Source organism: Micromonospora sp. NPDC048986 (genome assembly GCF_040649335.1).
Taxonomy (GTDB): Bacteria; Actinomycetota; Actinomycetes; order Mycobacteriales; family Micromonosporaceae; genus Micromonospora; species Micromonospora alfalfae.
On record NZ_JBEZFJ010000010.1, the window covers coordinates 56,515 to 284,464 of the forward strand.

Annotated in this window: 218 protein-coding genes, 2 pseudogenes and 1 riboswitch (2 of these 221 running past the window's edge); of the genes and pseudogenes, 113 read left to right on the plus strand and 107 right to left on the minus strand. The window is 71.7% G+C overall.

From position 1 onward, the window contains the following. The 8 genes and pseudogenes from AB0B94_RS20860 to AB0B94_RS20895 form a co-directional block, all read left to right on the plus strand. Positions 1–106 carry the 3' portion of a hypothetical protein gene (locus AB0B94_RS20860; RefSeq protein ID WP_357282390.1) on the plus strand. It extends 50 nt beyond the left edge of the window, so 106 of the gene's 156 nt are visible here — the last part of the coding sequence; its start codon lies beyond the left edge, outside the window; the stop codon is at positions 104–106. A gap of 164 nt (positions 107–270) precedes the next feature. Further along, complete coding sequence (locus AB0B94_RS20865; protein ID WP_357282393.1) at positions 271–804, plus strand: hypothetical protein; 534 nt, start codon at positions 271–273, stop codon at positions 802–804. Continuing rightward, positions 801–3,701: a tetratricopeptide repeat protein gene (locus AB0B94_RS20870; protein WP_357282396.1), complete on the plus strand. Its 2,901-nt coding sequence runs from the start codon at positions 801–803 to the stop codon at positions 3,699–3,701. Before AB0B94_RS20865 ends, AB0B94_RS20870 begins: the two co-directional genes overlap by 4 nt. Positions 3,702–4,074: 373 nt before the next feature. Further along, complete coding sequence (locus AB0B94_RS20875) at positions 4,075–4,413, plus strand: transposase family protein (RefSeq protein ID WP_357282397.1); 339 nt, start codon at positions 4,075–4,077, stop codon at positions 4,411–4,413. Continuing rightward, positions 4,398–5,516, plus strand: coding sequence for an ISAs1 family transposase (locus AB0B94_RS20880; protein WP_357282946.1), 1,119 nt, complete (start codon positions 4,398–4,400; stop codon positions 5,514–5,516). Before AB0B94_RS20875 ends, AB0B94_RS20880 begins: the two co-directional genes overlap by 16 nt. Next, positions 5,513–7,540: a hypothetical protein gene (locus AB0B94_RS20885; RefSeq protein WP_357282399.1), complete on the plus strand. Its 2,028-nt coding sequence runs from the start codon at positions 5,513–5,515 to the stop codon at positions 7,538–7,540. Before AB0B94_RS20880 ends, AB0B94_RS20885 begins: the two co-directional genes overlap by 4 nt. Positions 7,541–8,232: 692 nt before the next feature. Then, positions 8,233–8,854: pseudogene (lexA, locus tag AB0B94_RS20890) on the plus strand (transcriptional repressor LexA). A gap of 64 nt (positions 8,855–8,918) precedes the next feature. Then, a complete protein-coding gene (locus AB0B94_RS20895; RefSeq protein ID WP_357282401.1) occupies positions 8,919–9,491 on the plus strand; it encodes a hypothetical protein in 573 nt (190 codons plus the stop codon). 1,265 nt (positions 9,492–10,756) lie between these two features. Here AB0B94_RS20895 and AB0B94_RS20900 read toward each other — a convergent pair. Continuing rightward, complete coding sequence (locus tag AB0B94_RS20900) at positions 10,757–11,365, minus strand: hypothetical protein (protein ID WP_357282403.1); 609 nt, start codon at positions 11,363–11,365, stop codon at positions 10,757–10,759. Positions 11,366–11,385: 20 nt separating this feature from the next. Here AB0B94_RS20900 and AB0B94_RS20905 point away from each other — a divergent pair, with 20 nt between their 5' ends. From AB0B94_RS20905 to AB0B94_RS20935, 7 genes are all read left to right on the plus strand, one after another. Then, a complete protein-coding gene (locus AB0B94_RS20905; RefSeq protein ID WP_357282406.1) occupies positions 11,386–12,180 on the plus strand; it encodes a hypothetical protein in 795 nt (264 codons plus the stop codon). Next, entirely contained in the window at positions 12,180–12,755 is a 576-nt protein-coding gene (locus AB0B94_RS20910; RefSeq protein WP_357282408.1) for a hypothetical protein, read from the plus strand. Before AB0B94_RS20905 ends, AB0B94_RS20910 begins: the two co-directional genes overlap by 1 nt. Next, a complete protein-coding gene (locus tag AB0B94_RS20915; protein ID WP_357282410.1) occupies positions 12,752–14,680 on the plus strand; it encodes a hypothetical protein in 1,929 nt (642 codons plus the stop codon). Before AB0B94_RS20910 ends, AB0B94_RS20915 begins: the two co-directional genes overlap by 4 nt. A 228-nt stretch (positions 14,681–14,908) precedes the next feature. After that, a complete protein-coding gene (locus tag AB0B94_RS20920; RefSeq protein ID WP_357282412.1) occupies positions 14,909–15,664 on the plus strand; it encodes a TnsA-like heteromeric transposase endonuclease subunit in 756 nt (251 codons plus the stop codon). A gap of 80 nt (positions 15,665–15,744) precedes the next feature. After that, on the plus strand, positions 15,745–17,757 hold the full coding sequence (locus tag AB0B94_RS20925; RefSeq protein ID WP_357282415.1) for a Mu transposase C-terminal domain-containing protein: 2,013 nt from the start codon (positions 15,745–15,747) through the stop codon (positions 17,755–17,757). Next, a complete protein-coding gene (locus tag AB0B94_RS20930) occupies positions 17,745–18,767 on the plus strand; it encodes a TniB family NTP-binding protein (RefSeq protein ID WP_099853615.1) in 1,023 nt (340 codons plus the stop codon). The genes AB0B94_RS20925 and AB0B94_RS20930 overlap by 13 nt, the downstream gene beginning before the upstream one ends. Then, positions 18,764–19,756: a TniQ family protein gene (locus AB0B94_RS20935; protein WP_357282419.1), complete on the plus strand. Its 993-nt coding sequence runs from the start codon at positions 18,764–18,766 to the stop codon at positions 19,754–19,756. The genes AB0B94_RS20930 and AB0B94_RS20935 overlap by 4 nt, the downstream gene beginning before the upstream one ends. Positions 19,757–20,746: 990 nt before the next feature. On the opposite strand, the gene AB0B94_RS20940 is transcribed toward AB0B94_RS20935, so the two are convergent. Further along, complete coding sequence (locus AB0B94_RS20940) at positions 20,747–21,529, minus strand: alpha/beta hydrolase (RefSeq protein WP_357282422.1); 783 nt, start codon at positions 21,527–21,529, stop codon at positions 20,747–20,749. A gap of 180 nt (positions 21,530–21,709) precedes the next feature. Between AB0B94_RS20940 and AB0B94_RS20945 the strand changes: the two genes are divergently transcribed. Beyond that, on the plus strand, positions 21,710–22,174 hold the full coding sequence (locus tag AB0B94_RS20945) for a hypothetical protein (protein ID WP_357282425.1): 465 nt from the start codon (positions 21,710–21,712) through the stop codon (positions 22,172–22,174). A 61-nt stretch (positions 22,175–22,235) separates the two neighbouring features. Here the strand turns inward: AB0B94_RS20945 and AB0B94_RS20950 are convergent, their stop codons facing one another. Next, positions 22,236–23,831 carry a beta-N-acetylhexosaminidase gene (locus AB0B94_RS20950; protein WP_357282427.1) on the minus strand — a complete coding sequence of 532 codons (1,596 nt, stop codon included), beginning with the start codon at positions 23,829–23,831 and terminating at the stop codon, positions 22,236–22,238. A gap of 213 nt (positions 23,832–24,044) precedes the next feature. On the opposite strand from AB0B94_RS20950, the gene zwf reads away from it, so the two are divergent. The 3 genes from zwf to AB0B94_RS20965 all read left to right on the plus strand — a co-directional run bounded on the left by zwf (position 24,045) and on the right by AB0B94_RS20965 (position 27,220). Further along, a complete protein-coding gene (zwf, locus tag AB0B94_RS20955; RefSeq protein ID WP_357282430.1) occupies positions 24,045–25,424 on the plus strand; it encodes a glucose-6-phosphate dehydrogenase in 1,380 nt (459 codons plus the stop codon). 237 nt (positions 25,425–25,661) lie between these two features. Beyond that, positions 25,662–27,098 (plus strand): OFA family MFS transporter, encoded by a 1,437-nt coding sequence (locus AB0B94_RS20960; RefSeq protein WP_357282434.1) that lies wholly within the window; start codon positions 25,662–25,664, stop codon positions 27,096–27,098. After that, entirely contained in the window at positions 27,095–27,220 is a 126-nt protein-coding gene (locus AB0B94_RS20965; protein WP_256442137.1) for a hypothetical protein, read from the plus strand. Before AB0B94_RS20960 ends, AB0B94_RS20965 begins: the two co-directional genes overlap by 4 nt. Before the next feature lie 37 nt (positions 27,221–27,257). Here the strand turns inward: AB0B94_RS20965 and AB0B94_RS20970 are convergent, their stop codons facing one another. Then, positions 27,258–27,986 (minus strand): SDR family oxidoreductase, encoded by a 729-nt coding sequence (locus tag AB0B94_RS20970; protein WP_357282437.1) that lies wholly within the window; start codon positions 27,984–27,986, stop codon positions 27,258–27,260. A gap of 89 nt (positions 27,987–28,075) precedes the next feature. Between AB0B94_RS20970 and AB0B94_RS20975 the strand changes: the two genes are divergently transcribed. From AB0B94_RS20975 to AB0B94_RS20985, 3 genes are all read left to right on the plus strand, one after another. Beyond that, a complete protein-coding gene (locus AB0B94_RS20975) occupies positions 28,076–28,900 on the plus strand; it encodes a patatin-like phospholipase family protein (RefSeq protein WP_357282439.1) in 825 nt (274 codons plus the stop codon). A 45-nt stretch (positions 28,901–28,945) separates the two neighbouring features. Then, entirely contained in the window at positions 28,946–29,407 is a 462-nt protein-coding gene (locus tag AB0B94_RS20980; protein WP_357282442.1) for a peroxiredoxin, read from the plus strand. A gap of 83 nt (positions 29,408–29,490) precedes the next feature. Continuing rightward, the gene (locus AB0B94_RS20985; RefSeq protein ID WP_357282444.1) at positions 29,491–30,174 is read left to right on the plus strand and encodes a hypothetical protein; all 684 of its coding nucleotides are present in this window, start codon (positions 29,491–29,493) and stop codon (positions 30,172–30,174) included. Positions 30,175–30,180: 6 nt separating this feature from the next. On the opposite strand, the gene AB0B94_RS20990 is transcribed toward AB0B94_RS20985, so the two are convergent. Continuing rightward, positions 30,181–30,633, minus strand: coding sequence for a MarR family transcriptional regulator (locus AB0B94_RS20990; RefSeq protein ID WP_357282447.1), 453 nt, complete (start codon positions 30,631–30,633; stop codon positions 30,181–30,183). A gap of 97 nt (positions 30,634–30,730) precedes the next feature. On the opposite strand from AB0B94_RS20990, the gene AB0B94_RS20995 reads away from it, so the two are divergent. Beyond that, complete coding sequence (locus AB0B94_RS20995) at positions 30,731–31,177, plus strand: hypothetical protein (RefSeq protein ID WP_357282450.1); 447 nt, start codon at positions 30,731–30,733, stop codon at positions 31,175–31,177. Positions 31,178–31,295: 118 nt separating this feature from the next. Here the strand turns inward: AB0B94_RS20995 and AB0B94_RS21000 are convergent, their stop codons facing one another. From AB0B94_RS21000 to AB0B94_RS21010, 3 genes are all read right to left on the minus strand, one after another. Next, the gene (locus AB0B94_RS21000; protein ID WP_357282453.1) at positions 31,296–32,489 is read right to left on the minus strand and encodes a GNAT family N-acetyltransferase; all 1,194 of its coding nucleotides are present in this window, start codon (positions 32,487–32,489) and stop codon (positions 31,296–31,298) included. Between the two features lie 253 nt (positions 32,490–32,742). Beyond that, entirely contained in the window at positions 32,743–33,741 is a 999-nt protein-coding gene (gene cydB / locus AB0B94_RS21005; RefSeq protein WP_357282456.1) for a cytochrome d ubiquinol oxidase subunit II, read from the minus strand. 15 nt (positions 33,742–33,756) lie between these two features. Further along, positions 33,757–35,169, minus strand: a complete 1,413-nt coding sequence (locus AB0B94_RS21010) for a cytochrome ubiquinol oxidase subunit I (RefSeq protein ID WP_357282458.1) — start codon at positions 35,167–35,169, stop codon at positions 33,757–33,759. Between the two features lie 162 nt (positions 35,170–35,331). On the opposite strand from AB0B94_RS21010, the gene AB0B94_RS21015 reads away from it, so the two are divergent. The 6 genes and pseudogenes from AB0B94_RS21015 (at position 35,332) to AB0B94_RS21040 (ending at position 40,159) form a co-directional block, all read left to right on the plus strand. Then, on the plus strand, positions 35,332–36,105 hold the full coding sequence (locus AB0B94_RS21015) for a lysophospholipid acyltransferase family protein (RefSeq protein WP_357282460.1): 774 nt from the start codon (positions 35,332–35,334) through the stop codon (positions 36,103–36,105). 54 nt (positions 36,106–36,159) lie between these two features. Continuing rightward, positions 36,160–36,363, plus strand: a pseudogene (locus tag AB0B94_RS21020) (SDR family NAD(P)-dependent oxidoreductase); the annotation flags it as partial. Positions 36,364–36,461: 98 nt separating this feature from the next. Further along, positions 36,462–37,037 (plus strand): hypothetical protein, encoded by a 576-nt coding sequence (locus AB0B94_RS21025; protein ID WP_357282462.1) that lies wholly within the window; start codon positions 36,462–36,464, stop codon positions 37,035–37,037. Positions 37,038–37,206: 169 nt separating this feature from the next. Then, positions 37,207–37,974: a glycerophosphodiester phosphodiesterase gene (locus AB0B94_RS21030; protein ID WP_357282464.1), complete on the plus strand. Its 768-nt coding sequence runs from the start codon at positions 37,207–37,209 to the stop codon at positions 37,972–37,974. A gap of 17 nt (positions 37,975–37,991) precedes the next feature. Beyond that, positions 37,992–39,386, plus strand: a complete 1,395-nt coding sequence (locus AB0B94_RS21035; protein WP_357282467.1) for an MFS transporter — start codon at positions 37,992–37,994, stop codon at positions 39,384–39,386. Positions 39,387–39,550: 164 nt separating this feature from the next. Further along, positions 39,551–40,159, plus strand: a complete 609-nt coding sequence (locus tag AB0B94_RS21040) for a thymidine kinase (protein ID WP_238660175.1) — start codon at positions 39,551–39,553, stop codon at positions 40,157–40,159. Here the strand turns inward: AB0B94_RS21040 and AB0B94_RS21045 are convergent. The 3 genes from AB0B94_RS21045 to AB0B94_RS21055 are packed head-to-tail and all read right to left on the minus strand — an operon-like array spanning position 40,126 to position 42,927. Next, entirely contained in the window at positions 40,126–41,277 is a 1,152-nt protein-coding gene (locus tag AB0B94_RS21045) for a low temperature requirement protein A (RefSeq protein ID WP_357282469.1), read from the minus strand. The genes AB0B94_RS21040 and AB0B94_RS21045 overlap by 34 nt on opposite strands. A gap of 59 nt (positions 41,278–41,336) precedes the next feature. Beyond that, positions 41,337–42,530, minus strand: coding sequence for a low temperature requirement protein A (locus AB0B94_RS21050; RefSeq protein WP_357282472.1), 1,194 nt, complete (start codon positions 42,528–42,530; stop codon positions 41,337–41,339). Then, complete coding sequence (locus AB0B94_RS21055; RefSeq protein ID WP_238669873.1) at positions 42,517–42,927, minus strand: hypothetical protein; 411 nt, start codon at positions 42,925–42,927, stop codon at positions 42,517–42,519. The genes AB0B94_RS21050 and AB0B94_RS21055 overlap by 14 nt, the downstream gene beginning before the upstream one ends. 194 nt (positions 42,928–43,121) lie before the next feature. Between AB0B94_RS21055 and AB0B94_RS21060 the strand changes: the two genes are divergently transcribed. The 3 genes from AB0B94_RS21060 to AB0B94_RS21070 are packed head-to-tail and all read left to right on the plus strand — an operon-like array spanning position 43,122 to position 46,411. Beyond that, positions 43,122–44,825, plus strand: a complete 1,704-nt coding sequence (locus tag AB0B94_RS21060) for an acyl-CoA dehydrogenase family protein (RefSeq protein ID WP_357282477.1) — start codon at positions 43,122–43,124, stop codon at positions 44,823–44,825. Between the two features lie 31 nt (positions 44,826–44,856). Continuing rightward, positions 44,857–46,020, plus strand: a complete 1,164-nt coding sequence (locus AB0B94_RS21065) for a PQQ-binding-like beta-propeller repeat protein (protein WP_357282479.1) — start codon at positions 44,857–44,859, stop codon at positions 46,018–46,020. 52 nt (positions 46,021–46,072) lie between these two features. Further along, positions 46,073–46,411 (plus strand): VOC family protein, encoded by a 339-nt coding sequence (locus AB0B94_RS21070; RefSeq protein WP_357282483.1) that lies wholly within the window; start codon positions 46,073–46,075, stop codon positions 46,409–46,411. Between the two features lie 70 nt (positions 46,412–46,481). On the opposite strand, the gene AB0B94_RS21075 is transcribed toward AB0B94_RS21070, so the two are convergent. The 7 genes from AB0B94_RS21075 to AB0B94_RS21105 form a co-directional block, all read right to left on the minus strand. Continuing rightward, positions 46,482–47,480, minus strand: a complete 999-nt coding sequence (locus tag AB0B94_RS21075; protein WP_238669823.1) for a tyrosine-type recombinase/integrase — start codon at positions 47,478–47,480, stop codon at positions 46,482–46,484. Positions 47,481–47,551: 71 nt separating this feature from the next. Further along, positions 47,552–47,977, minus strand: coding sequence for an Hsp20/alpha crystallin family protein (locus AB0B94_RS21080; RefSeq protein WP_238669874.1), 426 nt, complete (start codon positions 47,975–47,977; stop codon positions 47,552–47,554). A 102-nt stretch (positions 47,978–48,079) separates the two neighbouring features. Then, complete coding sequence (locus tag AB0B94_RS21085; protein ID WP_357282487.1) at positions 48,080–48,574, minus strand: GNAT family N-acetyltransferase; 495 nt, start codon at positions 48,572–48,574, stop codon at positions 48,080–48,082. Positions 48,575–48,682: 108 nt separating this feature from the next. Beyond that, positions 48,683–49,096 (minus strand): DUF6069 family protein, encoded by a 414-nt coding sequence (locus AB0B94_RS21090; protein ID WP_357282491.1) that lies wholly within the window; start codon positions 49,094–49,096, stop codon positions 48,683–48,685. Between the two features lie 76 nt (positions 49,097–49,172). After that, on the minus strand, positions 49,173–49,649 hold the full coding sequence (locus tag AB0B94_RS21095; RefSeq protein WP_357282493.1) for a MarR family transcriptional regulator: 477 nt from the start codon (positions 49,647–49,649) through the stop codon (positions 49,173–49,175). Positions 49,650–49,700: 51 nt separating this feature from the next. Further along, a complete protein-coding gene (locus AB0B94_RS21100; protein WP_357282496.1) occupies positions 49,701–50,216 on the minus strand; it encodes a DUF2087 domain-containing protein in 516 nt (171 codons plus the stop codon). Positions 50,217–50,271: 55 nt separating this feature from the next. After that, positions 50,272–50,787, minus strand: coding sequence for a MarR family transcriptional regulator (locus AB0B94_RS21105; RefSeq protein WP_357282498.1), 516 nt, complete (start codon positions 50,785–50,787; stop codon positions 50,272–50,274). 68 nt (positions 50,788–50,855) lie between these two features. On the opposite strand from AB0B94_RS21105, the gene AB0B94_RS21110 reads away from it, so the two are divergent. Further along, on the plus strand, positions 50,856–52,088 hold the full coding sequence (locus AB0B94_RS21110) for an MFS transporter (protein WP_357282502.1): 1,233 nt from the start codon (positions 50,856–50,858) through the stop codon (positions 52,086–52,088). Positions 52,089–52,182: 94 nt separating this feature from the next. On the opposite strand, the gene AB0B94_RS21115 is transcribed toward AB0B94_RS21110, so the two are convergent. After that, positions 52,183–52,374 (minus strand): DUF397 domain-containing protein, encoded by a 192-nt coding sequence (locus AB0B94_RS21115; protein WP_357282505.1) that lies wholly within the window; start codon positions 52,372–52,374, stop codon positions 52,183–52,185. Then, the gene (locus tag AB0B94_RS21120) at positions 52,365–53,132 is read right to left on the minus strand and encodes a DUF5753 domain-containing protein (RefSeq protein WP_357282507.1); all 768 of its coding nucleotides are present in this window, start codon (positions 53,130–53,132) and stop codon (positions 52,365–52,367) included. Before AB0B94_RS21120 ends, AB0B94_RS21115 begins: the two co-directional genes overlap by 10 nt. Before the next feature lie 118 nt (positions 53,133–53,250). Here AB0B94_RS21120 and AB0B94_RS21125 point away from each other — a divergent pair, with 118 nt between their 5' ends. From AB0B94_RS21125 to AB0B94_RS21140, 4 genes are all read left to right on the plus strand, one after another. Then, complete coding sequence (locus AB0B94_RS21125) at positions 53,251–53,529, plus strand: hypothetical protein (RefSeq protein ID WP_357282510.1); 279 nt, start codon at positions 53,251–53,253, stop codon at positions 53,527–53,529. Beyond that, positions 53,529–53,774, plus strand: a complete 246-nt coding sequence (locus AB0B94_RS21130) for a flavin reductase (protein WP_357282513.1) — start codon at positions 53,529–53,531, stop codon at positions 53,772–53,774. The genes AB0B94_RS21125 and AB0B94_RS21130 overlap by 1 nt, the downstream gene beginning before the upstream one ends. 105 nt (positions 53,775–53,879) lie before the next feature. Continuing rightward, positions 53,880–55,178, plus strand: coding sequence for a hypothetical protein (locus tag AB0B94_RS21135; RefSeq protein ID WP_357282515.1), 1,299 nt, complete (start codon positions 53,880–53,882; stop codon positions 55,176–55,178). Beyond that, entirely contained in the window at positions 55,165–56,055 is an 891-nt protein-coding gene (locus AB0B94_RS21140; RefSeq protein ID WP_357282518.1) for a hypothetical protein, read from the plus strand. Before AB0B94_RS21135 ends, AB0B94_RS21140 begins: the two co-directional genes overlap by 14 nt. Here the strand turns inward: AB0B94_RS21140 and AB0B94_RS21145 are convergent. The 4 genes from AB0B94_RS21145 to AB0B94_RS21160 all read right to left on the minus strand — a co-directional run bounded on the left by AB0B94_RS21145 (position 56,049) and on the right by AB0B94_RS21160 (position 59,261). Continuing rightward, positions 56,049–56,645 (minus strand): GNAT family N-acetyltransferase, encoded by a 597-nt coding sequence (locus AB0B94_RS21145; RefSeq protein ID WP_357282521.1) that lies wholly within the window; start codon positions 56,643–56,645, stop codon positions 56,049–56,051. The genes AB0B94_RS21140 and AB0B94_RS21145 overlap by 7 nt on opposite strands. A 69-nt stretch (positions 56,646–56,714) precedes the next feature. Next, a complete protein-coding gene (locus AB0B94_RS21150) occupies positions 56,715–57,401 on the minus strand; it encodes a Type 1 glutamine amidotransferase-like domain-containing protein (protein ID WP_357282524.1) in 687 nt (228 codons plus the stop codon). A 325-nt stretch (positions 57,402–57,726) separates the two neighbouring features. Further along, the gene (locus tag AB0B94_RS21155) at positions 57,727–58,233 is read right to left on the minus strand and encodes a DinB family protein (protein WP_357282526.1); all 507 of its coding nucleotides are present in this window, start codon (positions 58,231–58,233) and stop codon (positions 57,727–57,729) included. Then, positions 58,230–59,261 (minus strand): aldo/keto reductase, encoded by a 1,032-nt coding sequence (locus AB0B94_RS21160; RefSeq protein WP_357282530.1) that lies wholly within the window; start codon positions 59,259–59,261, stop codon positions 58,230–58,232. The genes AB0B94_RS21155 and AB0B94_RS21160 overlap by 4 nt, the downstream gene beginning before the upstream one ends. 123 nt (positions 59,262–59,384) lie before the next feature. On the opposite strand from AB0B94_RS21160, the gene AB0B94_RS21165 reads away from it, so the two are divergent. Continuing rightward, positions 59,385–60,938, plus strand: coding sequence for a glycosyltransferase family 39 protein (locus tag AB0B94_RS21165; protein WP_357282532.1), 1,554 nt, complete (start codon positions 59,385–59,387; stop codon positions 60,936–60,938). 33 nt (positions 60,939–60,971) lie between these two features. Here AB0B94_RS21165 and AB0B94_RS21170 read toward each other — a convergent pair whose 3' ends face one another. Continuing rightward, a complete protein-coding gene (locus tag AB0B94_RS21170; protein ID WP_238669841.1) occupies positions 60,972–61,454 on the minus strand; it encodes an Rrf2 family transcriptional regulator in 483 nt (160 codons plus the stop codon). A gap of 126 nt (positions 61,455–61,580) precedes the next feature. Here AB0B94_RS21170 and AB0B94_RS21175 point away from each other — a divergent pair, with 126 nt between their 5' ends. Then, positions 61,581–62,321, plus strand: coding sequence for an SDR family oxidoreductase (locus AB0B94_RS21175; RefSeq protein ID WP_357282536.1), 741 nt, complete (start codon positions 61,581–61,583; stop codon positions 62,319–62,321). Positions 62,322–62,393: 72 nt separating this feature from the next. Here the strand turns inward: AB0B94_RS21175 and AB0B94_RS21180 are convergent, their stop codons facing one another. Together AB0B94_RS21180 and AB0B94_RS21185 are read right to left on the minus strand one after the other, a co-directional pair. Beyond that, a complete protein-coding gene (locus AB0B94_RS21180) occupies positions 62,394–62,978 on the minus strand; it encodes a GNAT family N-acetyltransferase (protein WP_357282538.1) in 585 nt (194 codons plus the stop codon). Beyond that, on the minus strand, positions 62,978–64,231 hold the full coding sequence (locus AB0B94_RS21185) for an MFS transporter (protein WP_357282541.1): 1,254 nt from the start codon (positions 64,229–64,231) through the stop codon (positions 62,978–62,980). Before AB0B94_RS21185 ends, AB0B94_RS21180 begins: the two co-directional genes overlap by 1 nt. Positions 64,232–64,359: 128 nt before the next feature. On the opposite strand from AB0B94_RS21185, the gene AB0B94_RS21190 reads away from it, so the two are divergent. The 4 genes from AB0B94_RS21190 to AB0B94_RS21205 all read left to right on the plus strand — a co-directional run bounded on the left by AB0B94_RS21190 (position 64,360) and on the right by AB0B94_RS21205 (position 66,978). Further along, entirely contained in the window at positions 64,360–65,289 is a 930-nt protein-coding gene (locus AB0B94_RS21190; RefSeq protein WP_357282543.1) for a LysR family transcriptional regulator, read from the plus strand. Between the two features lie 225 nt (positions 65,290–65,514). Continuing rightward, positions 65,515–65,925 carry a metalloregulator ArsR/SmtB family transcription factor gene (locus AB0B94_RS21195; RefSeq protein WP_357282546.1) on the plus strand — a complete coding sequence of 137 codons (411 nt, stop codon included), beginning with the start codon at positions 65,515–65,517 and terminating at the stop codon, positions 65,923–65,925. Then, entirely contained in the window at positions 65,925–66,413 is a 489-nt protein-coding gene (locus AB0B94_RS21200) for an SRPBCC domain-containing protein (protein ID WP_357282549.1), read from the plus strand. Before AB0B94_RS21195 ends, AB0B94_RS21200 begins: the two co-directional genes overlap by 1 nt. A gap of 4 nt (positions 66,414–66,417) precedes the next feature. Next, the gene (locus AB0B94_RS21205) at positions 66,418–66,978 is read left to right on the plus strand and encodes a dihydrofolate reductase family protein (RefSeq protein WP_357282551.1); all 561 of its coding nucleotides are present in this window, start codon (positions 66,418–66,420) and stop codon (positions 66,976–66,978) included. Positions 66,979–67,076: 98 nt separating this feature from the next. Here AB0B94_RS21205 and AB0B94_RS21210 read toward each other — a convergent pair whose 3' ends face one another. Next, positions 67,077–67,454 carry a hypothetical protein gene (locus AB0B94_RS21210; protein ID WP_357282554.1) on the minus strand — a complete coding sequence of 126 codons (378 nt, stop codon included), beginning with the start codon at positions 67,452–67,454 and terminating at the stop codon, positions 67,077–67,079. 125 nt (positions 67,455–67,579) lie between these two features. On the opposite strand from AB0B94_RS21210, the gene AB0B94_RS21215 reads away from it, so the two are divergent. From AB0B94_RS21215 to AB0B94_RS21225, 3 genes are all read left to right on the plus strand, one after another. Then, a complete protein-coding gene (locus AB0B94_RS21215) occupies positions 67,580–68,041 on the plus strand; it encodes an HNH endonuclease (protein ID WP_357282556.1) in 462 nt (153 codons plus the stop codon). Between the two features lie 13 nt (positions 68,042–68,054). Then, positions 68,055–68,579 (plus strand): hypothetical protein, encoded by a 525-nt coding sequence (locus tag AB0B94_RS21220; protein WP_357282559.1) that lies wholly within the window; start codon positions 68,055–68,057, stop codon positions 68,577–68,579. Between the two features lie 308 nt (positions 68,580–68,887). Continuing rightward, the gene (locus AB0B94_RS21225) at positions 68,888–69,673 is read left to right on the plus strand and encodes an aminoglycoside phosphotransferase family protein (protein ID WP_357282563.1); all 786 of its coding nucleotides are present in this window, start codon (positions 68,888–68,890) and stop codon (positions 69,671–69,673) included. 131 nt (positions 69,674–69,804) lie between these two features. Here the strand turns inward: AB0B94_RS21225 and AB0B94_RS21230 are convergent, their stop codons facing one another. From AB0B94_RS21230 to AB0B94_RS21240, 3 genes are all read right to left on the minus strand, one after another. Further along, positions 69,805–70,299, minus strand: coding sequence for a GNAT family N-acetyltransferase (locus AB0B94_RS21230; protein WP_357282565.1), 495 nt, complete (start codon positions 70,297–70,299; stop codon positions 69,805–69,807). Positions 70,300–70,524: 225 nt separating this feature from the next. Then, positions 70,525–70,857, minus strand: a complete 333-nt coding sequence (locus tag AB0B94_RS21235) for a VOC family protein (protein WP_357282567.1) — start codon at positions 70,855–70,857, stop codon at positions 70,525–70,527. 68 nt (positions 70,858–70,925) lie between these two features. Beyond that, complete coding sequence (locus AB0B94_RS21240) at positions 70,926–72,827, minus strand: prolyl oligopeptidase family serine peptidase (protein ID WP_357282570.1); 1,902 nt, start codon at positions 72,825–72,827, stop codon at positions 70,926–70,928. A gap of 188 nt (positions 72,828–73,015) precedes the next feature. On the opposite strand from AB0B94_RS21240, the gene AB0B94_RS21245 reads away from it, so the two are divergent. Next, a complete protein-coding gene (locus AB0B94_RS21245; protein WP_357282573.1) occupies positions 73,016–73,867 on the plus strand; it encodes a nucleotidyltransferase domain-containing protein in 852 nt (283 codons plus the stop codon). A gap of 131 nt (positions 73,868–73,998) precedes the next feature. On the opposite strand, the gene rox is transcribed toward AB0B94_RS21245, so the two are convergent. After that, on the minus strand, positions 73,999–75,540 hold the full coding sequence (gene rox, locus AB0B94_RS21250; RefSeq protein WP_357282576.1) for a rifampin monooxygenase: 1,542 nt from the start codon (positions 75,538–75,540) through the stop codon (positions 73,999–74,001). A 196-nt stretch (positions 75,541–75,736) separates the two neighbouring features. Beyond that, positions 75,737–76,450, minus strand: coding sequence for a TetR/AcrR family transcriptional regulator (locus AB0B94_RS21255; protein ID WP_357282578.1), 714 nt, complete (start codon positions 76,448–76,450; stop codon positions 75,737–75,739). Positions 76,451–76,536: 86 nt separating this feature from the next. Between AB0B94_RS21255 and AB0B94_RS21260 the strand changes: the two genes are divergently transcribed. Next, positions 76,537–77,400 (plus strand): NmrA family NAD(P)-binding protein, encoded by an 864-nt coding sequence (locus AB0B94_RS21260; RefSeq protein WP_357282581.1) that lies wholly within the window; start codon positions 76,537–76,539, stop codon positions 77,398–77,400. Between the two features lie 33 nt (positions 77,401–77,433). Here AB0B94_RS21260 and AB0B94_RS21265 read toward each other — a convergent pair whose 3' ends face one another. From AB0B94_RS21265 to AB0B94_RS21275, 3 genes are read right to left on the minus strand one after another with little or no spacing between them, the layout of a single operon-like run. Then, positions 77,434–78,216 (minus strand): ABC transporter permease, encoded by a 783-nt coding sequence (locus AB0B94_RS21265; protein WP_357282584.1) that lies wholly within the window; start codon positions 78,214–78,216, stop codon positions 77,434–77,436. 31 nt (positions 78,217–78,247) lie between these two features. Beyond that, positions 78,248–79,006 carry an ABC transporter permease gene (locus AB0B94_RS21270; protein ID WP_357282589.1) on the minus strand — a complete coding sequence of 253 codons (759 nt, stop codon included), beginning with the start codon at positions 79,004–79,006 and terminating at the stop codon, positions 78,248–78,250. Positions 79,007–79,021: 15 nt separating this feature from the next. After that, positions 79,022–79,981 (minus strand): ABC transporter ATP-binding protein, encoded by a 960-nt coding sequence (locus AB0B94_RS21275; RefSeq protein ID WP_357282951.1) that lies wholly within the window; start codon positions 79,979–79,981, stop codon positions 79,022–79,024. Between the two features lie 130 nt (positions 79,982–80,111). On the opposite strand from AB0B94_RS21275, the gene AB0B94_RS21280 reads away from it, so the two are divergent. Further along, a complete protein-coding gene (locus AB0B94_RS21280; RefSeq protein ID WP_357282591.1) occupies positions 80,112–80,588 on the plus strand; it encodes a hypothetical protein in 477 nt (158 codons plus the stop codon). Between the two features lie 12 nt (positions 80,589–80,600). Here the strand turns inward: AB0B94_RS21280 and AB0B94_RS21285 are convergent, their stop codons facing one another. Further along, on the minus strand, positions 80,601–81,584 hold the full coding sequence (locus tag AB0B94_RS21285; RefSeq protein WP_357282595.1) for a helix-turn-helix domain-containing protein: 984 nt from the start codon (positions 81,582–81,584) through the stop codon (positions 80,601–80,603). A 103-nt stretch (positions 81,585–81,687) separates the two neighbouring features. Between AB0B94_RS21285 and AB0B94_RS21290 the strand changes: the two genes are divergently transcribed. Further along, positions 81,688–82,263: a maleylpyruvate isomerase N-terminal domain-containing protein gene (locus AB0B94_RS21290; protein ID WP_357282598.1), complete on the plus strand. Its 576-nt coding sequence runs from the start codon at positions 81,688–81,690 to the stop codon at positions 82,261–82,263. 165 nt (positions 82,264–82,428) lie between these two features. Here AB0B94_RS21290 and AB0B94_RS21295 read toward each other — a convergent pair whose 3' ends face one another. Continuing rightward, on the minus strand, positions 82,429–82,971 hold the full coding sequence (locus AB0B94_RS21295) for a GNAT family N-acetyltransferase (RefSeq protein WP_357282603.1): 543 nt from the start codon (positions 82,969–82,971) through the stop codon (positions 82,429–82,431). A gap of 32 nt (positions 82,972–83,003) precedes the next feature. After that, complete coding sequence (locus AB0B94_RS21300; protein ID WP_357282607.1) at positions 83,004–83,492, minus strand: DUF1992 domain-containing protein; 489 nt, start codon at positions 83,490–83,492, stop codon at positions 83,004–83,006. 228 nt (positions 83,493–83,720) lie between these two features. Here AB0B94_RS21300 and AB0B94_RS21305 point away from each other — a divergent pair, with 228 nt between their 5' ends. Next, on the plus strand, positions 83,721–84,371 hold the full coding sequence (locus AB0B94_RS21305) for a LysE family translocator (protein ID WP_357282610.1): 651 nt from the start codon (positions 83,721–83,723) through the stop codon (positions 84,369–84,371). A 9-nt stretch (positions 84,372–84,380) separates the two neighbouring features. On the opposite strand, the gene AB0B94_RS21310 is transcribed toward AB0B94_RS21305, so the two are convergent. The 3 genes from AB0B94_RS21310 to AB0B94_RS21320 are packed head-to-tail and all read right to left on the minus strand — an operon-like array spanning position 84,381 to position 87,245. Next, entirely contained in the window at positions 84,381–85,205 is an 825-nt protein-coding gene (locus tag AB0B94_RS21310; protein WP_357282614.1) for an SDR family NAD(P)-dependent oxidoreductase, read from the minus strand. Continuing rightward, positions 85,202–86,542: an NAD(P)-binding domain-containing protein gene (locus tag AB0B94_RS21315; protein WP_357282616.1), complete on the minus strand. Its 1,341-nt coding sequence runs from the start codon at positions 86,540–86,542 to the stop codon at positions 85,202–85,204. Before AB0B94_RS21315 ends, AB0B94_RS21310 begins: the two co-directional genes overlap by 4 nt. A gap of 55 nt (positions 86,543–86,597) precedes the next feature. Then, positions 86,598–87,245: a TetR/AcrR family transcriptional regulator gene (locus AB0B94_RS21320; RefSeq protein ID WP_357282620.1), complete on the minus strand. Its 648-nt coding sequence runs from the start codon at positions 87,243–87,245 to the stop codon at positions 86,598–86,600. A gap of 57 nt (positions 87,246–87,302) precedes the next feature. On the opposite strand from AB0B94_RS21320, the gene AB0B94_RS21325 reads away from it, so the two are divergent. From AB0B94_RS21325 to AB0B94_RS21335, 3 genes are all read left to right on the plus strand, one after another. Beyond that, positions 87,303–88,661 carry an MFS transporter gene (locus AB0B94_RS21325; RefSeq protein WP_357282624.1) on the plus strand — a complete coding sequence of 453 codons (1,359 nt, stop codon included), beginning with the start codon at positions 87,303–87,305 and terminating at the stop codon, positions 88,659–88,661. A gap of 26 nt (positions 88,662–88,687) precedes the next feature. Next, complete coding sequence (locus AB0B94_RS21330) at positions 88,688–89,842, plus strand: hypothetical protein (RefSeq protein WP_357282628.1); 1,155 nt, start codon at positions 88,688–88,690, stop codon at positions 89,840–89,842. A gap of 229 nt (positions 89,843–90,071) precedes the next feature. After that, positions 90,072–90,413, plus strand: a complete 342-nt coding sequence (locus tag AB0B94_RS21335; protein WP_091398247.1) for an RNA polymerase-binding protein RbpA — start codon at positions 90,072–90,074, stop codon at positions 90,411–90,413. Positions 90,414–90,486: 73 nt separating this feature from the next. Here the strand turns inward: AB0B94_RS21335 and AB0B94_RS21340 are convergent, their stop codons facing one another. The 9 genes from AB0B94_RS21340 to AB0B94_RS21380 all read right to left on the minus strand — a co-directional run bounded on the left by AB0B94_RS21340 (position 90,487) and on the right by AB0B94_RS21380 (position 100,936). Beyond that, positions 90,487–91,005, minus strand: coding sequence for an FxsA family protein (locus AB0B94_RS21340; RefSeq protein ID WP_357282631.1), 519 nt, complete (start codon positions 91,003–91,005; stop codon positions 90,487–90,489). A 68-nt stretch (positions 91,006–91,073) separates the two neighbouring features. Then, positions 91,074–91,883, minus strand: coding sequence for a polyprenol monophosphomannose synthase (locus tag AB0B94_RS21345; protein WP_357282634.1), 810 nt, complete (start codon positions 91,881–91,883; stop codon positions 91,074–91,076). Between the two features lie 34 nt (positions 91,884–91,917). Then, positions 91,918–93,684 carry an apolipoprotein N-acyltransferase gene (gene lnt / locus AB0B94_RS21350; RefSeq protein ID WP_357282954.1) on the minus strand — a complete coding sequence of 589 codons (1,767 nt, stop codon included), beginning with the start codon at positions 93,682–93,684 and terminating at the stop codon, positions 91,918–91,920. Between the two features lie 601 nt (positions 93,685–94,285). Beyond that, positions 94,286–95,623, minus strand: coding sequence for a glutamate mutase L (locus AB0B94_RS21355; protein ID WP_357282637.1), 1,338 nt, complete (start codon positions 95,621–95,623; stop codon positions 94,286–94,288). Further along, positions 95,620–96,012 carry a hotdog domain-containing protein gene (locus AB0B94_RS21360; protein ID WP_357282639.1) on the minus strand — a complete coding sequence of 131 codons (393 nt, stop codon included), beginning with the start codon at positions 96,010–96,012 and terminating at the stop codon, positions 95,620–95,622. The genes AB0B94_RS21355 and AB0B94_RS21360 overlap by 4 nt, the downstream gene beginning before the upstream one ends. Further along, positions 96,009–96,764, minus strand: a complete 756-nt coding sequence (locus tag AB0B94_RS21365) for an OAM dimerization domain-containing protein (RefSeq protein WP_357282641.1) — start codon at positions 96,762–96,764, stop codon at positions 96,009–96,011. The genes AB0B94_RS21360 and AB0B94_RS21365 overlap by 4 nt, the downstream gene beginning before the upstream one ends. Continuing rightward, complete coding sequence (locus tag AB0B94_RS21370) at positions 96,761–98,320, minus strand: lysine 5,6-aminomutase subunit alpha (protein ID WP_357282643.1); 1,560 nt, start codon at positions 98,318–98,320, stop codon at positions 96,761–96,763. The genes AB0B94_RS21365 and AB0B94_RS21370 overlap by 4 nt, the downstream gene beginning before the upstream one ends. Then, complete coding sequence (locus tag AB0B94_RS21375) at positions 98,317–99,882, minus strand: amidohydrolase (RefSeq protein ID WP_357282646.1); 1,566 nt, start codon at positions 99,880–99,882, stop codon at positions 98,317–98,319. The genes AB0B94_RS21370 and AB0B94_RS21375 overlap by 4 nt, the downstream gene beginning before the upstream one ends. Positions 99,883–99,886: 4 nt before the next feature. Beyond that, positions 99,887–100,936, minus strand: a complete 1,050-nt coding sequence (locus AB0B94_RS21380; protein WP_357282956.1) for a zinc-binding alcohol dehydrogenase — start codon at positions 100,934–100,936, stop codon at positions 99,887–99,889. A gap of 153 nt (positions 100,937–101,089) precedes the next feature. Here AB0B94_RS21380 and AB0B94_RS21385 point away from each other — a divergent pair, with 153 nt between their 5' ends. After that, positions 101,090–102,496, plus strand: coding sequence for a lysine 2,3-aminomutase (locus AB0B94_RS21385; protein WP_357282648.1), 1,407 nt, complete (start codon positions 101,090–101,092; stop codon positions 102,494–102,496). A gap of 52 nt (positions 102,497–102,548) precedes the next feature. Here AB0B94_RS21385 and AB0B94_RS21390 read toward each other — a convergent pair whose 3' ends face one another. From AB0B94_RS21390 to AB0B94_RS21405, 4 genes are all read right to left on the minus strand, one after another. Further along, positions 102,549–103,622, minus strand: coding sequence for a hypothetical protein (locus AB0B94_RS21390; protein WP_357282650.1), 1,074 nt, complete (start codon positions 103,620–103,622; stop codon positions 102,549–102,551). Then, positions 103,619–104,188: an RNA polymerase sigma factor gene (locus AB0B94_RS21395; RefSeq protein WP_357282653.1), complete on the minus strand. Its 570-nt coding sequence runs from the start codon at positions 104,186–104,188 to the stop codon at positions 103,619–103,621. The genes AB0B94_RS21390 and AB0B94_RS21395 overlap by 4 nt, the downstream gene beginning before the upstream one ends. 69 nt (positions 104,189–104,257) lie before the next feature. Then, complete coding sequence (locus AB0B94_RS21400; protein ID WP_357282655.1) at positions 104,258–104,917, minus strand: polysaccharide deacetylase family protein; 660 nt, start codon at positions 104,915–104,917, stop codon at positions 104,258–104,260. Between the two features lie 470 nt (positions 104,918–105,387). Next, positions 105,388–105,582 carry a CsbD family protein gene (locus tag AB0B94_RS21405; RefSeq protein ID WP_238670709.1) on the minus strand — a complete coding sequence of 65 codons (195 nt, stop codon included), beginning with the start codon at positions 105,580–105,582 and terminating at the stop codon, positions 105,388–105,390. Positions 105,583–105,739: 157 nt separating this feature from the next. Between AB0B94_RS21405 and AB0B94_RS21410 the strand changes: the two genes are divergently transcribed. Further along, positions 105,740–106,351: a histidine phosphatase family protein gene (locus AB0B94_RS21410; RefSeq protein ID WP_091398285.1), complete on the plus strand. Its 612-nt coding sequence runs from the start codon at positions 105,740–105,742 to the stop codon at positions 106,349–106,351. Here AB0B94_RS21410 and AB0B94_RS21415 read toward each other — a convergent pair. From AB0B94_RS21415 to AB0B94_RS21425, 3 genes are all read right to left on the minus strand, one after another. Beyond that, complete coding sequence (locus AB0B94_RS21415) at positions 106,281–106,787, minus strand: Lrp/AsnC family transcriptional regulator (protein ID WP_091398289.1); 507 nt, start codon at positions 106,785–106,787, stop codon at positions 106,281–106,283. The two genes, AB0B94_RS21410 and AB0B94_RS21415, sit on opposite strands and share 71 nt — an antisense overlap. 107 nt (positions 106,788–106,894) lie before the next feature. Continuing rightward, positions 106,895–108,037, minus strand: coding sequence for an acyl-CoA dehydrogenase family protein (locus tag AB0B94_RS21420; RefSeq protein WP_357282661.1), 1,143 nt, complete (start codon positions 108,035–108,037; stop codon positions 106,895–106,897). Further along, entirely contained in the window at positions 108,034–109,149 is a 1,116-nt protein-coding gene (locus AB0B94_RS21425) for a Xaa-Pro peptidase family protein (protein ID WP_357282663.1), read from the minus strand. The genes AB0B94_RS21420 and AB0B94_RS21425 overlap by 4 nt, the downstream gene beginning before the upstream one ends. Positions 109,150–109,351: 202 nt before the next feature. Here AB0B94_RS21425 and AB0B94_RS21430 point away from each other — a divergent pair, with 202 nt between their 5' ends. Next, positions 109,352–110,719 carry a glycosyl hydrolase family 18 protein gene (locus AB0B94_RS21430; protein ID WP_357282666.1) on the plus strand — a complete coding sequence of 456 codons (1,368 nt, stop codon included), beginning with the start codon at positions 109,352–109,354 and terminating at the stop codon, positions 110,717–110,719. Positions 110,720–110,781: 62 nt separating this feature from the next. Here the strand turns inward: AB0B94_RS21430 and AB0B94_RS21435 are convergent, their stop codons facing one another. Further along, positions 110,782–111,669: a winged helix-turn-helix transcriptional regulator gene (locus tag AB0B94_RS21435; protein ID WP_357282669.1), complete on the minus strand. Its 888-nt coding sequence runs from the start codon at positions 111,667–111,669 to the stop codon at positions 110,782–110,784. Positions 111,670–111,993: 324 nt separating this feature from the next. Here AB0B94_RS21435 and AB0B94_RS21440 point away from each other — a divergent pair, with 324 nt between their 5' ends. The 3 genes from AB0B94_RS21440 (at position 111,994) to AB0B94_RS21450 (ending at position 114,549) form a co-directional block, all read left to right on the plus strand. Continuing rightward, the gene (locus tag AB0B94_RS21440) at positions 111,994–112,197 is read left to right on the plus strand and encodes a hypothetical protein (protein ID WP_357282671.1); all 204 of its coding nucleotides are present in this window, start codon (positions 111,994–111,996) and stop codon (positions 112,195–112,197) included. Positions 112,198–112,257: 60 nt separating this feature from the next. Then, positions 112,258–113,214 (plus strand): 5'-3' exonuclease, encoded by a 957-nt coding sequence (locus tag AB0B94_RS21445; RefSeq protein ID WP_357282673.1) that lies wholly within the window; start codon positions 112,258–112,260, stop codon positions 113,212–113,214. Positions 113,215–113,340: 126 nt separating this feature from the next. Beyond that, positions 113,341–114,549, plus strand: coding sequence for a low temperature requirement protein A (locus tag AB0B94_RS21450; RefSeq protein WP_357282676.1), 1,209 nt, complete (start codon positions 113,341–113,343; stop codon positions 114,547–114,549). Between the two features lie 13 nt (positions 114,550–114,562). Here AB0B94_RS21450 and AB0B94_RS21455 read toward each other — a convergent pair whose 3' ends face one another. Both AB0B94_RS21455 and AB0B94_RS21460 read right to left on the minus strand, forming a co-directional pair. Further along, the gene (locus tag AB0B94_RS21455; protein WP_357282678.1) at positions 114,563–114,694 is read right to left on the minus strand and encodes a hypothetical protein; all 132 of its coding nucleotides are present in this window, start codon (positions 114,692–114,694) and stop codon (positions 114,563–114,565) included. Positions 114,695–114,859: 165 nt separating this feature from the next. After that, the gene (locus AB0B94_RS21460) at positions 114,860–115,687 is read right to left on the minus strand and encodes a hypothetical protein (protein ID WP_238670699.1); all 828 of its coding nucleotides are present in this window, start codon (positions 115,685–115,687) and stop codon (positions 114,860–114,862) included. 252 nt (positions 115,688–115,939) lie between these two features. Between AB0B94_RS21460 and AB0B94_RS21465 the strand changes: the two genes are divergently transcribed. The 3 genes from AB0B94_RS21465 to AB0B94_RS21475 all read left to right on the plus strand — a co-directional run bounded on the left by AB0B94_RS21465 (position 115,940) and on the right by AB0B94_RS21475 (position 117,484). Further along, the gene (locus AB0B94_RS21465) at positions 115,940–116,146 is read left to right on the plus strand and encodes a hypothetical protein (protein WP_007460667.1); all 207 of its coding nucleotides are present in this window, start codon (positions 115,940–115,942) and stop codon (positions 116,144–116,146) included. A 113-nt stretch (positions 116,147–116,259) separates the two neighbouring features. Beyond that, positions 116,260–116,433: a hypothetical protein gene (locus AB0B94_RS21470; protein ID WP_357282681.1), complete on the plus strand. Its 174-nt coding sequence runs from the start codon at positions 116,260–116,262 to the stop codon at positions 116,431–116,433. A 91-nt stretch (positions 116,434–116,524) separates the two neighbouring features. Beyond that, entirely contained in the window at positions 116,525–117,484 is a 960-nt protein-coding gene (locus AB0B94_RS21475; RefSeq protein ID WP_357282683.1) for a TIGR03557 family F420-dependent LLM class oxidoreductase, read from the plus strand. A 198-nt stretch (positions 117,485–117,682) separates the two neighbouring features. On the opposite strand, the gene AB0B94_RS21480 is transcribed toward AB0B94_RS21475, so the two are convergent. The 5 genes from AB0B94_RS21480 to AB0B94_RS21500 form a co-directional block, all read right to left on the minus strand. Then, positions 117,683–119,185 carry a hypothetical protein gene (locus AB0B94_RS21480; RefSeq protein WP_357282686.1) on the minus strand — a complete coding sequence of 501 codons (1,503 nt, stop codon included), beginning with the start codon at positions 119,183–119,185 and terminating at the stop codon, positions 117,683–117,685. Between the two features lie 174 nt (positions 119,186–119,359). Further along, positions 119,360–121,456, minus strand: coding sequence for an amino acid transporter (locus tag AB0B94_RS21485; RefSeq protein ID WP_357282688.1), 2,097 nt, complete (start codon positions 121,454–121,456; stop codon positions 119,360–119,362). Between the two features lie 87 nt (positions 121,457–121,543). Further along, positions 121,544–121,945 carry a hypothetical protein gene (locus AB0B94_RS21490; RefSeq protein WP_357282691.1) on the minus strand — a complete coding sequence of 134 codons (402 nt, stop codon included), beginning with the start codon at positions 121,943–121,945 and terminating at the stop codon, positions 121,544–121,546. Between the two features lie 375 nt (positions 121,946–122,320). After that, a complete protein-coding gene (locus AB0B94_RS21495) occupies positions 122,321–123,091 on the minus strand; it encodes a DUF5995 family protein (protein WP_357282693.1) in 771 nt (256 codons plus the stop codon). 145 nt (positions 123,092–123,236) lie between these two features. After that, positions 123,237–126,134, minus strand: a complete 2,898-nt coding sequence (locus AB0B94_RS21500) for an AAA family ATPase (RefSeq protein WP_357282695.1) — start codon at positions 126,132–126,134, stop codon at positions 123,237–123,239. A gap of 194 nt (positions 126,135–126,328) precedes the next feature. Here AB0B94_RS21500 and AB0B94_RS21505 point away from each other — a divergent pair, with 194 nt between their 5' ends. Next, positions 126,329–128,563 carry an adenylate/guanylate cyclase domain-containing protein gene (locus tag AB0B94_RS21505; protein ID WP_357282698.1) on the plus strand — a complete coding sequence of 745 codons (2,235 nt, stop codon included), beginning with the start codon at positions 126,329–126,331 and terminating at the stop codon, positions 128,561–128,563. 207 nt (positions 128,564–128,770) lie between these two features. Here the strand turns inward: AB0B94_RS21505 and AB0B94_RS21510 are convergent, their stop codons facing one another. Continuing rightward, a complete protein-coding gene (locus AB0B94_RS21510) occupies positions 128,771–129,646 on the minus strand; it encodes a methyltransferase domain-containing protein (RefSeq protein WP_357282700.1) in 876 nt (291 codons plus the stop codon). A 120-nt stretch (positions 129,647–129,766) separates the two neighbouring features. On the opposite strand from AB0B94_RS21510, the gene AB0B94_RS21515 reads away from it, so the two are divergent. Next, the gene (locus AB0B94_RS21515; RefSeq protein WP_357282704.1) at positions 129,767–133,051 is read left to right on the plus strand and encodes a BTAD domain-containing putative transcriptional regulator; all 3,285 of its coding nucleotides are present in this window, start codon (positions 129,767–129,769) and stop codon (positions 133,049–133,051) included. Positions 133,052–133,141: 90 nt separating this feature from the next. Then, on the plus strand, positions 133,142–133,834 hold the full coding sequence (locus AB0B94_RS21520) for a hemerythrin domain-containing protein (protein WP_357282706.1): 693 nt from the start codon (positions 133,142–133,144) through the stop codon (positions 133,832–133,834). A gap of 119 nt (positions 133,835–133,953) precedes the next feature. Here the strand turns inward: AB0B94_RS21520 and AB0B94_RS21525 are convergent, their stop codons facing one another. Next, a complete protein-coding gene (locus AB0B94_RS21525) occupies positions 133,954–134,595 on the minus strand; it encodes a helix-turn-helix domain-containing protein (protein WP_357282710.1) in 642 nt (213 codons plus the stop codon). Positions 134,596–134,645: 50 nt separating this feature from the next. Between AB0B94_RS21525 and AB0B94_RS21530 the strand changes: the two genes are divergently transcribed. Then, the gene (locus tag AB0B94_RS21530) at positions 134,646–135,575 is read left to right on the plus strand and encodes an NADP-dependent oxidoreductase (protein ID WP_357282713.1); all 930 of its coding nucleotides are present in this window, start codon (positions 134,646–134,648) and stop codon (positions 135,573–135,575) included. 160 nt (positions 135,576–135,735) lie between these two features. Here the strand turns inward: AB0B94_RS21530 and AB0B94_RS21535 are convergent, their stop codons facing one another. The 4 genes from AB0B94_RS21535 to AB0B94_RS21550 form a co-directional block, all read right to left on the minus strand. Next, positions 135,736–136,302, minus strand: coding sequence for a dienelactone hydrolase family protein (locus AB0B94_RS21535; protein WP_357282716.1), 567 nt, complete (start codon positions 136,300–136,302; stop codon positions 135,736–135,738). Positions 136,303–136,356: 54 nt separating this feature from the next. Beyond that, complete coding sequence (locus AB0B94_RS21540; protein WP_357282718.1) at positions 136,357–137,463, minus strand: nucleotide disphospho-sugar-binding domain-containing protein; 1,107 nt, start codon at positions 137,461–137,463, stop codon at positions 136,357–136,359. A gap of 10 nt (positions 137,464–137,473) precedes the next feature. Then, a complete protein-coding gene (gene paaK, locus AB0B94_RS21545; RefSeq protein ID WP_357282722.1) occupies positions 137,474–138,796 on the minus strand; it encodes a phenylacetate--CoA ligase PaaK in 1,323 nt (440 codons plus the stop codon). 78 nt (positions 138,797–138,874) lie between these two features. Then, a complete protein-coding gene (locus tag AB0B94_RS21550; RefSeq protein WP_357282725.1) occupies positions 138,875–139,324 on the minus strand; it encodes a MarR family transcriptional regulator in 450 nt (149 codons plus the stop codon). 135 nt (positions 139,325–139,459) lie between these two features. Between AB0B94_RS21550 and AB0B94_RS21555 the strand changes: the two genes are divergently transcribed. The 7 genes from AB0B94_RS21555 (at position 139,460) to AB0B94_RS21585 (ending at position 145,914) form a co-directional block, all read left to right on the plus strand. Then, on the plus strand, positions 139,460–140,680 hold the full coding sequence (locus AB0B94_RS21555; protein WP_357282729.1) for an MFS transporter: 1,221 nt from the start codon (positions 139,460–139,462) through the stop codon (positions 140,678–140,680). 142 nt (positions 140,681–140,822) lie between these two features. Further along, positions 140,823–141,581: a class I SAM-dependent methyltransferase gene (locus AB0B94_RS21560; RefSeq protein ID WP_357282733.1), complete on the plus strand. Its 759-nt coding sequence runs from the start codon at positions 140,823–140,825 to the stop codon at positions 141,579–141,581. Positions 141,582–141,613: 32 nt separating this feature from the next. After that, entirely contained in the window at positions 141,614–142,087 is a 474-nt protein-coding gene (locus AB0B94_RS21565) for a CrcB family protein (RefSeq protein ID WP_357282735.1), read from the plus strand. Then, positions 142,084–142,446, plus strand: a complete 363-nt coding sequence (crcB, locus tag AB0B94_RS21570) for a fluoride efflux transporter CrcB (protein ID WP_357282737.1) — start codon at positions 142,084–142,086, stop codon at positions 142,444–142,446. The genes AB0B94_RS21565 and crcB overlap by 4 nt, the downstream gene beginning before the upstream one ends. Positions 142,447–142,562: 116 nt before the next feature. After that, the gene (locus AB0B94_RS21575) at positions 142,563–143,087 is read left to right on the plus strand and encodes a PadR family transcriptional regulator (RefSeq protein ID WP_091398392.1); all 525 of its coding nucleotides are present in this window, start codon (positions 142,563–142,565) and stop codon (positions 143,085–143,087) included. Beyond that, positions 143,084–143,764 carry an ABC transporter ATP-binding protein gene (locus tag AB0B94_RS21580; RefSeq protein ID WP_357282740.1) on the plus strand — a complete coding sequence of 227 codons (681 nt, stop codon included), beginning with the start codon at positions 143,084–143,086 and terminating at the stop codon, positions 143,762–143,764. The genes AB0B94_RS21575 and AB0B94_RS21580 overlap by 4 nt, the downstream gene beginning before the upstream one ends. Further along, entirely contained in the window at positions 143,761–145,914 is a 2,154-nt protein-coding gene (locus tag AB0B94_RS21585; protein ID WP_357282743.1) for an FtsX-like permease family protein, read from the plus strand. Before AB0B94_RS21580 ends, AB0B94_RS21585 begins: the two co-directional genes overlap by 4 nt. On the opposite strand, the gene cobA is transcribed toward AB0B94_RS21585, so the two are convergent. From cobA to AB0B94_RS21650, 13 genes are all read right to left on the minus strand, one after another. Continuing rightward, on the minus strand, positions 145,915–147,561 hold the full coding sequence (gene cobA / locus AB0B94_RS21590) for a uroporphyrinogen-III C-methyltransferase (protein WP_357282745.1): 1,647 nt from the start codon (positions 147,559–147,561) through the stop codon (positions 145,915–145,917). Then, positions 147,558–148,154: a precorrin-8X methylmutase gene (locus AB0B94_RS21595; protein ID WP_357282747.1), complete on the minus strand. Its 597-nt coding sequence runs from the start codon at positions 148,152–148,154 to the stop codon at positions 147,558–147,560. Before AB0B94_RS21595 ends, cobA begins: the two co-directional genes overlap by 4 nt. Beyond that, complete coding sequence (locus AB0B94_RS21600) at positions 148,151–148,348, minus strand: 4Fe-4S binding protein (RefSeq protein ID WP_238670670.1); 198 nt, start codon at positions 148,346–148,348, stop codon at positions 148,151–148,153. The genes AB0B94_RS21595 and AB0B94_RS21600 overlap by 4 nt, the downstream gene beginning before the upstream one ends. After that, positions 148,336–150,063 (minus strand): precorrin-3B C(17)-methyltransferase, encoded by a 1,728-nt coding sequence (gene cobJ, locus AB0B94_RS21605; RefSeq protein ID WP_357282751.1) that lies wholly within the window; start codon positions 150,061–150,063, stop codon positions 148,336–148,338. Before cobJ ends, AB0B94_RS21600 begins: the two co-directional genes overlap by 13 nt. Next, positions 150,060–151,352 carry a precorrin-6y C5,15-methyltransferase (decarboxylating) subunit CbiE gene (cbiE, locus tag AB0B94_RS21610; protein WP_357282753.1) on the minus strand — a complete coding sequence of 431 codons (1,293 nt, stop codon included), beginning with the start codon at positions 151,350–151,352 and terminating at the stop codon, positions 150,060–150,062. Before cbiE ends, cobJ begins: the two co-directional genes overlap by 4 nt. Then, entirely contained in the window at positions 151,349–152,500 is a 1,152-nt protein-coding gene (locus tag AB0B94_RS21615; protein WP_357282756.1) for a cobalt-precorrin-5B (C(1))-methyltransferase, read from the minus strand. The genes cbiE and AB0B94_RS21615 overlap by 4 nt, the downstream gene beginning before the upstream one ends. Next, positions 152,497–153,342: a precorrin-4 C(11)-methyltransferase gene (cobM, locus tag AB0B94_RS21620; RefSeq protein ID WP_357282758.1), complete on the minus strand. Its 846-nt coding sequence runs from the start codon at positions 153,340–153,342 to the stop codon at positions 152,497–152,499. The genes AB0B94_RS21615 and cobM overlap by 4 nt, the downstream gene beginning before the upstream one ends. After that, a complete protein-coding gene (gene cobI / locus AB0B94_RS21625; RefSeq protein ID WP_357282760.1) occupies positions 153,339–154,118 on the minus strand; it encodes a precorrin-2 C(20)-methyltransferase in 780 nt (259 codons plus the stop codon). The genes cobM and cobI overlap by 4 nt, the downstream gene beginning before the upstream one ends. Then, positions 154,115–155,476 carry a cobyrinate a,c-diamide synthase gene (locus AB0B94_RS21630; protein WP_357282763.1) on the minus strand — a complete coding sequence of 454 codons (1,362 nt, stop codon included), beginning with the start codon at positions 155,474–155,476 and terminating at the stop codon, positions 154,115–154,117. Before AB0B94_RS21630 ends, cobI begins: the two co-directional genes overlap by 4 nt. Continuing rightward, entirely contained in the window at positions 155,473–156,084 is a 612-nt protein-coding gene (gene cobO, locus AB0B94_RS21635; protein WP_238670664.1) for a cob(I)yrinic acid a,c-diamide adenosyltransferase, read from the minus strand. The genes AB0B94_RS21630 and cobO overlap by 4 nt, the downstream gene beginning before the upstream one ends. 87 nt (positions 156,085–156,171) lie before the next feature. Next, the gene (locus AB0B94_RS21640; protein ID WP_357282766.1) at positions 156,172–158,361 is read right to left on the minus strand and encodes a magnesium chelatase subunit D family protein; all 2,190 of its coding nucleotides are present in this window, start codon (positions 158,359–158,361) and stop codon (positions 156,172–156,174) included. Beyond that, the gene (gene cobN / locus AB0B94_RS21645) at positions 158,358–162,026 is read right to left on the minus strand and encodes a cobaltochelatase subunit CobN (protein WP_357282769.1); all 3,669 of its coding nucleotides are present in this window, start codon (positions 162,024–162,026) and stop codon (positions 158,358–158,360) included. Before cobN ends, AB0B94_RS21640 begins: the two co-directional genes overlap by 4 nt. 279 nt (positions 162,027–162,305) lie before the next feature. Further along, positions 162,306–162,435, minus strand: a riboswitch (cobalamin riboswitch). Between the two features lie 379 nt (positions 162,436–162,814). Continuing rightward, complete coding sequence (locus tag AB0B94_RS21650) at positions 162,815–163,150, minus strand: hypothetical protein (RefSeq protein ID WP_112588084.1); 336 nt, start codon at positions 163,148–163,150, stop codon at positions 162,815–162,817. Between the two features lie 128 nt (positions 163,151–163,278). Here AB0B94_RS21650 and AB0B94_RS21655 point away from each other — a divergent pair, with 128 nt between their 5' ends. Beyond that, positions 163,279–163,860: an RNA polymerase sigma factor gene (locus AB0B94_RS21655; RefSeq protein ID WP_357282773.1), complete on the plus strand. Its 582-nt coding sequence runs from the start codon at positions 163,279–163,281 to the stop codon at positions 163,858–163,860. Next, positions 163,853–164,578: a hypothetical protein gene (locus tag AB0B94_RS21660; RefSeq protein ID WP_357282776.1), complete on the plus strand. Its 726-nt coding sequence runs from the start codon at positions 163,853–163,855 to the stop codon at positions 164,576–164,578. Before AB0B94_RS21655 ends, AB0B94_RS21660 begins: the two co-directional genes overlap by 8 nt. Here AB0B94_RS21660 and AB0B94_RS21665 read toward each other — a convergent pair. Next, positions 164,575–165,342 carry a maleylpyruvate isomerase N-terminal domain-containing protein gene (locus AB0B94_RS21665; RefSeq protein ID WP_357282778.1) on the minus strand — a complete coding sequence of 256 codons (768 nt, stop codon included), beginning with the start codon at positions 165,340–165,342 and terminating at the stop codon, positions 164,575–164,577. The genes AB0B94_RS21660 and AB0B94_RS21665 overlap by 4 nt on opposite strands. A gap of 281 nt (positions 165,343–165,623) precedes the next feature. On the opposite strand from AB0B94_RS21665, the gene AB0B94_RS21670 reads away from it, so the two are divergent. The 3 genes from AB0B94_RS21670 (at position 165,624) to ileS (ending at position 170,229) form a co-directional block, all read left to right on the plus strand. Continuing rightward, positions 165,624–166,109: a hypothetical protein gene (locus tag AB0B94_RS21670; protein ID WP_357282781.1), complete on the plus strand. Its 486-nt coding sequence runs from the start codon at positions 165,624–165,626 to the stop codon at positions 166,107–166,109. A gap of 31 nt (positions 166,110–166,140) precedes the next feature. Next, entirely contained in the window at positions 166,141–166,803 is a 663-nt protein-coding gene (locus AB0B94_RS21675; protein ID WP_357282783.1) for a hypothetical protein, read from the plus strand. Positions 166,804–167,082: 279 nt separating this feature from the next. After that, entirely contained in the window at positions 167,083–170,229 is a 3,147-nt protein-coding gene (gene ileS, locus AB0B94_RS21680) for an isoleucine--tRNA ligase (RefSeq protein ID WP_357282785.1), read from the plus strand. A gap of 266 nt (positions 170,230–170,495) precedes the next feature. Here ileS and AB0B94_RS21685 read toward each other — a convergent pair whose 3' ends face one another. Continuing rightward, positions 170,496–171,758 (minus strand): MFS transporter, encoded by a 1,263-nt coding sequence (locus AB0B94_RS21685; RefSeq protein WP_357282788.1) that lies wholly within the window; start codon positions 171,756–171,758, stop codon positions 170,496–170,498. Positions 171,759–171,918: 160 nt separating this feature from the next. On the opposite strand from AB0B94_RS21685, the gene AB0B94_RS21690 reads away from it, so the two are divergent. After that, positions 171,919–172,911: a LacI family DNA-binding transcriptional regulator gene (locus AB0B94_RS21690; protein WP_357282789.1), complete on the plus strand. Its 993-nt coding sequence runs from the start codon at positions 171,919–171,921 to the stop codon at positions 172,909–172,911. Between the two features lie 78 nt (positions 172,912–172,989). Next, a complete protein-coding gene (locus tag AB0B94_RS21695; RefSeq protein WP_357282792.1) occupies positions 172,990–173,691 on the plus strand; it encodes a phospholipase in 702 nt (233 codons plus the stop codon). 160 nt (positions 173,692–173,851) lie between these two features. On the opposite strand, the gene AB0B94_RS21700 is transcribed toward AB0B94_RS21695, so the two are convergent. Then, positions 173,852–174,976 (minus strand): FUSC family protein, encoded by a 1,125-nt coding sequence (locus tag AB0B94_RS21700; protein WP_357282794.1) that lies wholly within the window; start codon positions 174,974–174,976, stop codon positions 173,852–173,854. 731 nt (positions 174,977–175,707) lie between these two features. After that, the gene (locus AB0B94_RS21705; protein WP_357282797.1) at positions 175,708–176,337 is read right to left on the minus strand and encodes a TetR/AcrR family transcriptional regulator; all 630 of its coding nucleotides are present in this window, start codon (positions 176,335–176,337) and stop codon (positions 175,708–175,710) included. 67 nt (positions 176,338–176,404) lie between these two features. Here AB0B94_RS21705 and AB0B94_RS21710 point away from each other — a divergent pair, with 67 nt between their 5' ends. Then, positions 176,405–177,568, plus strand: a complete 1,164-nt coding sequence (locus tag AB0B94_RS21710) for an FAD-dependent oxidoreductase (protein WP_357282800.1) — start codon at positions 176,405–176,407, stop codon at positions 177,566–177,568. On the opposite strand, the gene AB0B94_RS21715 is transcribed toward AB0B94_RS21710, so the two are convergent. Next, the gene (locus AB0B94_RS21715) at positions 177,538–178,002 is read right to left on the minus strand and encodes an NUDIX domain-containing protein (protein WP_357282803.1); all 465 of its coding nucleotides are present in this window, start codon (positions 178,000–178,002) and stop codon (positions 177,538–177,540) included. The two genes, AB0B94_RS21710 and AB0B94_RS21715, sit on opposite strands and share 31 nt — an antisense overlap. A 170-nt stretch (positions 178,003–178,172) precedes the next feature. Here AB0B94_RS21715 and AB0B94_RS21720 point away from each other — a divergent pair, with 170 nt between their 5' ends. The 17 genes from AB0B94_RS21720 (at position 178,173) to AB0B94_RS21800 (ending at position 194,862) form a co-directional block, all read left to right on the plus strand. Then, entirely contained in the window at positions 178,173–178,955 is a 783-nt protein-coding gene (locus AB0B94_RS21720; protein WP_357282805.1) for a DUF3153 domain-containing protein, read from the plus strand. Between the two features lie 140 nt (positions 178,956–179,095). Then, positions 179,096–179,440 (plus strand): hypothetical protein, encoded by a 345-nt coding sequence (locus tag AB0B94_RS21725; RefSeq protein ID WP_196923244.1) that lies wholly within the window; start codon positions 179,096–179,098, stop codon positions 179,438–179,440. An 11-nt stretch (positions 179,441–179,451) separates the two neighbouring features. Then, on the plus strand, positions 179,452–180,060 hold the full coding sequence (locus AB0B94_RS21730; protein WP_091398481.1) for a glycine zipper family protein: 609 nt from the start codon (positions 179,452–179,454) through the stop codon (positions 180,058–180,060). Further along, complete coding sequence (locus AB0B94_RS21735) at positions 180,057–180,755, plus strand: carboxypeptidase-like regulatory domain-containing protein (protein WP_357282808.1); 699 nt, start codon at positions 180,057–180,059, stop codon at positions 180,753–180,755. The genes AB0B94_RS21730 and AB0B94_RS21735 overlap by 4 nt, the downstream gene beginning before the upstream one ends. 23 nt (positions 180,756–180,778) lie before the next feature. Further along, entirely contained in the window at positions 180,779–182,029 is a 1,251-nt protein-coding gene (locus AB0B94_RS21740; protein WP_357282810.1) for a phage tail sheath subtilisin-like domain-containing protein, read from the plus strand. A gap of 1 nt (position 182,030) precedes the next feature. After that, positions 182,031–182,513: a phage tail protein gene (locus tag AB0B94_RS21745; protein WP_030327509.1), complete on the plus strand. Its 483-nt coding sequence runs from the start codon at positions 182,031–182,033 to the stop codon at positions 182,511–182,513. Beyond that, complete coding sequence (locus AB0B94_RS21750) at positions 182,488–183,921, plus strand: hypothetical protein (RefSeq protein ID WP_357282814.1); 1,434 nt, start codon at positions 182,488–182,490, stop codon at positions 183,919–183,921. Before AB0B94_RS21745 ends, AB0B94_RS21750 begins: the two co-directional genes overlap by 26 nt. Beyond that, positions 183,921–184,784 carry a hypothetical protein gene (locus AB0B94_RS21755; RefSeq protein ID WP_357282816.1) on the plus strand — a complete coding sequence of 288 codons (864 nt, stop codon included), beginning with the start codon at positions 183,921–183,923 and terminating at the stop codon, positions 184,782–184,784. Before AB0B94_RS21750 ends, AB0B94_RS21755 begins: the two co-directional genes overlap by 1 nt. Beyond that, entirely contained in the window at positions 184,781–186,373 is a 1,593-nt protein-coding gene (locus AB0B94_RS21760) for a contractile injection system protein, VgrG/Pvc8 family (protein WP_357282818.1), read from the plus strand. The genes AB0B94_RS21755 and AB0B94_RS21760 overlap by 4 nt, the downstream gene beginning before the upstream one ends. After that, the gene (locus tag AB0B94_RS21765) at positions 186,373–186,711 is read left to right on the plus strand and encodes a hypothetical protein (protein ID WP_112700535.1); all 339 of its coding nucleotides are present in this window, start codon (positions 186,373–186,375) and stop codon (positions 186,709–186,711) included. Before AB0B94_RS21760 ends, AB0B94_RS21765 begins: the two co-directional genes overlap by 1 nt. Next, positions 186,708–187,142, plus strand: coding sequence for a GPW/gp25 family protein (locus tag AB0B94_RS21770; RefSeq protein WP_357282821.1), 435 nt, complete (start codon positions 186,708–186,710; stop codon positions 187,140–187,142). The genes AB0B94_RS21765 and AB0B94_RS21770 overlap by 4 nt, the downstream gene beginning before the upstream one ends. Next, positions 187,139–189,811: a putative baseplate assembly protein gene (locus AB0B94_RS21775; RefSeq protein WP_357282824.1), complete on the plus strand. Its 2,673-nt coding sequence runs from the start codon at positions 187,139–187,141 to the stop codon at positions 189,809–189,811. The genes AB0B94_RS21770 and AB0B94_RS21775 overlap by 4 nt, the downstream gene beginning before the upstream one ends. Beyond that, positions 189,792–190,307 carry a phage tail protein gene (locus AB0B94_RS21780; protein ID WP_357282827.1) on the plus strand — a complete coding sequence of 172 codons (516 nt, stop codon included), beginning with the start codon at positions 189,792–189,794 and terminating at the stop codon, positions 190,305–190,307. The genes AB0B94_RS21775 and AB0B94_RS21780 overlap by 20 nt, the downstream gene beginning before the upstream one ends. After that, positions 190,304–191,233 carry a hypothetical protein gene (locus AB0B94_RS21785; protein ID WP_357282829.1) on the plus strand — a complete coding sequence of 310 codons (930 nt, stop codon included), beginning with the start codon at positions 190,304–190,306 and terminating at the stop codon, positions 191,231–191,233. Before AB0B94_RS21780 ends, AB0B94_RS21785 begins: the two co-directional genes overlap by 4 nt. Then, positions 191,230–191,691, plus strand: coding sequence for a hypothetical protein (locus AB0B94_RS21790; RefSeq protein WP_357282831.1), 462 nt, complete (start codon positions 191,230–191,232; stop codon positions 191,689–191,691). Before AB0B94_RS21785 ends, AB0B94_RS21790 begins: the two co-directional genes overlap by 4 nt. A 30-nt stretch (positions 191,692–191,721) precedes the next feature. Continuing rightward, entirely contained in the window at positions 191,722–192,474 is a 753-nt protein-coding gene (locus tag AB0B94_RS21795) for a hypothetical protein (protein ID WP_357282833.1), read from the plus strand. Positions 192,475–192,639: 165 nt separating this feature from the next. After that, positions 192,640–194,862, plus strand: a complete 2,223-nt coding sequence (locus AB0B94_RS21800; protein ID WP_357282835.1) for a hypothetical protein — start codon at positions 192,640–192,642, stop codon at positions 194,860–194,862. Positions 194,863–194,881: 19 nt separating this feature from the next. On the opposite strand, the gene AB0B94_RS21805 is transcribed toward AB0B94_RS21800, so the two are convergent. From AB0B94_RS21805 to AB0B94_RS21830, 6 genes are all read right to left on the minus strand, one after another. Continuing rightward, positions 194,882–195,727 (minus strand): PmoA family protein, encoded by an 846-nt coding sequence (locus AB0B94_RS21805; RefSeq protein WP_357282836.1) that lies wholly within the window; start codon positions 195,725–195,727, stop codon positions 194,882–194,884. Continuing rightward, the gene (locus AB0B94_RS21810) at positions 195,724–196,404 is read right to left on the minus strand and encodes a hypothetical protein (protein ID WP_357282839.1); all 681 of its coding nucleotides are present in this window, start codon (positions 196,402–196,404) and stop codon (positions 195,724–195,726) included. The genes AB0B94_RS21805 and AB0B94_RS21810 overlap by 4 nt, the downstream gene beginning before the upstream one ends. 4 nt (positions 196,405–196,408) lie before the next feature. Beyond that, positions 196,409–197,296, minus strand: a complete 888-nt coding sequence (locus tag AB0B94_RS21815) for a carbohydrate ABC transporter permease (RefSeq protein WP_357282959.1) — start codon at positions 197,294–197,296, stop codon at positions 196,409–196,411. Beyond that, a complete protein-coding gene (locus AB0B94_RS21820) occupies positions 197,296–198,279 on the minus strand; it encodes a sugar ABC transporter permease (RefSeq protein ID WP_357282843.1) in 984 nt (327 codons plus the stop codon). The genes AB0B94_RS21815 and AB0B94_RS21820 overlap by 1 nt, the downstream gene beginning before the upstream one ends. 194 nt (positions 198,280–198,473) lie before the next feature. Beyond that, positions 198,474–199,820, minus strand: a complete 1,347-nt coding sequence (locus tag AB0B94_RS21825) for an extracellular solute-binding protein (protein WP_357282846.1) — start codon at positions 199,818–199,820, stop codon at positions 198,474–198,476. Between the two features lie 19 nt (positions 199,821–199,839). Next, a complete protein-coding gene (locus AB0B94_RS21830; protein WP_238670628.1) occupies positions 199,840–200,970 on the minus strand; it encodes a LacI family DNA-binding transcriptional regulator in 1,131 nt (376 codons plus the stop codon). A gap of 236 nt (positions 200,971–201,206) precedes the next feature. Between AB0B94_RS21830 and AB0B94_RS21835 the strand changes: the two genes are divergently transcribed. From AB0B94_RS21835 to AB0B94_RS21870, 8 genes are all read left to right on the plus strand, one after another. Beyond that, positions 201,207–202,535: a Gfo/Idh/MocA family oxidoreductase gene (locus tag AB0B94_RS21835; RefSeq protein ID WP_357282849.1), complete on the plus strand. Its 1,329-nt coding sequence runs from the start codon at positions 201,207–201,209 to the stop codon at positions 202,533–202,535. Between the two features lie 25 nt (positions 202,536–202,560). Further along, positions 202,561–203,994: a glucuronate isomerase gene (uxaC, locus tag AB0B94_RS21840; protein ID WP_357282853.1), complete on the plus strand. Its 1,434-nt coding sequence runs from the start codon at positions 202,561–202,563 to the stop codon at positions 203,992–203,994. Beyond that, complete coding sequence (locus AB0B94_RS21845) at positions 203,991–205,295, plus strand: enolase C-terminal domain-like protein (protein ID WP_357282856.1); 1,305 nt, start codon at positions 203,991–203,993, stop codon at positions 205,293–205,295. Before uxaC ends, AB0B94_RS21845 begins: the two co-directional genes overlap by 4 nt. Then, the gene (locus tag AB0B94_RS21850; protein WP_357282859.1) at positions 205,286–206,779 is read left to right on the plus strand and encodes a mannitol dehydrogenase family protein; all 1,494 of its coding nucleotides are present in this window, start codon (positions 205,286–205,288) and stop codon (positions 206,777–206,779) included. The genes AB0B94_RS21845 and AB0B94_RS21850 overlap by 10 nt, the downstream gene beginning before the upstream one ends. Further along, entirely contained in the window at positions 206,769–207,983 is a 1,215-nt protein-coding gene (locus AB0B94_RS21855; protein WP_357282861.1) for a Gfo/Idh/MocA family oxidoreductase, read from the plus strand. Before AB0B94_RS21850 ends, AB0B94_RS21855 begins: the two co-directional genes overlap by 11 nt. A 53-nt stretch (positions 207,984–208,036) precedes the next feature. Next, entirely contained in the window at positions 208,037–209,392 is a 1,356-nt protein-coding gene (locus tag AB0B94_RS21860; RefSeq protein ID WP_357282863.1) for a polysaccharide lyase family 1 protein, read from the plus strand. Positions 209,393–209,474: 82 nt separating this feature from the next. Beyond that, the gene (locus AB0B94_RS21865; protein WP_238670621.1) at positions 209,475–210,200 is read left to right on the plus strand and encodes an HD domain-containing protein; all 726 of its coding nucleotides are present in this window, start codon (positions 209,475–209,477) and stop codon (positions 210,198–210,200) included. Between the two features lie 150 nt (positions 210,201–210,350). Further along, positions 210,351–211,844: an FAD-binding oxidoreductase gene (locus AB0B94_RS21870; protein WP_357282866.1), complete on the plus strand. Its 1,494-nt coding sequence runs from the start codon at positions 210,351–210,353 to the stop codon at positions 211,842–211,844. A gap of 77 nt (positions 211,845–211,921) precedes the next feature. Here the strand turns inward: AB0B94_RS21870 and AB0B94_RS21875 are convergent, their stop codons facing one another. Beyond that, positions 211,922–212,287, minus strand: coding sequence for a barstar family protein (locus AB0B94_RS21875; protein WP_357282869.1), 366 nt, complete (start codon positions 212,285–212,287; stop codon positions 211,922–211,924). 74 nt (positions 212,288–212,361) lie between these two features. Then, the gene (locus AB0B94_RS21880) at positions 212,362–212,811 is read right to left on the minus strand and encodes a ribonuclease domain-containing protein (protein ID WP_244166133.1); all 450 of its coding nucleotides are present in this window, start codon (positions 212,809–212,811) and stop codon (positions 212,362–212,364) included. A gap of 285 nt (positions 212,812–213,096) precedes the next feature. Between AB0B94_RS21880 and AB0B94_RS21885 the strand changes: the two genes are divergently transcribed. Continuing rightward, positions 213,097–213,933 (plus strand): hypothetical protein, encoded by an 837-nt coding sequence (locus AB0B94_RS21885; RefSeq protein WP_357282871.1) that lies wholly within the window; start codon positions 213,097–213,099, stop codon positions 213,931–213,933. An 85-nt stretch (positions 213,934–214,018) separates the two neighbouring features. On the opposite strand, the gene AB0B94_RS21890 is transcribed toward AB0B94_RS21885, so the two are convergent. The 3 genes from AB0B94_RS21890 to AB0B94_RS21900 all read right to left on the minus strand — a co-directional run bounded on the left by AB0B94_RS21890 (position 214,019) and on the right by AB0B94_RS21900 (position 215,460). Beyond that, on the minus strand, positions 214,019–214,405 hold the full coding sequence (locus AB0B94_RS21890) for a DUF559 domain-containing protein (protein WP_357282874.1): 387 nt from the start codon (positions 214,403–214,405) through the stop codon (positions 214,019–214,021). Positions 214,406–214,449: 44 nt separating this feature from the next. Continuing rightward, positions 214,450–214,974, minus strand: a complete 525-nt coding sequence (locus AB0B94_RS21895) for a hypothetical protein (protein WP_357282876.1) — start codon at positions 214,972–214,974, stop codon at positions 214,450–214,452. A gap of 255 nt (positions 214,975–215,229) precedes the next feature. After that, positions 215,230–215,460 (minus strand): winged helix-turn-helix domain-containing protein, encoded by a 231-nt coding sequence (locus tag AB0B94_RS21900; RefSeq protein WP_357282879.1) that lies wholly within the window; start codon positions 215,458–215,460, stop codon positions 215,230–215,232. Here AB0B94_RS21900 and AB0B94_RS21905 point away from each other — a divergent pair. Continuing rightward, the gene (locus AB0B94_RS21905) at positions 215,452–215,664 is read left to right on the plus strand and encodes a hypothetical protein (protein ID WP_357282962.1); all 213 of its coding nucleotides are present in this window, start codon (positions 215,452–215,454) and stop codon (positions 215,662–215,664) included. The genes AB0B94_RS21900 and AB0B94_RS21905 overlap by 9 nt on opposite strands. Positions 215,665–215,705: 41 nt before the next feature. Here the strand turns inward: AB0B94_RS21905 and AB0B94_RS21910 are convergent, their stop codons facing one another. The 4 genes from AB0B94_RS21910 to AB0B94_RS21925 form a co-directional block, all read right to left on the minus strand. Next, positions 215,706–216,638, minus strand: coding sequence for an HNH endonuclease (locus AB0B94_RS21910; protein ID WP_357282882.1), 933 nt, complete (start codon positions 216,636–216,638; stop codon positions 215,706–215,708). A 165-nt stretch (positions 216,639–216,803) separates the two neighbouring features. Further along, the gene (locus tag AB0B94_RS21915) at positions 216,804–217,535 is read right to left on the minus strand and encodes a restriction endonuclease (RefSeq protein WP_357282884.1); all 732 of its coding nucleotides are present in this window, start codon (positions 217,533–217,535) and stop codon (positions 216,804–216,806) included. Between the two features lie 303 nt (positions 217,536–217,838). Further along, positions 217,839–219,464: an anibiotic ABC transporter gene (locus tag AB0B94_RS21920; RefSeq protein WP_357282886.1), complete on the minus strand. Its 1,626-nt coding sequence runs from the start codon at positions 219,462–219,464 to the stop codon at positions 217,839–217,841. Next, positions 219,461–220,471 (minus strand): ABC transporter ATP-binding protein, encoded by a 1,011-nt coding sequence (locus tag AB0B94_RS21925; RefSeq protein ID WP_357282889.1) that lies wholly within the window; start codon positions 220,469–220,471, stop codon positions 219,461–219,463. The genes AB0B94_RS21920 and AB0B94_RS21925 overlap by 4 nt, the downstream gene beginning before the upstream one ends. Positions 220,472–220,580: 109 nt before the next feature. Here AB0B94_RS21925 and AB0B94_RS21930 point away from each other — a divergent pair, with 109 nt between their 5' ends. After that, positions 220,581–221,522, plus strand: a complete 942-nt coding sequence (locus AB0B94_RS21930; protein WP_357282892.1) for a TetR family transcriptional regulator — start codon at positions 220,581–220,583, stop codon at positions 221,520–221,522. Between the two features lie 45 nt (positions 221,523–221,567). Here the strand turns inward: AB0B94_RS21930 and AB0B94_RS21935 are convergent, their stop codons facing one another. After that, positions 221,568–223,361 (minus strand): ABC transporter ATP-binding protein, encoded by a 1,794-nt coding sequence (locus AB0B94_RS21935; protein ID WP_357282894.1) that lies wholly within the window; start codon positions 223,359–223,361, stop codon positions 221,568–221,570. An 81-nt stretch (positions 223,362–223,442) separates the two neighbouring features. Between AB0B94_RS21935 and AB0B94_RS21940 the strand changes: the two genes are divergently transcribed. Continuing rightward, entirely contained in the window at positions 223,443–223,874 is a 432-nt protein-coding gene (locus tag AB0B94_RS21940) for a MarR family winged helix-turn-helix transcriptional regulator (protein ID WP_357282897.1), read from the plus strand. A gap of 146 nt (positions 223,875–224,020) precedes the next feature. Continuing rightward, positions 224,021–225,805 carry an N-acetylglutaminylglutamine amidotransferase gene (locus tag AB0B94_RS21945; RefSeq protein WP_357282900.1) on the plus strand — a complete coding sequence of 595 codons (1,785 nt, stop codon included), beginning with the start codon at positions 224,021–224,023 and terminating at the stop codon, positions 225,803–225,805. Between the two features lie 22 nt (positions 225,806–225,827). On the opposite strand, the gene AB0B94_RS21950 is transcribed toward AB0B94_RS21945, so the two are convergent. Next, positions 225,828–226,961 carry a glutamate--cysteine ligase gene (locus AB0B94_RS21950; RefSeq protein ID WP_357282903.1) on the minus strand — a complete coding sequence of 378 codons (1,134 nt, stop codon included), beginning with the start codon at positions 226,959–226,961 and terminating at the stop codon, positions 225,828–225,830. 216 nt (positions 226,962–227,177) lie between these two features. Here AB0B94_RS21950 and AB0B94_RS21955 point away from each other — a divergent pair, with 216 nt between their 5' ends. Next, a protein-coding gene (locus AB0B94_RS21955; RefSeq protein WP_357282906.1) for an FAD-dependent oxidoreductase crosses the window boundary here: on the plus strand, positions 227,178–227,950 show its 5' portion. The gene runs 550 nt beyond the window's last position; 773 of the gene's 1,323 nt are visible here — the first part of the coding sequence; it begins with the start codon at positions 227,178–227,180; its stop codon lies off the right edge, out of view.

Below are 227,950 nucleotides of genomic sequence, written 5' to 3' on the forward strand. Positions count from 1 at the left end.
TGTGCTGCGCCGGCCGGTCGCGCCGATGCTCGCCACGTCCGTCGACCAGATGCCCGAAGGCCCCGACCTCATCCACGAGCCGAAGTGGGACGGGTTCCTTAACTGAACGCCAGCGGAGGAGCCGATCGGGCCTGCGCACCTGTTGGTGGACCAGTTGCGCTGGCTGGAGTCCGAGTGCCTGCGGCCGGAGCCGGTGACCATCCGGGATCTTCAGCGGTACATGGCAGCGGTAGGTGCCGAGTACGCCGGCTCGCTCGGGGAGCCACGGCGATGAGACTGACGCAGCCTCTACGCCGGGCGCCATTCCTCGACGAGACGGTGCTCTGGCCGATGCGATGGACAGTGGTCCATGATGGTGCGATGGGGCGTGCGAGCGACAACCGGATCTGGCGGTCCATCACGGTGGTCATCACCGGCCTACTAGTTGCCGGAATCGGAGTGTTCCTCGCAGCCGAGGGGTTGGACAACGCCGACAAGTGGGCCAGCATAATGGCGTTGTTTGTCGCGATTGCGGGGCTGGGTCTCTCCGTGTGGGGCGGGTTCGTTGCGAATCGGGGCATGGCCAGACAACGGTTACACGGGTCGATAGTCGGTGGCGGAGTGGCGCAGGTGCGCGGGGCCCGGGGCAGCGTGCACATCGGCCGAACGGCCGACGACTTACCTCATCCCCTAGCCTCCGTCGCCGGGGCTGCTCCATTGGGGCCCACGATCGACGGCGGTGATCAGTCGGTTACGAATACTTGGACGGCCGGACCGGTACGGCAAGTCGACGATGTCGGCGGCGACGTGGACATCGACAGGTGAGCCCGCTTTGGCGGCCTTCGGCCGCGCAGACGGTATCCCAGAGCGTCGTTCTCGGCGACTTGATCCAGGTTTCACATGTCGAGGGCAGCGTCACGGTCGGTACTGAGCTACCTGCCTACCGGGTGGTACCGGCAAATCTTGAGCCGGTACCGCTCTCGCTTGAGCGCGCGCAGGCACAGCCCAGCCGTCTTCTGCTTGCCCGCCACCAGATAGTGCCGTTCGCCGGGCGGAGCCAAACCCTCAATGACCTGGCCATCTGGATGCGTAGCCCCGAGCCGGTAGCGATACGACTGATTCACGCGGCCGGCGGCCAAGGCAAGTCTCGCCTCGCCTCGGAATTCGCAACACAGTACGCGAGTGCGGGCTGGACCGTGTGGCAGGCGACACTCGGGCCCGCTCCGCGGCCACAGGCACGAGCCCTAAATCTCCCCGGCGGGGCAGTGCTAGCGATTGTTGACTACGCCGACCGCTGGCCCTTCTCAACGCTGCTGGCGTTGCTCGCTGCAATGCAGCAGTGCCATGCAGAGGCCGGGGTGGTGGTTCGCGCACTGCTGCTGGCCCGGTCGGCCAAGCACTGGTGGCCTGCTGTAGCCGATCGAGCTGAGGCCGACTTGCAGGCCGCCACGGACGCGTTTGCGCTGCCCTCGCTTGTTGGCGAGAACCGTAATCCCGACGCTCTTTTCATTGCTGCGGCAGACCGCTTCGCCGGCGCGCTGGGATCGCAGCATGTCGGCGGGTGGCCGGTACCGGACCTCGACGGGCCGGCGTTCACCCGCCTACTCGCGATCCACATGAGCGCCCTCGCGACGGTTGAAGCATTGCGCCACGGCGATTCCCCGCCAACATCTTCTTATGCGGTATCGGCCTACCTACTGCGGCGTGAGCAGCGCTACTGGCACGAGATGTGGACCCGCGAAACTTCGCTGTCCACCTTGCCTCAGACGATGCACAGGGCTGTCTTTATGGCGACGTTGATTGGAGCGTTGCCGAGGCTCGACGCCAGACGGGCACTAGTTGGCGCCGCCCTAGCTACTGACGTCACGGCGGCCGACAAGATCATTGACGACCACAGCGTGTGCCACCCGCCGACCGACCCGGAAATGGTGATGGAGGCGTTGCATCCGGACCGGCTGGGCGAGGACTTCATCGCACTCTCCGTACCCGGCCATTCTCACCACGATGCCGGCATCACTGACGACTGGACCCAGACGGCACCGGCCGCGTTTCTTGTCGGGCATGGAAAAGCGCCGGTGTCGACGGTGAACGCCATCAGCGTTCTGGTAGAGACAGCGCGTCGGTGGCCCCATGTCGCCACTCGCGTACTATATCCACTCGTGCGTGCTCACCCGCACCTGGCATTAGCCGCAGGAGGAGCAGCCGTCGTCCGCCTCACGGGTCTACCCAGCATCGACATAAGAGTTTTGGAAGCCCTCGAGCCACTGCTGCCTGATGGACCGCACCTTGATTTTGATGTTGCAGCCGCTGCCGTCAGCGATCGGCTTACTCACCATCGCCTCGCTCGGACAAGCGATCCTGCTGAACGCGCCCACCTGCACAACATTCACTCTCTTCATCTGGCCAAAGCCGCACGGCATCAAGAGGCGCTTCAGGAGACCGAAGAAGCCATTAACCTTTATCGTGAGGTGACCGAGAAAGACGTGGCGGCCCTGCCTCAACTGGCGGAGGCGCTTAACACCCGCGGCGTTCTTCTGTCAGCGCTAAGTCAACCACAGGAGGCGCTGGCACCCACCGAAGAAGCAGCGGGCATCATGCGACTTCTCGCCCAAGCGGACCCTGCAGCATGGGAGCCTATGCTTGCCGCGACGCTGACGAATCTCGCCGTCCGCATGTCGGAGCTTGACCGGTGGCCAGAGGCATTACCGGCGGACATTGAGGCGCTGGAAATCTACCGGCGTTTGGCCAAGTCGGACCCACATCGCTGGGAACCTCAGCTTGCCATGTCACTGACCAATACCGCCGTGCGTTGGGCAGCGTTCAACCAGTTGGGCGAAGCCCTAGCCGTGGCCCGAGAGTCTGTGGCGATCCGCCGTCGGCTGGCGACTGCCGAGCCGGACGCTCACCTAGCCGGCCTTGCGAGATCTCTGATCAACCTCGGTGCATGGCTCTTCGAGTCGAAGCAGGCAACGGAGGCCCTGAGTCCGATACGGGAGGCCGAGGGAATCTTCCGGCAGCTCGCGACAACGCATCCGGCCGTTCACCTTGCTGATCTCGCGACGTCGTTGACTGCTCTCGGCAACGTCATGGTGCAGTCGAAGCGGGCGGCGGAAGCGCTCCCCATTCTAGAGGAAGCGGTCGTATTGTGCCGCTCAGATCATGAAGCTGATGCCGAGGTGAGTTCTGCCATGCTCATTCTTGCCTTGAGCCTTCTCGGCGCAGCGCTCCTAGAGGCAGGTAAGCCGGAACGAGGGTTGGTCACACTCGAACAAGCATGCGAGGCTCGTCGGATCAGAGCTGCCTCAGGCTCTGCGACTTCACTTTCTGAATTGGCCTCTTCACTGGCCAACTTGGGACTCCGGCGGGTGCAGTCAGGTCAGCAGGACCAAGGGCTGGATGCAGTCGAAGAGGCGATAGAGGTTCGTAGGCGGTTGATCCAACTGGGATACGACGGCCACTTGCGTGAGCTGGCACTCTTACTATGGGCATATGCCGAGTTGTGCGTAGGATCGCAGCTCAGAATTCCGCAGGCGCAAGAGGCCGTGGTTGAGGCAATTTCTATTTACTTATCACCGGCGGTAGTCGATCCAGCATACCAACATCGGTTGATTGAGATGTACCGCACGAAGGCCACGATTCTGCAAGAACTTGGCCAGACTAGCGCCGCAAACGCGCTGTGGCTCATCATCGACGGCTTCTTCATGGACGAGGAGGAGGGCTAGATCCGCAGCCGCAATCTCACTGAGAGACGCTCACTGGATGCCCGGACGTACGCAATTCGACACGACCGCAGTTAAGGGCCATCGCAGGGTGATTGCGTAGTCGGTGGGCAGGCGCCCTGAGCTGGTGATGTGGATGGGTGAGTGCCTCTGTGGAGGCCGGAAGAGCGGGTGAGGTCGCGTCGGTGATCATGGAGTTTTCTACGCTTCACGACACCCCGAAGACCCCCCGCCGATGTCATCATGCCCGATCCCCGCACTGTCCGCCGTCGCCGGCGGTACCCGTGACACAACACCACCTGCGGTTGCCGAGACTGAGCGCGCGGGGTTGATGCAGGCCCTGTCGACGGTCCCGGATCGCCGCGACCCGCGTGCGGTGCGGTATCCGCTGCCGGGTCTGCTCGCGGTCGCGGTGTGCGCGGTCCTGGCCGGCGCGTCGTCGTTCGCCGACTGGCTGCACGATCTGGACGAGCAGGCCCGCGACCGGCTCGGCTTCGATCATCAGGTGCCGGTGGGCACGACGATTTGGCGGCTGCTGACTCGCCTGGATGACGGGCTGCTGTCCACCCTCCTGGCCGGTTGGCTGACCGCCCGCGCCCGGCCGGTGGCCACGTCCCGGCCACGCCGGTATCGGACGGTGATCGCCGTGGACGGGAAACACTTCGGGGTGCCCGTCGTCCCGGTGGCGGACACGTCCACCTGCTCTCCGCGCTAGACACTAGCGCCGGCATCGTCCTGGCCCAGGTCACCGTGAGCGCGAAGAGCAATGAAATCCGTGCGTTCGCGCCCCTGCTCGACGCGATCGAGACCGTGCTGAGCACCCTGACCGGCCTGCTGTTCATCGCCGACGCGCTGCACGCCCAGACCGCCCACGCCGACGAGATCGCCGTGCGCGGCGCTCACCTGATGATCCCCACAGAAGGCAACCAGCCCACCCTGGTCAAGTCGCTCAAATCCCCTACCCTGGCCCGACGTCCCCCTCGGCGACCGCCGCCGCGACACCGGGCACGGCCGCCGCGAGACCCGCACCGTCAAAACCATCACCCTGCACAACCCCGGCGGATCAGGTTTCCCCACGCGCAGCAGGCCATCCGGATCATGCGGACCCGCACCACCGGCGCAAAGACCAGCCGCGAGACCACCTACTTCACCGTGTCTCTACCCGCCGAGCAGGCCCAACCCGCCGACCTGCAGGACTGGGCTCGCCGCGAATGGCACATCGAGAACCGCGTCCACCACGTTCGGGACGTCACGTTCCGTGAAGACCTCCACCAGGCCCGTACCGGCACCGGACCTGGTGTCCTGGCCAGCCTGCGCAACACCTCGATCGGCTACCACCGCACCAACGGCGAGGCCGACATCCCCGCGCCATCGGCATCGTCAGCCGCTCTGCCGGTGGCGAGCGCGCCGGCCCCTGATCGCGAACGCTGCCATCGAGCAGCCGCTACCCGCAAAGGGCCATCTCGGCGGCCTTTCAGGAGTGACGGACCCACAAAGGACTGCTATAATCGCCGATGCCTGCGACGCGTGAAGCGATGCAGGGTCGCCGCGGGACTCACTTCCTCGGTAGGCAACGTGGAGGCTCGCTTCCTCACGCCGCAGATCCTGCCGAGTGCCACGTTGCCGCCGAAGACCACATCGGGGCTTGCTCCGACAGCGTTGGAGGGGATGCGCTCGACGGCCTCGGTCGTCCGACCTCCCGGGCACGGATTCCACACCAGATGTGGCACTCCGGGAGCGGACGAGACGACCAACGGCAGTCCTATCGTCTCGACCTCTTTCGGCGTGCCCGAGACATGCCAGGAGGCATCGAGATGACCACAACAGCCGATGAGCCAGTCGCCGTCCACGACCACGTTCCGCCCCGCCCCGTGAGCAAGCTCCCGGAACTCGCGCCGATCGCTGCACGCCGCAAGGCAGCCGAAAAGCTGATCGAGATCTTCAACCTCGATGAGGCGGCCGCGAGCACTATCGCTGACGCAGTTGTCGATCCCGCCGAACTGCGCCGCTCAATTGAAACCCCTACCCAATTGGCCATCACCGGCGGCACGCTCCTCGCCGTACGGGCGAAGGTCTGGACTCGCCGTACCCTGCCCGACATCCGCAACCCGCGAATCGGAACCGCCCGTCGCCACCCCATCGCCGTCGAGCCCGGCACCGATGAGGAGTCTCGCTTCGCGCCGGTCGGTGACCCGACCAGCGACGGCACCACCCCCCACCTCACGGTCGAGGTCGAGTCGGCCGAGCACATGCGATGGGCTTCAGGCCTGGCTGCTCGCGCCGTCATCGAGGCCAATGACTGGCGATACTCCATCCGCAACCAGGGCGTGCTCACCGAAGTGTGGCTGGTCCCCACACGGTACGAACACACCGAGGACGGCAGCCCTGCGCTGTGGGCAGTGACCACTGCTGAGGGTTCCTCCCGCACGACCGCCGCCCACGACGTTCTCGGCGTTGGCAACAGCGTCGACGCTGTCGTGACGGCCGCCTCGGACACGTACATGCGCGGCCGGATCAAGGAGTTGAACACCGCCTTCGAGCAGGGCCCCACGATCAAGCAGTCCGAGGCGCTGCGCTGTGAAACCCTGCCGGCGCTCATCCTGGTCGGCTACCAGCCCCTCAGCGGAGGACCGGACCGGTTCTCATCAGCGGTGAAATCGCTCGTGGCGCTGCGTCACGTCGATGCGCCGAAGGCGTGGGGCGACGGTCCCGAGATGGAGTCCCTCGCCGATGAGGCCCTGGCTGTCATGGAGGACCGCGGCATCCTCACGCCCCTGCGGCGCCGCTGGTTCGCCGGTTCGATCAGCCGTGCTCAGGCGAACGCAGCTCACCTGCCCACCGACCAGGCCATCCGGGCGGCTGAGATCATCGCCCAGTTCACCAGTGACGACCAGCCCGTGCGTGACGCGATCCGGGACGCCGTCACCCGCCAATCGACCCGCAAGCGGATCACGAAGAACGTTCGGGTGAATCTCGCTGTCGCCCTGATCGTCCGGGCTGTCGCCGGCGAAGGTGCCAACCCGGACCGAGTCCGCCGCTACATGCAACACGGATTCGTCGCCGTACGCGACAGGTACTTCAAGCCCACGCACCGCGACGCCGACGTGGTCCTCGCCGATGCCCTCGACGAGCTGGACCGGGACCCTGCTGGTGACCCGGGGCCGGCCCGTCTCGACCTCGCGGCCCGCTCTGCCTACCCACTTATCGCCACACTGTCGCTTTGGGCCGACCGCGGCACGCAGAACAACCCGAACGCCGACGACCGGCGGCGCCCCGGGGAAGTCATCGACACCATGCTCACGTCGAGGCTCGGCATCCAGCAACTGCACCGGGCGATCGTCGACCACCACGATGGCCGCTCAACGCTGCGTGCGGTCAACGAAGACGGAAGCATCCGCCGTACCGAGGACCGCGCCCAAGACCAGATTCTTAACGACGTCTACCTGCGCTCGACGTTCCCGAAGCCAGGCTCGCCGCAGCGGCCGACCACCACTGACACCCCCGACGACGCGCTACGGGACGCCGCCGCACAGCTCGGCGCTGCCGTGCGGTCTGTCGAAGACGCCATGGCCGCGATCCGTGCGGTCAAGGCGCTCGACGGAACCGACCATGTCGAGACGGTCGGGGCCGACCGTAACCACGTCAAGGAGTGGAAGAACGTCCTGGATGAGGCCACCTCGGACCTAGAGTTCTGGGGCCGGATCTGGGAGCGGCGCAACCGCGGAGCCCGGGCTGCCGCTCGGCGCGATGATAACTGGGAAGCCGAGTACGACGACGACACTGACCGCGCGATCGATACTTGGGAGGACGAGGACGCCGACAGCCTTGAGGCCGTAAAGTGACCCCGTCCCGCCTCGCGTCGCTTGCCGCCTACGCCGGCGACAAGCTCCATCCCGACGGGCCAGCTGGGCCAATGCCCTTCAGCCCGAATATCAGTGTCCACTCACGCAACGCGGTCTACCTCGTGTGCGGTTGGTCCGGGAAGATCCTCTACGTCGGCTCCACCACCGTCGGCGTCCGCACGCGCTTCTCTCAGCACCTCGGGAGCCTGACAAAGACACTCGACTGGGCGAGCGTTTACATCATTCCGCTCAGGGATGGGACCCCCGAGAAGGAGCTGCGCCGAGTCGAGGGACGTATTGGGCTCGCAGTTGGGCCTGAGCGGAACAAGGCGTTGCCTCGCATCGCCGTCGGGTCCTGAGCTGAACTGTGTTGCGCTGGCCCTGTGCACCAAGGGCCAGCGCAACACATGGCGATAAACCTGGGCGGATCTGAAGTCCGCCCGGCGGCCAGCCCGACCTCGAGGCATCGTTGCCTTCGTGAAGGCTGAACGATGGCCTCACGGTCGCGCTCCATGATTCTGCGACTGACTGGTCACGGAGATCTGGTCACGAGAATGCGGGCCGGCGAGGCGCTCAATGCCGTCTCAAGCGCGGAGGGCGCAACGCCCCCGTTCGGGCCTGACCCGCTCCGCATTAGCACATGTGATCTAATTCGTAGTATCGTCGCTGGATGACGTCCTTCGAACCGGCACCTGATCCGCCCGGGCCCGCGACAGCAGCACATCCTCTCCGTTATCGGTGATTGGGTCGAGCGGCACGGCTATCCACCTACAGTGCGGGAGATCGGCGCGCAGTCGGGCTGCGTTTCCCATCGCCGGTGGCGCACCCCCTGAAGGTGCTTGAACGCCGCGGCTTGTTACGCCGAGACGCCCGCTCGCCTCTGGCCGTTGACGCCCGACCATCGGCTGACTTCGCCGTGCCGACGGATCCCGGCCCGCGGCCGGGTGTTCGTGTGCCGCTGCTGGGTGCCATCGCCGCGCCGGCACCCCGATCCTGGCAACGGAGCACGTGGAGGAGATTCTCACCCTGCCCTCCGAGTTGGTCGACCGCGGCACGTTGTTCGCTCTGCACGTCCAGGGGGAGTCGATTGAAGCCGACATCGCCGATGGGGACGTCATCGTCTTGCGGCATCAGGTGGTGGCCGACAACGGCGACATCGTCGCGGCAATGATCAACGACGAGGCGACCGTCAAGGTCTACCGCACTGGCGATGGAAAGGTCGAACTCATGCCCCGCAACCCGCTCTACCCAGTGATCCCCGGAGACCAGGCGGTGATCCTCGGCAAAGTTGTCTGCGTGCTACGGCGTCGCTAAGCGTGGCCGGGTGCCTTGCTGATGCCCTCGCCAAGCACCTGGTTCCTCTAGGCATGCGCGGAGGATGGTCAGTCAGGCGCTGAGCCTGGTCATCGCCGAGGAGCTCAACGCCACCATTGGGCAACTCGTCAACTTCTGGGCAGAGACACGCAGCAAGGGCGATCCCATGCGGTCCCCCGCTGTGCCCGCTCTGGCCGACATGCTCTTCGTGGGCCGCAGTGCCAAGGTCGACGTGCTGCCATCAGGCAGATGCTCGCCGCTCGCGCGATCACCGACCCGAGGCACGCGAGACCTTCGACATCCATCCGGTGCCTCGCTCGGTACACGGCCACCAACAGAGGATCCTTGTTCCAAACGCGGCCATGCCGCACGCCTCGCGCACCCTCGGCCGATGGAAGATGTCATCGGCGGGCAGGCGAGCAAAACTCACATTGCCTACCTCACCGCGAGCGAGCTCGGCAGCTTGCATTTCCCCGGGTGCACGGGGACATCGCAGGCCATCGGCACATCAAGCCCTGCCGGGGATTTCCTGACGCTGCAGCAGGTGGTAACACCGGAGTTCTCTCCCGATCCCACGAGACGGCTTCAGCGTCGGGGGTGTGGTACCCAGGGCGCGCAGCAAGCAAGAGAACGCTGATATGCGCGTGGCAGGATCCGGAAACGCGGTGCGAGACCGCCATAGGTAAGGATTAGGCGGCGGAGTAGCCAACCGAGACCGGACCCGATAAATCTCCGTCACCCTGTCGCAGACTTCTTCGGGGTGCAGGTAGCCTGCAACTTGGTAGATGTCCAACGACACTGGACGAGCATCCAGTGTCGTTGGACGAGAGGGAAGACCCCCGCCCCTGGTTTCTCAGGCGAGAGGCGGGAGCCTCCGCAGTGGGCCTAGCTGAGCCTGTGGGTTCAGTTAGGCCCGCAGCCGTGTCCGGACAGGGTCACTGTCAGACCGGCTAGGTAGGCGAGCACCTTCAAGATCAGTGCCAGCCACTCCCCGACATCCCGCCACCGGTCGGCGCTGGTCCGTCGGTTCCTCTTCGGGCCCGAAAGCCCCTTGCGGCGCGTTGTCACTCGCCGTTCCTCCCCGAGATCATGGGCCGGGGGACCGTCCCCCGTACGTCGAGACGAGCCCGTGCCCGCCTTGATCTCGGTGACCAGTTCGGTCTGTGTTGCGCTGGAAACACCATACCGACTGGCTCCGCCCGAACCGTCGCTCCACGCACCCTCCCAACACGGCTGCCTGATCGGGTTGGTACATGCGTGCGAATCCAAGGGTTAGTCGCAACATCCGTACGGGCGACAATCCGCGATACAGGCCGCGAATCGTCCAGCCCTGCGAGACCTCGGGCCTAGGGGCTCGGGATCTCCTTATGCAGCTCCAGCAGGTTGGCGATGACTTTGCACATCTCCCCCGTCAACGTCGACGATGTCGCTCCGGCCGAGGTGCCGCCACGCATAATCCCGTCAGTGAGAGGAGGCGGGGCGGGGCAACTCACCCCGCGATGAAGATGTCGTTGTTGAATCCGCCCGCCCTCTTGGTGGTCCTGCGTCGGTCGGGCTCAACGGTCCGCCACCTTCTGCCGCCCCCAGACCAAGCCTCGCCGTTGATCCCGGACGACCTCCGCGACCCGACCGTAGGCAACGCGGCCTGACGTCCGACGCCCGCTCTGGCCGACAAGGCAGCACAGCCGTAGCAGCCGGTCAGCACCGGATGGGACTGCTCTCGCTGCTGTGCAGGGTGAGGCGGCCGCCTCAACGGCGGGAGAACATTTCGTTCGCCGATGCGGGTCTGGCCGGGGTAGAGCGGGCTTGTGGTAGCAGCGCCTCTACTCACTTGGGGCCTGTCGCCTAGGTGACAGTTCGCCCGGTAAGGGCACGTGCGTGAGGCACACTCCCCCCGAGCAGTCACGCGACCGTGAGTGCTCCGACAACTACCGATTGCGGCGCAGGTGGCAATTGCGGGCTGGTGATGTCGGCGCTTCGGCAGCCGATCTCGTTGTGGCGGCGAAGCCGCCTGATGATGCTGGAGCCCGGACGGCAGACCAGTACGAGTGGCAGGCGGTGATGGCTGCCGCTGATGGTCTGAGCCTGTACCTGACGGCTCTTGACGCGCACGGCAACCTCGACGATGGCGACGACGGCCGGCTGCTCTGCGAGTATCACGAGGACTGGGTTGCCCTGCGTAACGGGAATGCGGAACTGGTGTCCGCGAAACATCCAGGGTTGGCCTTCGGCGCCTACAGCACCCTCAATTCGTTGGCCGGTGACGGCGGTGTCGCGCACTTGTTCGACCGCTGGTTGGCGATGCAGGAGAGGCCCGCGTGTCGGCTGGTCACCACCGCCGGCATGTCCGGAGAGCCTCAGCAGCTCATCAAGTTCGCCGAGTTCGCCCGTGATCGGCGTGTCGCTGGCGGGACGTTCATCGCCGGCGGCCCTGAGATCACGCTGCTCACCAGCTTCGGCAAGAGCTTGCTCAAGCGCACTGCGACGGCCTCGCCACCCGGTGGAAACCAACCGACGGCGGTGAGCCGGAGGTGCTGCCCGAGCATCGGGAGCAGATCACCCGCTTCCTGTCGGTGTTCACGGTGCAGGACAGCGTGACCCGTAAGTACGCCCCGCACGCAGCGCCGTCGATGTACGCGCAGCCGGTGCTGGACAAACTCGGCAGCGCCGCTCCCGCCGGTGCGGTATGGGAGGCCGTTCTCGCCCTGTTCCGCGTCCGCATGCGCGCCGCGGGGCCCACGCCGAGCGGTGGCCTTCCGACGGTCCTGGCCTTCCCGATAGCCGGCGCGGCGCTCACGTCCGGTGACCGTGAGACCGAGTTGACCAGCCGCATCGTGACGCTAACGGACATCGATCTGGCCATCCAGACGGCGATAGCGCATCCAACGGGCTTTGCGCCGCTGCCGCGGTTGGTGCGCACCAGCCGGTTGGCCATCAAGATGGAGGTCGGGGGCTGCTCCGACAACACCGTGGAACGCGCGGAGCAGCTCCGGTCAGACTGGACCGAGCATTGGCGTGACTCACTGGCATTCGATCCAGAAGCGCGTGCCCGTCAACAGCGGCTGAACCGGGCGCTGCTGCGGATCAACGACGCGGCGGCCGAGCAGGTGAAACGGCCAGGCACCGCCTGGGGCCCGCACTTGTGGAGGGAACTTGAGGCCGCGCTGGACCGGCAGCAGCGCACCCTGCCGGACGACATGGACGTCGACCTGGCGCTCGGTGGGCTGTGTGAGCTGTCCAATCGGTGCCAGGTGTGGTTCAGCGAGGGCTTTGACGTCGCAAGCGAGCAGGCGCGCCGGCGTCCGGTGGGAGGAGGGGGCAGCTGATGAGCATGCACGCTGCGGATGCCGCCGACCTGGCATTGCTGCGCGAGGACCTCGCCTACCACCAGACCCGCGTGTTGCTGCTCGTGACCGCCGTCGCGGCCGAGACGGGCCACCAACGAAGGCTGGACGGCCTGACGAAGCTGGCCAAGCTCGACTTCCTGTTGCGGTACCCGGCCTTGGCCAGCACCGTGCTGGACTCCCTGGAGCCGGCAGATCCCCGGCTGCATCTGGCGAAGGAAGACAGGTATGACCCCACCGCCGTAGAAGCACCCATGACCCGGTACAAGTACGGTCCGTGGGACGACCGCTACTACATGATTATCGGCGCGCTCGTCGGTCGTGGGCTCGTGCGTTATGCCCCCGGCAGGAAAGGCAGCGTCGCGCTAGCGCCCACGCCCAAGGGCAAGAGGCACGCCGCCACGATCGCCGCCACCGCACCGTGGTCGGAGATCGCCGAACGCGGCCAGGTGATCGCGCAGGCGTCGACAGGACTGACAGGCAACGCGTTGAAGGACCTGATCTACCAGAGGCTGGCTGACCTGATGGACCGACCACACCGACAGGTGATCCGTTGACCACGACGTTCCGGCTCAACGCCGTCACCCTGGACACCATCGAGGGCCCCGTCAGGTATGCCTTCCCCGCAGACTTGACCATCCTCGCCGGGCCGACCGGCGTCGGGAAAACCACCCTGCTGGAGGCCGTGAAGTTCGGATTCGGGTGTGACGGGATGCTCGCGCCCGTGATCACCGACAACGTGCACGACATCAGCGTCGACGTGACCGTCGGCACCGAACGCTACCTGCTCGTGCGCAGCGTCGATGCGGTCAAACGCCGGGCCGTGCGGGTCACCGATGTCAAGACCCGCGCGCGGCTGCCCGATCACGGCGCAGACGCCCGTGAGTCGCCCAGCATCTCCGGTCTGTTGATGCGGGCAATGGGCTTCGCCGAGAACATGCGCGCGGCCGCCAGAACCGCCGGTAGCACCAACGCCGGCGCCCGCATCACCTTCGCCGACGTGTTCTCCTACCTGTATGTCCCCCAAGCCGACATGAACCGCGACATTGCCCGCAGCCAGGACCAGTACCTCGCCCCGAAACGCAAAGCCGTTTTCGAGCTGCTGTTCGGTCTCACCGACGAAGCCGTGCTGGCGCTGCGTTCCGACCTCACGACGCTCAACCGGCAGGTCGACGACGCGCGCCGCGAAACCGCGACGATCCGCGAGTTCCTGTCCACGACGAACACCACCAGCAAGCAGGAAGCGCTCAGCGCACAAGGCGACGCCCGCAACGCGCAAATCGCCGCCGAGGCGTCGCTGCGGGTGCTGCGCAACGAGATCAGCCCGGTCGCCGACCGCGAGACGCAAGTGATACGTGATCTGCTTTACGACGCAGAACGCCGGCTCGCCGAGGCCAAGTCGACCGTCCAGGCGTTGATCAGGCAGCGAGCCGACCTGTTCGCCGAACGGCGCCGCGTCGAAGGCGACCTCGCCCGGTTGCACCGCATGCGTGACGCCGGGGACCGCATCGCCGCCATCGAGTTCGTCACGTGCCCCCGGTGCCTGCAGTCGGTGACCGACAGAGCAGTCCCAGAGGGTGCCTGCCGGTTGTGCTTACAGCCCGATCCGGTCACGCCGGACTCCGACACCGACCAGTACGAGCAGCGCCAGCTCACCGGCCAACTGCACGAGATGAGCGACCAAGTGGCCCTGCTCGCCGAACAGCTCGCCGCCACCAGCGTCGCTGTCGCCGAGCGTGAGGGCTTGGTCAAAGATCTCACCGCCACGATCGAACAGCGCACGTCCACGCGCGTCAGTCCTCGCCTGCAGGCATTCACCGACGCCTCCACCAGCCTGGCCTACGCCCAGGCGCGCCAGCGGGAACTTGAGGGCGTGCTGCGGCAGTGGGACCGTGTCGATGACCTCACCACCGCCGAACGGCAGCGCACCGCCGAGCGGGACAGGGTCCACGCGGAGATCGCCCGTCGGGAAGCAGCCATCGATGAGCGGCGTCACGAAATCATCGACGCGCTCACTGCAGAATTCAACCGGGCGCTACGCAGCATCGGCGTGCCTAGCATCAAGACTGCGCACATCCACCCCACCAACTACCTGCCCATTCTCAACGGCCAGCCCTACACCAAGGTCAGCCGCGGCGGCGGCATCATCACCGCCGTCCAAATCGCCTACTGGACATCAATCCTGTACGTCGTGGTCAGCCGCGGCGACACCTACTACCCCTCCTTCCTGCTCGTCGACAGCCCTCGCATGGCGCTGAACTCCGCCACCGGCATCTCCGCCGCGCTCTACAGCCGGCTGCGGGACCTCGCCGCGGCCAGGCCCGGAAAGCTGCAGATGATCGTCGCGGACAACGAACTACCCGAGGCGGTAGAGCGCGACTTCGCCGAGCTGGATTTCGATTACCCGCATCCCACCGTCGCCACCATCGCCCACCCAGGACCCAACGCCGTGCAGACGCTCGGCGAACACTCGGATCAATAAGCCTGTTCGCCAGTACGGTGGCGCGCCGGTGATGACAGCAGGCCTGAGCAGCGGTTACGGTGGGCTCCTCGACGCTGGGAGGTGGGGCCGTGCACGTTCGACTGATCAACGACGATGACGTCGCCGGACCTCCAGTCGGCCCGGCCGCCGCGCTTCTCGCGGTCGTAGCAGCCTCGTCACGGACGCGCGCTGGGCGGTTTCAATGTCACGGGTCGCGGTAGGACCGGCATGTCACGCTCGCACGCTGCCGCCTTGGGGCAGGGGCGTGTGGCGGCGGGGCAGGTCGACGTCAGCTTTGTCGGCGATGACGGGCAGGACCGCAGGGAGCCGCTGGACCAGTGCTGGATGCGGCCGTTCGAGGCTGCTCGCCCGATAGACGCGACCCGGTCGAAGCGGGGCGCGAAGGGTTTCGCGGGTTTGTGGTGGTTCGCCACGACCGCGGATCACGTCGGCTATGAATCGTGGCTGCAGCGGGATCATGTCATGGCGTGGGACTTCGACCCGACGGTCATGGCGCTGGTGTCACGGCCGTTGCGCCTGACGTGGCAGCGCGACGACAAGACCGTCACCCACACACCGGACTTCTTCGCGCGGCTACGCGACGGTACGGCAGTGGTGATCGAGGTGCGGTCGCAGCGTCGCCGCGGACGCGGCGAGCAGCCGATGGTGGAACCGATCGTGTACGCGTGCCAGCAGGTCGGCTGGACGGTGTGGCGCGTCGACGTCATGGACCCGGTGCGGACAGCGAACCTGCGCTGGCTGTCGGGCTATCGGCATCCGCGCTGCCTCGACGCGCGGTGGACGGCCAGCCTGCTACGGGTGTTCGCCGAGGGTGCGGCGCTAATGGACGGCGCGCGTCAGGTCGGGGATCCCATCGCCGTGCTGCCCACGCTGTTTCATCTGCTCTGGCGACAGTTACTGCACACCGACCTGGACGCCGCACCCATCGGCGCGGAATCGCTGGTGCACGGCGGCGACATCTGATGGCAGGGGTGTCGCGACCGCGGATGCTGCGCGCTGGTGACGAGGTTCGGCTACGAGGGGCGCGGTACACGGTGGCGTCAGTGACGGGCAGCGGAGTGCGGCTAGAAGACGTCATCGGCGCGCAGACAACCCTGCCGCTGGGCGAGGTGCTCACCGGCCGCGATCTGGAATGGGTCTCCACGCCGCGCGGCGCCGCTCCCCTGCCCCCGGCTGGGATGCTCGAGGTCGTGCCCGAGCCAGTCATGGCGCGTGCGCGGTGGTGGGAGCGGCACCTGATCGAACTGCTGACCGGCGTGGCGCCGGATGCGGCACACGATTCGACGCCACAATCTGGCTACGATCCGCGCCGGCATACGCTGCGCCAGCGTGAGCTAGCCAAGCTGACCGAACTGCGGGCGGCGGGTCACTCGGTCAGCTTCACCACGATCAAACGGCTGCGGGCGGCGTACGAAAGGCAAGGCCTGTGGGGATTGGTCGACCAGCGCTATGCGCGGGTGTCTGGCCCCACCGGACGAGTTGACCAGCGGGTTGTCGACGCGACGGCGCAGGCGATCGACGAGGAGACCAACCGCTCTACGGGAACGGTGAAGAGGCTGGCGCGGCGGGTCACGCAGATCCTGGCCGCCGAGCACGGCAACACCGCTCCGGCGCTGCCGTCGACGGCGACGTTCTACCGCTTGGTAGGTCGACTGGCGCAGGGCAGACACACGTTCGGCTCGGCCAAGACCCGCCGGTCGCTGGCAAAGACCCCGAAGGGGCCGTTCGGGTCGGTGTCGGCGCTGCGCCCCGGCCAGTGGGTGCACATCGATTCCACACCGATTGATGTACGGGTGGTGTTGGACAACGGTGTGATCGACCGGGCGGAGCTGACGTGGCTGGTGGACTTGGCCACCCGCAGCATTCCGGCGGCGGTGTTGCGGCCCACAACCAAAGCCGCCGATGCGGCGGTGTTGCTGGCGCGGGCGCTGACACCGGAGCCGATGCGCCCGGGCTGGGTCGACGCGGTACGCATGTCACGGTCGGTGTTGCCGCACCGTCGCCTCACCGCTTTGGACGACCAGCTGACGCACGCCGCCGCCCGGCCGGTGATCGTTCCGGAAACCATCGTCTGCGACAACGGTAAGGCGTACGTGTCGCAGACGTTCCGCACCGCCTGTCGGGCGATGGGCATCAACCTCCAGCCCACCCACCTGGGCTCGCCGTGGGAGAACAGTGCCGTCGAGCGCAGCTTCAACTCCGTGGGCACCCTGTTTGCCCAGTACGTCGCCGGCTACGTCGGGCGAAGCGTCGAACACCGAGGCAAGAGCGCCGAGAAGAACGCGGTGTGGTCCATCGTTGAGCTGCAGGCACTGCTGGACGAATGGATCGTCACGGTCTGGCAAAACCGGCCGCATGACGGGCTGCGTAACCCGCTGGCCCCGGACACAGCCCTGACGCCCAACGAGCAGTATGCCGCTCTGGTCGAGGTCGCCGGTTACGTGCCGGTCGCATTGAACGCTGACGACTACGTTGAACTCTTGCCAGTTTCCTGGAACAGGATCGGTCGCGCCGGGATCAAGCTCAACCGACGCACCTACGACGACAACGCGCTCGACGAGTACAGCCTGCGCGGCGAAGACTCAGGGGTCATCGCGAGGGACGGGCGGTGGGAGGTCCACTTCGACCCGTACGACGTCACCCGCATTTGGGTGCGCAACCACCGAGACGGCGGCTGGATCACCGTCGGCTGGAAGCACCTGCGCACTGCCCCGATGCCGTTCGGCGACGTGGCCTGGCAGCACGCCCGCAACATCCTGCGGCGCCGCGGCGAAGACACCGCCACCGAGGCGCAGATCGCCGCGGCCGCCGCGCAACTGCTCGACCGGGCCGAACAAGGCCCCGAGCCAAAGGCCACCACGCCACGGGATCGACGCGTCGCCGGACGCACTCGCTCCACGAACACACCCTCAGGCCCGCGCCCGAACCCGCCCGAGCAACAGGACGCGGCGCACGCCGTTCCCGCCGCTCGTGAAGACGACCCTGAACCGCTGGCGGAGGTGATCCCCCTGCCGCTGTTCGACGCCCGCGAGGAGGCCCGCAGGTGGAGTTTCTGAACGACGTCAGCCAACTGGAAGACCGACCGCAACCCACCACCACCGTGGAAGGCTGGCAGCGGTTCGTCGAAGCCGATCCCGCCGACGTTGCCCTGCTACCCAAGGGCGACTGGTCGGCGCTGACTGCGCAGCAACGTCTGATCTATGACGAGGCGCGGATCGCGTATCACGCCGAACTGGTGGTGGTCACCACGTCCGCGATTCGCGAGATCACCAACCAGGGCCGGCTGCTGGCGCTGCTCAACCAACGGGAGAACGGCGCCCGCCGCGGGCTGATCGTCTCCGGTGCGGCGGCGACCGGCAAGAGCACGGCCATCAAACAGCTCGGCCGGCTCCACGAACTGCGCACTCGAGCCCGGCATCCCGACACCGAACGCATCCCCGTGGTGTACGTGACAGCACCTCCGAAAGGCTCGCCGCGGAAGCTGGCAATGGAGTTCGCGCGGTTCCTCGGCCTGCCCAGAGTCACGTCTCGTGCCAACGCCACCGACATCGCCGACGCCGTCTGTCGGATCCTGATCGACGTTCGATGCGAAATCGTCATCGTCGATGAGCTTCATAACATCAACATGGCGACCACCGCGGGCGAGGACCACTCCGACCACATGAAGTACCTCACCGAGCACCTGCCCGCGACCTTCATCTACGCCGGCATGGACATCGAACGGTCCGGGATGTTCACCGGCGTACGTGGCCGGCAACTCGCAGGACGCTGCGTCCTGGTCAACACTGGCCCGTTTCCCCACCACAACGAGTGGAAACAGCTCGTCGCTAGCATGGAAAGTGCGCTGCGACTGCACCACCACAAGCCCGGCACGCTGACCGCGTCGGCGAAGTACCTGCACCAGCGCACCAGGGGCATGATCGGCAGCTTGTCGCACCTCATCCGCGCCGCGGCGATACGTGCGATCCTCGACGGAACCGAGACCATCTCGCGGGACGCGATGGACGCGGTGCGCATCGACCACGCCGCCGAATCCTCCGCCCGCCGCGCGGGTTCGCGACAATGATCCCGGCGACCGCCGGCTGGGGGCAGCCGCAGCTGCGGCGGCTGCCCCGACGCATCCCCCCGGTACACGACGAGACGCTCGAGTCATACATCGGCCGACTCGCGGCGAGAAACTATCTGTCCCGCGCTGACCTCGCGACCCACCTCACGTCGCGGCGCCAGGGCAGCCGCCGCGGCGTCATCGCGTCGGAGTCCCTCGCGGCGGTCACCGGATTCGCCGAGCCGCGGCTGGCCTACGCCTTGCCGGAGATCCGCCAACGCGTCCCGTACCGCTACGCGCCGCCGATGATTGGACAGGTCGTCGGCAGCTACCCCAACCGGCGGCATCCGTTATGCCGACGGTGCGCGGGCACCACCGGCCCCGTGACGATCTGGGCACGATGCGACTACAACGTCTGCGTCCGTCACCAGCTATGGGTCGGCAACGGTGTCTCACAATCAGCCGACCAGGTCGACGTGGCCGACATGCCCGAGATTGTCCAGGCGCAGGTGCGGCTGCAGCGGCTCAACCGCCGCCGCGGTTACCCCCGCGTGCGCTACTACTTCTCCGACGCCTGCGCGATCGAACACTGGGGCTCGCGCAACCCGTTTGCCTTGACCCCACGCAACGAGCGCATGCGGCGCCTGCACGCCCGCGAGCACGCGGAATTCCTACCCTTGTCCTACGGCTACGCGGCACAGTACCCCGAGGTCGTCCCGATCTTGTCCGTGATCTCCTCACCGTATTGGCGTCGCATGGCCACGTCGATCGAGATCGCGGACCGCTTCCGCTTCTACGACGAAATCCTCAGGGAACGTCCAGCGCACCCCTCCAGCTACAGCCACGGTGGACTCGCCTCATGGATCAACCACGAGCGAAACCCAACCGGGCCCGCTGACCCCGACGGCGAGCGAACTCTGCGCCGGCTGTATCTGGGCACCGCCGGAGTGCTGCAATTGTATGACCCCGCAGCCGATGCACCTCACCATCCCCTGGGAGCGCAAGCATAATTATCAGAACCAGCATCGCTCCCGCACCCGGACCGAACCCTGGACTCTAGAGCTAAGACCAAACTGACCTCTCCCTACGAGCGGCTCCCTTCGTCATCGAGTGGCTGCTGCTGGTGACGACTTCGCGCGTGAGGTAAAGCCCACTGATAAAGTGGTCTCGCAGGACGCCTACGGGCTCCCGCGCCCGCCGAGAGACCCGCTCCCGCGGGTCTCTCGTGCTCTGACGCAATCTTGCGCGGACGGGCGTGGACGTCGTCGCGTAGTCGTCAGCACCGAAGGCGGTAGGCCTCGTAGCCGGCGAGGGTGACGTTGCGGCTGCCGGCCGCCGTGCGGGCGTAGGCGGGTGGAGGCAGCCGAACCCCCGGTGGCGTAGTGCGTGATGCGATCGACCGCCACTGCGAAGCGACTCTCACCGACCTTTCAAACTCATCCCGTCAGAAGCCACAACCATTGCAATTCACCACCTTGCTCCGGCCGCACAGGCAGCCCTGCTCCCCAGAGCCCGAACCTGTTCGATCCGAAGCCCTGGGACTCGAAGTCCGCGCTTGGCCCGATATAACGAGAAAGCTTGCACCTGGCCCGAGATAATGAGAGCCATAACTCTTCAGGGATTCTCACTAACTTGGGCCACTGCAGATCAAGGGCCGCCCGCGTGGCCTAGGTCAACTGAGAAGTGACAGGCGGTATCGGGCCCACCTGGCCCAGGCGTCACGCCAGCGCCGGTCGACAGCCTCGCGCTCGCTGACGGGCGCGCCCTGCCCAGGGCATCAGGTGTTGCCGTTCGCGTCAGGCGCGTTGAGCCGGATGGCTGGACACACCTTCACCCAGCCCGGTGCCGTACAGCAGGATCTCGTTGCTGACGCGCTCACGCAGCGTCAGGTGCCTGGCGGTGGCGAGGTCGACCCAGGAGGTGCCGTCTTGATCGGCGCCGCACCGGACATTGACCAGTGTCAGTTCGTGCGGACAAGGTCCGCTCCCCCAGCTCGGTTGTCAGATGCGTGTGCGGCGCAGCCAGTCCTGGGTGAGTGATCGCAGCAGGGCGGGTTGTTCGTACGGCAGGTAGTGTCCGGCCGCGTCGATCACGGTGTAGGTGCCGCGCGGGTAGTGGCGCATGGCGCGGAACTGGTCGGCGTACCCGACGATTCGGTCCTGCCGGCCGGTGATCACGCTGACCGGGCCGTCGAAAACGACCTTGGCGGTCTCGTCGGGTAGCGCGTAGTTGGAGGCGCTCTGCAACTCCTGTTGGAATGTCGGGTCACCGGGGCCGCCGGAGTTCAGTGCGGCGAGCACCGTCGCGACGACGGCTGGGGTGCGGTGGCCCAGGGCGGCGTCGAGGTGGGCGTGCAGGGCGGCGGGAGCGGCGTCGAGCCAGCCGGTGGGTGCTTCGAGTGGTGGTTCGGCGGGCAGGTCCCGGCTGTCGCGGGCGATGGTGACGCCGGGGCAGACGAGGAGCAGGCCGCGGACGAGGTCGGGTCGTTGACGGGCGATGCCGGCGGCAAGGTACGCGCCGTAGGAGCCGCCGGCGAGCAGGACCGGCGCGTCGACGTGGTGGTCAAGCCAGGCGCAGACGGTTTCCAGCACTGCCTGGGAGGTGGGTGGGCAGTTCGCGGGGGTGTCTCCGTGCCCGGGCAGGTCCAGGTAGATCTCTCGCAGGCCGGTGCCCGCGAGGGCGGGGCTGAGGGCGGCGGCTGTGGCGGCGCGGCTCATGCGGAACATGGGTAGGCACACCACTGCTGCTCCGGTGTCCGCTGACTGGTCGTATGCCAGGTGCATGGAGGAGTCCTCGCTGGAGATTGCTGGGTGCTCCAACGTCTCATGCCCGGCGAGGTCGGGCTGGGACACCGGAGGTGAAAGCGGTGTGCGGTGTCGGCGGGTGATGTCTACAGTGGTGCGTTCTGGCCGCCGCTCGTTCACCGCGAACGGTGGGGCCGCACATCACCACGGGGGAACACTTTGACGAGTAAGTCTGTCCGTATTGTCGTTGGCCTGGTCGCGACCGTCGGTCTCGTTGTGGGCTGCCAGCCTGCGGAGAAGGAGAGCGCCGGGAGCGCCGCGCCGACGCCGACCGTGGTGCCCAGCCCGACCGTCGACGTGGCGGCGAACAGCAAGCAGGTCTGCGACGCCAGTCTCGTTTTTGTCAAGAAGCACTACGTCGCGATGGCCGACGATGCGATCGCCGCCATCGACAAGCCGGTCAGCGCCAAGGAGGCGGGCACGAAGGTTCGTGGTCACTACACCGCGCTGTTGCAGGACCTCCGGACGGCGGCGCCGACCGCTGCCGATCCGCAGGTGCGTACGGCGTTGGAGACCCTGGCTTTGGGCGTCGAGAAGCACCTGGCCGGTCCGAAGGCCACCGAGGTGGAGGCGCCGGATCTCGACCCGCCGCTGAAGGCGTTGGACACCGTCTGCGGTCGCTGATCGTCGTGGGCACCGGCCGGGTCGGCCGGTGCCCACGAACAGCGTGCGCCGGGGGTGCGGGTCAGAGCCAGGGCACCTGTGGGGACGGGTAGAAGTTGACCTGTTGCAGTCGCCAGCGGGGTGCCTGCTCCCCCAGCCGGGTCCGGAACGATTCCCAGTCGTGGCTGGCGGGGGTGGACCAGCCGAGTTCGGCGATCGCGGGTAGGCGGGGGAAGGCCATGTATTCGATGTCGTCGAGGGTGCGTAGCGTTTCGGACCAGAGTGGGGCCTCGACGCCGAGGATGGCGTTCTCGCCGACGCCGGTGACCCGGGTGACCGGGTCCCAGCCGTAGGCGTCGGACACCTCGATCAGGCCGGCCCAGCGCAGGCCGAGGCGGGTGTTGGCGTCGTACTTCATGTCCAGGTAGGCCTTGTTCGCCGGCGACATGATGATCTTGTTTCCGCGTGCGGCGGCTGCGGCGAGGCTGGCGTTTGTGGTGCCGGTGCCCCAGAACTGGGCGACGGCGTCGGTGGGCAGGTCGGCCTGGGTGATCTCGTTCCATCCGGAGGCGCGCTTGCCGTACTTCGCGACCAGGGGCAGGACCCGGTTCATGAAGGTGCGGTAGTCCTCGTCGGTGGTGGCGTGGGCTTCGTCGCCGCCGATGTGCAGGAATGGTCCGGGGGTGATGGCGGCGAGTTCGCGGATGACGTCCTCGACGAAGCGGTAGGTGAGTTCGTCGTTGATGCAGAGGGAGCTGTAGCCGACCGCGATGTCGGTGCGCGGGGGCGGTGCGACGCCGTCGCAGTTGAGTTCGGGGTATGTCGACTGGGCGGCGTTGGTGTGCCCGGGCATGTCGATCTCGGGGATGATCGTGATGTGTCGTGCGGCGGCGTAGGCGACGACGGCCTTGTAGTCGGCCTTGGTGAGGTATCCGGGGCCGACGCCGTCGACTCCGGTGCCGGGTCCGCCGCCGACGGTGGTGAGGCGGGGCCAGGAGTCGATCTGGATGCGCCAGCCCTGGTCGTCGGTCAGGTGCAGGTGCAGGTAGTTGATTTTGTACTGGCTGAGCAGGTCCACGTACGCGGTGATGTCGTCGACGGTGTGGAAGTGGCGTGCGAGGTCGAGCATCGCGCCCCGGTAGGCGAAGCGTGGGTAGTCGATGATTCGTCCGCCGGGGACTGTCCAGGTGGTTCGCTGCCGGTTGGGTGCCTCGATCTCGGCGGGGAGCAGTTGGCGCAGGGTCTGGGTGCCGGCGAACAGTCCGGCGGGGGTGTTGGCGCGGATCGTGATGCTGCGGCGGGTGACGTCGAGTTGGTAGCCCTGTTGGCCGATGCGGGTGTCGGCGCCGCCGATGAGCAGGGCGATCTCGGGTAGCGGGGTGGAGCGTACGGGCAGGACGGGCAGGGCGTGGCCGGTGGCGGGGCGCAGTGTGGTGGCGAGTTGGTGCCCGACGCGCCAGGCGGCGGCTGAGCCGGGGCTGGTGCGGATGACGGTCAGGGGGGTGATCCGGAACGTGTCGTGCGCGTCGGGGTGGGTTTCGACCGGTGCGGGGATGACGTCGCTGAGGTGTCGGGATGGTGCGGTGGGTGCTGCGGCGGCGGGCGTGGCGGGCAGGATCACTGGTAGCGCGAGTGCGGCTATGGCCAGCAGCCGTGTGGTGGTGTGTCGGCGACGCACGGTACCTCCAGGCCTCGTCATGATCGACCTTCGTCGATTAGAGTCGCAGGCTACCGGCGTTTCGCCTGTACTGTAAACCTTCCTTAACATAAGGGCTCGTCGAGACAGTGTTGTCGCCGACCTCACGTACGCCGCACGCTGGGGAATTCCCGGAGTGGGTCGTGCCGTTGTCCGTTCGGAAGATCAGGTTCGGATGATCGAATGGGAAGTGCCATGCACATGCGCTCAGACGCGGTAGTGCTGTTCGGCGTCACGGGTGACCTCGTCTCGAAGAAGCTGTTTCCGGCGCTGTACGAGTTGACCCGGCGCGACCGCCTCGACGTTCCGGTGATCGGCGTGGCCCGCTCCGCCTGGGACGATCAGCAGTTGGTCACCATGGCACGCAAGTCGGTCACCGAGGCCAATGACGAGATCGACGACGAGACCTTCGATCGGCTGGCTGACAACCTCTCGATGATCTCCGGCAACTACGCGGACCCGACGACGTACCAGCGGCTGGCTGAGCGGCTGCGCGACGCCGAGCAGCCGGTCTTCTACCTGGCGATCCCTCCGGCGGTGTTCGGCTCCGTCGTCGAGGGCCTGGCGTCAGTGGGTCTGGCCGACCGGGGTCGGGTGATCGTGGAGAAGCCGTTCGGGCGTGACCTGGAGTCCTCCCGCGAACTGGATCGCACCCTGCGCGCGGCGTTCGCGCCGGAGCGGGTGTTCCGCATCGACCACTACCTGGGCAAGGAAGCCGTCGAGGGTCTCTACGCCTTCCGGTTCGCCAACCGGCTGTTCGAGCCGCTGTGGAACAACGAGCACATCGACAACATCCAGGTGACCCTCGCCGAGGGGTTCGGCACCCAGGGTCGGGCCGGCTTCTACGACACCGTGGGCGCGACCCGGGACGTGCTGCAGAACCACATCCTGCAGGTCGTGGCGCTCGTCGCGATGGAGGCGCCGGCCAGCGAGGACACCGAGGCGTTCCGGGAGGCGGAGGCCAGGGTGCTGCGGCAGATCGCGCCGCTGTCGCCGCAGTCCACCGTCCGGGGGCAGTACGCCGGCTACCGCGACGAGCCGGGCGTGGCGGCGGACTCGAACACGGAGACGTTCGTGGCGACCCGGCTGACTGTCGACTCACCCCGCTGGGCGGGCGTGCCCTTCTACCTGCGCACCGGTAAGTCCCTGCCGGGGACGGCGACGGAGGTCGTGGTCGAGTTCAAGCAGCCGCAGCGTTCGCTGATCCCCGCCGAGCGGGGCACGGCGAGGGCCGCGAACCTGCTGCGTTTCCGCCTCGGGCGTGGTGACGGCATCACGATGTCGATCCAGGCGAAGAGCCCGGGTGCCGAGGTGGCGAGCCGTCCGGTGGATCTGTCGGTCGACTTCGGTTCGGCTTTCGGTCGTCGGCAGGAGGCGTACGAGCGGTTGCTCGACGACGCGATGGACGGGCAGCACCTGCGCTTCGCGCGGGCCGAGACGATCGAGCAGGAGTGGCGCATCGTCGAGCCGATCCTCGATCTGCCGACGGCGGTGCAGTCGTACGACAAGGGCAGTTGGGGTCCGGCGGACGCCGACGCGCTGGCCGGCGGCTGGCACCTGCCGGCCCTGCGGTAGTCGCGGCCCGAGCCGACGGCGGAGTGACCGACTCGGTCTCCCGGCATGTCGCGGTGTCGGGGTCGCCGCGATGCCCCGACTGTCGGAAGCCGAGTCGATCACAGGGCCGCCGTGGGCGCTGAGTGACCGCTCAGCTCAGCGGAACGACCGTCCGGCGACGGCGAGGTTTGCCGCTGACGAGTGGTGCGGGCACGTTGGGGGCGACGTTTCTCGTCCTCATCGGAGAGGAAGCAACGCATGCTTTCCGCACTCGATCGTCGGCACACCGTGGCGCCGCCCGGCTACAGCCGGTGGCTCATCCCCCCGGCCGCGTTGGCCATCCACCTCTGCATCGGTCAGGTCTACGCCACAAGCGTCTACAAGAACTCCCTGATCGCCCACTTCGACACCAGCCAGACGGCGATCGGGGTGATCTTCAGCATCGCGATCGTGATGCTCGGGTTGTCCGCCGCTGTCGCCGGAACCTGGGTGGAGGCGAACGGACCGCGTAAGGCGATGTTCGTCTCGGCCTGCTTCTGGGCGGCGGGTTTCCTGGTGGGCTCACTGGGCATCGCCACGAAGCAGCTGTGGCTGCTGTACCTGGGCTACGGGCTGCTCGGCGGCATCGGGCTGGGAATCGGCTACATCTCCCCCGTCTCCACCCTGATCAAGTGGTTCCCGGACCGGCCGGGGCTGGCCACCGGGTTGGCGATCATGGGGTTCGGTGGTGGGGCGATGGTCGCCTCTCCCCTGTCGCGGCAACTGTTGTCGTTCTACGACGCCGGCTACGACCCGGCCAACGCGGGGTCGACGGCGTCGGGCAGCGCCCTGGTGTGGCTGTTCGTGACGCTCGGCCTGGGCTACTTCGTGATCATGATGTTCGGGGTGGCGAACGTGCGGGTGCCGGCGCAGGACTGGCGGCCGGCCGGCTTCGACCCGGCGAGCGTGGCGGCGAAGCCGCTGGTCACCACGGCGAACGTGTCGGCGGCGAACGCGGTGAAGACCCGCTCGTTCTGGCTGCTGTGGGTGGTGCTGTTCTGCAACGTGACCGCCGGCATCGGCATCCTGGAGCAGGCCAGCCCGATGATCCAGGACTTCTTCCGCGACAACGGCACCTCGGCGGTGACCGTCGCCGCGGCCGGCGGGTTCGTGGGTCTGCTGTCGCTGTTCAACATGGCCGGGCGGTTCGTGTGGTCGTCCACCTCGGACCTCATCGGCCGCAAACCGATCTACCTGGTGTACCTGGGTGTCGGCATGGTGCTCTACGCGCTGCTGGCCCTCGTCGGGCAGACCTCCACGGCCCTGTTCGTGCTGTTGGCCTGCGTGATCCTGTCGTTCTACGGCGGTGGCTTCGCGACAGTGCCGGCGTACCTGCGGGACCTGTTCGGCACCTTTCAGGTCGGTGCGATCCACGGTCGGCTGCTGACCGCGTGGTCGGCGGCGGGGATCGCGGGTCCGCTGATCGTCAACGGGTTCCTCGACGCGCAGGGCGAGCCGGGTTCGCTGACCGCCGCGGCCTACCGTCCGGCGCTGTTCACGATGGTGGCTGTGCTGGCCGTGGGCTTCGTGGCGAACCTGCTGGTGCGGCCGGTCCCGCAGCGCTACCACGAACCGTCGACGCAGCGGAGCACGGATGAGAACACGGATCGGGACCTGGACGAGGACACGACGGCGCAGAGGAGTGGTACGCGATGAGTGAGGACAGCCGACCCGGGCAGCAGGCCCGGTTGTGGATCTCCTGGTTGGTGGTGGCGGCGCTGCTCGGCTACGGGGTCGCCCAGACCGTCGTCACCGCGGCGAAGCTGTTCACCCACTGAGCCGGATCCGGCGGTCTCCGACCGTGTGAAGGCGTGGTCAGAGACCGCCGGAGACGCGCAGCACGGTCCCGGTGGCGTACGAGGCGTCCGGGCCGAGCAGCCAGGCGATGGCGGCGGCGATCTCGTCGGGTTCGCCGGCGCGGCCCAGCGGGATGCGACCGACGGCGGACTCGGCGCGGTCGGGCACCCCGGAGTCGGCGTGGATGTCGGTACGCACGATGCCGGGGGCGACCGCGTTGACCCGGATGCCCTTCGGGGCGAGTTCCTTGGCCAGGCCGACGGTGAGGGTGTCGGTGGCGGCCTTCACGGCGGCGTAGTGCACGTACTCCCCCGGGCTGCCGAGGGTCGCGGCCGCCGACGAGACGTTGACGATCGCCCCGCCGTCGGTGAGCCGGCGGGCGGCCTGCTGGGCGCAGAGGACGTAGCCGACGAGGTTGACGTCGACGACCCGGCGCAGGTCCTCGACGCGCAGCTCGGTGAACGGCCCGATGAGGCTGGTGACGCCGGCGTTGTTGACCAGGCCGGTGAGCGGGCCGAGTTCGGCGGCCGCGTCGAACAGGGCGTGCACCTGCTCGGGGTCGGTGGTGTCGGCGCGTACCGCGACGGCCTGTGCGCCGGCGGCCCGCAGGTCGGCCAGGACGGCGGTGGCGGCGGCCTCGTCGCGGCGGTAGCACAGGGCGACGTGGTGACCGGCGGCGGCGAGCCGGCGGGCGGTGGCCGCGCCGATGCCCCGGCCGCCGCCGGTGATGACGGTAACGGGTGCCACGGTGCCTCCCCGGGGAGTCTGACGCCTGCGCGATGGTCGTGCCGACGCTACCGTGACCGGCGCGGGTCGGTCGTCGAGAGGAGAGTCACATGCAGCGGGCGTTGGTGCTCGGCGGTGGCGGGGTGACCGGGGTGGCCTGGGAGTTGGGGCTGCTGGCCGGGTTGGTCGAACGGGGCGTGCCGGTCACCGGGGCGGATCTGGTGGTTGGCACGTCGGCGGGCTCGGTGGTCGGCGCGCAGGTGTGCTCCGGGTTGCCCGTCGAGCGTTTCTACAGCGAGCAGTTGGCGCCGCCGTCGAGTGCGCTGGCGGCACGGTTGGGTTTCGCGACGCTGGCGCGGTTGATCTGGGCCGGTGGGCGGACCCGCGACGCGGTGCGCGCGCGAGCCCGGATCGGAGCGATGGCGGTGGCGGCGCGTACCGAGTCTGAGGCGACGCGACGGCCGGTGATCGAGGCCCTTCTGCCGGTCCGGGAGTGGCCGCGGCAGCGTCTGCTGATCACGGCGGTGGACGCGTCGTCCGGTGAGTTCGTGGTGTTCGACAGCGACAGCGGGGTGTCCCTGGTGGACGCGGTGGGCGCGAGTTGCGCGGTGTGGCCGCCGGTGACGATCGGCGCGCGCCGCTTCGTTGACGGTGGGATGCGCTCGACGGTGAACGCGGACCTGGCGGCGGACGCGCGCAGGGTGCTGGTGCTCGCGCCGACGTCATCGGCGTTCGGGCCGATGCCACGGCTGTCGGCGCAGGTGGACGCGCTGCGGGCGGCCGGGTCGCGGGTGGTGGTGCTGACGCCGGACGCGGCGGCGCGCACGGCGATCGGCCGCAACGTGCTGGACCCGGCCCGGCGTGCGGGCGCGGCGCGGGCCGGACGGGCCCAGGCCGACGTGGTGGCCGATGAGGTGGCGGCGCTCTGGGCGTGATCGCTTACGCTCACCGCGCGGTCGATCAGACGACGGAGGTGCGCGGTGGCGGGTGTGGGTGTCGGCGACGAGGTGCGGGATTTCGAGCTGCCGGATGAGACGGGCACGCCGCGGCGGCTGTCGGAGTTTCTGGCGGCCGGGCCGGTGGTGCTGTTCTTCTACCCGGCGGCGATGACCCGGGGGTGCACGGCGGAGAGCTGCCACTTCCGCGACCTCGCGGCGGAGTTCACCGCGCTGGGCGCGACGCGGGTGGGCATCAGCCGCGACCCGGTGGCGAAGCAGGCCGAGTTCTCGAAGCTGCACGGCTTCGACTATCCGCTGCTGTCGGACGTCGACGGCGCGGTGGCGCAGCAGTTCGGGGTCAAGCGGCGGGTGCCGTTGGGGCCGTTGAGCATGAAGCGCATGACGTTCGTCATCGGCACCGACCAGCGGATCATCGAGGTGATCCACAGCGAGGTCAGCATGAACGAGCACGCGGACCGGGCGCTGCGGGCGCTGGGCGGCTGAGTGGGCGCGAGCCCCGTGCGGCGGGTGTCGCAGCCGGCTGGTATCAAGACAGCAATCAAACAGGTGTACGGAAGAGGGTTGTGATGGATGCCGGCCAGGGTTTGTCCACTAGCGAGGTGCAGAGCATCCGGGAGTCGTTGGCGGCCGGGCGTAAACCGCGGGTGGTGTTCACCGCTGCGGCGGGGCAGATCGCCGGTCAGGTCGGTCAGGTGATCGAGTTGACCGACCCGGAGGTGTCCGACGAGTTCGTGGTGGTGCGCTTCGGCCGCGACGAGTTGCCGTTCTCCCCCGCCGACCTGGCCGTGGCGCCCAAGGGCGTCACTCGTCGGGTGGTGGAGCCGAAGCCGGAGCCCGAGCCCGAGCCGCCAGCGGTGGCCGCGCCGGAGTTCGTGTTGGACACGCCGCGGGTGCCCGCGCAGCGACAGGAGGAGCCGAAGGTGGAGCAGACGGAGAAGCCGCCGGCGCGGCGGGCGGTCAAGGCCGTCAAGCCGAAGGGCCCCGCGGGCCTCACCGTGACCTTGGCGTACGGCGACGGGGAGTGGACCGTCGCCGCGCAGCAGGGCAGCAAGGCGCTGGCGAAGCCGTACGTGGTGAAGCCGGCGGAGGCGTTGAAGATGGTGGCTCTCGTCGACGTGCCGGGGGTGCAGGAGGCGGTGGAGCAGATCCTCGGCACCGAGCGGGCCGAGGCGGAGCAGCAGGCCGAGAAGCTGCGCGCGGAGCTGGCCGAGATCGAGGCCCGGCTGGCGGAGCTGCGCGAGGCCCGCTGAGCCGGGTCAGTGTCGGCTGTGGTGGTGCAGCAGTCGGGTGAGCAGTCGCGTCAGCTGTTTGCGCTCGGTGGCGGACAGCGGGGCGAGCAGGTCGGCTTGGACGCGCTCGAGGGTCGCGCCCATCCGGCGGGCCGCCTCGGCGCCGGCGTCGGTGGCGCTGATGACGTTGCGGCGGCGATCGGCCGGGTCGGGGGCCCGCACCACGAGCCCTCGGCCGGCCAGGTCGTTGATGGTGGCCACCACGTCGCTGCGGTCGATGCCGCAGCGCCGGCCGAGGTCGGCCTGGCTTGCGGGCCCGCCCTCGGTCAGGGTGGCGAGCAGCCGGTAGTGGTAGCCGCGCAGGTCGTGCGCGGCGAACCCCTCGCTGAGTAGGCGGGTGGCGTGACCGGCGGTCTGGTTGAGCAGCCAGCTCGGGGTGGTGCTGAGCCCGGCGGGTGACTGCGGGGCCGTGTTGTCCATGCGGCGCAGCCTATCAAGAATCGTTGGCGTGACCCACGATCGGATGTTACGTTGGCAGCACCAACGTTGGTTCAACCAACGTGTTGAAGGAGGCGTCATGTCCACCGTCCCCACCCTCAACGGCCAGGTCATCGGCCAGGCCCACTACGCCACCCGGGCCCTGCTCGAACGGGCCACCGCTCCCCTCGGCGTCGAGTTCAACCAGTTGCTCGCCCTCAACGTCCTCGCCAACGGCCCGGCCGAACGCGCCCACCTCACGCACCGGATCACCAGCACCCTCAAGGTCGACGAGCAGGAGGTGCAACGGGTGCTCACCACTCTCGTCGACGCGAACCTCGCCCAGGCAGACCACGATGCCGACACACCACGGCTGCGGCTCACCGACGCAGGTCATGCCGTGCAGGCCCACATCGCCGACGCCGTCGCGAACATCAGCGCGCGCCTCTACGCGGACATCCCCGCCGACGAGGCGAGCGCCGCCGCCCGGGCGCTCGCCCTGGTCACTCAGCGCGCCAACGCCGAACTGGCCGCGACCCCGACCTGAGCGGCAAGAACCCGACGGCGCGGGCCCGGCTGGATCCGGCCAACCTGTCAACGGCCCACGCGCCGGGCCGGTCGGTCAGCACCAACCTGTCAGCGGCCCAAGCGCTGGACCTGGTCGGTCAGAAGTAGTCGAGCAACTGCGCCGGGCCTCCAACGCCCAGCAGGTCCAGGGCGGCCGGGTCGACACCCGGGCTGTGGTGCAGCAGCCCGGCCTGCGCGACCGAGCGGGCCTGCGCCGCCCCGGCGTACAGCAGCGCGAAACCGCGCACGTCCAACCGCAGGTCGGCCTCGCCGCCGACCGGGGTCAGCTCGGCGGCGCCGTCGGCGACAGCCAACCGCCAGGTGCCGCAGTTCCAGTCGGCGAGCGTGTCGCTGAGATGGAAGTCGACGGCGCCCCGGGCGTGGGCGGGCCACCCCCGTGCGCTCACCGCCCGCGCCACGTCGACCGGTCGGTGCATCCACAGGTCCCGCTCGTGCTCGCGGGCCGACTCCAACGGCAGGTGGCGACTGACCGCGTCCCCGTCGAGCGGGCACAGCCGCAGGGTCGGCGCGACGCTGGCCCAACTGCCCAGCACCCCGACGAGTTCCCGAGCCGCGTCGGCGGTGACGGCCAGCGCCTCGTCGACGGTGAGCACCGAGTCGGCCCCGTAGCCGCGGCCCCGCTGCCAGGTGGCGTAACCGACCAGCTCGCCGTCGGCCTCGACGAGGGTGAGGCCGTCACCGGGCAGGCCCCCGTCGGCGGCGAAGAAGTCGAACAACTCACCCCGGCGGGTCAGCATGCCGTTGCGGTGGCGGGTGACCCGCTCGTACAGGTCGGCGACGGCGGGCAGGTCGGCAGGCGTACCGGCCCGCACCGCCAGGTCCGGGGAGGGCCGGTGCCGAGGCAGCGCGGCGGTGGCCACATTCACGGTACGCAGCACACCGGCGGCCTCCCACCCGCAGGCCCGGTACGGGGCGGCGACGGTCGGGTAGAGGGCGCTGACCGCCGCCCCGCGCTCACGTGCGCCGCACAGCAGGGCGGTGAGCATGGCACGGGCCACGCCCCGGCCGCGGGCCTCGGGAGCGACCGCCACCCCGGCCACGTCGGCGGCCGACACCACCCGGCCCGACCACCACTGGTCGTGGCACAGGTCGACGGCCTTCCCGACGAGCCGACCGCTGTCGTCGAACGCGCCGTAACGGGTCAGGCCGGGCACTGTGGCGCTGTGGTGCGCGGGCCGCTGCGGGTCGGAGCCGAACGCGAACCGGCCCAGCTCCCAGGCGGCGTCGAGGTCGTCGGCGGTGAGTTCGCGTACGTGCACAGTGGCGGGCATCGGCACACCGTAGCGGGGCGGCTGCGCGCCGACCGCCGATTTTCGCCCAGCATGCCGCCGCCCCCCGGCTCCCGCCGATCATGGAGTTCTGGTGGACACCACAGCACCCGTGATCACGCCAAACCAGGCACCACAACTCCATGATCGACCGCGCCGTACCCGCGATCTTGCAGTTGCTGTTACGGCATAAGGGGCATTGCTCGTATTTCAGCAACCGAAACCGCAAGATCGGCGGGGTGGGGGCCACGCACGGTCAGTGCTGCGGAATGTTGGCCACGCCGATGCGCTTGCGGAACACCCAGTACGTCCAGCCCTGGTAGGCCAGCACGATCGGGGTGAAGATCACCGCCACCCAGGTCATGATCTTCAGGGTGTACGGGGTGGACGCGGCGTTGGTGGCCGTGAGCGTGCCGGCAGCGTCCAGGGTGGAGGGCAGCACGTTCGGGAACAGCGCCGCGAACAGGGTCGCCACGGCCAGCCCGATCGCCACGGCGGTGCCGGTGAAGGCCCAGCCCTCTCGGCGTACCCGGGCGGCGGCCAGAGCACCGAGCAGGGCGAGGGCCGCGCCGACGGCGAGCACGACGGCGGCCGCGCTGGAGCGGATGCTCAACGTCCAGGTCAGGAACCCGACCGCGAGCACTGCGGCGCCCACACCCAGGCGCACGGCGAGCGCGCCCGCACGCTCCCGGATGTCGCCGGTGGTCTTGAGGGCGAGGAAAACCGCGCCGTGGGTGAGGAACAGCGCGAGGGTGGTCGCGCCACCCAGCAGGGCGTACGGGTTGAGCAGGTCCAGCAGGCCGCCGACGTACTCGTGGTCGGCGTCCAGTGGCACGCCGCGCAGGATGTTGGCGAAGGCGACGCCCCACAGGATCGCCGGCAGCAGCGACCCGACCACGATCGCCGCGTCCCACCGGCGCTTCCAGGACGCCTCGGGGCGCTTGTGCCGGTACTCGAAGGCGACCCCCCGGGCGATCAGGGCCAGCAGGATCAGCAGCAGCGGCAGGTAGAAGCCGGAGAAGAGGGTGGCGTACCACTCGGGGAACGCGGCGAACATGGCGCCACCGGCGGTGATCAGCCACACCTCGTTGCCATCCCAGACGGGGCCGATGGTGTTGATCAGGACGCGGCGTTCCCGGTCGTCGCGGCCGAGCACGGGCAGCAGCATGCCGACGCCGAAGTCGAAGCCCTCCAGGATGAAGTACCCGGTGAAGAGCACGGCGATGAGGAGAAACCAGATGGTGGTGAGGTCCACGGCAGGCTCCGGTGATCAGTAGGCGAAGGCGAGCGGGCGCTCGGCGTCGTCGGTGTCGTCGGTGGGGGGTTGCTCGTTGACGTCCGGCACGCCGGCCTTGGCGTAGCGCAGCAGCAGCTTGACCTCGATCACGGCGAGGGTGGCGTAGATCAGCGTGAAGGCGGTGAACGAGGTGAGCACCTCGGCCAGCGAGACGCTGCGGGACACTCCGTTGCGGGTGAGCATCTCGCCGAAGACGATCCACGGCTGGCGGCCCATCTCGGTGAAGATCCAGCCGAAGGAGTTGGCCAGCAACGGCAGCACCGGCATGGCCAGCCCGGCGCGCAGCAGCCACTTGCTGCTCGGGGTGCGGCCCTTGCGCTGGCTCCAGAGCACCAGCAGGGCGATCGCGCCGGCCGCCATCCCGAAGGCGATCATGAAGCGGAAACTCCAGTAGGTGACCGGGATGATCGGGGTGTAGCTGCCCGCGCCGTACTGGGTGGCGTACTGGGCCTGGAGGTCGTTGATGCCGTGCACCGTGCCGTTCGGGTCGCCGGTGCCCAGGTACGACAGCAGGTACGGGATCTTGAGGGCGAACACCTCGCGGCTGCCGTCCAGGCTGCCGATGGTGAGCACGGAGAAGGAGGCGGGGCTCTCGGTGGTGTAGAGGCCCTCGGCGGCGGCCATCTTCATCGGCTGCACGTCCGTCATGATCTTGCCTTGGATGTCGCCGGTGAACAGCACGGCCGCGGAGGCGACCAGGACCACCCAGGAGCCGAATTTGGTGGCGAAGCGGTATGCGCCGGTGTCGGCGGAGTCGCGGTTGCGGATGACGTGCCAGAGGCCGACCGCGACGATGAGCGACCCGGCGACCAGGAACGAGCCGGCCAGTGTGTGCGGGAAGGTGATCAGGGCGACCTTGTTGGTCAGCACGGCCGGGAAGTCGGTCAGCTCGGCGCGCCCGCTGTCGGGGTTGATCCGGTAGCCGACCGGGTTCTGCATGAACGAGTTCGCGGCGAGGATGAAGTACGCGCTGAGGTTGGTGCCGATCGCGGCGGCCCAGATGCTGGCCAGGTGCACCCGCTTGGGCAGCCGGTCCCAGCCGAAGATCCACAGGCCGATGAAGGTGGATTCGAGGAAGAACGCGACGAGCGCCTCGATGGCCAGGGGCGCGCCGAAGATGTCGCCGACGAAGCGGGAGTAGTCGCTCCAGTTCATGCCGAACTGGAACTCCTGCACGATGCCGGTGACCACGCCCATGGCAAAGTTGATCAGGAACAGCTTGCCGTAGAACTTGGTGAGCTTGAGATAGCGCTCGTTGCCGGTGCGGTGCCACATCGTCTGCAGGATGGCTACCAGCACGGAGAGGCCGATGGTCAGCGGCACGAAAAGGAAGTGGTAGACGGTGGTGACACCGAACTGCCAGCGGGCAACGTCCAACGCGTCCACCTGAAATCCCCCAACCATCCGTACTACGAGACGTAGTAAATACTACTGCTCGTCGTAGACGATTGGGCAGGGCCGGGCGGCCCGAACACACCCGGGACCAATGACCCTGATCACCCGACCCGCCCTCGCGGCCCCGCCGACGCGTGCGACGATGGCGCGCTGATGAACACCGCACACACCACCTGGCAGCCGCCACTGATCTGGCGCATGGCAATGCTGCTGACCCGGGGCCTGGTAGGCCTGCTCGCCCGCCTCGAGGTCACCGGCGACGTACCGGCGCACCTGCGTCGCGGCCCGCTGGTGCTGACCGCCAACCACATCAGCCCGTTCGACCCGGTGGTCATGGCCGCCGCCTGCCAGACCCGCGGCATCGCCCCGCGGATCATGGCGACCGCCGGCCTGTTCCGCGTCCCGGTGTTCGGGGCCGCCATGCGCCACGCCGGGCACATCCGGGTCGACCGGGGCACCAGCGCCGTACACCGAGCCCTCGACGACGCCGCCACGGCCGTGGCGCGCGGCTCGGTGATCCTCATCTACCCCGAGGGGCGCATCGGCCTGGACCCCGGCCTGTGGCCCGAACGCGGCAAGACCGGTGCCGCCCGCCTCGCCCTGGCCTGCGGCGCTCCGGTCGTCCCGGTCGCCCAGTGGGGCGCGCACGAGGTGCTGCCCTACCGGGCGCCCCGTGGAATGCTGCGCGGCATCGCCCGCTCGCTGTGGCGCCGTCCGGTGATCCGGGTGCACTTCGGCACCCCCGTCGACCTGGGCGAGACGGGGGCCGCCAACCCCGGTGCGGCCCGCCGCGCCACCGACCGGATCATCGACGCCCTCACCGACACCCTCGCGCCGCTGCGCCCCGACGAGCCGGACCTGCCCCGCCACGTCGACCCCGGCCGCCCGAGCGACCTCACCCGGGCGCACCGCCGCCGCTCGACCTGACCACTCCCGATGGACGCGTTAGACGCCCTGATGGGCTCGTACGTCGACACCCAGATGGCCCGCGACCTCAACGACCTGCTGGAGGCCCAGTCGACAGCTGCTGAGGTGCTCGACGGCGTCGACCTCACCGGCCGGCGGGCCGTCGTCACCGGCGGCGCGTCCGGGATCGGCCTTGAGACCGCCCGGGCGCTGGCCGACGCCGGCGCCGAGGTGACGTTGGCCGTCCGCGACACCGCCGCCGGTGACAACAACGCCGACCGTCTCTGGGACGAGACGCTCCGGCTCCTGGAGCGCTGACCGGTACGGCTCAGGTGCCCGCGCACCTGGGCCGCACCGGCGACGGGGACAATGATCACGTGTCGCGCCGCTCTCTCGTTCTCATCGCAGTGGTACTCCTCGCCGTCGGTGGCATCGGCTACGCCGGGCTGCGCCCGGCGTACCACCAGGCCAAGGACCGGCGGGACCTCGCCGACCTGACCCGATCCGCACCGTGGCCCCGCGACCAACTGCTGCTCCCCGACGGCGCGACGGGGCCCGGCGTCGTCGGCTGGCTGGAGCGTGGCGGCCTCGACGTCGCCTACCCGCTGCGTACCGCCGACGGTCGGGCCGTGCCGGTGCTCTGGCGCCTCCGCGTGCCGCAACCCACGAGCGGGCTGCCCGACGGCGTCGACTGCGGTTCGCCGCGGCTGCGCACCTGCACCGATCTGGGCGGCGGGAGCACGCTGATCGTGACCCACGAGACCGACAACAGCGATGCGTCCGTCGCGCTCTATCGCGCCGATGGGGCCAGGGTGCGGGCGATCGAGGTGCAGGGGCCGGACCCGGTCGGGGTCGACGAGCTGACCGCCGCTCTCACCCACGTCCACCGGCCCGGCGACGCCGAACTGCTGGACCTGTTGCGCCACGACGGCTACCACACCGACTGGAGCTGAGACAGGCAGGAAGATCGACTTGGTTTCCTGAGAACTGGGGCAGGCCCGCGCCGCGGACACCGCGACTTTCAGGAATCCGAGTCGATCACCAGGCGGGGCGGCGGCGCGGGCGGGCGACAGACGCCGGCCGGCCACCCGCCGGCCACCAACCGAGGGCATACTGCGTCGCGTGTTGACCCGATTTGGCTACCTCGACGCGCCGGCGCCGCTGGCGTTCGCCCACCGTGGCGGGGCCGCCGATGGCGACGAGAACACCACCGAGGCGTTCGCCCGGGCCATCGGGCTGGGCTACCGGTACGTGGAGACCGACGTGCACGCCACAGCGGACGGCGTGGCGGTGATCTTCCACGACCCGACGCTGCAACGCGTCACCGGTGAGGCGGGACGCATCGCCGACATGAGCTGGGCCGACCTCGCCTCGGTACGCGTCGGCGGCGCCGCCGTCGTACCCCGGCTCGACGAGGTGTTGGGGGCGTGGCCGCAGGTCCGCTTCAACATCGACGTGAAGGCCGACGGCGGCGTCGCGCCGACCGTCGCGACAGTGACCCGGGCCGGCGCCGGCGACCGGGTGCTGCTCGCCTCGTTCAGCGACGCCCGGCTGACCCGGCTGCGCGCGCTCACCGGGGGACGCGTCGCCACCAGCCTGGGCATGCGCGGCGTCGCCCGGCTGCGGCTTGCCTCCCTGCACGGGCGTCCGCTGCGGCTGCCGCCGTCGGTGGTCGCCGCGCAGGTGCCGCCGCGCTACGGGCGGGTGCCGGTGGTGGACCGCAGGTTCCTCGACTACTGCCACCGCATCGGCCTGCAGGTGCACGTCTGGACGATCGACGAACCCGCCCAGATGCACGAGTTACTGGATCGTGGCGTGGATGGCATCATGACCGATCACGTCGGCGTGCTGCGCGACGTCTACCGCAGCCGCGGCCAATGGGCCGCCTGAGGATCGAAGGACCCCCGATGGCCGAGACCGTGACCCCCACGGTGGACGACACCCCGCCTCCGGCGAGCACCCGCCGGGAGCGGCGCGGCTGGTACATCTACGACTGGGCCAACTCCGCGTTCCAGACCACTGTCATCACCGTGTTCCTGGGACCGTTCATCACCACCATCGCCGAGTTGGCCGCCGGGTGCGAGTTGGGGGCGGACACCTGCGACGGGTACGTGCACCCGCTGGGCATCCGGGTGGCGGCCGGGTCCTACTACCCGTACCTGATCTCGCTGTCGGTGTTCCTCACCGTGTTCGTGCTGCCGGTCATCGGGGCTATCGCCGACCGGTCGGCGCACAAGAAGCGACTGCTCGGCGGCGCCGCGTTCACCGGCGCCGGCGCGACCATCGCGATGATCTTCGTCACCGGTGACCGCTACCTGCTCGGCGGGGCGCTCTTCCTGGTCGCCAACATCTCCTTCGGCGCGGCCGTCGTGGTCTACAACTCGTTCCTGCCACAGCTCGGCGGCCCCGACGAACGCGACGGCATCTCCAGCCGCGGCTGGGCGCTGGGCTACCTGGGCGGTGGCCTGCTGCTGGCGTTCAACCTGGTGGCGGTCACCCTGTTCAGCGAGGACGACAACCCGCAGCGCACCCTGGACCTGGCCCGCTGGTCGATCGTCTCCGCCGGGGTGTGGTGGGCGGTGTTCACCCTGGTGCCGCTGCGCTGGTTGCGGGAACGCCCCAGCGCGGCGGCGGCGCTGGCCCGGCGGGGCAACGTGCTCACCGACGGGTTCCGGCAGTTGGGCCACACCCTGCGGGAGGTCAAGGCGTACCCGTTGACGCTGTTCTTCCTACTGGCGTTCCTGGTCTACAACGACGGCATCCAGACCGTCATCACCCTGGCCAGCCAGTACGGCACCGAGGAGCTGCGGCTGGGCCAGAGCACCCTGATCATCACCATCCTGCTGGTGCAGTTCCTCGCCTTCGGCGGCGCGTTGGGCCTCGGCGCGCTGGCCCGACACATCGGCGCCTGGAAGACCGTGCTGCTCAGCCTGGTCCTCTGGACCGGTGTGATCATCGGCGCGTTCCGGCTGCCGGCCGAGGCGCCGGTGCCGTTCATGGTCCTCGGCGCGGCCATCGGCCTGGTCCTCGGCGGCAGCCAGGCGCTGAGCCGGTCGCTGTTCAGCCAGCTCATCCCGGCCGGGAAGGAGGGCGAGTACTACGGCTTCTACGAGATCAGCGACAAGGGCACCAGCTGGCTCGGCCCGCTCGCCTTCGGCCTGGTGTTCCAACTCACCGCCTCGTACCGGGTGGGCCTGGTCTCACTGCTGATCTTCTTCGTGGTCGGGTTCCTGCTGCTCGCCGCCGTGCCGATCCGCCGTGCCATCGTGGCCGCTGGCAACACCCCACCCCGGGTGCTCTGAGCACGGGTCCCGCGCCCGACCGATCCGGGCCGGTCAATCGGCTAGGCTGCCCGACCGTGACCGACGACGCCGCCACCGCCCCGACCTGCCTGGCCCACCCGTTCCCCGGCCAGCCACACGCCCCGGCCGGGTGCGCGGCCGCGCGCGGGCTCGACGGGCGTCCGGTGCACGCGGCGGCGTTGAAGTTCTTCTGGGGGCCGATGGACTGCGGCAAGTCCACGATGGCGTTGCAGATGAACTACAACCACGCCCGGCAGGGCCGGCGCGGGCTGGTCACCACCCGCATCGACAGGTCACTGGGACCGCAGGTCACCACCCGCATCGGCCTGGCCCACGAGGCCATCGAGGTCACCGACGACCTGGACCTGCGGGCCCTGGTGCGGGGCCGGTGGGCCGACGGGGTACGCGTCGACTACCTGATCTGCGACGAGGCGTGCTTCTACACCGTCGAGCACGTCGAGCAGATGGCCGAGCTGGTCGACAGCTACGACGTCGACGTGTTCGCGTTCGGCCTGGCCACCGACTTCCGGTCGCGGCTGTTCCCCGCCGCGCAACGCCTGTTCGAGCTGGCCGACGAGGTGGCCCGCATCCAGGTCGAGGTGCTCTGCTGGTGTGGCCGTGAAGGGCTGCTCAACGCCCGCGTCGTCGACGGGCGGGTCGTGCGTGAGGGCGCCCAGGTCGTCATCGGCGACACCGTCGACACCGCCGAGGTGCGCTACCAGGTGCTCTGTCGCCGGCACTACCGCAGCGGCGACCTCGGCCCCCGCGACTGAGCGGCCCGCCGCGCCGACACCCGGTCGGCCACGATCACCCCGACCGTGATCAGCAGCGCCGCCCCGGCGGGCACCGCGATCGGCGCCCGCAACGCCACCGCCACCGGGGAGAGCGCGAACAGCAGCAGCGTCCCCGCGCCCCGGACGGCCACCCCGGCCTCGCCGAGCGCCATCACGTACGCGGCGTGCCCGGCCAGAAACAGCGCCGGACCACCCAGGACGACCAGCGCGCTCGCCCAGCCGACCGGTTCCCCGGGGTCGTGCAGCAGCCGCTCGTCACCGACGGCCGTGACGACGATGCCGCCCACCATCACCGGGTGCAGATAGTTGAAGACCAGCCGGGAGAGCCGCGCGGCGCGTTCACCCGCGGCCGCCAACGCCGCCGTGCTGGCCTGCGCCCGGTCGAAGTACACCCACCACAGGGCCACCGAGCCCGCGAACGCGAGGAGGAACGCGGCGATGGTCACCCGGTCCAACCGCTGCGTCAGCGTCCCGCCCGTGATCAGCAGCGACTCCCCCAGCGCGATGAGGATGAAGGCCTGACAGCGTTCGGCCAGGTGCCCGCCCTCCACCCGCCAGTGCTCCGGCCTGCTGCGGCCCAGCCCGGGCACCGGAAACCCGGTCGCCAGCCCGATCGAGTCGACGGCGATCACCGCGATCCAGATCAGCTCCCGGGCCGGGGCGTGCACCAGCCCGCCGACGACCGCCAGCGCTCCGGTACCGGCGATCCAGACGAAACACTGCCGGAAACTGTCGCCGAGCCAGGGCTCACCCCGGATCGCCCACAGGGAGAAGGCCGTGCGACCCACCTGCACAGCCGCGTACGCCAGGGCGAAGAGCAGACCGTTGTCGCCGAAGGCGGTGGGCAGCGCGGCGGCGAGCAGCAGGCTGCCCAGCGTCACCACCAGCAGCGCGGCCCGCACGGGTGTCCGGTCCGGTTGCAGCCAGTTACCTGCCCACACGGTGTAGATCCAGACCAGCCAGACCAGGCTCAACAGCACCGCTGTCCGTCCGACACCCTGCCAGCTGAGGTTCTCGGCCAGGTAGTGCGACAGTTGGATGATCGTGAAGACGTAGACCAGGTCGAAGAAGAGTTCGGTGGAGGTGGTCGGCTCCACTCCACGGCGCGGGCGCAGTAGCTGCGGATGAAGCGGACCGCGTCCTGGCGCCGCGCCGCTCACCGCGCTGCCGCCAGTGACCGGAACCGGTCGGCCAGGATCACGGCGACCGTCACCGCCAACGCCGCTGCGGCGCACACCGCTACGGGTGCCTCCAGCAGCACACCCACCGGCATCAGCGCCAGCAGGACCACCACCGCCGTGACCCGGCTGATCGGCAGGGTCCGCCACAGCAGCGCCTTGTAGGCGGCGTGCCCGGCCAGGAACAGCGCGGGACCACCCAGGGTGAGCAGTACGTCGACAGTGGTCGCCGACGCGCCGGGCTCCCGCAGCAACCGCTCGTCGGCCGCTGACGTGACGACGACACCGGCGACGATCACCGGGTGCAGGAAGTTGAACGCGACTCGGCTCAACCCGCCGGTGCGCTCCCCGGCCCGGGCGATGACCTCCGTGGCAGCCGGGGCCGAGCGGGCGAAATACACCCACCACAGCGCCACCGAACCGCCGAACGCCAGCAGGAACGCCCCGGACGTCACCAGGTCCACGTGCGACGTGAGGGTGCTGCCGGTGACCAGGATCGACTCCCCCAACGCGATCAGGACGAACGCCGCGCACCGTTCGGCCAGGTGCCCGCCCTCCACCATCCACCGCTCGGGTCGGCTGCGTCCCCGCCGCGGCAGCGGATAGCCGATCGAGAGGCTGACCACCTCGATCACGATCACCGCCGCCCACACCGCGTCCCGGGCGGACCCACCGACCAGGCCACCGAGGACCACGAGCACCGACGTCCCCGTGATCCACGGCAGCGACTGCTGGAACCCGGCCACCAACCACGGGCTGCCCTGCACCGCCCACAACGAGAACAGGGTGCGGCCCACCTGCACGATCACGTAGACCAGCGCGAAGAGCAGACCGGTCGAGCCGAACGCCTGCGGGATCGCCGCCGACAACAGCAGGCTGGCCAGCCCCACCCCGATCAGCATCGTCCGCACCGGTCCCTGGTCCGGTTGCAGCCAGTTGGTCAGCCAGGTGGTGTAGACCCAGACGAGCCAGACCAGCGCCAGCAACAGCCCGGTACGCCCCGCGCCCCGCCAGTCCGGGTGCGCGATCAGGTAGTGCGACAACTGGGTGATGGTGAAGATGAAGACCAGGTCGAAGAAGAGTTCGGTCGAGGTGGTCGGCTGCACCCCCTCCCGTGGTCGCAGCAGCTGCGGGCGTAGCGGGGCGGCGACCGGCGGCTCAGAAGGGGTCACCGCAGACCCGCCAGTTCCCGTCCTCACGGACCACAGGCAGGCGACGCTCCTCGCTAAGCCCGCCGTCGCGGGTCAGCTTCACTGTCACAGTGCCGTGCGGTCGTCCGCTGCGGGTGGCTACCGACACGTCGGTGATCTCGTAGTCGGTGACCATCGGTGGTGTCCGCACCCAACTGGTGAAGCCGATCGCGCTCCAGCGGCTGCGCGCGTCCTCGCAGAGCCGCTCGTACGCCCGGTCGCTGTCACCGAGGGCCACCTCGCTGAGGAAACCGTCGGCGGTCTCCCGGATCGGGCCGGCGGCCTGCCGAACGGTCTGCAGGTTCCAGGCCCCCAACCCGGCCACCCCCACGCAGCACAGCGCCACGCCGAACCCGGCGAACGCCAACCCGGTGCGCATCGGGCGGTGACGCCGGGCCGGTCGGCTCCACGACTGGCCCGCACCCACGACTACCGACCGTAGAGAAGACGCTCACGCCGACGGGCGACAAGCCGGAAACTGGGTGCGTCCGATGGGCGGGTGTGCCCTGTTCGCGGCGGCTCCGCATCGTCTACCGTCGGCGCACACCCCCGAGCAGTGCCAGGAGCCGATCGATGAGCCGCTTCGTGCAGCCGGTACCACCCCCCGTCGACCCGTACGCCAGCGATGGCCTGCTGCGGTCCTGGCTGGAGCGTCACCTCGGGCCGGGCGGGCACGCCGCCGCGAAGGGCCGTCTCGCGGACCTGGCCGCCGACGTCACCGGGCCGCTGCGCGCGGCGCACGCCGACGCGGAGGCGCACCCGCCGACGCTGGTCCGCTACGACCCGTGGGGTGCCCGCATCGACCGCATCGACACCTCCGCCGGTTGGCAGGCGCAACGCGCCGCCGCCGCCCGACACGCCGTGGTGGCGTTGCCCTACCTGCCGGACGCCCGGGGCACCTGGGGTGCCGCCGCGCGGGTCGTGCAGCACGCCCTGCTGCACCTGTACGGGCCGGAGTCGGCGACGTTCTCCTGCCCGGTGGCGATGGCCGACGGGGCGGCGGCGCTGCTCAGCATGCCCGACGTCGACGCCACGGTCCGCGACGCGTGGCTGCCCCGGCTGATCTCCACGGACCCGGCCACGGCGATCACCAGCGGGCAGTGGATGACCGAGGCGCAGGGCGGCTCCGATCTGGGCCGCTCCAGCACGCTCGGCCGACCCGCGGCGGACGGTTCGTGGCGGTTGACCGGGGAGAAGTGGTTCTGCTCCGCCGCCGACGCGGCGATGGCGGTGGCGCTGGCCCGGCCGGAGGGCGCCGGACGGGGCAGCCGGGTGCTCGCCCCGTTTCTTGTTCCCCGGTACGCGGTCGACTCGCCGCTGGTCGACGGCGCGGCACCGGGCGCACCCGCGCCGGGTGTCATAGTGCACCGGCTCAAGGACAAGCTCGGCACCCGTGCGCTGCCCACCGCCGAGATCGGCCTGCGCGACGCGTACGCCCTTCCCCTGGGTGACCCGGCGGTGCCCGGTCTGGTCCGGGCGATGACCCTGGTCGTGGTGACCCGGGTGCACAACGCCGCGGCGGCGGCCGGTGGGATGCGACGGGGTCTCGCCTACGCGCGCGCGTACGCCGAGGTGCGGCACGTCGCCGGCGGCCCGCTGGTGTCCTCGCCCCTGCACCGGGCCACACTGGGCACCCTCGCTGTCGACGCGGCGGGCGCGTTCGCTCTCGCTGGGCACACCTTCGCCCTGCTCGGCCGGGTCGAGGTCGGCGCCGACCCGCAGGCGGCGGCCGAGCTGCGCATCGTGGCGCCGTTGGCGAAGCTGGCCACCGGCCGGCTCGCTGTCAGCTCCGCCAGCGAGTACGTGGAGAGCTTCGGCGGTGCCGGCTACGTGGAGGACACCGGCGTGCCCCGGCTGCTGCGCGACGCCCAGGTGCTGCCGATCTGGGAGGGCACCACCAATGTGCTGGCCCTGGACGTGCTGCGCGCGCTGACCCGGGAGGACGCCGGTGCGCCGCTGCTGAGCCGGCTGACCGCCGCCGTCGACCTGGCCCGGCCGCTGTCGCCGGTGCTGGCCGACACCCTGGCCACCGCCGTCGCGCAGTTGCAGGAGACCATCGCCGCGGTGACAGTGGACCCGGGTGCGTCGGCGGTGCTCGCGGGCGCCCGCGGGCTGGCGTTGCGCCTGGCGTACGCGTTGACCACCGCGTTGCTCGTCGAGCACGCCGCGTGGGGCGACGAGCAGGCGGAGTTGGCAGCCCGGCTGTGGGCGCGCCGCTGGCTGCGGCACGAGGAGATCGCCGAGGACGCCCACCACCACCTCGACCTGCTCTGTTGAACGGCCGGCGCGAGCGGACGGGTGGGCGCCCATGTCGGTGCTGATCGAGCTGGGTGACGACCGGGGCGCGCCCCTAAAGGAGCGCCGGCCACCCCCACAGGTGTCCCGCCGGTGGCGGGTGGCGGCGCTGGTGGCGGTCTGTGTCCTGCTCGGTGGTGCCGCACCGTCCGGGCGCCTGTCGCCGCAGGTCGGCCCACAGGTCCCCGCCGGTGCGACAGTGCTGGGCGCGGGGCCGCTGCTGCTGGTCGTCGACCCCGAGCCGAACCCGCCGACGCTGAGCGCCTACGACTCGGCCGCCCCGGATGGCCCGGCGAGGTGGCGGGTCGTCGTGCCCCCCGCCGCCGGGTGGTCCGCCGAGGTCGCCGGTGACCTGTTGCTGCTGGTCGAGCGCGACCAGGCGCTCGGGGCGCGGGTGACCACCGCGCGGTCGATGCGGACCGGCCGGCCGGTGTGGCGGCGACCCGAGCGGGTGTACGCGGCCGGGAATGAGGCGGTCGCGGTGAAGGAGGTGCGCAGCGCCTCCGAACCGGGGCGGCGGGTCGAGGGCACCGTGCACGGCGTCGACCCGGCCACCGGCGCGACCCGGTGGTCGGTTCCGCTGCCCTCCACCGCGGTGCTGCGGGCGCTGCCCGGGCGGGTGCTGCTGGTGCAGGACGACGGGTTGGCCCGGCTGCTCGACGCCCGCGACGGCGTCGAGCGCGGGCGGGGACAGTTTCCGCCGGCCGACTACGGCCCGGACAATCCCCAGGTCGTCGACGCGCACCTGGTGCTGCGCCACCCGATCGGCGGCGCGGTGGCGCTGACCGGGTACGACCTGCCGGGGCTGGCACCGCGCTGGCGGGTGCCGGTGCCGCCGGGTGAGCTGACCCTGCGGTCCTGCCAGGGCCTGATCTGCGGGCAGGACGAGCAGGGCCGCTGGGCGATCGACGCGGGCAGCGGGGCGCGGGTGTGGACGTGGCCGGCCGGCGCGCGCTGGCGGCCGGTGGCGGGCCCCCGGGTGCCAGCGGAGCCGCTGGTGGTGCTGGGGTTGGCGGCGGACGGCAGGCGTGCGCTGGTGGCGACGTTGGGGCGCGACGGTCATCGAGTGTCAGTGGTGCTTCCGGCGGGTCTGACCGACTGCCGACGGGTGGGCGCCGGGCTGATCTGCCGTGACGACACCGCCCGTGTGACGTTCTGGCCGCTCGACGCTCCCTGATCGCCCGGTCAGCGGGGCCGGAGTTGTCAGGCCCCGGCGGCATACTGCCGGCGTGACAGCTTCTGTCGACCTCGCGATGGTCAACCTCGACAGTTCCGATCCCGCCGGCCACGCCGCGTTCTACCACGAGGCGCTCGGCTGGGAGGTCACCCACAGCCAACCGGAGTACGCGATGATCAGCTCCGGTGGTGTCTCCATCGGCTTCGGGCTGGTCGAGGGTTACCGACCACCCTCCTGGCCGGACCAGACCGGTGACCTGGCGGCGGCGGAGGAGACGTTTCTCGCCGCTGGGGCGTCGAAGCCGGCCTTCCAGCCCGGCGGCGAGCGGTGGGTGGTGCTTCTCGACCCGATCGGGCAGCCGTTCTGCATCTGCCCCCGCCCGCAGGGCTGACGCCGCCCCGGGCTGCACCCGCGGCAGCGCCGTCCGGGCCGCTTGGCCGCGGCAGCGCCGTCCGGGCTGGTCAGCCGCGACGGCGCGACCGGGCGGCCCACACCGCGTAGGCCGGGTCGCGGTCGAGGTTGTGCCGGTCGCGGTCGTAGCGGCGGGTGGTGCGCGGGTCGGCGTGCCCCATGGCGTCCTGCACGTCCTCCAACGGCACGCCCTCGGAGCGGGCCGTGGTGGCGAAGGCGTGCCGCAGCGAGTGCGGGGACAGCTTCGCCCAGGCCGGGATGCCGGCGGCGCGGGCGAGCCGACGGACCATCCGGAACACCGAGTGCCGGTCCAGCCGGGCACCGCTGGCGGTGACCAGCAGCGGGCCGGTGAGCTGCGGCACCGGCACGCCGGTGGCGGCGGCCCGCTGGGCCAGGTAGGCGTCCAGGGCGTGCCCGGTGCCGGGGGTGAGGGCGCGGCGGCGTTGTTTGCCGCCCTTGCCGATGAAGCGCACGCTGCGGTGGCCGCGTTCGGTGCCGAGGTCGGTCAGGTCCAGCGAGATCAGCTCGCCGACCCGCAGACCCAGGTCGGCGAGGAGCGCGAGCGCCGCCCGGTTACGTACGGCGGTAGCGCCGGTGTCCGCGTCGGCCGCGCCGAGTAGGGCGTCCACCTCCTCGGGGGTGAGCCCGACGGTGGCGGAGTGGTCCCGGTCGACGCGGGGGCGGTCCGCGCCGGAGACCGGGTTGGCCGGCACTGCGCCCAGCTTGACCAGGAAGTCGTACCAACTGGACAGCGCCGAGAGTCGGCGCGCGACTGTCGCCGGGGTCAGCGGGCGGCCACTGCGCGCGCCGACGCTGCTCTCCAACGCTCGGGCGTACTCGTTGACGTGCAGGAACGTGGCCCGCAGCGGGTCGAGGTCGTGACTGGCGCACCAGCGCAGCCAGCCGGTGACGTCACGCCGGTAGGCGTCGCGGGTGTGCTCGGACAGCCGCCGGTTGCGCAGCCACGCCTCGGTGACCTCGACCGGCCCGCTCGGCAGCGCCGGTGGCGCGGACGGGCGGGCGAGCACCGGAGCGTCGGAGAACACCATGTGAAAAAGGCTCTCAGCCTCGGGTGGGATCGGCGTGCAGGCGCGCCGGTCCCACCCGTCACCGTGTCGGATCAGGCGTTGATCTCTCGGCGGGAGCCGCCGTTGGCCTGGACGGTCACCCGGCGGGGCTTGGCCCGCTCGGCGACCGGGATGCGCAGCGTCAGCACCCCGTTCTCGTAGCCGGCCTCCAGCTTGTCGGTGTCGAGCGTGTCGCCGAGGAACAGCCGCCGGGTGAAGGTGCCCATCGGGCGCTCGGCGGCGACCAGTTCGACGCCGTCGCCGGCGGGCCGGCGACGCTCGGCGCGGACGGTGAGCACGTTGCGCTCGACGGTGCAGTCGATGGTGTCCGGATCGACGCCGGGCAGGTCGAACGCCGCGTAGAAGTGGTCGCCGTCGCGGTAGGCGTCCAGGTGCATCGTCGCGGGACGGGCCACCGTTCCGAAGAACTGCTCGGTGAGCCGGTCGATCTCGCGGAACGGGTCGGTACGCATCAACATCGTCATGCCTCCTCGGTTCTCCTGGCCGAAGGTGATGAGTTGAGCCTTGGTGACTCAACTTCTACTTCTTATTTAGCGCGTCCGCGCGCCGCCGTCAACTGCTCAGGACAACTGCTTCTCGAACCAGTGGTCGGCGTAGGGACCTCGCGAGTACGCCGGGATCTCGGCGTAGCCGTGCCGGGCGTACAGGGCGCGGGCCTCGACCAGGTCGTGGCGGGTGTCGAGCCGGATCCGGCCCGCCCCGGCCGCGCGGGCCTGCTGCTCGACGGCGGCCAGCAGCGCGGCTCCCCCACCGGCGCCGCGGTGCTCGGAGCGGATGAACACCCGGGTCAGCTCGGCCCAGCCGGGTTGCCAGCGCAGCCCGGCGCAGCCGGCCAGTTCGGTGCCGTGGTGGGCGAGCAGGAGCAGCCCGCTCGGCGCGGTCAGGTCGTCGCTGGGTAGCTCGACCAGCGCCGCGTCGACCTCACCGGGCAGGGCCGGGCGACGGTGGTAGCGAACCACCATCTCGGTCATGTACTCGCGCAGCAGCAGCACCGCGTCGGGGTGGTCGGGCCGGCTGGTGCTGGTCGTCCAGGTGGGCCGGGCGGTGATGGTCACCTGTTGATCATCACCGCCCGGTCAACGGCTTTATCCGGTCACGCGTCCGGTGTCGACGGCTCGCCGATCGCGGGTGCCGCCGGACGGGCGTCGGCGATGTCGCGACGCCTATCGGCGGGGGCGGGGCAGCAGGGCGATCAACGCGACCGCCACCGCCACGTGCGTCGCGCCGAGGGCCAGCTTGGCGCCGCCGGTGGCCTCGACGCTGAGCACGGGGACGAAGGACAGCACCGTCACGACGATCGCCAGAGAGATCCAGACCGGTCGCGCGACCCGGCTGGCGAACCGTTCCAGCAGCGCCAGCGCCGCCCAGCCGAGCAGTGCGGCTCCCAGGGCGATCATGACGATCGCGCCAGCCCCGATCACAGTGGCGGGCTGGCCCGGGCTCTCGACCGTGTAGTCGACTCCGGCCAGTGCGCCGATCGTCCAGACGGCCAGGGGGGCCACGACGGCGGCGGCGACGCCGAGGGCGCGGCGGCGCAGTGGCGAGGGGGTGGGGGTCGTGACGGTGGCAGCGCTCATGACGGCTCCTCGTTCAGGGGAAACGAACGAGTACGACCGTAACAGATAGTCTTGTTCGGAACTATCTTTGTCGGAACTAACAGCCGGAGCGGGCTCCCGGCGCGTACGGGGAGGTGTTGGCCAGTGGTCCGCTGACCAGCCCGAGGAGAGCCCGCAGGAACACCTCCCGGTCCTGCTCGGGCAGGGTTGCCAGCAGGTCGTCCTGGATGCGCCGGACCACCTGCTGCGCCTGCCGCAGCACCTGCTCCCCCGCCGGCGTCACAGCGATCATCCGGGCCCGTCGGTCCGTCGGCACCGGACGCCGCTCGGCCAACCCGGCCCGCTCCAGCTGGTCGAGCGTCACCACCATCGTGGTCTTGTCCACACCGCACCGCTCGCCGATCTCCCGCTGGGTCAGCTCACCGGTGTGGGCCTGCGCCAGCACGTAGTGCGCCCGCGGCGAGATGCCCAGCTCGGCCAGCCCCGTGGCGTGTTCGGTCTGCAACGCGTGACTCGCCCAGGAGAGCAGGAACAACAGGTCCGGCGGGCCATCGGAGGGCGTGCAGGAGGTCATGCGCCGAGGCTAGCAAGATCCTCCGCAACCAGACCGTTCGCGCGGCGGCATTCATAGCCGCTGGTAGATGCCATGTTCGCGGGTGAGCAACTGCTCGTCGATCAGATACCGGCGCAGCGTCGCGTGATCCGACCCGCCTGCGGCGCACCACGGCTTGAGCGCGTCGTCGACGGCCCGCTCCGGATAGCGGCTGCCCGGCTCGAACGACTGCTCGGCGATGTGCGCCAGCAGGACCCGCCGCCGAGCGCGCTGCGCCGGCAGACTCACCAGAACGCCCGCGCGCAGGAAGGTCCGCAGCACCGGGTCGACGCCGGGTTCGGCGTCGTCGGCCGGGCCGCTGTCGCGCGCGGTGGCCCGCAGCGACGCCTCGTCGGCCGCGAGCGTGCCGTCCGCACCCGTGACGAGGCCCGCGTCGCTGAGCCGGCGGACCCCGGTGAGCACCACCCGCGCCGGCAGGCCGGTCCGCTCGGCGACCTCGGTCGCGGTTGTCGCACCCAGCACGATCGTCGCGAAGATCCGTCGCCGTCCGTCGTCGGCCAGGGCCCCGGCCAGCACATGCGCAGTCACGCCGGTCACCCTTGCATCAGCGGTACCCGGGCCGCCAGGCGATTTTCGGCCTCGCTCAGTCGGTCTGCGGCGTGCTCTGTGGCTGTTCGGCGACGAGCAGCACCCGGCGCAGCAGGTCGGAGAGGTGTCGCCGTTCGGTACCGGTGAGCGCGCCGAGCAGGCGGTGCTCCTCGGCGCCCTGGACCTCCATCGCCCCGCGCCACGCGGCCTGACCCGCCTCGGTGAGCTCCACGTCGACGCGTCGACGGTCGACTGTCGACGGAATCCGGTGGACGAAGCCCCGCCGCAGCAGCGCGTCCACCCGCGCGGTGATCGAGGCGGGGGCCATCGTGAGGTCCGCGGCGAGGTCCGAGGGCGCGGCCCGGCCACCGCGGCCGGCCAGGGCGTGCAGGGTGTCGTACTCGTGGGCCGGCAGGTCGAGGTCGACCAGGACGCGCTCCTTGACGGCCCGCAGGTGCCGGGTCAGTCGGATCATTCTGGTCACCGCCCCCTCGACGTCCGCGTCGAGGTCGGGCACCACGGGCAGCCAGCGCTCGATGTGCCGGTCGACGGCGTCCGGAGTGGTGGTCACCGTGCCAGCTTACCTCAGCGTCAAAATATTCATTGCTGAAATATTCGATGTCGAAGTACGTTGTGGCAATGGCTCATCCACTGCGCGACCACTCCTTCCGGCTGCTGTTCCTGGGTCGCACCATCTCCGCGCTCGGCGACGCGGTGGTACCCGCCGCGCTGGCGCTGGCCGTGTTGCGAGCCACCGGCTCCACCGGCGCGCTGGCCGTCGTCCTCGCCGCGGCGGTCGTGCCCCGGCTGGTCCTGCTGCCGTTCGGCGGGGTGGTGGCCGACCGGTTCGACGCCCGCCGGGTCGCCCTGCTGGCGGACCTGGTCCGCTGCGCCACGCAGCTCGCGGTCGGCGTGGAGCTGCTCGGCGGCGACCCGTCACTGACCACAGTGGTGGTGGCGTCCGCGCTCGGCGGCACCGCCTCGGCGTTCGCCATCCCGACCGCGTCTCCGCTGGTCGCCGGCACCGTCGAACCGGCGAACAGGCAGCGGGCCAACGCCCTGATGGGAATCACCGCCAACACCAGCCGCCTCGCCGGCCCGGCCCTGGCCGGCGCGCTGATCTGGGCCGCCGGACCCGGCTGGGCGTTCATCCTGGACGGCGCGTCGTTCGCGCTCAGCGCCGCGCTGCTCGCGCTGGTGCGGGTCCGCCACGTGCCGGTGCCCCGCCGGTCCGTCCTCGCCGACCTGCGGCACGGCTTCGGCGAGGTACGCGCCCGCGACTGGTTCTGGACCAGCCTGCTCGGGCACGGCGTGTGGAACGGCGCCGCCGCCGTGCTGATGACCCTCGGGCCGGCCGTCGCCATCGACCGCCTGGGTGGCGAGACGACCTGGGTGCTGCTGTTGCAGGCCGGCGCGATCGGGATGCTCACCGGATCGCTGCTGGCCGGGCGGGTCCGGCTGCACCGGCCGGTGCTGCTGGCCAACCTCGGGCTGGCCTGCTACGCCGCGCCACTGTTCCTGCTCGCCGTCGCCGCGCCCGCCCCCGCGGTGATCGTCGCCTACGCGGTGGCGCTGACCGCCCTCGGCTACCTCAACCCGGTGTGGGAGACCGTCGTGCAGCACCACTTCCCGCCAGAGGTGCTGGCCCGGGTCACCTCGTACGACTGGCTGGTCTCACTGGGTGCCATGCCGCTGGGCTACGCGCTGGCGCCGTTGGCCGCCGACGCGTTCGGCGCACCCGTCCCGCTGGCCGTCGCGGGCCTGCTGGTCCTCGCCTCCTGCGCCGGCACCGCGCTCGTTCCCGGCGTACGCCGACTCACCTGGCCGACGACTCCGCAACCGCAACCGGCCGAACCTACCGTTGTTCGTTGATCCCATTGATCGTCGGTGCGCGACGGCCGACGTCCGGCCCACCCACGACGGAGGCTCCCGGCACGGGCCGGGAGCCTCCGTGCGATGTGGTCGGTCAGCCGGCGTCGCGGGTCATCGCGACGAAGCCACGCCACGACTGCGGGCTGAAGGTCAGCGTGCCGCCGTCGCGGTCCTTCGTGTCACGAACCAGGACCACGCCCGGAAGGTTGTCGGCAACCTCGACACAGTTGCCACCGTTGCCGCCGCTCTTCGTGCTCTTCCGCCACTGCGCACCGGTCATGTCCATGATGCTGCCGCTTCTCTGAGAAGTTCCAACGAACGCCCTCGGGGCAGGGCCTCGCCGCGAAGACGTTCCCACCGCCGCTCCAGGCTAACAAGATCCGACGTTTGGTCGAGGATCTGCGCCCGTGCCGCGCTGTCGACGTGCGCGACCCGCGACCCGTCCGGCATGTCGGCGATGGTGAACGGTCCGTCGAGCCCCGGATAGCTGGGCGCGTCCGCCGGAACGATGTGGAGCTGGATGGTGCCCGTCTCGGCGTGCGCGAGCAGGCGCGCCAGTTGCGCCGCCATCAACGCGCGGTCGTCGCCGACGCGCCGCCGCAGCACCCCCTCGTCGAGCACGGCGATCAGCAACGGTCCGCCGCTGCGGCCGAGGATCGCCTGCCGGTGGATGCGCGCCTCGGCGAACTCGGCGACCGCCTCCGGTGTCAGCACCCCACCGGCCAGGGTCGCCCGGGCGTACGCCTCGGTCTGCAGCAGCCCCGGCACCCACGTCAGCTCGAACGACCGCAGCGTCACTGCCTCGCGTTCCAGGTCGACCCACGGCCGGAACCACACCGGCTCGCGGCGACGGACCACGTCCGGCCACAGCGCGTCGGCGTCCTTTGCCAGCAGCCCCGCCACTGTCGCACGGTGTCGGCTCTGGGGAATGTGCCCCGGGTTTGCCCACCTGGCGACGGTCTTCGGGTGCACGCCGAGCTGACCGGCCAGGCTCTCGGCGGTGTGACCCGCCGCGGCCAGCGCTGCGACAAAGGCGTGGTTCATGCCGTCCCTCCCCTGGAACAAATCCGCTGCGATGAAGAGGTTACGTAACGCTGTGTGTTTGTCCAGCAACCCCCGGCAAAGTGCGGTGTAGACGGTGCTGCAACGAGAAGGAGAAGCTGTGCGAAACGAGGTACGGGGTGCTCTCAGAGCCGGCGACGTGGTCCTGTTGACCACCGCCGCGAGCGTCCAATTCAGCAAACCGATCGTCGTGCGGGTCATCCGCGAACTGCCCGACCGGTACACCTACGACGGTTGGCTCTGGCTCGACGCGTACGAGCTGAGCAGGAAAGGCGAAGCGGTCGCACGGCGCGAGCTGTTCGTGATGCGCCACGGTGTGCAGGTCCACGCCGATCCGTCCACACCGGCCCGGCGCCGCGTGACAGTGGGGGTCGGCTGATGCACGAGCGACCGAAGCACACGCCGCTGCGGCCGTCCTGGCGCTGCCCGGTCTGCGGCATCCTCTGGCCGTGCTCGGCCGCGAAGCTACGCCTGCTCGGCGAGTATCGCGAGGACCGACCGGGCCTGTTGATCCACCTGGCGAAGGTCCAGGAGGAAGCCACCGCCGATCTCACCAAGCTCAACCCGGACGTCACGCTGCCCGACCTGACGCCGCGTTTCGTCGGCTGGGCGGAAACCCGCTGACCCGGCCTCAGCCACCGCCGAGCGGGGCACGCACGGGTCTGTGCGAGGCAGCGCGATGCGGGAGACTGACGGCGTGACGACCCGCCCCGGGATGAGGCCGGCCAGATGAGCCGCCCGTTCAGGATCGCCGTGGCCGTGCTCGCCGCGGTGGCCGCCACCCTGATCTACCTGAGCGTCACCCTCAAGGTCCGCTCGATGGCGGGGCCGATCACCGTCACGCGGACCGCCGTTGACTTCCCGACTCTCGTCGCGAAGGGGTACGTCTTCTTCGCCCCCCTCGACCCCACGACCGCTCCCATGATGGACGCGGTGACGCCGCTGATCCGTTGGGTCGTGATCCTGCTGATCGGGGTGTCGACGTACCTGGCCTGCGCCCTGGTCACCCGACGGACGCACCCCTTCGTCGCGGCGATGACCGGCGCGGCCGCCGCCCTCACCGCCACGGCGGTCGGGGACCTGCTGTGGTGGGCCACCTTGGTGTTCCGTGTCCACGCCGCCCCCACCGGCTGGTACGCCAACGAGGCACTGGACCACTCCACGCTTCTCGCCAGCGCGTACCTGACGCTGACGGGCTGGACGTCCGACGCCCTCTTCTTCGGCTGCCTGATCGCGGGCATGAACGCATCCCTGGTGGGTTGCACCAGCCTGGCGAGACTGCTGCTGGACAAGCTGCACGAGGACACCGACGAAGGCGACCTGCACGAGGACACCGACGAAGGCGACGACGAGGCTCAGGAATCGCTTGACGACGCCGATCCGGCGGCCTGGGTTCCGCTGATCGGCGACGTGCGGGGACGCAGCGCGAACCTTGCCCTGTCCGGTGTCCTTCCGGTGCTGGTGCTCATGCTGGTCAACGGCACCCAGGCGGTCTGGGACAGCTACACCGGGAGAGGATTCGTGGCGCTGCTCAGGGTGTTCCTGTACCGCCCCGCCCTGTCCCCGCCGCCACGCGCACACGATGACGTGGAGTACCGACTGACTCACGAGATCGAGCCGAATCCCCTGTCGATGGACGAGTGGGTACACAGGTCGGTGCTCGCCGTCGCCCTGCTGTTGGTGCTCTGGCTCCTGCTCTGGGCGCTGCTCGCCGGCCTGCCGAACTCCGGGCATCGCCTCGGGCTCGTCGTCGTCTGCTGGGGTGCCATGATCGCGGCGTCCGCGCTGACCGCGACGTCCGACGTCCTGGTCGACTGCGCGGTGTCGGACTCCCCGACCGGCTGCGCGCCCTGGGAGTCCCTGGGCCTGCAACTGACCGCCGCGCTGCGTTTCGGCGCGGCGTGGGGTTGGCTCGTGGCGCTGCCCGTGCTGCTGGCCCGCCGGCTCCTCGACACAGACACGTCCGCCGACCCATCTACTGGTACGTCCACCGAAACGCAGGAGACTCCGGTCCATGAGTCAACGTAACAAGCGTCCGCGTCGCCGGGTCCCCGCGCCGGCACCCGTCGCCTGGTGGAAACGCCCCGTCACCTGGCTGCTGACGATCGTGATCGGTGCCGTCGGCGCCTGGCTCGGTGCCGTTCTCCTCGGCATGTTCAACCAGTGGAAGCCCGCGAACGAGCTGGCCGAGGAGCTGGCCGGCCGGGGGCCACTCGTCGTCCTGGACGTCAAGCACGTCCCCTACCCGGAAGAGGGTGCGCTCGACTACGTCTACCCCGCCGGCGCCGACCTGGCCCGTCTGGACGCCGAGCGGCCGGCCGATCCGACCGTCGAGGCCGGCGCGGTCGACATCGGACGGAGCACCTGGGAGATCACCCTCGTCGGCACCCGGGACGAGGCAGTGGAGGCCGTCGACCTCCGGCCCGTCCTCGTCGAACCCTGCCGCCCCCCGCTCACCGGGGTCCGGGATCCCAACCAATCCCAGGGCGCCTCCGAGAAGCTCGTCCTGGTGACTCACGTGGATCAAGCGAATCCCCGGATGCTCATCGAGGATCCGGGTGGCGAGGATGCCGGTGCCCCGTTCTTCGCCACGAACAAGATCACCTTGCCCAGGGGGGAGAAGAACGTCATCCAGGTACGAGCGCTCAGCGCCAAGCAGCACTGCCGATGGCGACTGGAGCTGGACTACCTCGCCGACGGACGACGTCAGACGATGGTGGTGTCGGCGCCCGGCGACAAGCCGTTCGAGGTGACCGGGCGCGCGGACGACGCGGCCTACGCCTCGATCTACCTCAACCCGCTCAACGGCTGTCGGGCCAAGGACGGCAGCACCACCGACCGGCTGCGCATCACCGGCGCCGAGTACGCGCAGATGGTGCGCGACAAGCGCACCTGCCCCTACTGACGGTCGGCCGTCATCGAGGTCACCAACCGCGCGTGCCGGTGCATGTCGTGCCAGCCGTCGGCGTGACGCACCGACCCGCGCGCCACGCCCTCCTCGGTGAACCCGGTCCGCGCGGCCACCCGGCAGGACGCCGCGTTGCCGGTCGAGTGCTCCAGCGCCAGCCGGTGAAACCCGCCGCGGGTGAAGGCCCACCGGGTCATGGCGAGCAGCGCCCCGCTGGCGATGCCCCGACCGCGCTCGGCGGGCGCCACCCAGTACGACACCTGCGCCGACGCCTCGGTCAGCAGCACGTCGCGCAACCCCACCTGACCGACCGGCCGGTCGTCGGCGTCGACGACCGCCCAACTGGCGGCGCTCTCGTCGCGCCAACGGCCGGCCCACTGCGCTGTCCACGATCGTGCCTCGTCGTCGCTGTCGAGGCGACGCACGTGCCATCGCTGGATCACCGGACAGTCGAAGGCGGCCCGGACGGCCGGGGCGTCGTCGTCACGCCACGGCCGCAGCGTCAGGCCGGGGCGGACCGGAAGGTGGGGTTGCTCCTGGGCGGCGAGGCTACCGGCGGGCAGGGCGGGTGCGACGAGCAGCGGCATTCGCCCATTATCGAGCCGGCGGCCTCACTCTCCGGGCGGACTGCCGGCGAGTTCGGAGACCACGCCCGGTCAGGGGTTGATCAGTTTCCAGTCGCCCTCGGAGATGACGTCAACGGTGCCATCGACCACCGTGATGGCGGTGTTGTCGTCGATGGCGTAGGTCGGGACCGGGATTGCGGACGCCCACTTCTGGATGGCGGACAGCTCGGTGTCCTCCATGTCCGGATGGTTGAGGTGGGGGTAGAGCGTGAAATCCACCAGCCCCAGCGCCCGGTCGGCGCCCTGCGCCATGTCGCTGCCGTCGGGGACGAACTGACTGTCGAATTCGGCGTCGCAGTTGTACGGGGTGACGGCGATGCTGCCGGCGCTGACCCCCACATAGACGGTGTCACTGAGCGACGGCAGGAGGTCAGCCAGGCCCGACTGGCGCAGCCAGTGGGTCAGGTACAGCACATCGCCGCCCCAGACGAGGAGGGCATCGGCCTCCCGGACCGCGGGGACCCAGTTCTCTTCTCGAATGGTCGGCAGCGCGGTGAGCTCCAAGATCCCCAGAGTTTTCCAACCGAGCTGGGTCAGCGGGATCGAGGCATGGCCGTTGATCGCCTTCCAGGCTCTCTCGGCGCCGCCGGGGAAGGGGTAGACAGCGGTGGGGATGAACAGGGCCGTGGCCTCAGCGATCGGCTTGCCCAGCAGGTCGACGAGCGCGTCGGCGATGCTCGGGTTGCAGATGCCCGACGACGTGAGAAGGAACTTCATGAAATCCGCTCTCCTGTAGCCACCGGATGACGGCGATCATGTTGCCCATGAGAACCAGCGTCCCGGCTCGCCAACCCGGGCGACACTTCGTTGGATCATCCGCTGGCGGCCGTCCAACCGTCAACTGTCTCCGCCCGCACGACGACACCGGTCCCGCTACTTCGTGCAGATCTTGGACAGTTTCCGTGAGGACGTGACGGAAACTGTCCAAGATCTGGTGCCGCTGCCCGACAAACCGCTCGGCCCGGGCTCAGAGGTCACGCACACCCGTTCACAGGAACGAAGCGCCGAGCAGCGAGATCAGACCATCGTCGAGCCGACGGTCTCACTCGCCGGTCGGGCCGCCCGCGAGCTCGGCGACCACGTCGAGGTGGCCCAGGTGGCGGGCGTACTCCTGCACCAGGTGGAACAGCACCCGCTCCAGCGACGCCGGGTCCGCGCCGTTCCACCGCGGGCCCGGCGCGCCGATCTCGGCCAGGTCGTGTGCCGTCACCACTGCCGTGGTGTGCGCGCCCTGCGCCCGCAGCGCCGCCACGAGTTCCGCGCGGGTCTCGTCGGGGGCGACGTACCAGCGGTCGTCGCGGCGGTCGCCCCACGGCTCGGCGACGTCGCGGCCCTGGAAACCCCACTCGATCCAGCGCAGCTCGACGTGGCGCAGGTGGGTGAGCAGCTCCAGTGGAGTCCACCCGGACGGCAGCCGGCTGCGCCGCAGCTCCGGCTCGGCCAGCGCCGACACCTTGGCCACAGTGGACTCGCGGAGGTAGTCCAGGTAGCGCAGGAAGACCTCGGCGCGGCTGCCGGCCGGGTCGGTGGGCTTGGGGAACGAGGTCATGACCCGGCCGGCAGGTCACGGGCGCGCTGGCGTACCCCGGCCGCGCCGTACGGGTAGTCGCCCACCAGCGGGGCGCTCGCCTCGTCCAGCAGCCGCATCTGATCGGCGTCGAGGACCAGGTCGGCGGCGCTCAGGTTGTCGTCGAGCTGCTCGGTGGTCCGCGCGCCCAGGATCACCGAGGTGACCGCCGGCCGGGCTGCCAGCCAGGCCAGCGACACCGCCGACATGGACACGTCGCGGTCCCCGGCGATCTGGCGGACCGCGTCGAGCACCCGCCAGGTGCGTTCCTCGGCGTTGCGACCCGCGTACGCCTCGACGCCACGCTGTGGGTTCTCGCCGAGCCGGGTCGCGCCGGTGGGCGTGCTGTCGCGCTGGTACTTGCCGGTCAGCCACCCGCCGCCCAGCGGTGACCAGGGCAGGATGCCGATGCCCTCGTTCTCGCAGACCGGCACCACCTCGAACTCGATCTCCCGGGCCAGCAGGTTGTACTGGGGTTGCAGGGTCACGATCGGGGTGAGGTTGAGGTGCTGGGTGAGCAGGGCGGCCTTCTGCAACTGCCAGCCGGTGAAGTTGCTGACCCCCGCGTAGCGGATCTTGCCGGCGCTGACCGCGTCGTCGAAGAACCGCAGCGTCTCGGGCAGCGGGGTCAGCGGATCCCAGGCGTGCGCCTGGTACAGGTCGACGGCCTCGACGCCGAGCCGGCGCAGGCTGGCGTCCAGGGCGCGGGTGAGGTGCACCCGGGACAGGCCGGCGTCGTTGGTCCCCGGGCCCATCGGGAACCGCCCCTTGGTGGCGATCACCAGGCGGTCACGCAGGTCGGGTCGGCTGCGCAGCCACCGCCCGATGATGTCCTCGGAGACGCCGGTGGAGTAGACGTCGGCGGTGTCGATGAAGGTGCCGCCAGCCTCGACGAACCGGTCCAGTTGGGCGAAGCTGCCGGCCTCGTCGGTCTCCGCGCCGAAGGTCATCGTGCCCAGACACAGGGTGGACACCAGGGTGCCGGTGTTGCCCAGAGTGCGATAGCGCATATCGTCCTTTCGGTCCGAGTGACAAAGCTGATCTTCGCACCCGCCTCGTCCACCCGCATTCGGGACCGTGCCGAACGCTGTTAGGGGCACCCGCGCGGCCACCGCGAGGGTCATCATGAGCGGGTGAGCGAGCCCGCCATCGATATCGACCGACCTGAGCGGCCGACCCAGTCGCCGCCGTCGGGGCAGCCGCCGCGGCCCGGCGTTCGTACCCGTGGCCCATGGCTGGTGGCCGCCGCCACCACCCTTACTCTGCTGCTGCTCGCCGGCCGTTACGGCTATCACCGCGACGAGCTGTACTTCCTGCTCGCCGGTCGGCACCTCGACTGGGGCTACGTCGATCAGGGGCCCCTGGTCCCGGTGCTGGCCCGGCTGCTCGACTCGATCGCCCCGGGCAACCTGGTGGTGCTGCGTACCCCGTCGGCGGTGCTGGCCGGCGGCGCGGTGCTGCTGATCGCCGCCATCGCCCGCGAGCTGGGCGCCGGCCGGGGCGGGCAGCTCTTCGCGGCGGTGCTCGCCGCGCTCTCCGGGATCGTGCTCGCCAGTGGTCACCTGCTCAGCACCACCACCGTCGACCTGCTGGTCTGGTTGGTCGCGGCGTGGTGTGCGGTGCGGTTGCTGCGTACCGGTGACAGCCGCTGGGCTCTGGGCATCGGGCTGGCGCTCGGTGTGGGCATGCTCAGCAAGCTGCTGCCGGCGCTGCTGGCCGTCGGTCTGGTCGCCGGGGTGCTCATCGCCGGGCCACGCCGGTTGCTGCGCGACAGGTGGGTGCTCGCCGCCGCCGGGATCACCGTGCTGCTGGCCGCACCGAACCTGATCTGGCAGGCGTCGCACGGCTTTCCGCAGCTCGGTGTGGCCGCGTCCATTTCCGACGGCGACAGCTCCTACAGTGGTCGGCTCGACGCGCTGACCCTCCAGTTCGTCATCATCAGTCCGTACGCCGTACCGATCTGGATCGCCGGCCTCGTCGCGCTGCTACGCCGACCGGCGTGGCGGGCCTACCGGGCGGTGGGCTGGGCCTGGCTGGTGGTGGTCGGCATCGTGCTGATCGCCGGCGGCAAGGGTTACTACGACGCGCCACTGTTGCTGGTCCTCACCGCCGCCGGGGCGCTGGTCGCGGTGGCGTGGGCCTCGCGCGGGTCGTTCTGGTGGCGTCGGGGGTTGCTCACGCTGGGCGTGGTGCCGTTCCTGCTGCCCAACGTCGTGCTGCTGCTGCCGGTGCTGCCGGCCGACCGGTTGCCCGGGTTCGTGGTCGACGTCAACTACGACGCCGGCGAGACGATCGGTTGGCCGGAGTTCGCCGATTCTCTCGCCGCCGTCCATCGGGGGCTGCCACCGCCGGATCGTTCGCGGGCGGTCGTTCTCACCGGCAACTACGGCGAGGCCGGTGCCGTGGCCCGCTACGGGCCGGCCCGTGGTCTGCCGCGGGCGTATTCCGGGCACAACAGCATGGTCGACTTCGGTCGGCCGCCCGCCGACGCGGACGTGGTCATCGCCGTCGGGTGGGAGCGCCCCGACCAGCTCGACAGCTGGTTCGAGCAGTGCGCCCTCGCCGGGCGGGTGGACCAGCGGGTCGAGGTGGAGAACGACGAGAACGGCGGCCCGATCCACGTGTGCCGGGGGCTGCGGCGTCCGTGGGTCCAGATCTGGGACGCCGAGGTACGCCACACCGGCTGACAGTGCGCCACCGGCTTGGCTGGTCAGCCAGTGTCAGCTGGCCCCGCCGGTCAGCCAGGCCTGGATGCCGACCAGGGCCTCGGGGCCGGAGGTGGCGTCGACGTCGCGGGCGAGATCGGCGATCGTGACCGCGGCGAGCGCCTGGCGCCACGCGTCCTCGGCCGCCCACATGGCGCGGGCCACCGGGCACGGCGTGGCGCAGGCGTCGGCCGGCGTCGCGAACGGGCCGCGCTGGCGGATCTCGGTGCAGACGAAGGTCGGGCCGGGTCCGTCGACGGCCCGGACCACGTCGAGCAGTGTGATGCTCTCCGGCGCGCGGGTCAGCACGTAGCCGCCCGACTTGCCCTGCACCGAGTGGATCAGGCCAGCGCGGGCGAGCGCCTGGAGCTGCTTGGCGAGGTAGCTGCTGGAGACGTCGTGCAGTTCCGCGAGCTTGGCCGCCGGAACGGGCGTGTGGCTGGCGGTGAGCACCACGCAGCAGTGCAGCGCCCACTCGACCCCGCCGGACATCTTCATGACGTCACCCTAGTCACCCCGCTACTCGGACTCATTGTGTCCGAGTATAGTTCTCGGACAAGAGAGGTCCGAGTATCGGCTGAACCTCAGCGCTCGGACCACACACTCACGGGAAGGTGCACAGGCATGAAGATCGCCGTACTGGGCGGGACCGGCCTCATCGGGTCGCAGGTCGTCAAGATCCTGAAGGCCGCGGGGCACGAGGCGGTGCCGCTCTCGCCGTCCACCGGGGTGGACCTGCTCACCGGGCAGGGCCTGTCCGACGGGCTCGCCGGCGCCCAGGTCGTCGTCAACCTGACGAACTCGCCGACCTTCGACGAGGCCTCGCCCGCCTTCTTCCAGACGACCATGGACAACCTGCTGGCCGCCGCCGCTCACGCCGGCGTCGGCCACGCGGTGATCCTCTCCATCGTCGGCGTCGACCAGGTGCCCGACCTGGACTACTACCGCGCCAAGAGCCTCCAGGAGGAGATCCTCACGGCCGGTCCGATTCCGTACTCGATCGTCCGCGCCACCCAGTTCTTCGAGTTCGTGGAGTCGATTCTGTCCTGGACGGCTGACGACACCACAGTCCGCCTGCCCAGCACGCCGGTGCAGCCGATGGCCGCCGCCGACGTGGCGCAGGCCGTCGCCGAGGTCAGCATGGGCGCGCCGCTGCGGGGCATCCGCAACGTCGCCGGGCCCGACGTCTTCGCCCTCGACGAGCTGGGGCGGATCACGCTCGCCGCCCGCGGTGACCAGCGCACCGTCACCACCGACGACGGTGCCGGCATGTTCGCCGCCATGTCCGGCGATGTCCTCATCGCAGGCGACGACGCCGTCATCGCGCCCACCGCCTACCGGGACTGGCTCGGCCGCCAGGTCTGAGCAGGCCCACACCCCGCGTCTCGCGGCGGCGATCGACCGCCGCCGCGACGCGCGGGGACGGGGCGAGGCCGGTTACCGGCGTATCCCACCCTGTGACGTGCCGGTCGCGGCCCGCCACTCGTGCGCGAGGATCGCGAAGACGAGCCGGTCGGCCCACTCCCCCCGGAACAGGTAACTCTCGACATGGCGGGCCTCCTGGCGCATCCCGAGTCGCGCCATCATCCGGGCCGACGCGGCGTTGCGGGCGTGGCACCGGCCGTAGACCCGGTGCAGCCCGAACTCGGTAAACCCCCAGGCCAGCAACGCGGTGGCGGCCTCCGTGGCCAACCCGCGACCGCCGTGGTCGGGGTGGAAGACGAACCCGAGCTCGGCGGTACGGTCGAGCTGGCTGCGCCACACCAGCTCCACGATCCCGATCACCCCGGCGTCGGTGACCGCGGCCACCGTCAGGCAGTCACCCTCCGCGCGCCACGCGTCCTCGCCCGCCATGGCGAGCACCGACGCCAGCGACTGTTCACGGGTACGCGGCTCCGCTCCGAGCATCCAGCGCACCACGTCGGGTCGGCGCTGAAACGAGTACACGTCGTCGAGGTCGTCGACCGTGACCGGGCGCAGGACGAGCCGTGCGGTGCGGATCGGGTAGGTCGGCTGGAACATCACGCGATCGTAGAGACCCGCGCGGAGCGCTGCGGTGCAGGCCGATCGGCGTCCGGGCGGCGGGGCAGCAGCAGCGGGCTCGCGAGGATCACCAGCCCGGCCACCATGATCGCCGTGCGGGCGCTGGTGGCCTGCGCGAGCAGCCCACCGAGCGCGCTGAGGGAGGCGATGGTCGCGCTGCTGCCGATCGACCAGGCCGACAGGGTTCGGACGATGCGATCCCTCGGAGTCTGTTGAAGGCGGTAGGTGGCGAGCACCGGGTTGTAGAGACTCATGCTGATGATGATCGCGAACTCGACGGTGATAACAGTGGCGAGACCGACGACGCCGGGCTGGACGAAGGCGAGGCCGATCAGCCAGAGCGCGCGCAGCGTGCCCACGGTGCGGATGATCCGATGTTGGCCGTAGCGTGCCACCACCCGACGGGCCAGGCGGGACCCGATGAGGCCACCGACGCAGGGCACGGCGAAGGCGAGGCCGTACTGCCACGGCGGAAAGCCCAACTCGCCGAGCAGGAGCACGGCCAGCAGCGGCTCGGTTGCCATGATCAGCCCAGCGACCAGCAACTGGTTGAGGTAGAGCGCCCGCAGACCGGGGTGGGTCAGCAGATGCCGCCAGCCGTCGAGCAGCTCACCGGCCCGTACCCGGCCTGCGCCGCTGCGCCGGGGGCGGTCTTCGGGGTAGCGAATGGCGGTGAGGCCCAGCGCGGAGAGCAGATAACTGAGCGCATCGGCCACGACGGTGACCACCGGCCCGAACAAGCCGACCGCCGCGCCGCCCAGCGGTGGCCCGAGCGCGATCGAGCTCCAGGTCGTCGACTCGAACCGCGCGTTCGCCGTCAGCAGGTCGTCCGGCCGCACGAGGGCCTTGAGGAAGGCGCCGCTGGCCGCGTTGAAGGCGATCTTGGCGGTGGCGACCACGGCCGAGACGACAAGCAACTGCCCGAAGCTGAGCCGGCCCAGCGCGTACGCGACGGGGATCGTCAGCAGGACCGCGAACCGGGCCAGGTCCATCGCGATCATCACCCGCCGCTTGCGGTGGAACTCCACCCACGGCCCGAGTGGCAACGCGAGCAGCGCGCCCACCGCCGGCCCCAGCGCGGCCAACACCGACACCTGGGCGGGGCTGGCCTGCAACACCAGAACGGCGATCAACGGCAACGCCCCGAAGCCCAGCCCGGAACCGTAGGCGCTGACCGCGTACGACGCCCACAACCAGCCGAACCGCCGCCCCAGGGATCGTCTCGTGGACAAGCCCACCCCTCCCGCTCCCGACAACTCAGCGTTGACCGTCAGGATCAAAGCAAGGCGGGCGACCATGGATCAAACAACCGGATGAGCGGTGCCGCACAACCGAAGGTTGTGTCAGTAGGGTTTGTCAGGTGAATCTCGACGCCGTCCGCACCTTCGTCGCCGCCGTCGACGCCGGCCAGTTCCAGGACGCCGCCGTGACACTGTCGATCACCCAGCAGGCCGTCTCCAAGCGCATCGCCGCTCTGGAGAAGGACCTCGGGGTACGGCTGTTCACCCGCACGGCGCGCGGCACCCACCTCACCGTCGACGGCCAGACCTTCCTGCCGCACGCCCGTGAACTGCTGCGAGCCGAGGCGCGCGCCGACGCCTCCGTACGCCCCGGCCGGCGGGCACTGCGCGTCGACGTGCACAGCCGACGGATCGCGCCAGCGGTGCTGTTGCAGGACTTCCACCGCGCCCATCCCCGCATCGAGCTGGACGTCGTCACCCTCGACGCCGACGTCCACGCCGCGATGGCCGCCGTCGAGGCGGGGACTGTCGACGCCACCTTCCACGCCGTCACCGTCGCCGCGCGTCACCTTCCCGCCGCGATCGAAACCACCCGCGTGATCGACGAGCACCACGAACTGCTCGTCGGCCCCCGGCACACGCTGGCCAACGCCCGCACCGTCACGCCCAGACAACTCGCCGAGCACCGGATCTGGATGCCCGGCATGGCCCCCGGCACCGAATGGGCCGCCTACTACGACGAACTCGCCGCCGCCTTCGGTCTCACCATCGATCTGGTCGGGCCGGTCTTCGGCAACGAGGCCCTGCTGGCCGAGATCGCCGACTCCGCGGAGCTGGCGACCCTCGCCGGGGAACGCACCAGGTACCTGTGGCCGGACAGCTACGACCTGCGCCGCGTACCGGTGCGCGACCCGGCGCCGATCTACCCCATGTCACTCATCTGGCGCGACGACAACCCGCATCCCGGGCTGCGGGCCTTGCGTGACTACCTCGCCTCCCGGCGAGCACAGGTCCGCGACATGGAGGTCTGGCTGCCGCCCTGGGGTTAGCGCGCGAACGCGTAGGCGGCGACTACCCGATGGTCGACGCCGGGCCCGTCGGCCTGACCCGGACCGGCTCGGTGACCTTCGCCGCCACCCCATGACCGCCACCGGACGCCGGGCACCAGGTCGATGCGCCGTACTCGCGATGGTCCACGCGCGATGTCTCGGCGTGTTGACACGCGTCCATCCGGCACTACATTTAACGTGTTGGTTAAGTGACTGGAGGCTCTGGTGTCTGGCAGCGATCAACTCAGCGCGGTGTTCTCGGCCCTCGCCGACCCGACTCGACGGGCGATCCTCGCCGAGCTGGCCGACCACGACGCCACGGTCACCGAGCTCACCGCACCCCTCCCGATCTCGATGCCGGCGGTGTCGCGGCACCTCAAGGCGCTTGAGCGCGCCGGGCTCATCTCACGCACCCGGTCAGGGAAGTTGCGGATGAGTCGCATCGAGGCCGCCCCGCTGCGCGAAGCGGCCGAGTGGATCGAGCGCTACCGGCGGTTCTGGGACACGTCCCTCATCCGCCTCGACGCCCACCTCGCGGCCGTGCAGGCAGCCGGCCGCCCAACGGACCGAACAGCCCACGGCCCGGCGCTTCCCGACCGGGAATCCCCGAGCAATGCGCACGACAAGGAGAATTGATGGACAGCGACAAACCGCCAATCGTCATCTCACGGGTGGTGGACGCGCCACGGGAGCTGGTCTACCGCGCTTTCACCGACCCCGACCACCTGGCCTCATGGTGGGGACCGATCGGCAACTCACTGCCCCGCGACGAGATGGAGTTCGACATCCGGCCCGGCGGCCACCAGCGCTGGACCGAGGTCTTCCCAACCCAACCCGGCCTTCGAGTCGAGGTCCGCATCGACCTCACCGATGTCGTGGACGGCGAACTGCTCGACGGCGTCGCGCACGTCAGCGGGCGGCTGCCGGAGGGTATTGAGCCGCACGAGACAAGGATGCGGGTCGAGTTCCACGACGAGGCCGATGGACGAACGCGCCTCGAGATCCGTCAGTGGCTCCCGGGGCGGGTGGCTGGCCCCGCCAACCAGGGCTGGGACGAAGCCTTCTCCAAACTGGACGCCACACTGCGGAATGCCCATCCCGTCGCCGTCGATGTCGAGGTGTAGCGCCATGGCCAAGCTGATCTACGTGACCAACGTGTCCCTCGACGGTTACATCGAGGACGAACACGGCAGATTCGACTGGACCCCACCCGACGACGAGTACCTCGCGTTCATGACCGACCTGCTCCGGCCCATCGGCACCTACCTCTACGGCCGACGCCTGTACGAGTCGATGTCCCTCTGGGAAACCAACCCCGCCCTGGCCGAACAGTCGAAGCTCACTGCCGACTTCGCCGACGTCTGGCAGACAGCGGACAAGGTCGTCTACTCCACCACGCTGGACGCGACCCCGACCGCCAGGACCCGGCTCGAAACGAGCTTCAACCCCGCTTCGGTACGCGCCACGAAAGCCTCGGCCACCAGTGACCTCACCATCGGCGGCGCACACCTCGCGGCGCAGGCATTCCAGGCCGGACTGGTCGACGAGTGCCACCTGCTGATCCACCCCATCCTCGTCGGCGGAGGCAAGCCCGGTCTGCCCAGCGCCACCCGGGTTGGGCTGGAACTACTGAGCAACCGCCGACTCAGCAACGGTGTGGCGTCCCTGCACTACCGCATCCGCACCTGAGACGGCCGTCGGCGTCACCGACCCTGACGGGTGTCGGTGACGCCGGCTCGTTCTGTGCGACCTTTCGCATCTCCGTCAGTCTCCATACCAGTGCAGCGTCAGGCCAGGCTCGTCGCGCCACCGCGCCACCGCGCCAACAACGCCTTCAGCGCCGCCACCAGCCCACGTTCCGCGTCGTCAGCCGCAGCCGCCCCGAGACGGTCGACGTCAGCATCGAGCTGCGGCAGATCCTCATGAGCGAGTACGCCGTCCGACCACGGGTGGAGCTGACCCAAGACCGGAAGTCGGTTACCGCCGGCCGCGTTCAGCAGCGGCAGCAACTCCTCCACCGGCACGTCGAGCAGCAAACCGCGCTCCTGCGCCGCTGCCCACTCGTCGGCGTCGGAGCGCTTGCGTTCCCGCCGCTGCGCGCGGGTCGCGCGACGGAGGCTCTTCGGACGCGGCTGCGGAGCGCGCAGCACCAACAGCAGACCCACCCCGGCGAGGCTACGGCAGCTTCGGGTGCGGACAGCACGGCCGGAGCGCGACCATTCGCCGAGGAGGCGCGCCGGCGTGTCCGCCGTCGTTCGACGAGGCTGCGCGACGTGGGTACGGTGACACCGTGCTCTCGGCCGTGAAGGGTCTGTCCCGCTACCACACCGAGGAGTCGCTGCGCGCCCACCTGCTGGAGCGCTCACACCGCACCGAGAACGGCTGCCTGGTCATCGAAGGTTACGGGCGGCGACGCGGGGTGCACCAGAAGGTCGCCGGTCGCGCGTGGGCACACATCGCCGCGTACGTCGTCCTCGTCGGCGGGTACGACCCCGCCCTCGACGTCGACCAGACCTGCGGCGTCGCCGACTGCATCGAGCCGACACATCTGCGCCAGCTCAGCCGGGCCGAAGCCTGCCGCAGCCGCAACCAGTTGGCACAGTGCCGCAACGGCCACGACCGCGAACTCGACCCGGCCACCGGCCGGTACCGCCGGGTCTGTCGCAGTTGCAACCGGGAGGCCCAGCGCCGCTGGCGTGAACGCGAAGCCGCCGAGGTAGCCCAGGCCCGCGCCGCGTACGGCCGCTCGTAGTGATCGTCCTGAGATGACCAGTTTCCCCGCGACCGCCGGCCGGGTGCGTGACGAGAGCCTCAGCCCCCGACGGCGCCGGTCGCATCTACGTGACTGTCTCTACCACTTCGCGCCGTACGGCTTCCACGCCACCTGGCACCACCTGGCGACCCGGCACCGCATCCCCGGCGACATCGAGGTCGATCCCCCGTCGCTGGTCCGGGCCCTCGGTGAACTCGAGACAGCCCGCGTTCTGGTGCTGGCAAGAGCAGTCGCCTTCGCGGCCCAGCGGCGACTGCAGAAGCAGGAGGGCCGACGAGTCCCCACGACGCCGCATCCGTGGGACTCGTGGGGTCACCACGACATCGCCTACTGCCCCGATCCGCAGAAGCATCCCACCGAGGAGCTCTCCATCGTGGTGGAGCGGGTGCTCGATGCGTACGCCGCAGGGGGCGACCCGGCCGGACGATGCCTGGTCTGCGGCGACGAGAACCCCCACCCGGGAAGGGCCTGCCGAAACTGCGGCGTCCTACCCGGCGGGTATGGCAACCCGGTCTGAAGCATCAGGAGCAGGGCGATGCGGAGAGCCGATTGAGCCAACCCTCTGTGGGTGGCCCACTGAAGTGACCCCATCAAGTCCCGTAGGGACACGATGGGCGGCACGTCTGGCCACTTACACCATCCTCATTCTTTACGCAGCATAACTGTCATTATGGTGTGTGCACGTATCGTCCCTTTTGTTCCAGCTATTTACTAGATTATTGTTAATAACAATCCAGTATTTGGCTCCGCCGGTCTCGGTCCGCTGCGCCAGCCCGCCTCGGGAACGTGGTGGCCTTGCCGGCCCCACGCGCTGAGGATGTCGGCATGAATGACCACAGCGCGAACGCGGTCGGCGAGCAGGAGGAAGCGCTACCCGGCGGCAACATGGGGGGCGCGACACGTGTCGGTGCCACTGTTCGGCGCGGTGCCGGGGCATGGAGTTCGACGGTTCAACGCCTGCTACGACATCTGCGTGAACGTGGCGTCACCTGGGCCCCGCAACCGCTCGGGACGGACGAACAAGGACGAGACAGCGTCTCGTACCTGCCGGGCATCGTGCCGCAGTACCCGTTGCCGGACTGGCTCTGGAGCGATGGGGTCCTCACCGATGCGGGTGTCCACCTCGCACAACTTCACGAGGCCAGCGCCAGCTTCGACACCGTCGGCGGAGTGTGGCGGTTCCCGGTTCGGCAACCGGCTGAGGTCATCTGTCACAACGACTTCGCGCCGTACAACATGGTCTTCACCGACCGGCGGCTCACCGGAGTCATCGACTGGGACACGGCCTCGCCCGGTCCCCGGTCGTGGGATCTGGCCTACCTTGCCTACCGGCTGGTGCCGCTGGCCCATCCCGACAACGGCGACGCAATCGACAGTGACCTGAGCGAGCGGTCACGTCGGCTGCGCATGCTCTGCGATGCCTACGGCTCGGGGCAGGACCCCGCTCAGGTCCTCCAGGTCGCAGTTCATCGACTACACGACCTCGCCGCCTTCACCAAGGCGCGGGCTGATCAGGGACAGGAGAACATTCGCAGTCACGTCGGGCTCTACCGGCGCGACGCGAGGTGGATCATCGCGCACGCCGATCAGTTGGGCCGGGATGTCGCCTAGGGCGTGTCCGGCCGGCCCCGCAAACGCCCGGACGTGCTGATCGCGGACAAGGGATACGCCCACGACTCCACCAGAGACGTGCCCTGCGCATCGCCGCCATCATCTGGCTCCGATGACCGGCACTGCGACCGCTAATCCACGCTCTTACCGAGGGAGAGGCCGGCGTCGGTGTAGCCGTGCCGGCTATAGAAGCGCACTGCATCGACGTTGCGGTGGTAGATGCCAGCCGACAGATACGTGATCCCCCGGCCGCTTGCCCACCGTTCGGCCGCCGCCAGCAACGCCGATCCCACCCCGAGCCCTCTGGCATCGGGCAGCACAACCGTGTGGACCTGGGCCGAAGGTTCGGGACGCAGGATCTGATGGTCCGGCGGATCGGAATGCCGCAGCACTTCGACCATCCCGACCACCTGGCCGTCATGGCCCTCAGCGACGAGGACACCATCCCGCCCGGCTTCGTCGGCCACCATGGCCGCGAAGTGGCGCGCTACCGCGTCACGCGGTGGAACGCGGTAGGTCGCAGCGTCGAGAGCAATGTGAGCCTCAGCGTTGGCCAGGCGCAACTCCACCAATGAAGCAACATCCGCCAAGCTCGCTGGCCGAACCGTTAGCCGTGTCTCCTGCATCAACCCGATCCTAGGGTCGAGGCAGCCACTCGGGCAGCGCGACCATGATCGCCAGGATAGGGCCGAGTCCACCACTGCCCGGATTGGTCCCACACGGCGTGCGTTGGATGCGCGAGATCCCGCGTATGAGCGGCTGGGCTGCGGCCGAGTCGGCGCTGAGGAACATCGACTTTGCCGTGGCGCAGCGGCGAAGTGCGACTGGGCTCAGATGTTGACGGGGCTGGCTTAGCCGGCGGCTTGGAAAAGTTCGATGAGGTTGCCTGCGGGGTCGGCGAGCAGAATCTGACGGCCGCCCGGCCCGGAGACCAGTTCGCTGCGGAACGCCCGGTCGGCGTCGCGGAGCCTGTCAATCTCGGCGTCCAGGTCGTCGACGATGAGGTGGATGCGGTTGCGGCCGGGGCCGGTGGCGTCGTCCGGAGTGGCGCGGGCGCCGGAGCTGGCGGGTCCGGACAGCAGCAGTCGTAGCGGGCCGCGGACCACATCGGCGAAGCCCGTTTGATCGGTTGGGATCCCGCCGGGCGTGCCGACCAGGTGACAGAACTCCACCTTCTGCGGCACCCCTGCCCGGCCGGGACCTTGCGGGCGCCGGTGGCGTACAGCCCGTCCAGCCGCACAGTCGGCTCAGGTCACGTCTGGAGCCAGCGATCAAACCAGGCGCGGGTCCGGCGCAGGAGGTCCAGCTGGTGGTTGCGCTCCCGGATCGAGTGGCCCTCTCTCGGGTAGATCACGAACTCGTGCTCGACGTCGAAGTGGCGCAGCGCCCGGTGCAGGTACACGGCCTGTCCGAGGGGGACGTTGGTGTCCTCGGCGCCGTGCAGGATGAGCACCGGGGTGCGGATGTTGCTGGCGAAGGAAATCGGGCTGACCGCGTCATGGGGGTGTGGTCCGATGCCCGACCAGCCGGTGCTGCCACCGAGCGCGGCCTCGAACTGGCCGTTCTCCCCGGTCGCGGCGAGCATGCCCCAGTCGACGATGCCCGCGCCGACCAGCGCGGCGCGGAAGCGATCGGTCTGGCCGATGGCCCAGGCGGACATGAAGCCGCCGTGGCTCCAGCCGGCGATGCCCAGCCGATCGGGGTCGGCGATACCCTCGGCGATGAGCAGGTCGATGCCGGTCAGGATGTCGGTCCACTCCTGCTGACCGACCTGGCCGGCGACGCTGGCGGCGAACTGGTGGCCATGGCCCTGGCCGCCGCGCGCGTTGGGTAGCAACACCGCGTAGCCGGCCGCGGCCAGCCACTGCGCGCTCGGGAACCAGAACAACTGGCAACGATCGGCGTAGCGATCGTACGGGCCTCCGTGCACGATCGTGACCAGCGGGAACGGGCCCTCCGATGCGGTCCTGCCGACCGGCAGGACGAGCAGGCCGTCCAGGTCGAGGCCGTCGGCGGCGCGGTAGGCCAGCGGATGTTGCGTGCCGAGTGCGACGTCGTCCAGTTCGGGTCGGGTGTTGGTGATTCTTCGCAGCGGCCCGGTTGGCGCTCCGATGTGAACGTTCGGGAGCCGATAGCGGGTGCCGGTAAGCGCCGCGATCTCGTCGCCGGCGGGGGTGGCGGTGAGGTTGTCGAGGCGTCCGGGGTGGTGCGACAGGGTCGTGAGGTCGGCGGTGTCGAGCCGGGCCACTGTCGTGTTCAGGCCGTCGGCGAACACCACCAGCGGGGCCGCATCGGTCTGGCAGAGTTCGGTGGGGCACATCGAGAGTCCAGCGGTGCGGTTGCGCAGGACACGGCTGCGCACGGCCAGATCGAACACGGCGGTGCCGGCCTGCAGCACCGGTGGGGTGAGCGCGAGGTAACCGAGGTGCCAACCGTCCTCGCCCGGCCACCAGGCCAGCGATCGTGCGTCGACCTCGACCGGTCCAAGGTTTTCGGTAGTCCCGGTGGTGGGATCGAACAGGTGCAGTCGGCCCGTGCGCGGGCCGTGGTCGTTGTCGGCGCTGGCCCAGGTCAGCACGGCAAGTGGGCCGCCGTCGGGACGTTGCCGCATCTCCACCACGTGCCGGTCAGCGAACACCTGCGGGGTGACGACCCGACCGGTGCGCAGGTCGAGCAGGCGCAACCGGGCACGCGGTTCGCGCTCGCCGACGACGATGGCGTCGTCGCGGTCCCGGGCGCGGCGCGCGTCCTGCTCGGTGGGTTCGTCCTCGGCGAGCAGCGCGACCAGGTTGGGGTCGATGAGCGGCAGGTGGTCGATGACGCCGGCGGGCCAGCTGGTCAACGTGGTCATCGTGCCGTCGGCGGGGGTGAGCCCGTGCAGTTGCGGCGTACCGCGGTCGGCGCTGTCGGACAGGAAGAACAGCGCCTCCGAGTCGGCCGACCAGCGTGGCAGGGATTCGGTTGCGGTGTCGGCGGTCGCCCGGCGCGACGCGACGGCGCCATCGGTGTGTACGAGCCAGAGTTCGGTGTCGAGGTGGTCACCGGTGCGGCTGGTGGGGGCGAGGACGTAGCAGAGCAGCCGCCCGTTCGGGGCGAGCGCCGGGGTCTGCGGGGCACAGCCATCGACCACGAGTTCGGCGGTCAGACCTCTCATGCGATGAGTCTGCCAGCATCCACAGAACACCATGCGATGGATCCTTCGCTGGTTCGACGCACTGGCGATCTTCCGTTGCGAGTGGCGAGGCATGATGTCGTCATGGACGCACGCGACCTGCTGGCCGTGACGAGAGCGAGAACGGCTCGCCGCCGGCCCAGCCGGGCGTCTCCCCCAGCCGGGGCACGGTGGTGTCGGAGCAGCGTGACCTGATGTTCTCAGTAGAGGAACGCGACCTGATCCAGCGGCGGCTGCTGCATCTGGCGGAACAGGACCCGAGTGTCGTCGCCGCCGCGATCACCGGCTCGCACGCCACGAACGACGAGGATCGCTGGTCGGACATCGACCTGGCCTTCGGGGTCAGCGACCCGCTCGACGCCGTCATGCGTCGATGGACGCAGCAGATGTATCAGGACTTCGCGGCGGTCCACCACTGGGATCTGACGTCCGGGTCGGCGATCTACCGGGTGTTCCTGCTGCCTCATTGCCTGGAAGTCGACCTCTCGTTCAGCCCGGAGGTCGAGTTCGGGCCGCGAGGCCCGAGTTGGCGACTGATATTCGGGCGAGCCACGCCACTTCGGGCCTCCGCGCCGAGCGGTCACGACGGCACGGCCGGCCTGGCATGGCACCATGCGCTGCACGCACGGATCAGCATCGAACGGGGCAGATACTGGCAAGCGGAGCACTGGATCAGCGCTATGCGCGCCCAGACAATCGCACTGGCCTGCCAGCGCCTGGGCCACCCCTCCAGCTACGCCAAAGGCGCTCACCTACTACCCCCCGACATCACCGGCCCGCTCGAAACGACCCTGGTCCGTTCCACTGATGAGACCGAGTTACGCCGTGCGCTCTCGGCTGCCGCAACGGCCCTGAGCGCGGAACTCACCCGCACGGACCCGGCCCTGGCCGATCGGCTGCACCCGATTCTCAGCGAACTCACCGCGGTCGATCAGCAGCCACGAAGCCGCAAGCCAGCGACCGAGTTGCCGCAGGCGTGTGGCGGTGGAGCACAGTCAGCAGCGACGACCTCGACCTTGTGATGAGCGGTGAAGCTCACCAGGTGTCGGGCGGCACCGAGAGTCTCCCCCCGTCCGGGCTTTCGGCTACGGCCCGGACGGGGGAAGACCGCGACCCGTTGGCGGTTCAACCGCACCTGGCCGCCGGCCTGAGGTCAGTGGACGGGCTCGCCGAACCAGCGGGAGAGGTGCTCGTCCAGGTCCTGCTGATCGTCACCGACCCAGGCGACGTGCCCGTCGGGGCGCAACAGGACACAGGGGACGTCCAGCTCAGCGGTGGTATCCGCCAGGTGATCGACCCGGTCTGACCAGCCGCCGACGGTCAGGCGTTCGGTGCGATCCAGCAGCAGACCGCGTCCGCGGTGCAGCAGATCGTAGAGGTGGCCCTGTTTCACAGCGATGTCAGGCAGCCGGCGACCGAGTAGGTCGGGCCCAGCGCCGAAGTCGTAGCGGATACCGATTGCGGTGATCTTCTTCAACAGATGCAGGTTCACCTCGTCGAAGTCCATCAGCTCGGTGAGCAGCCTCCGCAGGGCCTGTGCGCCCGGCTCGGTGGACAACAGCTCCGTCTGGGCTCGGGTGTTGTCCAGCACCTCAGCGGCGACCGGCCGGCGTTCGGCCTGGTAGGTGTCCAGCAGGGCCTGCGGCGCCCAACCACGGATCCGCGCGGCCAGTTTCCAGCCGAGGTTGACTGCGTCCTGAACGCCCAGGTTGAGGCCCTGTCCGCCGATGGGCGGATGGATGTGCGCCGCGTCGCCGGCCAGCAGCACTCGCCCGACCCGATAGTGGTCGGCCAGTCGGGTGGCATCGCCGAAGCGGGACAACCAGCGCGGCGAGTGCACGCCGAAGTCGGTCCCGGCGATGGCGCGCAACTGGCGCTTGAAATCCTCGAGGGTGGGCGGTGCGGCGCGGTCACTGACGCCGGCCGCGGGCACCAGGACGCTGTAGACCTCGGCGCCTGCCGGCCGGAGCCAGAATCGTTGGTGGGTTTCGCGGATCTCGCCGAGCTTGGCGGCGATCTCCTCCGGCGGCACGGCCACTTCCATCTCGCCCATCAGGCTCTCGGTCCGCGCGGGCTCGCCGGGGAACCCGACGCCGAGCAGTTTGCGTACCGTGCTGCGCCCGCCGTCACAGCCGACGAGGTAGCGCGACCGCAGCTGTTCCCCGTCGGCCAACTCGACTGTGACGCCCTCGTCGTCCTGCGCGAGGCCGGTGACGGCGCAACCACGCCGGACCTGTGCACCCAGTTCGGTGGCGTGTTCCTCGAGCAGACGTTCGATGACCGGCTGCGGGATACCCAGCAGGTAGGCGTACCGGGAATCCAGGCCGGGGGGCGCGGGCTTGGCGATGGCGGCGAAGTAGGCGCTGGCCGGACGCCGCCGCCCGTGCGGGAGGATGCGTTCCAGCAGCCCGCGCATCGCCATCAGCTCGAGACTGCGGATGTGCAGGCCGACGATGCGCACGGCCGACACCGGCTCGGTCTCCTTCTCCAGGACGAGGACCCGTACGTCGTGTAGTCGCAGTTCGGCGGCGAGCATCGCGCCGGTCGGCCCACAGCCGGCGATGATCACGTCGTATCTGCCGGGCGCGCGATCGGCGTGCGGTTCCGACCGAGCTGGGCTGACATCGCTCACTGGCAAGTCGCGCTCGACCGGATCGGTCGACGACGGCTCGGCGGTGAAGTGCGCAGGGTGCATAGGTGTTGCCTTTCGGGAGTGCCGTGTTGGCAGGGCGCTCCCGGCGACACCTACGTCAATCGCCCGACCGGGACGGCAGGGGGAGCACCCACATCGCTGCAACGTTCATGGGTCTCACCTCCTCGGGCCGTGTCGCGGTCACCTGCAACCTATCTCCCCCGGTGCGATCCCGTCGACTTGTTTCTCTGCCAGGTGATCATGGCGTCCGGTGGGTCAGTGATCGGTGCAGCCACTCGGCCATCAGCGCGCGTTCGGCGTCGGTGAGCCCCGGGAGGTCGGGCAGCACCGTCGCGAAGGTCACCGCGACAGCGTTCGCGGTGGTGTCGGGGGTCGCCGGAGCCGTTGTCAGGATGCTGGTGAGCACGGCATCGAGCATGGTCTCGCCCAGACCGAGGTCGCGCTGGTCGGCGGGCATTCCCAGCAGGGTGAGGATGGTGCCGTTGCCCGCTGAGTGGATCATCAGGAGCGCGCGCTGCTCGTCGACCCGGAGCAGGCCGGCAGCGGCGAGTCGCCGGACACGGCGGCGGAGCACGTCGAGGCCGGCGACAGTCGCCGGAGAGGGTGCGCCGCTCCCCCGCGCGGCGATCAGCGCGTACAGCTCGGGATTTGTCAGGCCGAACTCCACGTGCGCGCGCCATCCGGAGCGCAGGCCCGCTACCGGATCGCCCGTCTCGACGTCCACTGCGACCGATTTACCGCCGACGTAGCCGGCCATGACGTGCTCGGCGACGGCGTCGATAAGACCGTCCTTGTCGCCGAACAGGCGATAGATGGTGGGTGCCTGCACACCGGCGGCCTGGGCGACGGCGCGCGTCGTGACCGCGTTCGCGCCCTTCTCGCGCAGCAGTTGGGTCGCTGCCGCGACGATGCCCGCACGGACGTCGTCGCGGGTGTCCTGCGTCGTCACCATGGACCAATGCTAACAGCGTCTTGTTATCTCTGAAATATCGGTGCTAACGTTCGCCCAGTAACGCCGACAACAAGGGAGTGTTCATCATGTTCGTCGTCACCGGTGCCACTGGTCAGCTCGGGTCCCAGATCGTCGACCGGCTGCTCGACCGGCTACCACCCGACGCCGTGGGCGTGAGCGTGCGCGACGTCGACAGGGCCGCCGGCCTCGCGGAGCGTGGGGTTCGGGTGCGCGCCGGAGACTTCACCGACCCGGCCACCCTGGAGCACGCCTTCGCGGGCGCCGACAAGGTTCTCGTCGTGTCCGCCTCCATCCGCGGGCACGCCGCGATCGCCGCGAACCGCGCCGCCATCGACGCCGCCCGCGCGGCGGGAGCGAACCGAATCCTGTACACCAGCCACCAGGCCGCCTCCCGGGACTCGCTCTTCGCCGCCCAACCCACCCACGCCGCGACCGAGGAGCACCTGGCCGGGCTGGGGGTTCCCTTCACCGCCCTGCGCAACGGGTTCTACGCAAGCACACTCAGCCTCTCCATCGGCACGGCGCTGGAGACCGGCCAACTCGTGGCGCCGGCGGACGGCCCGGTGTCCTGGACCGCCCACGCCGACCTGGCCGAGGCCGCAGCCGTCGCCCTCACCGAGGACGGCGTACTCGACGGGGTCACGGCGCCGCTGACCGCGCCGGAGATGCTCGACCTCGAAGCGGTGGCCGCCATCCTCAGTGACATCATGGGCCGTACCGTCGAACGTGTCGTCGCGGATGACGACGAGTGGCGGGCATCCGCCATCGCCCGAGGCATGCCCGCGGCGGCGGCCGACTTCACTCTCGGCATGTACCGCGCGGCGCGCGCAAAGGAGTTCGCCGTAACCGATCCGACGCTGGAGACAGTCATCGGCCACCGGCCGGCCCGCGTTCGCGCGGTGCTCGAGACCCTCGTCGCCCATCGATGAGGGGTCGCGGACCCGTCCCGGCTCCGGGGGTCGTCAGCGCAGCATCGCCCGGGTCATCCGACGGGTGGCGACGTACATCGCGGCCGAGCCGAACGCGATGAGGTAGGCCACCGGGATCAGCAGCTCCCAGCCGAGGTGGCCGAGCGCGGGTTCCCGGACCAGCTCGATGCTGTGGTAGAGCGGCAGCGCCTGGATCAGGGGTCGCACCGCCTCCGGGTAGACCGACAGGGGATAGAACGTCGTCGCGAACAGGTACATCGGCAGCATGAAGAGCTGGATGTACTGGAAGTCGGGGAAGTCGCGCAGGTACGTCGTGACGGCCAGCCCACCGGCGGCGAACGCGTACGAGATCAGCAGCGACGCCGGCAGGGCCAGCAACACCCAGGCGGAGGTGACCAGCCCACCGACGGCCATCAGGGTGAGGAATCCGATCGACGTCAGCAGCCCGTTGATCATCGCGCTGGTCACCTCGCCGACGGCGATGTCGGTGACGGAGAGCGGTGTCGGCAGGATCGCCTCGTAGGTCTTCTCGACCCTCATCCGGATGAACACACCGAAGCTCGTCTGGTTGAACGCCGTGTTCATCGCCGTGGTGGCCAGGATCGCCGGGGCCACGTAGGCGGCGTACGGGACATCGACGCCGGGGACCGTGCCGACGAGCATCCCGACGCCGACGCCGATCGACAGCAGGTACAGGATCGGTTCGACGAGCGCGTTGAGCAGCGGCGTGACCGACCGGCGGTAGATCATGAAGTTGCGTTCGATGAGCGCCAGGGCCCGGCGTCTCGTCCAGGCGGGTACGGCGACGGTGGTCATGGCGCCTCCACGGGGCTCTGGGCATGGGCCGTCACGGGTGCAACCGTCGGCGGTAGGTGACCCGGGCGACCAGGAAGCCGCCGATGGCCAGCACCAGCAAGTAGGCGATGTGCACGGAGCTGCCGGCGATCGTCGCGGTGCCGAGGCTGAAAGTGCGGCACAGCTCCACCCCGTGCCACAGCGGCAGCAGATAGGACACCGGTCGGATCCACTCGGGTAGCTGCGAGACCGCGAAGAACGTGCCGGAGAACATGTAGAGCGGCATGATGACGAAGCGGAACACCGTGTCGATGTGGCGCAGCTTGCGTACGCCGACCGCCCACGCGGCGGCGGGTGCCGCGAACGCGACCCCGGTCAGCGTCGCGCCGAGCAGGGCGCCGAGGGCCCACCACCCCCCGATCAACCCGAACGCGGCCATCACCACGATGAAGGCGCCGCTGGCGATGAGCACCCGGAAGGTGATGAACAACAGGTGCCCGGCGGCGAGCTGCTCCGGCCTCAACGGTGTCGGTGTGGCACTGCGGTACGCGCCGAAACCGGCCGCCCGGGCGACACCCCCGGCCCCTTCCAGGAACGCGTTCTGCATCGCGGCGGCGGCCAGCACGCCCGGGGCGAAGAACGCCGCGTACGAGACGCCGACGATCTGGGCTGGCGCGTTGTCGTCGACCAGGGCGCCCAGCCCGGCGCCGATGCCGATGAGGAACAGCAACGGGTTCAGCACGTTGATCACAATCGAGCCACGCCAGGTACGCCGGTAACGCGTCAACCAGTACCCGAACACCCGAAACACCAGTTGTCTCCCCTGCTACTCGATGAGCGATCGGCCGGTGAGCTTGAGGAACACGTCCTCCAGCGTCGCGCGGCGGACCAGTGCGGTGAGCGGCGTGAGCGACATGGCGTGCACAGTGGCGAGGGCGGCCTCACCGTCGACGGTGTAGACGAGCACCCGGTCGGGGAGCAGTTCGACGCGGCCCTCGGTGTCGTTGCCTCCGGTGGCCAGCATCGATGTCCGGAGCTTCTGCGCCGCCGTGTCGCGTTCGTCGAGGCGGAAGCGGAGTTCGAGAACCTCCCGGGTGGCGTACCTGGTGATCAGTTCCCGGGGTGAGCCCTGCGCGACGATGCGGCCGTGGTCGACCACGATGAGCCGGTCGCAGAGCTGCTCGGCCTCGTCCATGTAGTGCGTGGTGAGGATGAGCGTGACGCCCTGCTGTTTGAGCTGGAAGAGCCGGTCCCACAGGATGTGTCGGGCCTGCGGGTCGAGGCCGGTGGTTGGCTCGTCGAGCAGCAGGATGTCCGGTTCGTTGATCAGGGAGCGGGCGATGGTCAGCCGCCGCCGCATGCCGCCGGAGAGCGTTTCGACCTGGTCGCCGGACTTCTCCTGAAGTTGGGCGAAGTCGAGCAGTCGGGTCGCCCGGTCCCGGATGACGGCCCGCGACAGGCCGAAGTATCGCCCGTAGATGTGCAGGTTCTCCCGCACGGTGAGCTCGTTGTCCAGGTGGTCGTCCTGAGTGACGACGCCCAGCCGGGCGCGGACCTCCGGCCCCTGTCTCATCGGGTCCATGCCCAGTACGCGCAGGCTGCCGCCGCTGATCGGCGACGTGGCGGCGATCATCCGCATGGTGGTGGACTTGCCGGCGCCGTTGGGGCCGAGAAGCCCGAAGGACTCGCCTCGTTCAAGGGCGAAGTCGATGCCGTCGACAGCGCGGAACTCCGCAGTGGACCCACGTGCTGGATAGACCTTCGTCAGATCTCTCGCTTCGACCAGCGAATGTTCGCTCACCACGGCAGCCTAGGGAAAATAAACAGTGGATTGCAAGATCTGAGCAGAGCTATGTAATTTCTCGACGCCATCCGGATTTGACCCTCGACCGGGTTGAGGCCCGACCATCGGCGACATGACCGACCCCGCGACCGCCGACAGCACAATGACCCGCATCATCGAGGCCGTGCAGCTCGGCCAGAGCGGCGCGCCTGCCCGGGCCCGTGAGCTGCTCACCGCCTTGTGGGACGAACTCGGACCCACCGGCGACGCCCTGCACCGCTGCACCCTGGCGCATTACCTCGCCGACCTTCAGGACAGCACCGAGGCGGAGCTGACCTGGGACGAACGAGCCCTGGCCGCCGTGTCCGACCTGAGCGACGAACGCGCCCAGCGGTATCTGCCCTCGCTCCAGGTCCAGGCGTTCCTGCCGTCGCTGTACCTCAACCTGGCCGACTGCCACCGCCGCCTGGGCAACGTCGGTGCGGCCCGGGAGCACCTCGCCCGAGCCCGCGAACACCTGCCGCTGCTACCTGACGACCCGTACGGCGAGAGCATCCGCGCTGCGGTCCGGGACTTCGTCGAGGACGATCCGACCGACCGTCGACGGTAGCGGTCGGTCGGGTCAGCGAGCCTGGCGTGCGACGCCGGCGCGGTACTCCTGCGGCGAACGTCCGTAGTGGGCACGGAAGAGGCGGCTGAAGTGGGCCTTGTCCGGAAAACCCCAACGGGCGGCGATGGCCTGGATCGGCTGCCGCAGCAGCGGGTTGCCGAGATCACGCCGGCACTGCTCCAGACGCCTGGTGCGGATGAGTTCGGCAACTGTCGTCGCCTCCGCCTCGAACAGGCGGTGCAGCGACCGCGGCGAGATGTGGTGGGCGGCGGCGACGCTGCGAGGGCTGAGTTCGTCGCTGTCGAGGTGGCGGTCGATGAAGTCGACGATCCGGGCCCGCAGTGCGGTGTGCCGCGCCTCCGGTGACAGGGTGTCCTCGATGTCGAGGTACTGAGCGAGCGCGGCAGTGAGCAGGTCCACCGCCACCCCGCCCAGGATCTCGGCCTGGGCCGGCTCGAACTGCTCCGGGTGTGCCGCGATGCTGCGCAGGTGGTGGACCAACAGCCCGCCGACGCCGAGGTGCGACGGTATCGGCGTGGCCAGTAGGCGGCGGAGCCGGTCCGAGGCCACTGGCAGCGCCGCGTGCGGTATCTGCACGGTGATCGTGGTGGCGAGTCCAGGGCCGTCCGCGTAGTGCCGGGCGACGTGCGGCCGCGCGGTGTCCAACAGCGTGAACTGGTTGGCAGCTTCCAGCGTGGACTCGGTGCGATCCTGGATCAACGTGCTGCGACCCGTCAGTGGGAGCGCGAGTTGATACACATCCCCCTCGGCGCGGCGGACCAGTCTCGTCGGCCGGATCGAGTCCAGCGACGGGTAGCGCAGCGAGGTCATCCGAATGCGGCCGAGATCGATGGCCTGCGCGTAGGCCACGAAGTTGTCCAGGTGGCCGCTGCTGATGTGCGCTGGCGCCGTTTCCCGGGCGACCAGGGCATACCAGAACGCGAACCGGTCCGCCGGGGGCAACACAGTCGTGTCCACCACCATGTTGGGCAACATCCCGCTCGCCTCCCCCCACATGCGAGGATGGATTCTTGCATGCCTCGATGCCCGTTACCCACGACGAGATTCCCACGCCCAGCGCTGCCCGGTGGGTTGGCGGATGGCGGCGGTGACCGGCGCCGACCTGCGGGAGGCGGCCGAGCAGATGACCCGGGTGCTGCTGCCACACCGGGAACGCGACTGGTCGGTGCCGGCCGGCTCGCTGAGCTGGAGCTGCTGGACCACCGCGGCGCACGTCGCGCACGACCTCCTCGCGTACGCGGGGCAGGTCACCGGCCGTCCGGATGACGGCTATCTCCCGTACGACCTGCGGGTCTCCCCCGAGGCGAGCCCGACGCAGGTGCTCACAGTGGTGCGGGCCTGCGCCGGTCTGCTCGCCGCCGCCGTCGACGCGGCCCCGCCTGACACGCGCGCCTGGCACTGGGGCCCGTGTGATCCGGCCGGGTTCGCCGCCATGGGCGTGGCCGAGACCCTGCTGCACACTTACGACATCACCCTCGGCCTCGGTGTGCGGTGGCAGCCGCCGCAACGGTTGAGCGCGCTGGTGCTGCACCGACTCTTCCCGGACGCCCCGCCCGGGGCGGTACCCGAGGTGCTGCTCTGGATGACCGGGCGCGGTGAGCTGCCCGGTCGGGACCGGCGCACGTCCTGGAAATGGCGGGCCGCAGTCGACTGACGCGCACCAGCGTCGAGGGCGGTGGGTGCTCGCCGGTCGGGGACAGCAGGCGCGCACCGCGAACACCTTGGCGTACTCGGTCACCTCGCCAGTTCCCTTTCGCGCCGACGGTCGTCCGGGCGCTCGGCCCGGACACTGTCGGACGGTGTGGGGTGTGCCGCCCGGCTAGCCGGCGTGCAGCGAGTGCCGGTGGCCGTCGAGCGGGAAGGGCGGCCGGGCCGGCAACACCTCCTGGAACGCGAAGCCGCACTTCTGCGCCACCCGGCAGGACGCGACGTTGTCCACCTGGTGCAGCAGGTCGAGACGGGCCACCTCGGGGAACCGGTCGAACGCCCAGCGGCTCAGCGCGGTGACCGCGCGGGGGGCGACGCCGCGACCGCGTGCCCACGCCGCCGTCCAGTAGCCGACCTCCGGGGCCGGGCGCTCCGGCGTGACCCCCTTGAGCACCACGTTGCCCACCAGTCGGTCGCCGTCGGCCTGCTCGTCGATGACGGCGAAGGTGTACCGCCGGCCGTCGGCCCAGTCGCGCAGTGCGCCTTCCAGCCACCGTCGGGCCTCGGCGGCGGTGGTCACCGGGGCTCTGGTCCAGCGACGCAGGACCGGATCCCGGTACGCCTGCACCAGCTCATCCAGGTCGTCGGCGCACCACTGACGCAGTGCGACACCCGGCGTCGAGGGTGTGTCGGGCGTCCGCGATTCGATCAGCATCGGCACAGTCTGCCGTGGTCATGGCCGGGGAGTCAGCCCCGACGGCGGCGCCACAGCTGCCACCAGGTGCGGTGCCGGCGCGACGGCTTCACGACGGTCGCCGGTTCGGTGACGGTCGAGGTGAGCTCGGGCCGGGCCCGTTCGGCGCGCCAGCGGCGCACCACGTCCTCGGTGTTCACCGGGCGCACCGCGACCCGGGGGCCGTCGTCGGGGAAGCGCAGCCACGACACGATCTGCGCGTTCAGCTGCCCCACGAAGTCGCGGACGGACTGCTCGGTGGGCAGGTCACGGACCTCGTCGGGGACCTGCTCGATGCGTCGGCGCAGTTGCAGCGACGTGGGCAGGAGCAGGTCGCTGGGGAGTGCCTCGCGCTCCAGGAAGCTCTTGATCCACCACGCCTCGTCGTACGGCGCCCCCCGACCGGGGATCGGCTTGCCCATGCCGGGCAGGTCGTCGAACTCGCCGCGCTGAACGGCATCCTGGATCTTCGCCTCCACTGACGCTTCCCACGCCTCGGTCACCGTGCGGCACCTCCCTGGCCACCGTAACGCGCCGCCTCCGGCCGGCGACACGCACTTGCCAGGGGTCAGCGCGCCCGCCACGGTGAGCATTCCCGCCGGCACCGCTGCCGTTGCGTCGAACGTGAGTGGATCACCCGGATCGCAGGCCACGGCCTGCCAGGTGGCCCTGGGGTGGGTCGTTCATCCCGATTACGGTCGGTGTGAGGACTACCGAACGGGGGAAGCGTCGTGGTGGGTACTGGTGCACTGCTGGGCATCGCGCTGGTGGCGTTGGGGCTGGTGCTCACGCCCGGCCCGAACATGGTCTATCTGGTGTCGCGCTCCGTGGCGCAGGGCCGTCGTGCCGGGTTGGTCTCACTGCTCGGGGTGGCCGCCGGCTTCGGCGTCTACCTGGCGGCGGCGGTCGCCGGCCTGGCCACCGTCTTCGTCCTGGTGCCGACGCTGTACGCGGTGGTGAAGCTGGCCGGCGCCGGCTACCTGCTCTGGCTGGCCTGGCGGACGCTGCGCCCCGGTGGGCACTCGCCGTTCCGGCCCGCGCCGCTGCCGCCGGACCCGCCCCGGCGGCTGTTCACCATGGGCCTGATCACCAATCTGCTGAACCCGAAGATCGCGATCCTCTACGTGTCGCTGCTCCCGCAGTTCATCGACCCGACACGGGGGCACCTGGCCACGCAGAGCCTGCTGCTCGGTCTGACCCAGATCGTCGTGGCGCTGAGCGTGAACGCGCTGATCGTGCTCAGCGCCGGCTCGTTGGCCGGGTTCTTCGCCCGCCGGCCGGTGTGGTTGCGGGTGCAGCGGTGGGTGACCGGCACCGCGCTCGCGGCGCTGGCCGTGCGGATCGCCGCCGACCGCTCGCGCGCGGCGGTCGCCACGCCCTGACCCGGGCGGTCAGCGGCCCCGGTGGCGGTCGAGCATCCCGGCGGCCAGCGGCGCGGCGTCCAGGTCACCGGCGGCGAGCCGGGCGGCGAGGGTACGGCGTACCAGCCGGTCGGCCAACGCTGGCGCATGCCGCCCGACGGCCAGCTCCAGCCGGCCGCGGGCGGTGGTCGCCACGTCCCGGGGCGCCCGCCGGGCGGTGGCGGTCCGCAGGATCGCCGCGACCACCCCTTCGACGGGCTCGGGGCGCGACACCCCCCGCAGGGAAAGCCCGGCCTCGGCGGTGCTGTCGTGGATCGGGGAGGCGACCATGCTCGGGTAGACGACGCTGATACCGACGTGGGTGCCCACCTCGTGGCGCAGCGCGTCGGCGTAGGCGACCACTGCCCGTTTGCTCACCCCGTACGCGGCGGCGAGCGGCAGCGGCAGCACCGCCATCCGGCTGGCCACGAAGATCACCCGTCCGTGTGCGGTGACCAACGGGGGCAGCGCGGCGGCGGTGGTGCGCCAGGCGGCGAGGAGGTTGACCTCCAGTTGTCGGCTGACCACCTCGTCGGGCGGCAACTCGGCCGGCGCTGGACCACCGACCCCGGCGTTGTTGATCAGCAGGTCGAGCCCGCCGAGCCGGTCGACGGCGGCCCGAACCGCCACCGGTACGGCGTCCGGGTCGGTCAGGTCGCAGCCCAGCACCGGCACGTCGTCGTCGGGACGGGCGTGCAGGTCGAGCCCCACCACCCGGGCGCCGGCCGCGCTCAGCGCGGCGCCGAGGTGGCGGCCGAAGGTCCCGCTCGCCCCGGTGACCAGCACCCGCCGATTGGCCAGGGATCGGCCGCTCACCGGGGTGCCCCCATCGAGGGTGCCGCGCCGGAGCGGGCGCGGCGGGTTCCGGCGGTCAACTCCCGGGCCAGCTCCGCCAGGTAGACGTCGAAGTCCACCCGCATCGCCGGGCGGCGCTGACCCCAGCGGGCGGTCGCGGCCCGCAGTTCGGCCCGGCAGGCCGCGCGCTGCCGCTCCGGGTCGGGCAGCGCGTACCGGCCGGCGAGGTGCGCCGCGATCAGCTTGGCCTGCGCCTCGACCAGGGGGAACGCGGAACCGGTGGACTGCATCAACCCGACGAAGCTCAGCCCTGGCGCGTCGGGGTGGAACACGTGCCGGTACAACGGCAGGGTGTCGGCGCCCCCGGCGAGCAGCGCCGGGTCGAGGAACGGGACGTCCACCCGGTAACCGGTGCACCAGATGATCAGGTCGACGATGTCGCTGCGGCCGTCGGTGAACTCCACCCGGTCGCCGTCGAGGGTGGCGACACCGGGTCGGGCCTCGACGTCACCGTGGGTCAGCCGCGACAGCAACCCGTCGGAGAGCGTCGGGTGGTCCTGCAGGAAGCCGTGTGTCGGCGCGGGCAGCCCGTAACGGGTGGGGTTGCCGACGGTGGCGCTCAGCATCGTCTGGCTGATGCGTTGGCGCAGACGCCACGGCAGCCGGCGGACCAACGCCCCGTTGAGGGTGTCCGAGGGGCGACCCAGCAGGTACTTCGGCACCACCCAGACGCCCCGGCGCAGCGACAGCAGGGTGCGGGTGGCGGCGTACGACGCGTCGACGGCGATGTCCATCGCGGAGTTGCCGCCGCCGACGACCAGGACCCGCTTGCCGGCCAACTGTTCCGGGCCCCGGTAGTCGTGGCTGTGGATCTGCTCGGCGGTACAGGTGCCGGGGTAGCCGGGGTCGGGCAGCCGGGGCACCCGGTTGTGCCCGTTGGCGACGACCACCGCGTCGACGGTGACCTCGACCGGGCCGCTCGGGCCGCTGGCGGTCACCGTCCAGGTGCCGTTGGGGTGCTGGGTGACCCGCTCGACGGTGTGGCGCAGCCGGATGGTGTCGGCCAGCCCGAAACGGGTGGCGTAGTCGGCGAGGTAACCGGCGACGCGACGGTGGTCGGGGTAGTCGGGCCAGTCGGTGGGCATCGGGTGGTCGGCGAACTGGGTGCGGCCACGGCTGGTGTTGAGGTGCAGCGTGCGGTACGCGGGCGAGTCGGGCGCCCCGTAGACCCAGAGGCCACCGACCTGCTCGGCGGCCTCGAAGCCCACAGTTGGCACGTCGGCGTCGCGTAGTGCCTTGATCGCGGCGAGGCCGGCGGCGCCGGCCCCGATCACCGCTACCCGCTGTGGTACGCCCATTGCCGCCCCCATTAATCCAACGTCCGATGGATAATCGTCGCGCGGTGGCGGCCCGTCAAGGGGTCGGCGATCCGTACAGCCCGTCGAGCAGGCGATGCACGAACGCCCTGAACTCGCGCCTCTCCCGAGCGCCGGGCGCGCCCGCGGCCAGCGCCACCACGTGCCCGTGCGTCGCCCACACCAGACTCCGCACGGTGATGTGCGGGGTCGGCTCGGCGAGGGCGCCGGTCGCCGCGGCGGCGGTGAGCAGCTCCGCGACCAGCCGGTACAACGGGTCGGCGTAACGCTGGTCGAGCTCGCCGTGCCGCTGCGGTTCCAACCAGCGGCGCAGCCACAGCGCTGTGGTCTCGGGGCGGTCCTCCAGGAAGTCGACGAAGACGTCGACCAGCTCGTGCAGGGCCCTCAGCGCCGCGTCCGGACCGGCGTCGAGAGCGGCACGGGCCTGCGCGGCGGCCTCGGTCAGCACGTCCCGCTCGGCGGCGAACACCCTGGCGAAGCACGCGTCGTAGAGCGCTGCCTTCGTACCCGTGTGGTGCGCGACAGTGGCGACGTCGACCCCGGCGGCGGCGGCGACCTCCCGCAGCCCGACGGCGTCGAAGCCCCGCTCGGCGAAGAGCGCTGTCGCCGCGGTGAGCACCACCTCGCGGGTCGGCCGGGTCTCGTCGCGGCGGGGCCGACCCGGGCGGCGGCGGGGCATGGTCATGGCCGCCATTGTGCCCCTAGAATCCAGCAACCGTTGGATTGCGGAGAGGATGCGGCGATGACCGGGCTGGACCGGCGGCCCGCGGCCGCCACCGACGCGACGCTGCCGCGCGGCCCGCTGGCGGGCTTCGCGGCCGGCTCGCTCGGCATGGGCGTCTGGGTGACAGTGCCTGGCCTGCTGCTGCTCTACTTCCTCACCGACGTGCTGGCCGTCGGACCGTGGCTGGCCGGCCTGGCGCTGCTGCTGCCGAAGATCGCCGACGTGCTGCTGCACCCCTGGGTGGGGCACCGCGCCGACGTCGAGCAGACCCGACGCGGCGACCGTCGCCGCCTGCTGCTGCTCGGCTGCGCCCTGCCGGTCGCGTTCGCCGCGCTCTTCGCGGTGCCCGCCGGCCTGACCGGCGCGCCGGCCGCGGCCTGGGTGGCGGTGTTCTTCATCGCCGGCAACCTGCTCTTCGCCGCCTACCAGGTCCCCTACCTGTCCACCCCGGCCGACCTGCGCATCGGCTACCACGAACGCACCCGGCTGATGGCGTTCCGGATGGTGGTGCTGACCCTGGGCATCCTGGTCTCCGGGCTGCTGGCCCCGCTGCTCACCGGCGGCGACGCCGCGACCCGGGACGGCTACCAGCGGATGGGCGTGGTCCTGGCGGTGGGGATGCTGGCGGCCATGCTGGTCGGTGTCGCCGGCATCGCCCGGCTGCGCGGGTCCGTGCCGGTCAGCACCGCTTGCGGGCACGGCGGGTGGCGGGCGTTGCGCACGGCGCTGCGCGACAGGCAGTTCCGCTGGCTGGTCGCCGCGTACCTGGCGATGTCCACCACCACCCACCTGGTGCTCGCCGGGGTGCCCTACTACGCCGAGTACGAGCTGCGCGCTCCGGGCCTGACCACGGTGCTGGTGGCCGCGTTCGTGGCGCCGGCGCTGCTGGTCACCCCGGCCTGGCTGGTGGTGGCCCGCCGCGTCGGCAAGCAGCGGGCGTTGCTCGGCGCGCAGGGCGCGTTCGCGATCGGCTCGCTGGTGTTGGCGGTGGGCCGACCGGCCGGCCTGCCGGTGCTGGTCGCCGCGGTGGCGGTGCTCGGGGTGGCGTTCGCCGGCATGCAGCTGCTGCCGTTCTCGATGCTGCCCGACGTGATCCGCGCCGCCAGCAACGCCGGCAGCACCGGGGCCGGCACCTACACCGGGGTGTGGACGGCCACCGAGGCCACCGGCGCGGCCCTGGGCCCGTACGCGTACGCGCTGTGCCTGACAGTGGGTGGTTTCGTGGCCTCGACCGCCGGTGAGTCACCGGTGCAGCCGGACGCCGCGCTCGTGGCGGTCCGCTACGGCTTCGGGTTGCTGCCGGCGGTGGCGATGCTCGCGGCGCTGCTGCTGCAACGCCGCTACACCCTGGACGCGACGGCCCGGGCGGCGAGCTGATCGGCCGGCACTAGACTTCGCCCTCGATGGACGCCCAGCCCAGCACCACCGAGACCCGCCCGTGCGCCCACTGTGGAGCGCCGGTGCCGCAGCGTGTCGGCGCGGGTCGACCGTTTCGCTACTGCCGCGACAACGACGGCGCCTGCCAGCGCGCCTCCCGCAACAGCCGGATGCGTCACCGCAACGCCCCCGGTCTACCCGGTCAGGTGGCCCGCACCTGGGAGGCGGTGGACCGACTCGACCAGATCGTCGAGACGTTGACCGAGTCGCTGCACGCCGAGCTGTCGCCGGTGGGTGTGCAGCGGCAGCTCGCACAGGTCCGCGCGGAGGCCGCCACCGAGATCGCGGCGGCGCAGACCGAACGCGACGAGGCCCGCGACGACGCCGAGACCGCGGCGGCCGACGCGGCGCGCGCCCGCGAGCAGGCCCGCGCGGCCCGCGCCGACGCTGACGACGCCCGCCAGCGCGCCGAGCTGGCGCAGCGGCAGGTCACCGCCGCCGAGGAGCGGGCGCGGCACGCTGAGGCCGCCCGCGACCAGGCGCGCCACGATGCCAGCGCCGCGGAGGCGCTGCGCGCCCAGGCCGAGCGCGACCGCGACCAGGCCCGGGCCGAGGCGCGGGACCTGCGCACGCAGCGTGACGCCGATCGGCAGCGGGTGGCCGACCTGGGCGTGGAACGCGACGCGCTGCGCGCCGAGGCCGAACGGGCCAGCCGCGCCGCCGCCGAGGCGACCGAGCGGGCCGGGCGGTGGCAGGCCGAGGTGCAGGACGTCCGGCGTCAGATCGAGCAGTCGCGCGCCGACGCGGCGCGGACCCGCGCGGAGGCCGCCGACGCCGCCCGGGCGCGCGAGCAGGCCGACCGGGCCCGCGACCGGGCCGAGGTCGCCGCCCGGCAGGCCGACGACGCCCGGCAGGAGGCTGCGGAGCTGGCCGCGCGGCTGCGCGCGGAGGTGGCGGCCCTGGCCGCCCAGCGCGACACGCTCACCGCCGAGCTGACGGTGGCCCGGCAGGCCGCGGCGACCGCCGAGGGTCACCGCACCGCGCTGACGGTACGACTCGACGCCGCCGAGACCGACCGGGACCTGGCCCAGCGGCGGGTGGCGCAGCTCGGCGACCAGGTCAGTGACCTGGCGTTGGCGCTGGCACGCCTCGGCGCCGCCACTCCCGGCGACGCCACCTGATCATCGTGGCGCAACCTTCGGTAGGCTCAGGCGGTTAACCTCCCCGGTGGCAGCGGACACCCCGTTGTCCCGACCCGCCCGGGGATCACCTCACCGGGTGAGCGTCCCGGCCGGCTACCCTTGGTCCCGGCCCACCCGTGGACGCCTCACGCCCTCGGGCGGGAATGGCTCGACGGGGACGCACCGTTACACCCAGAAGACCAGCACCACGAACGAGGGGAAGTCGATCATGGGCGAGCGTATGCTGCGCGGAAGCCGCCTTGGCGCGGTGAGCTACGAATCCGACCGCAACACGGAGCTCGCGCCGCGTCAGACCCGCGAGTACCTCTGCGCCAAGGGCCACCAGTTCGAGGTGCCGTTCGCCGTCGACGCCGAGGTCCCGACGACCTGGGAATGCAAGTTCGACGGCAGCGTCGCCCGACTCGTCGACGGCAACGAGCCGGAGCAGAAGAAGGCCAAGCCGCCGCGTACCCACTGGGACATGCTTCTGGAGCGGCGTTCCATCGCCGAGCTGGAGGACATCCTGGAGGAGCGCCTGCAGGAGGTTCGGACCCGCCGCGGCCGCGCCTGAGCCGCACCGACGCACGACGACGGCGCCCCCGGGGTTCTCCCCGGGGGCGCCGTCGTGTCTGTTTGGCCTGGTCTCAGTGCCGGCCGGGTTCGACGATCTCGCCCTCGATGGCGCGACCGCCGTCGACCACCACCGGCTGCTCCGGTTGCGGGGCGGGTTGCGGCGCACCTTGGCGCACCCGCACCGTGCGGGGCCCGAACAGGTCACCGGCGACCATCGACGACACCCGCCGCTCAGTGGCGCGGCGCACCCCGGCGCGGGCCAGTCGACGCACCGGCGGCACCAGCAGCAGCACCCCGACCAGCCCGCTGACCAGGCCCGGCACCGCCAGCAACAGCGCGCCGGCCAGCCCGACGAGCCCGTCGGTCACCTGACCACCCGGGGGTTGCCCGGCCGCCGCCGCGGCACGGAAACCACGCCAGGCGCGCATCCCCTCGCGGCGCAGCAGCACCAAACCCAGCAGGGACGCGGCGAACACCAGCAACACCGCCGCGCCGAACCCCAGCGCCCGTCCCACGCCGACGAACACCGCCAACTCCAGCACCACCGCCAGCAACAGGGCCAACGGTACGAACCTCAGTCCTCGGCGCATCTCACCTCATCGCCATTCCTGCGGACACCACGGACGTGTTCCGCTCATCCAGCATGACACGGCCGCGCTCACGGCCACCGTGCCTGGGCGGCGGCGGTGCCGTGCAGGCCCCGGCGTACCGCCTGACGGCGGTCGCGCACCCCCCAGGCGGTGATCCGCCACAGCGCCTCGGCCACGATCTTCGGGCTCATCTTGCTGTCGCCGCGTTCCCGCTCGGCGAAGGTGATTGGCACCTCCACGATCCGCACCCCGGCCCGGTGCGCCAACCGCGACAACTCCACCTGGAACGAGTAGCCCTGGGAGGTCACCGACTCCAGGTCGATGGCGTCCAACGCGCTGATCCGGTACACCCGGTAACCGCCGGTGGCGTCCGAGACGGGCATGCCCAGCGCCAGGCGCGCGTAAAGGTTGCCGCCGCGCGACAGCAACAGTCGCCGCAGCGGCCAGTTGAGCACCCGCGCGCCCCTGGTCCACCGGGAGCCGATCACCACGTCGGCGTCGCGGGCGGCGTCCAGCAGCGCCGGCAGGTCCTCCGGGGCGTGGGAGCCGTCCGCGTCCATCTCCACGACCGCCTGGTAGCCACGCTCGCGCGCCCACCCGAACCCGGCCAGGTACGCCGCGCCGAGGCCCTGCTTGCCCTGACGGTGCAGCACCTGCACGTGCGCGTCGCCGTCGGCGAGGGCGTCGGCGATCGCGCCGGTGCCGTCGGGGCTGTTGTCGTCGGCGATGAGGATCTGCACCGCCGGGGCGGCCCGCCGGACCCGGCCCACGATCACGGCGATGTTGTCGGCCTCGTTGTAGGTGGGGATCACCACCAGCACCCGGCCCACCCCGGGCACCTCGTCCGCGCGTCGGATCGTATCGGTCGCCTGGATCACGGTTCCTCCGCTCCCGCCGGCGTACCGGCTGTTGCTATCCGGGCCTGACCCGCTGCCGCCGGCGCAGCACCGCCGCGCCGACCAGGGCCGCCGCGGCAAGCGCGGCGAGCGCCACCTCCGGCCACCAGCCGAGGCGGGTGGCGAGGGTGCGTCCGTCGTCGAGCCGCAACTGCCGCACCACGACCTCCCGGGTGTTGAACCCGGTGGCATCGCTTACCCGCCCGTCGGGTGCGACGAACCCGGACACTCCGACAGTGGAGGCCATCAACGCCGGCCGTCCGTGCTCCACCGCCCGCAACCGCACCATCGCCATCTGCTGGCGGGCCTCCGCCACGTCGAAGGTGGCGTTGTTCGTCTGCACCACAAGCAGTTGCGCGCCGCCGGTGACGGTGTCGCGGACCACCTCGTCGTAGGCGACCTCGAAGCAGATCACGTCACCGAGCACGGCGGTGCCGGCGCGTACCACGCCCGGGGTGCTTCCCGGCACGAAGTCGTTGCGGATCAGGTCGACCTTCTTGCTGACCAGCCGGGCCACGTCGCGCAGCGGCACGTACTCGGCGAACGGCACCGGATGGCGTTTCGTGTACAGCTGGTCGAGGTCGGCACCGGTGCCGGGGTGCCACAGGATGCCCGCGTTGCGGACCTGCCCGGCGTCGGGACCCAGCAGCACCGCGCCGACCAGGATCGGCGCGCCGATGGTGTCGGCGGCCTGGGAGATGCGCGCACCGGCGGTGGGGTTGCGCAGCGGGTCGATGTCGCTGGAGTTCTCCGGCCACACCACCAGGTCGGGTCGCCGCTGCTGCCCGGCGGCGACCCGACCGGCCAGTTCGATCGTGGCGTCGACGTGGTTGTTGAGCACCGCCTGCCGTTGGGCGTTGAAGTCCAGGCCCAGCCGCGGCACGTTGCCCTGCACGATCGCCACGGTGACGGTGTCGCCGGACCCGGCGGTGGCGACCGGCACCAGCAGACCCCCGGCGGTCAGCGCGACGGCCACGACGGCCGGTACGACCACCGGCGTCCAGCGCCGTGCCGGCGCACCCCCGGCGGGTGCCGGGCCGTCCAGCGGGCCGTCCAGCGGGCCGTCAGCGTCCTGCGGGCCGTCGCCTGCTGTGGTGGCCACCGCGTCAGCCGCGGGGTCGGCAGGCGCCGCTCCGGTCACGTCGGTGCCGCTGCGGTGCATGGGCGCGGTGCGACGCGTGGTGGCCCAGAGGTGCCAGACGGCGGTGACCAGCAACCCGCCGACGAGCGCCACCGCGAAGGTCACCAGCGGGGCGCCGCCCAACGCGGCCAGGCGCAACAGCGGCGAGGTGTCCTGGCTGAACGCCAACCGCCCCCACGGGAACCCGCCGAACGGGGTGCGGTCGCGCAGCGCCTCCTGCCCGACCCAGAGCAACCCGGTCAGCGCCGGCCACGCCCAACGGGCGCGGTCGACCAGCGGCGACACCCAGGCGGTGGCAGCGCCCAGCAACGCCAGGTAACCGGCCTGCAGCAGCGACAGCAGCACCCACGGCAGATAGCCGGTGTGCAGGTTCGTCCAGGCCAGCAGCGGGGCGAACAACGCCACCCCGGTCAGGAAACCCAGGCCGGCGCCGGCGCGCAACCGCCGCCGGTGCGCGGCGGCGGCCAGCAACGCCACCCCGACGGGGGCTAGCGGCCACACCCCGTACGGGGGGAACGCCACCAGCAGGGCCAGCCCGGCGGCGATCGCCAGGGGAACCGCGACCCGTAGCGGTAGGGGGCGACCCGCGACGACCGGCGCGTTGATCACCGTGGGGGCGTGGGTGTCATCCCGGTCCAGCATCGTCACCGCAGCTTCACCTCGATCACCCGGCGAAGGCTACCTGGCTGACGGTCCTGGCTGCCGCGTCGGGCCGCCGACGGTGATCGGAGGGACCTGGTGATCAGGTGATGAAAAACAGGTCGAGGAAGACTGTTGGACCTACTTTTCGTCACTTGATCACGGGAAGCGGCACTGGCGCGGGGACGTGGGCGGGTCAACGCGCCGGGGGACATGAAATCGGGGCGCGGCTCGCGCCGCGCCCCGATGCTCCCAGGCCCTTCCCGGCCGGTGTGGCGAGGATGGGGCACGACGACCTTCGGACCGACCGGACGTGGACTGGCTGCCCCCGCCGGGCCGTTGTCTACTGGCCGTGCACCTCACCCTGCCCGTACACCGGTAACCGCGGCCGGTTCGCGCCGCCCCGCCGACCCCCGCCCGCTGGACCTGGCCGCCGCGACGATGACGCTCAAACATGTCGCTCGGCCAGCGGACGAAGGGACGAAGCGAACAACAGCCGCTTCCCGTGGTAGGACTCAAAGACGGTACGTGCCGACCCCCGTCGGTTGTCAACCCGCAGCCGGCCTGTCGTGTGTTGCGACACGGCGTGTCGGGTCGGCGAGTCTCAATGCGTACGCAGATGCTGACGCAGCAGCGCCTGCGCGGCCGCCCGGTGCTCCTCGGCGAGCAGCCCTCCGGCGGCCAACACGTAGTCGGCGTCGACCACCGCCGCGGCGGCGCGCGGCAACGCCCACCCACCGGCGTGGTCGGCCAGGACCGCCGTCAGCACCTGCCCGGACACGTCCGCCGTCGAGTGCCGCAACACCCCACCGGAGCCCACCAGCATCCGCACGTCGCGCAGGTCCCGCCCGGCCCGCTCACCGGTGGCGGCGCCCCGGGCGTGCCGGCGCAGCGCCACAGTCGCGGCGAGGGTGGCGATGCGCCGGTCCACGGCCCGCTCGACGGCGTCGACGGCCAGGAACGCCGGGTCGGCCGCCCGGCGCGCCGCAGCGGCACCCAAATCGTCGGCCTCACCGGCGGCGAGCAGCCGCTCCTCCGCGGCGGCCCGCACCACCCCGGGGGCGCTCCACCGCATGCCTAGGTCGCCCTCCACGGTGCGGGCCCGCCACAGGCTGCCGGCGACCTCCCGGCCCAGCCCGGTGGCCCGCTCGTCGGGCGTGAGCACCGAGTACACGTCGGTGGTGGCCCCACCCACGTCGACCACTGCCAGGTCCCCGCCGAGGGTGTCGGCGAGCACCTCCACACCGGTGAGCACCGCGTCGGGAGTGGCCGCCCGCACCAACCGCGCGAACCGGGCCCCCCTCGACAGTCGTTTACCGCCGATGACGTGGCGCAGGAACACCGCCCGGATCGCCGCCCGCGCCGACGCCGGGGCGAGCACCCCGATACGCGGCAGGACGTTGTCGGCGTCGGTGACCGGCACCCCGGCGTCGCGCAGCAGCCCGGTCACCTGCTCGCGCACGTCGGCGTTGCCCGCGTACACCACGGGCCGGCGCCACCGGGCCCGGGCCAGGCGGGTCGCGTTGTGGGTGATCGTGTCGGCGTCGCCGCCGTCGGTGCCACCCACGAGCAGCACCACGTCCGGGCGGGCCGCCCGCAACGCCGTCAGGTCGGCGGCGCCGAGCCGGCCGGCCGCGACGTGCACCACGTGCGCGCCGGCGGACAACCCGACCCGCCGGCCGGCCTGCGCGGTGACCAGCGGCTCGTAGCCGATCACGGCCAGCCGCAGCCCACCACCGGCCGACGAGCACACGTACCAGGGCACGTCGCGCACGCCGAGCCCGGCGGTGGCCGCCGCGACAGCGGCGTCGAGGCCGTGCAGCACGTCGCTGCCCACTGTGGTGGGCGCCGACGCCGCGCCGGCCAGGACACCGCCGGCCAGGTCCACCACCGCCACCTTCGTGTACGTGGAACCGACGTCGGCGCAGACCGCCAGGGTCACGACGCGGCGGGGACGACCACGGTGCCGGTCGCGGTGACCGCCACGATCGGCGGGTCCAGGACCTCAGCGGCGGACGCGGACCGGTCCGGGCGGCCCCGGCACACCACCGCGCAGCTCAACTCCAGGGTGCGGCTGCGGGTGCCCACCCGCGACACCTGCGCGGTCACCTGCACCACGTCCCCGGCGTGGATAGGGGCGTGGAACCGCACGTCGGTGTACCCGGCGAACAGGCCCTCGTCGCCGTCGGTGTGGATGCACACCTCGGTGGCGACGTCACCGAACAACCCCAGCGCGTACGCCCCGTCGACGAGGTTGCCCGCGTAGTGGGCGTGCGAGTACGGCACATACCGCCGGTGCGTCACCGTCAACCCGAGCCGTTCGTCGGTCATGCCATCGCCTTCCGTTGCGTGATCAGGGCGTGCACGAGGTAGCTGGCCACCTCGCCGGGCGTGGTGCCCCGACCGAAGATCCGGTCCACGCCCAACTCGTCGGTCATCGACTCGTCGAAGCGGGGGCCACCGACGATCAGCAGCGGCCGCCGCCCCGCCGGCATCGCCTCCCGGAACGCCGCCGACATCTCCCGGGTGTTGTGCAGGTGCGCGTCGCGTTGGGTGACCACCTGCGACACGAGCACCGCGTCGGCCCTCTCCGCCCGGGCGGTCTCCACCAGCTCCGGCACGCTGACCTGCGCACCCATGTTGGTGACCTTCAACTCCCGGTAGTACTCCAGGCCCTTCTCCCCCGCGATGCCCTTGACGTTGAGGATCGCGTCGATGCCCACCGTGTGCGCGTCGGTGCCGATGCACGCCCCGACCACTGACAGCTTGCGCCGCAACCGCTGCTTGATCACCGTGTTGACGTCCTTCGCCGACAGCAACGCGAAGTCCCGTTCCACCACCTGCACGGCGTTGAGGTCGACCAGGTGGTTGACCCGCCCGTAGACGACGAAGAACGTGAACCCGTCGCCCATCGGCTTGGCGTGCACCACCATCGCCGGGTCGATGCCCATCTTGTTGGCCAACTGCACCGCAGCGCCCTCGGCGCGCTTGTCGTGGGTCACCGGCAGGGTGAACGACACCTGCACCATGCCGTCACCGGTGGTGTCCCCGTACGGGCGCACGATCTGCTTCTCCCCGCTCACGCCGCCGCCTCCAGGATGTCGGTGGCCGGATTGCAGTAGTCGGCCTCGTGCGCGGCGACCCCGGACAGGCCCTTGCCCCGGTCCGCGGGCCGCTTCATGATCCCGAAGGTGCCCTCGGCGATCGCCGTGAGCAACGTCTGCTCCCCGATGCGTTCCAGCAGGTCCAGTGCCTCACCGAGGACCTGGTTGGCGCGGCGGCGGATGAACCCGCCCGGCGCCGGCACGAAGTCCTCGTGCAGCCCACCGGCCGCGCCGAGGACGTACCGCACGTTCTGCAGGGCGATGTCCCGGTCGGACAACCACGGCGTCACCACCGCCTCGGTCATCATCCCCACCAGCAGGATGCCCTGACCGGTCAGCGCCCCGGCCAGGTTGAAGAACCCGTCGAGCAGGTTGCCCCGGAACACGTCACCGGTCATGTGCTTCGTCGGCGGCATCCACTTCAACGGCGCGTCGGGGAACAACTCCCGGGCCAGCAACGCGTGCGCCAACTCCAACCGGAACGACTCCGGCACCTCCGGGTTGATCTCGAACGCGTGCCCCAACCCCAACTGCCAGTCCGCCAACCCCGCCTCGTGGGCGAAGAACTCGTTGAGCAGCTGCGACACCGTCACCGTGTGCGCCTCGTCGACAGCGTCGGCGGTGGTCAGGTAGTTGTCCTCACCGGTGTTGATGATGATCCCGGCGCGGGCGTGCACCTGCCGGGAGAACCGCTGGTCGACGAACGTGCGCACCGGGTTGATGTCACGGAACAGAATCCCGTACATCGAGTCGTTCAACATCATGTCGAGGCGTTCCAGCCCGGCCAGGGTCGCCATCTCCGGCATGCACAGCCCGGAGGCGTAGTTGGTCAACCGCACGTAGCGGCCCACCTCCTTCGACGACTCGTCCAACGCCGCGCGCATCAGCCGGAAGTTCTCCTGCGTGGCGTACGTGCCGGCGAAACCCTCCCGGGTCGCGCCCTCGGGCACGTAGTCCAGCAGCGACTGCCCGGTGGAGCGGATCACCGCGATCACGTCCGCGCCGGCCCGCGCCGCCGCCTGCGCCTGCGGAATGTCCTCATAGATGTCGCCGGTGGCGACGATCAGGTAGATCCACGGCCGCTGCTTCGGGTCACCGTGGCGCTTGATGAGCCGGTCCCGCTCGGCGCGCCGCCGGTCGATGCGCCGGATACCCGCGCCGACGGCCCTGCGCGCCGCCGACCGGGCCGCCGTCGCGGCCCGCCCGGTGGGCTGGGTGAACCGCACCGACCCCGCAGCGGCCTTCTGCGCCAGCAACGTCACGTCGGTGCTGCCCTCACGGACCAGCGCGTCGAACACCGGCACCGCCACCCCGTGACCCAACCCCACGTCCGCGGCGACCGCGTCGACGAGCCGGTTCACCCACGGAATACCGTCCGGGTCGGCGCCGGTCACCCCGGCCAACCGCAGGACCGCCCGCTCCACCGACACCGTGGTGTGGCTGCGCGCCAGGTCCACCACCGGCTGCCCGGCCCGACGCGCCAACTCCCGCGCCCGCGCCACCAGCACCGGATCAAGATCAAGCTTTCCGGTCATGATGACCCTTCCTCGTAGATGACCTCACCGCGCAGCACCAGGCGCCGACACACCGGCAGCGGCGTCGGGTCGTCCGCACCCCGCGCCTCCGGGTCCTCGGCCTGCAACACCGGCAGACCCCGCTCCACCCCCGCCGGCGTCGACCACACAGCGAACGTCGCCGGCGCACCCAACGCAAGGACCCCCTCGACGTCCAGGTGCACCGCCCGCCACCCGCCCCGGGTGTGCGCCGCGAACGCCGAACGCACACCCATCCGCTGCGCCGGGTTGTGGTGCGCCACCGCCGCCCGCACCGACCCCCACGGGTCCAGCGGCGTCACCGGCGAATCCGACCCGAACGCCAACGCCACCCCCACCGAGTGCATCGCACCCATCGGGTTCGACTCCAGCGACCGGTCCAACCCCAACCGCGTCTCGTACATCCGGCCCGCGCCACCCCACAACCTGTCGAACGCCGGCTGCATGCTCGCCACCACCCCGTACTCCACGAACCGCGCGATCAACGCCTTGCTCATGATCTCCGCATGTTCGATGCGGTGCCGGGCCGCCCGCAACCGCTCCACCCCCACCGTCCGCGCCGCCGCCGCGAACCCGTCCATGACGGTGCCGATCGCCGCGTCACCGATGGCGTGGAACCCGCCCTGCATGCCGTGCGCCGCGCAGTCCAACAGGTGATCACGCACCTGCTCGACAGACAGGTACCCGTGCCCACAGCCGTCACCGTCGCCGTACGGCTGCGACACGTGCGCCGTGCGCGAACCCAACGCCCCGTCGGCGAACAGGTCTCCACCGGCGCCGACCGCGCCCAACTCCCGGGCCCGCGCCGCGCCACCCAACTCACCCCAGTACCCGTACACCTCCGGCAACCCCGCGCCGGAGATGCCCAGCAGACCGGTGAAGTCCTCCTCGTCGGAGATCTCCGGGCCACCACACTCGTGCACCGCCGCGATCCCCAACGACGCCGCGTGGCCCAGGGCCACCCGCTGCGCCGCGACCCGCTGCGCCCGACTCACCGACGCCTGCGCGGCCGCCCGCACCACGTGGTGCGCGTCGCGCCGCAACCAGCCCGACGCGTCGTAACCGGCCGCCTGCGCCGCCTGCGGGCACGCCGCCAGCAACGCCGACGACACCAACGCCGAGTGGATCGACGCCTGCGACAGGTACACCCGCCGACCACCGGCCGCCCGGTCCAGCGCCGCGGCGTCCGGCAACGTCGGATCCGACCAACCCGACTCGTCCCAGCCGTGCCCGAGCACCACCGCGTCCGCCGGCAGAGCCGCCGCGAACCCCGCCACCGCGTCGAGCAACTGCCCCGCCGAACGCACCCCGGACAGCGCCAACCCGGACAGCGCCAACCCGGTGTCGGTGGTGTGCACGTGCGCGTCGACGAACGCCGGCGTCACCAACGCCCCACCCAGGTCAACCACCCGGTCGGCCGACGGCGCGTCACCGTCGGTCCCCAACCAGGCAATCCGCCCACCGGACACCAACAGCGCGGTAGCGCTCGGCTCGGCGGGGCAGTGCAGCACGCCGCCGCGATACAACGTCGAGGGGTTCGTCATGACCTCAGTCTGCCGCGACCCGCGCCGCGAACAACTGACGCACCCCCGGCTCGGCCCGCAGCAGCCCCAGCGCCAACTCCGCGTGCCCCGGCACGTACCCGTTGCCCACCAGCATCGTCACGTCCGCGGCCAACCCCTCCGCGCCCAACGCCGCGGCGGAGAAGCTCGTCGCCATCGAGAAGAAAATCACCGTGCCACCGTCCGCGGTGGCCAGCACCGCCCCGTGCTCACAGCCCGGCACGTCCACGCAGACCACCGTCACGTCCGCCGGCACCCCCAACGCGGTGGTCACCGCCGTGGACAGCCCCACCGGGTCGCGCGCATCGGCCAACGCCACCACCGACGCCAGACCAGCGGCCACCAGCGCGTCGCGCTCCGCCGCCACCGGCACCACCCCGACGGTACGCGCGGCGCCCGCCCGTCGCGCCGCCGCGAGAGACAACGACCCGCTCTTACCGGCCCCACCGATCACCGCGACCCGCACCGGCGTCGGATCACCGGTACGCCGACGCTCCTCCACGTAGCGCGACACCACCCGGGCGGTCAGCGCGGGCGCCCCGCACACGTCCAGAACCGCGAGGGACAGCTGCGGATCCTCGTCGTCGGGCAGCACCGCGGCGATGGAGCGCGCGAACAGGATCGCCCACCCGTCACAGGGCACCTGCTCGCTGCGCCCGTCCCAGCGGGCCAACCCGTCGGTGATCACCAGGGGCGTCAACGTCAACGACACCAGGGTGGCAACCCGCTCCCCCGCCCTGAGCCCCAGCGGGGACCGCCGACCGGCCTCCTCGACAGTGCCGATCAACATCCCGCCCGACCCGGTCACCGGGTTCTGCATCTTCCCCCGGGTCTCGATGATCTCCAGCACCTCGGCACGGACCGCGTCACCGTCCCCGCCGTGCTTCTCCGACAACTGCCGGAAACTCGCCGCGTCCAGGTTGAGCCGCTGCACCCGGATCCGCACCTCGTTCGGCGCGATCGCCGCCGACGTGTCCAGGCGCCAGGCCGCCTGCGGCAGCACCCCCGCCGGTTGCACGACGCGGTGCAGTCCCACCGGTGACGTCACGCCAACCTCCCCCTGTCAGCCGCCCGAAGCCCCGACCAAGGCTCGCGTAACGGGAAAACTTACGGCAGACTAGTTTCTATACCGAATATTTTCCAGTAGCCTTCGGGCTTCGCTGATCAGCCGCAACACCGAGGAGGGGCCGTGACCCAGACCCAACCGGTTGAGAGCATCCCTCAACCCCGTCACGCCCCGGTCGCCGCACCGACCGCCGGGCAGCCCTACGAGTACCACCGACGCCCCCTGGTCGAACCCGACTGGACCCGCTTCCCCGGCTGGCGCCACGTCACCCGCGACCAGTGGGAGTCAGCCCAGTGGCAGCGCGTCAACTGCGTCAAGAACATCAAGCAGCTCCGCGCCGTCTTCGGCGACCTGATCGACGAGACCTTCTACGCCGACCTCGAGGCCGACCAGTTGGCCCTGGCCACCATGTCCATGCTGGTGCCACCACAAATGATCAACACGATGGTGCCGTTCGCGACCCTCACCACCGAGGCGCTGCTCGCCGACCCCATCCGCCGCTACATGATCCCGGTCGCCTCCGACCGACGCACCGACTGGCCCTCACACCCCTACGCCAGCCGCGACAGTCTCCACGAGCACGACATGTGGGTCGCCGAAGGGCTCACCCACCGCTACCCCACCAAGGTCCTCGCCGAACTGCTCTCCACCTGCCCCCAGTACTGCGGGCACTGCACCAGGATGGACCTCGTCGGCAACTCCACCCCCGCCGTCGACAAACTCAAACTCACCCTCAAGCCCGTCGACCGCTACGACGCCCACATCGCCTACCTCAAGGCCCACCCCGGCGTCCGCGACGTTGTCGTCTCCGGCGGCGACGTGGCCAACGTCCCCTGGCGCAACCTCGAGTCGTACCTCATGCGCCTACTGGAACTGGAGACGGTCCGCGACATCCGGCTCGCCACCAAGGCCCTCATGGGCCTCCCCCAGCACTGGCTGCAACCCGACGTCGTCGAGGGCCTGGAACGCGTCGCCCGCACCGCCGCCCGCCGCGGCGTCAACCTCGCCATCCACACCCACGTCAACCACGCCCAGTCGCTCACCCCACTGGTCGCCAAAGCCACCCAGACCGCCCTCGACGTCGGCGTCCGCGACGTCCGCAACCAGGGCGTCCTCATGCGCGGCGTCAACGCCACCACACCGGAACTGCTCGACCTCTGCTTCGCCCTCCAAGGCGAAGCCGGGATCCTGCCGTACTACTTCTACATGTGCGACATGATCCCCAACGCCGAACACTGGCGGGTCCCGGTCTGGCACGCCCAGCAACTCCAACACGACATCATGGGCTACCTCCCCGGCTACGCCACCCCCCGCATCGTCTGCGACGTCCCCTTCGTCGGCAAGCGCTGGGTGCACATGCTCACCGACTACGACCGTGAGCGCGGCATCTCCTACTGGACGAAGAACTACCGCACCTCCATCGAATCCGCCGACCTGGAGGCGCTCAACAAGCGCTACGCCTACTACGACCCGATCGACACCCTGCCCGAGGGCGGCCAGCAGTGGTGGGCCGACCACCGCGACGACTGACCCACCGACGGCGACACCCCCGGGACCTCCCCGGGGGTGTCGCCGTCCACAGTCACCGACAGCCCAGGCCCTGCGCGTACCCGGCCGGCAGCCTCCCCGCCGCCACCTCGTCGGCGTACTCCCAGAACACCTCCGGCCAGTCACCGGCCTCGTCCATCTCCCGCAACACCCCCCAGCTGTGGCTACCGCGCAACGCCTCGACGGCCCGCCGCACCGCGGCCTCGTCCCCGCCCGCCCTCGCCCGCTGCCACTCCGCGATCCACCCGCAGCCCACAAGCGACGTCACCGCGGCACCGAACTGGTACGAGTCGTTCACACCGACCTCCTCCAGCGCCGCGACATCGAAGCCCGGCGGAAGCGGCACGCCAGCGAGCACCTCACCCGCCCGCACCCGCACCCGCTCCGGCGTGACGATCTCCGCCGGCAGCGCGCCCAACCAGGTCCGAACATCCACGCGCACGACCGCCGCGAGAACCCGGTCGAACTCCCCACGGGACCAGTTGTCCCCGGTACGCATCTCCACGAACACACCGTCGCGGGGACGCAGGATCACCGCGAAATCCCGGGCGGAGTACCGGAACAGATCACCAGCCCAGCCGTCGACCCGCACCGCCTCCGGCCGGCTGACCTCGAGCCGGTCGGCGAAACGGTCCGCATACCCGCCAGCCGGGTACCAGTTCATCTCCAACTCTCGATCGCCTCGACGAAACGCGATGGTGCCCTGCTCCTGGGCGAACCCGTACACGGTGGTCGCCACCCAGCCCGGCTGGTTGATCAGCAGCCGCGGATTCTTCTCCGCGGCTCGCATCGCCACCGGCGAGTAGACAACCGGCGCACCGCCGGTGGGCGCGGAAGGCGCCTCACCGCCCTCCCCCGGCTCACCCAGCAGGACGGACACACCAAGGACGCTGGCGAGCACCGCGGCCGCCGTCACCACACCCGCGAAGCGACGCACCGTCCACCCCGCCCCCGGTCGCCGACGCGGCGGCTCCACGAAACGATCGAGCGTCGACTCCGACATGATCTCCTCCAGGATGGACTGCTTCACCCCGCCGAGGGCACCGACGATGTCCGGCCGAGCGGGGTCGGCGTCGCGAACCAGCCGGTCCAGCTGTTCCTCGGTCATCTCTGCTCCTTGCGGGTGGCTGCGGTCAGCACGTCGAGTACATGTCCGGGCGGTCCGAGGTCGTCACCGACAAGCTCCCGAAGCCGGGCGCGCGACCGCGACAGTCGGCTCCGGACCACGGCCGGACCCACCCCCAGGACCGCCGCCACCTCGCGCGGTTGCAGACCCTCCCAGACCGTGAGCATCAGCACCTCCCGATCCAGCCCACCCAGACCCGCCAACGCCGCCCGGACGGCGAGCCGCTCGGGCACCTCACTGCCCGGATCGGCGCCCACCGTGGCGACGATCTGCTGACGCAACCGCTCACCCAGCCGCTGCCGGCGCACGCCGCCACGGTGATGGTTGGCCAACACCCGCCGGGCCACCCCGTACAGCCAGAGACGGGCCTCGGCACCGTCCGGAATGTCGTGCCGACGACGCCACGCCACCAGGAACGTCTCCGCGACGACGTCGGCCGCGTCCTCGGGGTACTCGACGCGCCGCAGCGCGTACGCCAACAACGGCTCGAAGTCCGCCACGTAGACGCGCCGGAAGTGGTCCTCGTAGTACTCGATGCCGGAGCTCACATCCACTCCATGTCCGGGAGGACCTCAACCGTGACAGGTCACGCGAACGCGCCCCGGCGCGACGGGCCGTCAGGCCACCAACACCTCGGACAACGGCGCCGGCACCAGGCCCCGTTCACGCAACCCGGCCAGGATGTGCGGCAACGCCTCATCGGTCATCGCCGCGTTCGCCTCGGTCACGTGCATGATCACCACCGAGCCGGGCCGAACATGGTCCAACACCGCCCGCACCAACGGCTTCCACGCCGTCGCGAAAGGATCGCCGCTGACCACGTCCCCGTCGACCACTGTCACGCCCAGCGGGGCCAGGGCGTCCAGCGCCGCCGCGTCGTGGCACAACCCCGGGAACCGGAAGTACCGGGTCTGCCGACCCCCGTACGGCGCGATCACCTCGAACGTCTTCGCCACGTCGCCGGCCAACTCGTCGACCGGCAGCCGGGGCAGGTCGTAACAGTCGGCGGTGAACGCCGCGTGTCCGTAGGTGTGGTTGGCCAGCTCGAAGCGCGGATTGTCGGCGATCCGCCGGGTCACGTCCGGGTACCGCCGCACCCACTTGCCGGTCAGGAAGAACGTCGCCGGCACCTGCTCGCGCTCCAGCAGGTCGAGGATGCGCAGGTTCGCGTACGACTTGACGCGGCCGGCCCGCAGGCTGGCCAACATTCCGTCGGTCATGTCCGCGTCGAAGGTCAGCGCGACCTTGGCACCGGTGCGCGGCCCGTGATCCACCACCGGTGCCCTGCTCCCCACCCGCGTCGCCCCCGGAACAGCCGCAACCGTCGGCGTCGGGGCACTCTGTGGGGTGGCGGGAGCCGTTGGCGTCGGAACCGCCTGCGATGCGCCGGCGGTCGGCGCGGCAGCAGAGGCGGACGAGCCGACGAAGACCGGCCCCTGCGGCGGTGGCACCCGGGACGCCGTGCACGCGACACTGCCGACAACGGCCGCCGCAACCAGTACGCCACACCACAGGGGGCGAAGCCGGGGTCGGATCACGCCGCAGATCATGGCAGACGCGAAAGAGCCTCACTGCCCTGCGCGCTCAACCCACTTCGTCGATCTTGCACTTTCCGTTGTCGACATCGGTTGCACACCCCTCATGTCGGCCCAGTAAGTGCAAGATCGCGGCGTGGAGGGCGGGGGCAGGTGCCGCACGACGGGTCCCCGGGCGGCAGTGCCGCCCGGGGACCCGCAAGCCGCTCCGATCACTTCGTGAAGGAGTCCTTCACGTTGCGACCGGCGTCCTTGACGTTCTGACCGGCCTGCTTGGCGCGCGCGTCGCTCTGCTGGCTGGCGCCCTCGCCACGCATCCGCTCGTTGTCGGTCATGTCGCCAACGCGCTCTCTCGCGGCGCCGGCCAGCTGCTCAGCCTTGTTCTTTGCCTTCTCGGTGAAGCTCATCGCGCCTCCTCGGTCTGGCGGTTGTCCCGGCTCGCTTGCCCGGTCTGCGGGTGCCGAAACCGGCAGTGCCGGTCGGCACACCCGCTAAAGCATCCTAGGAAGATGGGTAGTGGGAGGGTCGCCTGTCGGCCACGCCGCACGATGGTTAACTGACCGCATGGGAGAGCTCCTGCTGATCCGGCACGGCGAGACCACCTGGAGCGCCAGCCTGCGGCACACCTCGTACACCGACCTGGAGCTGACCCCCGACGGCGAGCGACAGGCCCGCACCCTGGCCGCGTTCCTGGCCGGCCGGCGCTTCGTCACCGTGCTGTCCAGTCCCCGATCCCGGGCGCTGCGCACCGCGCAGCTGGCCGGGCTCACCGTCGACGCCGTCGACGAGGACCTCAGCGAGTGGAACTACGGCGAGTACGAGGGCCGCACCACGGTCGACATCCACGCCGACGATCCGCACTGGAACATCTGGACCGACGGCTGCCCCGGCGGGGAGTCCCCCGCGCAGGTGGGCGAACGGCTCGACCGGGTGCTGGCCCGCGTCACCCCGCTGCTCGACCGTGGCACCGTCGCGCTGGTCGGGCACGCACACAGCCTGCGGGTGCTCGGTGCCCGCTGGATCGGCCTGCCCCCGTCCGCCGGCGGGCGGCTACGCCTGGAGACCGCCACGGTCAGCGCGCTCGGTCACGAACACGGCCGGCAGGTCATCCTGCGGTGGAACCAGCCGGCTCCTCCGGCGCCCGGGACCGCGACCGACTCGGTGCCGCAGAGCTGATCTTCGGCGGCCGGTTCTCGTACGGCGTGGACAACACCACCGTCGTGCGGGTCGTGACGTTCGCCGAGGTGCGAATCTCCTGGAGCACCCGCTCCAGGTCGGTGGGGCTGGCCACCCGCACCAGCAGCAGATAGAAGTCCTCCCCCGCCACCGAATAGCAGGAGTCGATCTCCGGCAGGTGGGCCAACCGCTCCGGGGCGTCGTCCGGCTGCGACGGATCGAACGGCCGGATCGCCACGAAAGCGGTCAGCGGCAGGTCCAGCGCCTCGAACGACACCCGGGCGGCGTACCCCTTGATCACCCCGCGCTGCTCCAACCGACGGACCCGCTGGTGCACGGCGGACACCGACAGCCCCACCCGCTCGGCCAGGTCGGTGTACGACAGACGGCCGTCGGCGGTCAGCGCGGCGACGATAGCGCGGTCGATCTCCTCCACGGCGTGCAACCTACCGGGAAAACCGTCGCACGGCGACGAGGTACCCGAGTGGCGGACCGCGGTGGACCGTGACGCACCCACCGCAGCCCCACCACCACGTACCGTCGTCAGCCCTTGGTCAGCGCCCGGGAGATCACCATCCGCTGGATCTGGTTGGTGCCCTCCACGATCTGCAACACCTTCGCCTCACGCATGTACCGCTCCACCGGGTGGTCGGCCACGTAACCCGCGCCGCCGAGCACCTGCACCGCGTCGGTGGTCACCCGCATCGCCATGTCGGTGGCGAACAGCTTCGCCTTGGCCGCCTCGATCGAGTACGGGCGGCCGGCGTCGCGCAGCCGGGCCGCCGCCAGGGTCAGCGCGCGGGCGGCGGAGATCTGGGTGGCCGCGTCGGCGAGCATGAACCCCAGCCCCTGGAAGTCGATGATGGAACGCCCGAACTGCTGGCGCTCCCGGGCGTAGGAGACGGCGTAGTCCAGGGCGGCCTGGGCCAGCCCGACCGCGCACGCCGCGATGCCCAACCGGCCGGAGTCCAGCGCGGACATCGCGATGGTGAAGCCCATCCCCTCGCCGCCGATCAACCGGTCGGCCGGCACCCGCGCCTCGTCGAAGGCGATCTGCGCCACCGGGGAGGCGCGCAGCCCCATCGTCCGCTCGGCCGCCTGTGGGGTGATGCCGGCCGTGCCCGCGTCGGCGAGCAGGCAGGAGATCCCCTTCGGGCCGGGTCCGCCGGTGCGGCAGAAGACGTTGTAGAAGTCGGCCGTGCGGGCGTGGGTGATCCACGCCTTGGTGCCGGAGACCAGGTACGCGTCGCCGTCGCGATCCGCCCGGGTGGTCAGCGCCGCCGCGTCCGAGCCCCCCTGCGGCTCGGAGAGGCAGTATGCGCCCAGCAACTCGCCACCGAGCATGTCCGGCAGGAGCTTGCGCTGCTCGTCGCTGCCGAACGCCGCCACCGGGTAGCAGGACAGGGTGTGCACGCTGACCGCCTCGGCGACAGCGAGCCACCGGCTGGCCAGGATCTCCAGCACCTGCAGGTACACCTCGTACGGCTGCGCCGCGCCGCCGTACTCCTCGGGGTAGGGCAGGCCGAGCAGGCCGGCGCGGCCCAGCGTGCGCAGCACCTCGCGGGGGAACTCGGCGCGTTCCTCGAAGGCCGCGGCCTTCGGCGCGAGCTCGCCGTCGGCGAGCTCGGTGGCGAGACCCAGCAGGTCGTGGGCCTCGTCGGTGGGGAGGATCCGGTCGACAGTCATAGCGCGATGAGCTCCGTGGGGGTGGTGTTGAGCCGTTGCACGCCGTCGGTTGTGCAGACGACGATGTCCTCGATGCGGGCGCCGTGCCGGCCCGCCAGGTAGATGCCCGGTTCGATGGAGAACGCCATGCCGGCCTCAAGGGGTCGGTCGTTGCCGGCCACCAGGTACGGCTCCTCGTGCCCGTCCAGACCGATGCCGTGGCCGGTGCGGTGCAGGAACGCGGGACCGTAGCCCGCGGCGGCGATCGGCGCTCGGGCCGCGGCGTCGGCCGCCGCGGCGGTGATCCCGGGCCGCACCGCCTCGACGGCGGCGCGTTGCGCGTCGCGCAGCACCGCGTAGTAGTCCAGGAAGTCGGCCGGCGCCGACCCGCCCGCCAGGTAGGTGCGGGTGCAGTCCGAGCGGTAGCCCGACGCCATCGTGCCGCCGATGTCGACCACCACCGGCTCGCCGACGCCGATCGGCCGGTCGGAGGTGCCGTGGTGCGGGCTGGCTGCGTTGGGCCCGGCCGCCACGATGACGAAGTCGACAGTGACGTGCCCGGCGGCGCGGGTCGCCGCGGCGATATCGGTGCCGACCTCGGCTTCGGTGCGACCGGGGCGCAGCCACTCGCCCATCCGCAGGTGTACCTCGTCGATCGCCGCGCCGGCCTCGGTGAGCGCCGCGACCTCCGCCGGGGACTTGCGGATCCGCAACTCGCGCAGCACCTCCCCGGCGAGGCGTTGGGCGGCGTCGGGCAGCGCCGCGCGCAGGCCGAGGACCTGCTCGGCCCACATCCGGTCGGCGAGCCCGACCGCCGCGACCGGGCCGTCGAGGGCGGCGACGACCAGGGGGTACGGGTCGCTGCCGTCGACGTGGTCGACGATGCGTACCCCGGTGGCCGGCGCCGGGGACGCCTCGGCGGCCGGGCGTTCGAGCCGGGGCACGACGAGGGTCGGCTCACCCTCGGCGGGCAGCACCAGGCAGGTCAGCCGTTCCCCCGCGTGGGCGTCGTACCCGGTCAGATATCGCAGGTCGGAGCCGGGGGTGAGCAGCAGGGCGTCCAGCCCGGCGGCGGCTGTCGCGCGCTGCGCGGCGATCAACCGATCCGGCGGATACAGCTCGTCGATTCCCACCCCGTCAGCTTAACGGTCGTTTGGGCAAACCCCATATCGACACCGATCGTCGGAAAATCCATCGACGTTGATTGACGCGGACAGTTAACACTCTTTAAGATTTGGCTGCCTCGAGGCCCACCCGTCCCTGCGTCCCCCGCACCCCCGCCCGCGACAACCCTGCGCGGGCGGGTGTCGTCCCCCGCCCACGGGAAGGCCCCCGATGTCCTCACCACTGCGCCGCGCCCTCGCCGCCGGCCTGCTCGCGCTGGCCACGGCCGGCGCCACCCTCACCGTCATTCCCACCGCCGCGCAGGCCGTGGTGCTGCCCAACAACTTCAAGAGCGTCGGCTACATGCCCTCCTGGGCCGGCAACATCAACACCATCCAGTACAACAAGCTGACCCACATCAACTACGCCTTCGTCCTGCCCAACAGCAACGGCACCCTGCAAGGGGTGGACGGGGCCCGGCTCTCCTCGCTGGTCTCGCAGGGGCACGCCAACAACGTCAAGGTCTCCATCGCCGTCGGCGGCTGGAACGACGGCAACGACTCGGCCTTCGAGACGCTCGCCGCCAACGCCACCAGTCGCACGAACTTCGTCAACAACCTGATCAATTTCGTCAACCAGTACAACCTCGACGGTGTCGACATGGACTGGGAGTACCCCGACGCGGGCGCCTCGGCCAACAACTACACGGCGCTCATGACGCAGCTCAGCAGCGCCCTGCACAGTCGCGGCAAGCTGCTCACCGCCGCCGTGGTCAGCGAGGGCTACTCCGTCGACGGCGTGCAGCCGGCAGTGTTCAACCAGGTCGACTGGCTCAACATCATGGCCTACGACGGCGGCAGCCCGCACGCCAACTACGACTGGTCGATCAACAGCATCAACCTGTGGAAGGCCCGCGGCCTGCCGGCCAGCAAGGCCGTCCTCGGCATCCCGTTCTACAGCCGCCCCGTCTACTACAACTACTCGTACCTGGTCGGACTCGACCCGGCGAACGCCAACCGGGACTGCGCGACCATCGGCGGCAGCCAGCAGTGCTGGAACGGCATTCCGACCGTCAAGCGCAAGACGCAGTGGGCGCTGGCCAACGCCGGCGGCGTGATGAACTGGGAACTGTCGCAGGACACCAGCGGCTCGACCTCACTGCTCAGCGCCATGTACGACACCATCATGGGCGGCACCACCCCGCCGCCGACCGGCCGCACCGGCCGGATCACCGGGATCGCCGGCAAGTGCGTCGACGTGGCCTCGGCGAGCACCGCCAACGGCGCCGCCATCCAGCTCTGGAGCTGCAACGGCACCAACGCGCAGACCTGGACCGTGGCCAGCGACAGCACGCTGCGCGCCCTCGGCAAGTGCGCCGACATCACCAGCGGCTCCACCGCCAACGGCGCGAAGGTCCAACTCTGGGACTGCAACGGCAGCGGCGCGCAGGTCTGGCAGGCACAGTCCAACGGCACGCTGCGCAACCCGCAGTCGAACAAGTGCCTCGACGCCAGCGACAACAGCTCCGCCGACGGCACCCGGTTGCAGATCTGGGACTGCTTCGCCGGCGCCAACCAGCGCTGGACGCTCCCGGCCTGACGCCGCGCCCGCAGGGTCCCCGGCCCAGCTGGCAGGTAGGGCCCCCGGTCGACGCGAAGGCGTCAGCCGGGGGCTCCCGCGTGCTCACCGACCGCCGTGAGCATCTCCTGCACCGAGCCCGCCGGGTCGGTCACCGGGAACTGCACGGCCCGCACCACCGCCGCCGGGTCGACCAGCAGGGTCAGCCGCTTGAACCGGGTCATCCCACCCGCGCGGAACACCGGCAGCAGCAGCCCCGCCCCCAGCCGACCGTCCTCGTCCGACAGCAGCGGGAACGGCAGTTCGGCGTACGCGGCGAAATCGCCGAGCTGGTCGGGTCGCTGGGTGCTGACGCCGTAGACCCGGACACCTGCTGCCACGAAGTCCGGATGACGCTTGGCGTACGTGGTCGACTCCAGGGTGCACCCCCGAGCGCCGGGAATCTCCGCCCAGCCGGGCGGATAGCCCTGCGTCCCCGGCGCGTACGCCCCGGGGAACAGGTAGAGGACCGTCCACGCGCCCGTAGCGGCCACCGCCACGGGTTGCCCGTCGGCGGCGGGCAGGACGACCTCGGGCAACCGTCGGCCGACCAGGTCGTGCGCGCGGCGCGCCTCGGCCGAGCCGGCGTCGGCCGTCGCGGTCACGTCACCGTCGCCCATCAGATGCCTCGTTCCCCAGTCCTGCAGCGCGATCAGCACCGGCAACAGCCCCTCGCCCCTCGTGGTGAGCAGATAGTCGTACCGGGGTGGGTGTCGCGAGTACGGTCTGCGCTCCAGCACACCGTGCTCGACCAGGGCGCTGAGGCGCTCGGTCAGCGCCCGACGGCTGACGCCCAGCTCGCGTTGGAGGGCGTCGAAGCGGGTCGTCCCGCCGGCGACGTCACGCACGATGAGGAACGTCCACCAGTCCCCCAGCACGCCGAGCGCCTGCGCGATGCCGCAGTCCGCATCGGCAAGATCCTCTCGCCGCACCGGCTACCTCCGTTGGTTCCGTCCGACTATAGTCGGTTCCAGATTGGAATGCACTGGCCCGGCGAACGGGGGACGACGACCTGCACGTCGACGTACGGGCCGGGGTGTTGCGGCGTTGGTGGCCGCCGGCACGACCGGCATGGGTCGGGTCGGCGGTCGGCGCGGTGACGCTGACCGCGCTCCACGCGGTCCGCTCCACGCGGCACCAGCCCGCACGGTCGTTTTCCGGCAAGGCGCGTCCCCGCGGCCCTAGCCTGGGATCGGGGCGCCCGCGCGGGTGACCTGACCGGGAGGACCGACGTGGCAGGCAACGAGCCGAATCGGGTGGCAACACGCCGTCGCCGCCAACTGTGGGCCGGGGTGCTCGCCCTGGTCGGCCTGGTCCTGCTGGTCATCGGCGTCACCGTCGCCGACGGCATCGCGGCCTGGGTCGAGGTGGTCGTGGCGATCCTGCTGCTGGTGACCAGCTACATCGTGCAGCACCTGGCCCGGCGGGAGAGCGTCTACCGGCCCGACGAGCGACGCTGACAGCACCGGCGCGGCCGGGCGTACGCCAGATCGTCGGACGGTTGTGCCAGGCTGTCCGGCGTGGCACACCGACCCCCGATCCTGTTGATCGACGCAGCCAGCCTCTACTTCCGGGCCTACTTCGGCATTCCGGAGTCCGCCGCCAAGGCCGAGGACGGCACCCCGGTCAACGCGGTGCGCGGCTTCCTCGACATGCTCGCCACCCTGATCCGGGTGCGGGGCGCCGACCGGATGATCTGCGCACTGGACTACGACTGGCGCCCGGCCTGGCGGGTCGACCTGCTGCCGTCGTACAAGGCGCACCGGGTCGCCCCACAGGGCGGCGAGATCGTTCCGGACACCCTCTCCCCGCAGGTGCCGATGATCCTGGAGGTGCTGACCGCGGTGGGCATCACCGCCGTCGGCGCTACCGGCTACGAGGCGGACGACGTGCTCGGCACCCTCTCGGTGACCCAGCCCGGCCCGGTCGAGGTGGTCTCCGGCGACCGCGACCTGTTCCAACTCGTCGACGACGCCCGACCGGTCCGACTGCTCTACGTCGGGCGCGGCGTCGCCAAGCTCGACGACTGCGACGACGCCGCCGTGCGGGCCCGCTACGGCGTGCCCGCCGACCGGTACGCCGACTTCGCCGCGCTGCGGGGCGACCCGAGTGACGGTTTGCCCGGGGTGGCCGGCGTCGGCGACAAGACCGCCGCCCGGCTGATCGAGCGGTACGGCAGCATCGCCGGCATCCTGGCCGCGCTCGACGACTCCGACTCGTCCTTCGCGCCGGGCCTGCGCGCCAAGCTGGTCGCGGCCCGCGACTACCTGGGCGTCGCGCCGACTGTGGTCCGGGTCGCTCTGGACGTGCCCCTGCCGGAGCTGCCCACCGCGCTGCCGAGCGCGCCGGCCGACCCGGACCGGCTGCTCGAGCTGGCCCAACGATGGAACCTGGCCGGCTCGGCCCGCCGCCTGGTCGACGCCCTCGCCGCCCCCCGTGCCGGCGAGAAGCCGTCGACATCTCCGCAAGCGGGGTAACCACCCGACACAACCCGGTTGGGGGACGAGCGGGCGAACACGGGCTCCCGCGCTCCCCCGCTCGTTACCGTCCGTACAGGTGGACCGGACAGGTCCGTCGAGTCGAGCGGTTCGCAGGAGTGACCCGTGCACCTCGCCGCGCCGGAGCCCGGATCGCCACGAGCCAGCCGCCCCCCGGTACGCGACCCGGAGGCCCCGCGCCGGGTCACCCTCCTCGAACTCTTCTTCGACCTGGTGTACGTGGTCGCGCTGGCGCTCATCTCACGGGGAATGGTCGACCAGCTCGACTGGCACCGAGCCGCCGAGGCACTGATCATGCTGGCCGCCGTCTGGTGGACCTGGACGATCACCACGCTGGTCACCGACCTGTACAACCCGGAACGCACCGAGATCAAGCTGCTGATCAGTGCCGTGATGTTCGGCGCGCTGCTGATGACCACGGCGATTCCGGAGGCGTTCAACAACCGGGGGATCGTCTTCGCCGGCACCTACGTGGCGATCCACCTCGGGCGTGGCCTGTTCCTGATGCCGGCGGTACGCCGCGAACCGCAGACCCAGCGCCGGGCGGCCCGCATCTTCCTCTGGTTCGTGGTCTCGGCGATCCCGTGGCTGATCGGCGCGTTCGTCAGCGGCGACGCCCGGATCGCCTGCTGGGCCGTCGCGCTCGCCATCGACTACGTCGGCTTCCGGCTCGCGTACCCGGTGCCGGGGCTCGGGGTGGTGCCCGAGAAGCAGCGCAACGTCACGGCGGAGCATCTCTCCGAGCGCTACCAGCAGTTCTTCATCATCGCGCTCGGCGACGCCATCCTGACGATCGGCACCATGTTCAGCATGGAGCACAACGAGACCGAGAACATCGGGGCGTTCGCGGTGGCGTTCCTGACCACCCTGCTGCTCTGGCGGATCTACGTGCACAAGTCCGGCGAGCTGCTGCCGACCGCCATCAAGGCAGCCCAGTCACCCAGCAAGTTCCTGTTCAGCGCCCCGTACACCCATCTTTTGATGATCGCCGGCGTGGTCACCACCGCGTCCGGCTTCCACCTGGTGCTGCACGAGCCGACCGGGCGGACCCCGCCGGCCTGGCTGGCGGTGATCCTCGGCGGACCGGCGCTCTTCCTGGCCGGCCGGGCCTCCTTCGAGTACGAGGTGTTCAGCCGGGTGTCGTGGTCCCGACCCGGTGGGGTGCTGGCGCTGCTGACCATCGCCCCCGGCGTGCTGTACCTGCCGCCGCTCTTCGCCTCCGTCGGCGGGCTGCTGGTGCTGGCCGGCGTGGCCTACGCGGACTTCCGGCGTAGCCACGGCAAGGCACCGGAGGCCCCGTCACCACCGCACTGAACCAACCCGCCATTCACCGCGGACCCGAGCCGGCCAACAACCGGCCCGCGTCGGGCACGTACGGCTCGACACCCAGACCGGTGAGCAGTTGATGCACTGTCGCCGTCGCCGCGGTGAGCACCGAACGGCCGAGACGGGCCGCCACCTGCGGCCAACTCGTCGGCGGTCACCTGACGCAGCCGTACCCGGCTGGCGTGGGTGGTGAAGCGGACCGTCGGATCGACGACCTCGCGTCGGCGCAGCATCGCCGGGATCTCGGCTTCCATTGTGGTGTTGGAACTGGGCACCACCAGGCCGATGCGGTAGCCGCTCACACCAGTGCCCCGGCGTACTCCCGGACCTGCAACCGGTCCCGAGCACCTCCGGCCAGGCGCACCTGTAGACCGAGTGGCGCGGCTGCGCGGCGAACGTCGTCCAGGTGCAGCGATCCGTGCCGGTCCACCGTGAGCACCGGCGGTTCTTCGAGGTCGCCCTCCGGCGCGTGGAACGAGAGCAGGGTGACCGAGGTGGTGAGATAGCCCGGGTACGCGGCGCGGGCCGCGGCCTCGTCCCGGTGGACCAGCACCACCAGATCGTCGAGGTGGGCGAAGTCGGCCGCGAGAGCGCCCGCCTTCCAGTGCGCCGGCTCCTCCGCCGCGCCGGTGAGGTGCCGGGAGCGGTTCGCCGAGGTGATGTAGAGGTGATCCGTTCCGGTCTCGGCGAGCGCCCGCTCGAAGAAGGCGTTGGACGGGCAGGTCAGCCCCGGTGCGATCACCTGGGTGGTCCGCATCCCCTGGTCGATCTGGGTGAGGTGCTCGGGGAGCCGATCCGCCGCCGGCCCGCGGAAGCCGAACGGCCCGGCCCCGTAGAGGGCGTCCATCAGCGCCCGCACCCGACCGACCGGCAACCGCGGTGAGATCCGCGTCCAGTCGAACATCCCGGGGATCCGGCCGATCGCTGTGGTGATGCTGCCGACCTGGTGGACCGGTCGACCCTTGGCCAGGTTGACCCGGCGTACGGCGGCCGCGTCGGGGCGCGTCACGATGACGTAGAAGTTGGCGAACGCCGCCGCGACGATCGCGCCGCCAGCAAGCGCGCGGGCCGCGACCGCGACGTCCTCGGGGCGGTCGATGTACAGGGGCGGTGTCGGGGCGTCCATGAGTCCTCCTCGGCGGGGCCGTGAGGCAGTTCTACGTCCACTCACCCGGATGACGGCGAGGTCGGTCGCCGATCCGATAGCCGACAGGCGCTACCCGGTGCGGGCGGCGGATGCCCGGGCGGTACGCAACGGCGGACGGCATCGGCCGGATGGGGGATCCGGCGGGGGCCCTAGCACGCAACCGTTAGCCGCGCGACGCGATTGGGTACAACGGCTGCACCTCAGATCCACCACATACCTCAGGAGGCAGCGATGCGCGGCACCTCGATTCTCGGAGTCATCGTCGTGATCTGGTTGGTGATCGGCGCCATCGCCGGTGGCCAGCGCGGTTACTACAGCGGCGACGACACCAACTGCGCCGAGGCCGGCACGATCCTGGTCACCATCGTGGCCGGGCCGTTGAACTACATCGGCGCCAACCCGAAGGTCGACTGCAAGCTGCCCGAGCCTTCCAAGTAGACGACAGACGTGGACCGGCCCGTGCCCCGCAGGGAGGCACGGGCCGTTGCCGTTCGGCGAGGTCACGCAGGAGCACTGTCGCGGCCCTGCACGACGTGGCTCTCCTCAGCGCCATGTACGGGATGCCCGCCCGGGCCGCGCACGCCTTCGCCCTGATCCGTCGGGAGGACATCGGCCCGGCGGCACTCGCCGCACTGCTCGCCGACCGGCTCGTCGCGATGTCCGGTGGTCGGAGGTGGCTCTTCGTGCTCGGTGTGGCCCACCGCACACCGTCTAGGGCATCCTAGGAGGCTGGTTTGCGATTCCACGGCGTTTGTCAGCGCCGGAGCCGGGAACCGCCGATGCTTCCAGTCAGCGAACGGGATCGGGAGTGTGGGCATGCAGATCGGCTACAAGCTGGCCTCGGAGGGGTACGGGCCGCAGGAGATCATCCGGCAGGCCGTCCTGGCCGAGCGGGCCGGCTTCGACTTCGTCGAGATGAGCGACCACTTCCACCCGTGGCTGGACGCTCAGGGGCACTCGTCCTTCACCTGGAGCGTGCTCGGCGCCATCGCGGCCAAGACCAGCACCCTGCGCCTGGCCACCGGGGTCACCTGCCCGACCGTCCGCTACCACCCGGCGATCATCGCGCAGGCCGCGGCCACCATGGCGCTGATCTCCGACGGCCGGTTCACCCTGGGGGTGGGCGCCGGGGAGCGGCTCAACGAGCACGTGGTCGGGCAGGGCTTCCCCAGCGTGCGGGGGCGACACGAGCGACTGCGCGAGGCGCTGGAGATCATCCGGCTGCTCTGGCAGGGCGGCTACCAGTCGTACGAGGGCCGGCACCTGCAACTGGAGGACGCCCGGATCTTCGACCTGCCGGACACCCTGCCCGTGATCGCGGTGGCGGCCAGCGGTGAGGCGTCGGCGCGGCTCGCCGCCGAACTGGGCGACGGCCTGTTCGCCACCGAACCGGACGCGTCGATCATCGAGCACTACCGCCGCGCCAAGGGTGCGGGCCCCCGCTACGCCGAGGTGCCCCTGGCCTGGGCCACCGGCGAACAACAGGCGGTGCAGGCCGTGTTGCAGACGAGCCGATGGATGGTCACCGGTTGGAAGGTGATGAGCGAACTGCCGAACCCGGTCAACTTCGACGCGGCCAGCGCGTACGTCGAGGAGAAGCACATCCGGCAGCTCTTCGCCATCGGCCCGGACCCGGAACCGCACGTCGCCAAGGTCCGGTCGTACGTCGAGGCCGGCTTCGACCACATCGTCCTGCAGAACGCCGGCCCCGACCCGGACGGCTTCCTCGACTTCTTCGCCGGCGACCTCGCCGACCGTCTGCGGGCGGTGGGTTGACGCCGCGCTGGGGAGCACGTCGGCGGCGGCGCCAAGCTGCGCCCGACATCTGTTCGCGGCAGCGTCGCTGGCCGCAGGGATCGGCGGTCGGCGAGAGGCCGTGGGCGGCACGTGACGACGCACCGCCCGTCCGGACGATCGTCCGGACGGGCGGTGCACTCAGGATGAACGCGCTCGGGATGGTGCGCGGGTCGACGCTCAGCGGAAGCAGTGCGCGATCGGCACCTGGCTGCCCTCGCAGTTGGTCGGCTCGTTCTCGACCACCACGCTCTCATCGTCGATCTTGATCTGGGCGTGCATGCCGAAGATGCCGCCGGGCTTCACAGTCGACGCGTTGTGGGTGACCTTGCTGGTGTAGATGGCCACCGAGCCCGCGTTGGCGTAGATGCCGCCGCCCTGGGACGCGGCGCCGACAGCCTCGTTACGGGTTACGTCGCTGCCGCGGACCAGCAGGTTCGCCTTCTCGGCGTAGACGCCGGCTCCGAGGCCGTGGGTGGTGTTGCCGTCGATCACGCTGTCGTCGATCGGCGTCAGGCCCTTCACTGTCGAGACGCCGCCGCCGTTGAGTGTGGACGTGTTGCCACGGATGGTCATCATGCGCATCACCAGCACCGCGTCGGAGTTGGCGGCACCGCCACCGACCTGCGCGGTGTTGTTCAGCAACTCGGTGTCGGAGACCTTCGTCCGGGCCGAGAAGCTGGCCAGCCCGCCACCCTGGGCGGCGCTGTTCCGGGTGAAGGAAACGCTCTCCACGTCGGCGGCACCGCGGTAGTTGCCCAACCCGCCGCCGTAGGCGTTGGCGCTGTTGCCGTGGAACTCCGAGCGCTTCAGCGTCAGCACACCGCCGTTGAGCAGGCCCCCGCCCTTGCCCGCGGCGCCGGAGGCGCTGTTGCCGACGAACGTGGAGTCGGTGACGACCATGTTGCCGTCGTTGAAGATGCCGCCGCCACCCCCCTCGGGCGACAGCGAGGTGCTCTGCGTGACGGTGACCCGTTCCACCACGGCGGTGGCGCCGTGCACCACGTGCACGCTGCCGCCCTCGATGGCCGAGCGGCCGTTGTGCAGTTCCACGTCGCGCAGTGTCAGCTCGCCGCCGTCGCGGACGGTGAAGAAGCGGAACGAGGCGGCCTGGGCGGCCCGGGCGATGGTGGCGCCCGCGCCGTCGATAGTGATCGGCTGGTAGATCACCGGCAGGCCAGCGGTGTCGTCGGCCGGGTTGTGCGGGGGCGCCTCGGCGTCGCCGGGTGTCTCCGCGGCGTCGGCGGCCTCCCGGGCGTCACGGATCCCACCGTCGTACTGGTCGGTCTCGTGGAACGCCTCGGTGAGGGTGTACCGGCATTTGGGAGCGAGGCGGAGCTCGCCGCCGCCCGCGGCGTTGGCGGTGACCAGCGCCGCCACCAGCTTCGCGGCGTCGCACGGCACCGACACGACACCGCGCTTGCCGGTGCCCGGGGTGGTCGGGCGGGCCCGCTCCGCGTCGTCCGGGCCGGGCTGCGGACCCTGCCGGTCGCCGTCGCGGCGGTCGTCATCGGCTGCCGGGGTCAGCCGGGCCAGACCGGGGAGGGTGAGGGCACGGTCGGCGGCGGCGGCCGCTCCGGCCGCTCCCACGACCAGGCTCCCCGCCAGCAAGCCGCTGGCTAAGAACCATCGGGACCGCCGTCTGGGTCGGGTCGCGCGGTCTCCCTCTCGGTACGTGGACATCAACGGTGCCTACCTTCCTGCGTACGTGACGTGACCGCGCGCCGATTCGGGCGCGGGGGGCTCGACGTGTTCGCCGGCTACTAAACGTCACGATAGGTCCGCAATACGGACAGGAAGGCGTGAACGTGAATAGTCCCCTCTTTCATCTTCAAAACCATCAAACCAGCATCGATGTCACCCGCCGACGTGGATGCCGGGCCGACGCAACGGGTCCCGTTCGGTCCGGCGGATGATCTCCCGCACCACCGGCGGGGTGTCCCCCCGACCCAGGATGAGGTAGCGCGCCAGGTGCGCGATCGGGCTGCCCTCGGACCACTCGAAGTGCGCGTGCGGCCGAACCCCGGTGGCGTCGCGCAGGGCCAGCAGGATCGCGGCGATGGCGTTCGGCGCGGCCGGGCTGTTGGCCCGCAGCACCCGGAAGCCGCCCACCTCGATCCCGTGCACGCGCAGCACCTGACTGAACTCCGACGGATCGACCACATCGATCTCCAGGAACAGCACGTCCGCGGCCCCGGGCACCGGATTCATCCCGCGCTGCGCCCGCTCCTTGATCGTGTACTCCTTCACCGACCCCTTCTGCCGCTTGTTCGCGATCAGGTGCAGCTGCCCGTCGTGCGCCAGCGACTCGGTGATGAACCGACGGGCCGCCTCGTCGAACTCGATCCGCTCGGCGCGAAGCTCGGTGGTCCGGGTGACCCGGGAGACCAACGAGACCACGATGATGCCGAGGATGAACAGCGCGGAGATCGTGATGCCGTCCGGCTGTTCGATGACGTTCTCCAGCAGCGCGTACAACAGCACCAGGGTCAGCACCGTGAAGCCGATCGCGGAGCCGCGCCGGTGATGACGGGCCGCGGAGATCGTCACCGCCACCGCCCCGGAGACCATCATGGCCAGGATCCCGGTGGCGTACGCCCCGGCCTGGGCGTTGACGTCGGCGCGGAAGGCGATCGTGATGGCGACGCTGACGACGGTGTAGACGATCACCACTGGGCGCACCGCCCGCGCCCACTCCGGCGCCATGCCGTACGACGGCAGGTAGCGCGGCACGATGTTGATCAACCCGGCCATCGCCGAGGCGCCGGCGAACCAGAGGATGAGCACGCTGCTCACGTCGTAGACGCTGCCGAACACCTCCCCCAGGTAGGTGTGCGCCAGGAACGCCAGCGCCCGCCCGTTCGCGCCGCCACCCGGCCGGAACTCCTCCGCCGGAATGAGCGCCGTGGTCACGAAGGTCGTCGAGATCAGGTACACAGACATGATCAACGCGGCGGTGGTGAGCAGCCGACGGGTGTTGCGGATCCGGGCGGCGAGCCGGGCCTGCTTGTCCGGGCCGTCGGCCGCCACCAGCGGCATCATGCTGACCCCGGTCTCGAAACCGGACAACCCCAGCACCAGCAGCGGAAACGCCAACACGGCGGTGAGCAGCACGTGCCCCGGTCCGCCACCGGTCGAGGTCACCGCGGCCGTCCAGTTCGAAACGATGCCCGGGTCCGCGACGATCCGGGCCACCGCGACCACGACGATCACCGCGTTGAGCACCAGGAAGACCGCCACCAGCGGGATGGCCACCACCACCGCCTCGCGGAACCCGAGCAGGAACACCCCGCCGAGGATGAGCAGCAGCACCACAGTCACCACGACCGGTACCAGGGAGCCGTGCAGGACGTCCGGCAGGTACGGGTTCTCCAGCAGGTGCACTGTGGCGTCGGCCGAGGAGAGGGTGATCGTGATGATCCAGGAGGTGGCCACGAAGCCGAGCAGCACGAGGACGAAGATCTTGCCCCGCCAGAACGGCAACAACCGCTCCAACATCGCCACCGAACCCTGACCGTGCGGGCTCTCGTGGGCCACCCGCCGGTACATCGGCAGCATGCCGAACAGGGTGAGCACGACGATCAACAGGGTCGCCAGCGGGGAGAGCGCCCCGGCCGCCACCGCGGCGATGCCCGGCAGGTACGACAGCGTGGAGAAGTAGTCCACGCCGGTCAGGCACATCACCTGCCACCAGGCGTGCCGACGGTTCTGTCCCTCGGTCGCCTCCGGGCCGGGCGGCTGCACCTGGTGCTGAAAGAGCCACCGGCGCAGCGGGCTGGCCGGCGGCGCCGAGCGGGCCGGGGTGGGCACGCGTTCGGGCACCACGACGCCCTGCCGGCCGCCCCGGTGTGGGCGGGCCGGATCGCGGGCCGCCCGCAGCGCCGGGTCCGGGCCGCTCGGTGCGTGGCGGCGCCCGTTCCAGCGCCGTGGTTTCGCCGGGTGCTCGTCAGCCATCGCCAGTCCCACCCTCACAGGTCCTGATCTGACGGTAGGCGGTGCGCCGACACCCGGTCGGCGGAACCGGGCACCTGTTCGGCCTGCTCAGGACAGGTCCGCGACGGCGAGCAGGCGGGCCAGCGCGGGTGGGTCGGCGACCGTCACAGTGGCCGCCGGGTGCCGGGGTCGCCCTCCCGGCAGCAGCGCCGGCACCGGCACGCCGAAGCGCAGGCAGATCCCGCCGGCAGTGCTGCTGCCGAAGGTCGCACCGCCGTCGGCCAGCGACAGGTGCGGGCCGATCGCCCGCCACCAGCGGTACGGCCCGCTCAGCTCGACGGCGGTGACGTTGCCCCGGTCGGTCCGCAGCCGCCACGGCCCGTACCGGATCATCAGGTCCCGTTCGGTCACGGCGACCCAGGCCGTCGCCGGGCGGACCCCGAGCAGCGCCAGCACCGGACGGAACACCGGGTCGAAGCGGAACCGAAATCGGGCCGCGACGCCGGTCATCGGGCGCCGGGCCGAGCGGTGGGGCGCGACACCGGGCCGCCCGGCCGCAGGGGGCCGGGCCGCGCGGGCCGAGGGCGGGCGGCGGGCCGACGCCGGGCCAGGACGGTCATGGCGCGGGCGTACCCGATCCGAGCCCGCCGACACCCCCCGATCCGCACGGCGTCGACGTGACCTCGTTCCGGCGCTCCCCCACCGCCGGCCGACACCCCCCGGGCCGGCCGACGGTGGCAGACGGTCGACACCCCCCGGGGCCGACCGGCTGTCCCCTGCGTGACCGACCCGGCTTCGGGCGGGTACGCGGGGTGGAACTGGTGGAACGCGCCCCCGCGCTCCGCCGCCCCCCACGGGGCGGAGCGCGGGGGCCCCCCGTCCCGGCTACTGCAGGAACGCCCCGAGGGGCGAGAGCAGCAACCGGCCGAGCGCCGCGGCGTTGTCGTCCAACCGCGTGCGCTCACACTCGCGGGCGTCCGGATCGTGCCGGCACCGCCAGATCTTCTGCGCGTTACGCCAGGCGACATCGCGGGTGTACTCGACCAGTTCCCCCTGGTACCAGTCGTCGATGTCGCCATTGAGCATGTCGATGAGCAGCTGCCACCGCTCCAGGTAGCCCCGGCGCAGCCCGGGGATCTTGTCCGCGAAGATGTTGTTGATCTCGAGGTAGTCGCGGTGCTGGTCGCTGCCGTCGACCGGCTCCGACTCCAGGTGATCGAACGTGGTCACCAGTGCGAACGGCAGGTCGAAGTTGATGTGCGCGTTCACCCCGGCCGCCGCCGACGGCAGCGGGCGGGCATCCGGCCCCCGCATCCGCTCGAAGAGACACGACCACGCCTTCGGGGTGCCGGGGCTGGAGTCGGTCCACAGCCGCATCGCGTCGAAGTACCGGGCGGCGAACTCGACGTCGAGCCGGGAGAGGAAGGCCGGGTCGACGAAGCGGTCGTCGTACAACCCGTCCAGCACACTGCTGGTGATGGTCAGGTAGAGCTTGTTGAAGTCAGCGAGGGGGCAACTGGCCTCCAACGGTGGCAGCCGGACCAGCATGTCCTGGAGCTTGGTCAGATGATCGACCACGGCCGGCACGTCCGCGGGATGATCGGCGAGCAGGTCGACGATGTCCCGGTGCACGGGCCCCCAGACCGGTTCGATCATTTCTCCTCCATTGTGGTCGGCGGCATCCCCCGTGCCGTCGTCGACGCGGCCCAGCCTCTCAGCCGACACCGGGCCACCGGATCAGTAAAACGACGTATCCCGGCGCGCACACGCGCCGGGATACGTACTTCAGTGGTCGGGTCGGTCAGCCCCGTTGGTTGCGCAACTGGATCGCGCTGGCCTGCACACGGGTACGAACCTGGAGCTTGTCGAAGATGTGCGACACGTGCACCCCGATGGTCCGCTCGCTGATGAACAGCCGCTGCCCGATCTCCCTGTTGGTCAACCCCTCGGCGACCAGGGCGAGCACTTCCCGCTCCCGGGCGGTGAGCGCCGCCAACTCGTCGTCGGATGCCTCGACCGGAACGCTGCGTGCACCGGTGGTGCTGTCGCGCTCGTCCAGCGACACCCGGGCCCGCCCGGCCAGCTCGCGGATCTCCGAGGTCAACGGCACGGCGCCCAACCCCTGCGCCACCCGGTACGCCTCCCGCAGGAGCTTGCCGGCGGTGGCCACCCGGCTGCGCCGAGCCAGCAGCGCCTCGGCCTGCCGCAGCCGCGAGTAGGCCGCCGGATAGGGGTGATTGCGTCGATCCCACTCCGCCGCCGACGCGGCCCACAGCTCCGGGTCGCTGTCGTCGAGGCGGCTCACCTCGGCGGCGCACAGCGCCAGGAAGCCCTCCACCACCGAGCGCACCGGCCGGGCGGCACCGGCGCTCTTGCGGGCCACCCGCTCGGCCACGTCCCGTAGCCGGCGCACCGCCGTCGGGTCCACCTCCACAGTGCGGCTGGCGTGCGCCTCAGCCTCGGCGCGCAGACCGTGCCAGACCAGCGCGGAGAGGATCATGACGTCGTCGGAACGGCTCTCGGTGAGGCCGCGCTGCACCGCCTGCCGTGCCACGTCGTGCCGGCCCTCCCACATGGCCAGCCCGGAACGCAGGGTGAGCAGCGGAATGACGTGTCGCGCCCCGCCGCCGGCGAGCAGGGTGGCCACCGCGTCGAGGTCCCGACCGGCGGCCTCGATGTCGCCGTAGCCCACCGACAGCCGGCACCGGGCCAGCAGCAGCTCCACGGCGTCCGCACCGGACGGTCGGTGCCGCAGGGCCGCGGCCACCACCTTCTCCGCCTCGGCCCACTGGCCCACCCGGAACAGCCCGTTGATGGCGATGGCCAGCAGCCGGGTGCCCCAGGTGCGACCAAGCCCCAGCTCGGCCACCCGTTCGGCGCCCCGTCGAGCCACCACCACGCCCTCTTCGAGGACGTTCAGCGGCCCGGTCAGCAGCTCCGCCAGGTGCAGGTACGCGCAGGCCACGTCCTCGGGCTGACCGGCCCGCTCGGCGGTGTCGAGGGCGTCGCGCATGACCGCCAGACCAGCGTCCGGGTCTTCCAGACAGGCGTCGCTGAAACCCAACGCCGAACTGGCCAGCACCACCTCGGTGGCCGAGCCGGCCACGTTCTCGGCCAACGCCAACGCCTCGCGGGCCCGCTCACCGGCGTCGGCGTAGCGACCCAGGTGCAGCAGCAGCTCGGCCAAACGGGCGGCGGCGCTGGCCCGGTCCCGAGGGGAGCAGTCCTCCGCCTTCAGCGCCCGCTGGTATTCCTCCTCGGCCAGCGCGGAGCGACCGGCGGCGGCGAGGTAGCGGGCCCGGCGGATGTGCAGCGCGCAGCTGGGCTCGCCACCGCGCAGCGTGGCCAACTCCTCCAGCAGGGCCAACGCCCGGGCGTGCTCCCCACAGTGGTGGGCCGCCTCGGCGGCGTTCTCCAGCAACTCGACCCGGTCCACGGTCAGCGGGCCCGGCTCGGCGGCCAACTGCAACGCCGCCGACCAGTGCCGGTGCGCCTCGGCGTAACCGTGCAGCCGCTCGGCCTCCTGGGCGGCGGCCACCGCCGCCGGCAGGGCCCGCGCCGGCTCACCGGCCAGCCGCCAGTGGTGCGCCAGCCGGGCCTGGTGCAGCTCACCCGGCGCGGTGGTCAGCGCCTCGGCGTAGCGGCGGTGCAGCCCGGAGCGCTCGGCCGGCAGCAGCTCGTGCGCCAGCACCTCGGCCACGAGGCGATGCCGCAGCCGGTAGCCCTCGTCGGCGCCGACCAGCAGCCGGTGCGCCACAGCGGCCCGGGCCGCGGCGATCAGCTCGTCCTCCGGCATCCGCAGCACCTCGGCCAGCAGCCAGTGCTGCACCGGCTCGACCCCGGCGGCCACCGCGTGCACCACGGCGTGCGCGTGCTGGGGCAGCGCGTCGACCCGGTCGAGGAAGATCTCCCGCAGCGTCTCGGACAGGCCGTCGCGGCCGTCGCGCAGATCCCGGGCCAGCTCCTCGATGACGAACGGGTTGCCACCGCTGCGCTGCCACACCTGCTCGGCCGCGTCGGCGCTCAACGTCCGGCCGACCACCGCGGCGGCGAGCGTCTCGGTGTCGGCCCGGCCCAGCGGCGCCAGGTCGAGCACCCGCACTGTGCGGAGCCGCCGCAGCTCGGTGAGCACCCGGCGCAGCGGGTGCGCGCCCTGCAACGACTCGGCGCGCACCGCCGCCAGCACCGACAACTGAAGATCACCCAGGCCGGCGAGCAGGTAGAGCAGGAGCTGCCGGGTGCTGCGGTCGACCCACTGGAGGTCGTCGAGGATCAGCACCAGCGGGCGACCCTCGGCGATCAGGTGCAGACCACGGGAGACCCGCTCCAGCAACGCGCCGGCGCCGTCCGGGCCGGCGGTCTCGTCGGCGAACATCTGCAACAGCCCTCGCACCGCCGAGGAGGTGCGGGCGGGCGAGGTGGACACCTCGCTGTCGAACCGGCGCAACGCCTGCAACAGCGGGTGCAGCGGGGAGGCGTCGCCGATGTCCAGGCAGCTGCCGGTGAGCACCACGGCGCCCCGATCCCGTAGACGCTCGCCGATCTCGCCCAACAGCCGGGTCTTTCCCACGCCGCTCTCGCCGGTCAGGAAGACCGCCGCGGTCTGCCCGTGCGCGGCGTCACCGAGCAACGCGGACCGAACCGTCTGCACCAGCTCGGCCCGGCCCACGAGCGGTGCGGTGTCCACATCGCTGACCATGCCACGCAGCCTAATCACAGGGCCCCACACCGTTCTACGGCCGCCCACCGCTTGTGGTACTCCTCGCGTCGACTTTGCGACTAAAGGTTGCAGGTGGCCGACATACGTCGTTCGGCAGATCCCCCGTCGGCCCACTAGTGCCAATCTCCGGAGGTGATCAGGCAACAGCGGGGAGAAAGGCCGGTGCGACACCCATGACCACCAGCATCAACGTCGACACGCAACGGACCGTCACCCCGCTCTGGCCGGTACCCCAGGAGAGGCGCGTCGTCACCGTCCTCTTCGCGGACATCGTCGGCTCCACGGCCCTGGTGGACCGGCTCGACCCCGAGGACGTCCGAGCGTTGCAGCGGGCCTACTTCGACACCGTCGCCGGTGTGCTGCACCGCTGGCACGGCGTGGTCGAGAAGTACATCGGCGACGCCGTGATGGCGCTCTTCGGCGCTCGGCACTCCGACGGCTTCGACGCGTACCGGGCGGTGCGCGCCGGGCTCGAGATCCAGGCCGCGCTGGACCGACGGCCCATGGTCGACGGCATCAGGCTGCGCGTCCGGGTCGGTGTCGCCACCGGCGAGGTAGTGGTCGACCTGGGCGATGTCGTCACCGGCGGGCACGGCGTGGCCAGCGGCGCGGTGATCACCTCCGCAGCCCGCCTGCAGGAGTACGCCGCGCCCGGTGCCGTCGCGCTCTGCGCGGCCACCGCCCGCGCCACCGCCGGCCTGATCACCCAGCGTCAACTGACGCCGGTGCCGGTCGCCGGTCGGGTGCCGCCGATGCCGGTCTGGCACGCCGTCGGGCCGGTACGCCCCGGCGCCGACCGGCACGACGGCCCGTTGATCGGTCGGCGCCGCGAACTGGCCACCATCCGCGACCAGTTGGGCGCTGCCATCCGAAACCGGACACCCCGCTGGATCTCACTGGTCGGCCCCACCGGCAGCGGCCGCAGCCGGCTGCTGCACGAGCTGACCCATGGGCTGACCACTGTGGATGGGATGCCGGTCCGCTGGTGCGTGGCGACCTGTCAGCCGTACCCCGATCAGGTGCTGGCGCCGGTCGCGCACCTGCTCCGCAGCCTCGCCGGGATCCGGCACAGCGACGGCCCGGCGGCGACCCACGACCGCCTCGTCGCCGCCCTGACGCCGCTGCTCCCGCCGACCCGGGTGGCCACCGCCGTCCCGGCGCTCCAGCGGATGCTGACCACCCCGGACGGTTCGGCCGCCGCCCTCGCCGGCGCGGCGATCTGCCGCGAGGTCCTGCTGCGGCTGGCCGCCCACCGACCGCTGATCGTGGCCGTCGACGACCTGGACCGGGCCGCGCCCATGGTGAGCCGCTTCCTGCACACGCTGTTCGGCGCGGCGACGGAGCGCGGGCTGCCGCTGGCCATGCTCACCGTGCACCAGCCCCAGTGGGCAGACAGCCGGCCGGGTCCGGCCCGCCAGCTGACGATCGGACCGCTGGCCACTGTGCAGTCCGGACGGCTGCTGCGCCACCTGCTCACCCGGGCCGGGCAGCCGGTGGCCCTGGTCGACCGGCTGCTGCCGCTGGTGGGAGGCCGACCCGGGCACGCGGCAGCGTACGTCACGTCGCTGGTGGACGGTGCCGATCCGGCGGCGCTCCCGCTGCCCGAGGCGCTACGCCGGGCCGTCGGCGCCGAGCTGGACCACCTCGACGGTGAGCGGCGGGCGGTGCTGATGGCCGCCGGCACCCTCGGTGGTCTGATCTCCGGGGCGGCCGTGGACCAGGCACTCGGCTGGACGCCCGGGCGGTCCGCACCCACGCTCCGCGGTCTGGTCGCCGCGGGGCTGCTGCTCCCCCACCACGTCGACGGGTACGCGTTCGCCGCTCCCGCGCTGCGCCAGGTCGCCGCCGAGCGGTTGCCCCGCGCCCTGCGGGCTGTCTTCCAACGCCGGGCTGCCGGCGTGTCGCACCTCGACAGCGTGCGACGCAACGACGACCCGCGCGGTGGGGCGGTCAACGGCTCGGCGGCGAGGAGCGCGGAGATCGTGCGCCTCGACACCGTTGGCGCTCGGACCGGCCGCCTCGACGCGGTCTTCGCGGCGCTGGCCTCGGCGGGGCCGGGCGGTGTCACCGGCCCGACCGCGCTGGGGCGAGCCAACCCCACCCCGACGATGGCCACCCGTCCCGCCGCGCCGGGTCCCGGTGCCGAGCGCACGGTGGGCCCCCGCCGGCTCCGAGCCGTCGCCTCGGCTGGTGACGTACCGCCGACGCCGGCTCCAGCGGTGTCCGTAACTCCGGGCGGTAGCTCGTCCCGGGACGTCGGACGGCCCGCCGCGCCGGTCCGCCCCACGCCGGCGAGTTCGGCCGGGCACCTGACACTCGCCGACGCCGGCACTCCGCCGGGCGTGGTGCGGGCACTACCCCGCCCGCCGTTGACCCGCCCACTGGACGGCCTGCCAGCCTCCGCCTGACAGTGGGCATCCCCGCCCTGCCCTGCCGATCATGGAGTTGTGGTGGGTGACAAACGCCTTGGCGATGAACAAGTCGGGCACCACAACTCCATGATCGACGGACCTGGGCGGCGATCTTGCACTTGCTGTCCCGGCATAAGCGGCATCCCACTGATATCGACAGCCGAAACTGCAAGATCGGCGCGGTGGGGGTGGGGGTGGGGATGCTTAGGGTACGGACGCCGAGGCCAGCAGTGCCGCGGTCGGCAGCGCGAGCAGGCCGTCGGGGCCACGGTAGCGGGCGGTCACCTCGTCGAACGCGGCACGAATGCGGCTGATCATGGCCGCCGGCTGGGTCTCCAGCACCAGACCTGGCTTGCTGATGCCGTTGGCGGGGCCACGCCACCAGGCCTCCGGGTCGGTGCGGTGCGCCCAGCTGACCGTCTGGCAGCGCACGTCGACGAGGCCGGCCCCGTCGAGCAGGCCGGCCACCCCGTCAGGGGTACGCGGGAAGTCCCGGTCGGCGTCCACCGTCGGGGCGGCGGCGCGCCGTTCGACACCAGCGGCGTCGAAGACCTCAGCCCAGAGGCTCTGCGCCTCGGGCGGGGGGTGCGGCCACACGGTGACCGCGACCCGACCCGCCGACCGGACGACCCGTCGCAGCTCGGTGATCGCGGCCAGCGGATCGCCCACGTGATTGATCACGAAGTTCGCCACCGCCGCGTCGAACGACCGGGAGGCGAACGGGAGGTGGGGCAGAGCCGCGACGCGGACCTCGTCGGCCGACGGAACGCGGTCGCGCGCCAACTCGACCATGCTGGGCTCGGCGTCGACGGCGACGACCGTGGCATGGCGAGCGCATCCCAGCCTGGCCACCGTGCCGGAGCCGGTGCCCGCGTCGAGCACCCGTGTGCCCGCCCCGACGTTGGCGGCGTCCAACAACGCTGGCGCGGGGTACGCGCAGAGCGCGGCGAGACTGCTGTCGTACGCCCCCGCGCGCCCGGCCCAGCGCGACCGTTCATATTCGTCGAAGGCCGTCGTGGTCATCGTCAGGCCCCCGTCGAGGATCGTGATGGTGGCGCCACCGTATCGAACAAGGCGCATCCTGCGGTGCCCCGCGCGGTGGGAGCCCCCCGCCCCCGCCCGCGCCCGCCGTGAGCTGGCTGCCCGGTGTCCAGCGGGAGCCGATGGGCGGCTCGCGAGCGCGACTAGGATTGGTTCGTCATGCTGCTACGGGTGCTCGGGTCGCTTGAGGTTGAGGTCGACACAGGCGGGCCGGTCGACCTCGGCGGCCCCCGTCAACGCGCCGTGCTCGCGCTCCTGCTCGCGGCCCGCGGCGAGGTCGTCTCCGTCGGGCAGATGATCGAGGATCTGTGGCGGGGTGACCCGCCGCCCCGGGCGATCGCCTCCCTGCAGGCGTACGTCTCGCACCTGCGCCGCCTGTTGGAGCCGACCCGCGAGCGCCGGGCGCCGGCCCGGGTCCTGGTCACCGCGCCACCTGGCTACGCGCTGCGGCTGCCCGCCGACGCCGTCGACGCCGGTCGGTTCGAGACGCTGCTCGCCGAGGCGCGTGCGGTCGGCCCCGCCGACCCGGGCCGGGCACGTCGGTTGCTCAACGGCGGGCTCGAGCTGTGGCGCGGTCGGGCGTACGCCGAGTTCGCCGGTGAGCCGTGGGCGCAGCCGGAGGTGCTGCGGCTGGAGGAGCTGCGGCTCGGCGCCCGGGAGCTGCTGCTCGACGTGACGGTGCGCTGCGGCGACGCGGCCGAGGCGGTGCCGGAGGCGGAGCTGTTGACCCGGCAGGCGCCGCTGCGGGAGGAGAGCTGGCGGCTGCTGGCGCTGGCGTTGTGGCGTACCGGTCGGCAGGGCGACGCGCTGGCCGCGCTGCGCCGGGCCCGGGCGACCCTGGCCGACCAGCTCGGACTGGACCCCGGTCCGGCGCTGGTCGAGGTGGAGTCCGCCATCCTGGGCCAGCGACTCGACCTGCTGCCACCGGTGCCGGCGACAGCGGCACGCGCCCGGCCGCCGGTGCCGGAGGAGGTCTTCGTCGGCCGGGAGGCAGAGCTGCGGGCGCTGCGGCAGGCAGCCGCCGAGACGGTGGCGGGCGGGCCGCGCGTCGCCCTGCTCAGCGGTGAGGCCGGGGCCGGCAAGACGTGCCTGCTCACCCGGTTTCGGGACGAGCTGACCGCGGACGGCTGGCTGGTCGCCGTCGGCCGCTGCCCCGAGGTCGACGGCGCCCCGCCGGCCTGGGCGTGGGTCGAGGCGCTGCGGCAACTCGCCGAACAGACACCCCCGGGTGACCTCGCACCGGCGCTCGCCCCGCTGCTCGGTGGGGGCGACGGTGCGCCCGGCGGCGACGTCACCGCCGGCCGGTTCCGGCTGCACCGCGCCGTCGGCGCCTGGTTGGACGCCGCCGCGGCCCGCAGACCGGTCACCGTGATCCTCGACGACCTGCACGCCGCCGACGCCGAGACGTTGCTGCTGTTGCAGAGCCTCACCGAGATGACCAGCGGCAGCGTCCTGTTCGTCGCGGCGCTGCGGCCGGCCGACAACACCGAGCGGCTCGCCGACACGATGGCCGTCCTGGCCCGCCGGTCACCCCACCGGATCCCGCTGGGCGGTCTGAGCTCGTCAGAGGTCGAACGGCTGCTCGGCGCGCTGGCCCGGAGCACCGTCGACCCGGACACGGTCACCGCGTTGGCCGAGCGCACCGGCGGTAACCCGTTCTACGTCCGGGAGTCGGCGCGGCTGCTCGCCGCCGAGGGCACGCTCGTGGCCACCTCCGACGTGCCCGAGGGCGTACGCGACGTGCTGCGCCGACGACTCTCCCGCCTCCCGTCGACTGTCGTCTCGGTGCTGCGTCTCGCCTCGGCCGTGGGGCGGGAGGCCGAGGTGTCGACGCTCGTCGACGCCGCCGGCACCGACGAGGGCACCGTCCTGCGGGCGCTGGAAGCCGGGTTGGCCGCCGGACTGCTCACCGAACCGGCGCCCGGGCGGGTGCGGTTCGTACACGGCCTGGTCTGCGACACCATCTACACCGACCTGCCGCAGTTGCGCCGCACCCGCCTGCACGCGCGGATCGCCGCCGCCACCCGCCGGCTGCGGCCCGACGACTACCCCGCCCTGGCCCACCAGTACGCCCGCGCCGCGTCGGCCGACACCGCGCCGCTCGCCGTCGACTACGCCGTCCGGGCCGCCGAACTGGCCGAGCGGCGGTACGCGTACGACGCCGCGATCGAGCTGCTCGGCAATGCTGTCGAGGCAGCCGCCACTGTCGCCGGGGACCGCGACGCCCTCCGGGTCGACCTGCTCGGGCGGTTGTTGCGCGCCCAGGCGCGGGCCGGCGCGGTGGCGGCCGCCCGGCAGACCCGGGCTCGGGCGATCGACGTCGCCGCGGCGTCCGGCCGCGACGACCTGCTGGTGGCGGCGTTCAGCGCGTGGACCGTCCCCACCCCGTGGTTGACCCACGAGTACGGCGTGGTCGACCACCGGGTCGTCGAGCTGGTCACCAGGCTGCTGCGCGCCGACGACCTGGACCCGGTCGCCCGCTGCCGGCTGCTGGAGGCGCTGGCCAGCGAGTTGGACGGCGAGTCCGATCCGCGCGGCGTGGCGGCCGGACGGGAGGCGCTGGCCCTCTCGCAGCGGTTGGGTGACCCCGAGCTGCGCGCCCTGGGGCTGGCCGCGCGGCTGCGCACCATGAGCTACGAGCGGGAGGCGCCGGAGCGTCGGGCCTTCGCCCTTGAGCTGCGTGACCTCGCCGACGCGCACGGGCTGGTGACCTACCGTTCGGTCGCCGAGCAGGCGCTGGGCCACTGCGCTGCCGCCCTGAACGAGCCGGACGAGCTGCGCCGCAGCGTCGCCCGGCAGGGGTGGCTGGCCGAGACGTACCAGCTCAACGAGGCGCAGACGATCAACCTGTGCTCGCTGGGCGCCCTCGCGCACATCGCCGGCGACTTCGCCGCCGCGCGGCGGCACTACGACCAGGTCGCCGTGCAGATGCGGCGGCAGGGTTCGCTGCACGCCGCTGCCTTCCACTACTTCTCCACCGGCACCCTGCTGATCAGCCAGGGACGGTTCGGTGAGCACCTGGAGGCGACCCGGCGGATACGGGGGTCGTTGGGTCCGATCGTTGACGACCTGCTGGCGCTGGCGCTGATCGGCAGCGGACGCCTGGACGAGGCGCGGGCCATGCCGATCGGAGGGCACACCTACCGCCCGGACTACTTCGAGTCGGCGCTGCTCAGCGTACGCGGGATGGTCGTGGTGGCGCTGGGTCGACGGGACCTGGCCCCACCCGTGATCGACGCGCTGCTCCCGGTACGCGACCAACTGGCCGGCTTCTCCACCACCGCGGCAGTCGTGCGGCCGGTCGCGCTGACGCTCGGGGAGCTGTTCCGGCTGGTGGGCCGCACCGAGGAGGCGACCCGGCACTTCACCCTCGCCGCGCGGGTCGCCCGCCGGTGGGAGTCGCCGCACTGGCTGGCCGAGGCGACCGCGGCGATGGTCCGCTGACCGTCACTGCTGGCGGATTCCAAGCCGGTTCCAAGTGGCACCGAGCATGATCAACAGATCTGTGCCAGTTGATCCCTCGGAAAGGTCACCGTGAACCAGAACCACCGCGAAGCCATGGCCGACGTACGCGACATGTACATGGCGCACTCGGCGCTCCGTCGCGAATTCAGCCTGCTGCCGCAGCTCGTCCGTGACGTCACCCCGGGCGACGCCACGCGCGCGGAGGTCGTCGGCGCCCACGCCGAGATGCTCTGCCACATCCTGCACCTGCACCACGAGGGCGAGGACCTGCTGCTCTGGCCCCGGCTGCTGGAGCGCGGCGGCGCGGCAGCCGCGGCGATCGTGCCCACCATGGAGGCGCAGCACCACGCCATTGAGGACGCCCACGCGACGGTGGTCGCCCTCCTCCCCCAGTGGCGTCGCACCGCGCGCGGCGGTGAACAGCTCGCGGACGCCCTGGAGCAGCTACGCGCCGCGCTGATCGAGCACATGGCCCTGGAGGAGAGCGAGATCCTGCCGCTGGCGCAACGGCACGTCACCGCCCGGGAGTGGATGCAGCTCGGCGAGCACGGCATGAGCAAGTCCCCGAAGAAGCAGCTCCCGCTGGCCTTCGGCCTGGCCATGTACGAGGGCGACCCGGAGGTGGTCAAGGCGGTGCTGGCGCACGCTCCGCTGCCGGCCCGGCTGCTCATGCCGCTCATCGCGCCCCGGCTGTTCGCCAGCCACGCCAAGCGGGTGCACGGCACCGCCACGCCCCCGCGCATCGGCGCCACCGTCGGCTGAGCAAGGTCGGCGGCTCGCCCGACGCGGCTGGGCCGGCGGCTCGCCCGACGGCTGGGCCGGCCATCGACGCGGCGGTCCGAGCCGGAATCCCGGCCAGCCGGGTCGCCGGGAGAACCGGCTCACCCGGCCGGGTCTGGAACCGACGCCGGGGGCGCCAACCGCGCCACGGGCGGGAGCGGCGAGACATCCGGGGAGGCGTGAAATGCCGAGATGGCGAGCGCGGCGAAGCGCCGGGAGGCGCTGACCTGGGTAGTCGGCGAGCTCGCGTGGATTCCGCTGTTGGCCATGAGCACGAGGATGACGTCGTCCAGGACGAAGTCGCGGCGCAGGCGACCGGCTTCCTTCGCCCGGCGGGCCAGCTCGTCGATCGCTCTGAGCGCGTATTCACGGCGCGCCTCGAAATCAACCGCCTTGGGAAAGGTCGACATAAGAGCTGCGGTAAAGCCCCGGTCACGTGCGTGCAGTTCACACATTTTCTCGATCACGAGACAGAAACCGCGCCATGGATCCGAATTGGCAAGGCCCTCGTCGACGACGCCGCGACACGCGTACATCTGTTCTGCGAATGCCTCGGTGACCAGCATCTCCTTGGTCGGAAACCGGCGGTACAGGGTGGCGGGTGCAACCCCGGCCCGCCGGGCGACCACCCGCATCGGCACGTCCAGGCCGTCAACGGCGAAGACCGCGCGGGCGGCCTCGAGGATGCGCTCGCGGTTGTCCAGGGCGTCGGAGCGAAGAGCGTGAGGCAAACGATCGGTCACGGCTCTCACTTTAGCGAGGCGGACAGCGGCGTGCGTTAGCGTCCGTGGGCATGAGGGCTTTGCAATTTTCGAAGTACGGTCCCGCGAGTGTCCTTAAGGTATCGGAGGCACCGGAACCGCACGCCGGAGCCGGCCAGATACGGGTGGCGGTTCGGGCCTCGGGTGTCAATCCGGCCGACACCTACGTGCGCGCCGGGCGATTCCAGGAATGGATCCCGCTCCGCCTGCCGCACGTGCCCGGTGTCGACGCCGCCGGCGTGGTGGACGAGATCGGTGACGGGGTGACCACGGCGCGGGTGGGCGATGAGGTTTTCGGGATCACGGACTACGCCCAGATGGGCGGAGCGAACGCCGAGTACGCCGTCCTGGCCGCGTGGGCACCGAAGCCGGCCGCCCTGAGCTGGGAGCAGGCCGGCGGCGCGGCGGGCAACATCGAGACGGCCACCCGAGTGCTCGACCGGTTGGGCGTCAGGGACGGCACCACGCTGTTGATCGAGGGCGCGGCCGGCGGGGTCGGTACGACAGCGGTCCAGCTCGCGGTCGCACGCGGTGCGGCCGTCATCGGCACAGCCAGCGACCGCAACCATGACCTCGTCGCCTCGCTCGGGGCGATCCCGACCACCTACGGCCCCAGGCTGGCCGAACGGGTCCACACTCTGTTGCCCGGCGGGGTGGATGTCGTACTCGACTGCGCCGGCTCTGGTTCCCTGCCAGACCTGGTCGGCCTGGTCGGCGACCCGGACAGGGTGGTGAGCATCGCCGACATCAACGCCGAGGCCTACGGCGTGCACCTGTCGCGCGGCTCTGGCCCCGGCGCTGACACACCGGCGCTCGCAGGAATCGCCGCCGCCGGCGAACTCGCCGAGCGGAGTCGTTTCACAGTGCCGGTCGCGGCGGTGTTCTCTCTTAAAGAGGCGGCCGCCGCCCACGAGCTCAGTGAGTCCCGCCGTGCGCGAGGCAAGATCGTGCTGAAGCCGTAGGTCGCCCACCACGGTCCGCCCTCGCCTGGAGAGCCCGCCCGGTCACCGACGACGGCGTGGGCCGTGACGTGACGGAGGGAGATGGCACGTCCCACGGGACCGGGTGACCGTCCGGTGTGGTCGGCGAGCACCACCCAGGCGCGGTCAGCGGGACGGGTGCTCAGCGGGCGGCCAGGAAGGCCAGCACGCGCGGCCAGGCCGTCGCGGTCGCGTCCGGGGAGTAGTCGGCCACGTCCGGGTCGGTGAACAGGTGGCCCACGCCCGGATAGCGGAAGACCGTCAGGTCAGCGCCGGCGTCGGTCAGCGCCTGCCGCCACTCGTCGACCTCGTCCGGCGCGTCGTACGGATCGGGGTCGGCGAGGTGCAGCTGCACCGGCAGCCCGGGTCGGACCGCGTCCGGGGCGCCGCCGGTGCCGTGCAGCAGGAGCAGGCCGGCGGCGTCGGGGCGCTCGGCCAGCAGCGCCCCGGCCACCCCGGCGCCCATCGAGAAGCCGCCGAGCACCGTCTCCGGTGGCAGGTCACGCAGCGCGTCGCGGGCCCGGTCCAGCACCACCTCCTGGCCGATCTTGTCGAGGAGCGCGAAGCCCTCCTCGACGGTGCCGGTGGCCGGGACGCCGTACAGGTCGGGGGTGCTGACCTGGTGCCCGGCGGCGCGCAACCGGTCGGCGGCGGCGCGCACGGCGGGCCGCAGCCCGTACACGGAGTGGAACAGCACGACGTGTCGCATCCGGTCATCCTGCCGCAGTCGACGGTGCATCAGGGGCGGCCACGCGGGGTGGCGTCAGACCAGTGCCGCCAGCCGCGCGACCAGGTCCGTCGGTGGCGGCATCGCGGCGATCTCGCGGCTGACCTGCGCGGCAGCGGTCCGCAGGCGCTCGTCGGTGAGCAGCCGGGTCAGTGCCCCCGCGGTGATGTCCCGGGGGCGCAGCGCCAGGCCGGCGCCCCGGCGGGCCACCAGCTCGGCGTTGTGCCGCCGGTCCCCGGGGCCCGTGGTGGCCAGCTGCGGCCGGCCCGCGGCGAAAGCGCCGAGGGCGCTGCCCGCGCCACCGTGGTGCACCAGCGCCGCGCTCGCCGGTAGGGCCTCGTCGAGCGGAATCCAGCCGACCACCCGCACGTTGCCGGGCACCGAGCGGGCCGACCGCTCGTCGGGGCGGACCAGCACGATCTCGGCGTCCACCTCGGCCGCGGCGGCCACCACGGCGGGCATCGGCCCCCGGTCGCCGGGGCCGGTGAGGGTGCTGCGGGTGACCAGGATCCGCTGGCGCTCACCCGGCTCGCGCAACCAGGCCGGCAGTTCCCCGCCGCCGACGTAGGACGTGTAGCGCATCGGCCAGCCGCCCTGCGTGGCAACGCTGGGTGGGGCCACGGCCAGGGCGGCGGCCGGCGCGGGCAGCTCGGTGAGGCCGTGGCGGCGCAGCGCCGCGCCGAGTCGGGCGACGGTGGCCCGGACCAGGTCCCGGCCGTCGAAGAGGGCGTTCTCCTGGCGTACGGCCGGCACGTCGAGCCGCGCGGCGGCCACCGCACCGGCGACCGCGAACGGCTCGTACAGCACCAGATCCGGCCGCCACCGGGTGGCCAGCGCGACCACCGGGTCGACGAGTTGGTCGTTGAGCGCGCCGAACAGCAGGCCGGCGCCCCGGGTGCCGGCGGTGCCGGCCATCTCCGCCCGCGCGATCAGCGGGTGACGGGGAAGGATCCGCAGCGCGATCCGGCGGAAGTCGAAGCCCGGCGCGATGTCGTGCACCGGCAGGCCCGCCTCGGCGGCGGCCAGAGCTCCGCCGCCGGTGGCCACCAGCACGTCGTGGCCGGCGTCGCGGAGGGCGACCGCCAGCGGCACCAGCGGGAAGACGTGCCCGACGAGCGGGGCGGAGACCACCAGCACGCGCATGGGCACGATCCTATGTCGACGACGACAGCGAGGCAGGCCGCTGGTCGACGATGCGGCGCATCTTGCCCATCGACCGTTCCACGGCGTCGGGGGCGAGGACGTCGACCGCCACGCTCACGCCGATGGTGTTCTTCACCAGCTGAACCAGCGCCTCGCCGGCCCGCTCGGCGGCGTCCACGTCGACGCCGGCTCGCCGTTCCACCCGCACCGTGAGGGTGTCCAGCCGGCCGTGTCGATCGAGGACACACTGGAAGTGCGGCGAGAGCTGCGGGGTGCGCAGGATCAGCTCCTCGATCTGGGTGGGGAAGATGTTCACCCCACGCAGGATCATCATGTCGTCGGTGCGGCCGGTGATCTTCTCGATCCGGCGCATCGGTCGGGCGGTGCCGGGCAGCAGCCGGGTCAGGTCGCGGGTGCGGTAGCGCACGACCGGCATCGCCTCCTTGGTCAGGGAGGTCAACACCAGCTCACCCCGCTCGCCGTCGGGCAGCACCGCCCCGGTGACCGGGTCGATGATCTCCGGGTAGAAGTGGTCCTCCCAGAGGTGCAGGCCGTCCTTGGTCTCGACGCACTCGGTCGCCACGCCGGGGCCCATCACCTCGGAGAGCCCGTAGATGTCGACGGCGTGGATGTCCAGCTGCTGCTCGATCTCGCGGCGCATGTCCTCGGTCCACGGCTCGGCGCCGAAGATGCCCACCTGCAGTGCTGTGGCACGCGGGTCGATGCCCTGGCGGCGCATCTCGTCGACGATGGCCAGCAGGTAGCTGGGCGTGACCATGATGACCTCGGGCTCGAAGTCGCGGATCAGCATGACCTGACGCTCGGTCATGCCCCCGGAGACCGGGATGACAGTGCAGCCCAGCTCCTCGGCGCCGTAGTGCGCGCCCAGGCCGCCGGTGAAGAGCCCGTAGCCGTACGCGACGTGCACCCGGTCGCCGGGGCGGCCGCCGGAGGCGCGGATCGAGCGGGCCATCAGTCGCGCCCAGGTGCGCAGGTCGTCACTGGTGTAGCCGACCACTGTCAGCCGGCCGGTGGTGCCGGAGGAGGCGTGCAGGCGGGCGACCCGCTCCCGGGGTACGGCGAACATGCCGAACGGGTAGTTCTCCCGCAGCTCCGCCTTGCCGGTGAACGGGAAGCGTGCCAGGTCGTCGAGATCCCGGCAGTCGTCCGGGTGCACGCCGGCCGCGTCGAACGCCCGTCGGTAGTGCGGCACATTGTCGTACGCGTGCCGCAACGACCAGCGCAGTCGGTCGCGTTGCAGGGCGCGCAGCTCGTCGATGCCGGCGCGCTCGATCGGCTCCAGCTCCTCGGGACGAGGGGTGCGGTCCTGCATCGGCTGCCTCCTTGGCGCGGCGGTCCCGGTGGGGCTGCGGGTACCGTACGCCCGGTGTGGCCGGGGCCGGCGGGGCGGTCAGCCGGTGACCGGCAGCCGGTGCAGGGCGTCGACGAGCGGGGCCAGCTCGGGGGTGGCCTCCGCCTGGGCGAGCGCGTCGGTGAGCACCCGGTCGTGGGTCGGTCGGGTCTGGGCGAGCAGCTCGGAACCGGCCGGGGTCAGCTCGGTGTAGATGCCGCGCCGGTCGTCGGCGCAGAGGATGCGGGTGAGCAGCCCCCGCTGCTCCAGGCGGGTGACCAGCCGGGTGGTGGCGCTGCCGGAGAGCGCGGCGGCGCGGGCGAGCTGACTCATCCGCATGTGCCAGCCGTCCTGGCGGGACAGCGCGTCGAGCACCGTGTATTCCACGACGGAGAGGTCGTGGCCGGCCTGCAGGGCCCGCTCCAGTGACGTCTCGATCAGCCCGTGCAGGGCGGCGAGGGTGCGCCAACCCTGCGCGCGGATCTCGACCGCGTCGTCGGCGATGCCCATGGCGGCCTCCTCGGTGTGATCTGAACGGACCCCAGGCTACCACGCTTGCGCCGATATAAAGCGCGTGCAAGTATTTCCTTGCTGGCGCGCGTAGTTGCAAGCGCCGCACAAATGCCCTCTCCCGATGGGAAGACCATGTCCGTACGCCCCAAGTCCCTGCCGCCCGGCCTGATCGCGCTGGCCATCGGCGCCTTCGGCATCGGGCTCACCGAGTTCGTGATCATGGGTCTGCTGCCCGAGGTGGCCGCCGACTTCGCGGTCACCGAGTCGGTGGCCGGCTGGTTGATCTCCGGCTACGCGCTCAGCGTGGCGGTCGGCGGGGTCGCCCTCACCGCGGCCGTCACCCGACTGCCGCGCAAACCGGTGCTGCTCGGCCTGATGGTGCTCTTCATCATCGGCAACCTGCTCTCCGCCGTCGCCGGCGACTACGCAGTGATGATGGCCGGTCGGATCGTCGCCGCGCTCTGCCACGGCGCGTTCTTCGGCATCGGCGCCGTGGTCGCCGCCGGCCTGGTCGCACCGGCCCGCCGGGCGGGCGCCATCGCCATGATGTTCGCGGGCCTGACCATCGCCAACGTGCTCGGCGTGCCGTTCGGCACCTTCCTCGGGCAGCACTTCGGCTGGCGGTCGACGTTCTGGGCGATCACCGCCATCGGGGTGGTCGCCCTGATCGGGCTGGCCCTGCTGATCCCGGCGGGCGCCACCGCCACCGCCGACCGCCCGGCCGGTGGGCTGCGCGGCGAGTTGGGCGCCTTCACCCACCCGCAGGTCTGGCTCTCCCTGGTGATCACCGTCCTGGGCTTCGGTGGGATGTTCGGCGCATTCACCTACATCGCCTACACGCTGACCGAGGTCAGCGGCTTCGCCACCAGCACCGTGCCGTGGCTGCTCGTCCTCTTCGGCGTGGGGCTCTTCGCGGGCAACCTGCTCGGCGGCCGGGCGGCGGACCGGTCCCTGTCGCGCACGCTGGTCACCGTCCTGGCGGTGCTCACGGTGGTGCTCGTCGGCTTCGCGCTGACCGCCACCAATCCGGTGCTGACCATCGTCGCACTGGTGCTGATGGGTGGGTTCGGCTTCGCCACGGTGCCGCCACTGCAAATGCGGATCATGCGGTACGCCCACCAGGCGCCGACCCTGGCGTCCGGGGCGAACATCGCCGCGTTCAACCTCGGCAACGCGCTGGGCGCGTGGATCGGCGGGGTGACCATCGCCGCCGGGCTCGGCTACACCTCGCCGATCTGGGCCGGCGCCGCACTCACCCTCATCGGTCTGGGCGTGCTCCTCGGCGCGCTGCGGCTGGCCCGCCGCGACGAGCCGGCCCGGGGCGAAGCAAGCCTGGTGGACGCCCCGGTCTGACCTCGCCGGGAGGAGGACGCCGGGCCGGGCGGATGCCCGGCCCGGCTTCGCTCTGATCATCGCCCTGCCATGTTCTCGCAATTGCAAAAGATGTGCAACAAGGTCTGGACAACGTCCTCGTGCGGTAACTAGCCTGATCACCATGAGTCCTTACATTGTGGATCCCTGGGCCTGGCAGGAGAGCTGGGACCGTCAACAGGAGGCCTACCTCCCGGACCGGGAACACCGGTTCACCGCAATGCTCGACACCGTCGACGCGGTCCTCGACGGCCGGCCGCCGCGCGTGCTCGACCTGGCCGGCGGCACCGGCACCATCTCGCTGCGGACCCTCGCTCGCTTCCCCGCCGCCGAGCCGACACTGGTCGACCTCGACCCGGCGCTGCTCGCCATCGCCGCCGCCTCGTTGGCCGACCGGGCCACCATCATCACGGCCGACCTCGGCACCCCCGAGTGGCGCTCCACGCTCCCCCACCAGGAGTACGACGCCGTGCTCACCGCCACCGCCCTGCACTGGCTGCCGGCCGACCGGCTCGGGCAGCTCTACGCCGAGCTGCGTGACGTGCTGCGACCGGGCGGGGTCTTCGTCAACGCCGACCACATGCCCGACGACACAGTGCCGGAGCTGACCAAGCGGCTGATGGACCGGGCCCGGGACCGGCGCAACGCCCGGTACGCCGCCGGCTCGATGCTGTCCTGGTCGGACTGGTGGCAGCGGGCCGGCGCCGACCCGGCGCTCGCCCCGCTGGTCGCCCAGCGACACGAGATCTACCCGACCGGACACAGCCCCGATTGGACCCCGCCAATCTCCTGGCACCTGGCCGCGCTCACCGCGGCCGGCTTCAGCGAGGTCGGCACGGTCTGGCGAGGCGGCCCGGACGCCGCCGTGGCGGCTGTGCGCTGACGCCGCCGTCGCCGGCACTACGCTGAGGAGCCGTGCCAGAGCCGTACGAGCCGCGTACCGACCCCGACGTCGACCTGCGCGTCCCCGCCGACCGCCGCGAGCTGACCGCGCGTCCCACGACGATCCTCGCCGCGATCGCGGCCGGCGGGGTGCTCGGCGCGCTGGCCCGCGCCGGCCTGCAACACGCCGTTCCGCACCCACCGACCGGCTTCGGTTGGGCCACCTTCATCGTCAACACGTCCGGCTGCCTGCTGATCGGCGTGCTGATGGCGGTGCTCGGGCACCTCGACGGCGGCCCGCCGCTGGCTCGCCCGTTCCTAGGGGTCGGGGTGCTCGGCGGTTTCACCACCTTCTCCACCTACGCTGTCGACGTCCAGCAGGCGATCGTGGTGGGCGCACCGGGCACCGCCCTGGCGTACCTCGCCGCGACGGTGCTCGGTGCGCTCGTCGCCGTCGCCGTGGGTGACGCCGTCACCGCCGGCCTGCTGGGTCGGGTGACCCGGTGACCGCGCTGCTCATCGCCCTGGGCGCGGCCGTCGGCGCGCCGCTGCGCTACCTCACCGACCGGGCCGTGCAGTCCCGGCACGGCTCGGCGTTCCCCTGGGGGACGCTGCTGGTCAACGTGGCCGGGTCGCTGCTGCTCGGCTTCCTGGTCGGGTGGCCGGCCGGTCCGGCGGTCAGCGCACTGCTCGGCACCGGGTTCTGCGGCGCGCTGACCACCTACTCCACCTTCAGCTACGAGACGCTGCGGCTGACCACTGACGGTTACCGTCTCGTCGCGCTGGCCAACGTGCTCGGCAGCGTGGCCGCCGGGGTCGCCGCGGCCAGCGCCGGCTACGCGGTGGCCCGCGCCCTGACCGGCTGACCGCCGCCCCCAGCCGCGCCGCACCCGGTTCCCTCCCCGCAACGCCCGCACCAGGGCCGATCCCCAACACACCGAGGGTATATACGCAAGGTATACCCTCGGTGTAGTCTGCTGGCATGAGCGTGCCACTGACCCTTCTCGGACTCCTCGAACGCGAACCCAGCCACGGTTACGACCTGAAGCGCGACTACGACGCCTTCTTCGGCCGGGGCAAGCCCCTGCCCTTCGGCCAGGTCTACTCCACCCTCAGCCGACTGGCCCGCGACGGCAAGGTGGTGATCAGCGACGTCGCTCCCGGCTCCGGCCCCGACCGCAAGCGCTACATCATCACCGACGTCGGCGCGACCGAGGTCGAGCAGTGGCTGACCCAACCGGTCGACCCGGAACCGCACCTGCAGACGGTGCTCTTCGCCAAGGTCGTGCTCGCGCTGATGCTGGACCGCCCGGCCGCCGAGTACCTCGACACCCAGCGCAGCGCGCACCTGCACCGGATGCGTGAGCTGACCGAGATCAAGCGCGCCGGCAGCCTTGTCGACGCGCTGCTCGCCGACCACGGCCTCTACCACCTGGAGGCGGACCTCCGATGGATCGAGATGACCGGCGCCCGCCTGGACGCCCTGCGGAAAGAGGTGCGGCCGTGAGCGTCGTGATCGAAGCGCGCGACGTGGAGTTCTCCTTCGGTCAGACGCCCGCCCTGCGCGGCGCGAGCGTCGCCGTGGAGGCCGGCGAGGTCCTCGCCGTCATGGGCCCCAGCGGCTCGGGCAAGTCCACCCTGTTGCACTGCCTGGCCGGCATCCTGGTGCCCCACGCCGGCGAGATCCTCTTCGACGGGGCCCGGGTGCACGCCATGGCCGAGACCGAACGCAGCAGCCTGCGCCGGGACCGGTTCGGTTTCGTGTTCCAGTTCGGTCAACTCGTCCCCGAGCTGACCGCTGTGGAGAACGTCGCGCTGCCGCTGCTGCTCAGCGGCGTACACCGCAAACAGGCACTGCCCAGGGCGCGAGCCTGGTTCGCGCGCCTCGGGCTGGACGGCCTGGAGCAGCGGCGCTCGGGTGAGCTCTCCGGCGGGCAGGCGCAACGCGTCGCCCTGGCCCGCGGCCTGGTCGCCGAGCCGCAGGTGCTCTTCGCCGACGAGCCGACCGGCGCGCTGGACTCGCTCACCGGCGAGCAGGTGATGGACCTGCTGGTCGGTGCCGCCCGCGAGCAGGGCACCACTGTCATCCTGGTCACCCACGAGCCGAGGATCGCGGCGTACGCCGACCGCGAGGTAATGGTCCGCGACGGGCGCGTGAACGCGCCGGACCGGATCGCCTCGTGATCCGCTTCGGGCTCCGCCTCGCCGTGGCCGGCGGCCGTGAGGCGCTCACCCGCCTGATCGTCATCGCCGCCGCCGTCGCTGTCGGCAGCGGGCTGCTGCTGACCACTCTCGCCGGGGTCAACGCTGTCAACACCCAGCTCACCCGGTACGCGTCGATGTATCCGCAGGCCTCGGCCGGCGACGTCGACCCGCTGTGGTGGTCGAATCGACAGGACTTCTTCCACGGTGAGCAGATCATTCGGATCGACGTCGCCGCGACCGGCTCGACCGCTCCCACCCCGGTCGGCATCCCCAGCACACCGGGCCCCGGCGAGTACTACGCCTCGCCAGCGTTTCGTGACCTGCTGGCCGCCCACCCGGCCGACCAACTGGGCGACCGCTACCCGGGGCGTGACCTCGGCACCGTTGGCCCGGCCGCGCTGACCTCGCCGGACACCCTGCTGGTCATCGCGGGTGGCACCCCCGACCAGGTCGCCACACTGCCCAACGCGCAGCAGGTCACCAGCGTCGGCGACGCCCCCGCCCTGCCCGAGGCCACTGTGAACCTGATCCTGGGCGTGATCGCCGGTGGGCTGCTGTTCCCGGTGCTGATCTTCATCGGCACCGCCACCCGGCTCAGCGCCGCCCGCCGGGAGCAACGCTTCGCCGCGATGCGCCTGGTCGGCGCGACCCCCCGGCAGATCTCGATGGTCGCCGCGGTGGAGGCAGCCGCCGCCGCCATTGCCGGCACCGCCGTCGGCTTCGGCCTGTTCTACGCCTTCCGCGACCCGCTCGCGGGCATCCCGTTCACCGGCATGCCGTTCTTCCCCAGTGACATGTCCCTGGGCGTGCTGGACGTCCTGCTGGTGGCGCTCGGCGTCCCGGCCGGCGCGGCGCTGGCCGCCCAGGTCTCGCTGCGCCGGGTCCGGATCTCGCCGCTGGGCGTCACCCGGCGGGTCACCCCCCGGGCGCCGCGCGCGTACCGGCTGATTCCGATGGTGCTCGGCGTCGCCGTGCTGTTCTTCGCCATCGGCTTCCGGCCCGAGACGTCCGACGGCCAGGCGGCGGTGTTCCTGACCGGCCTGCTGCTCATCATGGCCGGCCTGATCTTCGCCGGCCCGTGGTTGACGATGGTCGGCGCCCGGGTGATGGCCCGGTACGCCAACCGCCCGGCCACGCTCATCGCCGCGCGACGCCTCGCCGACAATCCGAAGGCCGGCTTCCGGGCGATCAGCGGCATCATGCTCGCGCTCTTCGTCACGAGCGTGTCCGTCGGCGTGATCACCACGATCGTCGCCAACCGCGGCCCGGCGCCCACCGGTTCGACCGACGCGGGCACTGTGACCACCGTCTTCGACGAGAAGGTGCCGACGGTGCCCGACCCGCTCTTCGCCGAGCTGCGGGCGATCCCCGGAGTGCGGTCCGCGACCGCCATCCGCGAGAACCCGACCTTGACGGACGGCGGTGAGGTCGGGGTGATGGCGTGCACCGACCTGCCGAGCGCGTACGGGCGGTGTGCCGACGGCGCGAGCGTCATCGAGGTGCCGTTCGGCCTCAGCCGCTGGCGGGAGTCGGCGTCGCCCGCGACGGTCTGGCCCGCCGCGTCGCTCACCCTCGACGAACTCCAACGGCTACCCGTCGGGGCGATGGTCGTCGGCACCGACGGCTCCGCCGCCGCCGTCGAGCGCACCCGTACCGTGCTGGAGGTCGCCTTCCCCACCTTCTGGGTGGGGCCGAACGTGCCGGGTGACTTCGAGTCGGACTTCGCGAACACGCTGCGCGGCTGGGAGCAACTGGCCAACGTCATCATCATCGCCAGCCTCGCGCTCGGTGGGTGCAGCCTCGCGGTCAGCGTCATCGGTGGTCTCACCGAACGCCGACGCCCGTTCAGCCTGCTGCGCCTCAGCGGGGCGCCGGTGCGGGTCCTGCGTCGGGTGGTGGCGTTGGAGAGCGCCGTGCCGATGCTCGCCGTCGCCGCCGTCGCCATCGGCATGGGCCTCCTCGCCGCCCACCTGTTCCTACGGGCGCAGATGGACTACACCCTCGTCGCGCCGCAGCCGGGCTTCTACGTGATCGTCGTGATCGGCTTGGCAGCCTGCCTCGGCGTCATCGCCTCCACCCTGCCGCTGCTGGAGCGCATCACCGGGCCGGAGACCGCCCGCAGCGAGTAGTCATCCCGTGGGCCCGGTGGTGGGAAGGGCCACCACCGGGCCGAGGACGAAGACGGCGGGCGGGCCGACGCCCTCCCGGGCGGCGACCGCGCCGATCTCGTCCAGCCGCGCGGGCAGGGACCGCTGGTCGGGCAGCCCGGCGTCCTGCACGGCCAGCACCGGGGTCTGCGGGGCGCGGCCGTGCTCGATCAGCACAGCCGCGATCTTGGCGATGGTGTCGACGGCCATCAGCAGCACGAGGGTGCCCCGGGCCCGCGCCAGCGCCGCCCAGTCGACAAGCGAGTCGGGGTGCCCGGGCGGCAGGTGCCCGGACACGACTGTGACATCGTGCGCCACCCCCCGGTGCGTCACCGGCACGCCGGCGAGGGCCGGTGCGGCGAGCGCGCTGCTCACCCCGGGGACCACGGTCACCGGCACACCGGCCGCCGTGCAGGCCTGCACCTCCTCGTGACCGCGCCCGAAGACGTACGGGTCACCACCCTTGAGCCGGACCACCCGGCGACCGGCGCGGGCGTGCGACACCAGCGCCTCGTTGATCGCCTCCTGGGCCATCGACGGGCCACGGGGCACCTTCGCGGCGTCGATCACCAGCACGTCGGGGCGCAGCCCGGCGAGCAGCCCCTGCGGGGCGAGTCGGTCGACCACAACGACGTCCGCGGCGTCGAGCAGCGCCTTTCCGCGTACCGTGATCAGGTCGTCGGGCCCCGGCCCGCCGCCCACCACGGCCACCGATCCGTGGTCGTGCCCGTGGTCGTGGTTGTGGTCGTGGTGGTCGTGCCCGTGGTGGTGGTGATGGCCGACCGGGTCGTCGGGGTGGTCGTGCGGGCGTTGCGGGCGACCCACCTTGTCGGCGAAGCCGGGCATCAACACCCGGTACGCGCAGGTGTCGCAGTTCATCCGGATGTCACCGCCCAGCGCCTCGGCGTGGCGTTCGAGCACCAGATCCGCGAGCGCGTCACAGTCGCCGATCACCTCGGCGACCCGGACGTCCAGGTCGGGGTGGGCGGCGGCGAACTCCGCCGACTGGGCCACGATCCGGTCCGGCAGCACCCCGGCGAACAGGAAGTACGGCGCCACCACGATCCGCCGCGCGCCGAGGCGGCGCAGCCGCTCCAGCACGGCCGGCACCGACGGAGACGCCAGGGAGATGAACCCCGGTTCCACGCCCGCGTAGCCGCGTCCCTCCCAGAGCAGCCGGGCGACCTTGGCGACCTCGGCGTTGGCGTCCGGGTCGGTGGACCCCCGCCCGATCAACGCCACCCACGTGTCGGCCCGGTCGGCACCAGCCAGCGCGGCGTCGATGCGCTGTTCGAGGGCTTCGTGCAGCAGCGGGTGAGGGCCGAGCGGACGGCCGTAGCGGTAGCTCAGCCCGGGATGGCGCTGCTGCTCCCGGGCCATCGCGGCGGGGATGTCGCCCTTGCCGTGACCGGCGCCGGTGAGCACCAGCGGCAGCGCCACCAGCGCCCGGTGCCCCCGGGCGACGAGAGCGCCGACCGCGTCGGTCAGCGGTGGGCGGGACAGCTCGATGAAGCCGCCCTCGACGTCGCCGATGTCACCGCGACCGCGGACCCGCTCGACGAGAGCGGCGAACTGTTCGACCCCGGCCGCGCTGCGCGTACCGTGCCCGACGATGACCAACCCGGTCATGACTTCTCCTCGACGTAGAGCAGGGCGTTGAGGGCGGCGGCGGCGACCGCCGAGCCGCCCTTCTCCCCCACGTTGGACACGGCGGGCAGGCCGCTGGCCCGCAGCGCCGCCTTCGACTCGGCGGCGCCGACGAAGCCGACCGGCAGGCCGACCACGAGCGCCGGTGCGGCGTCCAGGGCGAGCAGTTCGACAAGCGCGGTGGGCGCGCAGCCGACCACCCAGACCGCTGCGGGCCCGACCCGCTCCAGGGCGATCCGGACGGCCGCCGCCGAGCGGGTGATCCCGGCCGAGCGGCCCAGCGCGGCGGCGGCCGGCTCGGCGACCGGGCAGACCAGTTCCAGGCCGGCCCGGGTGATGCCGGCGGCGACCATCGCCACGTCGGTGACCACTGGCGCCCCGGCGCGCAGCGCCGTCAGCCCCGACTCCAGGGCGGCCTCGTCGCACACCAGCTCGTCGACGTACGCGAGGTCGGCGCTGGCGTGCACCACCCGCTCGGTCACCGCGCGGGTCAGCGGCGGCAGGTGCGACAGGTCGACGCGCTCGCGCAGGATGCGGTACGACTCGACCTCGATGGGGTGCACCACCCGGCTCATCGGGCTCCTTCACAGGGGTCGGGCTCGACGACGCGGATGGCATCGACCGGGCAGATCTCCAGGCACTCAAGGCAGCCGGTGCACCGGTCGGATCGGACCGTCAGGCCACCGGCGACCGGTCGGATCGCGTGCGTGGGGCAGGTGAGCAGGCAGGCGCCGCAGCCCTGGCAGGCGTCGATCGTCACGAACGCCACCGGTACCCCCGGGGTGTGACCATCCGGCCGGCGACCAGCCGCGTGTCGCTGTTGCCGACGACCACGACGCTGTACATGTCGACGATGGCCGGGTCGAGTGTGGCCACCGTGGCGAGGTGCACCCGTTCGCCGGGGCGGCTGGCGTTGCGCACCACGCCCACCGGGGTGTCCGGTGACCGGTGCGCGGCGAGGATGCCGAGCGCCTTGCCGAGTTGCCAGTCGCGGGCCCGGCTGCGCGGGTTGTAGAAGAGCGTCACGAAGTCGCCCTCGGCGGCGGCGGTCACCCGCCGCTCGATGACGTCCCACGGGGTGTGCAGATCGGACAGGCTCACGTAGGCGTGGTCGTGCCCGAGCGGCGCGCCGAGCAGCGCCCCGGCGGCGAGGGCGGCGGTGACGCCGGGCACGCCGACCACGTCGATCCGCTCGTCGGCGTACTCCAGGGCGGGGCTGGCCATCGCGTACACCCCGGCGTCGCCGGAGCCGATCAGCGCGACCGCCCGGCCGGCGGCGGCCTCGGCGACGGCGGCGCGGGCCCGCGCCTCCTCCGCGCCCAGCCCGCTGGAGAGCACCCGGGTGCCGGGGCGGAGCACGTCGCGGACCTGCTCCAGGTACTGGTCGAGGCCGACCACCACGGCGGCGCGACGTAGCTCCGCCACCGCGCGGGGGGTGCGCAGGTCGGCGGCGCCCGGCCCGAGGCCGACGACGGCCAGCCGGCCGCGTGGGGCGTGCCGGGCCACCGCGACGGTGGCCATCGCCGTCGCGGTCTTGCCCACCAGCAGCGTCGCGTCGTCGGCCCGGCCGTCCGGGCCGAGCAGGGCCGCGGCCTCCGCCACGCTCGGTGTGCCGACAGCGGCCCGGACCACCTCGCTGGGGTGCGGCACGTCGACCGCCGCCAGCCGCGCCGCCGGCCAGGTCACCAGGGGTACGCCGAGCGCGTCGACGGTGCTGCGGATGCCCGCCTCGTCGGCTTTGATGTCGGCGGTGGCCAGGCAGCGCAGGCTCGCCGGGTCGAGGCCGGCCTCGGCCAGCACCCGGTGCAGCAGCTCCGCCACCTCGGCGGCGGGCACGCCCCGACTCGCGCCCACGCCGACGACCAGCGACGGCGGCCGCAGCACCGCGGTTCGCTCGTCGGGTGACACGACCCGGTCGGTGACCAGCAGCCGGTACCCGTCGTCGGTCGGGTTTTCGTCGCCGGCGCGCACGTTCGGGGGTAGGGCGGGCAGTGGCCAGTCGGCGTCGGCGATCAGCCGGACCGGCTCGCCGTCCAGGATGGCCCGGGACACGGCGGCTACCGCGCCCTGGACGGGCCAGCCGAGGGTGTCCAGCCCCGGCAGGTCGACAGCGTCGGTGGCGGTGGTGATCACCGGTCGGGCGTCCAGCAGGGCGGCGACCTGCTCGGCGAGGGCGTTGCCCCCGCCGGCGTGTCCGCCGAGCAGTGCCACAGCGTGCCGGGCCGCCTCGTCGACGACCACCACCGCCGGGTCGGTGCGCTTGTCGTCGAGCAGCGGCGCGACGATCCGCACCACCGCCCCGGTGGCCAGGAACGCGATGACCGCGTCGCATTCGGCCCAGGCGGTCCGCAGCGCGTCGGCGACGCTCTGCCCCTGCACCAGCCGGGCGTGGGGCCAGGCGGCGGTCACTGTGTCAGCGTGCCGGCGGCCGGCGGCGGTGGCCGCCACCAGGCCGATCCGGGCGGGTGGGTTCTGGTCGGTCACTGGCGCTCCCCGGTGAGGACGACCACCGGGTTGGTGGCCGCGAGGCGGATCGACCCGCCGGGCAGGTCGGCGAGGCGGGCGGCGGAGAGCTGGCTGCCCTCGACCGTGTAGCCGGCGGCGCGCAGCAGACCCACTGCCGGTGCGACCCGGTCCAGTGCGGCGAGGGTGAGCACCACCCGCTCGGGTTGGCGGGCCACCACGGCGGTGAGGACGTCGACACCGCCACCGCCGACGAAGACCGCGTCGGGTTCGGGGAGGTCGGTCAGCGCCGCCGGGGCACGTCCGGTGACCAGCCGGACGTGCACTGCGTGCGCCGCGGCGTTGGCCTGGACTGTCGCGCCGGCCACGGGGTCCTGCTCGACGGCGAGCACGGCCGCGCCGAGCAGCGCGCACTCGATGCCGACCGAGCCGCTGCCCGCCCCGATGTCCCAGATCAGCCGGCCGAGTCGGGGGCGCAGCCGGGCGACGACGAGGGCGCGCACCTCCGACTTCGTGATCATGGAGTCGCGGTGGGCGTACCGGTCCTCCGGCAGCGCCCAGCCACCGGCCGGCGCGGCGGCGGGTTGGTTGTCGGCGCGCATCCCGCCGGCCGTGCCCCGATCGGTTGGGGCGCCGGCGGGCGGGGTGTCGGCGGGGGTGGGCCCGCCGGGTGCGCTGTCGGCGAGGCTGAGCAGGACGTGCGGGTCGGCCCAGGTCTCGACGGCGGCCTGCTCGGGGCTCACCGCGCGGATCCGTTCGGCGGCGGCGCCCAGGTGCTCGGCGACCAGCAGGCGGCGGGACCAGCCGACCAGGGCGGCGCCCAGTTCGGCCGCACCGGCGCCGGGCGCGGTGAGCACCGCGACCAGTGGCAGCGCCCGGCAGGCGTTCACTGCGGCTCGGGGGTCGCGCCCGTGGGCGCTGACCACTGCGGCACCGTCCCAGGGCAGCCCGGCGCGGGCGAACGCGGCGGCCACACTGGACACCGCCGGTACCACCCGCAGCGGCAGCCCGGCCGCGCGCAGCCGCCGGACGATGCCGAACAGGCCGGGGTCGCCGCTGGCCAGCACCACTGCCGGCACCCCGGCGTCGACGGCCTCGGCGAGGCGGCGCAGGGCGGGAGCGAGCGGCCCGAGGGTGACGGTGTCCGTGCCGGCCGGTACGGGCACCGCGGCCAGGTGCCGGGCGGCCCCGACCAGCAGCCCGGCGGTGGCCAGCACCGGGGCGAGCGCGGGGTGCGCAGGTGCGCCCGTCGCGTCCAGTCCGACCACTGTCACGGCGGTCATCGGGGCCTCCGACGTCATCAGCGTCATCGGGGCCACCGGCCGGACGAGGCGACGACGTGCGCTCCGGCGAAGTCGACCATCGCCACGTCCACTGTCACAGTCGGCCCGGCGAAGCGCCGCAGCACCTGGCGGACCCGCTGGCAGAGCAGGTCGCCGGCAGGGGCGAGCAGCCCGGCGGCCTCCCACAGCTCGTACGCGTGCCGCCCGGTGTTCGCCTCGGTCACGGCGGCGACGAGCGACGGGTCGCCGCCGGCCTCGGCGGTCACCGCGCCGAGCAGGGACAGGTCCACCTTCGAGCGGGTGTAGTGGGTCATCAGGATGCCGGCGGCGAGTTTGGCGAGCTTGCCGGCCATGCCGACGAAGACCACCCCGGTCATGGCGTCACCCACGGCGGCGGTCACCGCGGCCCCGGTGAAGTCGCCGACCTCGACGAAGCAGACCTCGGGCAGGTCGGGCAGGAGCGCGCGGGCGGCCCGCTCGGTACGCCCGCCGGTGCAGAGCACCACCGTCGGTTCGCCCTGGGCGGCCATCACGTGCACGGCCTGGACGACGCTGGCGCGCCACGACGCGGTGGAGAACGGGCGGACGATCCCGGTGGTGCCGAGGATCGAGATGCCGCCGAGGATGCCGAGCCGCCGGTTGGTGGTCTTGCGGGCCATGATCTCGCCCCGGGGCACGCTGATCACCACCCGGACTCCGACCTCGCTGAGGTCGACCACCTCGGCCACCGCCTCGCCGATCATCCGGCGGGGGGTGTCGTTGATCGCCGGACCGCCGACCGCCAGCCCGAGGCCGGGCTTGGTGACGGTGCCGACGCCGGCGCCACCGGCCAGCCGCAGGCCGGGCACGTCGGTCCAGTTCACTGTGGCGGTCAGCTCGGCGCCGTGGGTGACGTCGGGGTCGTCTCCGGCGTCCTTGACCACCACCGCCTCGGCCCGGACCGGTGGGGTGCCGGTCACCTCGCAGCGCTCCACCGGGAAGCGCACCCGGCGTCCGGCGGGCAGCCCGATCTCCACCTCCTGCTGGCTGGTGCCGGTGACCAGCGCGGTGAGGGCGGCCTTGGCCGCCGCCGTCGCGCACGCGCCGGTGGTCCAGCCAGTGCGCAGCGCTGTGGGCCGGACCTTCGCGGTACGCGGCAGGTCCGGCTCGCGCAGCGGCGGCTCGGCGTACGTCATGGTGTCTGCCCCGGTGTGGCTGTCCCCCCGGTGCGGGCGCCGGCCTGGCGGCGCAGCTCGGCGCGGGCGGCCGGCTCGGCCCGCCGGAAGGTGTGGAAGTGCCCCGGGTGGTAGAGGTGCGAGCGGGTGCCCTCGGCGGCGAGGGCCGGCCCGACCAGGAAGAGGGTGTGCTTCCACAGCTTGTGCTGCTTGACGGTCGCCTCCAGGGTGCCGACCGTGCAGCGCACCACGAGTTCGTCGGGCCAGGTCGCCTGGTAGGCCACCACGGCCGGGGTGTCCTCCGGGTAGCCGCCGGCCAGCAGCTCGGCCTGCACCTGCCCGGAGCGGGCGGCGGAGAGGAACAGCGCCATTGTGGTGCCGTGCCGGGCGAAGTCGCGGACCCGCTCGCCGGGCGGCATCGGGGTCTTGCCGCCTTCGAGGCGGGTGAGGATGACCGACTGGGCCACCTCGGGCACTGTCAGCTCCCGTCCGACGATCGCCGCGACGGCGGTGAACGAGGACACCCCGGGCACGATCTCGACGGTCAGGCCGAGCGCCCGGCAGACGTCCAGCTGCTCCTGTACCGCGCCCCACAGCGCCGGGTCGCCGGAGTGGATCCGGGCCACTGTCAGCCCCTGTTCGGCGGCGCGCTGGTAGAGCGGCAGCACCCCCTCGATGGGCAGCTGCGACGAGTCGACGATCTCCGCGCCGGGGCGGGCGTGGTCGAGCACGTCGGCGTGCACCAGGCTGGCCGCCCAGATCACGATGTCCGCCTCGGCGATGACCCGGGCGGCCCGTAGGGTCAGCAGGTCCGCCGCCCCCGGGCCGGCTCCGACGAACCACACAGTGCCGTCGCTGGTCACAGCTTTCCTCCTCGGTGCTCGCGGCGGGCCGGAACCAGCAGCGTCGACAGGTACGGCAGGTCGTGCTCGGTGTCGTCGACCGGTCCGACGTGTTCACCGGGTAGCCCCAGGCTGCGGCCGAGCACGGCGTCGGCGAGGCGGCCCTGCCGGCGCAGCTCGGCGAGCAGTTCCGGGTGCCGCCGCCAGCCCTTGTAGGCGACGACGGTGCCCGGCCCGGCGAGGGCGTCGGCGAAGAGCCCCAGGCCCGCGGTGGCCGGTAGCAGGGTGAGTGGTTCGCGTCCCTCACAGAGCGGGGTGCCGCTGCGGGCCGCCAGCTCCTGCATGGCGGTGACGCCGGGCACTGTCGCCACCCGCACCGCCGGGCGCAGCGCGCGGACGCTCTGGGCCAGGTAACCGAAGGTGGAGTAGACGTTGGGGTCGCCGATGGTGGCGAACGCGAGAGACAGTGCGCCCGCGTCGATCGCCTCGACCACCACCCGGGCGGCGTCGTCCCAGGCCGCCGTCCGGCGCGCGGTGACCCCGCCCCGGTCGTCAAGCGCGAACGGCAGCCGGCGCAGCCGGTCCGCCGCGACGTGGGAGCGCACTGTCGCCTCGGCCCGCCCGGCGTCCGCGCCGGGCGGCGTGGGACCGGCGGTCGCGAGGGGCGCGACCCGGTCGGCCATCACGGGTACGAGGACCAGGTCGGCCTCGCGCAGCACCCGCACCGCCTTCACGGTGAGCAGTTCCGGGTCGCCGGGGCCGACGCCGACCCCGGTGAGCGTGACGTCGGCGCTCATCGGCACGCCTCGACCAGCCGGCGGGCCGCGTCCGGGTGGCCCGCCCAGTGGGTGTGCAGGTAGGACGCGTGCACCCGCCCGGCGACGAAGCCGTGCCGGGTGTCGTTCCAGCGCCACGCCGGCGCGTCGCCGTGCGCCGGGTCGGTGGTGGTGCGGTGGAACTCGTGACCGCGTACCGGCTCGCCGGCGCGCGCCACCGGGGAGTCGGTGACGGCGAGGGCGTCGCGGTAGCCGAGGGTGAGCCGGTCGGTCATCCGGGCGGTCAGGTCCAGTCGACCGCACATCGGTACGCCGTCCAGGGAGCGCCCGAGGTAGAGCAGCCCGGCGCACTCGGCCACCATCGGGCCGTCGAAGTCGGCCAGCTCGGCGCGGAGCGCGGTGTTGTCGGCCAGCGTCCGGGCGTACGCCTCGGGGAAGCCGCCGCCGATCACCACCGCCCGGGTGCCGGTGGGCAGCGCCGGGTCACGCAGCGGGTCGACGGTGACGACCTCCGCGCCGGCCGCGGTGAGCAGTTCGGCGGTCTCCGCGTACGAGAAGGTGAAGGCCGGGCCACCGGCGAGGGCGATCCGTGGCCGCTCGACGCCGGCTGGACCGCCGACGGCGGCGACCGGGTCCCACGCCGGGGTGGTCAGCGGCGGGGCGGTCCGGGCCAGGTCGAGCACGGCGTCGAGGTCCACCGTGGCCTCCACGAGTTCGGCGAGCGCGGTGACGATCGCCACTGATTCGGGCGCCCGCTCGGCGACCGGCACCAGTCCGAGGTGCCGGGCCGGCGCGGCCACCTCGGCGGCGCGGGTCACCGCCCCGAGCACCGGTACGTCCACCTCGGCGAGGGCGTCGCGCAGCAGCGACTCGTGCCGGGGTGAGCCGACCCGGTTGAGGATCACCCCGCCGATCCGTACCGCCGGATCGAACGCGGCCATGCCGAGGGTGAGCGCGGCGGCCGAGCGGCCCTGCGCCGTGGTGTCCAGCACCAGCAGCACGGGCGCCTCGATCAGCCGGGCGACGTGTGCGGTGGAGGCGTAGTCGCGGCGGCCCACGGCACCGTCGTGCAGGCCCATGACACCCTCGACCACCGCGATGTCGGCGGGCGTGGGGACGCTCGCGCCGTGTCGCAGCAGGGGGGCGATCCGGTCGGCCCCGACCAGGAACGGGTCGAGGTTGCGCCCGGGTCGTCCGGCGGCGAGGGCGTGGTAGCCGGGGTCGATGTAGTCGGGCCCGACCTTGTGCGGGCTGACCGTCAGGCCCCGGCGGCGCAGCGCGGCGAGCAGCCCGGTGGCCACAGTGGTCTTGCCGTGGCCGCTGGCCGGGGCGGCGACCACCAGCCGGGGCAGCGACAACGGTTCGGTGGGGGCGGTCACCACTCGATGCCCTTCTGGCCCTTCTGGCCGGCGTCCATCGGGTGCTTGACCTTGGTCAGCTCGGCGACCAGGTCGGCGGCGGCGACCAGGCGAGGGTCGGCGTCCCGACCGGTGATCACGACGTGTTGGAAGCCGGGGCGGTCGGCCAGGGTGGCGACCACCTCGTCGACGTCCACCCAGCCCCACTTCATCGGGTAGGTGAACTCGTCGAGCACGTACAGCCCGTAGCGCTCGGCGGCCAGGTCACGCTGGATCTGCCGCCACCCTTCCAGGGCGTCGGCGGCGTGGTCGGCGTCGCTGCCGCGCTGGATCCAGGACCAGCCCTCGCCCATCTTGTGCCAGGCCACCGGCGCGCCCTGGCCGGTGCGCTCGTGCACCTCGCCGAGCGCCCGGAAGGCGTTCTCCTCCCCCACCCGCCACTTGGCGCTCTTGACGAACTGGAACACCCCGACCGGCAGCCCGGCGGTCCAGGCCCGCAACGCCAGGCCGAAGGCCGCCGTCGACTTCCCCTTCATCTGTCCGGTGTGGACGATCAGCAGTGGCCGGTGCCGCCGCTGCCGGGTCGTCAACCCGTCAACAGGCACCGAACTCGGCTGTCCCTGCGGCATCAGCCCGTCCCCCGTCCCGCGGGCACTCCCGCGCCCGCCTCTTCCGCGATCTTGCGATTTCTGTTGGTCATATGCGCACTTGATCCCTTATGCCGCGACAGGAAGTGCAAGATCGCGAGGGTGAGTGAGGGTGGCCAGGGTGTGCAGGGGCGCGTTCAGCTGGGTTGCCAGACGGGGCGCCAGGTTCAGGCGGATCGGGCCGGATTCGCAGTCGACGACCACGCACGGGGCACCTGTCGCCGCCAGGACCTTCGCGGCTGCCGCCGCCCGGTCCAACGGACGGGTGCCAGCGGTGGCCCGGCCGTCGGTGACGATGAGGACCAGCGGGCGGCGCTTCGGGTCGCGCAGACGCTCCACCCGCAACAGGTCCGCGGCGGCGAGCAACCCCTCGGCCAGCGGCGTACGCCCGCCGGTGGGCAGCTCGGCCAGCCGGGTCGAGGCGGCCAGCACCGACGAGGTCGCCGGCAGCAGGGTCCGGGCGCCGCCACCTCGAAACGCGATCACCGCGACCTTGTCGCGCCGCTGGTACGCGTCGGTGAGCAGGGCGAGCACCGCGTCCTTCACCGTGGTCATCCGCTGCCGGGCGCCCATCGAGCCGCTCGCGTCCACCACGAAGAGCACAAGGTTGCCCTCGCGCCCCTCACGAACCGCCTCGCGCAGGTCGTCACGGCGCAGTCGCAGCGGACCGGTGAGCCGGCCCCGGGCCGCCTGGTGCGGCGCGGCGGCGCGGATCGTGGCCGGCAGGTGCAGCGCGCCGACCCGACCCGCCGGCACCCGGGCGCCGGTGGTGCGGCCCCGCCCGGTGCGGGCCCGTGACCGCCGGCCCGGCACCCCGTCACCCAGGCCGGGCGCGGTGAGCACCCGCGCCTTCAGCCCACCCCGGGGTACGGCCACCGGCTCGGGCTGCGCGCCGCGGGTCGGGTCGCCGTCACCGGCCGCCGACTGCCGGCCGGCCGGCGTGCGCGCGTGCCGACCGTCGCCGCTCCGGTCGTCGGCCGGGCTCTGCGGCCAGCCGTCGGCACCGTCCGGTCCGTCGCCGCGCGCGTCCGGGCCAGCGCCGTCACGCGCCGAGGAGTGCCCGGCCGCCTCGGACTCACCGAGGTCGCCGACGTCGCCGTGCTGCGGCCCGCCGCTCGGGCCGTCACCGTCTGGTCCACCCCCGTTCGGGCCGCCGCCACCGCCCGGGCCACCACCCTGTGGGCCACCGCCGCCAGCCGGGCCGCTGTCGTCGGGGCCCGCGTCGTCCGGGTCGTCGGGGTGCGCGTCCTGGGCGCGCTGCAACGCCTCGTCGAGGCGCTTCTCGTCCAGCCCCGGGGTGTCGAACGGGTCGCGGCGACGACGGTGCGGCAGCGCCAGCCGGGCGGCCACCCGGACGTCGTCGATGGTGACCCGGTCCCGGCCGTGCCAGGCGGCGTGCGCCACAGCGGTACGGGCGGTGACGATGTCGGCCCGCATCCCGTCCACGTCGAACGCCGCACACACCTCGGCGATCTGCCGCAACGCGGCGTCCGGCAGTCGTACCCCGGGAAGTCGGCGACGGGCGGCGGCCACCTGGCCGGCGATCTCCGCGTCGGCGTCGGCCCAGCGGGCCGCGAAGCCCACCGGGTCCGCGTCGGCGGCCAGCCGCCGACGGACCACCTCGACCCGGACCTCCGGATCCCGGCTGGCACCCACCTCCACCGTGAGCCCGAACCGGTCGAGCAGCTGCGGGCGCAGCTCCCCCTCCTCCGGATTCATCGTGCCGACCAGCAGGAACCGGGCCGCGTGGCTGACCGACACGCCCTCCCGCTCGACGTGGCTGCGGCCCATCGCCGCCGCGTCGAGCAGCAGGTCGACGAGGTGGTCGTGCAACAGGTTGACCTCGTCGACGTAGAGCACCCCCCGGTGCGCGGCGGCGAGCAGGCCCGGCTCGAAGGCGCGTACCCCCTCGCCGATCGCCTTCTCCAGGTCCAGCGCCCCGACCACCCGGTCCTCGGCGGCGCCCACCGGCAGTTCGACGAGACGCGCCGGCCGGGTCTCGGCGGCGGTGTCGGTCGGGTGGGGGCCGTCCGGGCAGGCCGGGTCCGGCTCGGCCGGGTCACAGCCGAAACGGCAGCCGGCCACCCGCAGCACCGGCGGCAGCAGAGCGGCGAGGGCCCGCACGGCGGTGGACTTGGCGGTCCCCTTCTCACCCCGCACCAGCACCCCGCCGATCGCCGGGGAGACCGCGTTGAGCAGCAACGCCAGTCGCATGTCGGCCATGCCGAGCACCGCACTGAACGGGTAGATCGTCGTCATGCCCGGTCCTCCAGGTCGCCCTCGCTGGCCAGGTACGTGTCGCGCAGCCGGTCGAGGGTGGCCGGCTCCGGCTTGGCCCACAGCCCCCGGTCGGCGGCCTCCAACAGCCGCTCGGTGATGCCGCGCAACGCCCACGGGTTGGACTTCTCCAGGAACTCCCGGGTGGTCTCGTCGAAGAGGTACGCGGCGGCCAGATGCTCGTACATCCAGTCGTCGACCACACCGGCTGTGGCGTCGTAGCCGAACAGGTAGTCCACTGTGGCCGCCAGCTCGAACGCGCCCTTGTAGCCGTGCCGGCGCATCGCGGCGATCCACTTCGGGTTGACCACCCGGGCCCGGAACACCCGCCGGGTCTCCTCGCCCAGCGTGCGGGTGCGCACGTCGTGCGGCATCGCCGAGTCACCCACGTACGCCTGCGGTGACGTGCCGGTGAGGTGGCGGACCATCGCCACCATGCCGCCGTGGTACTGGAAGTAGTCGTCGGAGTCGACGATGTCGTGCTCGCGGGTGTCCTGGTTCTTCACCGCCACCGCGATCCGGGCGAACGAGCGTTCCATGTCGGCGCGCGCCTCCCGCCCGTCCAGCCCGCGGCCGTACGCGTAGCCGCCCCACACCGCGTACACCTCGGCCAGGTCGGCGTCGCTGCGCCAGGTCCGGGCGTCGATCAGGGGCAGCAGCCCAGCGCCGTACGCGCCAGGCTTGGAGCCGAAGATCCGGGCGGTGGCCCTGCGCTCGTCGCCGTGTTCGGCGAGGTCTGCGGCGACGTGCGCCCGCAGGTAGTTCTCCTCGTCCGGCTCGTCGAGGGCGGCGACCCGCCGGACGGCGTCGTCGAGCAGCGCCACCACGTGTGGGAACGCGTCGCGGAAGAACCCGGAGATGCGCACAGTGACGTCGACGCGCGGGCGGCCCAGCTCGGCGGTCGGCACCACCTCGATGCCGGTCACCCGCCGGGACCTGTCGTCCCAGACCGGCCGGCAGCCCAGCAACGCGAGGACCTCGGCGATGTCGTCGCCCTGGGTCCGCATCGCACTGGTGCCCCAGACTGTCAACCCCACCGAGCGGGGGTACGCCCCGGTGTCGGCCAGGTGTCGAGCCAGCAGCGAGTCGGCGAGGGCAACCCCGACGTCCCAGGCGTTGCGGCTGGGGATGGCCTTCGGGTCGACGGAGTAGAAGTTGCGGCCGGTGGGCAGCACGTTCACCAGGCCCCGGGTGGGTGAACCGGACGGGCCGGGCGGCACGAACCTACCGTCCAGCGCCCCGAGGGTGTTGGTCAGCTCGTCGGTGGTCCGAGCCAGTCGGGGCACCAGCTCGGTGGCGGCGAAGTGCAGCACCGCGGCGACGTCCGGGATCGACTGACCGGTCACCTCGGTCACCACGGCGTCAACAGTGTCCACTGCCCAGTCCAGGGTTTCCATGCCGATGACCAGCCGCCGGGCCAGGACCTCGATGAGGTCGATCGCGTCGGCGGCGGTGCCGGCAGGCCCGTCCACCACGTCGGTCAGTGCGGCGGGCAGCGCCAGTCGCTGTCCCGGCGACGCGAGCAGCTCCTGCTCGTCGAGGGAGTACGCGACGGCGAGGGCCTGTCGCAGGCCGGGCAGGGCCCGGGCGCCACCCCAGACCTGCGGGGCGCGCAGCACCGCCAGGACCAGGTTGACCCGCGGCTCGCCCGTGGGCGCGTCGGCGAGGATGTGCAGGCCGTCGCGGATCTGCACGTCCTTGACCTCGCACAGGTACCCGTCGAGGTGCAGCACGAAGTCGTCGAAGTCGTCAGCGTCGGGCATCGCGTCGGCGTGCAGGTCGTGGTGCAGCTCGGCGGCGCGCACCAGGTCCCAGATCTGGGCCCGCACGGTGGGCACCTTCGCCGGGTCGAGGGCCTGCACTGTCGCGTACTCGTCGAGCAGTTGCTCCAGTTTGGCGAGGTCGCCGTAGGTTTCGGCGCGGGCCATCGGCGGGACCAGGTGGTCGACGACCACGGCGTGCGCCCGCCGCTTGGCCTGGGTGCCCTCGCCGGGGTCGTTGACGATGAACGGGTACACCAGCGGCAGGTCGCCGAGGACCGCGTCGGGCGCGCAGTCGGCGGCCAGGCCGAGGCCCTTGCCGGGCAGCCACTCCAGGGTGCCGTGCTTACCCAGGTGCACCACGGCGTCCGCGCCGAAGCCGCCGTCAGCGACCGGCGCTGTCAACCAGCGGTACGCGGCCAGGTAGTGGTGACTCGGCGGCAGGTCCGGGTCGTGGTAGATGGCGATCGGGTTCTCCCCGAAGCCGCGGGGCGGCTGGATCAGCAGCACCACGTTGCCGAAGCGCAGCCCGGCGAGCACGATGTCGCCGCCCTCGGTGTACAGCTCGCCCGGCGGCTCACCCCAGTGCTCCCGCATCCGCTCCCGCAGCTCGACCGGGACCTGGTCGAACCAGCGCCGGTACGTCGCCCCCGGTATCCGGGCCTCGGCGGCGGCCAACTGCTCCGGGGTGAGCCACTCCACGTCGTGACCACCGGCGGCGATCAGGGCGTGGATCAGCGCGTCGCCGTCGTCGGGCGGCGGCGCGTCACCCAGGTCGTAGCCGGCCTCGGCCAGCGCGGCGAACAGCCGGACCGCCGAGGCCGGGGTGTCCAGCCCGACGGCGTTGCCGACCCGGGAGTGCTTGGTGGGGTACGAGCTGAGCACCACGGCTACCCGCTTGTCGGCGTGCGGCACGTACCGCAGCCGGGCGTGGCGCACCGCGATCCCGGCGACCCGGGCGGCCCGCTCGGGGTCGGCGGCGTATACCGAGAGCCCGTCGGCGTCGATCTGCTTGAACGAGAACGGCACTGTGACGATCCGACCGTCGAACTCGGGAATGGCCACCTGCATGGCGGCGTCCAGCGGGGACAGCCCGGCGTCGCTGTCGGCCCACTGCGCGCGGGTGCTGGTGAGGCAGAGCGCCTGGATGACCGGCACGTCCAGGGCGGCCAGCGCGCCGACGTCCCAGGCGTCCTCGTCGCCGCCACCGGAGGCGTCCGCGGCGACCGCACCGCCGGCCGCGAGCACGGTGACCAGCAGCGCGTCGCAGCGGGCGAAGAGCCCGAGTGGGCCGGCGCCCGCGGTCAGCCCGCGCAGCGAGCCGCAGAAGATCGGCAGCGGGTTGCCGCCGGCCCGCTGGACCGCGTCGGCGAGCACGTCGACGAAACCGGTGTTGCCGGCGAGGGCGTGCGCCCGGTAGAAGACGATCCCCACCGTGGGCCGGTCCGGGTCGGCGGAGTGGTCGCCGTGCACGCCGTACGCCGGGGTGGGCGTTGGTGCGGCGAACCCCTCACCGGTGAGCAGCACCGTGTCGGAGAGGAACCGGGCCAACTGTCCGAGGTTGTCCGGACCGCCCTCCACCAGGTACGCCAGCGACTGGGTGACGACCCCGGAGGGCACTGTGGAGATGGCCATCAGCTCCGCGTCGGGCAGCGCCTCACCGCCGAGCACGACCGTCGGCACGCCGGTGGCGAGCACCGCGGCGAGGCCGTCCGGCCACGCCTGCCGACCGCCGAGCAGCCGTACGACGACGAGGGCGACCCCGTCGAGCAGGGCGGGCACCTCGTCGGCGGCGACTCTGGCGGGGTTGGCCAGCCGGTAGTCGGCACCGCTGGCGCGGGCGGCCAGCAGGTCGGTGTCGGCGGTGGACAGCAGCAGGATGCGCACGGCGGGCTCCGGAAAGTGACGCCCTGGGCCCTCACGGGGGCGACCGGGCGATGCGGGTGGGTTCGGCGTCAGCCGGTACGACGGCCCGGGCGAACGGCGCACCGACGGGTGCGTCGGGGCCGGTCAGCGCCGGGCGATCAGCTCAGCGATGCCGGTGGCCGATGTCCCCGGAGCGCGCTGCCTGAAGCGCAATACGACGATAGTCGTCGATGAATAAGACGCTGTGCGTCATCGGGTCCTCCTCGGGTGTCCACGCCCTGGGGTACGTCCCGACGGCCGAAGTATCCTGGCTTCCGGATCGACGCTCTCCCCCGGCCTTCCAACCGCAGACACACGGCCGTGACTCACAAGGGGGGATCGCTCCCCGGTGACAGTGGCGGGACCGCGTCGGAATCGCACCGACTTCCTTCACTGCCGTCAGGCCGCGAATGCTGCCACACCCCTGCGCCGCCGGTCAACGCGGACCCCACCCCCACCCGACCACGCTCACCACATTGACCTGCGGATATATCGGCGCGCGGGGGATGCATCTCGCCGCAGTGGCGGGCTGGGCGAACTGGTTGATCGGCCCTGCGGACTGGCCCGTGGCAGGGGGCGGAGTGTTCACGCGCCCCCTTTGGAGCTGATGTCGTAGACGATTCAGCCGCCTCGGCTCCCGGCCCGCGCCTCGGCTTCAGGTCCGGACGTACGGCGATATCGCCAACGATTCAGCTCCAAAGGCGCCGAACGACACATGCCCGGGACCGAACACGCCACGCGCCGACGACCGACGTCGCTCGACGCACCGATCAGCGGGCGTGGCGTTCCGGGTGGGCCCGGCTCCAGGTCCGCATCCGTTCCGGGTAGCCGGTGCGCGCCGCCTCGTACAGTGGCACCGCGTGCTTGCGGGCGATGGCCCCGGCCGCGCGGGGCGTTCCGGTACGACGGCGGATCCACTCGCCGTCGTGGGCGATCGCCACCACCGTGGTGTCCGTCGCGGTCGTCTCCGGTTCCAGGTAGAACTCCACCCCGCGCCGGGTGGCGACGAACGCCTCCAGCGCCGCGAGGTCGTCGCGGGTCGCCTCCCGGTCCAGCTTCGTCGGGGTCGCCTCGGCACCCCGTGACCGGCGGTTGAACCAGCTCATGCCCCGCCCCTCTCCTCGACGTCCCTCCAGTGCAGCACCGGTTCCTGGCAATACGCTGCACGCCGGATGGGAGAGAGCTGACCTGCGTCGGGATATCCGGGTGGAACCCGCGGCGGGTTGGCGGTGTCATGAGTGTGATCCGAACGGAGGCTCCCCTGGACGACGAGGCGCTCGTCACCCGCGCTCGGGCAGGTGACCTGGAGGCGTACAACCTCCTGGTCGCCCGGCACACCGCGTCCGCGTACCGGACGGCGGTGCTGCTCGGCGCGGGCTCGGACTCCGAGGACGTCATCCAGGAGGCGTTTGTGAAGGCGTACCGGAAGCTGTCCCGTTACCGGGGTGACGCGTCCTTCCGGTCGTGGCTGCTCGCGATCGTCGCGAACGAGACCCGCAACCTGCACCGCTCCCGTGGCCGGCGCGACGGGCTCGTGCTGCGGGCGGCGGCAGCGGACCCGACGTCCGAGGTCGCCGAGGACGACGCGGTCGGCGCGGTCCTCGCCGGTGAGCGCCGGGCGTCGCTGGTGCAGGCACTGCGACAACTGCCGGTACGGGACCGCGAGGTGATCGTCTGCCGCTTCTTCCTCGATCTCACCGAGGAGGAGACGGTGTCGGCTCTGGGCTGGCCCCGGGGCACTGTGAAGTCGCGCACGTCCCGGGCGCTGGGGAAGCTTCGCGGCCTGCTCGACAGTGAGGAGGTCCGGCATGGGTGACCTCGAACGGGAACTGCGCGACCTGTCCGCCTGGCTGGACACTCCCGATCCGCCCGACGTGACCGCCCGCGTCCGCGTACGACTCGGCACGCCCGCGCCCGCGCCCCGGCGGCGTCGGTGGCGGTCGCTCGCCGCGGTCGCGCTCGTCGCACTGCTGGTGGCGCTGTTGCCGCCGACGCGGGCCGCGATCGCCGACGTCGTCACGGGGCTGCTGCGCTTCGCCGGGGTCAGCATCGCCACCTCATCCGCCCCGACGCCGCCCGGCGGCACCGCGTCGCCGTTGCCCGGGCAGCGGGCCGTCGCCCTGGACGAGGCCCAACTGTCGGTACGGTTTCCGATCCGCCTGCCGGCGATGCTGGGCACACCCGAGCAGGTGCTGGTCGCCGACCCGGACGCCACCGGCCGGTACCGGGTGGCGACGCTGCTCTACGACGGGGGCGCGCTCCGCGTCGACGCGTTCGACGGTCGCCTCGACCTGGCCTTCCACAAGGAGGTCACGCCGCCGGGCGCGAACTGGGTCCAGGTCAACGGCGACTTCGCCGTCTGGGTCGACGGCCCGCACGTTCTGTCCTACGTGGATCGGGCGGGCGGGATCCGCCGGGAGACCGCCCGACTTGCCGGCTCGACCCTGATCTGGCAGGACGAGGACGTCAGCTACCGGCTTGAGGGCACCCTCACCAAGGCCGAGGCGATCGAGATCGCGCGCTCATTGGGCTAGTACGCGGTCGGGTCCCAGTCTGCGAGCTGCTCCATCGGCTGGATGTCGCCGGTGGTCTCCAGGTCGTCGAGTGGGACTCGCTCGTAGAAGTAGAGGACCATGTCGCTCGCTGCGCCTCGCATCGCCATGTCGCCCGGCTGCGCGTCAGCGGCAAGGTCGTCGCAGCGGACGCCGTCGGCGTTGAGGGTCAGTCGCCAGGAGCGGCCCTCGGTCGTGTGCAGGTCGATGGTCGCCGGCTTGAACGGCCAGGCGACGGTCGTCGCCGCTACCGTCGTCAGGAACTCGTCGACGCCCTCGACCGCGACGGCCGTCGGCAGCGGCTGTGCGACCCCCTGAGTGAGCTGGGCGTCGTAGGTGTGGACGGCCAACTCCTGGATCTGGTGACGGGCCACGGCTCCGCTGGTCTCCGGGGCCTGCGAGCGACCCCACCAGGTCCAGCAGCCGCGGTCCGGGCCGGCCGCGCGCATCGCGTCGAGCATGAGCCCGGTCGACTCGGCGAGCCAGCCGTCCAGGGCTTCGCGGTCGCGGGGCGCAGTCGGGGCGCCCTTCGGGTCCGTCCGCGCCGGGGGCTCAGCGCCCGGACCCGCCGCGATGATGGCGGCCTGGCGGCGGCGGCCGTCGCCGAGGTGCTGCGCCAGTTCGCGCAGCGTCCAGTCCGGACAGGTCGGGACCTGGACGTCAAGGTCGGGGGCGGACGCGATCGCGGCGCGGAACGCGGCCGAGCGGCCTTCGATCAGCCGCAGGACCTCGGGGAAATCCAACATGTGCTGCACCTCGGTTGTGTATCACTGCGCGCCGGCCACCGGATAGCGAAATTAGCCGGACGAACGCGTCGACAGCCGGCGCCGGCGCCACCCGGAAACTCCGCGCATGCTCGCCAACGGCGATCACGTCCTGACCAGGCATCCTCACCCGCGCCCGTGATGACTTACGCACGCTCCCGCTCAGAGCACCAGGAACCCGGCGGGCCTGGGCGGTGTCGGATAGGTGCGACGAGTGCTCGACGCGTACCGGAAGGGGCGAGATGGTTTCCTGGGGCAGGTTGATGCTGGCATCCTCGGTGGTCCTGCTGGCGGGGTGTACGACCACGGCCGGCGGAGCGGCACCGACGGCGGGTGCGGCCACCACGGCGAGCACCGCGACCGCCTGCGCGGCGCGGGTCGAGACGGGGTCGCTGCCGGACTGGGCGGACGCCGGGTTCAGCGGGGATGCGCGGATTCCGCACGTCTTCGGCGCGAAGGGTGACATCGTGGCGGTGCTGTTCGCCCATCCGCTGCGGCAGGTCCGGACGGACGGGTCGAACAACAAGATCCTCTGGGTGGCCCGCGCCGCCACGACCTCGCCCGACCCGACCGCACCGGCAACCCTGGTGATCACCGCGAGGCTGGACGGCACCGACACCCGGGTGATCCGGGAGGTCGCCGGCGGGCCGGGGCCGTCGATCATCGACCTGCCGGAGGCCGGGTGCTGGCGACTCGACCTGCGCTGGTCCGGGCACACCGACACGATGGACCTGGTCTACGCCCCCTGAGCCGGTGCCCCGGCTGGCTAGGCTGCCCGACGTGCTGGAGGACGTGCGGACGGCGGCCCGCAACAACGCCGAATGGTGCGACATCGTCTGCGGCAGCCACGGGTTGGCCGGCCGTACCGACGCCGACGCCTGGTCGGTCCCCCACCGTTCGCCACAGTGGTACCCGGACGCCGTCACAGTGCGACCGGGCGTCGACGCCGAGGCCCTGCTGTCCCGCATCGACGCGGGGCCCGGCGCGTCGGTGAAGGACAGCTTCGCCGACCTCGACCTGTCCGGGTACGGGTTCCGGGTGCTCTTCGACGCGCAGTGGATCTACCGGCCACCGGCGGCACCACCTGTCGACAACCCGCTGGCCCCGGTCACCACACCCGACGAGTTGACGGCCTGGGCGGCGGCCCACGGCGGTGGGCAGCTGTTCCGCCCCGCGCTTTTGGCCGACCCCCGGGTTCGGGTGCTCGCCCGCCACGACGACAGCGGTGTGATCACCGGTGGAGCGGTGCTCAGCGGTGACGGCCCGTACGGCGTCTCCAACCTGTTCACCCGCACCGACACCTCCCGCGACATCTGGCACGCGGTGTGCGCCACAGTGCCCAACGCGCCGCTGGTCGGCTACGAAACCACAGCGGACCTTCCTCCGGCGCTCTCCGCTGGCTTCGCCACCACCGGCCCTCTCCGCGTCTGGCTGCACACCTAGCGCTCCGGCCACTGGCGCCGTGCACGGACAGCTATGCTGGGCGGCATCGGCACCGATCCGGCCATCACCGGGGAGCCTCCGGAAGAACGGGCAGCCTCGCCGCCCCAGTAGAACCGGACGTCGCGGCACGTCACGTCGCGAAATTGAGCGGCGCCTGCACCATCGAGGCGCAAGCGGGGTGGTACCGCGGGGTCCTGGCCATACGCCCGGCACTTCGTCCCCGTGTGGGCATCGAGCTGATGCCCTCGCGAGCGGACGTGAAGTGTAGGGAGAACGTCGGTGCCGGACGGTCCGTCGAAGTCGCCATTCGTGCCACTTCCCACCAAGATCGATCTTGGTGGGCTGGACCGCGCGGTCATCGAGTGGTGGCAGGCCAACAACGTGTTCAACCGGAGTCTGGAGCAGACGGCCGACGGTCCGCCGTGGGTGTTCTACGAGGGGCCGCCGACCGCCAACGGCACGCCTGGCACCCACCACATCGAGGCGAGGGTCTTCAAGGACCTCTTCCCCCGGTACCGGACGATGCGGGGCTTCTCGGTGCCGCGCCGCGCCGGGTGGGACTGCCACGGTCTGCCCGTTGAGCTCGCTGTGGAGAAGGAACTGGGGCTCAGCGGCAAGCCCGACATCGAGAAGATGGGCGTCGCGGAGTTCAACGCCCTGTGCCGCACCTCCGTGTTGCGGCACGTGGACGAGTTCGTCCAACTCAGCGAGCGTATGGGTTACTGGATCGACCTGGAGCATCCGTACCAGACGATGTCCCCTGAGTACGTGGACAGCGTGTGGTGGTCACTGAAGCAGATCCACGACGGCGGGCGACTGGTGGAGGACTTCCGGGTCGCGCCGTACTGCACCCGCGACGGCACGACCCTGTCCGACCACGAGGTGGCGCAGGGGTACGAGACCGTCACCGACCCGTCCGTGTACGTGCGGTTCCCGGTGCGCGGGGAAGTAGCCGGACACGGCGGCGTCGACCTGCTGATCTGGACCACCACCCCGTGGACCCTGGTGTCCAACACCGCCGTCGCCGTGCATCCCGCTGTGACGTACGCCCTCGCCCGCACCGGGCAGGGCACGTTCGTCGTCGCCGAACCGCTGACCCGGCGGGTGCTCGGCGACGAGGCGGAGATCCTGGCGACCCTGCCGGGGTCGGCCCTGGAAGGTTTGCGCTACGAGCGGCCGTTCGACCTGGTGGACATCCCGGACGCGCACCGGGTGGTCCTCGCGGAGTACGTCACGACCGAGGACGGCACCGGGCTGGTGCACCAGGCGCCGGCCTTCGGCGCGGACGACCTCGCCGTCTGCCGCGCGTACGGGTTGCCGCTGGTGAACCCGGTCGCCCCGAACGGGCGGTTCAACGACGACATCGACCTGGTCGGTGGCGTGTTCTTCAAGGACGCCGACGCATTGCTCATCGACAGCCTCAGAGAGTCTGGGCGGTTGTTCCGGCATGAGCCGTTCGAGCACCCGTACCCGCACTGTTGGCGGTGCCACACGCCGCTGATGTACTACGCGCAGCCGTCCTGGTACATCCGGACGACCGAGGTCCGCGACGAGCTGACCCGGGAGAACGAGAACACCAACTGGTTCCCGGAGCACATCAAACACGGCCGCTACGGCGACTGGCTGAAGAACAACATCGACTGGGCGGTGTCCCGCTCGCGGTACTGGGGCACTCCGCTGCCGTTGTGGCGATGCCCGGACAACCATGTCACAGCTGTCGGTTCCCGTGCCGAGCTCGGGAAGCTGGCCGGCGCGGACCTGTCCGAGCTGGACCCGCACCGCCCATACGTCGACGAGATCACCTTCAACTGCCCGGACTGCGGCCAGGTCGCCACCCGGGTCCCTGAGGTGATCGACGCCTGGTACGACTCCGGGGCGATGCCGTTCGCGTCGTTGGGCTACCCCCACGTGCCGGGTAGCAAGGAGATCTTCGAGCGCACCTACCCGGCCCAGTACATCTGCGAGGCGATCGATCAGACGCGGGGGTGGTTCTACACGCTGATGGCGGTCGGCACGCTGGTCTTCGACAGGTCCCCGTACGAGAACGTCGTCTGCCTCGGACACATCCTGGCCGAGGACGGCCGCAAGATGAGCAAACACCTGGGCAACATCCTGCTGCCCATCCCGTTGATGGACACGCACGGGGCCGACGCGGTGCGCTGGTTCATGGCCTGCTCCGGCTCACCGTGGTCGCCGCGCCGGATCGGGCCCGGCCCGCTCGACGAGATCGTCCGCAAGGTGCTGATGACCTACTGGAACACCGCGGCGTTCTTCTCCCTCTACGCGGCGAACTCGACGTGGGCGCCGCACCTGGCGCAGCCGGTGGCCCAGCGACCGGTGTTGGACCGGTGGATCGTCGGCGAGGTCCACGCCCTCGCCGCCGCCGTTGACGAACGGATGCGGAACTACGACACTGCGCGCGCCGGCCGACTGCTCGCCGACTTCATCGACGACCTGTCGAACTGGTACGTACGACGGTCGCGGCAGCGTTTCTGGGAGGGCGACCCCAATGCCCTCACCACCCTGTACGAGTGCCTCGACATCCTCACGCGGCTACTGGCGCCGTTCATACCCTTCGTCACCGAGGAGGTGTGGCAGCAGGTCGTCCGGCGCGGTGCCGAGTCCGCTCCGGAGTCGGTGCACCTGGCGACCTGGCCCACACCCGACACCACAGTGATCAGCACTGAGTTGTCGGCCCAGGTGGCCACGGCGCGGGCGTTGGCCGAGGCGGGCCGGTCCGCGCGTAAGGCGAGCGGTCTGCGGATCCGGCAGCCGTTGAGCCGGGCGCTCGTGGGGCTACCGGCCGGCACCGTTCTCCCGCAGGCGTTGCTTGACGACATCGGCGACGAGTTGAACGTCAAGGTCCTCCAGCCGCTCGATGCCCAGAGCGGGGTCATCGACGTGCAGGTCAAGGCGAACTTCCGGACCCTGGGCCGCCGGTTCGGCAACCGCACCCAGCACGTCGCGAAGGCCATTGCCGCCGTGGCCCCCCGGGACCTGGTCGACGGCGTCCGGGCGAACGGGACGTACCCGCTGTCTGTCGACGGCGCGCAGGTCGAGGTGGGCCTGGACGACATCCTGATCACTGAGGTGCCGCGTACCGGTTGGGTGGTGGAGTCCCAGCGCGGCGCGACCATCGCGTTGGACACCGAGATCACCCCCGAGCTGGCGGCCGAGGGCGTCGCCCGCGACGTCGTGCGCATCATCCAACAGGCCCGCCGCGACGCCGACTTCGAGGTCGCCGACCGGATCACGGTGTCGATCGCCGCGTCCCCGGAGGTGGCGGCAGCGATCACCGCGCATCAGAAGCTCATCGCGCACGAGACCCTCGCGCTCAAGCTGACCGTGCTGGACGCCTTGTCGGAGGGTTTCTCCGGCACCGTGGGCGACGGCTACGAGATCGTCGTTCACGTGGTGCGGGCCTGAGCGGCGGCCGGGCGGGGCGGTCGACCGAGCTGGGTCAGGTCCTCCGGGCACGGGGCGAGCGAGCGCCGCGCGGATCAGCTCGGTGGCGTAGCGGGCCGGGCCGGTGCCGACGCGCAGGGTGCCGCCGGGCGGGACGTAGAACGCGGGGTCCAGCTGCCCGCCGCGGCGGCGGTGATCTCGTCGGTTGGCATCGGGCGACCGTAACCAGCACGGGCGCGCGGCCCAGTCGACCACGCACCCGATACCGCGCCCGGCAGCGAAGTGGGTCAGTTTTTGACCACCGACGGAGCAGTCTCAGCGGGGTGCGGCGGGCGCAGCACCGGCACCAGCAGCAGGGTCGGCAGCAGCAGCAGCGGCACCGCCAGCAGCGCGCGCAGGATACCGACCTCGTCACCGATCAGCCCCAGCAACGGCGGGCCACCGAGGAACGCGGTGTAGCCGATCACCGCGACCACGCTCACCCGTACCGCCGCGTGCGCCTCGTCGTCGGCCGCCGCGCTCATCCCGACCGGGAAACCCAGCGACGCGCCGAGGCCCCACAGTGCGACGCCGATGACGGCCACCGGCCCGGAGCCCGCCAGCACGGCCAGGCCGGCGCCGAGCACGGCGAGGCCGATGGTGCCGCTGAGCACGGGCACCCGACCCCACCGGTCCAGCGCGATGGTGCCGAGGGTGCGTCCGACGGTCATGCCCACCACGAAGACGGCGAAGACCGCCGCGCCGGCGGCCTCGCTCAGGTCCCGTCCGTCGATGAACGCGACGGCCAGCCAGTCGTTGGCGGCACCCTCGGTGAACGCTGCCACCAGCACGAACAGCCCGATCAGCAGGGTGCGCGGCTCGCGCCAGGCGGCGAGTTGCGCCCGGCGACGGGCGGCCGGGGTGGCGTCCGCCGGGTCACCGGTGTGATCGCTGCCCACCGGCAGGAACGTCCGGGCGGCGAGCGCGGTGCCGGTCAACACGACCACCGCCACAGCGACGAGATGCGCGCCGACCGACACGTCGAAGCGGGCCGCCCCGGCCCCCAGCGCCGCCCCGGCCACCGAACCGAGGCTCCACCCGGCGTGGAAACGGGGCATGATCGTCCGGCCCAGCCGCCGTTCCACAGCCGCGCCCTCGACGTTCATCGCCACGTCACAGGCGCCGGAGCCGTAGCCGAGGGCAACCAACCCCAGGGCGACGAGGGCGAACGACCCGGTCATCGTGGCGCCCAGCCCCGCCACGGTCAGGCCGACCGCTACCAGCACGGTGGCCATCGTCACGGTGCGGGCCGCGCCGAATCGCTGGGCGAGCAGGCCGGAGGTGGGCATGGCGAGCAGCGCGCCGACGCTCATCGCCAACAGCAGCAGCCCGAGTCGGCCGGCGGAAAGGTCCAACGCCTCACGGACCGCCGGAACGCGGGAGAACCAACTGCCGACGGCCAGCCCGTTGAGGGTGAAGGTGGCGGCGACACCGTTGCGGGCGAGCCGCACCGTCCGCAGGTTCGGCGAGGCGGTGTCCGGGGCCAGGGGTCGACTGGTGGGGGCGCTCACGAGGGCGGTTCCTCTTTCTCGGGGTGATCTCCTGGCACGATCGCACACCTGAGAGCGCTACCACCACAACCGGGGACCGCCCCTTACCGCTGCTGGTCGGGCCGGGGCATGATGTGCGCAGGCGTTGGTCCGACCGGACGGGCCGCCGCGGGAGGCGATGATGACGACAGCGGCACAGCAGCGACCGGCCACTCTTGACGACGTGGCCCGGGTCGCCGGGGTGTCCCGGTCCACGGCGTCGCGGGTGATCGGCGGCACGGGGTTCGCGTCCCCGGCCGCCCGGAAACAGGTCACGGCAGCCGTCGACCAGCTCGGCTACGTGCCCAACCCGGCAGCCCGGGCGTTGGTCCGCGGCGGCGGCGTCCGCCTGGTGGTGGCCGTTCTGGGGACCAGCGACGCGGTGCTGGACGACCCGTACGTGCACCAGGTGGTCGGCTCGGCCGCCCGGGTGTGCACGCCCGCCGGTGTCGGGGTGGCACTGCACTGGCTGCCGTTCGGCGACCCCCGCAGCCTCGTCCAACTCGACGGGGATCGCAGCGTGTGCGGGGTGATCCTGGTCAACACCACCGAGGAGTTGCTGGCGGCGGTGCCCCGGTCGCTGCACGGTCGGGTGGTTTCGATCGGCGTCGGCTCGGCGGCAGTGCCGTCGTTCGACGTCGACAACGCCGCCGGCTCCGAGGCGGTGCTGCGCCATCTGTACGCCTCGGGTCGCCGCCGGATCGCCATGGTGACCGGCCCCCGGTGGCTGCCCTGCGCGCAACGCCCGGTGCAGACGTACCGCCGGCTGATGGCCGAGGCGGGCCTAACGGAGCGGATACTGCCCGGGGACTTCCGGGCGGCGCGCGGCCGGACGGCGGCCGGCGAGGCGCTGCAGCGCTGGCCGGACATCGACGCGGTCTACGCGATCAGCGACGACACCGCGCTCGGGGTGATCGCGGGCCTACGGGACGCCGGTGTGCGGGTGCCCGGCGACGTCGCGGTGGCCGGCTTCGACGACATTCCGTTGGCCGGGATGACCGCCCCGGCGCTGACCACGGCGAGTCACCCGGTGGGGCGGATCGCCGTCGCCGCGGCCACCGCTCTGCTGGACGGACGCCCGGCAGCACCGGCGACCTTCTTCCCGTCGACCCTGGTGGCGCGGGCCAGCGCCTGAGTCGACGCGCGGCGGTTAACCCCGTACCGGCCGGGTAACCGCGTCGGACCTTTCGTCCAGCGTGAGGAGCGCCGACCCGTGTCCGACTCCGCGCCGTCGCACTGGGACCCGGCGCCGAGCCCCCGGGACGGCCGGTTGACCGCCCGCCGCCACCCGCCGGTGGCGCAGGGCCGCACCGGGCTGGTGCAGATGACCGGCCCCGACGGTGACCGGCTGGCACTGGGGTACGCCCCGGAGCCGGCGACCGCCGCTTCGGCGTACCGGTTGGTGCTGCTCCTGCACGGCGCGGGCGGTTCCGCGCGACAGGGGCTTGACCTGCTGTTGCCGGTCGCGGACGCGCAGCACCTGCTGCTTGTCGCCCCGGACTCGTCGGCGGCCAGTTGGGACCTGATCGCCGGCGGCTTCGGGGCGGACGTGGGGCGCATCGACGGGCTGCTGGCGACCGTCTTCGACACCTACCCGGTGGCCGACGTGACGGTCGGTGGCTTCTCCGACGGCGCCTCGTACGCGCTGTCGCTGGGCTTGGCGAACGGGGATCTGGTCGACGCGGTGCTGGCCTTCTCCCCCGGCTTCGCCGCCCCACCGGTCACCCACGGCCGGCCACGGATCTTCATCTCGCACGGGGTCGACGACCGGGTGCTGCCCATCGACGTGTGCAGCCGCCGCCTCGTCCCCCACCTGCACGACCTCGGCTACCACGTGACCTACGAGGAGTTCCCCGGCGGCCATGACGTTCCCACCCCGATCCGCGATTCCGCCCTCGCCTGGCTCACCACATAACCCCCCACCCCACCCCCCACCCCGCCCGCCGCGCGCCACGCCGCGGTCGATCATGGAGTTGTGGTGGGCGATTGACGACGAAAAGTGGCTTACGGGAGGCACCACAAGTCCTTGATCGACCCGGGCGGGGCATGGGAGCCGCCGCTGATCGGTGCGGACGTCAGACCGGGGGGAGGCCGAGGGCGTCGTCGACGCGGGCGAGGACTGCGGCGTCGTCCTCCGGGTTGACGCCCCGCAGCAGGTCAATGGCCGTGGCCCGAACCTGACCGATGATCATCGCCAGGGGGAGGGTCTGCGTGGGGCCGAAGAGCAGCCCGGCGGCGTGCACAGCGGCCAACGCCGACTCGTCGGCCCGGCTGGCGTGCCGGTCGGCGGTCTCCTCCTGCCCGTTCAGGTCTGCGGCGAGGGCGGCGCCGGCCTGACGGACCGCCTCGGCCAACGACCGCAGGGCGGCACCCAGCTCGGGCGGGACCGGGGTGTGCAGCCGGCTGAGGGTCACGCCCGCACGGGCCAGCACCCGCACATTGCGGACCGCGTAGTCGATCTGCCGAATCGACTCGTCCACCGAGCGCAGCCGACCGATGTGCCGGCGTCGACGGACGTTGAGCCGCAGCGCCTCACCGGCGGCCAGCACCCCGTCGCGCAGCCCGTCCACCCGGGCGTCCATCCCCCGGGCCTGCCGCAGCGCGGCGACCGCCGCCGGCTCGTCGCGGTCGTCCAGCGCGTCGGCGATCCCGCCGAGCAACCCGGCCAACTCGTCGAAGGTCCGCCGCACCTCGGCGACCAGCGGCGCCAGCGGGTGCCGGGCGTCGACCAGCAGGCTGGCCGCGAGGGCGACCACGCCGCCGACCAGCGCGTCGACGAAGCGGAACGGCACCAACGAGCCGTCCGGTGGTGCGACCACCACCAGGTAGAGCGCCGAGACGGCCGCCTGCACCAGCGTCACGCCGGTGGCGCCGAAGGCGACCGCGAGCAGGACGGTGAGCAGAATGACTGTGAACACCGTCCAGGTGCTGCCCGGGCCGAGCGCCTGCACCACCAGGTCGGCGACGAGCACCCCGGCGGCTACCCCGAGGATGACCTCGACGGCCCGGCGGATGCGTTGCCCCCGGGCCTGACCGAGGACGATCAGCGCGGCGGCCGGCGCGAAGAAGGGCTGCGGGTGCCCGAGCAACCGGGTGGCCAGCAGCCAGGCCACGGTCGCCGCGACGGTCGCCTCCAGCACCGGCCGCCAGCCCTGCCGCAACCGCCCGCCGGCCGTCCGCAGGCCGCTGAACCGCACCATCACCAACCCTCTCCCGGCCACGCCGGCCGATCCGCCGCGCCCTCGGCCCGACACCAGGTCGCCCGCTCACCACACCCGCCACCAGCTCACGCCCGGCACAACGCCAACCCGCAACAGCACATCGCACCGCCGCCGAACGGCCATCGCACGCCACCGCCACACCACGCCACGCCACCGCACCGCCACACCACCGCCACGCCACCGCACCGCCACACCACCGCACCGCCACGGCACCGCACCGCCACACCACCGCACGGCCATGGCACCGCACCGCCACACCACCGCACGGCCATGGCACGCCGCGGCGCGGCGCGGCACTGTCAGGTCACGACAGATCACCAACTCACCGCGGCACACCGCCGGAGGTGCGACACCACGCCGCTGGCTGACCGCAGCAGGCCGTCCGTTCCCCCTTTGGAGCTGATGCCGTAGACGCATCAGGTTCGATGTCGTAAACGATTCAGCTCCAAAGGGCCGGCCCATGGCACCATGCCGGCGGCCGGCGGCATCCCGAGGCGATCGTCTCCCATCACGCGTCGGACCTGATCACCGGGCTGCTCGCTACCCGCCCGGGTGCCAAAGCGTTGCTACCCGCCCGGGTGCCAGCGCGTTGCTACCCGCCCGGGTGCCAAAGCGTTGCTACCCGCCAGGGTGCCGGCGGGCCGGCGGGCCGGCGGGCCCGCACGATGCCGGGCCCGGCGGCCTGATCGACGACGGGCGCGCCGTCCGGGTCAGGTTCCGGTGAGGGCGCGCAGCAGCGTACGGACGGCGGAGCTCAGGTCGGCCCGGCTGGCCGCGGTGCCGGGCGGCGGGGCGCTGAGCGCGCCCGCGCCGGCCAGCCGGTCGAAGAGCAGCCCGTCCACGAACGCCACGAACTGGTCGCCCTGTCGCTCGGGGTCGGTGGCGCCGGCCCGGGTCAGCAGGTCCCGGGCCTGCACCCGCAGGCCGGTGCCGTGTTGCAGGATGCCGCGCAGCTCGGGCCGGTGCACCGCCTCCAGCAGACAGGCGTAGCGGGCGAGGCTCCGGCTGCGCCCGGTGCTCAACCAGCGGTCGAGCACCTCGGCGACGCCGGCGGCGAGCACGTCGAGGTCGCCGCTGTCGAGTCGGGGGGCAGGGGTCGGGGGTGGCAGGCCGGTCGGCAGGTCGTACGCGGCCAGGTCGGCCCGGTCCCGTTCGGCGAGCCGTCCGACGACCGCCTCGATCAGCGCCTGCCGGGTCCGCAGATACGCGGAGGTGGTGCCTGGCGGCATTCCGGCGCGGCCGTCGACCGCCCGGTGGGTCAGGGCGCGCATGCCACCGTCGGCGATCAGTTCGATGGCCGCGTCGGTAAGTGTCGCGATCCGGTTCGCCCGCGCCGTCATGGCTCTCCTCCCTTCCGGTGGTCCGCAGGTAGTATCGCTCTTCTACAGATGTAGAAGGAGGATCGACATGGACGACTCACACGCGGTGGTGGTAGGTGCCGGCATCGGCGGGTTGAGTGCGGCGCTCGCCCTGCACCGGCACGGGTGGCGGGTCACGGTGCTGGAGCGCGCCCCCGAAATGCGCGAGATCGGAGCTGGCCTGAGCCTGATGGCCAACGCCGTGCGCGGGGTGGACGCCCTCGGGCTCGGCCCGGCCCTGCGCCGGGGCGGACACGGTGAGGCGCCCGGCGGGATCCGCAACAGGCACGGACGGTGGTTGTCCCGGGTGGACGCCTCCGAGATGATCAGGCAGCTGGGCACCACGGCGCTCGGCGTGCACCGGGCCACCCTGCACCGCACCCTGCGCGAGGCCCTGCCCGCGTCGTCCCTGCACACCAACGCCACTGTGCAGCACGTCGAGTCCGGCCCGGACCACGCCGAGGTGCGCTACCAGGGGCCGGACGGCCCCCACACCCTCACCGCCGATCTGGTGGTCGGCGCCGACGGCCTGCGCAGCCGGGTCCGCGCCCAGCTCTGGCCGCAACACCCCGGCCCGGTGTACGCCGGATCGACGACGTGGCGGGCGGCCATCGCGTTTCCCGATCCGATCCCGGCCGCCATCACGTGGGGGCCGGGAGCCGAGTTCGGCATGGTGCCGATCGGCGACGGCCAGCTCTACTGGTACGGCGCGCTGAACGCCCCGCCCGGCGGCCACGCCCCCGACGAACTGGCGGCCGTGCGGGAGCGCTTCGGCGAATGGCACGACCCCATCCCGGCGCTTCTCGCGGCAACCCCACCGGACGTCGTGCTGCGCAACGACATCCACTACCTGGCCGAGCCCCTGCCCTCGTACGTACGGGGCCGGGTGGCGCTGCTCGGCGACGCCGCCCATCCCATGACACCCAACCTCGGGCAGGGCGCCGGGCAGGCGATCGAGGACGCGGTGGTGCTCGGCGCGGTCTGCGCCGGCGGCGCCGCGGAAGTGCCGGCCGCCCTGGCCGCATACGACGAGCAGCGTCGACCACGCAGTCAGTCCGTTGCCCGTGCCTCCTACGTCGCTGGGCGGTTCGGGCAGCAGTTGCACAACCCGGTTGCCTTCGCGATGCGGACCCTCGCGTTGCGGCTCACTCCGGGACGGGTGGCGCTGCGCAGCATGGCCCGTTACGCGGACTGGCGACCACCGGCGGGCTGAGCCGACCCGGCGATCCGGCCGGTGGCCACTGCGGTGTACTCGGCTGAGGCGAGGAACTCGGTCAACACCTCCACGGTGCCCGGCGTCCACTGACGACCGTCGAGCACCTCGGGACCGGGGACGAAGAGCATCGCCGCGCCCTCGCCGAGCACCACGTCCTCCTGCCGGGCACTGGTGCTGCCGAGGAAGTAGTGCTTCACCCGGGCCAGCTCGGGCAGCGACTGCACGGCGACCGGGCGCAGTGGTCCGTCGGCCCGCAGGCCGGTCTCCTCCCACAACTCCCGCTCGGCGGTCTGCTCCGGCGTCTCCCCCGGCTCGCCGTGGCCGCCGGGCAGCCCCCACACGTTCGGGTGGTGCCTCGCGTTGCCGTCGCGCAGTTGCAGCAACAGCTGCCCGTCAGGATCCACCAGCAGGACGCACGCGACAATTCTCATCCGACCAGACTACGACCGGCGAGGAACCGTCGCGGCCCCAAAACTCCAGAATAGTCATTCGGGTCGCCGTCGGGGCTAATCAAAGGCGACAGCGCGGCGGTACAATCGGCGACTTCGTTGTGACCGATCGCTGACTGCTGATGGTGAAAGCGATCACACACACTGAGCCCATGAACAGGAGAGTCAACCGCGGCAGGGCACTCCGCGTCGCGGTGTGCCTCCTTCTTCTCGCCGCGCTGAGCGGCTGCATGCAACTCAACATGGGGTTGACAGTCAACGCCGACGACACTGTCGACGGGCAGCTCCTGCTGACGGCCCAGAAGTCCGTGCTGAGTGGTCGTAACAAGAACCTCCCGGTCGCCTTCGCGGAGCTGCGGCAGAACATCCCCGCCCTACCGGCGGGCGAGGAAACCCTTTACCAGGACGACACTTTCTACGGGTCCCAGATCAGTTACCGCAAGGCGCCGCTGGCCGGGTTCGACACCGAGAGCGTGAAACTGGTCAGGGACGGGGATCTGTACCGCTTCACGCTGCCGCTCGATCCGAAGAAATATGGCGGAAAGGTTGCGGAGCAGAATCCGCAAAACCAACAGGCGTTCCTCAAGCTGATGTCGTTCGAGATCTCGGTGACATTTCCCGGCCGGGTGATCGACAGCAATGGCACCGTCAACGGCCGTTCGGTCAGTTGGAAGGTCGACCCCAACCAGGAGAAGCCAGCCGAACTGCGGGCCGTGGCCGAGGCGCCAGCGCGACCGTCCTCCGCACCGGTTGCCGCCGGCGAGGAGGACGACAGCGGGTTCCCCTGGCTGCTGGTCGTCGGCGGTGTCCTCCTCCTGCTGCTGCTCGCCGCGGTGGGCGTACTCCTGGTTCGTCGCCGTCACCCCGCGGCGCCGGCTGCGCCCGGTCCGACCCCGCCGCCGGGCCCGCCCGCCGGCGTCCCGGGGCCCGGCTGATCCATCTGGTGGCCGGCTCAGCCGGCCACGCCCGGCCCCGGCCGCCCCCGAAACGACGGCGACCGGCCCCGGTGCTCCCCGCAGGGACACCGGACCTCACCACCACATCCCGGTCGCACCATCGCAGAAGGGGGATCGTCATGAACGATCTCTTCACCTGGGCAGCCCTGGGGACCATCGCCGGCGCGAGCGCCGCCACCCTGCTGGCCACCAACGTCATCGGCGGGCTGATCGGCCCGAGCGGCGACAAGCTCCGCAAGTGGATCGCCATCGCCATCGCGCTGCTGCTGTCCTACCTGACAGCGGCGTTCGCCGACGACGCCGGCGGCGAGAAGTGGGTCATCGCGTTCTTCAACGCGCTTGTCATCTTCTCCGCCGCGCTCGGCGTCAACCAGTTCCCGCCCGGCAACCGGCAGGCGACCCAACCGTCGCCGACCCAGGTCGCGCAGGGCCGTGAACCCCGAGTCTTCCGTTCCTGGGTCTGAGGGGTGCCGTCATGGTCTTCGGAATTCTCAGCGCAGCCATCCAGGTCGGCTTCGCCGCCCTGCTCGGCTTCCTCGCCGGTGGCTCGATCGGGCTGCTGATCGGCGCCGTCGTGGGCCTGGTGGTCGGCGCGGTCTTCGGCTGGTCGGTGGCCTCCGCCGGGGTGTACGCCTCGGACGCCCGCGGCATCTTCCTCTTCGTCGTCGACCACACCTGGAGTCTGCTCAACACTGTCGTCGGCGCCATCTACCTGACCGTGCACCTGATCTTCGGGCACTCACTGGACCGGCCCACGTCACTGAACAGCGGACGGGTCAGCGTGGTGGAGGGGGTCTCACCCCGCTACGCCACCACCATCGGCACCGTCTGCGCCGGCTCCAGCTCCGGCATCCAGCGGCACGAGGACGTGCACATCTTCCAGGGCCGCCTGCTCGGTCCGCTCTACATCCCCCTCGTCCTGGCCAACTACGTCCTGTTCACCATCGCGCCGGTGTGGCTGCTTTACCACGACCACACCAACGCGCCGATCAACCGCTTCACCCGGTACTTCGAGATCGGCGTCTACCCGCACGTGTGGAACGAGGCCATCGCGTACCGGATCCAGGGGACGCCGCCGCGATGACCACCCACGGGCGCGGACCGATCGAGACCGCCAGCGCCGAACTGGTCGCCTGGGTGACCAGCGCGGCGGGGGAACCGGTCCCGATCGGCCCGCCCCGCGCGTGCGACGACGCCGACGGGCTCACCCTCTGGCCGATGGAGCTGCGCACCGCCCGGCAGACCCGCTCCAGCGGCGCGGTCCGGGAACCGTACCGGTTCACCGTCCGCCACCTGCTCTGCGTCACCGGTCCGGCCGGGTTGCCCCGGCTGGACCGGGTACTCACCGCCGCTACCAGCGACGGCAGTTACCCGGTCGTGCTGGAGGCGGGCGATCCGGCACTGTGGACGGCATTCGGTACGGCACCCCGACCGGCGCTGCTGATCGACGTGGCGACGCAGGTGGAGCACCCGACTCCGGCCGCGCCGCCGGTGCTGCAACCGCTGCGGTTGCGGCAACTCGACGTGCGCAGCCTCAGTGGGCGGGTGGTCGGCCCCCAGGAGCAGCCACTGGCCGCGATGCGGGTCGAGCTGCCCGCCACCGGGTCCGCCGCCCGTACCGACACCGAGGGCCGGTTCCTGATCGTCGGTGTCCCGCACGACCCCGAGCACCCGGGCCCGGTCCGGCTGCGGCTGACCGGACGCGGGCTCGTCCTCACCGCCGACGTCGACCCGGCCGAGGACGACATCGTCATCGTCTGCGCGCCACCGACCCACTGACACCCACAGGCACAGGAGGACCGATGCCCAGTTACTTCTCCCCCGGCATCTATGTCGAGGAGGTCCCCAGCGGCGCCCGACCGATCGGGCCGGCGAGCACCAGCATCGCCGCCTTCGTCGGTGTCGCCCCGGACCGCTCCGCCCACCTGGGCAAGGCGGTGCCGGTCAACAACTGGACGGAGTTCCTGCGGCTGTTCGCCAGCGGCGAGCGGGTGGAGAGCACCCCGCTGGCCCGGGCGGTCTTCGGCTTCCTGGACAACGGGGGCGCCCGCTGCTGGGTGGTCAACGTGGGTGAGGGCGGCGCGATCACCGGCAGCGGGCAACGCCGTGGCGGTCTGCAACTGCTGGAGGCCGTCGACGAGATCTCCATCATCGCCGCGCCCGGCTTCCACGACGTGGTGTCCCACGAGGCGCTGCTCAGCATGGCCGAGCGCACCCGCACCATGGTCGCGATCTGCGACCCGGCACCGGACATCGACGACATCTCCGCGCTGACCCGGGTCGCCACGCCGTCCTCCGGCAAACCCGCCAAGCCCGCCGAGGGTACGGGCGGCGGTCCCGGTGGCGGCCCGGCCCAGCCGGGTGGTTCCGGCGGGCACGAGGGGGCCGCGTACCGGCCGCGACAGTCCGAGTTCGGCGCGTTCTACTACCCCTGGCTACGGGTGCGCGACCCGATCAGCGGCGAGTTGGAACTCACCCCGCCGAGCGGGCACCTGGCCGGCATCTGGGCCCGCACCGACGCCCTGCGCGGGGTGCACAAGGCGCCGGCCAACGAACCGGTACGCGGCGCCGTCGACCTGGGTTACCTGGTCACCCGACCGGAACACGACGTGCTCAACCCCAAGGGCGTCAACGTGATCCGCTACTTCGCCGGCGAGGGCATCCGCGTCTGGGGCGCCCGTACGCTCGCCGCCGAGGCCAGCGAGTGGCGCTACCTCAACGTCCGACGCCTCAGCATCGCCATCGAACAGGCCATCGCCAACGGCACCCGGTGGATGGTGTTCGAGCCCAACGACTTCACCCTCTGGCGTTCGATCCGGCGCGATATCGGGGCGTTCCTCACCCGGGTGTGGCGCGACGGCGCGTTGCTGGGGCGCAGCCCGGAGGAGGCGTTCTTCGTCAAGTGCGACGAGGAGACCAACCCGCCGGACGTCCGCGACGCGGGCATGGTGATCGCCCACATCGGCATCGCGGTCGTCAAGCCCGCCGAATTCGTGGTGTTCAAGCTGAGCCAGTGGGCCGGCGGCACCGAGACCGAGACGATCGGAGGCTGACATGCCCACCACCGCCACCCCGCAACCCGGGGCCCCTGTCGACCCGTACCGGGCGTACAACTTCCGACTGCTCATCAACGGCGTCACCAACGGCCACTTCACCGAGATGACCGGGTTGGAGGTGAACATCCCCGGGCAACCGTACCGGGAGCACGGCCTGGGTCGGATGCGGATGGTGCCCGGTCAGGCCGAGTACGAGCCGGTGACGCTGCACTTCGGCCTCACCGCCTCCCGCGAGTTGTGGGACTGGGTGAACGCCACCGCCCAGGGCACTCTCAACCGGCGCAACGTCTCGGTGGTGCTGCTCGACTCGGTCGGCACGGCCGAGGTGCTGCGCTGGAACCTGATCGACGCCTGGCCGACCCGGTGGCGCGGGGCACACCTCAACACCCTCAGCCACGAGATCGCCATCGCCTCGCTGACCCTGCGCTACGAGGGCCTGGAGCTGGAGACCGGCGGTGCCACCGCGCCGACGCCCGCGTAGCTGGCTGGCCAGCCGGCTGCGCTCGGCGGCCGGGGCGGTGCAGCGCCTCGCCGGGCGGGTCGAGTCCGCCGGCCACCTTCCGCCGCCGTCGCAGCCGCCAGTGGTGGCTCCCCGCCGTTTCGGGGAGCCTCCGCGGCACTGGCTGGACCTGGTGGCGGCCCACGCGCCAGGCCTGCTGCACGACCTGGACCTCGACCCGTCCGGCATCGCCGAGGCCGGGGTCGGCATCGGCGGGCAGGGCGGGCCGACCGCTCGGGTCGACGCCGACGGCGCGGACCCGGTCGCGAACGCCAGGTTCGGCAGGTCCGGCAGGTCCGGCGGATCCGGCAGGTCCGGCGGGCTCGGCGGGGAGGGGAACGTGGGCGGTCCCGGTGCGAGTGGGGACAAGGGGTCGACCCGGTCGCGGGCCGAGGGCCGGACCGGCGGGGCGGACCCGTCGCGAGCCGGTGACCAGCCCGACGGTACGCGCACCGGTGCTGCCGGCCCATCCGGTGACGGGACGCCTCCGAGCAGCTCGGACCTGACCACCCCGCCGGCCAGGTCCACCTGGCCGAACCGGTCGACCCCGCCAGCCGGTTCGACAGGGCCGGCGGGACCGGGCGCGGCAGCGCCTGCGGTGCGGCGGGCGACCCGGGTCGACACCACGGCCTCCGACACCACGGCCCTCGACACCACGGCGCCCGACACCAGGGCTCTCGACGCGAGCCGGCTGCCCCGGGCGGATGGGCCCCGACAGCCGGTCCGTTCCATGGTCTTCGGGCCACCCAGTTCGTCGAGCAGCCGTCCGCGTCAGGCCGGGGCCGAAGCCACCCGAACCACCTCCCACCCGCACCCTGACGCACAGTGGCCCGGCCAGGTCGCCCACCGGCGGTCCGCCGACTCGTCCATCGCGCTACCCACCGCCGATCGACTCTCGGCTGGTCACGACGGGTTCCGGGGCGACCCGGCGGACGGCCAGGCCCGGCCGAGAGGGGATGCGGGCGGGCACCCGCGTGGTGGTGCGCCGAGCGCGGCGCGACTGGACGCGGTGGCTGGGCAGCGCTTCGTGAACGGGCCGACCCGGGGCGGGGTCGACGCACCCTGGGCCGGTGCGACGGCGACGAGCGGCGAAAACCCGTCGGCCGCCGCGCGCGACGAACTGGATCGCCTCGGAAACGGTGGACCCTGGCTGGCCCTGCCCGGCGAACCGACACCACCCGGGCCCGCGGCCCCGCTGCGCGACGCACTGACGGGAGCGGCCGGCGGAGGGCGGGCGTCGGTGGTCGACGGGCCGTCGCCCAGCGCCGCGACGCGGAGCGTCGACCCATGGCCGGCACTGCCCGACGACACCGCACTGTGGTCGGTCGCCCCAGCGTCGGTGGACAACGCCCAACTGACCCGACTGGACCGGGAACAGGCGGGTGACTGATGGAACGCGTCGCCTTCCTCATCGACTCCTCGGGCGTCCGGGTGGACTGCCTGCTCAACCCGGAGACCGTGCAGGTGACCCGGCTCGCCGGCGTACGCCAGCGGGGTGCCGGCGGCGGGCAGCTCACCGGGTCCGGTCTGGCCGACGACCCGCTGGTCTTCACCGGCGGTGGCCGTACCGAGCTGGTGTTGGACCTGCTCTTCGACGTCGACTTCGTGGAGGCGCAACTGCGTCCCGCCGACGTCCGGGTGCTCACCCGTCCGCTGTGGATGCTTGCGGAGAATTCCACTGCCGAGCATGGTTGGCTGCGACCGCCGTTGGTCCGGTTGGTCTGGGGCAAGACCTGGAACGTGCCGGGTGTGATCGTCGCGGTGGCGGAACGGTTCGACGCGTTCACCGGCACCGGGTCGCCGCGGCGGTCCTGGTTGCGGCTGAAGCTGGTCCGCACCGCCGAGACGGCCGATCAGGCCGAGGCCGGCTTCGCCGAGGAGCTGGCCGCGGCGAGCACCCCGACCGCCGCGCCGGGCAGCGCGGTGATCGCCGCCGGTGACGGCGCGGCCGAGCCGGGTCGCTCCGGTGTGCGGTTCGACCTGCTGGCAAACGACGCGCTGGGCTCGCCGCTGCGCTGGCGGCTGCTCGCCGAACACAACCGGATCACCGATCCCCTCGCCGTGCCGGCCGGCACCACCCTCGCCGTCCCACCGACCGCCGGCACCGCTTCGCTGACCGGGTTGGCGCGGTCGGTGGTGGGCGCGGGAGCGTCGTACCTGGGCGCTTCGGTCGCCGGAGCGCCGTGGGACGGGGCCACCGGCCCGACCGGCGCGGTTCCGAGCGGGTCCGGCAGTCCCGGGGGTACGCCGTGACCAGCCTCGCGCCCCGGGCGTTGATCGTCCAGCTCGACGGCGTCGAGCTGGTCGGCGCGGCTCGTCAGCGGGTCCGCTCAGTGCGGGTGGCGGCCCGGCTCAACCAGCCCACCCAGGCGGAGCTGGTGCTCGCCACCAGCTCCGGGACCGGCGCGTTCGACCCGGTGGTACGTCCCGGCACGGCGCTCGACGTACGGCTCGCCGACCACTCGGACGCCCTGTTCAGCGGCGAGGTCACCTGCGTGGAGGTGGAGTTCGCCGCCGACGGGGCGGCGGTGCTGCGGCTGCGGGCGTACGACCCGCTGCACCGGCTGCGCAAGCGGCAGGGGTTACGGGTCTTCACCTCGGTGACCGCCGTCGAGCTGGCCCGGGAACTGTGCGGCGCGGTGGGGCTGGCGGTGACCGCCGAGGTCGACGGCCCTCGGTTGGAGCGGCTGCTCCAACACCGGCACAGCGATCTGGAGCTGCTGCGCGAGGTGGCCGGCCGGGCCGGGCTGCATCTGGCCGCCGACGGTGACGGCGTCCGGCTGGTCACCCTCGCTGGCTACGGGGAGCCGGTCGCGTTGACGCTCGGCGCGGAGGTGCACACAGTGCGACTGTCCACGAACACCGACCAGGCCAGCGGTGCCAGTGCGGCGCTGGGCTGGCACCCGCAGCGGGCCGAGGTGATCAGCCAGCAGGTCGACGAGGCGCGCTGCGGCCGACCCGCCGACGATCGCCCGGACCCGGCCGACGTGGGTGCCGGCGGCGTTCGCACCGCCGTGGACCAGCCCGGCCGCAGCGACGACGAGTTGGCGGCGCTGGCCCAGGCCCGGTTGGACATTCGCGCGGCGGCGCTGGCCACGGCCGAGGGGGTGGCCGAGGGCGATCCGGCGCTACGGCCGGGCCGGCGCGTCGACCTCGGCGGGGTGCCCGACCCGGTGGCCGGGACGTACGTGCTGACCGAGGTGGTGCACACGGTGGACGGCAATGGGCACCTGACCCGTTTCTCCACCGTGCCGCCGGCCACCGCGACGACCCCGGGCGGCGGGGCGGTGGTCACCCTCGGCAGCGTCACCGACGTCGCCGACCCGGACGGGCTGGGCCGGGTCCGGTTGACCCTGCCGGCGTACGGGGACCTCGACGCCGGCTGGCTCGCCGTGCTCTGCCCCGGGGCCGGACCGGGCAAGGGTCTGGTGGCGCTGCCCGATCCGGGTGACACCGTGCTGGTGGTGCTGCCCGGCGGCGAGCCGGCGTCGGGCATCGTGCTCGGTTCGCTGTTCGGCGCGGTCGAGCCGTACGACGCGGGCATCGACGACGGAAGGGCCCGCCGCTGGACGATGCGCACCGCCGGCGGACAGTCGATCGTCGTCGACGACGTGCGGCGCAGCCTGCGGCTGGGCGCCGAGGGCGGCAGCTTCCTGGAGCTGACCCCTGACCTGGCCACCCTGCACGCGGCGTCCGACCTGGTGATCTCCGCACCCGGCCGGGCCATTGTGGTGCGCGCTCGCAGCGTGGACTTCCGGCACGCCGACTCGACCGAGGACCCGACCACCGCGGCGCAGCAGGCCCGTTCGCTCGCCCGCGCCCACCACGAAGGAGGCGGCTGATGCGCTGGATCCACAGTGACTCCGTGATCACCTGCGATCACGACGGCCGGGTCGAGAACCGACCCTCACGGCAGTGGGTGACCGTCACCGGCGTGCCGGTGCTCGTGGACGACGACCCGGAGGGACGCACAATCGTCGCCTGCCCGAACTACGGCCCGACCATCAAGCCGTGCACGACGACGCTGACCGTCCGGGTCGGCTACAGCGACTGGATCCGCGTTGACGGGCACCGGGTGGTGCTGTCGCACCTGGAGGGGTTCACCAACGGCACACCGCCGGGGTTGGTCAAGCACACGGTGCGCGACCCCCGCCAACAGTTCCTGGGGGCGGACCGATGAGGGCTTTCCGCTTCGTCGGTGCCGGCTTCGACGCCGGCCGCACCGGCGGGTTGGCGCTCACCGCGGCCGGCGGCCTGGCGATGACCGAGGGCGACGAGAGCGTACGGCAGGCGCTGTTCCTGCTCCTGTCGACCACGCCGGGCGAGCGGCTGATGCGACCCGGGTACGGCTCCCGGCTGCACCGGTTGGTCTTCGCGCCCAACGACGACACCACGGCCGGCCTGGCCATTCACTACGTCCGGCAGGCCATCGCCCGGTGGGAGCCCCGGGTCGAGGTGATCGACGTGGACGCCGGTCCGGACCCGGAGGACGCGTGGCGGTTGGTGATCCGGTTGGACTACCGGGTGCGGGCCAGCCTGACCCCCGGGCAGCTGGTCTTCTCAGTGGATCTGCTCCCGGTCGACGAGCCCGCTCAGGGAGGAGCATCATGACGCTGCCCGTGCCGCACCTCGACGATCGCGGCTTCCTCGACCTGGTCACCGAGGCCCGGGAACGGATCCGGCAGTCGTGCCCGGCGTGGACCGACCTGTCGGCGCACGACCCCGGCATGGCGCTGGTGGAGACGTTCGCGCACCTCACCGAGGTGATGATCTACCGGTTGAACCAGTTGCCGGAGAAGGCGTACGTCTCGTTTCTGAACCTGCTCGGGGTCAGCCGGCACGCGCCGACAGCGGCCTGGGCGGACGTCCGGTTCACCCGTAACGGCACCGACCGCGGTGCGGTCCGGATCCCGGCCGGGCTGCGGGTCGCCGCGGCCCGGGGCGCGGACCCTCGGCCTGTCGTGTTCGTCACCACCGAGCCGACGCTGCTGCCCGCTGACGAGACGTCGGTGACGGTGCGGATGCACCACTGCGAGCTGGTCGAGGCGGAGTTGCTCGGGGTCGGCACCGGCCAGCCGGGGCAGGTGCTGCGCGCGACGCGCGCGCCGCTGACACGCACCGCGGAGGCGTTGGACCTGCTGCTCGGGGTGGAGGTGCCGGCCGGCGCTGTGGAGCTGGGTGCGGCGGCCCGCGAGCACGACTCCCGCACGTTCGAGATCTGGCGGCCGGTGGACAGCTTCGCCGGGCTCGGTCCGCAGGCCAAGGCGTACCTGGTCGACCGCTGCTCCGGCACTGTCACCTTCGCCCCGGCTCTCGACCTGCGTCCCCCCGCCACGGCGACCCCGCACGGCCAGGCCACCGCCGACGTGGCGGCACCGGCGAGCACCGTAGCGCCGGTGACCGTCGCGGCGGTGCCGCCGGCCGGACGGCAGATCCGGCTGTGGTACCGCGCCGGTGGCGGACCCACCGGCAACGTGGCGGCGGGCACGCTGACCAGCCTGCGCGACCCACTACCGGGGGTACGCGTGGACAACCCCGCCCCCGCGGCCGGAGGCCGGGAGATGGAGGCGCTGGAGTCGGTGCTGCTGCGCGGCCCGTACGAGTTCTTCGCCCAGCAACGGGCGGTCACCGCCCGCGACTTCGAGATCCTCGCGACCAGCTCCGGCGCGGTGGCGCGGGCGCGGGCGTTCACCCGCGCGGCGGTGTACAGCTTCGCCCAGCCGGGCGAGGTCGAGGTGGTGCTGGTGCCGTACGTGCCGGAGGCGGCCCGACCGGGCGGTCGGCTGCCGGTGGCGCTGCTGCGCGAGCACGAGGTACCCGAGGCGCGCCATCGGGTCGAGGCGGACCTGGAGGAACGCCGGATGGTCGGCATCCGCTCCCGGGCCACCTGGGCGCGGTTCAAGGCGGTGTCCGTGCGGGCCCGGGTGGTGGTCCGCCGCGAGGAGGACGTGGACGCGGTCCGTCGCCGCATCCACGACCGGCTGCACCAGACGTTGAGCCCGCTGCCCACCGCGCTCAACCCGACTGGTTGGCCGTTCGGTGAGCCACTGCGGGCGTCGAACGTGTACCGGCTGCTGGAGCACGCCGAGCCGGGGGTGCGCTACGTCGAGTCGGTGCGGTTCGTGGTCGACGAGGCCCCCGACGCCGACGTCCGCGCCCTCGCCGTGGACCAGTACCAGCCGCGCACCTGGTACGCCGGGCGCGGCCCGGTGCTGTTCCGCTCCAGCAACGGCGGCTCGGGTTGGGAACCGGCCGGCCGCTTCGACGGCGAGACGGTGCTGCGGGTAGCGCCCGCGCCCGCGCCGGTACGGCCGGGCATCGTCGCGCGTCCCGGTTCGGTGGCGGTGGTGACGCTGCGCGCCTCGGGCGGCTCCCGGGTGCACCTGAGCACCGACCTGGGCGAGACGTGGTCGCTGCTCACCGACCTGGACTCGCGGATCTCCGATGTGGCCTGGTTGGACCGCGACGGCGCGGGCGCGCTGCTGGTGGCCACCGACACCGGCCTGTACGAGGTGTCGCTGCTGCCCGGGGCGGTGCCGTTGCAGATCCTGGTCGACCCCTCCGACGCCGACCGGGGCTTCTACGCGGTCCGCACGTTCGTCTCCGAGCGGGGCGCGCCGGGAGTGGCGGTGGCGGCGCAGGCCAGCTTCGGGGTGTACCTGTCGACAGGCGGCGGCCGGCCCGGCAGCTTCGGTCACGTGGGTCTGGCCAACGTGGACAACCGGGTCCTCGCCGTGCAGTACGACGGCCCGGCCACCCTGCTGTGGAGCGGCGCCGGCGAACCGGACCCGAAGAAGCCCGGCCAGGGCTGCCACCGCACCCGGCTGTTCGAGTCCGACGTGAAGTGGCAGTCGGTGCAGGCCGGGTGGCTGGGCGGCACCTGTCGGGACCTCGCGTTCACCGGTCAGCAGGCGGTGGCGGCCACGCAGAGCGGCGGGGTGCTGCGGCTGGACACGCTGGCCGCCCAGCCGCAGTGGCAGGCGGTATCTGTCAACTGCGGGTTGCCGTTGCGGGACCGGACCCGGTTCGTGCCGGTCGACGCCATCGCGGTGAGCGGCTCGACGGCCGGGGGCGCTGCGGCTGGCGGCACCGGTGCGACGGAGCGGCTGATCCTGGCCAGCGGCGAGCGCGGCGTACACCGCAGCGCCGACGCCGTCACCTGGACGCCCAGCGCCAACCAGGCCACCGCCGACGTGGTGACCGTCCCGGACACCTGGCTGCTCTGCTCCGGCGAGCACGACATCGAGGTGGTGCGCCAGGATGCGACGCTCGGCGATTGAGCGGCTGCTGCCCGCCGCCTACCAGCGGGCCTGCGTGCCGGGCAGCGTGCTCTGGGCGCTGCTGGACGTGATGGAGGGGCTGCACGCCCCGGACGAGGCGATCCTCGCCGAGGTGGACGCGCTGTTCGACCCGTACCGTGCGCCGGACGGACTGGTGGTGCGGTTGACCCGCTGGGTGGCGATGGACCACGTGGTGACCTCGCCCCGGCCGGACACCCCGCTGCCGCTGCCGGTGGGTCGGCTGCGTGACCTGGTGGCCGACGCCGCCCTGCTGGCCCGCTGGCGTGGCACCCCGTACGGAATGCGACGAGCCCTGGAACTGGCCACCGGGACGTCGGGCTTCGTCATCGACGAGCCCGCCGAGCGAGCCTTCCACGTCGTGGTGCGGGTGCCGGTCGCCGCCGCCGGTCAGCTCGCCGTGATCACCCGCATCGTCGAGGCGGAGAAACCCGCGTCGGCCACCGTCGAGATCGTCCTGGAAGAGGAGTCGTCATGACCACCGAGTGGGCGGTCGTCGCCGCCGCCGAGCAGTTCACGGTCGACCCGCGCAACAGCGGCGAGCTGACCTTCACCGTGTCCAACCCGGGCAACGCGCCGGACACCGTGGTGTTCGACGTGGCACCCGGTGACGGCTCCCAGCGGGCGTGGTTCACCGTCGCCGAACCCCAACGGGTGGTACCCGGCCAGGGCTCGGTGTCGTTCCTGGTCACGCTCGCCGTGCCGGCCGGTACCCCGCCCCGGCGCTACGACATGACCGGGTTCGCGTACTCGGCGAACACCGCGCCGGAGGAGAGTTCCCGCTCCAGCGGCCGGGTCACCTACGAGGTGCGGGCGGTAGCGCCGCCACGGCGTACCCCGTTGTTGTGGATCGCCGCCGCGGCGGCGTTGGTGCTGGTGGTGGTCGCCGTGGGGGTGGTGTTGCTGACCCGCGACGGCGAGCCGACCCCTGGCGAGCCGCGGGTGGTCTCCGTCGAGGCGGAGAGCCTGGTGCCGGGCGCGGTGGTGGACTCCCCGGCGAAGAACGGGGCGAAGGTGGAGGCGCAACCCAACTGCTGTGGGGTGACCTGGTCCGGCGACAAGCAGTTGTTCTTCCAGGGGTTGGCCATCGGCGACAAGGTCACCGTGACGGTGCAGATCCCGGCCGACGGCACCTGGCGTTTCGCCGCGGTACGCACCACCTCCTTCGACTACGCCAACACCGTCTTCGTCATCGACGGCACCCAGGTCGGCGGGACGTTCCTCGGCTTCACGCCCACCGTGCGCAAGACGGAGTTCCTGGACGTCGGCACGGTCCGGCTCGCGAAGGGCCCCCACCAGGTCACGCTGCTGGTGGTCGGCAAGACGCAGGGCACGAACCGCTACTTCGCGGGCGTCGACGAGATCCGGTTCACCGAGATCGTGGCGCAGGCAGTGGCGCGATGAGTGGGCGGCAGAAGGCGGTGCTGGGGCTGCTCGCCGTCCTGCTGGTGGCGCTGTTCGTGGTCGCGGTCGGCGCCGGCCGCGACGAGCGGGGTGATCCGGGGGCCCGGCACGGGTTCGTCGACCGGTTGGGCGCGCTGGGCGGCGAGCATTCCGCTGTGGATCCGGCGAGGGTCAGCGCCGACTGCGCCGACGAGGCGGGTCGGCTGGAGTTCTCCGGCAACTGTGTGGTGCGCGTCGCGGACCCCGGCGGGTTGCGCACGCTGGTGCTGCGCAGCGCGGCCCGGTTCACCGTCGTCGCCCCGGCGCCCGGCGACGCCGACCTCACCATCCGCGACGAGGTCGAGCCGGCGGCGGACGGCACCGGCGCGGTGGCGAAGATCGCCGTCGACCAGGCCACCGAGGTGGGCCTGGTCTGCCCCGGGGTGGGCGGCTGCACTGTCGTCGTGGCCACGTCCTGACCCGACCCGGACCGAGAGGAAGGCGCCGCCGTGGGTGACCTGCGCAAGCCGTTCCTGCTGATGGCCATGCTGGCCATCGTCCTGGCGATCGGGGTCGAGCTGGGTGCCGGGCTGCTGCTCGGCGGCGCCAACGCCGGTGCGGCTCTCGCCGACAGCGCCGGCGCGCTGGACGTGGAGATCGACGACGTGTCCGGGGTCAGCGAACCGTCCGGCCGGGGCACCGGCTACCTGGCGTTGATCGACGCGGTGGCGGTCTGGAGCACCGGGCTGTTCTGCCTGGGCCTGCTGCTGCCCGAGCGCGTCCAGGGTCGAATCCAGGGCGTCGCCGGCCTGATCTTCTCGATCATCCTGATCATCGTCGGGCTGATCGCGCTGGTCGTCGCGTTCGTGGAGCTGTCCATCATGGTGTCGCTGTTCCTGGCCGTCCCGTTCGGCACCCTGGCGTACCTGGCGCTGTGGGGCTTCTTTCCGGTCGGCGAGGCGGCGGTGCTGCTCGGGCTGGTGCTGCTGCTCAAGCTGGTGTGGGCCGGCATGCTGGTGCTGGCGCAGCCGCGTTTCCTGCAGAACAAGGGCCTCGTCCTGCTGATCCTCACCACTCTGCTGTGCACTGTGGTGCTGGAGTTCCTGCACAACCTGGTGCCGGTGATCCTGGTCAGCATCGTCGACGACGTGGCGGCGCTGGTCTTCGCGGTCATCGCGATCATCTGGGGGCTGGTGCTGTTGATCGGCTCCATCCCCGCGATCGTCAAGGCCATCCGCACCACCACCACCTCGCCCCGTTGATCATGAAGTTATTGCCGTGACACGCCGGGTGAAGTGGCAACAACTTCATGGTCAACACCTGGGGTGCGGGGCCGGGTCGGAGCAGGTGGGGTCGGTCCAGCACCGCGATCGCCTCGCTTTGCGGTATCAGCAGCGGCCCGGTGGATTGTCTGTGACCCTGACGGCGTGGACAGGACGCCGGGGCGCGACGCCGTGGAGCTGCGGGTACACGGCATTTCCGGGGTCACCGCCGAACGGATCCTCGACCACCCGATCGTGGTCCGGGTCGCCGGAGACACGCACGCCGGCTTCTTCCGGCCCCGGCCGGGCAGCGGCACCGCCGGCGGGGCCACCGGCGGAGTCGTCGTCGAGGCGTACCGCTGGGGTTCGCTGACCGCCGGCGCTGCGGTGCGGACGGCATCGATGTTGCTGCTGCTGCCCTTCATGCTGAGCAACCTGGCGATCTGGCTCCGCCCGCCGGGGCACGACCGGTGGGGGCTGCTCGGCGCGCTGTGCCGGTTGCTCGCCGGCACCCTCACCGCCACGTTCGTGCTGGCCGCGGTGGGCGTCACGCTGGACCTGGTCGGCTGGCAGTGTGTGCCGTACCCCGGGTGTCGGGCCAGCCGCCCCTACCTGGCCTGGCTGCACAACCTCCCGACCGGGCCCCGGCTGGCCCTGCTGTCGGTCGTTCCCCTGCTGGCGCTGCGGGTCGTCTGGGCCATCGGCACCCGGTCGGCGCGGGCCTTCGAGGGGTTCGGCCCGTCGTCGGCGCCACCCCTGGCCGGTGAACGGAGCGAGAGCCTCACCGACCCCGGCTTCTGGCAGGACGAGCAGACCACCGGTTGGCTGCGCCAGCTCCACGTGGTGCTGGGCGTCGGGACGCTGAACGTCGCCCTGCTCGCCGGCATCACACCGGGTGGGGTGGGCGCGCCCGGTCACGGCGTGCTGTTCGGGATCGCCGTCGGGCTGCTCGTGGTCGAGGTGGTCCTGCTCGCCCTTCCCGTGCCGGCCAGCCCGGCGAGGGCGCGGCGGCTCCTGCGCCCCCTCTGGGCGGTCACCGCTGTGGTGACCGTGTGCTGCCTCGGCACTGCCGCACTCGCGGACCCGGCACCGGCCGGTCTGGGCAAGCTGCCCGGGTACGAGGGCGCCGCCGCCGGGGTGGTCGCCACGCAGGGCGTCCTGCTGGTCGTGCTCACCATCGTCACGTACACCCGGCAGCGTGCCGCCCGCGACGACGAGCGCCCCTTCCTGCGCGGGCTCGGTACCCCGATCGTGGCAGCGGCGGCCGTGAGCGTCGGCGCGGCCTTCACCGCGACCCTCGTCTACCGCGTCGCGGACGCCCTCGACCACGGCGACATCCCCGATCCGATCCGACCCAACCCGCCGATCGTCGGCCCGTTGGACCCGCCGGTGGCCTACTGGTGGGCCGCGCTCGCCGGGCTCGCCGCGCTGCTGATCGGCGCGGCGGTGACCTCGGCGACCCTGCTGCTGAGCCGCCGGCGGCGACGGAGGCTGGCGACGCGGATCATCGAGCGGGACTACCCCGACGTCCCGGCCGAGGACGCGCACCGGGTGAGCCTGGTCCGGGAGACCATCGCCCGGTCCCGGATCACCGAGGAGTTGGGCCCGGTGCTCATCGCGTTCCTGCTGATCGCGTCGCTCGGGCTGGCCACCGTCGCCTTCGACGTGATCGGGGTTGGTCCCACCCAGCTCGCGGACCGCCTGGGCGGGCACGGTGGCGCGGCCGCCGTGTTCGCCGCCTACGTCACCGACGCCGGGGTCTGGGTGATCAGCCTGCTGGTGATCTCCCTCATGATCCTCGGTTTCCGCGCCTACCGGTCGGCCCAGACCCGGCGGGTGGTGGCGGTGCTGTGGGACCTCGGCACGTTCTGGCCCCGAACCGTCCACCCGTTCGCGCCGCCCTGCTACGCCGCCCGCGCTGTCCCGGAGCTGGCGAAACGGGTCACCGGGCTCACCGCACGGGGACCGGTGGTCATCTCCGGGCACAGCCACGGCTCGGTGCTCGCCGCCGCCACCATCCTGCAACTACCGCCGTCAGCGCTGGCCCGGGTGTCGCTGTTGACCTACGGCTCACCGCTGCAACGCACCTACGCGCGGCTCTACCCGGCGTACCTCGGGCCGCGGACGCTCCGCGACCTGGGCGGGCGGATCGGGTGGCGGTGGCGCAACCTGTGGCGTGACACCGACCCGATCGGTGGGCCGATCTTTCCTCCGGGCCCGGACGGAGCACCGCCCGGCGTCGACGTCGACATTCGACTGCGTGACCCCCGCAGCCTGACCATCGACCCGGCGGACACCGTGCCGCCACCGATCGAAGGGCACTGGCCGTACCACACCCAGGCCGCGTACCAGGTGGCCGTCCGCGAGCTGACCGACCGCTCGCGCTGACCGGGACCGCTCAGCACGGTCACCGCACTGCCGCGACCAGGGCCGCCACGCCGTCCCGGTCGAGGCTCCCGTCGGCCACCCACACCTGGTACCGGCCGTGCCGGCTCCCACCGGCCGGCACCACAGCCGGTCTGTCGAACGCGAACGCCACACAGACCCCCGGATACATTCCGGTCCGCACGAACCACCGGTCGTCGCGGCCGAGGCCCGCGAAGACCAGTGTGTACGCCCCGGCACCCGACCGGACGCCGGTCAGCGCGAGCCACGGCGCCGCGCCGCCGTTGACCGTCTCCTCGCCGGCCGCGTCCGCGGTGAACACCGCCGGTTCGCCGTCGGCGGCGGCCCGCCAGAAGAACCCGCCGTAGCCGGCCCCGCCCGGGCGGCCGTTGGTGGCCGGGCTGCCCAGCCGGATCTCCCGGTCGTCAGGGGCGACGAGGACGGACTCCAGGTCGAGCCGCCAGGCGTCCGGCGTGACCACCGACGCGGTGAGCCACCTCCGCTCGGTGAGCAGCACCCGGCCGGCCCGGTCGCGCCACTGGAGATCATGCGCGTACCGGCCCGGGGACCGTTCGACCTCACCGGTGTGCGCGATGACGCCGTGGTCGTCCCGCCAGGTGTAACCGACATCGCGCACGTAGGTGCGCCCGCCCCAGAGGTTGCTGCCGTCGACGTCCTGCACCGCGAGGGACGCGCCGAGGTGCCACACGTGGTCGGCGGGGAGCGCGTCGGTGACCACGGTTCCGCCGAGCGTGCGTACCGGGTGCAGATACGGCCGGGGCCCGTGCCGCGCGTCCACCGCCGGGTCGAGCACGTACTCGGCCACCTCCGTGGCCCCGACCGTCAGCCGCACCGGCTCCCCGCTCACGGCAGCTCCCGACGACCGGCGACGGCGACGGCGACCGGGACCGGCCGGCGGGCGTCGGGGGCGGCTGGTCCCTGCCGGCCTCCGACGACGCAGGCCGGCCGACGGGCGGCGACCGCGTGCAGGGCGGCCACCGTGTAGCCGGCGAGGATCGGCACCGCGACAGGGGTGACCAGGACGGTGAGCAGCCCGGCCAGCGCGACGACCCCGGTGAGCGCCGCCCAGCGGGTGGGCGCGTCGAGGCAGGCGCGGGCGGCGCAGCGGGCCGACGCCCGCCACCGCCCGCCCCCGTTGCCGCCCACCTCGACGACGACCAGCCCGCCGTACCCGGCCAGGCCGGCCGCGATCAGCGCCGTCACCAGCAGCGCCGCTGGTCCGCCCGGCACCCGGCCGGTGGCCAGCGCCGCCAGGTCGGCGGCGAGCAGCGCCGCGCCGACCAGCGCGAGCAGGCTGACCGGCACACCGGGCAGCACCGCGTGGCCGAACCGGCGCACTGTCGTGCGCGCCGACGGCCAAGCGCCGGTACGCGTCCAGTCGTGCACCGCCGCACTGGCGGTGCCCGCCGCTGCGGCGGCGGTGAGCAGGGGCACCGCCGCGAGTGTCAACAGGATGCCCAGCAGTGCCAGGTCGGCGCCGTCGCGGGCGACGTCGCGCCAGTCCCGCCGCCCGCCGGTGTCCACGGGTTCAGCCCTTGATGCCACTGGTGTTGATCCCCTCGACGAGCATCCGCTGGAACGCGACGAAGAACAGGAAGACCGGCAGCAGCGACAGCACCGACATGGCGAACATCGGACCGACAGCGCTCTGGCTGGTCGAGTCGATGAACAGGGTCAGCGCGACCGGGACCGTGTAGTCCTCCAACTGGGACAGGAAGACCAGCTGGCGGAAGAAGTCGTTCCAGGTCCAGATGAACGAGAAGATCGCCGTGGTGACCAGCGCCGGGCGGCTCAGCGGCAGGATGATGTGCCGGAAGATGCCGAACGGGCCGGCACCGTCGATGCGGGCCGCCTCGTCCAGCTCCCGGGGGACGCCGCGCATGAACTGCACCATGAGGAAGACGAAGAACGCCTCGGTGGCCAGGAACTGCGGGATGAGCAGCGGCAGGTAGGGCCAGTCGCCGCCGACCAGCCCGAGCGTGCGGAACAGGATGTACTGCGGAACGATCAGCACGTGCTGGGGCAGCAGCAGCGTTCCGATCATGACGGCGAACCACATGCCGCGCAGCCGGAACCGCAGCCGGGCGAAGGCGTACGCGGCCAGCAGGCAGGAGAGCCCGTTGCCGACGACGGTGAGCAGGCTGACCATGGCGCTGTTGAGGAAGAACCGGCCGAAGCTGACGTCGAAGTTGGACCACCCGGCGGTGTAGTTGCCCGGGGAGAAGCGCTCGGGCAGCAGCCCGACGTTGTTGACGATCTCCTCCTGGGACTTCAGCGAGGTGCCCACCATCCAGATCAGCGGGTAGAGCACCACGGCGACGATCGCCACCAGGATCAGCAGCCGCAGCACGGGCCGTCCGCCGGGCCGTCGGCGCGCGTTCGGCGGCGCTGTGGTCGTCGGGGTCACCGTCACCATCACCGGTCCTCCCCGTCGGAGTAGTGCACCCAGAACCGCCCGGTGCTGAAGAAGATCGCGGTGATGACCGCGATGGCGAGCAGGAACACCCAGGCCATCGCCGAGGCGTAACCCATGTTGAGGTCGGTGAAGCCGGTGATGTAGAGGTTCAGCGTGTACATCAGGGTGGAGTCGACAGGGCCGCCGGTGCCGTTGCTGAGCACGAACGCGGCGGTGAAGCCCTGGAAGCCGTTGATGGTCTCCAGCACCAGGTTGAAGAAGATGACCGGGGAGAGCATCGGCAGGGTGACGTTGCGGAACTGGCGGAACCGGTTGGCACCGTCGACAGACGCGGCCTCGTACAGCTCGGTGGGCACCTGCTTGAGCCCGGCCAGGAAGATCACCATCGGTGCGCCGAACTGCCAGATGGCCAGCACCATCAGTGTTTCGAGGGCCCAGTCGGGGTCGTTCACCCACGGTTTGCCGGTGATGCCGAAGAGGCTCAGCAGCGAGTTGAACGCGCCGTCGCGGTTGAACATGTTGACCCAGACGATGGCCAGCGCGACGCTGCCGCCGAGCAGGGACGGCAGGTAGAACAACCCGCGGAACAGCCCGACGCCGCGCCAGGCGCGGTTGAGCAGCAGCGCCACGCCGAGCGCCGCGGCCAGCTTCAGCGGTACGGCGATCAGCGCGAAGGTCACTGTGACCCGCACCGCGTGCCAGTACGACGGGTCGGCGGTGAACATCCGTTCGTAGTTGGCCAGCCCCACCCACTCCACCTCGGAGAAGGGGGTGAGGATGTCGTAGTTGGTGAAGCTCAGGTAGAGCGACAGCAGCATGGGAATTGCCGTGACACCCATCAGGCCGATGAGCCACGGCGACAGGAAGACGTACCCCGCCAGACCTTCGCTGTGCCGGAAGCGGCCGGGCCCACGCCTCTGCGCGTGGGCCCGGTCGGATCCGGGGCCGCGTCGGGTCGGGTCGGGTGCCGTGGTCAACGCCACGAACAGCTCCTCTCCTCGCGTTGGGTCTGTGTCGAAGTCCCCGGTCGAGCCGAGGCGGAGTCCAGACGGCGGTCCGGCAAGGCGGAGATCGGTCCGGATACAACACCGGTATCCGGACCGATCTCCAACGCGGCCGGTCGTTGTCTGGGCCCGCCGCAGGCCGGCCGGGGACTTCGACACAGACCCTGGGGCGGTCAGGCGATGGCGGACTTGCACGCCTCGACGAACTGGGCGGCGGCCTCGGCGGGGGTGGCCCGGCCGTACTGCGCGTTCTCGGCCGCCTTGATCAGCTCGGACTTCACCTTGCTGTGGCCCTTGATCGGCACCTGCGGCGACTCGCCGAACTTCTGGGTCAGCTCCGCCTCGACGGCGATGGACTGCTTCATGGCCGGGTCGGTGGTGTCGTCGCTGACCACCCGGCGCAGATCCAAGTTGGACGGCAGGCCACGGTCGGTGCCGAGCAGCTTGACCGCTTCCATGTCGTTGTTCAAAAAGTTGATCACGTCGACCGCGATGTCCTTGTTCTTGCTGCCCTTGAACACCGACCAGTACATCGAGGCGCGGGCCCACTGCGCGCTCGGGTCACCGGGGTAGGCGATCACGCCCAGCTCGTCCTTGGTGTTCTTCTTCAGGTCCGGCATCTGGTTGGCCCAGACCCAGGAGGTCGCCGACTTACCGGTGACCACCAGTTGCTTGGTGACGTCGCTGGAGTTGCCCTCGTGGATGACGTCGGCGCTCGGGGTGGCCTTGCGGTCCCGGGCACCCTTCCACAGGTCGAACCACGTGGTCACGTCCTCGGCGGTGAAGCCCAACTCCTTGCCCTTGTAGAGGTCCTTGCCCTGTTGGCGCAGCCAGACCCAGAGCGCCTTGTAGTCGGCGCTCGGGTCCTGGGTGCCGGGCACCCTGGTCTTGGCGGTGACCTGCTCGGCCCAGGCGATGTGCTGCTCCCAGGTCATCCCGGTGGTCGGCTCGGGCAGGTTGTGCTTGGCCAGCAGCGTCTTGTTGTAGACCAGACCCTGGGTGTTCTCCCCGGCGGCCAGGCCGGCGAGCTTGCCGTCGACGACGCCGTACTGCCAGAGGCTCTTGGGGAACTTCGAGGTGTCCAGCTTTCCGGACTCCTGGTACGAGGTCAGGTCGAGTGTGGTGTTGCGGGCCGCGTACTCGGCGAGGTAGTTGTCGTCGATCTGGAACAGGTCCGGCGGGTTGCCGCCGGCGGTGAGCGTGGCCAGCTTGTCGAAGTAGCCCTGGTTGGCCTGCCAGGTCTTCTCGAATGTCACGTTCGGGTGCTTCTTGGTGTAGAGCGCGAGGGCGTCTTCGGTCAGCTTGGCCCGGGCGTCGCCACCCCACCAGAAGATGGAGAGCTTGACCGGCGCGTTCGGGTCGGTGGCGCCGCCGTCGTCTCCGCAGGCGGCGGCGCCGAACATCAGCGGTGCGGCGACCGTCACGGCGAGCAGGCCACGCAGCAGGCGCCGCCGGGGCAGCGGGGTACGGTGGGCGCGCCCGACGGGCGCGTCAGTGGTGGGGGGCGTTGCGGGGTGCATGTGCGCTCACTCCTCGGCATTAGGAGGCGACGGCGTCACCGGTGGCCGCAGTCGGGATGCCCGGGTCCGCAGGGCAATGCGGGCCCGGGCCACGTGGTGCGGCCAGGGGACGTGCCGGTCGGGCGTACGGGCCCGGGCCGGTCGAGTCGCGGATGACCAGGTCGGTCTGGAGCATTACCTGTGCTGTGGTACGACGGACGCCGAGCGCCGTGCCGGCACCGGACCCCCGCGCAGCGCGCGGTGACTCGATGTCCTGTTGCAGCAGCATGTCGACGGCCGTCCGGCCGGCGGCCCCGGTGGGTGTGGCCACCGTCGTCAGTTTGGGCCGGGTCAGCCGGCTCAGGGTGATGTCGTCGACCCCGACGACGCTCACCTCCTGCGGCACCCGGACCCCGAGCGCGTCCAGCCCTTCGATCAGGCCGATCGCCATCAGGTCGTTGTAGGCGAGCACTGCCGACACACCACTGCGTCGCACCTGCTCGGCGACGGCGGAGCCGCCGACCTCGGTGGGCGCGTTGGGGCCGAGCATGGTCAGCTCCGCGCCGCCGGCCCGCGCGGCCGCGGCGGCGGCACGGCGCATCTCCCGGTTGGTCCACGAGCTGCGCGGGCCACCGAGCAGCGCGATGCTGCGGTGTCCCAGGCCGACCAGGTGCTCGATCGCCGAGCGGGCGCCCTGCCCGACGTCCATCAGCACGCAGGGCAGGCCGGTCACCTGGCGGTTCACCACGACCAGCGGCACCTCGCGGCTGAGTTGCTCGATCAGGCTGTTGCTCATCCGGGGGCTGCACAGCAGCACCCCGTCCACCTGCTTCGCGAGGGCGTGGACCAGTTCTTCCTCGGCGGTCGGGTCCTCGTTGGTGTCGGCCACGAAGACGTGGTAGTCGCGGTGTCGGGCCTGACTCTCCGCCGCCTTGATCAGCGGCGGAAAGAACGGGTTCGCGATGTCCGCGATGATCAGCCCGATGTTGTGGGTCCGCCCGGTGATCAGGGCCCGGGCGGCGCGGTTGGGCCGGTAGCCCAGATCTTCCGCGCAGGCCAGCACCCGGACCCGGGTCTCCGGGTTGACCAGGTGTGGAGCGGAGAAGGTGCGGGACACGGTGGAGATGTGCACACCGGACGCCCGGGCGACGTCCCGGATGGTGACTGGCACGGCGACCCCTTCGTCCGATGTGGTGGCGGTCACGCAGGTGTGGCCCATTAATGCAAACGGTTGCGCCAGTGTCAACGGTCAATGGTTACGGCTTCGTTGCACCCACACTCCCCCTAGTGACTTGCTGCCCCTCAAACGCTGACAAATGACGCCGATCCCGCTGTCGTCGTTGACGCGAACGGATCGATCGTGATTACTTCATTGCAAACCTTTGCAGCATCACGGGAGGCGACCGCATGTCACCGAGAGCCGCCGGACGGGCCCGCTACGCCGTCGTGGGCACCGGCGCGCGGGCCGAGATGTTCGTCCGGGCGCTGGTGCTCGACCACGCCGACACCACCGAGCTGGTCGCCTTCGCCGACGTCAACCAGGCCCGCATGGACGCGCACAACCGCTGGCTGGGCGAGCTAGGTCACCGCCCGGTGCCCACGTATCCGGCCGGTGACTTCACAGCCATGCTGGACTCCGAGCGCGTCGACGTCGTCCTGGTCACCAGCGTGGACGTCACCCACGACGAGTACGTGGTGGCAGCGCTGCGCGCCGGCCGGGAGGTCGTCACCGAGAAACCGATGACAGTGGACGTGGCCCGCTGCCGGCGCATCCTGGACACGGTTGCCGAGACCGGCGGCCGGGTGACTGTCGCCTTCAACTACCGCTACAACCCGCTGCACGAACAGGTTCGCCGACTGCTCGCCGAGGGCGCGGTCGGCGAGATCGGCTCGGTGCACTTCGAGTGGTTGCTCGACGTCCGCCACGGCGCGGACTACTTCCGTCGCTGGCACCGCGACAAGGCCACCTCCGGCGGGTTGATGGTGCACAAGGCCAGCCACCACTTCGACCTGGTCAACTGGTGGCTGGCCGCCACACCCGTCGAGGTGTACGCGGCCGGCCGACTCTTCTTCTACGGCGCTGACGGTCGCCGGCACGGCTACGCCCGCGACTACGACCGGGCGCACGGCTCCCCCGCCGCCGCCGACGACCCGTTCGCGCTGCGGCTGGACGCGCACCCCCGGCTGCGCGAGCTGTACCTCGACGCCGAGGCCGAGGACGGCTACCAACGCGACCGCAACGTCTTCGCGCCCGGGGTGAGCATCGAGGACGACATGGCGGTGCTGGCCCGCTACTCCACCGGTGCCACCATGACCTACCACCTCACCGCGTACGCGCCCTGGGAGGGCTACCGGGTGATGGTCAACGGCAGCCGTGGCCGACTGGAGCTGGACGTGGCCGAGAACGACCACGTCGACAGGGGCACCTCCGGCGCGGTCAAGGGCGCCGCCCTGCACGGTGTCGAGGCGCCGGCCGAGGGCGGTGGTGCGACGCTTACCCTGCGCCCGTTCTGGGCCCCGCCCCGGCAGATCCCGGTGGAGGGTCGCAGCCGGCACGGGCACGGCGGCGCGGACGCCCGGATGACCGGGGTGCTCCTCGGCGGTCAACCCGACCCGTTGGGCCGCGCCGCGACCGCCGACGACGGCGCGTTGGCCCTGCTCACCGGTCTGGCAGCCAACCGGTCCTTCGAGACCGGCCAACCCGTCCGCGTCGCCGACCTGCTCACCCCCCGCTGACACAGGAGACGAGGAGCCCCACTCCGTGCCCACGTTCGACCACACCGATCTGCTCCTGCCGCCCGAGCCGGGCCAGCGCGCGCTGGCCCGGGAGCTGTACGCCCTGGCGGCGGAGCAGCCCATCATCTCGCCGCACGGGCACGTCGACCCGGCCCTGCTCGCCGAGGACCGCCCCTTCCCGGACCCGGCGCAGTTGCTCATCGTGCCCGACCACTACCTGACCCGGATGCTGCTCAGTCAGGGTGTGCCCCCGGCGGATCTGGGGGTGCCCACCCGCGACGGCAGCCCGGTGGAGACCGACGGCCGGGTGATCTGGCGACGCTTCGCCGCGCACTGGCACCTGTTCCGGGGCACGCCGTCGCGACTCTGGCTGGAACAGACCTTCCGCACCGTGTTCGGGGTGCACACCCCGCTTCGCCCCGGCACCGCCGACGCCCTCTACGACGAGATCGCGGCCCGCCTCGCCGAGCCGGACTTCCGGCCCCGGGCGCTGTTCGAGCGGTTCAACATCGAGGTCCTCGCGACCACCGAGTCACCGCTGGACGACCTCGCGCAGCACGCCAAGCTCGCCGCCGACGGGTGGGGTGGGCCGGGCGGCCGGGTGGTCACCACGTTCCGCCCCGACGACGTGGTGGACATGGAGTTCGAGGGCTGGTCGACAAACGTGGACCGTCTCGGCGATCGGGCCGGTGAGGACACCGGCACGTACGCCGGCTACCTGGCCGCGCTGCGGGCCCGACGCGCCGCGTTCATCGCCGCCGGGGCCACCTCCTCCGACCACGGTCACCCCACCGCGCGCACCCTGGACCTGACCCCGGCCGAGGCCGGGCGGCTCTACGACCGGGGCCGGCGCGGCGAGGCCGACGCCGCCGACGCGGAGGCGTTCCGGGCGCACATGCTCGTGGAGTTCGCCAGGATGTCGCTCGACGACGGCCTGGTCATGCAACTGCACCCCGGCGCGGTGCGCAACCACAACCGGTGGTTGCACGCCCGGCACGGCCGCGACGTCGGCGGCGACATCCCACAGGCCACCGAGTACGTGCACGCGCTCGCCCCGCTGCTGGAGCGCTACGGCAACGACCCCCGGCTACGACTGGTGCTCTACACCCTCGACGAGGACACCTTCACCCGCGAGTTGGCGCCCCTCGCGGGCGGGTACGCCGCGCTGCTGCTCGGCGCGCCCTGGTGGTTCCTGGACTCCCCGGAGGTGCTGCGCCGGTTCCGGGAGACGGTGACCGAGAGCGCCGGCTTCTACAACACCACCGGGTTCGTCGACGACACCCGGGCGTTCTGTTCCATCCCGGTCCGCCACGACGTGGCCCGCCGGGTGGACGCCGGCTTCCTGGCCCGGCTCGTCGCCGAGCACCGGCTACCGATGGACGAGGCCGTCGAGACCATCGTCGACCTGGCGTACCGGCTGCCCAGGCGGGTCTTCAACTTCGGAGGACACCAGCAATGACAGTCACCATCACCTCCGTCGAGGTGCACGACGTGCGGTTCCCCACCGCCGCCCGGGGCGACGGCTCCGACGCGATCAACCGGGGTGACTACTCGGCGACGTACGTGGAGCTGGGCACCGACGCCGGCGCGACCGGCGCCGGGTTCACCTTCACCAACGGCCGGGGCAACGAGATCACCTGCGCGGCGGTGCGTGCCCTGGCCCACCACGTCCAGGGGCGCACCATCGAGGAGATCACCGCCGAGCCGGTGGCGTTCTGGCGCTCGCTCAGCGCCGACGTGCAGCTGCGCTGGCTGGGTCCGGAGAAGGGCGTCATCCACATGGCCACCGGCGCGCTGGTCAACGCGGTGTGGGACCTGCGGGCAACACTGGCCGGCACGCCGATGTGGCGCTTCCTCGCCGAGCTGCCCACCGACGACCTCGTGGCCAGCATCGACTTCAAGCACATCACCGACGCGCTCACGCCGGACGAGGCGGCCGCCATCCTCGACAAGGGACGTGACGGGCTGGCCGACCGGTTGGCGGCCCTCGAACGCGACGGTTTCCCGTCGTACACCACCTCGGTGGGGTGGCTCGGCTACCCGGACGACAAGGTGCGGGCGCTGACCCGGCAGGCGTACGCCGACGGCTGGCGGGCGATGAAGATGAAGGTCGGCGGTCCGCTCGCCGACGATCTGCGGCGGGCCCGGATCATCCGGGAGGAGATCGGCCCGGACGCGCTGTTGATGATGGACGCCAACCAGGTCTGGGACGTCGACGAGGCGATCACCGCGATGGCGGCGCTGGCCGAGGTGGACCCGTACTGGATCGAGGAGCCCACCCACGCCGACGACATCCTCGGGCACGCCCGGATCGCCCGCGCGGTGACCGAGTTGACTGCCGGCCGCTGCCGGGTGGCCACCGGGGAGGTGGCCGCCAACCGAGTGATCTTCAAACAGCTGCTCCAGGCCGAGGCGATCGGGGTGATGCAGGTCGACGCCTGCCGGGTCGGCGGCGTCAACGAGGTGCTGGCCGAGCTGCTACTGGCGGCGAAGTTCGGCGTGCCGGTGTGCCCGCACGCCGGCGGCGTGGGCCTCTGCGAGTACGTCCAGCACCTGGCGATCTTCGACTACCTGCGGGTGGGCACCGGCCTGGACGGCCGGATGATCGAGTACGTCGACCATCTGCACGAACACTTCGTCGATCCGGTGCGGACCCGCGGTGGCCGCTATCTGCTGCCCGAGCGGCCCGGTTACAGCGCCACCATGAAGCCCGCGTCGATCGCCGAGTTCCGTTTCCCGGACGGTCCGGCATGGCGGTGACCGTCGGGGCCTCCCGGCTCGGCCTGGGCATGCTGCGCCGGCTGCCCGCCGAGGCCCGCCCGCTGATCCGGCCGGGCACCGTGCCGACCGGCGTCGTACACCTGGGGTTGGGCGCGTTCCACCGGGCCCACCAGGCCGTGTTCACCGAGGCCGCGGTCGGCGCGGCCGGAGGTGACTGGGGCATCGTGGCCGTCGCGCCGCGCAGCGCCGCGGTGGTCGAGGCGATCGCCGCGCAGGACAACCTGTTCAGCGTCAGCACCCTCTCCGCGGCCGGCAGCTCCACCCGGGTGGTGGGAGCCCTGAGCGGCGTCCGGCACGCGCCCAGCGACCCGGACGCCGTGGTGGCGTTGCTCGCCGACCCGGCGGTCCGCGTGGTGACCCTGACCGTCACCGAGAAGGCGTACCAACTCGACCCGGTGACCGGCCGACTGTCCCCGGACTCGGCGCTCGCCGCGGACCTGGCCGGCGGCGGAGCGCCGACCACTGTGCCGGGGCTGCTGCTGCGCGGGCTGGCCGCCCGGGCCGCCGCGGACGCCGGGCCGGTGGCGCTGGTGAGCTGCGACAACCTGCCGGCCAACGGTCGACGACTGCGCGGCATGCTCGACCAGGCGGTCGGCCGGGCCGCCGGGGTGCCCGCCGGGCTCGTCGAGTGGGTGGCCGGCAACGTCACCTGCCCGGGCACCATGGTGGACCGGATCGTGCCGGCCAGCACCCCGGAGACGATCGAGGCGGCCCGGCGGGCGCTCGGGGTGACCGACCTGGCCGCGGTGGCCGCGGAGCCGTACGCGCAGTGGGTGATCGAGGACGATTTCCCCGGCGGCCGGCCCGGCTGGGAGTTCGCCGGGGCGGTGCTCACCGAGGACGCCGGCCCGTGGGAGCGGTTGAAGCTGCGCGCCCTCAACGGGGTGCACTCCGCCATCGCGTACCTCGGAGCGTTGGCCGGTCGGGAGACGATCGCCGACGCGCTGGAGATCCCGCACCTGCGTGACGTGTTGCGCCGGCTGGTCGCCGAGGACGTGGCGGCCAGCTTCACCCCGCCGGACGGGGTGCGGGTCGTCGACTACGGCGAGCAGGCGCTCGCCCGGTTCGGTAACCCGGCGATCCACCACCGCACCCTCCAGGTGGCGATCGACGGCTCCCAGAAGCTGCCGCAGCGCGTCCTGCACACCATCGCCGACCTGCGCGCGGCCGGGCGGTCCGCGCGCTGGGGCGCGCTGGTCGTGGCGTCCTGGTTGCGCTTCGCGCTGGGGTACGCCGACGACGGCCGGCCGTTGCCGCTACAGGACCCACTGGCCGGGCCGATCCGGGCCGCGCTGGACGCCGGGGCGCAGAGCCCGGCGGGCGCCGTCGACGCGGTCTTCGCGCTGCGCGACGTCATCCCGCTGGAGGTGGCCGAGGACGACGAGGTCCGCGCGGACGTGATCGCCTGGCTGACCGCGTTGGAGCGGCACGGCGTCGAGGCCACCCTGGCCGGTGCCCGGTGACCGGGTCCACCCGGACCGGCCGGCGGTGAGCGGGGCGACCCCGCCGCCCCGGGTGGCGGTGATCGGGGCGAACGGGCACGGTCGCTGGCACCGGCGGGTGATCGCGCCGCTGCACGCCGCCGGTCGACTGCGGTTGGTCGCCCTGGTCGACGTCCGGCCGGTGGAGGACGACCCGGAAGCCCCGGTGCCGCCGGGGGTGGCGGTGTTCACCGACCACCGGTCGATGCTCGCCGCCACCCGGCCGGAGGTGGTGGTGATCTGCACGCCGCCGCACACCCACCTGGCGATCGCCCGCGACGCCCTGGCCACCGGCGCGGACCTGCTGCTGGAGAAGCCCCCGGTGCTGTCGTTGGCCGAGCACGAGGAGCTGACCTGGGCCCTCACCGCCGCCGGTCGGGTGGCCCAGGTGGGCTTCCAGGCGCTCGGCTCGGCGGCCCTCACCGCGCTGACCGACGCGCTGGCCGCCGGCCGGTTGGGCACTGTCACCGGCATCTCCACCATCGCCGCGTGGCAACGGCCGGACGCCTACTACGCCCGCTCTCCCTGGGCCGGTCGACGGAGTGTGGACGGCCGACCCGTGCTGGACGGCGCGCTCGTCAACCCGCTCGCGCACGCGGTGATGCAGTGCCTGGCGATCGCCGAGGCGCTCGCCGGGGCGACGCCGTGGCCGGTCGCGATAGAGGTGGAACGCTACCGGGTCCGGCCGATCGAGGTGGAGGACACCGCCGTGCTGCGGGTGCGGTTCCGCGCCGGGCCGCCGGTGCTGGTGGCGGTGACCCTGGCCGCCGAGGAGTTCGTGGCGGGCGAGGTGGTGGTGACCGGCACGACGGGGCAGGCGGTGTTGGAGTACCCGACCGACCGGTTGCGCCTGCCCGGGGACGTGGTGACCCGCCGGGTGCCGGGGCGGCTGGGGCTGCTGGAGAACCTGCTCGCCCACCGGGCCGACCCGTCGGGCGTTCCACTGATCGCACCGCTGGCCCGTACCGCGCCGTTCACCGCGCTGCTGGACGCGCTGCGGCCCGCGCCGGAGCCCCGGCTGCTCGACGGCGAGCTGGTGAGCACCAACGGCGAGGACGGGGAGCGGGTCCGTCACCTGCGGGGCGTCGTCGACGTGTTGCGCCGGGCGGCCGAGCGGGGGGCGCTGCCGAGCGAACTGGGGGTGCCGTGGGCGTCAGGCGCGTACCGCGCCGAGCTGACCGGATAGCGGTCAGAGACCACCTGGGACCGACCTCCACCACCAACGAATGGAGTGAGTCGATGCGCAGAATCCTCGGCGGCGCCACAGTTGTCGCCCTTCTCCTCGGCGCCGCCCCGGCCGCCGCCGCCACCCGTGGGGACGTTCCGTCCGCCGACCGGCTCTCCTGGTTGGCCGAGCACCTCGGGCGGCAGACGCTGCCCGAGCGCGACGGTTGGGCGTCCGACGGCCCCGGCACCACCGGCGGCTCGGCGGCCACCCCCGAGCGGACCCGGGTGGTCCACAACCGGGCGGAACTGGTCGCCGCGCTGGGCGGCGACAACGCTGGCAACGCCGCCGACGCCACCGGAAAGCTCATCTACGTCGACGGTGCCGTCGACGGCTTCGAAGGGCCCGCCGGCACGCCGCTGAGCTGCGCCGACCTGGCCGACCCGGCCTACCGGTTGGACGCCTACCTGGCCGCGTACGACCCGGCGGTGTGGGGGCGGGTGCCGCCGAGCGGGCCGCTGGAGGAGGCTCGGGTGCGCTCGGTGACCAACCAGACCCGGCAGACCCAGATCAACGTCGGGCCGAACACCACGATCGTCGGGCTGCGTGGCGCTCGGCTGACCGGCCTCACCCTCATGATCGACCGGGCGTCGAACGTCATCGTCCGCAACCTGACCCTCGTCGACGCCCGGGACTGCTTCCCCGCCTGGTCGCCGACCGACGGCGAGGCGGGCAACTGGAACAGCCAGTACGACCAGATCTCGGTACGCCGCAGCGAGAACGTCTGGGTCGACCACAACACCTTCACCGACGGCGACAACCCGGAAAGCGCTCAGCCGGTGTACTTCGGTCGGCCGTACCAGGTGCATGACGGGTCGCTGGACGTCACCCACACCGCCAGCCTGGTCACCGCCTCCTGGAACCGGTTCACGGGTCGGGACAAGCTGCTGTTGATCGGCTCGTCCAACACCGTCGGCCCGGACGTGGGCCGGCTGCGGGTCACAGTGCACCACAACCTCTTCGACGGCGTGCTGCAACGGCTGCCCCGGGTGCGTTTCGGTCAGGTCGACGTCTACAACAACCACTACCGGCTCGGTGGGGACGACTTCCAGTACGCGCTCGGCGTCGGTGTCCAGTCGGCGATCTACGCGCAGAACAACTTCTTCACAGTGGACGCGGGGGTCGACCCGGCGGACCTGCTCTACGACTGGGGCGGCACCGCGTTGACCGAGCGGGGCTCCTGGGTCCGCCGGGGCGCCGGCGCGGCCCGACCGGTCGACCTGCTGGCGGCGTACAACGCGACCCATGAACCCGACCTGGCCGCGGACGCGGGCTGGACGCCCACCCTGCGCCGCGACCCCGTGCTGCCGGCGCCGCTGGTCCCCCTCCTGGTGGGCCCGCTCGCCGGGGCCGACCGGCTGCCGATCTGACGGCTCGGCGCGCCCGCAACTCGCGGTCGGGTCGGCGACGCACGGGCTCATCGATCTGGTGATGATCGGCTATAAGTGACGGATGGACTTCCCGCCGCACCTGGGCAGCATGCCGATGCACGCGATCACCGAGATCCACGGCGAACCGGGCCTGCTGGAGCGTTTCCGGTTGGAGGTCCAGCAGTTCGACGACGCCGCCCGGGCACGGTTGACCGCCGCGCTCGACCTCGCCGCCGAACTGCACCGCGACGATCGACGCGTCCGCGAGCCGTACCTGAACCACCTGCTGCGGGTGGCGATCAGGCTGATGCACCACTACCAGGTGCGGGACGTGGACGTGATCGTCGCCGGTCTGCTGCACGACGCGGTGGAGGACCATCCGGTCGAGCTGGCCGACGGCGACGCGGGCACCGATCCGACCGGGGCCGCGCTGGCCGCGCTCGCTGCGCGGTTCGGGCCACGGGTGGCCACCCTGGTCGCCGCCGTCACCAATCCGGTGTACGACCCCGAGCGGGACCGCAACGCGCAGTACCGGGAGCACCTGGCGGTCAGTCTGGACCGGGAACCCTGGGCCCGGGTGATCAAGGTGTCGGACTTCACCGACAACGGGGTGGGCGTGATCCACACGGTCGGGCCGAAGGTGATCTCGTCGGCCCGGAAGTACCGGCCGCTGGTGCCGCTGTTCCGGGACCTGATCGGCCGGCCGGACACTCCGTTGTCGCCAGCGGTGAAGCGGCACATCTTCGGCCAACTGGATCTTGCCGAGGAACGGTTCAGCGCCATCCTGGACCAGCCCGCCCCGAACTGACCCGGCTCCGGATCACCCGACCGGGTTCCGTGACAAGTTCTCAGATCTGTCCGGAAGCCTCGGGCATTACGGTTGGTTTGCGCCAGATGAGAGGAAATGCCCCTCTCGGTTCGCTTTTCGGGCGTGTCACCAATCGAGAGGATTCGGACCATGCGCGACCTTTCCCGTCGTGATCTGCTCAGGGCGACGGCCGTCGGCGCCGGGGCGGTCGCCATCCCGAGCGTGATCGCCGGCAGCTCGGCCATCGCGGCCGACGGTCCCGGGTGGCCCTCCGACACGAGGTTCCCGCCAGCACAGCTGACCGGCCGGATCGTCCGCCCGCAGAGCCCCAACTACGCGGAGGCCAGCCTCGGCTGGGACGAGCTGTTCGTGCACTATCCGCTGGTCATCGTCTTCGCTCAGGAGACCCAGGACGTGGTCAACGCGCTCACCTGGGCGCGGCAGCACGACGTCGCGCTGCGGGTACGCAGTGGCCGGCACAACCTGGAAGGCTGGTCGAACGTCGACAACGGCATCGTGATCGATGTCAGCGAGCTGAAGGACGTCCACATCGACACCGCCGCCCGCACGGCGAAGGTCGGCGCGGGGCTCAACCAGTCGGAGGCGGTGACCGCCCTCGGAGAACACGACCTCGCGGCGACGACCGGCACGGAGGGGACGGTGGGCCTCTCCGGGGCCACCCTCGGCGGCGGCTTCGGCTTCCTCACCCGCTACCTCGGGATGGCCTGCGACAACCTAATCGGCGCGGAGATCGTCGTGGCGGCGGGCGCCGACGGGGCCAAGGTGCTCGAGGTGGACCCGTGGAACCACTCGGACCTGCTCTGGGCGCTGCGCGGCGCGGGCAACGGCAACTTCGGGATCGTCACCTCGCTGACCTACCAGGTCGCTCCGCTCGCCAGCGTCGCCTACCTGCAGGTGACCTGGCCCGGTCTCGGCGACCTGCACGAGGTCTTCGACGCCTGGCAGCGTGTCGCGCCCTTCACCGACCCGCGCCTCGGCAGTCAGGTCGAGGTCCACCCGGATGAGATCCTGCTGTTCGCGGTGCTCGCGGAGGGATCCGAGGCGGAGGCCAGGAAACTGCTGGCGCCGATCCTGTCAATCGGCAACCCCACTGTCACAGTGCAGATCGGCGGCTGGGGCGACGTCTACGCCGACTTCCAGATCCCGAACGAGGACGAGCCCGCGAAGTGGAAGTTCTTCTCCCAGTTCACCCGCGAACCGTTCCCGGAGAAGGCGGTCAGCATCGTCCGTGAGTTCATGGAGAAGGCCCCCTCGCCCGACAGCAACTTCTTCACCCAGGCCTTCGGCCGCGGGGCGCAACGGCAGGAACCATTCGGTGGCGCCGCCTTCCCGCACCGCGACGCGCTCTTCTACTCCGAGCCAGGCGTCGGCTGGGGCGAACGCGGTGAGCCCGACAGCGACGATGCCATCACGCCGATCGCCCAGACCTGGATCGCCGAGTTCAGCCAGGCGCTGCGGCCCTACGTGGACGGCGCCTACGTCAACGTGCCGAACATCGGCATGGCCGAGTGGGAGAAGGCCTACTGGGGGCACAACTTCCCCCGGCTGCGCAAGATCAAGGCGAAGTACGACCCGCACAACGTCTTCCAGTACGAGCAGAGCATCCCGCCCGCGACGCACTGACCCGGATGCCCGGCGGTACGGGTGGCACCCACCCGCACCGCCGGGCACCGCCGCCGACGGCGGGCTCGAATCACCGCTCAGGAGGGCGTGGCCTCGGTGAGGACGACGCGCAACGGGTGCGGGGCGCTGGTGGCGAGGTCACCGAGCACGCTGAACAGCAGGCCGTACTGGTCGGTTGGCTCGTCGGCGAGCAACTGGCCGGCGTCGGTGATCAGCAGGGTGAGCGGGCCGGCGTCGAGCAGGTCCCGGAGCACGTCGGAGAGGGCGTCCCAGGTCTCCCCCAGGTACGCCGGCAGGGCCAGTACGGCGGCGAGCGCGGCGAACAGGCCAGCCCTGGTCCGGGTCGCCGCCCCGGCCAGCACCACCGCGCCGGGCACGTCGAGGGCGTCGTCCCGGCAGACGGTCAGCCAATCGGGGGTCCGATCCGCGTTCTCATCGACCATCAACTGCCTCCTGATTCGAACTGGGCGACGACCTTACGAGGGCCGACCGACCTCGGCCGGCCGGCCCGGGTCGGTCAGAGGCGGTAGAAGTCGGTGTAGTGGTTGGGCGAGAACCAGGTGACCCCGGTGCTGCGGTTCACCACGATCCGGTACGCGTCCCGGGCGGCGCCCTGGGTGCGCGGGTAGACGTCGTACTCGTAGTAGGTGGCGTTTGTGGGCAGTTGACCCTCGTAGTTGTAGAACTGGCCGCCGGCGAAGTTGGACTTCCCGCCGCTCCAGGAGTACCAGCCTCGGCTGGTCGGGAAGCCCTTGGCGGACCAACCCGAACGGGCGGTGCGAGCGTCCGCGCAGCGGCTCATGGTGCAGGAGCTGTAGACCGCCGCCGAGGCCGGGTCGGTCAACCGAGGGGAAACCACGGACGGGCCGACCAGCGCGGCGGCGACCATGGCCAGGAGCAGGGCGAGGGTGGTGGTACGCCGGCGGATCGCGCCGAGCGTGGCCAGCGGGGACACGAGGGTGGACACAGGCTGCCTCCAGACCATCTGATCCATCGATCCGTGTGATTGTCGGACCGGACCCAGTCTCACCGCTGCCGGTCGGCGACAACACCCCTCGGCGCCCCAACTGCTCCACAATGCTCGGTAAACCCCGAGTGATCATCTGTATCAGCGAATCGACCGTCCCATCATCGACGGCGCGCATGGACTGGTTCGTACCGATATGTGGTCTGCTCGGCGACGGCGTGGCGGCAGGCATATCGGTCACCGGTTGTTAGCGTGAAACGCGGATCCGTGACCGGGGAGGGTGCCATGACGGACGCCCCCGACGGGAGGCCGAGGCCAGCGGACCAGTGGCGGCACCGGGGCATACGAGGGTTGACCGTGGCCCGCGACGCCGGTGTGCGCGGCTGGCGGTGGTGGGCGCGAAACTGGGATCGGCTGGTCGCCGCGCTCCAGGACGAGGCGCCCGTCGGCCCCGCTGCCGCGCCGTCGCCGTCCGGTCCACTCGTCGAACAACGCGACGCACCCCGGCTGATCGCGGTCCCCGCACGCGGGTACGTGTACTCCTTCTACATCCGCGCCACGTTCGCCTGGTCGTCATCAGCGAGCCTGCGGTCCGAGGTGCTGAGCTGGTACGTGCAGTACTTCCAAGCCAACGCCATCCAACGGCTGACCCGGCTCGCCGCCGACGCCGCCCGGGACCTGCCCCCGCACCGGGCCGGCGACCTGGAGGTGGCGTTGCAGCGGGCGCTCGCCGAGGACCCCCTGTGGCACTACCACCGGGGCGACATCACGCTCACCTGCCGCCCCGACGCCTCGGTACGGCTCGACGAACGGATCATGCCGGCGCTCCAGCCGCACGTCGACCGCCTGGTCAAGCTGGAATACCAGTTCGACGAGCAGATCCGAAAGGCCCGGTACGCCGAGGAGTTGAGCCGCCAGTGGGCGACGATCCTGGAGGATCACGCGGACGACGACGACCTGGCCGACGCCCGCGACCACATGCTCACGGCGCAACGAGAAGCCGCACGGTGGATCGCCGAACTCCTCCACCGCCACGCCAACCCCTCACCAGAGTCGGCACCGACGCCCAGGATTCCCCCACAACAGACCCACCCCACCCGTACACCGCCAGCCCCCGACTAGCCCGCCCCGCCCCACTCCCACTCCCTCCCCCTCATGATCAAGTGATGAAAAGTAGGTGTGGAGGGCCTCTGGGAGCTATTTCTCATCACTTGATCATGGTGCGGGTACGGTTGGCGAGGATGGCGAGGGTCTCCTGGCGGACCTGGACCGGATCCGTGGTGAGGCGGCGGTGGCTGAAGCGGACGACGACGATGCCGACGGTGGCGAGCAGGGCGTCGCGGCGGAGGTCGATCTCGCGTACGGCCGGGTCGCCGTGACTGGTCGCGCCGTCCAACTCGATGTTGACCCGTTCCGCCTCGGCGAACATGTCAAGGTAGATCGTCCGGGCACCGACCCGTACCCGCGCCTGCCGGATGAACCTCGGCATTCCGGGTCCGGTGAAGACGTGGTCGTGGCCCCAGATCTCCAACGGGCTGCGGCACCCGGCGGCGAGCCGGTCCAGCAAGGCGCTCAGAGCCCCACGGTCGGGCATTCTCACCACCTCGGCAAGGGCGGCGGCCAGGCGCGGCGGCGTGGTCATCGATCGTTGACCGCACCGATGAGCAAACTCGATCGGTCGACCGGCGGCAGCAGCGGCCAACAGTCCACCAGGGTCCGGTCGAGCCGGGTGACCAGCAGTCCTGCCCGTATCACCACCTGCGGCGGCGCGAGGGCGAAGTCGGACCGGTGGGCGACGACCAGATGCGGCCGGTCACGCAGGCCTGATCCTCGCGGCAGGTCGAGATACACCGGCTCGCCCGGTGGCTGGCGGCGTAGACCCCACACGTCGAGCGCGGTCAGGCGGCTCAGCGCCCCACGCCCGTCGGCGTACGCCAGCGCAGCGCGTCGGGCGACGTCCCGCTCGACCCGGGCCAGCATCGGCAGGTCGGCGTTGGGACTGCGGATCAGCGCGGCGTCGCCGTAGACCCCGGGCAGCAGTCGGATCAGCAGGTCCGCCCGCCGGGCGGTCTGGATCGTCCACGCCGGGGCCACCCGCAGCATGTCCCGTCGAGTGACCAGCCCATCGCCACGGACGAGGAGGGAATGAATCCGCGCATCCACCGCCTCACCCTGGCGTGACGCGCAGCCCTGCGAGGGCTGCTGTGGACAGCGGAGGCACCTGAGAACAGCCGCTCGGGCAGCGGTCGATTGTGCTATGCGTCCGTCAAGGCCCTTGGCGCAGCGTCCGGTCTCTCCACCAGCGCAGCCTCTTACCAGTCCGAACAATCGCCGCCCAGGCGAGGATGCACCGTCCTGCCCGGTACCGGCCTCTGCCCGCGGCGAGGTCCGGCTCGTTCACGTTCGCCGGCTCGTTTCCTACGGCTCCCGCATCCAGGTCTTCGGGTCGGTCACGAAGACGCCCTTGCCCTGCTGCCGCCGAATCACCCGCAGCGCTTCGAGGCGGGCGTAGGCCATTTGCACGGTCCCGTGGCTGACGTTGTAGCGAGCACGCAACTCAGCGATTGAGGGCAGCTTGTCCCCGGGCTTCAGCTTCTTTGACCTGACGTCGACGATCACATCGTCGGCGATGCGCCGGTAATCCGGCACTTCGACCTGCTCGTCATCGACGGCCGGGCCTCGGTGCAGTTCGCCGGAGATCGCGCGCTGACCCTCCGCGTCGTCTCGGTCTGCGACCAGCCGACGTACCAGGGCTGGGTCTGGTTGAGCGGCTATGTCCTCAACAGCCGAGGTGACGCGACCACCAAACGCGAGGTCTACGTTCAGCTCGCCGGCCTCACGGCGTCCGGGTAGTGGGATCAGCCCGAACCTCGCTTGGCGCGACTAGAACTGGATCAAGCCGCCTTGTAGACCGTGTCGAGGTGCCATTCGAGGAAATCGGCACGCGGCCGGTCGCTGCGCCGTTCTGGCAAGGCGATCTGCTCGCCCGCCTTCGCGTAGAACTGGTCACCGTTGCCGAACTCGCTGCGAAGCCGCGGACTGACCAGAAGGCGGTGCTTCGGATCAACGCCGAGGTAGCCGCGGTCGAAGAGGATGTGCACGTCGGACTTGAGCAACAGACCGTTGTCCAGCCGGTGCTCGCCCCCGAGCGGGAGCGGACGGATGTGCGCGGCCTGCAGCACCGGCTGGACCCTGTTCCCGGTGATCGCACAACGCCGACCGTAGGCTCCCAGGACCACCGCCTTGAATGACTGCTGCCCGAGCCGTTGGGGCACCAGTCGCGGGTCTCCGTAGACGGGTCCGGGACGATGCCAGGGCCCGCTCAGGTCAACCGACGCCGTCGTCCCGATCAGACGATAGATCAGCGGATCGAAGTACGGGGCCGTGTCAGCGTCGGCCAGGTTGTAGGTCTTGCCCTGCACGACATTCGATGCGAACTGTGGCGGCGGACCGACGGTCGATTCGTCGGAGAAGAAGCTCACGTCCCTGACGAAGATGCAGCCGATGATCGGATCCTCCCCTTCACCGATCGCCTGCTTGCGGTAGCGCCCGACGCTGCGGCGCATCTCGTCGATACTCGAAGCGCCATTGGCCTCGCCGAAGAGTTCCCACGCCTCGGAGATCCGCAGCTGTGTGAAGCCGCTGAAGAAGCCGCCGCCCACCACCCGGTTCAGCGGAAAGTGCGCCTTGAACAGGAAGGGCTCGCCCGGAGTGAGCGCCCGGAATGTGCCACCGGAGGGCCGCCAGAAGTTGACCTCGTTCAGCGCGGGACGCTCCGCGAGGAAGCGGTACCACCTCTCGTCAGTCACCCCCACGAAGGCCTTCACAACGAACAGCGTGGATCAAGGAGGACCTGGACGCCACCACCTGAACGGTCACCGGTCCGCGCGGAGCGGCGGCCGCTGTCCTCAGGGCATCGGGTAATCGCGCCAGCGCCCCGGCGAGGCTGCCAGCATGGGCCGGCTCCGCCAGCCCTGCTCCGACGTTCTGCGTCAGTGCGACCCGCCTCCCGCGATGGACCCCGGCGCTGGCCTTCCCGTCCAGGCCCACATTTCCAGTGCGGTCCGGTCCACGAGAGTGATGTCGAGCTGCCGGGCTATCTGGATGCCGTCCCCTGCGGTGAAGAAGCTGTTCGTCACGAGCATGCAGATCTCGCCGCCATGGATCACCCGGCAGGTGCCGGCGAACCGTTGGATCGCGGCACTGCCCACCCGGTTGTTGGGGCTCTGCCGCTTGCACTGCACCACGACGCGTCGGCCATCGGGAGCTGACGCCAGGACGTCGGCTCCCCGGTCACCGGGGCCGCCGCACACCGTCACATCGCGAAACCCGGACGCGACCAGGAGCCGTGCGAACCACTGCTCAAACTCGGATCCACTCATCGTGTCGGTCACCGCGATCAACCGGTCCCGCTGGGCCTGATCGGCCCGCTCGCGGGCGCGCTGCTTCGACACCACCAGAGCCACCGCGACCGCCCCCGCGACGACAAGGCTCACCAGGAGCGCGGTCCAGTGAGGATGCCGCCGCACGACGTCGACGACAACGCGCAGGAGCACGAAGACGACGACGGCACCCAGCGCGAGCACCCAGCCGTTGGCCGACCTGCTGCCACCGGTCAGGCGGCGGGCCGTCGATCTGCGCCGAACACTGCGGGCGCGCCGCCGTCGGTAGTGCGCCCGAACGCGGGCGCCGCCCTTCCTGGTGTGCGACCTGACGTACGGCACGCGGCACCTCCGCTGTCGAGGAAGCCTCAGTGTCGCGGCTGCGTCCGACAAACCGCGCACACGATCGCCGGGAATGTCGGCTACCCGTCAACCGTGGTCACCGAAGGTGGCGCTGCGCGAGCCTCGTCAGCAGCGCCCGTAATGCCGCAACCACGCCGAGCTGCCCTCTGTGGACAGTCGTCGACCTGGGTAAGAACGCCTGGCCGGAACCGCGTGTGTCAGCTCAGCTGATCGGTGGCAGTTCAGCGGGGCCGGCGTCGGCGTGTCGGGCCGCTCAGCTGCCAACGATCAAGAGACGCCCGCTCAGGACGGGACGTCACGGTGGCGGAAGGCGGCCACGCCGACGGCGAGCAGGGCCGCGGCCACCGCCGCCAGCACCACCAGGGGAAGCGCCGCCGGGTCGACAGCGGGCACCGCCGGCACATGGGTGTACGGCGAGACGTTGAGCGCGGCCTGCGGCAGCTCCAGCACCGCGCCGAGCTGCCCGAGGAGCAGGAAGACCAGCAGCGCCGTCCAGGACAGCACCACCGACCAGCGGGGCAGCAGCCCGAAGATCGCGGTCACCACCCCGGCGATCACCAGCAGGGCGGGCAGCCGCAGCAGCGCGGCGCCGCCCAGCTCGACGGCCTGGCCGAGCGGGTCTCCGGTGACGATGCCGTAGCCGAGGCCGGTGGTGACGCCGGCGAGGAGCAGCAGGACGATCGCGCCGAGTGTCGCGGCGAGCACCTGGGTGCCGAGCCAGCGGGTGCGGCTGACCGCCGTGGCGAGGGCAGCCTCCAGCACCCCGTCGGCTTCGTCGCTGCGGACGCGCAGCAGGGCCTGCACGACGTACGCGCCGATGGTCAGCGCGAAGAGGCCGAGCATCGCGGTCAGGTACGCGTTGATCAGGTCGTCTCCGCCGCCCATCGCGTTGATCGCCTCGGCGGCGGCCGGGTTCGCGTCGATCATGTCGTTGAACTCGTCGGCGGCGACGCCCATGGGGAGGCCGAGCGCGGCCACCCCGACCGCCCAGCCGAGCAGCGTGCCGCGCTGCGTCCGCCAGGCCAACCCGGCGGGGCTGAGCAGCCGTGGCGCGCCGCTGGCTGGTCCGCGTCGGGGCGCGATCAGCCCGGCGCCGAGGTCGCGGCGCTCGGCGAGGGCGTACGCCAGTGCCACCCCGGCGAGCAGCAGCGCGACGGGTAGGGCGAGGACCCACCAGCGTTCACCGTCGAAGGCGCGTACCTGGTTGCCCCAGCCGAGCGGGGAGATCCATGAGGGCCAGGCGCTGCGCACCCGGGTGCCGTCGGCGCTCTGCTCGCCGAGGACGTCTCCGGCGGCGCGCAGCACGAAGGAGAGCCCGACGGTGGCGGCGGCGAGCGCGTTGGCGCCGCGTGCGGTGACGGAGAGCTGGGCGGTGACGGCGGCGATCGCGGTGAAGGCGACCCCGACGCCGCCGATCGCGCCCGCTGCCGCGACGGAGCCGGCGAGCGGCAGACCGGCGCCGACCAGCGCGACCGCGAGCAGGGCGGCGGCCAGGGTGTTCGCGGCGACGATGACCAGCAGCGCGGCGGTGAGTGGCGCGTACCGGCCGACCACGTTGGCGCCGAGCAGTTCGGCCCGGCCGGTCTCCTCGTTCTGGCGGGTGTGCCGGGTCACCGCGAAGGTGCTCAGCAGCGCGACGATCAGGGCCAGCGTCACGTACGTCTCGGCGACCACCACGGCACCGAGGTCGGTGCCGTGGATGGGGCCGTTGAAGGCGCGGGCGACCAGACTGGACGCCGAGGTGGTGGCGTAGCCGAGCCGGGCGTCCTGGTCCGGGTAGATGCCGGCGACGCTGCCGGCGAGGGCGTAGCCGAGCAGGGGCGTGCCGAGGATCCAGATGGCGAGGCGGATCCGGTCGCGGCGCAGCACCAGGCGGGCCAGCCGAGTCGTGCCGGTGAGGGCGCTCACCGGACGCCGCCCCGCGGGGCGTCCGCCTGAGCATCGGCGTCCGAGACCTCGGCGGCGGAAGCGCCCGAGCCACCGGCGGGGGAAGCCCCAGTGGCAGCAGCGTCGGCGGAAGCGCCGGCGGCTGCGGGGTCGTCGCCGTAGTGGCGGAGGAAGAGCTGTTCCAGGGTGGGCGGTGTGCTGGTCAGCGCGCGGACTCCGAAGCGGATGAGCTGACCGAGCAGCGCGTCGAGGTGGGTGGGCTCGACCTCCAGGTGGGTGCGGCCGTCGACCTCGTGCACGTCGTGCACGCCGGGCAGCGCGTCCAGGCCGGTGACCGGGCGGGCGGTCTCAACGGTCACCGCGGTGCGGGTGAGGTGGCGCAGTTCGGTGAGGGTGCCGGATTCGACGGTGCGGCCCTCGCGGATGATGCTGACCCGGTCGCAGAGCGCCTCGACCTCGGCGAGCACGTGGCTGGAGAGCAGCACTGTGGCGCCGGCCTGCTTGACCCGCCGGACCTCGTCCTGGAACACCGCCTCCATGAGCGGGTCGAGGCCGGAGGTCGGCTCGTCGAGCACGTACAGCTCCACGTTGGAGGCGAAGGCGGCGACGATGGCGACCTTCTGCCGGTTGCCCTTGGAGTACGTGCGGCAGCGGCGGGTCGGGTCGAGGTCGAAGCGGTGCAGCAGCTCGTCGCGGCGCTGCCGGTCCAGGCCGCCGCGCAGCTTACCGAGCAGGTCGATGGCTTCCCCGCCGGCGAGGTTGGGCCAGAGGTTGACGTCGCCGGGCACGTACGCCAGTCGGCGGTGCAGGCGGACCGCGTCGCGCCACGGATCGGCGCCGAGCACCTGGGCGTCACCGGAGTCGCGGCGGAGCAGCCCGAGCAGGATCCGGATGGTGGTGGACTTTCCGGAGCCGTTGGGCCCGAGGAAGCCGTGCACCTCCCCCTGCTCGACCCGCAGATCCAGCCCGTCGAGTGCCCGGATGGCGCCGAACGTCTTGACCAGGTTGCCGATCGAGATGACGGGCATCGCCCCTCCTGCCGTTGGCTGCGTCGACCGATCTCACTGTACTGACCAACGGTCAGCCGAATCAACGGTGATCGTGCCCACCGGTCAGGACGTCGCTAGGCTGGCCGGCATGACCGCCGATCCCGCGGACGACACCCGCACCCGGATCCTGCGCGCCGCGCTCGACCTGTTCGCCGAACACGGCTACCAGCGCACCTCGCTGCGCCAGATCGGCGAGCGGCTGCGGCTGACCAAGACCGCGGTCCTGTACCACTTCCCGGCCAAGGAACACCTGCTCGCCGCCCTGATCGAGCCACTGCTGGCCGACCTGGAGGGGCTGCTCGACGCCGCACAGGGACAGCCGACCGATCAGGCCCGGTGGACGGTGCTGGAGGGCTGGGTGGACATCATGCTCGCCCACCGCCGACCGCTGGGCATGCTCTATCACGACATCGCGCTGGTCGGTCGGGGCGACACGTACCACCGGTTGATCACGATTGCGATGCGGGCGAACGACGTCATCGCGGGGCCGGACGCCGGGCGTCGGGAGCGGGTCCGGGCGGTGCAGGCGGTCGCCGCGTGCAGTGATCCGATCGTCTTCTTCACCGACGTGTCCGACGAGGTGCTGCGCGCCGACATGCTCGACGGCGTACGCCGGCTGCTGGGCCCGCCGCCCCCGGACGCCGCAGCCCCGCCGCCCCTGGGCGCGGCAGCCGGGCCGCACGCGAATGCGGGAACCGGACCGCACGCGGACGCGGCTGCCGGAGCACGCACCGACCTCGCGGCCGGGCCGCGCGGAACCACGACGGTTCCGGCGTCGGCGCGCGAAACCCCGGTGCCCGGGACCGGGAGGGAGGCCGCCTCGGGTAACACGGCCCCGGCGTCGCCATCGGGCGCGGCCGGTACGGCAGCCCACCGGCGTCGACGGCCGGGACGGCCGCCAGCGCTGGGCCGGGAGCAGGTCGAGGTGGCCCGGCGGATGCACGCGGCGGGCACCCACTCGGTGGACGCCATCGCCGCCGCGTTGGGTGTCTCGCGGGCCACCGTCTACCGGCACCTGACCGCACAGTAATGAGACAGTTTCAAGACTGTTTCGAGACGGTTGTGAGTCGGGAAGTCAGGCCGCCAGGGTGGCGTAGCGGCCGTTGCGGTCCAGCAGGCTGTCGTGGGTGCCGGTCTCGACGATCCGGCCGTGGTCGAGCACCGCGATCTGGTCGGCGTCGCGGACCGTGGAGAGCCGGTGCGCGATGGTGATCGTGGTGCGCCCCTGGGCGAGCACGTCGAAGGCCCGCTGCACGGCCCGTTCGGTCTCGGTGTCCAGCGCGCTGGTGGCCTCGTCGAGGACCAGGATGCGCGGGTCGCGCAGCAGCGTGCGGGCGATCGCGAGGCGCTGCTTCTCGCCGCCGGAGAACCGGTGCCCCCGTGAGCCGACCACTGTGTCGTACCCGTCGGGCAGCCCGGCGATCAGGTCGTGGATCTGGGCGGCGCGGGCGGCCTCCTCGATCTCGGTGTCGGTGGCCTCCGGGCGGGCGTAGCGCAGGTTCTCCCGGACTGTGGTGTGCAGCAGGTACGTCTCCTGGCTGACCACGCCGACGATCGCGGCCAGGTCGGCCAGGCGCAGGTCGCGCAGGTCGACGCCGTCGACGGTGATCCGGCCGGCGGTCGGGTCGTGCAGTCGGCTGACCAGCCCGGCGAGGGTGCTCTTGCCGGAGCCGGTCTCGCCGACCAGGGCGAGGCTGGTGCCGGCGGGCACGTCGAGGGTGATTCCGGCGAGGGCGGCGGTGTCGCTGCCCGGGTAGCCGAAGGTGACGTCCTCCAGGCGTAGGTGGCCGCGGACCCGGGTCGGGTCGAGGCGGACCGGCTCGGCGGGGTCGGCCACGTCGACCGGCAGGTCCAGGTATTCGAAGATCCGGGCGAAGAGCGCCAGCGACGCGGTGAGCGAGACACCCACGTTGAGCAGGCCCATCAGCGGTCGGAACAGGCCACCCTGCAGGGCCGTGAAGGCGACCAGGGTGCCGATGCTCAGCGTGCCGGCGGTGCCGGGCAGCCCGGCGGCGAGGTAGATGACCGCCGGTACGGCGGCGAAGATGATGCTCATCGAGGCCATCCGCCAGCGGCCGGCCAGCTCACTGCGTAGCTCCAGGTCGACCAGGCGCGCCGAGGAGGCGGTGAAGCGGTCGATCAGCGCGGGGCCGGTGCCGAGTGTCTTGGCCAGTTGTACGCCACTGATCGAGAGCCCCTCCTCCACTGTGACGTTGAGGTCGGCGAGTTCGCGTTGTCGCTGGGCGGTGATCTCGCGGCGCATCCGGGCGACCCGACGGGTCAGCCAGATGGCCGGCGGCAGCACCACGAGCGACACCAGGGAGAGCTGCCAGGAGAGCGCGACCATGGCGACAGCTGTGGCGACCACTGTGGTGAGGTTGGCGGCGACGGCGGTGGCGGTGGAGGTGACCACCGACTGCATGCCGCCGATGTCGTTGGTGATCCGGGACTGCACCTCGCCGGTGCGGGTGCGGGTGAAGAAGCCGAGCGACTGGCGCTGGAGGTGGCTGAAGACGTCGGTGCGCAGCCGGTGCATGACCCGCTGGCCGACCTGGGTGGAGATCCAGGTCTGCACGACGCCGAGGGCGGAGGTCACCGCCGCGACGGCGACCATCCCGAGGACCAGCCAGACCAGCAGTGTCACGTCGCCCTGCGGCAGGGCCCGGTCGATCACGGCACGCAGCAGGAACGGGGTGGCCATCGCGATGATCGAGGAGACCACGATGATCGCGGTGACGGCGGCCAGCGCGGGCCGGTGGGGGGTGAACAGGCGACCGATGCGGCGCAGCGACACCTGACGGGCCTGCGTCTTCTCTTCGGCGCTGAGGGTGCGGTGGCCGCGGTCGCGGCCCTTCGGGGTGGGTTCCAAGGGGGGGACTGCCTTTCGTCGACAATTGCTGAGGTTACCTCATCATGAGGGAGCAACCACATATCCTGCTACCGTATTCCGGTGACCGAGCACACCGTCGACAGCGCCGACGACGAGAGCCTGGCGGAGACGTTCTGGGCGGTGGCGTCCCGTCTGCGCCGGCAGAGCCGCGACTCACTGGCACCCTGGGACGTCACCCCCAGCCAGTCCCGGGCCCTCGGTGTGCTGGCCCGGCACGGCGAGGTACGCCCCGGCACCCTCGCCGAGCACCTGCGCATCGCGCCCCGCTCGGCGACCGAGGTCGTCGACGACCTCCAGACCCGGGGGCTGGTCGAACGCCGACCCGACCCGGCCGACCGTCGGGCGACCCTGGTCGCGCTCACCGAGGAGGGCGACCGGGTCAGCACCGCCATCCGGGCCGCACGCCGGGCCGAGGCCGACCGCTTCTTCGGCCACCTCAACGACACCGACCGCGCCGAACTGGCCCGCATCCTGCGCACCCTGCTCGACTGAGCCGGACGCGCGGGATCACCTGCGCGTTTGCCCGCCCGATGCTCGGGTAGCCAGCGGCCCCGTTCCCACCGCGGGCCCCGCCACCACCAGTCGGGGAGACCTGACAGGAGGGCCATGTCTGCCCTGAACCAGCACCGCCTCGCCTGATGTGCGGGATCAGCGGGGAGGCGCGATTCGACGGTCGCTCGCCCGACGCGGCGGCGGTCACCCGGATGACCGAGGCCATGCGCTCACGCGGCCCGGACGACGAGGGCCTGTTCGCCGACGGCTGGGTGACCCTGGGGCACCGCCGGCTGACCATCATCGACCTGTCCGACGCGGGCGGGCAGCCGATGGTCCGCGACGACCTGGGCCTGGCACTGGTCTTCAACGGCTGTATCTACAACTACCCCGAGCTGCGCGAGGAACTGCAGAACGCCGGGTACGCCTTCGGATCCACCAGCGACACCGAGGTGATCCTGGTGGCGTACGCCCACTGGGGCGAGCGTTTCGTCGACCACCTGGTCGGCATGTTCGCGATCGGGCTGGTCGACCGGGTCCGGCGGCGGCTGATCCTGGCCCGCGACCGGCTCGGCATCAAACCGCTCTACCTCGCCGAGACACCGGGGCGGCTGCGGTTCGCCTCGACCCTGCCCGCGCTGCTGGCCGCCGGCGACGTCGACACCGGCATCGATCCGGTGGCGCTGCACCACTACCTGTCCTGGCACTCCATCGTGCCCGCGCCGCGGACGGTACTGCGCGGGGTACGCAAGCTGCCACCGGCCACCCTGCGGGTGATCGAGGCGGACGGGCGCAGCCGCGAGGAGGTCTACTGGCGGCCCGACTACGTGCGGGAGCCCGCCGACGCGGGGATGGACGCCGCCGACTGGCGGGCCACGATCGGCGACGCGCTGCGCGCGGCGGTACGCCGACGGCTGGTCGCCGACGTGCCGGTGGGGGTGCTGCTCTCCGGCGGACTGGACTCCAGCCTCATCGTGGCGCTGCTCGCCGAGGCCGGTCAGCAGCACCTGCGGACGTTCAGCATCGGCTTCGACAGCCGCGACGGCGAGTCCGGCGACGAGTTCCACTTCTCGGACCTGGTGGCCCGCGCGTACGACACCGACCACCACAGGATCCGACTGGCCGACGACGACCTGGTGCCCGCCGTCCGACGGGCCGTGCTGGCGATGACCGAGCCGATGGGCAGCCACGACGTGGTCGCCTTCCACCTGCTCTCCGAGCAGGTGGCGAAACACGTGAAGGTGGCCCAGTCGGGGCAGGGCGCCGACGAGGTGTTCGCCGGCTACGGCTACCACCAGCCACTGGTCGAGGCGCCCCGGCACGGCGCCGCCGAGACGTTCGCCGCCGCGTTCTTCGACCGCGACCACGACGAGCTGCGCCGCATCGTCGGCCCGGCGTACGCGCTGGAGCACGACGCCAGCCGGGACCTGCTCACCGGGCACCTCGCCGCGCCCGGGGCGCAGACCGCGCTGGACGCCGTGCTGCGCCTGGACACCCACCTGATGCTCCCCGACGACCCGGTCAAGCGGGTGGACAGCATGAGCATGGCGTGGGGGCTTGAGGTGCGTACGCCCTTCCTCGACCAGGACCTGGTCACCCTGGCCGCGCACTGTCCGCCGGAGCACAAGGTCAGTCAGGGCGGCAAGGGCGTCCTGAAGGAGGTCGCCCGTGAGGTGCTGCCCACCGAGGTGATCGACAGGCCCAAGGGCTACTTCCCGGTGCCGGCGCTGCGCAACGTGGACGGCCCGGTGCGCGAGCTGGTGGCCGAGGCGTTGCAGGCGCCGGCCGCGCGCGAGCGGGGGCTGTTCCGCCCGGAGTACGTGGCACATCTGCTGGCCGAGCCGGACCGGGCGGAGGCCGCGGCCGGCAGCAACAAGCTGTGGCAACTCGGCCTGCTGGAGCTGTGGCTACAGACCCACGACATCCGCTGACCCCGGTGGGCAGCGGCGGCGGTCAGCTGGCGGCGGTGCGGGTGACCAGGTCGTCGAGGACCGCGTGCAGGTCTCCGGCGCGCTCCAGCACCCGCCGCTGCCGGGTGGCGCCGGTGCCGTCGCGACGCAGCCGGGCGAGCTGCGCCAACACGTACCCGAGGTCGCCGTGGCGCAGCAGCGCCGGGGCGATCACCGCCATCAGCTCGTCGACGAGCGCCCAGGCGGGGCGGGTGCCGCCGGCACGCAGGTCGATCAGCTCGCCGTCGAGACCGTCGTGGGCGGCCCGCCAGTGCGCCGCGGCGACCAGGCAGTCCCGGACGTGCGGGGCGCTCACCCCGGCGCGTACGTCGTCGGCGAGGGTGGCCACGAGGGACCGGACCAGCGCGGCGACCAGCACCGCGTCGTCCACCTCGGTGCAGACGTCACCGACCCGCACCTCCACCGTCGGGTAGGTCGACGACGGCCGGGCGTACCAGTAGACCATCGCCGCGTCGAGCATGATGCCGGCGGCGATCAGCTCGTCGACGGTGCTGTCGTAGTCGGCGACGGAGTCGAAGTACGGCGTCGGACCGATACTGGGCCAGCGTTCCAACTGCATCGAGCGCCAACTGGCGTGCCCGGTGTCGTACCCGTCGTGCAGCGGCGAGTTGGCGGTGATCGCCTGCACCACCGGCAGCCACACCCGCAGGTGGTTGCAGACCTGCACTGCCAGTTCCCGGTCGGGCAGCCCGACGTGCACGTGGCAGCCGCACACCGCCGGGTCGTGCGCCACCGGCCCGTAGCGGCGCGACATGGCGTGGTAGCGCGGTTCGTCGGGGACCGTCCGGTGCGGTTCGGCCACCGGGGTGGCGCCGACCGCCACCAGCCGGGCCCCGGCCGCCGTGGCGGCCTCGACGGCGCAGCGGCGCAACGCCACCAGGTGCGCGCGCAGCTCGGTGAGGTCGGCGCAGACCGGGGTGACCATCTCCACCATGCTGTGCCGGAACTCCTGGCGGCTCTGCTCCCGGGCGGGGCCGCGCAACGCGCCGCGCACCTGGTCGGCGACCGGGAGGTTCCGGCCGCTGTCCGGGTCGAGCAGCAGGAACTCCTCCTCCACACCGAGCGTGAGGGTGGACAGGTCGGGCGCGGTGTCGACGGCGGTCGGTCGGTACGCCATGGCCCCTCCCCATCCCCTGCTGCGGCGGTGCCTCGGGGTTCCCGGCCGCCCCTGCGGCAAACGCGCCCTCAGGGCGTCGCCACTGCCGTCGCGCGTACGGTGAGAAAGGCCCGTTCGGCCGCGTTGTCCGTCAGGGCGACGGCCGTCCGGTACGCCTCGACGGCCGCCCCGCACCCAACAGTCATGCGCCGGGCGGTGGCGGGTAAGTAGCGCCGCGTGACCGACGGCTTGCGGGTGGTAGTGGTCGGCGCCGGCTTCTCCGGTCTCGCGGCCGCGCTGGCGCTGAGCCGCGCCGGCGCCCAGGTGCGGGTGCTGGAGGCCCGCGACCGGGTGGGCGGTCGGGTGCTGACCCGATGGCTGCCCGAGCTCACCCAACTCGACCTGGGGGCGCAGTGGATCGGGCCGACCCAGGACCGGATGTACGCGCTGGTCGCCGAGCACGGGCTGGCCACCTTCGCCTCGGCGTCGGTCGGCGCGCCCACACTGCTCTGGGCCGGTGCGCCCCGGGCCGAGCCGCCGGCACAGGTGGGCCGGGTGCTCGGCCTGCTCGACGAGTACGCCGCACGTCTGGACCCGGCCGCACCCTGGGCGACGCCGGAGGCAGCACTGTGGGACCGGACGACCCTCGGGGGATGGCTCGCCACCACCGCCGGGGACGACGACACTGCCGACTACCTGGGGCGGCTGCTCGCCGGCGGGCTGCTGGCCACCGGCCCCGACGAGCTGTCCCTGTTGCACCTGCTGTTCTACCTGCGCAGCGCCGGCGGGACCGGGCCGTTGCTGGGGATGGCCGGCGGCGCGCAGCAGGACCGGATCGTGGGTGGGCCGCCGGCGCTGGCCGAACGGATGGCCACCGCCCTGCCGCCGGGAGCGCTGACGCTGGCCGCGCCGGTGCGGGCCATCGAACAGACAGTCGACGGTGCGACGGCGTGGACCGACACCGGGCGCGTCGACTGCGACGCCGTGGTGGTCGCGCTGGCCCCGGCACT

Coding starts and splice junctions, on each gene's coding strand:
- AB0B94_RS20865 (WP_357282393.1), top strand. CDS start 271: ATGAGACTGACGCAGCCTCTACGCCGGGCGCCATTCCTCGACGAGACG.
- AB0B94_RS20885 (WP_357282399.1), top strand. CDS start 5,513: ATGACCACAACAGCCGATGAGCCAGTCGCCGTCCACGACCACGTTCCG.
- AB0B94_RS20895 (WP_357282401.1), top strand. CDS start 8,919: ATGGTCAGTCAGGCGCTGAGCCTGGTCATCGCCGAGGAGCTCAACGCC.
- AB0B94_RS20910 (WP_357282408.1), top strand. CDS start 12,180: ATGAGCATGCACGCTGCGGATGCCGCCGACCTGGCATTGCTGCGCGAG.
- AB0B94_RS20920 (WP_357282412.1), top strand. CDS start 14,909: ATGTCACGCTCGCACGCTGCCGCCTTGGGGCAGGGGCGTGTGGCGGCG.
- AB0B94_RS20935 (WP_357282419.1), top strand. CDS start 18,764: ATGATCCCGGCGACCGCCGGCTGGGGGCAGCCGCAGCTGCGGCGGCTG.
- AB0B94_RS20940 (WP_357282422.1), bottom strand. CDS start 21,529: ATGCACCTGGCATACGACCAGTCAGCGGACACCGGAGCAGCAGTGGTG.
- zwf (WP_357282430.1), top strand. CDS start 24,045: ATGCACATGCGCTCAGACGCGGTAGTGCTGTTCGGCGTCACGGGTGAC.
- AB0B94_RS20960 (WP_357282434.1), top strand. CDS start 25,662: ATGCTTTCCGCACTCGATCGTCGGCACACCGTGGCGCCGCCCGGCTAC.
- AB0B94_RS20965 (WP_256442137.1), top strand. CDS start 27,095: ATGAGTGAGGACAGCCGACCCGGGCAGCAGGCCCGGTTGTGGATCTCC.
- AB0B94_RS20975 (WP_357282439.1), top strand. CDS start 28,076: ATGCAGCGGGCGTTGGTGCTCGGCGGTGGCGGGGTGACCGGGGTGGCC.
- AB0B94_RS20985 (WP_357282444.1), top strand. CDS start 29,491: ATGGATGCCGGCCAGGGTTTGTCCACTAGCGAGGTGCAGAGCATCCGG.
- AB0B94_RS20990 (WP_357282447.1), bottom strand. CDS start 30,633: ATGGACAACACGGCCCCGCAGTCACCCGCCGGGCTCAGCACCACCCCG.
- AB0B94_RS20995 (WP_357282450.1), top strand. CDS start 30,731: ATGTCCACCGTCCCCACCCTCAACGGCCAGGTCATCGGCCAGGCCCAC.
- AB0B94_RS21000 (WP_357282453.1), bottom strand. CDS start 32,489: ATGCCCGCCACTGTGCACGTACGCGAACTCACCGCCGACGACCTCGAC.
- AB0B94_RS21015 (WP_357282460.1), top strand. CDS start 35,332: ATGAACACCGCACACACCACCTGGCAGCCGCCACTGATCTGGCGCATG.
- AB0B94_RS21035 (WP_357282467.1), top strand. CDS start 37,992: ATGGCCGAGACCGTGACCCCCACGGTGGACGACACCCCGCCTCCGGCG.
- AB0B94_RS21055 (WP_238669873.1), bottom strand. CDS start 42,927: ATGCGCACCGGGTTGGCGTTCGCCGGGTTCGGCGTGGCGCTGTGCTGC.
- AB0B94_RS21060 (WP_357282477.1), top strand. CDS start 43,122: ATGAGCCGCTTCGTGCAGCCGGTACCACCCCCCGTCGACCCGTACGCC.
- AB0B94_RS21065 (WP_357282479.1), top strand. CDS start 44,857: ATGTCGGTGCTGATCGAGCTGGGTGACGACCGGGGCGCGCCCCTAAAG.
- AB0B94_RS21075 (WP_238669823.1), bottom strand. CDS start 47,480: ATGGTGTTCTCCGACGCTCCGGTGCTCGCCCGCCCGTCCGCGCCACCG.
- AB0B94_RS21080 (WP_238669874.1), bottom strand. CDS start 47,977: ATGTTGATGCGTACCGACCCGTTCCGCGAGATCGACCGGCTCACCGAG.
- AB0B94_RS21090 (WP_357282491.1), bottom strand. CDS start 49,096: ATGAGCGCTGCCACCGTCACGACCCCCACCCCCTCGCCACTGCGCCGC.
- AB0B94_RS21095 (WP_357282493.1), bottom strand. CDS start 49,649: ATGACCTCCTGCACGCCCTCCGATGGCCCGCCGGACCTGTTGTTCCTG.
- AB0B94_RS21110 (WP_357282502.1), top strand. CDS start 50,856: ATGGCTCATCCACTGCGCGACCACTCCTTCCGGCTGCTGTTCCTGGGT.
- AB0B94_RS21115 (WP_357282505.1), bottom strand. CDS start 52,374: ATGGACATGACCGGTGCGCAGTGGCGGAAGAGCACGAAGAGCGGCGGC.
- AB0B94_RS21120 (WP_357282507.1), bottom strand. CDS start 53,132: ATGAACCACGCCTTTGTCGCAGCGCTGGCCGCGGCGGGTCACACCGCC.
- AB0B94_RS21130 (WP_357282513.1), top strand. CDS start 53,529: ATGCACGAGCGACCGAAGCACACGCCGCTGCGGCCGTCCTGGCGCTGC.
- AB0B94_RS21135 (WP_357282515.1), top strand. CDS start 53,880: ATGAGCCGCCCGTTCAGGATCGCCGTGGCCGTGCTCGCCGCGGTGGCC.
- AB0B94_RS21140 (WP_357282518.1), top strand. CDS start 55,165: ATGAGTCAACGTAACAAGCGTCCGCGTCGCCGGGTCCCCGCGCCGGCA.
- AB0B94_RS21145 (WP_357282521.1), bottom strand. CDS start 56,645: ATGCCGCTGCTCGTCGCACCCGCCCTGCCCGCCGGTAGCCTCGCCGCC.
- AB0B94_RS21150 (WP_357282524.1), bottom strand. CDS start 57,401: ATGAAGTTCCTTCTCACGTCGTCGGGCATCTGCAACCCGAGCATCGCC.
- AB0B94_RS21155 (WP_357282526.1), bottom strand. CDS start 58,233: ATGACCTCGTTCCCCAAGCCCACCGACCCGGCCGGCAGCCGCGCCGAG.
- AB0B94_RS21160 (WP_357282530.1), bottom strand. CDS start 59,261: ATGCGCTATCGCACTCTGGGCAACACCGGCACCCTGGTGTCCACCCTG.
- AB0B94_RS21170 (WP_238669841.1), bottom strand. CDS start 61,454: ATGAAGATGTCCGGCGGGGTCGAGTGGGCGCTGCACTGCTGCGTGGTG.
- AB0B94_RS21175 (WP_357282536.1), top strand. CDS start 61,581: ATGAAGATCGCCGTACTGGGCGGGACCGGCCTCATCGGGTCGCAGGTC.
- AB0B94_RS21180 (WP_357282538.1), bottom strand. CDS start 62,978: ATGTTCCAGCCGACCTACCCGATCCGCACCGCACGGCTCGTCCTGCGC.
- AB0B94_RS21200 (WP_357282549.1), top strand. CDS start 65,925: ATGGACAGCGACAAACCGCCAATCGTCATCTCACGGGTGGTGGACGCG.
- AB0B94_RS21205 (WP_357282551.1), top strand. CDS start 66,418: ATGGCCAAGCTGATCTACGTGACCAACGTGTCCCTCGACGGTTACATC.
- AB0B94_RS21220 (WP_357282559.1), top strand. CDS start 68,055: ATGACCAGTTTCCCCGCGACCGCCGGCCGGGTGCGTGACGAGAGCCTC.
- AB0B94_RS21225 (WP_357282563.1), top strand. CDS start 68,888: ATGAATGACCACAGCGCGAACGCGGTCGGCGAGCAGGAGGAAGCGCTA.
- AB0B94_RS21230 (WP_357282565.1), bottom strand. CDS start 70,299: ATGCAGGAGACACGGCTAACGGTTCGGCCAGCGAGCTTGGCGGATGTT.
- AB0B94_RS21240 (WP_357282570.1), bottom strand. CDS start 72,827: ATGAGAGGTCTGACCGCCGAACTCGTGGTCGATGGCTGTGCCCCGCAG.
- rox (WP_357282576.1), bottom strand. CDS start 75,540: ATGCACCCTGCGCACTTCACCGCCGAGCCGTCGTCGACCGATCCGGTC.
- AB0B94_RS21255 (WP_357282578.1), bottom strand. CDS start 76,450: ATGGTGACGACGCAGGACACCCGCGACGACGTCCGTGCGGGCATCGTC.
- AB0B94_RS21260 (WP_357282581.1), top strand. CDS start 76,537: ATGTTCGTCGTCACCGGTGCCACTGGTCAGCTCGGGTCCCAGATCGTC.
- AB0B94_RS21265 (WP_357282584.1), bottom strand. CDS start 78,216: ATGACCACCGTCGCCGTACCCGCCTGGACGAGACGCCGGGCCCTGGCG.
- AB0B94_RS21280 (WP_357282591.1), top strand. CDS start 80,112: ATGACCGACCCCGCGACCGCCGACAGCACAATGACCCGCATCATCGAG.
- AB0B94_RS21285 (WP_357282595.1), bottom strand. CDS start 81,584: ATGTTGCCCAACATGGTGGTGGACACGACTGTGTTGCCCCCGGCGGAC.
- AB0B94_RS21290 (WP_357282598.1), top strand. CDS start 81,688: ATGGCGGCGGTGACCGGCGCCGACCTGCGGGAGGCGGCCGAGCAGATG.
- AB0B94_RS21295 (WP_357282603.1), bottom strand. CDS start 82,971: ATGCTGATCGAATCGCGGACGCCCGACACACCCTCGACGCCGGGTGTC.
- AB0B94_RS21315 (WP_357282616.1), bottom strand. CDS start 86,542: ATGGGCGTACCACAGCGGGTAGCGGTGATCGGGGCCGGCGCCGCCGGC.
- AB0B94_RS21320 (WP_357282620.1), bottom strand. CDS start 87,245: ATGACCATGCCCCGCCGCCGCCCGGGTCGGCCCCGCCGCGACGAGACC.
- AB0B94_RS21325 (WP_357282624.1), top strand. CDS start 87,303: ATGACCGGGCTGGACCGGCGGCCCGCGGCCGCCACCGACGCGACGCTG.
- AB0B94_RS21330 (WP_357282628.1), top strand. CDS start 88,688: ATGGACGCCCAGCCCAGCACCACCGAGACCCGCCCGTGCGCCCACTGT.
- AB0B94_RS21335 (WP_091398247.1), top strand. CDS start 90,072: ATGGGCGAGCGTATGCTGCGCGGAAGCCGCCTTGGCGCGGTGAGCTAC.
- AB0B94_RS21340 (WP_357282631.1), bottom strand. CDS start 91,005: ATGCGCCGAGGACTGAGGTTCGTACCGTTGGCCCTGTTGCTGGCGGTG.
- lnt (WP_357282954.1), bottom strand. CDS start 93,684: ATGCTGGACCGGGATGACACCCACGCCCCCACGGTGATCAACGCGCCG.
- AB0B94_RS21360 (WP_357282639.1), bottom strand. CDS start 96,012: ATGACCGACGAACGGCTCGGGTTGACGGTGACGCACCGGCGGTATGTG.
- AB0B94_RS21370 (WP_357282643.1), bottom strand. CDS start 98,320: ATGACCGGAAAGCTTGATCTTGATCCGGTGCTGGTGGCGCGGGCGCGG.
- AB0B94_RS21375 (WP_357282646.1), bottom strand. CDS start 99,882: ATGACGAACCCCTCGACGTTGTATCGCGGCGGCGTGCTGCACTGCCCC.
- AB0B94_RS21390 (WP_357282650.1), bottom strand. CDS start 103,622: ATGACCGAGGAACAGCTGGACCGGCTGGTTCGCGACGCCGACCCCGCT.
- AB0B94_RS21405 (WP_238670709.1), bottom strand. CDS start 105,582: ATGAGCTTCACCGAGAAGGCAAAGAACAAGGCTGAGCAGCTGGCCGGC.
- AB0B94_RS21410 (WP_091398285.1), top strand. CDS start 105,740: ATGGGAGAGCTCCTGCTGATCCGGCACGGCGAGACCACCTGGAGCGCC.
- AB0B94_RS21420 (WP_357282661.1), bottom strand. CDS start 108,037: ATGACTGTCGACCGGATCCTCCCCACCGACGAGGCCCACGACCTGCTG.
- AB0B94_RS21430 (WP_357282666.1), top strand. CDS start 109,352: ATGTCCTCACCACTGCGCCGCGCCCTCGCCGCCGGCCTGCTCGCGCTG.
- AB0B94_RS21460 (WP_238670699.1), bottom strand. CDS start 115,687: ATGGACGCCCCGACACCGCCCCTGTACATCGACCGCCCCGAGGACGTC.
- AB0B94_RS21465 (WP_007460667.1), top strand. CDS start 115,940: ATGCGCGGCACCTCGATTCTCGGAGTCATCGTCGTGATCTGGTTGGTG.
- AB0B94_RS21470 (WP_357282681.1), top strand. CDS start 116,260: ATGTACGGGATGCCCGCCCGGGCCGCGCACGCCTTCGCCCTGATCCGT.
- AB0B94_RS21475 (WP_357282683.1), top strand. CDS start 116,525: ATGCAGATCGGCTACAAGCTGGCCTCGGAGGGGTACGGGCCGCAGGAG.
- AB0B94_RS21480 (WP_357282686.1), bottom strand. CDS start 119,185: ATGTCCACGTACCGAGAGGGAGACCGCGCGACCCGACCCAGACGGCGG.
- AB0B94_RS21485 (WP_357282688.1), bottom strand. CDS start 121,456: ATGGCTGACGAGCACCCGGCGAAACCACGGCGCTGGAACGGGCGCCGC.
- AB0B94_RS21490 (WP_357282691.1), bottom strand. CDS start 121,945: ATGACCGGCGTCGCGGCCCGATTTCGGTTCCGCTTCGACCCGGTGTTC.
- AB0B94_RS21495 (WP_357282693.1), bottom strand. CDS start 123,091: ATGATCGAACCGGTCTGGGGGCCCGTGCACCGGGACATCGTCGACCTG.
- AB0B94_RS21500 (WP_357282695.1), bottom strand. CDS start 126,134: ATGGTCAGCGATGTGGACACCGCACCGCTCGTGGGCCGGGCCGAGCTG.
- AB0B94_RS21505 (WP_357282698.1), top strand. CDS start 126,329: ATGACCACCAGCATCAACGTCGACACGCAACGGACCGTCACCCCGCTC.
- AB0B94_RS21510 (WP_357282700.1), bottom strand. CDS start 129,646: ATGCGCCTTGTTCGATACGGTGGCGCCACCATCACGATCCTCGACGGG.
- AB0B94_RS21515 (WP_357282704.1), top strand. CDS start 129,767: ATGCTGCTACGGGTGCTCGGGTCGCTTGAGGTTGAGGTCGACACAGGC.
- AB0B94_RS21530 (WP_357282713.1), top strand. CDS start 134,646: ATGAGGGCTTTGCAATTTTCGAAGTACGGTCCCGCGAGTGTCCTTAAG.
- AB0B94_RS21535 (WP_357282716.1), bottom strand. CDS start 136,302: ATGCGACACGTCGTGCTGTTCCACTCCGTGTACGGGCTGCGGCCCGCC.
- AB0B94_RS21540 (WP_357282718.1), bottom strand. CDS start 137,463: ATGCGCGTGCTGGTGGTCTCCGCCCCGCTCGTCGGGCACGTCTTCCCG.
- paaK (WP_357282722.1), bottom strand. CDS start 138,796: ATGCAGGACCGCACCCCTCGTCCCGAGGAGCTGGAGCCGATCGAGCGC.
- AB0B94_RS21550 (WP_357282725.1), bottom strand. CDS start 139,324: ATGGGCATCGCCGACGACGCGGTCGAGATCCGCGCGCAGGGTTGGCGC.
- AB0B94_RS21555 (WP_357282729.1), top strand. CDS start 139,460: ATGTCCGTACGCCCCAAGTCCCTGCCGCCCGGCCTGATCGCGCTGGCC.
- AB0B94_RS21560 (WP_357282733.1), top strand. CDS start 140,823: ATGAGTCCTTACATTGTGGATCCCTGGGCCTGGCAGGAGAGCTGGGAC.
- AB0B94_RS21575 (WP_091398392.1), top strand. CDS start 142,563: ATGAGCGTGCCACTGACCCTTCTCGGACTCCTCGAACGCGAACCCAGC.
- cobA (WP_357282745.1), bottom strand. CDS start 147,561: ATGACCGGGTTGGTCATCGTCGGGCACGGTACGCGCAGCGCGGCCGGG.
- AB0B94_RS21595 (WP_357282747.1), bottom strand. CDS start 148,154: ATGAGCCGGGTGGTGCACCCCATCGAGGTCGAGTCGTACCGCATCCTG.
- cbiE (WP_357282753.1), bottom strand. CDS start 151,352: ATGACGCTGATGACGTCGGAGGCCCCGATGACCGCCGTGACAGTGGTC.
- AB0B94_RS21615 (WP_357282756.1), bottom strand. CDS start 152,500: ATGACGTACGCCGAGCCGCCGCTGCGCGAGCCGGACCTGCCGCGTACC.
- cobI (WP_357282760.1), bottom strand. CDS start 154,118: ATGAGCGCCGACGTCACGCTCACCGGGGTCGGCGTCGGCCCCGGCGAC.
- cobO (WP_238670664.1), bottom strand. CDS start 156,084: ATGCCGCAGGGACAGCCGAGTTCGGTGCCTGTTGACGGGTTGACGACC.
- AB0B94_RS21640 (WP_357282766.1), bottom strand. CDS start 158,361: ATGACGACGATCTACCCGTTCAGTGCGGTGCTCGGCATGGCCGACATG.
- AB0B94_RS21650 (WP_112588084.1), bottom strand. CDS start 163,150: ATGAGCTGGTTCAACCGCCGGTCACGGGGTGCCGAGGCGACCCCGACG.
- AB0B94_RS21655 (WP_357282773.1), top strand. CDS start 163,279: ATGAGTGTGATCCGAACGGAGGCTCCCCTGGACGACGAGGCGCTCGTC.
- AB0B94_RS21660 (WP_357282776.1), top strand. CDS start 163,853: ATGGGTGACCTCGAACGGGAACTGCGCGACCTGTCCGCCTGGCTGGAC.
- AB0B94_RS21665 (WP_357282778.1), bottom strand. CDS start 165,342: ATGTTGGATTTCCCCGAGGTCCTGCGGCTGATCGAAGGCCGCTCGGCC.
- AB0B94_RS21670 (WP_357282781.1), top strand. CDS start 165,624: ATGCTGGCATCCTCGGTGGTCCTGCTGGCGGGGTGTACGACCACGGCC.
- AB0B94_RS21690 (WP_357282789.1), top strand. CDS start 171,919: ATGACGACAGCGGCACAGCAGCGACCGGCCACTCTTGACGACGTGGCC.
- AB0B94_RS21700 (WP_357282794.1), bottom strand. CDS start 174,976: ATGGTGCGGTTCAGCGGCCTGCGGACGGCCGGCGGGCGGTTGCGGCAG.
- AB0B94_RS21705 (WP_357282797.1), bottom strand. CDS start 176,337: ATGACGGCGCGGGCGAACCGGATCGCGACACTTACCGACGCGGCCATC.
- AB0B94_RS21710 (WP_357282800.1), top strand. CDS start 176,405: ATGGACGACTCACACGCGGTGGTGGTAGGTGCCGGCATCGGCGGGTTG.
- AB0B94_RS21715 (WP_357282803.1), bottom strand. CDS start 178,002: ATGAGAATTGTCGCGTGCGTCCTGCTGGTGGATCCTGACGGGCAGCTG.
- AB0B94_RS21720 (WP_357282805.1), top strand. CDS start 178,173: ATGAACAGGAGAGTCAACCGCGGCAGGGCACTCCGCGTCGCGGTGTGC.
- AB0B94_RS21725 (WP_196923244.1), top strand. CDS start 179,096: ATGAACGATCTCTTCACCTGGGCAGCCCTGGGGACCATCGCCGGCGCG.
- AB0B94_RS21730 (WP_091398481.1), top strand. CDS start 179,452: ATGGTCTTCGGAATTCTCAGCGCAGCCATCCAGGTCGGCTTCGCCGCC.
- AB0B94_RS21735 (WP_357282808.1), top strand. CDS start 180,057: ATGACCACCCACGGGCGCGGACCGATCGAGACCGCCAGCGCCGAACTG.
- AB0B94_RS21740 (WP_357282810.1), top strand. CDS start 180,779: ATGCCCAGTTACTTCTCCCCCGGCATCTATGTCGAGGAGGTCCCCAGC.
- AB0B94_RS21745 (WP_030327509.1), top strand. CDS start 182,031: ATGCCCACCACCGCCACCCCGCAACCCGGGGCCCCTGTCGACCCGTAC.
- AB0B94_RS21755 (WP_357282816.1), top strand. CDS start 183,921: ATGGAACGCGTCGCCTTCCTCATCGACTCCTCGGGCGTCCGGGTGGAC.
- AB0B94_RS21765 (WP_112700535.1), top strand. CDS start 186,373: ATGCGCTGGATCCACAGTGACTCCGTGATCACCTGCGATCACGACGGC.
- AB0B94_RS21770 (WP_357282821.1), top strand. CDS start 186,708: ATGAGGGCTTTCCGCTTCGTCGGTGCCGGCTTCGACGCCGGCCGCACC.
- AB0B94_RS21775 (WP_357282824.1), top strand. CDS start 187,139: ATGACGCTGCCCGTGCCGCACCTCGACGATCGCGGCTTCCTCGACCTG.
- AB0B94_RS21780 (WP_357282827.1), top strand. CDS start 189,792: ATGCGACGCTCGGCGATTGAGCGGCTGCTGCCCGCCGCCTACCAGCGG.
- AB0B94_RS21785 (WP_357282829.1), top strand. CDS start 190,304: ATGACCACCGAGTGGGCGGTCGTCGCCGCCGCCGAGCAGTTCACGGTC.
- AB0B94_RS21790 (WP_357282831.1), top strand. CDS start 191,230: ATGAGTGGGCGGCAGAAGGCGGTGCTGGGGCTGCTCGCCGTCCTGCTG.
- AB0B94_RS21815 (WP_357282959.1), bottom strand. CDS start 197,296: ATGGTGACGGTGACCCCGACGACCACAGCGCCGCCGAACGCGCGCCGA.
- AB0B94_RS21825 (WP_357282846.1), bottom strand. CDS start 199,820: ATGCACCCCGCAACGCCCCCCACCACTGACGCGCCCGTCGGGCGCGCC.
- AB0B94_RS21835 (WP_357282849.1), top strand. CDS start 201,207: ATGTCACCGAGAGCCGCCGGACGGGCCCGCTACGCCGTCGTGGGCACC.
- AB0B94_RS21845 (WP_357282856.1), top strand. CDS start 203,991: ATGACAGTCACCATCACCTCCGTCGAGGTGCACGACGTGCGGTTCCCC.
- AB0B94_RS21850 (WP_357282859.1), top strand. CDS start 205,286: ATGGCGGTGACCGTCGGGGCCTCCCGGCTCGGCCTGGGCATGCTGCGC.
- AB0B94_RS21860 (WP_357282863.1), top strand. CDS start 208,037: ATGCGCAGAATCCTCGGCGGCGCCACAGTTGTCGCCCTTCTCCTCGGC.
- AB0B94_RS21865 (WP_238670621.1), top strand. CDS start 209,475: ATGGACTTCCCGCCGCACCTGGGCAGCATGCCGATGCACGCGATCACC.
- AB0B94_RS21870 (WP_357282866.1), top strand. CDS start 210,351: ATGCGCGACCTTTCCCGTCGTGATCTGCTCAGGGCGACGGCCGTCGGC.
- AB0B94_RS21875 (WP_357282869.1), bottom strand. CDS start 212,287: ATGGTCGATGAGAACGCGGATCGGACCCCCGATTGGCTGACCGTCTGC.
- AB0B94_RS21885 (WP_357282871.1), top strand. CDS start 213,097: ATGACGGACGCCCCCGACGGGAGGCCGAGGCCAGCGGACCAGTGGCGG.
- AB0B94_RS21890 (WP_357282874.1), bottom strand. CDS start 214,405: ATGCCCGACCGTGGGGCTCTGAGCGCCTTGCTGGACCGGCTCGCCGCC.
- AB0B94_RS21925 (WP_357282889.1), bottom strand. CDS start 220,471: ATGCCCGTCATCTCGATCGGCAACCTGGTCAAGACGTTCGGCGCCATC.
- AB0B94_RS21930 (WP_357282892.1), top strand. CDS start 220,581: ATGACCGCCGATCCCGCGGACGACACCCGCACCCGGATCCTGCGCGCC.
- AB0B94_RS21945 (WP_357282900.1), top strand. CDS start 224,021: ATGTGCGGGATCAGCGGGGAGGCGCGATTCGACGGTCGCTCGCCCGAC.
- AB0B94_RS21950 (WP_357282903.1), bottom strand. CDS start 226,961: ATGGCGTACCGACCGACCGCCGTCGACACCGCGCCCGACCTGTCCACC.